Origin of the sequence: Enterococcus sp. DIV0691, assembly GCF_051711145.1 — a bacterium.
Taxonomy (GTDB): domain Bacteria; phylum Bacillota; class Bacilli; order Lactobacillales; family Enterococcaceae; genus Enterococcus_B; species Enterococcus_B hirae.
Window position 1 is genome coordinate 1,188,186 of the sequence record NZ_JBIOLY010000001.1, and the last position, 230,686, is coordinate 1,418,871.

Genomic DNA, 230,686 nt, shown 5'->3' on the forward strand with positions numbered 1-230,686 from the left:
TGAAGGTAAGTATTAATTATGATGAATGGGGTTATGACGACATCTTGAACTTTCGATTACCTGCAGACGTTCAAAGACAGATCGAAGGCGAGAAATTGGAACTGTTGGATTGGGTAAACGAGAATTTAGAAGAAACCTATGTTCATGAAAAAAATGAACATAAAAAGGAATGAGAGGATTTTTAAGAGTGAATAAAGTTTTAGGGTTTGGAGCAGTTGTGATCATGGTTGCCGCAATGGGGTACATCTTTGTAAGCGAGCAACACATGAAATCTGACGTCCAAGCAGAAAATCAAACAACTGAACAAGTAACCAAACAGACAACAAAGAGTTCCAAAGAAACTAAAGTGAAGGATTCTACCAAAAAAAGTGAAGATTTACCAAAGGTTCAACCGACCGATTGGGATCTTGTCTTGGTAGGACCTGATCATAAAATCGAAAAAGAAATCAATGAAGACACGCAGCTGGCATCACTGCCCAATGGTTATTTGATCGATAAACGTATCGAATCCCATTATGAAGATTTTGCGAAAGCAGCACAATCTGCAGGTTTTCCTTTAGTGATGGTCTCCGCATATCGTTCGGTTGCAGCACAGCAACAGGTGTTTACACAAAATGTCCAAGAAGTGATGAGTAGTCAACATGTTTCAGAGGAAGAGGCGACAGCAATCACGAAACAAACAATCACCGTCCCTGGACATAGCGAACATCATACAGGCTTAGCGGTCGATGTAGTGGATGAAAATTGGTATAATAATTATCCTTCACAGCTTTTAGAGGCAAGTTATGGAGATCAACCAGGGGCAAAATGGATTGCTGAAAATGCGCCTAAATATGGATTTATCATACGTTATCCTAAAGATCGCCAAGATATCACAAAAATTACGTATGAACCATGGCACCTACGTTATGTTGGAGAAGAAAGTGCGGCCTATATTTCGAAACATGATATCACATTAGAAGAATACTTAGAACAATTACAAAAGAAATAGGAGTAGTGAATGGCCAAAAAAAAATGGAAGAAACAAAAACGTAATTCATTACGCTTGATTGCTGTGATTTTTGGTGGAATATTGTTGATGATAGCTTTTGTTCTCTCTTTACGAGGCTTGTCAGCGCCTCTTGTTGGGCAAGAACAGAATAACAATGAGGCACAAACGCATCAACAATTTATTGATCGATTAGCTCCTCATGCGAAAGAATTACAAACCGGCTATGGCGTTCTCCCAAGTATCATTTTAGGTCAGGCAATTCTTGAATCAAACTGGGGCGAGAGTACGTTAGCCAGTCAATACAATAATCTTTTTGGAATTAAAGCATATGGTGATCAAAAAAAGGTCAATTTAGAAACAAAGGAATTTGTGAATGAAGAATGGGTCACGATCCAAGGAGATTTTCGTGTGTATGATTCATGGGAACAATCGATGGACTCTCACACACAACTTTTTGTGAATGGGGTAGATTGGAATCCAGCATTATATGAAAAAGTGATCACGGCTACGAACTATCGTGAAGCTGCCCAAGCACTGCAAGACGCAGGCTACGCAACTGACCCTTCCTACGCACAAAAAATTATCCAAGTCATTGAAACCTATCACTTGGATCAATATGATCAATAACTATGAAAAAGGGAGTGGCAAGATGGCAGAGCAATTTACCCCTGAAATTATGACCGAGCTACGAAAAGATATCGTTAGAGTACCTGAGGTCATTATGGAGGCAAGTGGTATTAAGATTTTTGGAAAACTGATCCGATCGATTATTTTTACTACTGATATAGCAATTGTCCGGAATACAAATGCAAATGCCGTGATTGCTGTGTACCCATTTACTCCGCATCCTGCAATCACTAAAAGTATTATCGAAGCAGCAGACATTCCAGTCTTTTCAGGTGTTGGCGGAGGTCTAACGCAAGGCACGCGCTCTTCTTACATGAGCTTATTTGCTGAAGCGCAAGGATCGTTAGGAGTCGTTTTAAATGCACCCACACCACTTGAAACAGTTCAAGAAGTTTGTCGTGCAGTGGATATCCCAGTGATTAGTACAGTGACATCGAAATATACAGAAATCGATGAAAAATTGGCAGCAGGTATTACGATCATCAATATCAGTGCAGGGAAAGAAACAACTGAAACGGTAAAATTTTTCCGAGAAAAGTATCCGGAACTACCGATTATTGCTACTGGTGGTCCAACAGATCAAAGCATCTTGGATACGATCAAAGCTGGAGCGAACGCTATTACCTATACTCCTCCAAGTAACGGGGAATTATTTAGTCGTAAAATGGAAAAGTATCGACAACTTGAAAAGCAAGAGGAATCATAAAAATCAAAAACAAGTCAAAAAAGAGAAAAAATCGTGGCACTCACGTAAATTCTCTTTTTTCTCTTTATTTCTGTCAGAAATACCGAACAACCTTGCTGAATGAGATCAAAAATATTAGATTTTAGAAAAAAATAGTGAAAGTTGGTTGTCACTTTCTGAAACAGATGTTAAACTGTTTTCATCGTTTGGAACAACAGCTAACATTAAAAGTGCCAACCAACGATTATGAATGCTTGAACCAATCAACACATTTTATTAAAGCTACTTCTAGACTACTTGAGCAAAATAGATCACTATTTTGTTTCTTAAGAGGATCGAAGGAACGTAGTGATATAGCCCACTTATATATCGTCATGATAAGGATGACAGTTTCTAGCCAGCACCGTAAATGCTGGACTATAAGTGAAAGAGTGTCTTGCACCCTTTTTACTTATTTAGTAAAAGGGTTTTTTTGTTTAAAAAGCAGGCATTTTTGCGTATTTCGCACGAGCTTGAAACCTTGAAAGGGTGATCCATGAGGTCGAATAGTGGTTAGCTTTGATATCAATAAATGAAAAAGGGGAAAATAAAGTGAAAGAATTAGTGGAACGTATTCAAAAAGATGGCCGTGTGCTAGGTGAAGGCGTCTTAAAAGTAGATAGCTTTGTGACGCATCAAGTGGATCCGGTATTAATGGAACAAATAGGCCAACGATTTGCGGAAGTTTTCAAAGATCAAGGAATCACTAAAGTGGTAACGATTGAAGCTTCTGGAATTGCACCAGCTTTATTTGTGGCACAGACATTAAATGTACCAATGATTTTTGCCAGAAAAGCCAAAAGCTTGACGATGGATGAAGAATTGTTGACTACTTCTGTTTATTCCTTTACAAAACAAGTGACTAGTACGATTTCTATCTCTCGTAAATTTTTATCTGCAGAGGACAAGGTTTTAATCATTGATGATTTCTTAGCGAACGGTCAAGCGGCGAAAGGGTTGGTTGAATTGTGCCGCCAAGCAGGTGCAGGAGTCGAAGGGATCGGCATCCTGATTGAAAAATCGTTCCAAGATGGCCGTCAGCTATTAGAAGAAATGGGCTTGAAAGTTGTTTCATTGGCACGAATTGCGGCGTTATCCAACGGACAAGTTGAATTTCTTGAGGAGGATGCATAAAGGTGGAGAAAGAAACAAAAAATGGCCAAGCCGCAGTATTAGGTTTACAACATCTCTTAGCAATGTATGCTGGGGCAGTTGCTGTTCCATTGCTGATCGGTACAGGACTAGGGTTTAATCAAGAGCAAATGACGTACTTGATCTCGATTGATATTTTTATGTGTGGCTTAGCAACATTATTACAATTGACGGTTAATCGTTTTTTTGGTATTGGGTTGCCAGTTGTTTTAGGTTGTGCCATTCAAGCAGTTGCACCACTGATCCTAATTGGGAGCGACCAAGGTGTTGGGGCAATTTATGGTTCGATTATCGCTTCTGGTATTTTTGTTGTTTTAGTGTCTGGATTTTTCTCAAAGATCAAACGATTATTTCCGCCGATCGTGACTGGGACAGTCATTACCGTGATTGGGTTGACGTTGATTCCAGTTGCAATCGAAAAAATGGGCGGTGGCGATTCATCTGCGACTAATTTTGGAAATCAAACCAATTTATTACTAGCTTTCGTTACAATTGCACTGATCGTCGGAGTGCAAATGTTGGCTAAAGGTTTTGTTCGCTCGATTGCTGTACTGATCGGTTTAGTTGGCGGGAGTATTTTAGCTGCTGTACTGGGAATGGTGGATTTAAGTGCGATTGGTCAAGCACCTGTTTTTCACGTGCCTCAACCTTTTTATTTTGGAAAACCAACTTTTGATGTCTGGTCGATCTTGTTGATGATCATTATTTCTATTGTGAGTATGGTAGAGTCAACAGGTGTTTACTTTGCGCTAGGGGATATCACTGGACAAAAAGTGGGCGAAGAAGAATTGAAAAAAGGCTATCGTGCCGAAGGTCTGGCGGTTATTTTAGGTGGGATTTTCAATACATTCCCTTACACTGGTTTTTCTCAAAATGTTGGGCTAGTCCAACTTTCAGGTATCAAGACAAGAAAACCAATTTATTTCTCTGCAATTTTTTTGATTATTCTTGGATTATTTCCTAAAATAGGTGCTTTGGCACAAATCATTCCAGAGCCAGTTCTAGGTGGCGGCATGTTAGTCATGTTTGGGATGGTTGCTGTTCAAGGTATTCGGATGTTGATGGAAGTTGATTTTACGAATGACAAAAATCTCTTGATTACTGCTGTTTCGATTGGTTTTGGCTTAGGATTCAATATTATGCCGACTTTATTTAGCCAATTACCCCCAACAGTTCAAATGTTTACGGGGAATGGGATCGTCATGAGTAGCGTGACAGCGATCGTTTTGAATCTTATTTTTAACGGGTTGAAAAAAGATGAAGAGATTATTGAAGAAGCATTAGCGAAAAAATAACTTGAATCGTCCTAAAAATGAGACTGAGACAAAAGTAACATCTTCGAAAAATAAGCAGGGATTGACCAAAAAGTTGAAAAGCAAATTTTGGAAATTCCTGCTTATTTCTTGACGCTAAATACCTTTGTCTCAACCTCGTTCTAGTTTATTTCTTTATGTATACGCTAAAATCAATATTCTATACTTATTATATGCTATTTATGCTATGCAAAAGAGGAACCCCGCTCTGATTTATCTGGTTGTTTACTTTTTTCAGGTTGTTTCCCTTGACTTAAAATTTCACTTTGTTTTTCCTTCGCATTATCTTTTAGATCAATAAATGTACTTTGCCCCCTCATTGTTGCAAATTCCTTTTTTTGGTCAGCTAAATTTTGAACTATTTTTATTGAATTATTAATTTTTTCCGAAAGTATTTTATTCGAATTTTCTAAGTTTGTCAAATCATCCTTGAATTTGGGATCAATTTGTTGGGTTACTTGTGTATTTTTAGATAAATGATTCACCTCATTCATCAAAGTTTTGAGATTCGTTTTTAAAGCATTAAGCTTAGCCTGTTTTTCTTGACTTATGGGTAACATTTTATCTATTGCTGCTTCACTCTCCATTATATATGCTGCTTTATCTTCAGATATCGTACGCAATTGACCCTTATACATTGCTATATTTTGATCTTTTGTGTCTAACTTTTTCGTTAAATCTCTCTTTTCTCCTGTAAAATACACTATAATTTTATTGAAAAATGACGAATTATCTATTTCATTTATTTGATTTTTTATGTTCTTTCGGCTCTTTTCTTCTTTACTTAATTTATCTTTGATGTCAGGCACTTCTTTATCTAGCAGGGACATTTTATGTTTATTATCTTTAACATACTGCACAGTGTTTGTGATTTCCTCAAATTGGTTTTCTTTGAGTTTTCCATTTTTATCAGGACTGTTAGTCGTTAAGTTATTATATTTTGCTTCTAACTGGTTGTTTGACTTTTTAAAATTGTCCATATACACCTTAATTTTTTTATCATCAGGTTCTCCTCTTTGTTCTCTTTGCTTGTAACATGCCCAAATTAGCCGTTGCTTGTTCTGCCTCTTTCGCTTGTTGCTGTCGTTGTACTTTGGGTTTATTTATGTTTTCCATATGATTGTATCTGTTTTTGGCATATTTAAGTTTTTCTGATATTTTTAATGCTTCATTGCCAAAAGGATCGGATATCCGAGCATGCTGCATTTCCAATTTATACACTTGGACTTTTGCTTCATCTATTTCTTTTGTGCTAAATGCTGGTTGATCCTTTTCTTCCTGATGATGACTTTTCATATATTCCAAACATTTATTTTCTTTTTCGTAGTTTTCTTTCGCCACTTTGCTCGCTGATGAATATTCATGTTTCACATTAAGGGCTTGTTTTGCTTTTTCAGTTATTTTTCTTTGACTGTTAATCTCATCTTTTGTAAAGTAAAACCCTTCATACCATTCTTTCATCTCTTCACTCCTCTATTTTTATTCATAGTTCAATCTTAACACGTTAAGATTATTGTTATATTCTAATAATTTCTTTTGTTAGGAAAAGATGAAAAACTACTCTTTTCTTCTACTTGTATAATGGATAATTACATAAATCTATACAAAGGATATGATAGTTCCCACGAAATTTATTGTTTCCATTTACAAAAACATACTAAGATTAGAGAGTGGGACAATAGTCAGAAAAAATCTGATTATTGTCCCATTTTATTTTGATTTTAAGGCACACAAAAAGCACACAACCTTGTATGATTCAAGTGCTTAAACAAAAATCAAAGGAGTGTGCTTTATGTTTAAAAATAATACCATCAACCAAACAACTTTACCACTAGATGTAGAACATTTACTGATGCCGCCTTTATGCGGATGAAAGACGATTATATGCGAAATGGACAGCTCAAACCAGGTTATCATTTACAAATCACCACCGAAAATCAGTATGTTTTGAGCTATGAATTATTTCCGAATCCCACAGACACCAAAACATTGAAGCCATTTTTAGATAGTTTTTTAGACCAACATAAGGAGTTGCCGGAGTACATTGTGGCAGATGCAGGGTATGGTAGCGAAGAAATTTACATGTATATCAACGATGTTTTACATAAAACCCCCTTGATTACCTATGGAAGTTACCACAAAGAAAATAAAAAGAAGGACAAGGAGAATTCGTTTAACGTGGAGAATTGGCGTTATTTTGAAGAACAAGACACCTATATTTGCCCAGCGAATCGTCCGGTACCGTTCAAAAATTATAGTCGCAGAATAGATAAAGGTGGCTTTATTCGAGATTTCAAAATCTATGAATGTGAGGATTGTCGGAACTGTCCAGTCCGTCGTCAATGCACGCGTGCGAAAAGTGAACAAAAGCGAAAAATTCAAGTAAATAATAATTGGCGCTATTTCAAAGCAGAATGCAGAAAAAAGCTTCTAGAGGAGAAAGCTGGTTCGATTTATCGGAAACGAAAAATGGATGTCGAACCCGCGTTCGGATATCTAAAGGCTAGCTTGGTGTTCCATCGTTTCCATTTACGTGGAAAACAAGGAGCAACGATTGGTATTGGTTTGGCACTGATGGCATTATATTTAAGAAAATTAGGAAAATATATGGAGAGGAAAGTGCGCATAACAAAAAATAAGTTCGATTTTGACAATAAACATCAAAATCGAACTTATTTTCTTTTTGAGAAAGAACTATTGTCTCACTCTCGTTTTTTCGCTGATACAAATACCGAACATTAAAGCTGAAAATCTTTATAATATTCGAAAATTCTTTGACATCAAAAAAACCGATTGCTAAAATATGAATGTGAAAGTAGAGAAAGGAGAAATGTATGACAATCAAGGTTGCGGTAATTATGGGGAGTACATCTGATTGGGAAACGATGAAAAATACTTGCGAGATTCTAGAAGAGTTTGAGGTGGCTTATGAAAAGAAAGTCGTCTCTGCGCATCGTACACCTGATTTGATGTTTCAGTATGCCAAAGAAGCACGAGCAAGGGGAATCAAAGTGATCATTGCTGGAGCAGGTGGAGCCGCTCATCTGCCAGGAATGGTGGCTTCTCAAACAACCTTACCAGTAATTGGCGTTCCGGTACAAACACGAACATTGAACGGATTAGATTCGCTATTATCTATTGTCCAGATGCCTGGTGGTGTTCCTGTGGCAACGACGGCGATTGGAAAAGCGGGGGCAATTAACGCTGGACTACTTGCGGTTGAGATGCTTTCAATGTATGATTTAAAGTTGGAGGCTAAGTTAGCGAAAAGACGGTTAATGTTAGCTGAAACTGTGATAGAAAGTAGTGATCAACTTGGTTAAACCTTTGTTGCCTGGATCAACGATCGGAATTGTCGGTGGCGGACAATTAGGACGGATGATGGCGATCAGTGCAAAAGAAATGGGCTTTAAAGTCGGGGTTCTTGATCCTGTAACGAATTGTCCAGCAGCTCAAGTAGCTGATTGGTATATTCAAGGAACATACGATGATACTTTTGCATTGGAAGAACTTGCTAGACGAACAGATGTTATCACGTATGAATTTGAAAACGTCAGTGTGGAAGCATTAAATGCCATTTCTTCTATGTCGTTTATTCCTCAAGGAACTGATTTATTGGCGATCACCCAAGATCGTCTTTTAGAAAAATCTTTTTTAGAAACGAATAATATCGTTATTGCTCCTTATGCGACAATTGTAAGTCCAACCGATATTCAAGATGCCATTGATGGTATTGGTTATCCTTGTGTGTTGAAAACGACACGAGGTGGATATGACGGCAAGGGACAATACGTCTTGAAAAGTCGGGCAGACCTTGCGCCAGCAATGGATTTACTAAGGGAAGGGACCTGTGTATTGGAAGCATGGATCCCCTTTGAAAAAGAAATCTCGATCTTAGTTGCTGGAAACGGACAAGGGGATTATAGTACATTTCCAGTGGTTGAAAATATCCACCGTAACAACATTTTACATGAAACGATTGCACCAGCAGCAATCGCTGATGAGGTTGTTGAAGAAGCAGAGCGGATTGCTCGAGTCATCGCTGAAGGAATGAGCTTATCTGGCGTACTTTGCATTGAAATGTTTTTAACAAAAACTGGTGGTTTATATGTGAATGAATTAGCACCACGACCTCACAACTCGGGACATTACTCCATTGAAGCATGCTCGATGAGTCAATTTGATGCCCATATTCGGGGAATATGTGGTTGGCCATTAAGTAAAAAAGTCCGTTTATTGAGTGAGGCAGTGATGGTCAATGTATTGGGCGAGCAGTTATTAGAAAGCTATCATTTGATCGATAAAAAACCAGATTGGCAATTTCATTTTTATGGGAAAGCACAAGCGAAAAAGGGTCGTAAAATGGGGCATATTACTATCGTAACTGAAGACATTCAACAAACTTTGGATGAAATAAAGAAAACCAATATTTGGGATTAAAGGAGAAAAATTGATGTTAGAACGTTATACACGACCTGAAATGGGCAATATCTGGACAGAACAAAACAAATACCAAGCTTGGCTGGAGGTAGAAATTTTAGCTGACGAAGCATGGGCAGAATTAGGAGAAATTCCTAAAAAAGATGTCAAAAAAATTCGTGAACATGCATCTTTTGATATTGAACGTATTTTGGAAATTGAAAAGGAAACACGTCACGACGTTGTTGCCTTTACTCGAGCAGTTTCTGAAACATTAGGCGAAGAACGTAAGTGGGTCCACTACGGCTTAACGAGTACTGATGTCGTGGATACAGCTTATGGCTATCAAATCAAACAAGCAAATGATCTTTTACGAGATGATTTGAAACGTTTTACGGCAATTATTGGTGAAAAAGCTAAAGAACATAAGTACACAGTGATGATGGGAAGAACGCATGGCGTTCATGCTGAACCAACGACATTTGGCTTGAAATTAGCTACTTGGTATTCAGAAATGAAACGAAATATTGAACGTTTTGAGCATGCAGCCAAAGGTGTTGAAGCAGGTAAGATATCAGGAGCGGTAGGAACATTTGCGAACATTCCGCCATTTATTGAAGAATATGTGTGTGAAAAATTAGGGATTCGTCCGCAAGAGATCTCTACGCAAGTGCTCCCACGTGATCTCCACGCAGAGTACTTTGCGACTATGGCATTGATTGCTACTAGCATCGAACGTTTTGCAACAGAAATCCGTGGTTTGCAAAAATCAGAAACGAGAGAAGTAGAAGAGTTCTTCGCTAAAGGACAAAAAGGGTCTTCAGCAATGCCTCATAAACGAAACCCGATCGGTTCAGAAAACATGGCTGGACTTGCTCGAGTGATTCGTGGTCATATGGTCACAGCCTATGAAAATGTTTCGTTGTGGCATGAAAGAGATATCTCTCATTCGTCAGCAGAACGAATCATTTTACCTGATACAACAATTTTATTGGACTATATGTTGAATCGTTTTGGAAATATCGTAAAAAATCTGACGGTCTTTCCTGAGAATATGAAACGTAACATGGAAGCTACTTTTGGCTTGATCTATAGTCAACGTGTGATGTTGAAACTGATTGACAAAGGTATGACAAGAGAAGAAGCTTACGACTTGGTTCAACCTAAAACAGCTTATGCATGGGATCATCAAGTTCAATTTAGACCTTTACTTGAAGAGGATCCAACGGTTACTTCTGTTTTAACAAAAGAAGAGATCGATGACGCATTTGACTACCATCATCACTTGAAAAATGTGGATGTGATCTTTGACCGTGTTGGTTTAGGAGAAAAAGACAAATAATCAAAATGAGTGGCTTGCTTCGGATTGCTAGAAGCAGCCACTCTTTTGCTGATATGTAATAAAAAAGAACCTTGACACAGATAACTCAACTGGTCGGGGTTCTTTTTAGCTGTTTTGATTCATTTCAGGATGTTGCTTGATAATAGCCTGAGAAAACTATCCGTAAAGGGCTTGAGCGGAATAGTTAAAATGTTTAGTATGAAGCAAACTCAATAATTCTTCGATAAAAGTATAATCAAATTCTTGCTGATCATAAGTGACTTGGATACGATAATGATTTTTGAATAATTTTTGTTCGTGTATCTGACTGATCACGAGTTGATGTTCAGAAATTGTTTGATATTCAAATGTGCGCTTTCGGCACTCAGTATGGCGCTTTGCCGCACGACGGATTTTTCTGAAGGTATAAAAACTCGTATCTTTATTACATAAGTAGACATCTTTGATAGACAACAGGTCATTATATAAACGTGACGTTTCCTCGGGCGATAAATCCATTAAAAAACATTGGGCACAAACTGCGGCCTCTTCCATTTCGCTACCTCCTTGAATTCCTTGAATAAATATCCAGAATCATTCTAATCCTACTATAGCATCAATTATTATAGGTGTAAACGCTTATTATTTTTCCAGGGAAGAATTTTTGGATTAAACACGAACATTAGACAATTTTAATGCTATAAATGTACATATTTTTATTGAACAGGATAAAAACACTTGTTAAAATTTAAAGTGAAAAGACGAACAAAAAAATAATGTTTGTTGTGATCGTCAAGAATTTAAGGAGATGTCAAAATGGAACAGAAAGATTTGCTGTATGAAGGAAAAGCTAAAAAAATGTACTATACTTCAGATGAACAGGTGATTTGGGTGGAATACTTGGACCAAGCTACGGCTTTAAATGGCTTAATGAAAGACCAAGTAAATGGAAAAGGGGAACTGAACAATCAAATCACAAGTAAAGTCTTCCATTATTTATCCGAACAAGGGATTGCCAATCACTTTATCCAACAAATCGGAAAAGACGAACAATTAGTGAAAAAATTAAATATTCTTCCCTTAGAAGTGGTAGTCAGAAATAGTGCAGCTGGCAGTTTTTCAAAACGGTTGGCAATTCCTGAAGGACAAAAATTACCCACACCAATTGTCGAATTTTATTACAAAGACGATCAATTAGATGATCCATTTATCAATGATGAACATGTGCTGTTTTTACAAATTGCAGATGAAGATGAAATTACTGAATTAAAGACACAGGCTAGAAAAATCAATCATTTGTTAATCCAACTATTTGAGAAAATCGATTTACAGTTAATTGATTTCAAACTGGAATTTGGGAAAACAGCTACGGGAGAAATCGTATTAGGAGATGAAATTTCGCCTGACACTTGTCGATTATGGGATCTGAAAACAAACGAACACATGGACAAAGATGTTTATCGACGAAAAATTGGGGAAATTGTCCCAGTATATCAAGAAGTTTTGACACGTTTAACACAAGTTGGTTTATGAGAGGAGAAAATGAAATGTATTTTGTAAAAGTTTATGTCACCTATAAAGATTCTGTATTAGATCCTCAAGGAGAAGCAGTGAAAAATGCGGTCCATCGTTTGGGATATGAAACTGTTGAAGATATCCGAATCGGTAAATATTTTGAGATCCAAGTTTCAGCAGAAGCTAGCGCAGTAGAGGAAACGATTGAAGGGATTTGTGACAAACTATTAGCTAACGTCAACATGGAAACGTATCGTTATGAAATTGAACAATTGGAGGAAATCTAGCATGAAATTTGCAGTGATTGTCTTTCCTGGTTCGAACTGTGATGCAGATATGTTGTGGGCAATTCGTGACATTATGGAAGTAGAAGCTGAGTATGTTCGTTACGATGAAACCTCTCTACAAGGCTATGACGGCGTATTGCTTCCTGGCGGTTTTTCTTATGGCGATTACTTACGCTGTGGAGCCATTGCGCGTTTTTCAGCTATCATGAAAGAAGTTGTTCGTTTTGCGGAGGAAGGAAAACCAGTCTTTGGTACATGTAATGGGTTTCAGATCCTTACAGAAGCAGGTCTCCTTCCAGGCGTGCTAAGAAAAAATGAGTCTTTGCGCTTCATTTGCAAAACTGTTCCTTTGAAAGTTAATAACCAGACAGCCTTTACTTCGGAGTATGAAACCGATGAGATCATTCAGTTGCCTGTCGCTCATGGCGAAGGAAATTATTTTTGCGATGAGCAAACGTTGCAAGAGTTAAAAGCCAATAATCAAATCGTTTTTACTTATGCCGGGAATATCAATGGTAGTGTCGCAAATATTGCAGGGATCACCAATAAAGCAGGAAATGTGCTGGGGATGATGCCTCATCCGGAACGGGCGATGGAGGCGTTACTAGGATCAGAAGACGGAAAACGATTTTTTGCCTCGATGTTAAAAAATTTTGGAAAGGTGACTGCCTAAGATGAAAACACGGAATGAACCAAGTCCCTTAGAGATCAAAGAAAAGAAAGTTTATGCTGAATGGGGATTGACAGATGAAGAATATCGAATGATCGAAGAAGATATATTGGGGAGAATGCCTAACTACACCGAAACAGGTTTGTTTTCAGTCATGTGGAGTGAACATTGTTCTTACAAAAATTCAAAACCGATTTTACGAAAATTCCCAACAAGTGGACCGCATGTTCTTCAAGGTCCAGGAGAAGGAGCTGGTATCGTGGATATCGGTGATGGTCAAGCAGTTGTGTTTAAAGCGGAAAGTCATAATCACCCTTCAGCAGTAGAACCTTATGAAGGGGCGGCAACCGGTGTTGGTGGGATCATCCGTGATATTTTCAGTATGGGTGCACGTCCGATTGCTTTACTTGACTCCTTACGTTTTGGCGAGTTAGACCAACCACGAACCAAGTACTTATTGGAAGAAGTAGTCGCAGGGATTTCTGGGTATGGTAATTGTATCGGAATACCGACGGTTGGAGGAGAAGTAGCGTTTGATCCTTGTTATGAAGGGAATCCGTTAGTTAATGCCATGTGCGTAGGGTTAATCGATCACAAAGACATTCAAAAAGGGCAAGCTTCTGGTGTGGGTAATTCGATCATGTATGTCGGTGCGAAAACAGGACGCGACGGCATTCACGGTGCGACTTTTGCTTCAGAAGAGTTCAGTCAAGAAGAAGAGCAGCAACGTTCCGCAGTCCAAGTAGGCGATCCTTTTATGGAAAAACTATTACTTGAAGCTTGCTTAGAATTGATCCTGGAACATGCGGACATTTTAGTAGGAATCCAAGACATGGGCGCTGCCGGATTGGTTTCTTCAAGTTCAGAAATGGCATCAAAAGCTGGATCTGGTTTGATTTTGACATTAGATGATGTACCACAACGAGAAACAAATATGACTCCTTACGAAATGATGCTTTCAGAATCACAGGAACGAATGTTGATTTGTGTAAAAGCTGGGGCAGAGGAAAGAGTCAAAGAATTATTTAAAAAATATGATTTGGATGCTGTTACGATTGGAGAAGTCACCGATGATGGCTTGTATCGCTTGTACCATCATGGGGAAGAAGTAGCTAACTTACCAGTTGATGCCTTAGCCGAAGATGCACCTGTTTATGAAAAGGCAGTGCAAGAACCCGCTCGAATCGAAAAATTTAAACAGTTAGGGCAATATCAACCAATCATTGAAGATGCGAATCAATTATTGCTAGATTTATTGAAACAACCGACAATAGCTTCAAAACATGCGATTTATGAAACCTATGATTCTCAAGTACAAACCAATACAGTAGTTTCCCCTGGAAGTGATGCTGCCGTATTGCGTATTCGTGGAACTGAAAAAGCAATTGCTATGACGACTGACTGTAATGCCCGCTACCTTTACTTGAATCCTGAGATAGGTGGGCAAATCGCTGTTGCAGAGGCTGCCAGAAACATTGTTGCTAGCGGCGGACGCCCATTAGCAATCACAGACTGTTTGAATTATGGTTCTCCTGATAAACCAGAAGTATTTTGGGAATTGGTTAAATCAGCAGACGGGATTGCCAAAGCATGTGAAGTCTTTGCGACACCTGTGATCTCCGGGAATGTTTCTTTATACAATGAAACGGATGGCAAAGCGATTTATCCTACCCCGATGATCGGCATGGTCGGATTGATCGAAGACCACCAACACATCACCACTCAATCTTTCAAAATGGCGGATGATTTGATTTATCTTGTTGGTGAAACTTATGACGATTTCAATGGTAGTGAATTGCAAAAAATGCAATTAGGAAAAATTGAAGGGGACATCGAGCATTTTGATCTATTGACGGAACAACAAAACCAAGAAAGTCTACTGGCGGCTATTCAAGCAGGAGTGGTAACCAGTGCGCATGATTGTTCGGAAGGCGGTTTGGCTGTGGCGTTGGCTGAAGCAGCTTTTGGTACCCAATTGGGATTAGATGTCACAGTAAATCTGACGACAGCACAACTTTTTTCAGAGACACAATCAAGATTTGTGGTCACCATCCTTCCAGAAGATCGTGAGGAATTTGAACGTTTGATGGGCGAAAAAGCAAGTTGTATCGGTAAAGTGACTGAGTCAAGTAATATCGTGATCCAAGCAAGTGATGGGGAAATCCATCTAGCTGTTACAACAGCTAAAAAATGCTGGGAGGACGCAATCGAATGTCTTATGAAGTAAAAAGTTTAAATGAAGAATGCGGGGTGTTCGGTGTCTGGGGACATCAAGAAGCATCGAGTGTAACGTATTTCGGGCTTCATAGTCTTCAGCATCGTGGTCAAGAAGGTGCCGGGATCGTTTCAAATGATCAAGGGAAACTATTAGGACACCGTGATCTAGGTTTACTCTCAGAAGTTTTCAAAGATCAAAGAAAGCTAGCTGCACTCTCTGGACAAGCAGCGATTGGACATGTGCGTTATGCTACAGCAGGTAATGGTAGTGTGGACAATATCCAACCCTTTTTATTTAAATTTTATGATCAGTCAATCGGTCTAGCTCACAATGGTAATCTTACGAATGCCCGTTCATTGAGAACGTCGTTAGAAAAAGACGGTGCGATTTTCCATTCCAATTCAGATACAGAGATTTTGATGCATTTGATTCGTCGAAGTAAAAAAACAACATTACTCGATCGTTTAAAAGAAGCATTAAATGAAGTGAAAGGCGGTTTTGCCTATTTGCTTTTAACAGAAGATGCCATGATCGCCGCTCTTGATCCGAATGGTTTTCGACCTTTGGCAATCGGTCAAATGAAAAATGGTGCATATGTGATTGCTTCTGAAACTTGTGCACTGGAAGTCATAGGTGCGCGGTTTATTCGAGATGTTCGTCCAGGGGAAGTAGTGATCATTGATGACTCGGGCTATACGATCGATACTTATACAACCGAAACCCAGTTAGCGATTTGTTCCATGGAATATATCTACTTTGCACGACCAGATTCAAATATCGCTGGTGTCAATGTACACACTGCTCGTAAAAATATGGGGAGAAATTTAGCACAGGAAGCGCCAATTGATGCTGACATGGTTGTAGGTGTTCCAAATTCTTCGCTATCAGCAGCCAGTGGCTATGCCGAAGCTAGTGGCATCCCTTATGAGATTGGACTAGTAAAAAATCAATACATTGCCAGAACCTTTATTCAACCTACACCAGCATTAAGGGAACAGGGTGTCAGGATGAAACTTTCGGCTGTCAGAGGAGTTGTTGAAGGCAAACGAATCGTGATGGTGGATGATTCAATCGTTAGAGGAACAACGAGCCGGCGAATCGTACGTCTATTAAAAGAGGCAGGAGCAAAAGAGGTACATGTACGAATTGCTTCACCACCGTTAAAATATCCTTGTTTTTACGGCATCGATATTCAAACGAGAAAAGAACTAATTGCAGCGAATCATAGTATCGAAGAAATCAGACAATGTATTGAAGCAGATTCATTGGAATTTTTAAGTGAGGAAGGGTTGATCCAAGCAATCGGATTAAAAGAAGCAGCTCCTTATTCTGGGTTATGTATGGCTTATTTTAATGGTGATTATCCGACGCCTTTATACGACTATGAAGAAAAATACCGTGAATCATTGAAAGAAAAAGTATCTTTTTTTCAATAAAGGAGGAAGTAACATGAGCAATGCCTATGCGAATGCTGGTGTGGATGTAGAAGCTGGCTATGAAGTAGTAGAACGAATCAAGAAACACGTGAAAAAAACAGAGCGACTAGGGGTAATGGGTGCTTTAGGCGGTTTTGGTGGCTGTTTTGATTTAAGTTCTTACCAATTAAAAGAACCAGTTTTGGTATCAGGGACAGATGGGGTAGGAACAAAATTGTTAGTAGCCATCGAAGCGGATCAACATGAAACAATCGGAATCGATTGTGTGGCGATGTGTGTCAATGATATTTTAGCTCAAGGTGCGGAACCTTTATATTTCTTAGACTATTTAGCTACTGGAAAAAATGATCCACAAAAATTAGAAAAAGTCGTCGCTGGCGTGGCGGATGGTTGTGTAGCAGGTAATCTTGCGTTGATCGGTGGCGAAACCGCAGAGATGCCAGGAATGTACGCGGAAAATGAGTATGATCTTGCTGGTTTTGCAGTTGGGGTTGCAGAAAAGTCGCAATTGATCACAGGAAGTGAAATCGAAGTTGGTGATGTTCTGTTAGGTTTACCTTCTAGCGGGATTCATTCAAACGGCTATTCATTGGTTCGGAAAGTGTTTTTTGAACAAAATAGTTACACATTAACCGATCAGATAGAGGGTCTGTCTGAAACACTGGACCGAGAATTGTTAAAGCCGACAAAAATCTATGTATCAGCTTTGCTGCCAATCATAAAAGAACAAAAGATCAAAGGTGCGGCACATATCACTGGTGGTGGATTCGTAGAAAATATTCCTCGGATGTTGCCGGAAGGAACGGCCGCGCAAATTCAATTAGGTTCATGGCCTAGCTTGCCGATTTTTGATTGTCTCCAACGTTTAGGTGAAATCCCTGAACAAGAGATGTTTGAGATTTTTAATATGGGTATTGGAATGGTTGTAGCAGTAGCAGCTTCTCAAGTCGATGAAGTCATTGAAAAAATCAATGAGCAAGGAGAAGCGGTTTATCGAATCGGTGAAGTAGTTCCCTTAAAAAATAAAACAGTGTTGTTTGATGAGGAAGAAAAATGAAGATTGCCGTATTTGCTTCAGGAAATGGCAGCAACTTTCAAGCTTTAGTTGACTATTTTCGGGAAAATAAGTTGCCAGATACCTTTGAATGGCTTTTTTGTGACCAGCCGAATGCTTTTGTCTTAGAACGGGCAGAAAAGTTACATGTACCATTTCATTTTTTTTCACCAAAAGAATTTTCATCTAAAAGAGAATATGAAGAAAAAATTTTAGAGATCCTAGTGGAAAAAGAAATTGAACTCATTGTATTAGCAGGATACATGCGGATTATTGGTCCGACTTTATTGAATGCTTATGAGTCAAGGATCATTAATATCCACCCCTCTCTTTTACCTGATTTTCCTGGCTTACATGGGATTCGTGATGCGTTTGCTGCGAAAGTCAAAGAAACAGGTATAACGATTCATTACATTGATAAAGGGATAGATACAGGACCAATCATTCACCAAGAAACCATAGAGATCACGAAAGAAGACACATTGGATAGCTTAGAAGCAAAGATTCATCAAATCGAACATCAGACCTATCCTAAAATAATCGAAGCAGTCATCAAAGAAATGCAAAAAGTGGAGGAAGAAAAAAATGACTAGAGCGTTGTTAAGTGTATCGGATAAAAAAGGAATTGTTGAATTTGCCAAGGGATTACAAGCTTTGGAAATTGAGATTATTTCAACTGGGGGAACCAAAAAAGCACTTGATGAAGCGGGAATCTTAACCATCGCAATCGAAGATGTCACTGGCTTTCCTGAGATGATGGACGGACGTGTCAAAACTTTGCATCCTAAGATTCATGGGGGATTATTAGCACGTCGTGATCTTGCTAGTCACAGAGATGCAATGGCAGCTTCTGAGATTTTGCCGATTGATTTTGTTTGCGTCAATTTGTATCCTTTCAAAGAAACAATCATGAAACCGGATGTTAGTGAAAAAGAAGCCATTGAAAATATTGATATTGGTGGACCAAGTATGTTGCGTAGTGCTGCCAAAAACCATGAATTTGTCACGGCGATCGTTGATCCGAACGATTATCCAATTGTTTTAGATGAACTGAGAAATCAAGGGACTACTTCTCTAGCGACACGTCAGAAACTGGCAGCGAAAGTATTTCGTCACACAGCAGCCTATGATGCATTGATTGCTCAATATTTAACGGAGCAAGTGAAGGAAGAAAAGACGGAAAAATTGACTCTTACTTTTGAACGCAAGCAAGACCTCCGCTATGGCGAGAATAGTCATCAGCAAGCTGTCTTTTATCAATCTGCTCTACCAGAACGTTATTCGATTGCTCAAGCAAAACAGCTTCATGGAAAAGAACTATCTTTTAATAATATTCGTGATGCAGATGCTGCTTTGCGGATCATGAGTGAATACCAAGAACCAACAGTCGTAGCACTCAAACACATGAATCCTTGTGGTATTGGCTCAGCTCACACGATTTTCGATGCTTGGCTAGCAGCTTATGAAGCAGATCCTGTTTCGATTTTTGGTGGGATTGTGGTATTGAATCGGGAAGTCGATTTAGCAACAGCTCAAGAAATGCATAAACTCTTTTTAGAAATTATCATTGCACCGTCTTATACACCAGAAAGTCTAGAAGTTTTAAAAGCCAAGAAGAATTTACGATTATTAACGGTTGACTTTAACTCGCAATTAACAAAAGCATCTAATGAAATTGTTTCAGTTCTTGGAGGTTTACTCGTCCAAGAAAAAGATACAGCAATGGAAGAACCAACTACATGGCAAGTAGTAACCGATCGTCAGCCAACAGCTGATGAAATGGCTGCATTAGCATTTGCTTGGAAAGCTGTTAAACACGTCAAATCAAATGCGATCGTTGTAAGCAACCGCTATCAGACACTAGGGATTGGCGCAGGACAAATGAATCGTGTCGGTTCCGTCGAACTTGCAATTGAACAAGCTGGAGAAAAAGCGCAATCAGCTGTTTTGGCAAGCGATGCTTATTTCCCAATGGATGATTCGGTGGAATATGCAGCTAAACACGGAATTAAGGCGATCATTCAGCCTGGTGGAAGTATCAAGGACCAAGCGTCGATTGATATGGCTAATAAATATGGAATTGCCATGGTCTTTACGAACGTCCGTCATTTTAGACATTAAGATAGAAGGAGTAAGAAATGAATATATTGATCATAGGATCTGGTGGGCGTGAACATGCGATTGCGAGTAAAATCTTACAAAGTCCGCTAGTCGAAAACGTTTATTGTGCTCCGGGGAATCCTGGCATGACACGTGATGGGGTCAAAATCGTTGATATTAAAGAAACTGATCATCAAGGATTGATCGAGTTTGCTAAGAAAGCATCAATTACTTGGAGTTTTGTTGGCCCAGAAATTCCTTTGTTAAACGGGATCGTGGATGATTTCAAGCAAGCGGAATTAAAAATATTTGGTCCGACGAAAGCTGCTGCATTGATTGAAGGATCTAAAAGTTTCGCCAAAGAATTGATGGAGCGTTGTCAGATTCCAACTGCTGAATCTAAAACTTTTACCAGTTATCTTGAAGCCAAACGATATATCGAAGAGAAGGGCACCCCAATTGTGATCAAAGCGGACGGTTTAGCTGTTGGCAAAGGCGTGGTCGTAGCGATGACAAAAGCCGAAGCGTTACAGGCAGCCAGCGATATGCTGGAAAAACATCGCTTTGGACAAAGTGGACATCAAATCGTTGTGGAAGAATTTTTAGAAGGAGAAGAGTTCTCTTTATTAGCGTTTGTGGATGGCGAAGCAGTTTATCCAATGGAAATCTCACAAGATCATAAACGAGCGTATGATGGAGATCAAGGGCCGAATACTGGGGGGATGGGTGCCTATTCTCCAGTACCTCATATTTCTGAAGCGATCATTGAAGCGGGAATCGAAAAAGTAATAAAACCTGCAGTTAAAGGGATGAGCGAAATTGGTCGTCCGTTTATCGGTGTATTGTATGCAGGATTGATCGCCACTTCAGATGGACCGAAAGTGATTGAATTTAATGCGAGATTTGGCGATCCTGAGACACAAGTCATTTTACCTCGATTGAAGAGTGACTTGGCGCAAGTGATCACTGATTTGTTAGACCATAAGCCGGTTCATTTAATTTGGGAGGAAACTGGATATCGTTTAGGGGTTGTAGTTGCAGCAGAAGGTTATCCTAATCAGTATTTAACCGCTATGGATTTGCCCGATTTTCCTGAAGAGGAGGCAACTGTCTATTATGCGGGTGTTCAAGAGGAAAAAGGAAATTTAAAAGGTTCAGGTGGTCGAATCTACTTAGTGGAGTCCTATGGGGAAACAATTGAAGAAGCGAGGGAAAAAATATACAACGTGTTAGAATCAAAAGATACAAAGGGGACATTTTATCGGAAAGATATTGGAATGAAAGCAATCAACGTTTTTTCTAAGAATCACTAGCGCAACAAAAAGGGGGATAACATTTTTTTCTTTTTTGAGAAAAAAGTGGCATGCCTCTTTTTGCCCCCTTTTTGAAGTAAATGTGTTAAAATCTAATGGGAAAGAAAGGAATGATTTTAATGAAACAGATTCAATTGGGAACTTCAAATCAAAAGGTGTCGTCGGTCATTCTCGGATGTATGAGGATTAATGGCGCTGAACATCCAGAACGTATTATTGAAACTGCTTTTGATAACGGTATCAATTTTTTTGACCATGCGGATATCTATGGTGGTGGAGAATGTGAAACCATCTTTGCTAGTGCGTTAGCAAAAACTTCAATAAAGAGAGAAGATCTATTTGTTCAAACAAAATGTGGGATTGTTCCTGGTGTGATGTTTGACTTTTCCAAAAAGCACATCATTGAATCAGTGGAAGGTAGTTTAAAACGGTTAAAAATGGATTATGTTGATGCGTTGCTATTACATCGTCCAGATACTTTAGTTGAACCTGAGGAAGTGGCAGAGGCATTCGATGAATTAGAAAAGGCAGGTAAAGTACGTTATTTCGGTGTAAGTAATCAGAAACCAATGCAAGTCGAATTGCTAAAGAAATACGTCAAACAACCTTTGTTGATCAACCAATTGCAATTTGGATTGAAACATTCTGGAATGATTGATCAAGGGATCCATGTGAATATGACAGATGAAGCTAGCGTTGACCACGATGGTAGTGTCTTGGATTATTCACGTTTGAATGAAATGACGATCCAAGCATGGTCGCCTTATCAATATGGTTTTTTTGAAGGGGTATTTATCGGTAACGAAAAGTTTCCTAAATTGAATCAAAAATTAGCAGAACTTGCTGACAAATATCATACAACACCAACAGGTTTAGCTTCAGCTTGGATTTTACGCCATCCTGCGAATATCCAAGTGATTGCAGGAACGATGAATGTAGGGCGAATCAAGGAAATTGCACAAGCATCAGACGTTGAACTGAGTCGTGAAGACTGGTATGCGCTGTATCGCGAAGCTGGCAATATCCTACCATAGACATGAAAAAACATTGAATGAAACAGTCATTAGTTGCTTGTTCGCTAATGACTTCTACATATATTGATGCGAGGAACGTCACTAAGAATCTACGAAAAGGGGAGTAAAATGGGATATCTAAATAAATGGGACAATAATTCGTCAGTGCCAGAAAGTGAGCTAAACGCTCATAGAGCAGCGTATGAAAATGTCAGTGATGGTAAAGAAGCGAAAGGCAATCTAAAACTAGACCCCCAACGCTATAGTCTTGGAGTAATGACACACGCAATAAATAAAACGAAATCTGCAAAATCAAATAAACCTAATAGAGCTCTACTTGGAATGATCCAAGAAATAGCGCAAAGCTATTTTAGCCCTAAAGTACTTGCTGGTATGGAGAAATTCAAAAAGGATAGAGAAAAAGAGCTAGAAAAAAGTTCGAACATTTCGCAAACAAAGTTATCTAAAGATAAAGAAAACCCTGATAATCAAAATCAAGTTTATAAAAGGTTGAATGCCATTATCACTGGCGCTAAACAGACACTCGTTCAAACCGGAACTCTGAATAAAAACGATCAAGAGAAAACAAACCAATCAAAAGAAGCTGGAAATCAACAAAAGAATGAACCACCTGGTAGAGATTGAGTAGCTATAAGCGACAAACAGCTGATTGTTTATTTGTCGAAAAGTTTGATGGCTAGACAGTGTTATTTCAGATTAAGGAGTTTTTATTTTTTTGTTTATATTCCCCTTGATTTTTTAGTTTAAATACGGTAAATTACATAAGGTGCTAAAAATAAACACCCAAAAAGCAAATAATGTTCGTGTTTTACTGAATTCGAACATCAGGAGGATCATGTCCATGAAAGTGTTTGATTACGAAGATATCCAACTCATTCCTAATAAATGTATTGTAAGTAGCCGTTCAGAATGTAACACGACAGTGACACTAGGAAAGCATACTTTTAAAATGCCTGTTGTCCCTGCGAATATGCAAACGATCATCGATGAGTCAATTGCACAATTTTTAGCAGAAAATGGTTACTTCTATATTATGCATCGATTTGATGAAGCAGCAAGAATCCCCTTTGTGCAAAAAATGAAGGAGCAACAATTGATTACTTCAATCAGTGTTGGCGTAAAACAAGAAGAATATTCATTTGTTGAAGAATTAGCACAGTTAAATTTAGTTCCTGATTATATCACGATTGATATTGCGCACGGTCATTCAAATGCGGTGATTGAAATGATCCAACATATCAAAAAACATTTACCAGAAACGTTCGTTATTGCAGGAAACGTTGGGACACCAGAAGCTGTTCGGGAATTAGAAAATGCCGGAGCTGATGCAACAAAGGTTGGAATTGGACCTGGTAAAGTTTGTATCACAAAAATCAAAACCGGTTTTGGTACCGGTGGTTGGCAACTTGCTGCCTTAAGATGGTGTGCGAAAGCTGCCAGAAAACCGATTATTGCTGATGGGGGTATTCGTACCCATGGTGATATTGCAAAATCCGTTCGTTTTGGCGCAACAATGGTTATGATCGGTTCGCTATTTGCCGGACATGAAGAATCGCCTGGTGAGACAATGGTGGAAAATGGCGTAGTGTACAAAGAATACTTCGGCTCTGCCTCCGAGTTTCAAAAAGGTGAAAAGAAAAATGTAGAAGGTAAGAAAATTTGGATCCAACATAAAGGGTCTTTGAAAGACACGTTGGTTGAAATGCAACAAGATTTACAATCTTCTATTTCTTATGCGGGTGGGAAAGATATTGAAGCTATTCGCAAAGTAGATTATGTGATTGTTAAAAACTCCATTTTTAACGGAGATACCATTTAATAGCTATTAAAAAGCAAAGTAGATGCTCTCGCATCATGCTTTGCTTTTTCTTTGCTTTTCGATCCCTTTTTTATAAGATAAAATAGGCAGTAGAAGAAAGAGGAATGGAGAAGAACATGTGGGAAGTCATAGATAAGAAACAAAGACCAATTTATCGACAAATTATGGATCAGGTGATGAAAAATATTGAAAATGGGAATTTAGATCCCAACGTACCCTTGCCCTCTGAAAGAAAATTGGCAGTTATTTTTCAAACAAATCGCACCACTGTGGTTCGAGCGTTGGATGAATTACGAGATCTTGGCGTTCTTATCAGTCGCCGAGGCAGTGGACGTTTTGTGAATCAAACCGAATGGGGGCGGTATTCTGTCCCGAGAGTGAATTGGCGCGAATTATTTTCTCAACGCTATGAACAAATCGATGATAGTTATGAAAAAATGATCGAAGTAGGAAAACTGAACCCTTATTTTCTCGATTTATTTTCGAGCGAGATGCCTACAGACTTATTACCAAACGTTCAATTTCCAGCATACTCAATGAATGAGATTATTGAAAAAGAGCAACAAATCACCTGTCTAGGTTATCTTCCATTAGTAGCAAAAATAAAAAATTACTTGAGCGAAGAGTTTTATTTTGATTTTACTAAAACGCAATTATTAGTTACGAGTGGGGGCCAACAGGCTATTTTTCTAATTTTACAGACGATTTTATCTAGTGGTGATGCTATTGCGGTAGAAGCGCCTTCGTTTTTATATCGTTTGTCCTTATTTAAAGCGACAGGGATTCGTCTATTTGGTGTACCCATGGATAGCGAAGGTATTGAGCTGGATAAGCTAGAAGTGTTGATCAAGAAAAATAAATTGAAAGCTGTCTTAGTCAATCCAAACTTTCAAAATCCAACAGGGAAAGTGATGTCCCAAAAACGTCGCGAAGCATTAGTGACCCTTTGTCGCAACTATCAATTACCGATCATTGAAGACGACGTTTTTAGTGACTTATCCTTTCATGATAGTGAAAAGCATAAACCAACTGCGATTCATTCGATTGATCCGGAAAACGTCTTATATGTCGGATCATTATCTAGGGTATTAGGACAAACGACCAAGATAGGTTGGATCGTTGGGCTGCGTTCCTTTATCGACCGCTTAGCGAAAGCGCAGGAAATGATGGAATTTTCGATGAGCATCTTTCCCCAAAATGTGGCGATGACTGTATTTGAAGAAAGTTATAGCACAAAGATCGCCATTGTGAGGGAAGAATTATACAAAAGAAGTCTGACGCTGGTTGAATGGGAAAAAACGCAAAACTTTTTTGAAGTCTGGCCCATTTATGGTGGGTACTATGCGTGGGTTACGTGGAAAGGACAGCGATTGACAAGAGATATTGCGGAAGAATTGATCCGCTCAGGGTTAGGCATTGCACCAAGTTTTTTGTTTGGAGAAGAGACCAACGGGTTGCGTATCAATTTTAGTCGTTTAACTGAAGAAAGGCTGCCATTTTTTCAAGCGGAAATGGCAAAATTAGCAAAACGTTTATCCGTTTAATTCATGATCAAAAGAGCAGGTTCATGTGCAACAGTTAAGGAGATTCCTTGCTGTTGCTTTTTAATTGAAAAAAATACACATATAGTAGAAAATTAAAAGAGGGATGATTGTAAAGAAAATCACTAATTAATAAAAAATTTTTTCTGTTTGTTGGAATAAGGTATAACAATGTGCGGATTCAATGATAACAGTAGAGAGGAGTAGATAGAAAATCAGGACTAATTTTGTACAAAAGATGTAAACCGCTTTCTTGATTGTGAGGTTGTTCACTATTTGCGTGGTTAAGCGGATTATTACAAATTTTTAAAAACGTGAATTTTTTTGCTTTTAGCTTGTATTTCTTAATGATCCATGATAATTTATAAAAGAAGACGGTTGGATATTGATACAGTTTATATATCTGTTTCAATCGCAGAAAGATGAGATTTTCTTATATGATGAGAGAGGAATGTGTACAAATGGCAAAAAAGAAATTACCACTAGACTTTAATGCGTTATTAGATGAAGTCAATTCAGATTTTCCAGTATACCAAGCGCTTGACCAAAATGGTAAAGTAGTAAACCCTGATCTTGTTCCTGATTTATCAGATGAACAATTAGTAGAATTAATGACTAGCATGGTTTGGTCTCGTGTATTAGACCAACGCTCAACAGCTTTAAACCGTCAAGGACGTCTAGGATTCTTTGCACCAACAGCTGGTCAAGAAGCTAGCCAACTTGCAAGTGCATTTGCTTTTGAAAAAGAAGACGTATTACTTCCTGGTTACCGTGATGTTCCCCAATTAGTAAAACACGGATTGCCTTTAGCACAAGCTTTCTTATGGTCACGAGGACATGCGGCAGGGAATTTTTATCCAGAAGAATTGAAAGCTCTACCACCACAAATCATTATTGGTGCGCAGTACATCCAAGCAGCTGGTGTGGCTTTAGGATTGAAAAAACGAAACAAAAAAAATGTGGTCTTCACTTATACAGGTGACGGCGGCTCTTCTCAAGGTGATTTCTATGAAGCAATCAACTTTGCTGGAGCTTATCATGCAAATGCTGTATTTTATATCCAAAACAATGGCTTTGCGATCTCAACACCTCGTGAAAAACAAACAGCTGCTAAAACATTAGCGCAAAAAGCTGTGGCAGCCGGGATTCCAGGGATCCAAGTAGATGGTATGGATCCATTAGCAGTTTATACAGTATCTAAAATGGCACGTGATTGGGCAATCAACGGGAATGGTCCAGTCTTGATTGAGACATTGACTTACCGTTATGGTCCGCATACTTTATCAGGAGATGACCCAACTCGTTACCGTTCAAAAGAAACAGATGACGAATGGCAGAAAAAAGATCCATTGATCCGTTTCCGTAACTACCTAACAGAAAAAGGTCTATGGTCAGAAGAAAAAGAAGAACAAGTAATTGAACAAACAAAAGAGGAAATCAAAGCAGCGATTGCTGAAGCAGATAAGATTCCAAAACAAAAAGTTTCTGATTTCTTAAAAAATATGTTTGAAGTGGCACCACAATCAATTAAAGAACAAATTGCAATCTATGAAGCGAAGGAGTCGAAATAATCATGGCACAAAAAACAATGATTCAAGCAATCACAGATGCCCTAGCACTTGAACTTGAAAATGATGAGAACGTAATCGTTTTTGGTGAAGATGTTGGGAAAAACGGTGGAGTTTTCCGTGCAACGGAAGGATTGCAAGAAAAATTTGGCGAAGAACGCGTTTTCGATACCCCATTAGCTGAATCAGGGATTGCTGGTATGAGTTTTGGGTTAGCTTTAGAAGGTTTTCGTCCAGTACCTGAAATTCAGTTCTTTGGATTTATTTTTGAAGCCATGGATGAAGTAGTCGCACAAATGGCACGTACAAGATATCGAATGGGTGGGACTAGAAATCTACCGATTACGATTCGTTCACCATTTGGTGGTGGGGTTCACACACCAGAACTTCATTCAGATAACTTAGAAGGATTGATTGCTCAATCTCCAGGAATTCGCGTAGTCATTCCATCAAATCCTTATGATGCAAAAGGATTATTGATCTCTTCTATCCGCAGCAATGACCCAGTTGTATTTTTGGAACATATGAAACTTTATCGTTCATTCCGTGAAGAAGTTCCAGATGAAGCTTATGAAGTACCATTGGACAAAGCGGCAATTACTCGTGAAGGAACAGACGTTTCAATCATTACCTATGGCGCAATGGTTCGTGAAGCGATCAAAGCAGCTGACAATCTTGCGAAAGAGGATATTTCAGTAGAAGTCGTTGACCTAAGAACAGTCGCACCGCTAGATATTGACACAATCATTCAATCAGTTGAGAAAACTGGTCGTGTGGTAGTCGTTCAAGAAGCGCAACGACAAGCAGGTGTAAGTGCCCAAGTGATTGCTGAAATCTCAGAACGTGCGATCCTTTCATTAGAAGCACCAATTGGACGTGTAGCAGCACCAGATACTGTTTTTCCATTTGGACAAGCTGAAAACATCTGGTTACCAAATGCGGCTGATATTGAAGCAAAAGTCAAAGAAATTGCAGAATTCTAAGAAATAAGAAGGGACGTAAGTAAATCATGGCATACCAATTTAAATTACCTGACATTGGTGAAGGAATCGCAGAAGGCGAAATCGTCAAATGGTTTGTCAAGCCAGGCGATACCATCAATGAGGATGATACGTTATTAGAAGTTCAAAATGATAAATCAGTAGAAGAAATTCCATCCCCAGTTACTGGGACAGTGAAAAACGTCATCGTACCTGAAGGAACAGTCGCGAATGTTGGCGATGTACTGGTAGAAATCGATGCACCAGGACATGAAGACAATGAAACAAGTGGCGATGCTGGAGTAGCAGCGAAAGAGCAAACACCTGAACATCCAGCTGCTGAACCAACTGAAGCTAGTGCCGATGGTGGGGTCTTTGAATTTAAATTACCCGATATTGGTGAAGGAATCGCAGAAGGTGAAATCGTTAAATGGTTTGTGAAACCAGGCGATACCATCAATGAAGATGACACATTGTTAGAAGTACAAAACGATAAATCGGTAGAAGAAATCCCGTCACCAGTGACTGGAACGGTTAAAAACATCTTGGTATCAGAAGGAACAGTTGCAACTGTTGGTGATGTATTAGTAGAAATCGATGCACCAGGACATAATAGTGCGCCTTCTACTACATCAGAAAAAACAGCTGAATCAACTGATGCTAAAGTAGAAACTTCTGGTTCAGCATCAGTAGCTGAGGCAGCTGATCCTAACAAACGTGTTTTGGCTATGCCATCAGTTCGACAATTTGCTCGTGAAAAAGACGTGGATATCACACAAGTCACTGCAACTGGTAAAGGTGGACGTGTGACAAAAGAAGATATTGAAAGCTATCTATCAGGTGGGCATGCGAGTCAAACAGCATCAGCTGAATCAGCTGCACCTGCGTCAGAAAAAGCGGTTGAAGCGAAAGCTGAAAGCAAGCCAGCAGCACCAGCAAAAGCGTTCAAATCTAATTTAGGTGAATTGGAAGAACGTGTAGCAATGACACCGACACGTAAAGCGATTGCTAAAGCAATGGTTAATAGTAAGCAAACAGCGCCACATGTTACTTTACATGACGAAGTAGAGGTTTCTAAACTTTGGGATAATCGTAAGAGATTTAAAGAAGTGGCAGCTGCGAATGGGACAAAATTGACTTTCTTGCCATACGTAGTAAAAGCATTAACTGCTACTGTAAAGAAATTCCCTATTTTGAATGCGTCAATTGATGATGCGAACCAAGAAATCGTTTATAAAAATTACTATAACATCGGAATCGCAACTGATACAGATCATGGCTTGTATGTACCAAATGTAAAAGATGCAGACCGTAAAGGGATGTTTGCGATTGCGGATGAAATCAATGAAAAAGCAAAACTAGCTCATGAAGGTAAATTAGCAGCTGAAGATATGCGAAATGGCACTATTACGATCAGTAATATTGGTTCTGTAGGTGGTGGTTGGTTTACACCAGTAATCAACTACCCTGAAGTAGCAATTTTAGGTGTGGGAACAATTGCACAACAACCGATTGTTAATGGTGAAGGTGAAATCGTTGTTGGACGAGTGATGAAACTTTCCTTAAGCTTTGATCACCGTATCGTAGACGGAGCAACAGCTCAACAAGCAATGAACAATATCAAACGACTTTTAGCTGATCCTGAGTTATTGATGATGGAAGGATGATAAACAAATGGTAGTTGGAGATTTTGCTGTAGAATTAGACACAGTTGTAATCGGTGCGGGACCTGGTGGCTATGTTGCTGCCATCCGTGCTGCTGAAATGGGACAAAAAGTGGCAATCATTGAAAGAGAATACATCGGTGGTGTTTGTTTAAACGTTGGTTGTATTCCTTCAAAAGCGCTGATTGCTGCAGGACATCATTATCAAGAATCTCTTGATTCAACTTTATTCGGTGTCACAAGTGAAAATGTCACACTTGATTTTGCAAAAACACAAGACTGGAAAGAAAATAAAGTAGTGAAAACACTGACTTCTGGTGTTGGCTTCTTATTGAAAAAACACAAGGTAGAAACAATCGAAGGCGAAGCATTCTTCGTCGATGATCATACATTGCGTGTGATCCATCCCGATTCTGCTCAAACGTATTCTTTCAATAACGCAATCATTGCCACTGGCTCCCGTCCGATCGAAATCCCAGGATTCAAGTTTGGCGGACGTGTACTTGACTCAACAGGCGGCTTAGCTCTAAAAGAAGTACCAAAAAAATTCGTCATTATTGGTGGCGGAGTTATTGGAGCAGAATTAGGTGGAGCCTATGCTAACTTAGGTGCTGAGGTAACGATTCTTGAAGGTTCTCCTCAAATTTTACCTACCTATGAAAAAGATATGGTGAAATTAGTGGAAGACGACTTCAAGAAAAAAGGTGTGACAATCGTAACCAATGCAATGGCGAAAGAAGCTGTTGATAATGGGGACAGTGTGACAGTCAAATATACTGTTGACGGTAAAGAAGAAACAGTGACAGCAGATTATGTTATGGTAACAGTTGGCCGTCGTCCAAATACTGACGATATGGGATTAGAACAAGCGGGTGTCGAAGTCGGTGAACGTGGATTGATTCCAGTGGATCAACAAGGGCGTACGAACGTGCCAAACATTTTTGCAATTGGGGATATCGTACCAGGTGCTGCTTTAGCGCATAAAGCAAGTTATGAAGCAAAAATTGCTGCAGAAGCTATCTCAGGTAAGAAAGTAGCAGTTGACTATAAAGCAATGCCTGCGGTTGCCTTTACAGATCCAGAATTAGCTTCTGTTGGGATGACGATCAAAGAAGCAAAAGAAGCTGGTATTGAAGCTACTGCATATAAATTTCCGTTTTCAGGAAATGGACGGGCGTTATCGCTTGCAAAAACAGAAGGTTTTATCCGTTTAGTGACGACCAATGAAGACAACGTCATCATTGGAGCGCAAATCGGTGGTGTAGGTGCTAGTGATATGGTTTCTGAGCTTGCTTTAGCCATTGAATCAGGAATGAATGCCGAAGATATTGCGTTAACGATCCATCCACATCCATCGCTAGGTGAAATTACGATGGATGCTGCTGAACTCGCTTTAGGTTTACCAATCCATATTTAATTTAGCAATTGGGATATTTTATCCGAACTGTTTCAAAAAAAGTATGGATGTTGGCGATAGTTGCCAGGTTAAAAACATCTTTTTGACAAATTGAATTGATACATGATCGATGAAACATCAAAGTTAGCAAAAACTGCTAGCTTTGATGTTTTTTTGTGGTCTTTTCAAAACCTCTTTTTCTGAAAAAAGAAAAAAGAAAGTCAAGCTTTTTGAAAGAGGGTGTTAGAATAAATGTGGTAAAAGCAATCAGGTCAGCATATTTCTATATCAATGATTTAACAAGCGGAACTAGTTGTTTACTAACTAATTTTTAATCACTTTAAAGGAGATTGACTTTGTGAGAAAAGAAACGATTAAAACACTTCAAGGAGACTGTCATGAGAATGAAAAGAATAATGAAATTGGCGGTCCTAATAATTCAATTAAAAAGAGAAATGAAAGGATTATAGAAGCATACCAAACAGAAAATACATCGATAGCAGGACTTGCTGAGCGATTTGGAGTATCAAAGAGAACCATTGGAAATGTAACACATAGTCTAAAAGAGCAAAATCTGCAACAGCAAAGCTTAACGAATGAGACAACTAAAGAAAAGGAAGAGAGCAATAATCAAAATATCGAAGCATATTTAGCAGGAGACTTGTGGGTAAGTAAACTTGTTAATAAATTTAACGGATCAGCGAGAACCATTTTGATGAAAATAAAGAAAGCAAGAGAACAGAAGGAAGAGATGCAATATAAAACATCGTCAGAAAATGAAATTTTACAGTTAGATAGAAATAGTTTTGAGCAAAGGGAAGAGTTAGTGAAGCAACAAGAGCTGATTTCAGAAGTTCTTCTAAAAGATGAGCTGGAACAGGTACATCCTGCTCAGCCAAGGTCTTTAGAGGACAAAGTCATTTCATTAAGAAAACAAAAAAGTGTTGATCATGACAGCCAGTCAAAAAAATACAATCTCAATGACAGTTCAAGCAGAAAAAGAAAGATGCAAGAAAATAAGGACCCAGAAAAGTTTTCACTATCGGCGTTCCCAATTGATAAAAATAGTTTGAAAACATCGAGTGTGAAACCTAAGAAGCCAAAGAAATCTCATGTACTTCATGAAGTAGAAGAATATTCACCCAAACTATCACAAATAAGCAAACAAATACATACAACAGAGAATGAGCATTTAATTGATGAGAACCAACAGGATAAACTTCAAGGGATCGGTCCTCAACAAAATAAAAACTTTTCTTCATCACTTCCTTTACCAAATAAATTAGAGGAAGCAACAAGTAGTGAGAATCATATCTTCAATAGCAAACAAGTGCAAGTAACTGGAAGTCATCTAAGAGAAAATCAAGAGGAACACCCAATTTTATCAGAGACAGAAGGTGAATTTGGAAATAGCTTGTTCGATAGTTTATCTGATTTTGACTATTCAAATGAGTCCAATGAAGAACGTTCGTTTTTTCAAAAGTCAGCAAATTTATCCGATGAATTGTCAAATCATAATCTCACGACAGACGAAATAGTGGAAGCATTAATGGAAATTGACGAGACGTTAGACTCAGCAAAAAATCTAGTGGACTATGTGAACGGATCGAATGAACTTCCAAAACAATCTAATAATGATTTATTCGAAGATTTATCAAATGATAGTCTCACGACAGACGAAATAGTGGAAGCGTTAATGGAAATTGACGAGACGTTAGACTCAGCAAAAAATCTAGTGGACTATGTGAACGGATCGAATGAACTTCCAAAACAATCTAATAATGATTTATTCGAAGATTTATCAAATGATAGTCTCACGACAGACGAAATAGTGGAAGCATTAATGGAAATTGATGAGACGTTAGACTCAGCAAAAAATCTAGTGGACTATGTGAACGGATCGAATGAACTTCCAAAACAATCTAATAATGATTTATTCGAAGATTTATCAAATGATAGTCTCACGACAGACGAAATAGTGGAAGCGTTAATGGAAATTGATGAGACGTTAGACTCAGGAAAAAATCTAGTGGTCTATGTGAACGGATCGAATGAACTCCCAAAACAATCTAATAACGATTTATTCGATGATTCATCAAATGATAGTCTCACGACAGACGAAATAGTGGAAGCGTTAACGGAAGTTGATGAGACGTTAGACTCAGGAAAAAATCTAGTGGACTATGTGAACGGATCGAATGAACTCCCAAAACAATCTAATAATGATTTATTCGAAGATTCACCAAATGATAATCTCACGACAGAGGAAAAAGTGGAAGCGTTAATGGAAGTTGATGAGACGTTAGATTCAGCAAAAAATCTAGTGGACTATGTGAACGGATCGAATGAACTTCCAAAACAATCTAATAATGATTTATTCGAAGATTCATCAAATGATAGTCTCACGACAGACGAAATAGTGGAAGCGTTAGTGGAAGTTGATGAGACGTTAGACTCAGCAAAAAATCTAGTGGACTATGTGAACGGATCGAATGAACTTCCAAAACAATCTAATAATGATTTATTCGAAGATTTATCAAATGATAGTCTCACGACAGACGAAATAGTGGAAGCGTTAATGGAAATTGATGAGACGTTAGACCCAGCAAAAAATCTAGTGGATTATGTGAACGGATCGAATGAACTTCCAAAACAATCTAATAATGATTTATTCGATGATTCATCAAATGATAGTCTCATGACAGAAGAAATAACGGAAATATTAATGAGATTTGATGAGACATTAAACTCAGGAAAAAAACCAATGAAGTATGTAATGGAATTAAGTGAACGTCAAGAATCGAACAAATTATTCGATGAATCGTCAAATAGTCAACAGGTAGAATATCCTATAATGGAACAAACAATGGCAGGAAAAGCAGTTAATCAGCCTGGTTCGGAAAATAATCAAGTAAACTTTATAGAGGATCAGAATCAGGAATATCTGATTGATGAAGAAAAACATCCCCAGAATCCGCATAACATACATAATGATAGGGGCACAGGTGAGTTTATACAAAAGAAACAGGATAAGAGTATAAAAAATTCAGAAAACACCCCAGTGAATCAGAATCAGGAAACGGCGCTTGATGAAGAAAGACATCCAAAAAGAGCTGCTGCTCATTTATCTGAGAATCTACATAGTATACAAAACTTAGAAAGTAACCTAGGGCATCAAACAACAAAACAAACCGATAAGCAGACTATTCCTCAAACGGGGTATATTCTTGATCCTGTTCTTCCACAAAATGTCACTAAGAATAATTATTTAGAATATATTCAACTATATCAATCTATTCAGTCGACCATCAAAATAGAGACATTTTGTGACATAATGGAATTGTCACAAGATACATTTCAAGAGTTGCTTAAAGAAGCTGTTCCAGCTGAGTCAACTAATAGTGAATTAGGATATATAGAGAATAAAAGGGAAATTATACCGAGAGAATATAAATTAGAAAAGATCAATTTATATCTCAATTCTCAACATTCTTACGAATCTAAACGGCAGTTTTGTGATAAGAACAATTTAGACTATGATTCCTTTAGATCTTGGATAAGGGAACATAAAAAGGGGGAATTACCTCGTCAATCAATATCGACTATTGAAGAATTGATCAGTAGGGAACAAGATGGGAGAAATCTGTATTGTACTGCTAAGGTTAAGAAAGCCTGTGTACTTTTATGGAGAAGTAAGCGAATAGCACACAAGGTATTGTGTAAAAAATTGAACATTTCTGATGCGACTTTAAGAACTTGGAATAATAGATACGACCAGGCACGTGGTAAGAAGCAGGAGTTAATAACAACTCTCACAGAATTAAAAGAAAGGAAGTTAAAGCTAGGAAAGGTGTGTTGTACGGAGGAAGTTAAAAGAGAATGTGTTCTTTTATATAAGAATCAAGAAATGTCCATAAAGCAATTATGTAAGATTTATCATTTGACTCCGAATATGGTTAATGCTTGGATCGAAGAATATGACCGATTACTCCAAAATTCAGAAAGAACATCCCAAGCACGCCAAACTTTTTCAACTAATGTCGGGAATGCTAAATTTACAACAGCAGACAATAATGCGAGGTTAGCTCATGAACAAGGTAAGGGTCAAGGCAATCAAAGGATGCAACATAGTATACAAAACTTAGAAAGTAACCTAGGGGATCAAACAACCAAACAAACGGATAAGCAGCTTAATCCTCCAGCGAGGCACTCTCTTGACCCTGTTCTTCCAAAAAAAGTCAATCAATCATACACTAAAAATGATTATTTAAAATATATTCAACTATACCAATCCATTCAAACGACCATCAAAATAGAGACATTTTGTGACATAATGGAATTGTCACAAGATACATTTCAAGAGTTGCTTAAAGAAGCTGTTCCAGCTGAGTCAACTAATAGTGAATTAGGATATATAGAGAATAAAAGGGAAATTATAACGAGAGAATATAAATTAGAAAAGATCAATTTATATCTCAATTCTCAACATTCTTACGAATCTAAACGGCAGTTTTGTGCTAAGAACAATTTAGACTATGGTTCCTTTAGTTCTTGGATAAAGGAACATAAAAAGGGGAATTTAACTCGTAAATCAATCTCTACTATCGAAGAATTGATCAGTAGGGAACGAAATGGGAGAAATCTGGATTGTACCGCTAAGGTTAAGGAAGCCTGTGTACTTTTATGGAGAGGTTGCTCAATGACTAAGACTGAATTAAGTAACAAATTGAACATCAATGATATGGTTGTAAGATCTTGGGAAGATAGGTACAACCGGGCACATGGAAATGAGCAGAAGAAAATAATAACAACTCTCTCAGAATTAGAAAATAGGGATTTAAAGTTCAGGTATTTGAGTTGTACGGAGAAAGTCAAAAAAGAATGTATTCTTTTATTAAATGATACAAAAAATACCAAGGGACGAATATGTCAAAAGTATCATTTGAACGTTAAAACATTTTATAATTGGTACAATAAATATAAACCACTACTTAATGGTGCAGAAAAAGATTCAAAAGAACGCCAAACTTTTTCAACGAATGTCGAAAATGCTAAAATTACAGCAGCAGACAATAATGCGAGGTTAGCCAATGAGCAAAATAAGAGTCCAAATTTATTCTTGGGTAATCAAAAGATCCAATAAAATTCTAATAAGTTAATTATAGGTAAAGTGGAATGAACGTTAAATATAATTGAAATAAATTAAACAATTACTTTGAAAAAAAACAATAGTTGGATCTTGATCGAACATTTTTTTCTAAAAAGGAGAAAGAATAAACTATTTGCTAGAAAATTTGATATTAAAATAGATAAATAAATAGAAAAGGAGATTACTATGGAAAATGAATGGACGGAACAACGATACATAACAAAGAATGTAATAGGTTCCAATGGAAATGGGCAACAGTCATATGGTGAGCTAGGACAAGATAATCATCTGGTTAATGAGTCCAGTCCGGAGGAGGAGCTAGTAAGTCACATAATCAACCAAGGTCCTCCAACTATTCAAGAATTAGAAGCGGCGTATACTCTTTTTTCTAATCTTGAACCAAAGGAGCAAAGGATAGGGCAAATAGAGGAACAAGGAATAAAAGATGTCAATATGTTTGATTCAGGAAATAAGCGAGTGCACCCTAGATCAGACGAAAACGTGGGATATCCAAAAAGGCTAAAAGGCGCAAATAACCATTTATTTAATGAGCTAGACACCATAAATGATTCACAATTCCCACCTCAAACGACAAGAGAATCGGTCAATAAGCCCAGTCCAGAAGAAGACCTAGTACGCTACGTGTTCGAACTGGGTCCTCTGACTCGTCAAGAATTAGAATTAGCCGATACTCTTTTTTCTAATCATGAAACAAAAGAGCAAAGGATAGCCGAGGAGAGGAAAGGACAAACAGAGGGACAAGAAATAGAAACTGGAAATATGTTTGATCTGGAAAATAATCGAATGAACTCTGTAGTGGGTCAAAATTCGGAATCTTCGATTGATGAAGAAAAACATCTCCAGAATCCGCATAGCGTACATAATGACAGGGACACAAGTGACTTTACACAAAAGAACATACAAGACAAGAGTACGAAAAATTCAGAAAGCACCCCAGTGAATCAGAATCAGGAAACGGTGCTTGACAAAGAAAGACATCCAAAAAGAGCTACTGCTCATTTATCTGAGGGTCTACATAGTATACAGCACTTAGAAAGTCAAACAACCAAACAAACCGATAAGCAGCCTATTCCTCAAACGGGGCATACTCTTTCTATTCTTCCACAAAATGTCACTAAGAATGATTATTTAAAATATATTCAACTATATCGATCCATTCAATCAGTTATCACAAGAGAGACATTTTGTAACCTATTGAAATTGTCAAATGATAAATTTCAAAAGTTGCTTAAAGATGAAGATGTTGTTCCCGATCAGTCAACAAATGGTGAATCAGAATATCTAGAGAATAATAGGAATACGTACTCGAAAGACTATAAATTAGAAATGGTCCTGTTGTATCTCAATTCTCAACATCCTTATGAATCTCTAGCGCAATTTTGTGGGGAGAAAGAAATATACCCTGCTCTCTTTAAATCATGGCTAAGAGATTATAAAAATGAGAAGTTAACTCGCAAAACAATATCGACTATCGAAGAGTTGATGGGTAGAGAACAAACTGGAGAAAATCTGGATTGTACTGATGAAGTGAAGGTAGCCTGTGTACTTTTAAGTAGAGTTTGCTCAATGAAGAAGAGAGAATTATGTAACAAATTGAATATCAGTGATGGGGGGTTAAGACATTGGGAATCTAAATACAACCGGACACATAGAAATGAGCAGAGGAAAAAAATAACAACTCTCCAAGAATTAGAAAATAGGGATCTAAATTTAGGGAAACTGAATTGTACTGAGGAAGTCAAAAGAAAATGTGTTCTTTTATTAAATAAAAAAAACAGGAATGAAATATGTGAAAAGTATCATTTGAACATTAAAACATTTTATGGTTGGTGCATTAAATATAAACAACTACTTAATGGTACAGAAAAAGATTCAAAAGAACGCCAAACTTTTTCAACGAATGTCGAAAATGCTAAAATTACAGCAAAAGAAAATAATGAGTCAATAGTACATCAACAAGATACGAGTCAACATTTATTTTTTGTCGGAAGGACGTAATCAAATTCTAGCAAGTTAAACATAAGTAAAAGCGTATAAACCTTGGTAATAAGTAAAACAAATAAAAAATTATTCGGAAAAAGACCAAGGATTTGATTTTGGTCGAACATTTTTTTCTAAAAAGAAGAAAAAGTAAACTATTTGTTAGAACATTCGATGTTAAAATAGATAAATAATAAATGAATAAAATAGGAACTGATTATGGAAAAGAAGTCAAGTTCCTTAGATTGCATTATATGAACGTTTGTAAGTCCCTGATAGTATTTTAGCGGCTGGAAAAAAGCTATGGTTAAGTTGTTATTAAACAGAATCTCACAAAAACGGTAAACTTGTTTTATAAATATTGAATATAACAAAGATTTAGCAGCAAAAATAATAAATGGAGCTCTATTGTCAACGGGAATGACTTAATTTTATTTTTTGGAAAAAATCTATATACAATGAATCAAGTCAGATACGTTAGAAAGAAAGGTCGGGAATGATGAGTAAAAGAGAAGAAGGGGTTTATGTTGACCCTCATACAAAAGATGTCAGGTGCCATTCTCAATGGGACGATATTAGAAAAATCATCAACAAGAATCAAATGAACTATTTCAATCATCTATCAAAACTCTTTGAAAAAAAGCCGTTAATTTATTTTGAAATTGAAAAAAAATGATGGATAAACAGGATATTAAAGGTATCTCTTTATTGGTTTTGTTAAAAAGGGAAGGAAAAGGTCTGGCATCCAGCGAATTATTTTATCCACCATTGAAAAATATTCGAGAGATTATGATAAAAGGATTGATGAAGGAATGTAGACAACAGGCATTCATTCAATTGAATGAAAAATACCAACAAAATGGGCATAGAATTGTTGAAATCACAGACCCATACTTTATATCATCTGACAATAAAGAAGAAAAACGTGATCTAGTGGGGATAAGAGAACATCTGAAGAAGGAGTTCGCAAAATATCCTAAAGAAGAACAAAGTGTAAAAATAGAGGAGAATCGAGATAATCGCTTTTAGCTCTTTGTCCAGCCGGATAAGGTTAGTTAATAAATATCAAAATTAGGCTTTTTACAACTAATGTTGGTAAAGAGAAATCTTAGAATAATTAGGACAGAAAGAAGAAAAATTCCTTTTTGTCCTTTTTATTAGCTATAGATTGTTAGGTCTAGTGTATTTAAGGTATCTTTGATAAGTTGAGTATAAGACAGCTTGAATCCTTTTATGACTTGGTCAGTCAAATTCATTCTAAATGGTTTCGAGGTGTCTTTTCTTATTTTTACCTTTTTTTCTGAAAAATAAAAAAGCAATTGGATCGACACATTTCGATATCAATTATTTGATTTTTTAGCGGAAGTAGTTATTTACTAACTTAATGTTAAATTACTCTAAAGGAGAGTGCCCCTATGAAAAATGAAACGATTAAAATTCCTCAAGAGGGCTGTCATGTAGGTGATGAGAATGAGGAAATAAAAGGTTCGAATGATTTAAACGAGGCAGTGGAAGTGTCAGACAATACAGTTCACACAAAAAGAAAACAAATGTTTGATGAGCAGGAATCAGTTAATCTTCAAGGATGGGACGAATTATATAATCCGCTGTTAAATGGCAATTATACGATAGAGCAAGCAGTGAAAGTGTTAGGTGATATATATGAACCAAAAAGAATACGAATATCTGATGAGGCGAAATCAAATGAACATCAAGAACAATCTGATCCTCATAATCGAAATATAAGTGACTTTACAGAAAAGGAAATACAAGATAAGCGTACGAAAAGTTCCAAAAACATCCCAGTGGCTCAGGCAATCAAACAAATTGATAAGCAGCCTATTTCTCAAACGGCGCACTCTCTTGAGCTTGCTCTACCAAAAAAAGTCAATAAAACATATCCTAAAGTGGATTACGTTCAACTATATCAATCCATTCAATCAGTTATCACAAGAGAGACATTTTGTGACATATTGGAATTATCAATTGATACATTTCAAAAGTTGCTTGAATATGAAGAGGTTGTCCCCGATCAGTCAGCCAATAGTGAATCAGAACATATAGATAAAAAAGAGAAGTTAACTCATAAAATAATATCGACTATCGAAGAGTTGAGGAGTAGGGAAAAAACTGAGGAGAATCTGAATTGTACTAATAAGGTTAAGGAAGCTTGTGTACTCTTATGGAGAAGTGAACGATTAACACAGAAAGAATTGTGTGACAAATTGAACATTTCTGATGGGAATTTAAGAAGATGGAATTATAGATACGATCAGGCGCTTGGAAATAAAAACACAATAACAACTCTCGAAGATTTAAAAAATAGGGAGCTAGGGCCAGGGAATTTGTCTTGTCCAGCTGAAGTTAAAGCAGCGTGCGTTCGTTTACTTAAGAATAAAGAAATGACTAAAAAGCAAATATGTGAATATTATCGTTTGGTTCCGAAAACGTTGCATAATTGGAATAAAAATTATGATCTATTACTAAAAGAAATAGAAAGAAAATCACACGGACTTCAAACTTTTTCAACGAGTGTTGGAAATGCTAAAATTACGGCTACAGAAAGTAATATAAGGATAGAACATAAACAAGATACGAGTCCAAATTTAATTTTTGGCGGAAGGACGTAATAAAATTCTAACAGGATAATCATTAGTAAAATCGAATAAACCTTAGAAAAAAATAAAACAAAAAATTATTCAGAAAAAGACCAAGAATTTGATTTTGATCGAACATTTTTTTCTAAAAAGAAAAAAAGTGAATTATTTGTTAGAACATTCGATGTTAAAATAGAGAAACAATAAATGTATTAAAAAGGAATTGATTATGGAAAATAAGTGAAATGCCTGAGAGTGGATGTATAGACGTTTGTACATAAGTGGTAGTGTTTCTGATAATTGAATAAAATGATCTGAGCAAGTGCTGTTGAACAGAATCTTACAAAAACAGTAAACTTATTTATTAACGGAACATACTAAAGATACAGCAGCCAAAATAATGAATGGAGATTTATTGCCAATAATAATGACTTGAATTTATTCGTTAGAAAAAGATTCAATAAAAATGAATCAAGTCAAATATAATAAAAAGAAAGGTCGGAAATGATGAGTCAAAGAGAAGATGGCACTCAGGTACCTCCTAATATAGACGATATCAATCGTCTTCCACAACGGAACGATATTATGAAAATTATCAAAAAGAATCAAATGAACTATTTCAACCATCTATCAGATCTCTTTTAAAAAAATCCGTTAGCGTATTTTGAAATTGAAAAGACCATTATGGATAAATACGAAATTAAAGGTATTTCTTTATTGCTTTTGTTAAAGCGAGAAGGAAAAGGGCTTGCTTTCAGCGAATTATTTTATCCGCCATTGAAAAATATTCGAGATTTTATGATAGCAAGATTAATGAAGGAATGTAGACAACAGGCGTTCATTCAATTGAATGAGAAATACCATCAAAATGGGCATAAAAATGCTGAAATTACTGGTCAATATATTAGTCAAACACTTTGTGATAAAGAAGAAAAACAAGATTTAATGGCAATAAGAGAACGTTTGCAGAAGGGTTTCGTAGCATCTCATACAGAAGAACAACGTGTAAAAACAGAAGAGAAATCGAGATAATTATAGCTCTTAGTTCTTTATCAAATCTAATAAGATTTCTAATAAACATCAAAATTAGTAACTTCAACTAGTTTTGATGTTTTTTGCTTCACATTAAAGTATGTTCTTTCATCATTTCTTGTAGTAACTAGGAAAAAGTAGCGTTTTCTCAATCATAGTTAGTTGGTATCTCTTTGTGGTAACAATAAGCTGAAATTCATGGGGAAAGTAAATGATCCACGACTTCATTTGCTGTTGAATAGTGCTATAAAAAATTCCGCATAATAACCTACAACACTCCATTATACTAAAAATTTTTCATATACAGTGTTGTAATATGAACATAATTTTCAAAAAAAAAAATAAAAGGGTCCTCCTTGTAATCGATTTCATGATAAGCTTTTTTTATAAAAAAGTTAATGAACTTATCTAGCTTAATTGGCAATAATTTTAGACTACGGTGATAGAATATGAAAATTAGAGAAAAAAGAGAAAATATCAAAACAATTTGTACACGCACTTATCTAGTTTGAATGATAAGATCTCGGTTACAACACAGAAAATTCAAATCAATCAGATGAGCGATGCTCTACAAACCACAAATAAAAAATGATATAAAAGTAAAAAGTATTGAGAGGGACGTTAGAGAGTTATGTAAAAAAAGAAATGGGGTAAAAAGATGAAGTTTACTCAAATACAAAAAATTCATGTAAATCCAAATGTTGGCAATGTGAATCGACATAATGACTATCGAACAATCCAACGTATATTTGAGAAAAGTGCATACAATTATTATGTTCATTTAACAGATTTATTTGAGAGAGAACCATTGAGGTATGCTGAAATTGAAAATATTATATATGAAAAATATAAAATCGAAGGTCCTTCTTTATTAGATGCGCTAAAAAGAGAAGGAAAAGGGTTCCAACGCAGTGAATTATTATGTGCAAATGAAGGTTTTAGAAAAAGTGTCATCAGTGCGTTGTTTATAGAATGCCAAAAAGAATCTAGAATGGAAATTATTGCCAATTATTATAAAAATGGGAATGATATTGTAGAAACGACATTCCCTGATTTTAGTCGTCTAATAGGCGAAAATAATCGCAGAGAAAAAGAAGCATTCGAACAAAGAGAAAAAAAAAGAATAGAAGTAAAGCGATTGAACGCGATACATAAAGGTTTATCTCATAATAAGAAAATAAATGTAATTGATACTCGGAGCATCTCTCAGTCTATACTTAATGTAGAACTAAATAGATAGCAATTATTAATATTTTGTAGGAGGTAGTCAACAGATGAATAAAGAAGATAATAAACTAACAAAATCTTTTTTACTTAGGCCAGACAAAGATCTTCAAACTTTTGCACATTCAAATAAGATTAGTACCAAAAGTATGAAACAAATATTAGAAGAAAAGCTAAAATTTCCATGGGAAAAATTAAACGATTATTTACCAGAGCTATTAGAAAAATCAAGCTATCATTGTATCGTTGAAAAAATTTTGAGTGAACATTCAGAGTTTGGTAAAGTTGTTCCTCTCAGTGAAGAGGCCAATAGGGAAATAAGCATTATTATGAATAAAATAGGAATTTCTGAACAATCTCAGTTCAGTGAAATTTTACCCAAAGCAATTTTAGAAAATCCAATAAGTTTGGAGAGTTTTTCTGAAAATTTAAAAAAATATGTTTCTTCGTCTGAATTTACGATGTATATTAATGCAGCAGAGATTCCAAGTACTATATCATCAGAAGAGATACTTAGCGATAATATAATAAATTTTGAACTAAACAAAACGATTCAAAAATACAATGAACTAGCTGTTAATGGAGGAAATATCATTACTAAACGAGATGTTAAAAGCACCTTACTTCATTATTTAAGTAGAAAGGATAATGAATCATATAGGCCTAAGGTCGATACAGAAGTACTTATTGAAGTTGTTGTCAAAGCATTGCCACATTGTCATTATATTAAAAATTCGTCTTTATCCTCTCAAAATTGGTTCTATAAGATTTTTTTAGAAAATGAAGGGAATTCTAAATTTGCTGAGCTACAGAAGGGGATGTTTAAATTAATTTCAAAAGATGAAACATACACTGCCACTAAAATAAATGAACAATATCGGATAAATCATAGTTTTGCTAATGAAGCGTCTATGAGCTCGTTAAACATACCTGAACATGAAGGACGTTAGTTTCATATGAAATCCCTTAGGAAAAGTAAAAATGTTAGATCTTTTCCTCTTATCTTAATAAATAAACCTACGTCACCGACAGAATTTATTTTCTCTATTTTGTTAGTGACGGTTCTTTGTATGAACGTGTGAATTTTTATAGACTATTACTTATTTTTCTTAGCTAGCGATATAAAATAGTTATTCAACTATAAATTAATTATGTAAACTAGAAAATCGAAACTATTTGGTTATGTACTTATTCTTATGATACACTGATTTTGACTATAGGAAATAGGAGAATGAAGTATGCAAGATTATCAATACCCGCTTGATTTAGACTGGACCACCGAGGAAATGGTCATTGTGATGAAGATGTGGGAGGATTTAGAGTTAGCGAATGAAAAGGGCATCGATAATGCTCGGTTTCTAAAATCATACCAACAATTCAAAACGGTTATTCCATCTATTGGAGAAGAAAAAAAATTAGGAAAAGAATTTGAAAAAGTATCAGGTTATTCATTGTATCGAACAGTTCAAGCAGCAAAAAAGAATCAGAAAAAAATCCTAAAAATGAATGGGTGAGAACATGAATAAACAAGAACTGATCCCTCAGATCAAAATCTGGCTTGAAGAAGCAGCTGAGAAAATTCGTGCGGTACAAATCAAGACGCTTAAAGTTGATCAAAAAACCAATCGAAAAGATCTGGTTACCAATATGGATCGTGAAGTCCAAGCTTTTTTGATTGAAAAGATTCAGGCGTATAATCCAGAAGCAAAGATTCTCGCAGAAGAAGAAGGTTACAGTGAGTTAGAAAGCTTTGAAGGGCAAGTATTTGTTATTGATCCAATTGATGGAACCATGAACTTCGTACTTGAACAAGAGAATTTTTGTATTATGTTAGGCGTTTATCAAGATGGTGTTGGACAACTTGGTTTTATTTATGACGTGATGAAAGAAGCGCTGTATTGGGGTGGAAAAGATTTAGGTGTTTATATGAATGACCATCCGTTAACTAAGCCAGAAGACCTTCGTTTAAAAGATGGACTTATTGGTTTGAACGGTTATCTTTTTAGTCATAATCGGTGGAATGTCCGAACAATTGGTGAACAAAGTATGGGTGTTCGTATTTATGGATGTGCAGGACTAGAAATGATTGCACTTTTAAAAGGGAAACATATTGGTTATATTGCAAATTTGAGCCCGTGGGACTATGGCGCAGGGAATGTTTTACTCGCTGAATTTGGAATGAAATATAGCGGTATCTCAGGAGAAAAGCTAAAATTTCGAGGAAGAGAATATTATATTGCGGCTACACCTCAAGCCTATGATGAAATTCGGGCACTTATTGCTGCGGCTGATTCGCTAAATAAGTAAAAAAAACCGCATAATTAAGAAAAATATGGCTAAAATATTAATTTTCTCGAAAAAATGAAAACATTTCACTATATTTCATGAAAAAAGTTTGCTATAATAAACAGTCGAGTAAAATTGCACTGTCATAAAGAACCGAGAAGGAGTTAGTTACATTGAACTATAGAAATGATATCCGTAACGTAGCGATCATCGCCCACGTTGACCACGGAAAAACCACATTGGTTGATGAATTATTGAAACAATCAGATACATTAGACGCACACACACAATTACAAGAACGTGCGATGGATTCAAATGCTTTAGAAAAAGAACGTGGAATCACGATTTTAGCAAAAAATACCGCAGTTGATTATAAAGGGATTCGTGTCAATATCATGGATACACCTGGGCATGCGGACTTTGGTGGCGAAGTTGAACGAATCATGAAAATGGTTGACGGCGTTGTCTTAGTAGTTGATGCTTATGAAGGAACGATGCCACAAACTCGTTTTGTTTTGAAAAAAGCGCTAGAACAACATATTACACCGATCGTAGTTGTGAATAAAATTGATAAACCTTCTGCACGACCTGAGTTTGTTGTTGATGAAGTATTAGAATTATTTATTGAACTAGGTGCAGATGATGATCAATTAGATTTCCCAGTTATCTATGCTTCAGCATTAAACGGAACATCTAGCTTGTCTGATGATCCAGCTGATCAAGAACCAACAATGGCACCGATCTTTGATACAATTGTTGAAAAAATCCCTGCGCCAGTAGACAATAGCGATGAACCATTACAATTCCAAGTATCATTGCTTGATTATAACGACTATGTTGGACGTATCGGGATTGGTCGTGTCTTCCGTGGAACGATCAAAGTAGGGGACCAAGTTGCCTTACTAAAATTAGACGGTTCAGTTAAAAAATTCCGTGTAACTAAATTATTTGGGTTCTTCGGCTTGAAACGTTTAGAAATTGACGAAGCAAAAGCTGGAGATCTAATTGCCGTATCAGGAATGGAAGATATTTTCGTTGGGGAAACAGTGACACCTGTGGACCACCAAGATGCTCTGCCAATTCTACACATTGACGAACCAACACTGCAAATGACTTTCTTAGTGAATAATTCACCATTTGCCGGCCGTGAAGGAAAATATGTCACTGCTCGTAAAATTGAAGAACGCTTGATGGCTGAGTTGCAAACGGATGTTTCATTGCGTGTTGAACCAACAAATTCTCCAGATGCTTGGACTGTTTCTGGTCGTGGAGAACTTCATTTGTCAATCTTGATCGAAAACATGCGTCGTGAAGGTTATGAACTACAAGTATCTCGTCCTGAAGTTATCGAAAAAGAAATTGATGGCGTGAAATGTGAACCTTTTGAACGTGTTCAAATCGACACACCTGAAGAATACATGGGTAGCGTAATCGAATCATTAAGCTTACGTAAAGGCGAAATGCAAGACATGGTCCATACTGGTAATGGTCAAATCCGTTTGACATTTTTAACACCAGCTCGTGGCTTGATCGGTTATTCAACTGAATTTCTTTCAATGACTCGTGGCTACGGAATCATGAACCACACATTTGATCAATACCTACCAATGTTACCAGGTCAAATCGGTGGACGACACCAAGGTGCGTTAGTATCGATTGATACTGGAAAAGCAACAACTTATTCCATCATGAGTATCGAAGAACGTGGAACTGTTTTTGTTGAACCAGGTACAGAAGTTTATGAAGGCATGATCATTGGTGAAAATAGTCGTGACAATGACTTGACTGTTAACATTACGAAAGCAAAACAAATGACTAACGTTCGTTCTGCTACCAAGGACCAAACATCTGTTATCAAAAAACCAAAACAATTGACGTTAGAAGAATCGTTAGAATTCTTGAATGACGATGAATATTGTGAAGTAACACCGGAAAGTATCCGTTTAAGAAAACAAATCTTAAACAAAAATGCACGTGAAAAAGCTTCTAAAAAGAAAAAATAATCATTTGTTCACCTTGTTGATACAGTGATGTTTAGCTTTGAGAAATAAACCGAAGAAGACCAAAAATAGGAGTAACTATTTTCGGGCATCTTCGGTTTATTTTTTGTTCAGATGACTGGTAAATCAGCATTAAAGTGGATGAAAAGAAAAATACTGTCGGCAAATTTTGCTTCTCAATTTTTTAGAACGTATTCAATTGTTTGAAATTAAAAGGAGAGAATTGTTTTTCCTTTTTCTAAAATTGTTATCTGTGGAGAAGTTAATAAAAATTAAAAGAAAAATTCAATAAGTACGCTAAAAGTTTATTAAAAGTCTTTTTAAAATCTTTGATTACCTCGTTTTTTGTTTCACGAAAAGTGAAAGTTTCACAAAAAAGCATGTTGTACTTGATTGCTTGGAGAAGTAAAATATAATTGACGTATTATAGTTATAGAGGGGCGATAGAAGGGTCAATAATAAAAGGTTGCTCTAGGCTTTTTATAAATAAAAAACAACTAAACCGTGGACGAGCGGCATTTTTTTGACATAAAGCTGAGTTTCGTAAAACATGGGGAGCTGTTTCGAGATTATCATCCTTAATGCTCCTGCGATTACTCGGCGCAGTTTTTACTTGGTGAGCGCTCAGGTCAAAGCGCCCTTTTCACAACCTCTTATTCACGGTGTTCAAGCATCAGCTTCTTGAAATAAGCCTGAATTTTTCAAAACATGAGAAGCTGTTTTAAAAAATTCTTTCTTATTGTCATCGGAGCTTCCCGATGCTTTCACAACCTCTTATTCACGGTGTTCAAGAAGCAACTCCTCAGCAATAAGCGATGATTTTCTAAAATATGAGAAGCTATTTTAAAAAATCCTCTCTTATTCGCTCGGAGCTGATCGCTTCTTTCACAACCTCTTAAATCAACTAAAAAGTAGGGATAAAATGAATGATATATTAAAACAATACTTTGGTTATGAAGTATTTCGCCCTGGACAAAAAGAAATTATCCAAAAGGTCCTTGATCATGAAGACGTCCTAGGGATCATGCCTACAGGAAGTGGGAAGTCCATTTGTTATCAATTGCCAGCATTGATGTTGGATGGCTTGACTGTAGTCATTTCTCCTTTGATCTCTCTGATGAAAGATCAAGTAGATGCTGCCAATCAGTTAGGCATTTCAGCGACATTTATCAATAGTTCATTGGATAGTTATGAGACTGCTTCTCGGTTTCGATTACTCGAACAGCAACAAATCCAATTATTATATGTTGCGCCAGAACGGTTTATCATGCCAGATTTTATCCAATCAATGAAACGTTGGCACGTGCAACTGATAGCGATTGATGAAGCGCATTGTATCTCACAATGGGGACATGATTTTCGTCCAAGCTATCTTCATATGGCAGAAACATTAAACACGTTTGATCAACGACCGGTCATTGTGGTATTGACTGCTACTGCAACAAAGCAAGTAGCAGAAGATATTAAAAGACTTTTAAAGGTACCAATGGATAATCATATTCAAACGGGTTTTGCACGAGAAAATCTACGTTTACAAGTAGTAAAAGATCAAAAAAAAGAGCAGTACTTAATTGAGTATCTACGTATCAATAAAAAGCAATCAGGGATCATTTATGCCGCTACCCGCAAAGAAGTTGATCGAATCTATCATTTGTTAAAGAAATTTGATTTCAGTGTTGGCAGATATCATGGTGGGATGAGTGAAAGCCAACGAACAGAAATCCAAGAAGACTTTTTATATGACCGTACAGAATTATTAGTTGCAACGAATGCTTTTGGCATGGGGATCAATAAGAGTAACATCCGCTTCGTCATTCACTATCAGATTCCTGGTTCTTTAGAAGCTTACTATCAGGAGGCGGGACGAGCAGGTCGTGATGGGCTCTTAAGTGAGGCTGTCTTGTTGTTTGCTCCCCAAGATATACAGGTCCAAAAATTTTTTATCCAACAATCCCAACGAGAAGAGTCACAAAAACAAAAAGAATACGAAAAATTAAAAGTAATGACGGAATACGTCTACATCGAATCCTGTCTGCAACAATATATTCTTACTTATTTTGGCGAAAAAAGTATCCCATGTGGAAGATGTGGTAACTGTTTAGATGAACGTGAACTAGTCGATGTAACGACTGAAACACAGATGGTGTTGTCTTGCTTGAAACGCATGGGTGAAAATTATGGGAAACAATTGTTGATGAAGGTATTAGCTGGTTCGAAAGAACAAAAAGTCAAGATGCTAGGTTTTCAAGCGTTATCAACTTACGGCTTATTAAAAAAATGGGCACAAAAAGATATTCTTCAGTTGATCGAGTATCTTATTTCTGGTGGTTATCTGTATTCAATGAACGGTGAATACCCCACGTTGAAAGTAACGGAACTAGGAATCGAAGTGTTAAAAGGGAAACAAAAAGTATTTAAAAAAGAAGCTGAAAAAGTCCAACAACTTTCTGATGAAGAAGCTGACACTTTATTTGAAACGCTAAGAGAGTTACGAACTGACTTAGCTTCTGAAGCAGGCGTGCCGCCTTATGTGGTTTTTTCAGATGCGACTTTAAAAGAAATGAGTCGACAACGTCCAAAAGATCGACTTTCTTTATTGCAGATAAAAGGGGTAGGACAAAGCAAGTTAGACAAATACGGGGACGCTTTTTTAGCACTGATACTTTCTAGTTAAGTAGTATATCGTTTGTAAAATTAGTACATCTATTGTTTTTGCTCATGATAGGCTAGCAAATAGTAAAAAAAGAAGAAAATCCCTGAGCGAAAACTGGGATTTTTCCCCGTTAGAATTTTAAGTATGTTATAATAAATAAACTTAGAATGGGGGTAGGCTTAGATGGATTCTCTATCAAATGAATTTGCAGTTCAAGTGCTTAAAGATGAATCAGAACGAATCAAACGCTTGATCAAAAATCAAAAAAATAGCCTGTGTATCTCACAATGTAAGGCATTTGAAGAAGTAGTAGATACGCAAATGTATGGCTTCTCACAACAAGTCGGATTTGCCGTTCGTGTGGGCATCATCGATAAAACAGAAGGACAATTGTTGCTGAGTGAGCTAGAGCGTGAACTGAACCGATTATATAGTGAGGTTTACCAAGAAAATTACGATAAAAAAGAAATTGGCAAGGAGGAGTAAACTTGCCTAAGAAAGTAAAAAAAAGGCATTTATTAAACTATAGTATTTTGATTCCTTACTTGATTCTATGTATTTTAGGTTTAATCATGGTCTATAGTTCATCATCTTATTTATTGCTAGAAAATGGAAGCAGTCCTTCCGCCTCTTTTTTTAACCAAAGTTTGTTTTGGGGCGTTAGCTTAGTAGCTATTGGACTTTTATATAAAATGAAAACATCCGTATTAAAAAATCAACGACTGATTATGGCAGCTATTGCTGTACTGACAATCTTGCTATTGATCGTTTTATTCTTCGGGAAAGAAATCAATGGAGCGAAAGGATGGCTTCAAATCGCTGGATTCTCTCTCCAGCCAGCTGAATACTTAAAGATCATTGTGATTTGGTACTTAGCATTAACGTTATCTAAAAGACAAAGAAGCGTTCAAAAAGATTTTGTTTCTACTGTTAAAAGACCGTTACTGTTAGTGTTGGCACTAACAGCGCTAGTTGCTATTTTACCCGATTTTGGTAATGCAACTGTCATTTTTTTAATTATCTTAGTCTTACTTTTGGCTAGTGGTATCAACTACGTTTATACGTTGATCGTTGGGGTCGGTGGGGTTGGCTTGAGTGCTTTAGCAATCTGGTTGATCAATATCACCCACGGGAAAATATTTCCCGGACGTTTACAATATATCTATAACCGATTTGCCATTTATCAAAATCCTTTTTCTGACGAGTTGAACAAAGGTCATCAATTAGCTAATGGTTATTATGCGATGTTCAATGGAGGGCTTTTTGGTCGAGGTCTTGGAAATAGTATCCAGAAAAAAGGTTTTTTAAATGAAGCGCAGACGGACTTTATTTATGCCATTGTGGTAGAAGAGTTAGGCGTGATCATGGGGATCTTGATTCTTGCTTTACTGTTTTTCATGATTGTTCGGATCTTTTTGGTGGGGATTCGCTCAAAAGATCCATTTAATTCTCTATTATGTATTGGGATTGGTGCCATGTTCATGATCCAAATATTTATCAATTTGGGAGGGATAACCGGCGTTATTCCGTTAACTGGGATCACTTTCCCATTTTTGAGTCAGGGAGGATCTAGTTTATTGATGTTATCCATTTGTGTTGGCTTCGTCTTGAATATCAGTGCAGATGAAAAACGAAAAAGTTTAGGTTTATACTAAAAAGATGTAGGAGTGGTTTGATGGAAAAAGTTTTAGTTGCTAACAGAGGAGAAATTGCTGTACGAGTGTTTCGAGCATGTACAGAATTAGGAATTAAAACTGTAGGTATCTACGCAAAAGAAGATGAGTATTCCGTGCACCGGTTTAAAGCAGATGAAGCATATCTAGTTGGCGAAGGGAAAAAACCGATTGACGCTTACTTAGATATTGAAGGGATTATTGCCATTGCGAAAGCCTGTGGAGCGGATGCGATCCATCCAGGCTATGGGTTGTTATCTGAAAATCTAAGTTTTGCAAAACGATGCAAGGAAGAAGGCATCACTTTTGTAGGACCAGACTTACATCATTTGGATATCTTTGGTGACAAGATCAAAGCAAAAGCAGCAGCTATCGCAGCTGGAATTGCTTCGATTCCTGGGACTGATGGACCGATTGAAAAGGTCGAAGATGCTTTGTCTTTTGCTGAAACGTACGGTTATCCGATCATGATTAAAGCCGCTCTAGGTGGTGGGGGACGAGGAATGCGTGTCGCCCATGATGAAAAAAGCGCTCGAGAAGGCTATGATCGTGCGAAAAGTGAAGCAAAAGCGGCTTTTGGCAGCGATGAAGTGTATGTTGAAAAATATATTGCAAATCCTAAACACATCGAAGTCCAAATTTTGGGCGATAAACATGGAAATGTGATCCATTTATTTGAAAGAGACTGCTCTGTACAACGACGTCACCAAAAGGTAGTAGAGGTAGCCCCTTGTGTCTCCATGTCCACTGAACAACGCGAACGCATCTGTCAAGCAGCCGTTCAATTAATGAAACACGTTGGTTATGTCAATGCTGGGACGGTTGAATTTTTAGTTGAAGGAAATGACTTTTATTTTATCGAAGTCAACCCTCGAGTCCAAGTGGAACATACGATTACAGAGATGATTACCGATGTGGACATCGTGACTACTCAATTATCGATTGCCCAAGGGAAAGATTTACACAGTGAAATTGGTCTGCCGCAACAAGCAGATATCAAACTAAATGGTTCTGCGATTCAATGTCGGATCACTACAGAAGACCCGTTGAATCATTTTCTTCCTGATACAGGGAAAATCGATACTTACCGTTCACCTGGTGGTTTCGGAGTGCGTTTAGATGTCGGTAATGCTTATGCAGGATATGTGGTTACCCCATACTTTGATTCACTTTTAGTCAAAGTTTGTACACATGCAGCAGATTTTGATACGGCAATCCAAAAAATGGAACGTTGCTTAAAAGAATTTCGGATTCGTGGAGTCAAAACCAATATTCCATTTATGTTGAATGTGATTTCCCATCCTGAATTTCAATCAGGAAACGCTAAAACGACATTTATCGATAATACAAAAGAATTGTTTGAGTTCCCTCGTTTACGCGACCGTGGAAATAAAACAATGAAATACATCGGTGAAATTACCGTGAATGGCTTCCCAGGAATCAAAAATGGTGAAAAACCATTTTATGAATCTCCTCGGGTACCGAAAGATTTGATTAAACGCCCAGATTATCTGACAGCAAAAAATGTTTTAGATTCTGATGGTTCGGATGCGTTAGTCCAATGGATCAAATCGCAAGAAAACTTGTTATTGACTGATACGACATTTAGAGATGCTCATCAAAGTTTATTAGCAACTCGTGTTCGTACGAAAGACTTTAAAGAAATTGCTCAATTGACCGGTGAAGGATTACCTGAACTATTCTCAAGTGAGATGTGGGGAGGAGCAACCTTTGACGTCGCTTATCGCTTTTTGAATGAAGATCCTTGGCAAAGATTAAGAAAGATCCGAGCATTGATGCCAAATACGCTGTTACAAATGTTGTTCAGAGGTTCAAATGCAGTCGGTTATTCCAATTATCCAGATAACGTCTTAGTAGAATTTGTGAAAGAAGCAGCGGCTCAAGGAATTGATGTGTTTCGAATCTTTGACAGTTTGAACTGGGTACCGCAAATGGAAAAAAGTATCCAAGCGGTTCGAGACACAGGTAAGATTGCAGAAGCTGCGATCTGCTATACCGGAGATATCAATGATCCTAGTCGTGCAAAATATAATGTCCAATATTACAAGGACATGGCGAAAGAACTAGAACAACTTGGGGCGCATATCATTGCGATCAAAGATATGGCTGGCTTGCTGAAACCACAAGCTGCTTATCGCTTGATTAGTGAATTAAAAGAGACTACTGATTTGCCAATCCACCTTCATACACATGATACGAGTGGAAATGGAATCATTACCTATTCTGCAGCTTCAAAGGCTGGGGTAGATATCGTCGATGTGGCGATGAGTGCGATGAGTGGGAATACAAGTCAACCAAGTATGAGCAGTTTGTATTATGCTTTAGTCAATGGTCCACGATTGCCAGAAATCAATATTCAAAATGCACAACAATTGAATCATTACTGGGAAGATGTCCGTATGTATTACAAACCATTTGAGAACGGTTTGAATGCACCAGAAACAGAAGTATATATGCATGAAATGCCTGGTGGACAATACTCTAATCTCCAACAACAAGCCAAAGCAGTTGGTTTAGGAAATAAATGGGATGACATCAAACAGATGTACCATACAGTGAACCTGATGTTTGGTGATATCGTGAAAGTTACCCCTTCATCAAAAGTTGTAGGAGACATGGCTTTGTTCATGGTTCAAAATGATTTAACGGAGGAAGATATCTATGAAAAAGGTGAAACATTGAGTTTCCCAGAGTCTGTGATTACTTTCTTCCAAGGAGAGCTAGGACAACCGGTTGGAGGATTCCCGGAAAAATTACAAAAGATCATCCTTAAAGGACGAGAAGCGATTACTGAACGTCCTGGAGCTTTAGCTAAACCAGTTGATTTCCAACAAGTCAAAGCAGAATTAGCTGAAAAAATCGGCTATGAACCTAAACAAGAAGAAGTGCTGAGCTATTTGATGTATCCGCAAGTCTTTCTAGATTATCAAGCAGCCTATAATCAATTTGGTGATGTGACATTACTTGATACACCAACATTCTTCCAAGGGATTCGCTTAGGAGAAACGGTGAATGTTCAAATTGAAAAAGGCAAGATTTTGATTATTCGCTTGGATGAAATCGGCGAACCAGATATTGAAGGAAATCGTGTCTTATTCTTTAACTTGAATGGCCAACGTCGTGAAATCACAGTGAACGACCATTCGATCATCAGTACTGTACAAACACGTGTGAAAGCTGAACCAACAAATCGTGAACATATCGGTGCAACGATGTCTGGTTCTGTATTAGATGTATTAGTCAAAAAAGGAGATCATGTCAAAAAAGGCGATACATTGATGATCACGGAAGCAATGAAAATGGAAACGGCAATTGAAGCTCGTTTTGATGGTGAAATTGCGCATGTCTATGTAACAGATGGCGATGCGATCGCTTCTGGTGACTTATTGATTGAAGTAACTGAAAAATAAAGGTGGGAAAAAGATGAAACGGCTAGGGTTATTTGGTGCGATATTGTTATCAGTGATCATTGCATTTTACATGCAGCCGGTGTTGTTTCCTCCTAAACTTGAAGTAAAAAAAAGCTCAGAGCAAATCACTCAAAATCAAATGACTACGTGGAAATACCAGAAGTTGGAAACATCTGGCTTTTCCACGTATGTTGGTCAATCAGTTGATGAATTAGAGCAACGTTTTGGTGATCCCTATGAACGCTTGACGAGTGGGTTTGGTTTTGAAACAAGATATTACCATGATCAAATCAATCACTTATCCTTTGAAGCGAATATCACAAAAGATAAAGTTTCCACGATTAAAGTATTAAATACGGACAACTCAACGATTGCTCCTTTTTACTTAGGGATGACAATGCAAGATCTAACTGAGATTACCACGATTTATACGAATTTTAATTTTCAATACAATGGAACAGATGTCGGGATCGAATTGATGGAAGAAGATATGAATTATCGACCGTTGATTGCGTTTGATAATGATACGTTTGCTATTTTATTCTTCGACCAAAGTAGTAATGGACTGTTTTCGATCGTTTATTTGGATAAAGCTAGTTTGTTGAAACTTCATCCCTATCAAGTATTTGGTTCAGACTTACCGCAATATAAAATAGACGATCAAGTAGATTGGGCTGAAATCAATCAAGCAAAAGAAGGTCATAGTGTTCGATTGTTGAATCAGTTAAGGCAATTGGATCGCTTACCACTTTATAAGCAGACGACCGGTTTTTCTACTCAAACGAAACTGCTTTTAAGTGATTACCTTAATAGACCAGAAGATATTTTGACGAAAGAACGATTAGCAGAATGGCAACAAATAGCGGGTAGTACAAACGCAACTGCTAAGTTTTCATTGACTACTGATGAAATTGATTCGTTAGTCGCAAAAAGAAAGCTTCCCCAATCGACCGGTGTCTTTACCCATCCAGTGATTGATCCAACGTTTACATTTTTATTTTTGTATAGTGATCCGTATTATCACGACCGCTTTTTAGTTAACACTTCCGATCTATTAGGAATTGCTTTTTCAAAAGAAAATATGTTAGTCTTAATGCAAGAAGAAGTTAAGGAGAGTACCGATAGCAGTGATAATCAATGAGGAATTATTTGCCTTAGAAGATCAATGTCAGAGCTTATCCGATTGTATCAAAAAAAGCGAGACGATGAAAAAATATTTAAAAGCTAAAAAAGTGATGGAACAATCAGCGGATGTCAATTTATTGATTAATGATTTCTCAATAAAAAAAGAACAGTTTGAAAAAGTTGTTCCTTATCAAAAATATGCACCAGAGTTTCGAGAGAAGCAAAGAGCTGTTCGGTTAGCCAAACGCCAACTTGATTTGCATGAAAAAGTAGCGGATTTTCGTTGTATGGAAACACAATTGCAAGATCTATTGGATAAAATTAGCCAACAGTTAGCAGAAACGGTATCGTTGACGATTAAAATTGATGCGGGAAATCCTTTTTTTGAACAAAAAGGGCGTAGTGGATGTGGAGGTAACTGTCATGAATGATGAAAAAAATGAATTTCAACTAACGAAACGACGTGGGTTGATTGTCTGGGTATACAGTTTGAAACAATTAAAAAATTTGAAGAAATTTGGATTGCTTCATTACGTTTCACGTAAAATGAAATATGTCGTATTGTATTTGAATGAAGACACATTTGAGCAAACTGCAGAACGAATCAACAAACTTCATTTTGTTCGCAAAGTTGAACGCTCTTATCGTCCAGACGTCGAAATGAACTTTGCTGATAAGATTGGTACGAAGCAACCAGTCAAAGAAGAAGGTTTTGAGATTGAGGAGATCAACACTAAAATCCGTTTAGCAGACCACGTCTTTTAAACCTGTTTTGTGTAAATCATTCATCTCTTAAATAAAAAAGATAAAAATAACTTGAGAAAGCATGAAATTAATGGCGATCCAAGTTTTTTTATCTTTTTTTTTGGTATACTAGTAACAGCACGATTTTTAAAAGGAGTGAGTCAATGCGAGTCATATCAGGAACATATGGTGGACGACGCTTAAAGAGTTTAGCAGGGGCTAATACACGTCCCACCACAGATAAAGTGAAAGAATCGATCTTCAATATGATCGGTCCTTACTTCGACGGAGAAACAGTCTTAGACCTATTTTCTGGTAGTGGCGGGTTAGCTATCGAAGCAGTTTCTCGTGGCTGTGGGCATGCCTTTTGTGTAGACAAAAATTACCAAGCGCTAAAAATAATCCAAGAAAACATTAAAGTAACGAAAGAGCCAGAAAAATTCACCACGTTAAAACTTGATGCGGACAAAGCCATCGAAAAGCTGGCAAATGATCAGCAAAAATTTGATTATTTATTTCTTGACCCACCATATGCCAAACAAAAAATTCTTGACCAAATAATCAAAATGACGGAGCTGGACCTTTTTAATGATTCGGCAGTTATTGTATGTGAAACTGATAAAACAGTGGAATTACCAGAAAAGATTGCTGATTTTACGCAAATCAGAAAACAAACGTATGGTATTTCAACTGTGACTATCTACAGAAAAGAGGAAGACCTATGAAAAAAGCCTTGTTTCCAGGCAGCTTTGATCCGTTCACGAATGGGCATTTAGATATGGTCGAACGAGCAGCAAAAATGTTTGATGAGGTCATCATTGGGGTATTTGTGAATACGTCAAAAAAACATCTATTTACCGTTGATGAAAAAGTTACATTGATTACTCAAGCTGTTCGTCATCTTCCGAATGTTAAAGTGTACCACCAAGAAAATCAATTAACAGTCGAGATTGCGAATGAATTAGCTGTTCAAACCATCATTCGTGGTATCCGTAGTGTAAAGGATTTTGAATATGAACGGGATATTGCTCAAATGAATCATCATTTAAATCAAGAAATCGAGACGGTCTTTTTATTGGCTAAACAAGAATATAGTCACGTTAGTTCTAGTTTATTAAAAGAAGTCTTACACTTTGGGGGAGATGTCAGTGACTATCTTCCACCAGTAATCAACGAAGCGTTAGCTGGAAAGCGTGAAAATGATGGACTTTAAAAGATGGTTAAAGACGATTCTTGTCATTTTTTTAGGGATATTTATTATTGGGTTCGTGGTAATTCCACTTCCTTTTTATGTGGAAGCACCAGGAGCAACCATCAATTTGAAAGAGCTGATTACCGTCAATGGGAAAAAGGACAAAGATTCAGGTTCCTTTTCATTAACTTCAGTGGGCATCCGTCGAGCAACTGGTTTTACAGCAGTCAAAGCCAAGCTAGCACCGTTTGAAGATTTGATTAGCGCTGAGGAGTTGACTGGCGGGGCGACTAGCGAAGAATACAATCAAATCCAACAATATTATATGGAGTCTTCCCAAAATGCAGCGATTGAGCAAGCACTAAAATTGGCAGGGCGCTCTTACCAGATGGAATTTAAAGGTGTCTATGTCATGAGTGTCGAGAAGAATTCCAATTTCTATGGAAAATTAGCAGTTGGTGATACAGTCACAAAAGTTGATGGACAAACCTTTAAAAGTGCAGAAGCATTTATGAAGTATGTCAAAAGTAAAAAAGTCGGCGATACGGTCACGATCACCTATCTCCGAGATGGCAAAGAAAACGAAACTTCAGGTAAATTGATCGAACTGCCAACGGATAATAAAGCAGGGATTGGGATTACTTTAACCGATCATACGAGTATCAAGTCGGATACAGATGTAATGATTAATTCAGGATCAATCGGAGGGCCGTCTGCTGGTTTGATGTTTACCCTGGAAATCTATGAACAATTGACCGGTAAAAATCTTCGTCAAGGGAAAGAAATTGCTGGTACTGGAACGATCAATAGCGACGGTGAAGTTGGGCGAATTGGTGGTATTGATAAAAAAGTGGCTAGTGCAGACAAAGCTGGCGTTGAAATATTCTTTGCACCGGATGATCCAATCTCAGATGAAATCAAGAAGAAACATCCAGAAATCAAAACCAATTACGAAGAAGCCAAAGCTGCTGCGAAAGAATTGAACTCTTCAATGAAAATTGTACCAGTGAAAACCGTACAAGATGCCCTTGATTATTTAGAAAAGATGAACTAAAGATTCATTATAAATCGTTTTGTTTCAACAACATTTTTTTATCGTTGTTCATGAAACGGTTTTTGAACGAATAAATAGACAGACAAAATTTCCTTTAAGATTGATGTTTTCAATGACTCAGCCTTAACGGAAAGCTTGTCTGTCTCTTTTTTATAGAGAAACTAAAATGAATAGAAACTAGCCATGAAGGGATCTATGTGTATGAGGTAAGCTTTTTTATTCGTTTGATCAGTAAAATAAAAGTTATTTTTAACTGCGTCAGTTGATAAAGAGTTTAAACTTATTATGGAAAAATTTTCGGTAAAATGAAAAAATAGGAAATAAAGTGAAGATGTATGATATAATCGAAGGACAGAAAAATGAATACAGTAAGATGATCAGATCGTTCTAAGTCAGTGTTTTTTTACTGATTCCCTAGTAAAAACTACGTTGGCACACAGCTTTTAATTTTTACATTTATCCGATTCATTGGGTATTCTGAAAATAGAGGAAAGAGCTGGAGAATTTTATTCTTGAAATCTATTTAAAACCAACTACCACTTTTATTTTGTGATCAAGTCCTGTTTGTTTTTCTAAATTTACTTGGAGGGGATTAATGATGAGAAAAAAAGCGATTGTAATTATAATGATTCAATTAGTGATTTATGTTAGCTCAATCATAGGTGCGTTTATGAATAGAGGAGTTATTACAAATTGGCCTTTTTTACTTTTGTTATTCGGAATATGTATCGGTAATTTTGTGCCAATCGAGTATCGGACTAGTTACCTATCTGGATATGGTATAACGACTAGTTTAGACAATGGAATATTCTGTCCGTAAAAAAATATCTTATAAAATCTATGTAAACTAGCTCACGATTGTTCATGAGGAGAAGCGAGTCTTTGACTTATTTAGGATAGTTGAACACTGGGAAAGTTGATATAATCGAGGCGTTGCGTTTTAGTATAGTGAGAATAATTGTACATAGCCGCTAGAGAGACAGTGGCAAAGATATCGTATTTAGGATTGCTTAGGTAAGTCGGGTACATGCTCAAAAAAATCAAGGAAGAGCTTCGCTAAGAGTGTGAACTTGAAACTATTTTTCAAAAACGGATAGAAAAATAGATAAACATCAAAGTCAGTAAAAGTGATTTTGATGTTTTTTGCTAGTTAATGAAAAGAGGAATATAGACCCTATGTCAACGCCTATTCCTGAAATGTTTAAAGGTATGAAAGATTCATTCTTCATAAAAATAATTGTCCCAAAAGTAGGTTTATTCTCATGCAGAAAAATGGTTTGACGTATTTAATCATGAAGAGAAAAACTTCTTCAGAATTTAAAGAAAGGAAACCAATCGGAAAATTGTCTCAATGAGCGAAGAATGGAAGAACAAACGAAAGCGTTTCTATACTACCAACTTTTCTTCACCAAAATTTGTGATCGGAGGGATCTTTGGCATCATAGGGGTCATCATCCTTGGTGGAATGATGGTTCATTTTTTCAGTCAATCAAGTAAAAAGGATCAACTATTTTTGACAAACCAATCGATTGAGGCTCCGGAAAAGAACAGTTCTGAAACGAAGCCAATTGATGAAACGGTGAGTACATCGACTAGGTCAGTGATTTATGTCGATGTGAAAGGAGCGGTAAAACGACCTGGAATGTACGCTTTTGTGGCAGAAGATCGGGTCTTTGATGTCATTCAAAAAGCAGGTGGGCTGACGGAATCAGCTGACGAGAAACAGATCAACTTTGCAGCAAAAATAACGGATCAACAAATGCTGTACGTTCCTGAAGTAGGCGAAGAAATTCCAGAAAGCTCAAATGCTAGTCTAGCGACGGTAGATTCAGCGGACACAAACCCAGATCGAGTGCATCTTAATACCGCTGATCTTTCGCAATTGCAACAAATACCGGGGATCGGTGAAAAAAAAGCCCGAGAAATTATTCAGTATAGACAAGACAACGGGGCGTTCAAAAGTATTGACGAGCTTCAAGAAATAGACGGAATTGGTCAGAAGACAGTTGAAAAAATCAAAAACTTCGTTACAATTACTATAGAATAAACGATAGAGGTGGCTAATATGAGCAATGAACGGATTCCTTGGGACCAATATTTTATGGCTCAAGCAGTATTATTATCATTGAGAAGTACTTGTACACGATTAGAAGTCGGCGCAACTTTAGTAAGAGAAAAACGGATCATTGCTGGAGGCTACAATGGCGCTGTTAGTGGGGATGTTCATTGCATTGATGAAGGGTGTTATATCGTCGATGGTCATTGCTTGCGAACGATCCATGCGGAAATGAATGCTTTATTACAATGTGCAAAACTAGGCATACCTACGGAGGGCGCAGAGATTTACGTGACTCATTTCCCTTGTTTAGCTTGTACAAAAGCCTTATTACAAGCAGGAATCAAAAAGATCAACTATTTACATGATTATCGAAATGATCCGTATGCACAATCATTGATCGAACAATTAGGTGCAACTGTTCATCAAGTATCATTGGATTCTACTCACTTTTCTAAACTCCAAAAAGAATTATCAGGAGAACATGTTTAGTAGATTTTGTGATCAAACACAGAATCGATTCATTTTTCCAGCGATTTCTTCGATTTTTATTTGTTTGTTTTATTATACAGACAGATGGCATTATCGTTTGATTTTCGCTGGATTTTTTTTGTTTTTTTTACGGAAAGAAAATAAACAAATTATTGGTTTAAGTCTCATTTGTAGTACGCTGGTTTTATTTTCTTGCTGGCTTAAAGAAACAAAACCAATCGATGATCAAAGGACGTTGGAACGTATCATGGTCGCCTCAGACACAGTGAAAATGAATGGAGATTTAGTGACTTTTATTGGGCACACAACGGACAAGCAAAAGATTTCTTGCAGCTATTATGCCAAATCTGAACAAGAAAGAAATTCTTTTCTTGTTCTTAGACATGAAGCGATTGAATTAATTGTAGTCGGGGATTACCAAGAAACTTCCAAACAAAGGAATCCTTATGGGTTTGATCAAAAAAAGTATGACCAAATACATCGGATCAAAGGACGCTTTCAGATACGCCAGATCAAAGAACATTTAAATCGTAATGCTTGGCAGAATATGCTGAGCAGAACACGAGGAAGGTCTATTACGTTTATTCAAGAACACTTTAGTCACAAGGTGAGTGTCTATATGAATGCTTTGATCTTTGGCTATAAAGATAGTCAGTTTTTAGCGTCAGAAGACACATATAAAGAAACTGGCTTACTTCATTTATTCAGTTTGTCAGGCATGCACATCCAAACTTATTTAGGTTGGCTCTATTATCTGTTTCGTAGAGGAGGGATGACATTAACTGCTAGTTATCTCCCACTAGTTGGTGGAACTTTGGGGTATTTTAGCTTATCTGGGGGCTCTGTGTCAGTGAAAAGAGCGGGGCTGTCATTCTTATTGAAATTAGGGCTAAAACTTCTCAATGTCAAATTATCTTCTTTCGATCATTATTCGATTATTTTATGGATACTTTTGCTGATCGAGCCGCTTTGTCTTTTCCAAGTAGAGGGCCAGCTAAGTTTAGGAATGAGCTTCTTCTTTCTTTTGTTGTCTCACCCAACCACTAAGTTTCAAAAGTTCACTACTATCGTGTTATTTAGTATCGGCATCATGCCACTGACAGCTTGGCATTTTTATGAGTGGCCACTATTAGGGAGTATGTTGACTCTTCTTTTTGCTCCTGTTTTTAAGAAAGTATTTCTTCCTTGTTTGACGTTTTTATTTGTTTTTGGCAGGGTATTACCTCCAAGTGTTAGCGAGTTGCTTGATTCTTTTTTAGTCCATTTCGAGAGATTACTAGATTCGTTGAGATTTGCCAATCTAGTGATTGGGCGACCGAATGGCTGGTTGTTAATATTTAGTTTAGGCTTTCTTTTATGGCTTATAGAGAAAAAGCAACATGAACCATTTCAATGCGTGACCGCTGCACTCCTTGTACCCATTATTCTCATTTTTGGTCGTTTTCTTCAATTCGGAAGTAGTATCACTTTCATCGACGTAGGGCAAGGAGACAGTATTTTTTTTAAAGCGCCGTTTTTAAAAGAAATCGTTATGATTGATACTGGTGGAAAATTGAGTTTTCAAAAAGAAGCTTGGCAAGAGCGAAGGGTTAGACCACCTGCAGAGTTCAATCTTGTCCCATTTTTAAAAGGAAATGGCATCCGACACATCAATAAACTGATATTAACGCATGACGATATCGATCATGTGGGAGAAATCACGACATTAGCAAAACATTTCAAGATCGATACGATTTATATTGGGTGGGGAGCTGGCAGGAGTGCTTGGCTTTATGCGCAGTTGCAGAAACTGGAAAAAGCAGGAACCACTATTTGTGAAGTCAGGCAGGCTGATTGGATCAAAGGTTATTTTGATTTTTTTGTGTTGTCTCCGATTACTCAGGGGAAGGGGGAGAATGAAGATTCGATTGGCTTGTCAGTGACTCATCAGTTTTGTCGTTTTCTCTTTTTAGGTGATTTAGATCAGCATACAGAAGAAAAGATTGGAAACACGTATCCAAATTTAAAAGCGGATGTGATCAAATTAGGACATCATGGCAGCCGCACATCTAGTCATCCACAGTTCATTTCGCAATTAGAAGCAACCTATGGTGTTTTATCCTGTGGCGTGAATAATTTATTTGGTCATCCTCATGAAGACGTACTAGCAACGTTAAAGCAGAATAAAGTCACTCCTTTGCGTACCGACCGTCAAGGCGCAATTACTTTTAAATGGCATCCCTTTTGGTATCCAGAGGGGAAGATCCACACAATGATAGACTAGCAATTCCCAGCTACTCATGGTAGGATAAATTTGAAAGTGGTGAACGAAATGAGTATTCAAGCAGATTTACAAAAAATCCGTAAAGAAAAGCTTGCGCCTTGTTATTTGATTCTAGGTACTGAAAAATATTTACAGGATCAGGTAAGAGCAGAAATCCAGAAAAAAATTCAAATCGATAGTCAAGATGACTTGAATTTCTTAAGTTTTGATATGGGGAATGCTAGTATTGATGAGGTGGTTGCTGAGGCAGAGACTTTGCCATTTTTTGGTGATCAACGCCTAGTATTTGTAGAAAATCCCTACTTTTTAACAGCTGAAAAAGTGAATAATGGGATTGAACAAAATACGGATCTACTGATTGATTATTTAAAAGAACCTTTAGAATCAACAGTTTTAGTGTTTTTTGCTCCCTATGAGAAATTAGATGAGCGAAAAAAAGTAACGAAACAATTAAAAAAAGCTGCTGTGACCATCAATGTACAGCAATTGAATGAAAAAGAAGTACGTCAGTATTTATTGAATACACTGGAAAATGCACCGTTTCAAATGGACCGTAAAGCGATTGATCTGTTTTTAAGGTTAACGGATCTCGATCTATCAAAAATGATGAGGGAATTGAATAAATTACTATTGTATGGGCAACAACAAGAACTGATCACTGTTAAAGAAGTGGAACAGTTAGTCCCTAAAACCTTGGAACATAATCTTTTTGATATGACACAATATATTCTTTCCGGGAAAACAGAACAAGCGCTGCGGTTGTTTGAAGACTTAATTACCCAAGGAGAAGAAACCATTAAGATCAATGCCATCTTGCTTTCACAAATACGTTTGTTTTTACAGACCAAGTTTTTGATGAAAATCGGTTATCAGCAGGCTAATATTGCTGAGACTTTAAAGATACATCCTTACCGTGTAAAATTGGCGATGCAAGAGGTACGTAAATTTGATGAAAAGATCCTAAGGCGTTTATTTGACGATCTGGTTGAAATGGATTACCAAATCAAAAGTGGTAAAATCGAAAAAGAATTAAGCTTTCAATTATTTGTCTTACGAACAGGTCAGCTTTTGAAGAGTTAAAAAGAAGAGAAAAACAATCGAGATAAATCCAAAAAGAACGCTTGAAACGATGATGTTTTGAGCGTTTTTTAGACATCAATTGTTTTAGAGTAGGAAGTGCTGAGTCAGCCGCAGCTGGTTTACTAATAAAAAGAATGGAAAGAAACCCAACAGAAGGGTGATCGAATAGACTGTTTGAGACAAAATAAAAAAACCGGCCGTAGCCGATTTCCTTATTTAGCGATTTTTTTGCTTAAACGAGATTTGTCGCGGTTAGCTTTGTTTTTATGAATTAGACCTTTTGTTTCAGCCATATCAATAGCTTTAACAGCTTCTTTATATAACGCATCTACGTTTTCAGCACCTGAAGCTACAGCATCTTCAAATTTTTTGATTGCAGTACGCATAGCGCTTGTTTGAGATGAATTTTTAACGTTCGCATTTTCGCTTGTACGAACACGTTTGATTGCAGATTCAATGTTTGGCATTAGTTTCACCTCCGATAAATTAAGTTCTTACGCGTGTTACCGCATAATTCAACATTCATTATTATACCTAAATGAAGTAATCTTTGCAATATGAACATGACAAGTTTTTTTCCTTAACACTAAAAGAAACTTAATTCTAGGCTCTACTAGCATTGAAAGAGAAGGAAAATGGGCAAATAAAAAACGCTATTGTGGGAGACAATAGCGTTCAACCAAAGCAGATAAATTTATCTTTTTAAACAAAATTTGAATGGGACTGTTTGGTACTCGAATATTATATAACAAAGCGAACCGTTTGCAAAGCTTTTTTTGAAAAGGGATACGTTCCTTGTAGACAAAGCAATCGTAACGATACCATTCATTAGTTATTTTATAACCGTTAACCGTTGGTGTGGCTAAATTTATTCCGGAGTCCCAATAATTTTAATGTATTCATCAATATTTTTGATCATCATTTTTTTGATGACTAATTGATTGCGGCGGTTCCATTTTCCACTGACTTCTAATACATATTTATTTAAAGGGAGCCGAAGAATATATTTTGCCAAGTAACGATCTTTCAACAGACCGTTGATGACACGATCTTCCAGTTGAAGATTTAAGCCAGTCAACATCATAGGTTGTTCTTGTAAGACATACGTATCAATTAAAAGACCTTCAAAGGTTTCCATGAGCGTTTTCCTTTCTATATATAAAGCATAATAGCGAATGATTAAAAATATAAGTGATGCTATCTTGTGTTCTAGTATAACAAAAAATGAAAGGAGGAGCCAAAAAGAAATGAGGATTATTTAATAATATTTTAGGAAACATAAAAGGGGGTAAGTGGTGTAGGGGTAAGAGGAAGAGGTAGGAACATTAAAAACATACTTGATGAAACTCACGCAACTTTTATCAAGTAGATTCCATAAGTAAAGATAAATGAAAAAACAATAAACCCGATGAGACTGGGACAAAACTTGTCTCAGTCTCTTCTAGTATCTCTAAAAACGAATAAACGGTGAGACAAAAGCAGCATCTTCGGAAATAAGCCGAAATTTACCAAAAATTTGAGGAGCAATTTTCGGAAATTCCTTCTTATTTCTTGATGCTAAACACTTTTGTCTCAACCTCATCGGGTTTACTTTTTTCACGATCAATTAAAGTAGGTATTGAACACATTTTGGATCAGATCTGGAAATAAAAGATAAGCTAGTCCTAAAATCAATACGATCGCTAATAAAAACCAACCAACCGTGCCGATAAAGTATTTTAATTTTTCTAACATGTGATCACCTCGGAATAAGTATATCACGAACGATTCGATTCAGAGGACTCAAAACACTTTATCTGTGATCGATTTTTTCATTTACTTAAAGAAAATAATTGCAAGAGACAATAGGTAATACCAGAAGCAATGACTGGACCAGCCGCGATCCCTTTTAAGAAAACGACTCCGAGAATTGTTCCAAAAACCAATGCAACAGTAATCTGCGGGTCTGAAGCAATCAAACCGACTCCTTTGGAAGAAAGGACGGCTACTAGACCACCACAAAACACAGCAATCCAACCGATGGGTGATTTAAAGGCATCTAGTAAATCTTTTAAGCCAATCTCGCCAGTAGCGATTGGAACTAAAATAGCAGCTGTGATGATGGTGACTCCTAGATTTATTCCTTTGCCTTGAAGCCAAGTAAGAAACACTTTCGATGTCGGTATCAATTTGACTAGTAATATAAAACCTGTAGCGATGATCAAGCTTTGATTTTTAGCAAGCAGGGCAACAAGCATGATCAATCCAAGAAAAATCCAACTTTCCATAAAAAAAGAACCTCACTTTCCTGCCATCAATCATATCATTTTTTCAACGGTTACAAAAGTGAGGTTCATCAGAGTGGAAAAACTAGATAGAGTGGTGATTCGGCTGTAAGGGACAGCCAGTGCAACGTGATTTTTTGGAAGTATCTTCAGGTAAGGGTTTCAATAAACGTAAACCATTTAAGATAACCAAGATCGTGCTTCCTTCATGACCAATTACGCCAAGAGGTAAATTTAAAAATTGCAGAAAGTTAGAAAGGATCAGTAAACAAATCACTGTAAGAGAAAAAATAATATTTTGCTTAATGATTTTCTTCATTCTTAGTGAAAGACGGTGGGCATAACTTAATTTTTGCAAGTCATTTTTTACCAAGACGATATCAGCGATTTCCATAGCGACATCCGTTCCTTGTCCCATGGCAACTCCTAGTGAAGCAGTTGCAAGAGCTGGGGCATCATTGACACCATCACCAACCATTGCTGTGACAGCATACTTTTCTTTTTGCTGTTGTGCATAGTGTGTTTTATCCGATGGCGTGCAGTCAGCCAGTAAGTGTTGAACACCAATTTTCTCAGCAATAGCTGCAGCAGTCCCTTGGTTATCTCCAGTGATCATGCTGGTATCAATTTGCTGGTTATTGAAATAGTCAATGACTTGTTGGGCATTTTCTTTCGGCACATCTAATAAGCCGATGAGTGCTATCAATTGATTGTCTTTGGTTAAAACAATCACTGTCTTTCCCTGTTGTTCGAGTAAATGAATTTTATCAAGAAGTTCTTTTTCAGCTATCGACGTTTTTTCTGGTTCCCATTTACCTACAATCCACTGAGCTTCTTGGTAAACTGTTCGTAAACCAAACCCCGTGATTTCTTCGATTGGTAATTTTTGGATGTCTTTTGGTATAGCAATGTCAAAATGTGTTACGATTGCTTGAGCTAAGGGGTGCGTTGTTTTTTGTTCCATTGAAACTAAGATTTGTTGCGCCAGATTCTGATCTTTTACAAAATAGCTATCAGTTACTATCGGTTTACCTTTCGTTAAAGTTCCGGTTTTATCAAAGGCAATTGCTTTTAAATCAGCTAATTGTTCTAAATGGAGTCCACCTTTAATCAGCACACCGTTGCGGGCAGCGTTAGAAAGGGCTGCTAGTGTTGCAGGTGTCGCAGAGGCAACCAACGCACAAGGAGAGGCGACAACCAGTAAAACCATTCCCCGATAAAAACTTTCTTGAAAACTCCAGCCAAAAATGAAATATGAAACAAGAATCATTAATGGAACAACGACTAACACACATTTAACGTAGGTATTTTCAATACGAGAGATAAAAGAAGCGGTCTTTGTAGGGGTGCTTTGTGCTTTTTCAACCAGCTGGATGATTTTAGCAAAAACGGTCTCATCACTTTTTTTAGTCACCTGTAGGATCAAAGGATTCCCTCGATTGATCGTTCCTGCAAATAACTCATCATGAGGAACTTTTTCAACTGGTACAGATTCACCACTCAATGTTGCTTCATCAACCGTTGCTTGTTGACTTTCTAAATAGCCGTCAATTGGGATCGTTCCACCTTTTGGGACAAATACCCGATCATTGATCTTAAGATCAGTTACAGCTATTTCTTCTAATTCTTCGTTTGCAGTTAAACGTTGTGCTTTTCGTGGCTGTAGATTCATTAAAGCGGTAATTTCTTGCTGACTTTTACTGGTCGTATATTCTTCGAGAGCGCCACTTAAACAGAAAATAAACGTAAGCATCGCACCTTCTAAAAAATCACCGATCAAACAAGCGCCAATTGCTGCCAAGGCCATCAATAAGTCAACATTCAATGTGTTTTCCTGCCAAAGTTCGGTCAACCCTTCACGAGTCTGCTTGAAACCGCCGAATGAGATGGCGCCTAAATAAAAGATGATACTTAGAAAAGGCACAAAAGATTGAGTAGCCAAACCTAAGATTATAAGTAATAAACAACCGATTGTTGGGATAAATGTCTGTATTAAACGAGTCATATTTGTTTCCTCCTTTACAAAATCAATATACCACACCAAATTTCTAATTGATAATGAAAATCGCTAAATGAGAACGATAATAGTTATCATTTAGAATAATGCTTTTTTGGAAAGGGGATAATTAGAATAAATATAAAAAGCACCGTAATCATACGGTGCTTTGACTTCGTTTTATTCAGTTACATTGCGATAAACCAGTAACCAATCAAAATGATCCCTAAAATGATCCGGTACCAACCAAAAATTGTAAAGTCGTTTTTCTTCAAATAACTTAACAAGAATTTGATGGCTAAAACGGAGACAATAAATGATACGAGGGTTCCAACGAGTAAAATAATCGTTTCTTCCATTTTAAAGGAGTTTCCTTCAGCTAGATACTTCACGATTTTTAAACCACTGGCACCAAACATCACTGGGATACCAAGGAAAAATGAAAATTCTGTTGCTACAAATCGAGAAGCACCAATCAAAATGGCTCCGAGGATCGTGGCTCCTGAACGAGAAGTTCCAGGAACTAACGCTAATACTTGGAATAATCCAACCAGTAACGCCGCTTGATAAGTAAAATCGTTTAAGGTTGTCCAACGTGGTGTTTTCGTCTTGTTTCTTTTTTCCACAACAATGAATGCAATCCCATAAACGATTAAGACGATCGCAACTGGTAGAAATTTATGAAAATGTTCTTCTAACCAATCATCTAAAGGTAATCCAATAATAATTGCTGGAATACAAGCGACTACGACTTTGAACCATAATGTCCAAGTATCTTTTTTCTCAATAGTGGTTTTGCTTGGAGAAAAGGGATTTAATTTATGAAAATATAAAACGACGACTGCTAAAATAGCACCTAATTGAATAACGACGTTGAACATCGACATAAACTGTGTGCTAGCATCTAGCTTGATGAACTGATCTGCTAGGATCAAGTGACCAGTACTACTGATCGGCAACCACTCGGTAATCCCTTCGATAATTCCTAAGATAGCTGCTTTGATGATATTTGCAAAAAACATACGGACCTTCCTTCCCAAATAAAATACAGTATTAAGTATACCGTTCTTTCTAATGAAAACCAAATGCTTTCTTGATGTTAAGAAAAACTTGATAAATAGCAAGAGGGTATAAGAAAGCGAGTACTCAAGTGAGTACTCGCAAACCAGTGTTTGATAACAGAACGATTATAAGAAAGAATCCCGCGAGTGTTTTTTTCCCTGCTCAATGTAACTAGTATCGTTGATTCCTTCAATTGAAAAATTGCCTTTTTCATACGTCACTTTTGTCACGCTGCCATTTAATAAGCCTGCTCGAACAGGTTGATGTACGTCAATTAGGCTGAGTAAAAAGCCAATCGTCAACCCATGAGAAACAACTAGGACGTTGCCACCACCATTTTTTTCGCAATGGTGCGCAATGTCTTCAAATCCTGACCATACACGATTTTTTAAAGTATCGTAGGTCTCAGCCCAGCCAGCGGTATCCAGGTTATAAATAGCATTAGCAATTTGTTCAAAAGTTACGTCCGTCGTGAACATCTCATCATAAGTTTTGAAGTTTAATACTCGGGGGATAACTCCCCACATTTCCATGTCATAGCCACCTTCTAAGGAGCCAAAACACCATTCACGAATCCTTTGATCGATAAAGTAAGGGATATCTTTTCCTTTGGCATGTTCACTGAGGATGATACGTGCCGTTTCAATAGCACGACCACTATCGCTAGAATAAGCAAAAGAAAAATCAACGTCTTTCAATCCTTTTCCAAGATAGTGGATTCCTTCTTGGCCTTGTTTGGTGAGTGGTGTGTCACACCAACCTTGGACACGTTCAATCGTATTGAACATCGTTTTTCCGTGTCTGACGATGTAAAGAGTGGTTTTAGTCATAGTTACAGCCTCCAATCGATTTGTTAGTTAAGCATTAAAGAAAGGGTTGGTTCTTTTTTCATGTTCAATGGTCGTAGCATCTCCATGCCCAGGATAAACGGCAAATTCATCTGGCAACACAAACAACTGGGTTTGAATACTGTGTAGCAGCTGTTCCAGATTCCCAGTATATAGATCGGTTCGACCGATACTGCCTTTAAATAGTGCATCACCTGATACGACAAAATCATCAAAGATAAAGCTGACACTTCCAATCGAATGGCCAGGTGTAGGGACGACCCGAAATGTCATATTCCCTAGACGATAGGTTTTCATTTCAAATTCATATTCAGCAGGTGAAACAATGATATTCGCAATGTCATCATGTCTTCCCAAACCAGAAAGATTCAATATCGGATCGCCTAACCAACTTTGTTCTAATGGACTAACATATACAGGGATCTGATAAAACTGACGAAGTTCTTCGACGGCTCCGATATGGTCATAGTGGGTATGTGTTAGTAAAATCGCTACGGGTTGTTGTTGCGTTTTTTCGATTTGCGTTTTGATTTTTGCTGCATCTTCACCAGGATCAATAATCAATAAAGCTTCATCGTTATAAACCAAATAACAATTTTCTTCGATCATCCCAGTTTTGATTTGTTCAATATGCATAAAGAGTTCCTCCTGATCGCTTACTTAATTCTAGTATAACTCAATTGATAAGATGAAACAAAAGACCCTACTTGAGGAATGGTCCACGGTGAATCTAAATCGAATTGTATGAATAATAAATGAATTAATTGAATTAATTGAATATAGTAGAGCTGAGTCATGTTTTTTTGTAGCCGAGTTTTCTTGCTTCCTAAATGAACCACTTATTTCAATGACAAGATGTAAAATAAAAGTATTGAGAGATTTTAAACAAGAGGACAGAAAATTCTCACTTCTTTTTAATAAATTGGTGTTAGAGTGAGCTCATCCAAAAATCCTAATTCTATATCCTATTCGAGCTTGCGACAGTGATGTCCAACTCTGAAAAACAAAGGGAAGCATCCGAAAATGCAAGAAGCTATTTTCGGATGTTTTACTTTACTTTCAAGTGAACGATGATGAGTGTAAAGGGAGAGAGATATCTGAATAATGTAAACAAATCTATAGCTTTGTGATCCTACTTGTGAAAGGAAGAAGTGACTAAATAGCTGTAATACTTTCATCTGTTGAGGCGTATAAATCGACAAATTGATAAGCTTGATTTTAGTATTTTGCGATTCTTTTCTTTTTCAGGTAAGCTTATAGTCAAAGGAGTGGGAGTGGTGAAGCAATCAAAAATATCGGTACGTAACCTTGTTGAATTTATCTTAAGGCGTGGCAGTATCGACAATCGTAAAAAAAGTAACCATACCGCACTGGAAGGTGCCAAGATCCATCGGAAGCTTCAAAAAGATGCTGGAGAAGACTATGAAAAAGAAGTCTTTTTAAAGACGACTGTCCACTTCGAGGAATACCAGCTAATCATAGAAGGGCGAGCAGATGGCGTGTTCCAAAAAGAAGGCATCTATTATATTGATGAAATAAAAACTTCGGAACCGAGGTATGAAGACTTAGAAAAAGAACAAATTGAATTATTTTTCCATCAAGCAAGAACCTATGCTTATATTTATTGTCATGAACATGATTTAAAAGAAATCAATTTGCAACTAACTTATTATCAAACTACTGAAGGAATCATTACCCGAAAAGTTGAGCATCAAACCATCGAACAATTAAATGAGTTTTTTAAAAAACTTACAGATGACTATAAAGAATGGCTGATTTTTCAAGAGAATTGGCGTACCGTTCGAAATGCTTCTTTGATGGCTTTGAAATTCCCCTATGACAACTACCGTAAAGGTCAAAGAGAGTTAGCAGTCGCTGCCTATAAAACGATTCGTACAAAACAAAAATTATTCGTCGAAGCACCGACAGGAACTGGAAAAACAGTTTCTACACTGTTCTCCGCTTTGAAAGCAATAGGGGAAGAAGAGGGAGAACGCATTTTTTATTTAACGGCTAAAACAATCACGAGACAAGTCGCTGAAGATGCTTTGGAGGCGTTAAAAGATGTGGGTGCTGAGACCAAAAGTGTGACTTTGACAGCCAAAGATAAGATTTGTTTTTTAGACGAAACAACATGTAATCCAGATCAATGTCCGTATGCCAACGGTTATTACAATCGAATCAATGAAGGATTATGGGATTTATTGAATCATGAAAATCAAATCACCAGAGAAGTTATTGAAACCTATGCGAAGAAACATACGTTATGTCCTTTTGAGTTGTCGCTAGATGTGAGTTTATGGTGTGATGTGATTATTGGGGATTATAATTATTTGTTTGATCCGACTGTTTATTTACGACGTTTTTTTGAAGGCGAAAAAAATGAGGATCATCTTTTTCTGATTGATGAAGCCCATAATTTGGTCAGTCGTTCCCGAGAGATGTACTCCGCAAAACTTTCATATCGAAGCGCTAGAAACGTCTATGCACTCATTCCAAAAGAATTTAAAAAGTTAAGACGACGTTTTAATAAGTTACTTAAAGCGTTCGATCAGATTCAGGAAATTTCAAATGAAGATGGGTGGACCTACCACCACCAAAAAGCACCCGCGGACACATTGGTTAATGCTGGTTATCAATTGAGTGAGCACATCCAAGAGTGGTTGGCAGAGTATCCTGAACATGCCATTCAAGAGACGTTACTCCCCTTTTATTTTGACCTACTTCACTTTTTGAAAATCAGTGAATTTTACGATGATCATTATGAAACAACTGTAGAGAAAACTTATCAAGATTTCATCATCAAAGCATTTTGCATCGATCCTAGTGATTTTTTAGAACAATCGTTAGCCAAGGGGAGAAGTAGTATCTTATTTTCCGCTAGTTTTTCGCCATTGTCTTATTACCAAGAAACGCTAGGAGGAAAAGAGAGCTTAGCTTATCGCTTGCCAAGTCCTTTTCCAGAAAAAAACCAAAAAGTGCTGATCACAAATTATTTAGAAACAACTTATCGTAAACGAGAAGAGAACATGCCTCGATTGATTGAAACGATCCAACATTTTACAAAAGAAAAAATCGGGAATTACTTGATATTTTTCCCCTCTTACCAATATTTGGATCAGGCAGTAACAGCCTTTCAGGAAAAATATCCAGATGTTAAGGTGCTGATTCAAGATACCATGATGAGTGAAACTGAGAGAGAAACATTTTTGAAGCAATTTCAAATTGATCCAGACGAAACCTTACTAGCTTTTTGTGTGTTAGGCGGAATCTTTTCAGAAGGGATCGATTTAAAAGGAACCCGATTAATTGGCAGTATGATCGTTGGCGTTGGGTTACCACAAATGAACCATGAGCAGGAGTTGATCAAAGAATATTATGACGAAAAAGATCAGCTGGGATTTGCTTATGCGTACCAATTACCTGGTATGAATAAAGTCTTACAAGCAGCGGGGCGTGTCATTAGAGATGCCAGTGATCAGGGAATCGTTTTGTTAGCAGATCAGCGTTTTACTCGGTTGGATTATCGCCAATTATTTCCAAGACATTGGCAGTCAGCGACCACTGTCAGAAACCTTTCTGAACTCACAAAAGAAATCACCGATTTTTGGCACAAAAGTAAATAATTGGAGATGCGAAAAAACTCTAGCGCTAGTAGTTTAAAATTAAAAACACCTGAATCAACCACAAACGACTGGTAGATTCAGGTGTCTTATCTGTTCAAGCGCGTATTGGATCAATTGTTTCATTGTCTGACAAGTAAAGCTATCTGTTAACGATAGTTAGTAAACTGAAGTTCGATTGGCAGATCTAATTTTCGCAATAAAGCAATCACCGCTTGAAGGTCATCACGGTTTTTTCCAGTTACACGAATTTGATCTTCTTGAATCTGGGTTTTTACTTTAATCTTTGAATTTTTGATCTCAGTTGTGATTTTCTTGGCATTTTCCCGATCAATGCCATTGATAAGTTCAGCGGATTGGCGTGCTTTTCCTCCAAGGGCATGCTCTGATTCAGAGAAATGGATATTTTTGATTGGAACATTTCGTTTGTTTAATTTACTGAACAAGACATCTTTGATTTGTTCGATCTTGAAATCATCGTCACTGAGAATGGTTAATTTATTGTTATCAAATTTGATATCAATAGTCGAATCTTTAAAATCAAAACGGTTGGTTAATTCTTTTATTGTTTGCTGGATCGCATTTCTGACTTCTTCGATTGTGACCTCTGAAACAATGTCAAAACTTGCATCTTTTGCCATAGTGATCCTCCTGATTTGTTTTTATTTTATTGTATCATAGTCAAATGATTGTGTTGAAGCTTTACTAAAATTATTCTCATTTATGATTCAAGTATTTTAATTTAATTCATAACCTGTTATTCTTACAATTGGAATAACTTTGAAAGGAAGAGGTGCTTGTGAGTAAGATTATGACAGTGTATCAAAGAAATGAAATATTAAAAAAGATTGTGGTTATCTTAGTCACCGGATTGACCGCAGCGGTTGCCTTAAATTATTTTTTGATTCCAGCAAACGTCTTTTCCGCAGGGATGAATGGGATTGCCCAAATCATTGCCTCGTTATTATCTGACTGGCTCCACGTAAAAGTGGACACAGGTGCCTTTATCTTTATTTTGAATATCCCTGTCTTTATTCTAGGGTTCTTGAAAGTAGGCAGACGAGCAACGATTTTAAGTTTTGTCAATGTAGTAGCCGTATCGGTAGCAACTACCTTACTTCCCACTGGGCAGGTGACGGACAATATTTTAATGAATGCCTTAGTCGGCGGTGTTTTGTTAGGTGTTGGTGTAGGGATCTCACTTAAAATGGGGTTTACAACTGGAGGAATGGATATTATTTCTTTAGTCCTTTCACAAACTACGGGGAAAACCGTTGGAAATTATATGCTGATGTTAAATGGTTTGATCGTGGTGATTGCGGGCTTTCTTTTTAACTGGGAGAGTGCGCTCTATACGATTATCTCTATCTATGCCATGACCCAAGTGATTGATGCGATTCATACGAGTCATCAAAAAGTGACCGCCATGATTGTGACGGTCAAACCAGATGAAGTGACCGCAGCGATCGCTCAAAATATGGTTCGAGGAATGACCCTCTTACCATCAATCGGTGGCTATTCTAAAAAAGAAGGTAAAACGATCATGATGGTGATCACTCGTTATGAAATGTATGATTTAGATCAAATCGTCCATGAAATCGACGAAGATGCTTTTATCAATATTTTACCAACGCATTCGGTATTTGGCCGTTTTGCTAATGAAAGCGAACAAAATCTTTACCGTTCTACGGGTGTCTTTCCCGAAATAAAGAAAACTCCTTCAAAAACTAAAAAACAATAATTGATTTAAATAAGTCAGAAGAATTTTCTGTTTTCAACCTGCTAAATGAGAATAGAACCTCTCGATTCTCATTTACAAATGAGCAAAAAAAGAGTATGATAAATGAAAATTGCATGAAGGAGTGCTGCAAGATGAGCGAAGCAAACCAAAAATGGTCTGCAGAAGAAGTCAATGAAATCAAGGAACGAATCTTAGCTGCCTTAGAAATGGTCATCGACCCTGAACTAGGGATCGATATCGTCAACCTAGGCTTGATCTATGAAATCGAGTTTGATCCAGAAAACGGAGAAACAGTCATTAAAATGACCTTAACAACCATGGGTTGCCCGTTAGCTGATATCCTAACTGAATCAATCCACGACGCCTTAAAAGAAGTGCCAGAAGTAACTAAGGCAGAAGTCAAACTAGTTTGGTATCCAGCCTGGACGACGGATAAGATGAGTCGCTATGCACGGATTGCACTTGGTATCAGATAATTTTGACACGGGTTTCATATTCAACGAGTAAACAACTTTTAAACTCCTTTATCAACTTTTAGAAAAAGTTGGTGAGGGAGTTTTTGTTATTGTCTTTAGACCTAGTTTCACTCGCAAAGCGAGTGAAACATAAAACCACCTGCTATGCGGGTGGGGAATAAATGGTTCTACCAAAAAGCCCTTCATATCGTTAAAATATGATTGTTCAGGTCATATTGATAACGAAAGGAAGGGATAGAAATTGGCTAATAAAGCAAATAGTTTAGCCCATACAAAGTGGCTATGTAAATACCACATTGTATTCACACCAAAGTATAGAAGAAAAATCATCTATAATCAATATCGAGCAAGCATTCAAGAGATTATTAAACGGTTATGCAAATATAAGGGGGTAGAAATATTAGAAGGACATATGATGCCAGATCACGTTCATCTGTTATTGAGTATTCCACCAAAAATGAGTGTATCCAGTTTTATGGGCTATCTAAAAGGAAAAAGTGCGTTAATGATTTTTGACAAACATGCGAATTTAAAATATAAGTTTGGGAATCGACATTTTTGGGCAGAAGGCTATTATGTAAGTACAGTGGGACTGAATGAAGCGACCATAAGAAAATACATTCAAGAACAAGAGAAACATGATATAGCACTAGATAAATTGAGCGTACGAGAATATGAAGACCCTTTCAAGGGTTAAAGAGTAATACAACCACCTTTTTAAAGGTGAGCAAAAGTGGCAAAGGCAATATGGCTTGAACATGAAATGAGAAAGCCAGCGTCTTTAGGCGCTGGCCGGTGTAAAGGGCTTATAGCCCTAGTGCAAACCACCCTTTTGAAGGGTGGTTATGATTTTGTAAAAATTGATGCTTGATGAAGTAAAATTGTCAAAATATGAATAAATGATAACGACTTTTATCCCTTTCTCTTTTTCTATTCAAATCGCATCTCGAAATTCTTTATAAATCATACTTAATAAATTAAGTTGTGTTTTATTTTTAACAATGTTAAACTTTGTTTAATTATATTTATATTTTGTTGGGAGGTTAATGAATGGAATGGTTTTTTAATTTAGAACCTGAGGAACAAGTATTTATTAAGAAATTTTTGTTGGCATCAGGTTCCTTAAAGCAGTTAGCAAAAGAGTATGAAGTTAGTTACCCAACAGTAAGATTAAGGTTAGATAGATTAATTGAAAAAATAAAACTTTTTGATATAAAGCAAGAAGATTCTTTTGAAGTATCAATGATGCAACTCGTGATTAACGAAAAGATAAGCTTAGACGTAGCAAAAGAAATTATAAAAAAACATAGGGAGAGTATAGATGAATAATATAATACAATTTTTATTTATTGCAGGTATTATTGGGTTTCAAACCCTAAGTGGTTATATAGGGAATAAATATATGGGAGCGATCTTACCAGTGATTTTCAGTGGTTTAGTTGTTTTTATCGTTTTGACAGGTCATTTAAATCTAACATTTAGAAATATATTAATGCCTATTGTTGGTTTGATTACATTGATCTGTATTTATGAAGGCGGAAAAGAATCAAAGAAAAAAAAGACAATAAAAGAAATGGAAAAAATGAAAGCAAAGGATATCTTGAATCAATAACGAGTTATTGGCGATACACTAACTTAAACTCTTTTAACAGCTTTTAGTAAATGCTGATAGAAGAGTTTTTTTTCTATGTAAAATATTCGGATAGCTGATGTACTGAAAGATTGTACAGTATAGGAAAATAATTGCGAAAGAGGTTGTTGAAACTCAAAAAATTTATAGCTTCCAAATTATCTAACATTCTAAGCAAACGCACAAAACAGTTTTTTAGTAAGCGTTTTCTGTTCCTGGTTTTCATGATATACTATTTTTAAGTCAATCAAAAGGAGAATGAACATGAGAAAACAACGAGGTAGCTACTCGATATAGTGGAATGGATAGACCTATATCGAGTATGCTTTATCCAATCGACTATATCGCCGTCAACGATTATAAAATCATAATGACTGGAGCGATAAAAGATGATGGACCAATTAAAAAAAGAGTGGCTTAAAAGTGAGGAACAACAGAAAAATTTTACTGGCTGGGATTTTTCCTATTTAGATGGGAAATGGTCGTGTGAAGAGCCTCCGTGGGATTACCGAGAGCTTGTTTTAAATTATTTAACTCCAACTATGTCTCTATTAGATATGGGAACAGGTGGAGGTGAATTGTTACAAACATTTAACCATCCTTATGAACAGACAGCAGTAACGGAAGGGTATCCGCCTAATTACCAGCTATTATTACAAACACTTGACCCTCAAGGTGTAACAGTAAAATTTGTGGGGGAAGAGGACGTATTGGATTTTCCAGATGATTCATTTGATCTAGTGATCAATTCTCATGAATCTTTTGCAGTAGCTGAAGTGAAGCGTGTCTTGAAACCAGATGGGTTATTTATTTCTCAACAAGTAGGAGATTTCAACGGGTTGAATTTGGCTTCTCGTTTGATGCCAGAAGTAAGGAAAGAATGTTTTGATTTTCATCTTTCCTTAGTGAAAGCAGAACTAGAACAGCACCATTTTGATCTTTTGTTTTGTGACGAAGCCTATTTGAATCAACAATTCTTTGATATGGATAGTTTGATCTTTTATGTACGGACGATTGAATGGGAGTACCCAGGATTTACAGTTGAGAAAAATTTCAAAGAGTTATTGGGACTTTATGAAGAGTTGAAACGACATGGTACGATTTATAATTTGCAACATCGTTTTGCTTTTGTTGCTCGTAATACAAAATAATGAACACATAAAAGTTACTACAAATCATTTTGAAATTCCTTATGGTGAGCAGGTGATTTAGCAAAAAAGAGGGGGTGCGTTATATGCGACCAAAATCAAAAGATGAATTGCTTGAAAAAGCAAACAGCCAATTCGATGATTTATGGAAATTAATTAACGGTATGAGTGAGGAAGATCGCAAGCAATCCTTTCAATTTAGTGAAGAGTTTTTGGCGAAAAAAAAGGAAGCACATTGGCGACGAGACAAAGACTTAAAAGATGTATTGATCCATTTATACGAATGGCATCAACTATTGTTACGATGGCTTGAAAGCAACTTTAACGGGGAAGAAAGAAATTTCTTGCCTGAACCGTATAATTGGCGAACCTACGGGAAGATGAATGAAGAGTTTGTAGAAAAGCATCAAACAACTTCTTTAGTGGAAGCTGAAAACGATCTGAAAAAAAGCCATGAGCAAGTAATGAAAAAATTAGATGCATTGAGTGATGAAGAGTTATTCCAGAAAAAGCAATTTGCATGGGTGGGAAATACCACATTAGGTAGTTATTTCATTTCTGCAACTGCCAGTCACTACGAATGGGCAATCAAGAAGTTAAAACAATCTCAAAAAAATAAATGAATAGAATCAATAAAAAAGCGAAGATCCTAAAGAGGGACCTTCGCTTTTTAAACAAGCTATTTTATATTAGTACCAACCGTTTGCTTCCCAGAAAGATTTAGCTGCTTCCCATGAGCCATAACGAGAAGATACGTATTGTTCAGCAACTCGTTCTTGGTTTGCTGCTGAATAGTCACCATTTAAGTAAGAAGAATCTAATTGGTAACGTCCGATGTAACGACCGTTTGTTGCTGTATAAGAACCGCTAGATTCTTTTTGAGCGATCCATTCTTTCGCTGAGCTTGTGTTTGTTGTCGCTGGTGTTGCTTGTGCCGCTGTTTGCGTTGCTTGAGCAACTGGTTGAGCAGGTGCTGCTTGTTGAACTGGTTCTTGCTTCACTGGTTGTTCAGCCACTGTTTTTGTTTGAGCAGGCGCTTGGTAAGCTGTTTGTGTTGTTGCTGCTTGTTCGCCTGTTGGGATTGTTAATTGTTGACCTGAATAAATCAAGTTGATGTTTGAGATTGAATTTTTTTCTGCAATAGTTTGGATCAAGGAGTTATCACCAACGTATTTTTGAGAAATCGTTGATAGCGTATCACCTGATTGAACGGTATAAGCTTCGTCCGCATGTGCAGATGTTCCCATAAAGAATAGTGCGCCGGCAGTCAAAGTTGTTCCTAATAGTAATGTTTTAAGTGATTTCATGTAAGATCTCCTTCATAAATTTAAAAATAGTTTTGTTGTGTCCAACGAGGAATACTTTACCATGGGAAAATATTTCATAGGTAAAAGCTCTATGACACTTTGTAACAAAGATACGTTTTTTGTAACAAACAGATTATCATAAAATGTGAAAAACAATGAGAAAACCGTCATAAACGTTTAAAATAAACCACTAACAAGGACAATTGATGAGAAAAATAAACACTAGAAACAAGTAAAAAAAAGCTACATTTTTTGAAAATAAATACGAAATAATTGAAAACAGCGTAATTTTTTTTAAATTTAGCATGTGATGTTACAATAATAGAAACAAGGAGGCGATAACATGAGTAAGAGATATCAAAAAATAATGGTAGCTGTCGATGGGTCTAAGCAATCAGAACAAGCTTTTTTGGAAGCGCTAGATTTAGCGAAAGATAATGAAGCCGAATTATTTATCGTTTCGATCATCAATAAAGTAGAGTTGACACATAGCGCCTACGCATTTTCAAAAATCTATGCAGAAGAAAAACAGAAGATAGAAGTCGAAATGTTAAAAAAGATCCATGATGCGAAAGAATATGGGATCAATGACATCCATGCTATTGTTGAAACTGGTGACCCACGTAACTTGATTGGGACGGTGTTTCCACAACAAGAAGCGATCGATTTGATTGTCATGGGGGCTACTGGTAAAGGAGCAATCCAACAAGCTTTAGTCGGCTCTACAGCATCTTATGTTGTTACTCATGCGCCCTGCAGTGTGTTAGTGGTCAAATAAGGAGGGGAAAGAATGGTACGTCCACAAGAGGTTACAGCTCCTAAAGAAAAAATAGAAATCCTCAAAATTTTAGAAGATGGTACGCAGACGAAAAAAGGTTATTCTGTTGCTTTAGTGAAATGGTCAGGCAAAACAGCGATTGCCTTACGCTGGGATGGTGATAGTCTGCAAGAGAAAGGATTTCCTGTCACTGTAAATGGGTACCATCCAGCTTGGTTCGTTTTGCCAGATCGATTAACAGATCTTTATAGTAGAGACTATCGGGAGTACCAAGAGTCGATCCGGTTTATCACGTCAAGTGATCAAAAAGAATAGCTTTTGTGCTGCGGAAGAAAGTTCATTGTGTGAAAGAATCGTAAACATTCAACATTGAGACAACCTTTTATATCAACAGGTTCCTAATAACTGAAGTAGGTGAAAAGATGAGTGCTGGTGATGTATTGAATGAAGTCAAGCAACTATGTAAAGAAAAGAAGTACGAAGAAGCAAAAATTTTGATTGAATCAAATAAAGAATTGCTAGAGGACAAATTTTCTGTTGCCCAACAGTTTATTGATTTAAAACAAGCATCAATCCTTGAACGGTTCAAATCTTTCTTTGGTGTAAATGAATGATCAAAAATGAGTGTGAAAAAGTGGTTGCTCACTTTTTTCACACTCATTTTTTGTTCGTTTATTCACAATCTATACACACACTAATCTTGTTTATTTAATAAATAAAATATCCAAAGTATCAGTATAATGACTGAAATAACTAAACTAATGACATGTCTAATTAAGACAGAAGGGATTTCCCAATGACGGAAAGAAAAGATTTGATAAGTAAAATAGATGCTTGGAAGAGAAATAAGTAAAACAGATAGTTTCTTTTTTGTCCAATTTATGTAATAGAAAAGAATACTTAGCATGATGAAAAATGGAATGTAAAAAACAAGCTGACCAATCGCAATCACGAGAGTGCCTCCCAGAATAATAATGATATCTGATACAAAATAACATTTTGTATCAAATGATGCAAGTATTTCTTTAATTGATAACCAAGAAGGACATACAAAGGTTTTTGATTAACAAGAAGTTTCTTGCTATAATTGATCCGAAAGAAAGGATGAAATTTTCATGGATCAAGTAATGTTAGAAGTCGATTTACATTTAGTAAACAATATACGTGTGATTTACTATGTGGTCAGTAATAGTGTAGAAAAAAGAGTACTGATGAATAAAATCAATGGTATTCTGACGAAAAAAGGTGTACACCAATTCAGCAGTAGCGAAGACAATTATTATAGTATACCTGTTGAAAAAGTTTTATATACAACGGTAAATGTCAGAACAGACCTAGATACAAAAGTAGATCATGAACCAATTTTTACTACGTATTGATTGTGACGGAGGAGAACAATGAATCCATACGAAGCACTTATCCAAGAATTGATTGACGGAAAAATTGAAAAAATTGAGGTCAAAAGAGAAGAGGTCATGCTTTTTCGTGAAGCGTGGCTAAAATTAGAGAATCGTAAATATGTCGTAGGTAAGGCATTATTGAACGGGAATGTAGTTTATCATTATGATCCAACTAGGCTGTATTAATTACAAGAAATTAATCATATGGCAAAATTGTTGCTCATGATTTTATCATTAAAAAAAACGCTTGAAATGGTTTTAGCCGTTTTGAGCGTTTTTTAATATTGAGCATTATTTAGAACAAGGTGAGCAAAAGCTTTTGTGCCAAAGTCGGAGAAAAATCTCCAACTAGAGGCGGATGATGCCGTTTATTTTTATGGATATAATGAAATAAAAATAGGAGGTAGAAAAATGAAAGTAGTAAAAGTAGTTATTGGAACGGTATTATTTGCAGGAGTCGCATTAGTTGGCTTGAAGTTTTATACGCAAAACGCCCACGATGAGATGGCAGGTGTGGTAGACCAATTAAATCCGTTGGTAACAAAAGGAGAGGTATACGTCAAGACGAAAAAACCAGATGAAGTCAATTCATATGGAACAGCGACTTATATCCAAAAAGCTGCCGATCAAAAGGGACATAAACGACCGATTGAATTTACAGGTTTATCTATTTTAAAAGAAGGACATTATTTAAAGATCATTAATAAGGGCGCTCACGTCGAGTCATATGAAGAAGTTGACAAAAAAGAAGTACCTAAAAAAGCATTAGCTATCATTGGATAAATATAATTTTATTATGTAAACTTAAAGAGAATATAAAAAAACCAATCAGAAACTGAGTTTCTGAATGGTTTTTTTATTGGGATGGTAGGGTTCGAACCTGCAATTGCTTGATTCAGAGTCAAGTGCCTTACCAGTTTGGCTACATCCCAATCAAACAATTTGATCATAGCATGACACAAGAAAAATGCAAGTGATCACGCTTTATCCAACTTTTCTTTGACAATGATCATACGTTTTTCTAACTTTCTGATTAATGCAGATGGAAGTGGGATCAAATTGGCAATTGATAATGTATTAGAAAGTAACTGAAATTCTTTTAGTGGAGCATCGATGATTCGATAGATCGTTGCCAAACGTTCGATGTATTCAAAATGTGTATAGTTTGTTTGTGAGATTAAAAATTTCAATAAATCAATCGCTTTTGCATAATCTTTCTCAGAATAATAGGCTAATGCTTGACGATAAAGTTTGATCTGTAACTCATTGAGTGAAACTGGGCTATAGCGATCCGTCCATTCCTTGACGGAAACTTTGGTTGGTGTATGACCATTTACATCACGAACGAAAATAATCGGAATTTCATTAGGATCTATTTTTTTATGAATTTTTTCCATTTCCCTCAATCCTTTCCATCATATTTAGCTAGAGTATAATGTATTTTTTATAAAAATACTAGCTTTTCTCTAAAGTCAACATTTGACCACCCATTGAGGTGAAAATTGCCTCAAAATCTTTGATTGCTACGGGTCTATTTTTTTCTCCATAAGGATCATTTACATAAATATTGTCATTGTCATAACCAGTAACTACACAGGCATGGTTTAATGGTGTCACTTTTACTTGCCCATTGTTTGTTTGCCAAGTAACGAAATCAGTATCAGTAGGCACTTGGAAATCTAAAGTAACGGAGGCCCACACAGGCTTTCCTTGTTGTAAAGCTTTCTTAATGTCATTGATTGTTGCATCGGTTTTTGGAAGAGTATGATAATCTGTTTTTACGATTGTCTGTGCCAACGAAGCGATAGGCGGGACATAGACGCCCATTGCCCAATCTCCACCGCTGATGTCCCCAACAAACCCTTCATTAGGATCGCCATGTGTACCATCAGCATTAAAAACAGGAACGTAATTCAATTGTTGAGCTAACTGGTTTTTAGAAGTCTCGTAACCATAATAAGAAAGCAGCATGGACAGTGAAGTAACTTCACAGCCATTTCCTAACGCTGGCTCGGTGAATTGGCTTTCCAAGGGGACATCAAGTAAAACTTGTTTTTTAGCATAACTACTCACTTTTTCAGTATCCTTTCCAACATTGTGTGAATGGTGAAAATAAGTGGTGGCAGAAAAAATAACGAATAATAGGACTGCCAAGAATAATATTTTTTTACCAATGAATCTTTTCATAATAATTCCCCTTTTTTCTGATATTTACATATTATAATGCTTTTTTTTAAAAATAAAATAAAAAATTTGACATGTTGTTTTCCAAATTTAAAATAAAAAGACAAAAGTCCTGAAAAATCACAGGATCAATAGCCGAATAATTTTTTTTAAATTGAAAAAAATGTTTCGATTTATTGATAGTTTTTAATTGTGAAAACGAAAACAGTACGCTATAATGCCAGTAAGGTCGAAATAAATCGCAGGTCAAATAACAAATGTTTTTAGATGATGTTTATTTGAAAGAGCAATTACTGTTTGAAAAAAACAGTTACCTTATAAAAGAGCTTGGTAGTTTAGGAGGATTTTGATGACGGAAGAAATGATTAATTTAGGAGAGCAATATTCATGTAAACCGATTGGGTTTACAAAAGCAGTTATCGGAGAAGTTGTTTCAAAAATGACGAATTGTGCCGTAGTCAAAGTTGCTCAATGCGCAATGGAAGATCAAGAGTTATTAGAAGAAAAAGCAAGTATGGTTGTTGCAAAATACGAAACATTTGAATAAGAAGAAATGATTTTGGACGTACAGTAACGAAATCGGTACTGTATGTCCTTTTGCTTGTAATTTTTATTTCTTTTTCGAGTATTTGGAAAGAGAAAAGAGGTGTAGTTAGATGATTAGTATATTTACTTTACTATTATTTTTATTTGTCTTTGTTATGTGTTTGTTTTTATGGTTGGTACGTCGAGAAATCGTCTATCGAACGGTTAGAAATCGCTGGGTTTACTTAGTCGTGCCTTTTCTGGCAATCTTAGTTCTTTGGTTTACGCTGATTAGTCAACCAACTGCAGATGAATTGGCAAAAGGGGTCTTGTCAGCGCTAATTTTCATCAGCTTTTTACTAGATAGTCGTGGTATAACAGAAGATGGGCTTGTTCTAAATAGCTTTGATAAAAAAGGTGTTCCTTTTTCTGAGATCAATAAAATCGTTTTGTATCAACCGGAAGGATCTTCCATCATAAAAATGAATTTCTTTCGTAACGGTTGGCGTGGACCCATGCTGAAATTTTCTGTATCAATGGAAGAGTTGGTCACTTTTTTAGCACAGCATTTAAATGATGATGCCGAAATTGATATTATGATTGATTCTGATCAAGAGTAAGTTACTTTAGAATAAGAACAAAGAACGATAGTGAGCGATATATGGGATGAACCTATTTCGGAGTCGCATATATAATAAGAGACTGAGGCAAGTATTAGCTCGGTCTCTTTTTTCTTTGCCTTGCAGACGCTAGATTACACAGCATTTCAAAATGATTCTTCGTATGAGAAAGAGTTTGTTTATTTATTTTTGAATCGTTGCGATCACTTTTATAATAACATTAAAAAAATTGTTTCACTAATTTGATATATATTAGCTCTATTATAATGAAAGGACTTTTAATTTTAATGAAGAGGATAAAACTCAATTTTTTCAAAATTATATTCTCACTATTCATTTTTTCGATCTCTGTTTTAAAAATAAATAGTGAACTTTCTACCATTAGGTTAAGCAAAGTGTTACAAACAATTAGTAATGAATCTATCTTAAAAATTTTCAGTTTGTTTTTAGTAGGTGCTTTAGGCATTTTCATTCTTTGTCTCTACGATTTTGTATTGATCCGAAAACTGAAGACGATGAAAATTTCTAAAATAAAACTATTAAAAATCAGCTGGATTGCCAATTCATTCAATGCAGTTTTGGGATTTGGTGGAATTTTTGGTGCCAGCGTACGTTATAATTTCTATAAAAACTATATTGACCAAAGCAGAGTAAACCAACTAAAAAAAGCGATTTCGCTATTATTGATCTCATCTATTTCTGGTGTGGGCGTATTATCTGCAATGGTGCTGCTAAATGTTTTTCCAGAAAGTCATTTATTAGAGGGAAATGATACGATCAAGATTGGTTTAATTGTCAGTGCTTGTTTGTTGCCTCTATATATCGGCTACATTAGTATCAAACCGCCACTTCCAGCTGCGAGATGGTTAGGTTTACAATTCACGATCGTATCAACGATTGATTATCTCACTTCTGGTATTGTGATGTACGTCGCGTTTCGTTTTCTTAACTTGCAGGTTCAATTCGTTGATATGGAAAGTATTTTTATTTTAGCAACGATTGCTGGAATTATTAGTATGGTACCAGGTGGTTTTGGTGCGTTTGATGTCATTTTCCTTTTAGGCGCTACACAGGAGCTGCAGATAGATAAAGAAGCAGTATTGATGGCGCTGATTCTGTATCGTTTAGCGTATTACTTCATTCCACTATTGTTTGGTTTATTGTTCAGTGTGAGTGAAGTTCAAATGCTGATTAGTCAAAAAATCAGCAATAATCAATTTACGATTCTTACGAAGGAATTTACGACAGTAGTATTTTCGATTACGCAAGCACAGATGAAGCAAATTGGAAGAACGCTCAGCACAGCCATTTTTCTATTTTGTTCATTAACATTTTTATTTGATTCATGCATTTTATTTTTTGAATATGCATATATGGGAATGAAGTCGGCTTTTTTTATTGCGCCAATTTACGTATGTCTGAGCATTTTATTACTGACAGATGTCGTAGGGATTTATAAAGGGGCGATCGATACTTGGAAAATGTTGCGTTTCAAACTGATGTTATTAGCACTTTGTCAGTTTTATCTTTTTTGGGAAGACCAAAGTTTGACAGCCCTCTTATTAACAACGGTATTATTTGTAGATACTCTATTTTATAGGAGATGGTTAGAGGTCGAAGTCATCAAACAAAGTGTTTTAGAAAAATTGATTTGGACTTTAGCGTGTCTCTATGTATTTGATAGTCTAACTGAAATTTTTCCGATATTGCCTAGACAATCATTCTTTATTCTGAGTGGAACGACACTATTATTGCTTTTACTTTCTGGGCTTTGGTCAGTTATACACCGAAGAAGAAAAAGGAAATCATTAAAGCTTGATTTAAAGCTATTAGATGATGCTGAATATCGAAATTTCTTAGAACAAAATGGTGGAAATCACTTAGCTCATTTAGGTTTTTTAAAGGAAAACCGAGTTGCGTGGTGGGAAGATGTTGCAGTGATTTATCAAGAAAATAACCATTATCTCTTTATTTTAGGTGATCCAGTTGGTAAACAAGAAGCCATTTTTCCTTTTTTGAAAACTTTGGTGTCTAAAGCGAATCAATTAGGCAAACGAATTGTTTTTTATCAAGCTTCCACACAGTACCTTAGTTTTTATAATGATCTAAATTGCGAATTTTTCAAGTTAGGAGAAGAAGCAGTCATTGATTTATCTGAGTTTTCACTATCAGGGAAGAAGAAGAGAGGGTTTAGAGCAACATTAAACCAAATGGAAAAACTAGGGTATACATTTGAAATCATCGAACCGACAATTGTTTCAGAGTCATCAGAAAGCTTGGGCTCAATTTCTTCGGAATTTTCACCAACATCACAGTTATCCCATGATCGTGAACTGTTGTCAGAATTGAAAGAAGTATCTGATCAATGGTTAAGGTCAAAAAATGAGATGACTTTTTCTGTCGGACGATTTGAGAAGGAATATTTAAATTGTGCAGCAGTTGGTATTATAAGAAATCAAGAACAAAAAATTGTTGGCTTTGTTTCCATGATGCCAACTTATACTAATGAGACCATTTCAGTCGACTTGATCCGTTGGTCTATCAGCGAAGAAGTGGCAATGATGGATGCTCTTTATTTATATTCCATCCTATGGGCTAAGGAACAAGGTTATCAAAAATTCAATTTAGGAATGGCTCCGTTCTCTTCTACTTATAAAAACACAATTAATTTAGAGAATACGTTTATTTACAGCGTCTATAATAATACTCAGTATTTGTATTCATTCAAAGGGTTAAGGAAATACAAAGAAAAATACAAGCCTCAGTGGGCTGCAAAATATCTCGTTTACGAAAATAAAACCTGGGTGTTGAAAAACTTATATGCTTGTTATAAATTAATTCATTCAAAATAATAGAAAAAGATGATAGTCGTAACAAAGCCATTAGGAAGAGGTTGAGACAAAAGTGTTTAGTATCAAGAAATAAGAAGGAATTTCCGAAAATTGACAAGGAACACAAAAACTCATTTTATTCGTTTTAGAGATACTAGAAGAGACTGAGACAACTTTTGTCCCAGTCTCTTCTAGTATCTAATTTTTTAAGATCATTAAAGGTATCTCTAAATTTTTTAGTGAAATTTGATAGAATTTATTAATAGGCAAGTCTAATAGAACGCATGAATAGACTATTTTAAGATTTTTATGTAATTAATGTAACAAGTCCTTCTGGTTAAAGGTAGGATAAAAGAAAATTGATAAAGAGCTCAGGGCGACCTTCGCCCCGAGCTCTTTATCTTTAGTAGTTTAATATAGACAGAAATGGTATCACAGAGTGAACATTAAACCATAAGCAGACACTTTTAAGGAGTTGAAAAGCTATTTTAAAAATGTGCACTTATTGTTCAAGTTAAAGCACGCTATTCACAACCATTAAAGTATTGGGCTAAAAGTTGGTTATTACATAGAGGTTTTAGTTAAATACACGGAAACGATCTTCGTCGTTCATATATTCTTTTTCTCCAGCTGGTGTTTCTGGTGAGCCAAACACTAATTGAGAACGTAGTTTCCAATTAGATGGGATGTTCCATTCTTTAGCGACAGCTTCGTCAATTACTGGATTGTAATGTTGCAAGTTAGCTCCTAAACCTTGTTCTGTTAAGGCTACCCATGTATTTGCTGTAGCAATCCCATTTGATTGTTCTGACCAATCTGGGAAGTTGTCAGCATATAATGTAAATTGTTCTTGGAGATTTTTGATGATATCTGTATCTTTAAAGAACAAGACTGTTCCATAGCCTTTTTTGAAGCCAGCTAATTTATTTTGCGTATTTGGAAAAGCTTCAGCAGGTGTCAATGGGCGAAGAGCTTCTTCGGTCATTTCCCATAATTTTTCGTGAGCATCTCCAAAAAGAATGACTGCTCGTGTTGATTGTGCATTAAATGCAGTTGGACTTTCTTTGATTGCTTCTTTGATCAAAGCTGTTAATTCTTCATTTGATAGTGTTACGTTACGTCCTAAATCATATATAGAACGACGGTTTTGCAAAGTTGTTGTAAATGTTGTCATGGTGAAATCTCCTTTAGTTGCGATCTGCATATTTTATGAGTACAAACGAAGTATATCACCTTACAAAAAGTAAGTGAAATAATATGCTCACAAAAAATAAGTAAATTTTTTAATGAATATTAAAATAATAGAGGTTATTTTAGTTAACGTTTCCATTGTTGTTAAACTAAGTAAAACTCGATCATTTTAAAATAGCAATATATAATTATTAAATATCTGTTTATTTTTTATTATCATTTTCCCATTAAATTTTATTCGTTTTTATAGAAAATAAGTATATATTTCTTAAATAAGTTTTTTAGTTAAATTTTTCAGTGAATATTTATAGTATTTTCTGAAAATTTAAAGAATTGGGGTATGGATTATGGAAAATCAACAAGACAAGGGCTTCTTCGGTCAGCCGAAGGGGTTGTCAACATTGTTCTTCACAGAGATGTGGGAACGATTTAGTTATTATGGTATGCGTGCGCTGTTGCTTTACTACATGTACGATACTGTAGCAAACGGTGGACTTGGATTACCTACCGCAACAGCATTAGCAATTATGTCAATTTATGGTTCACTGATTTATATGTCTAGTATCATCGGTGGTTGGGTTTCAGACCGGGTACTAGGTGCAAAAAGAACTGTTTTCTTCGGTGGAATATTTATTATGCTTGGACATATCGTCTTAGCGTTGCCATTTGGTGTTTCCACTTTATTCGTCTCAATGGCTTTGATTATCTTTGGGACAGCCTTTTTGAAACCAAATGTTTCCGGAATGGTTGGACATCTTTATTCAAAAACTGATTTAAGACGAGATGCCGGCTTCTCTATTTTTTATATGGGGATCAACTTAGGTGCGATGTTAGCACCGATCATCGTAGGAACGATCGGACAAGAATACAACTACCATCTTGGCTTCTCATTAGCTGCAATCGGAATGTTCTTTGGACTGTTACAATACGTGATCCAAGGACGTAAAACGTTGGATGGTATAGGAACAGTTGCTCCTAACCCATTAACAGCAGCAGAGCGTAAAAAATTCATTCGTAACTTAGTCATTGCTTTAGTTGTGATTGTAGCAATCTTTGGTGGCGCACAAGTCACTGGGCATTTAACCATTGATTTCTTTGTCAATTCAATTAGTGTTTTAGGTATTCTTTTACCGTTATACTATTTTGTTAAAATGTTAACAGCTAAAAATGTTACAGCAGAGGAAAAACCAAAAGTATGGGCGTATATCCCATTATTTTTAGCAGCGATCATTTTCTGGTCGTTACAAGAACAAGGATCTTCCATCTTAGCTCTGTTTGCACAAGAACGGACACAATCAACATTGTTCGGTATGAATATTCCAGCTAGTTGGTACCAATCATTGAATCCGATTTTCATCTTCGTCTTGACACCAGTATTTGTTACATTGTGGACGAGATTAGGAAAACGACAACCATCAACAGTAGTGAAATTTTCACTAGGACTATTATTTGCTGGGTTATCTTTCTTATTAATGATGTTACCAGGCATGCTTTATGGCACAGATAGTAAAGTAAGTCCAATGTGGTTGATCGGCAGCTTCTTCATTGTCGTAATCGCTGAATTATGCTTATCACCAGTTGGCTTGTCTGCGACAACAAAATTAGCACCTAAAGCTTTTGAATCACAAACCATTGCTATCTGGTTCTTGGCAGATGCTTCTTCACAAGCGATCAATGCACAAATCGCGCGTTTCTATACACCAGGTACTGAATCTGCTTATTTCGGGATTGTCGGTGTCGTAGCAATCGTCGGAGCAGTTGTATTGTTTATGATCAAAGAACCAATCAAAAAATTGATGGGTTCCATTCATTAAATCAAATGAAGTTATAAAAGAAAGCACCAAAGTTAGTGGAAATAACTAGCTTTGGTGCTTTTTTTATATGGATAAGTATAAGAAATAAGTAAAGGATAGCGATTGATGGATGTGAATCGCAAGAAGTAGTCTTAAACTTTTTTTGAGAGGATTTGGTAAAATAATCTCTATAAGCGCAAACAATTAATTTCTAAAAAAATAGGAGAAAGAACAAATGTTCAGTTGTTTTTGGTATAATGAATGAGGAATGAATCTAAGGAATAAGGAGAGGGAAAATGTCTTTACAATTTATTCTCGGGACAGCCCGAAAAGACCACCGTACAGCGTTGATTGATGAATCAGTCGAATGGTTAGCAAAAGATAGCATGCACCAGGTATTTTTCCTTGTACCTAACTATAATAAATTTGAACAAGAACAAGAAATCTTGACAGAGCTGCGTCAAAGAAGTGGCAAAACGTCATTTAGTACAACGAATGTCCAAGTCTTTAGTTTTTATCGTTTAGCGTGGTATTTGTTGCAGCAAACAACGTTATTGTCTGGTAATGAACTTTCAGAATCTGGTTCGGCAATGATCTTGCGACAGATCCTAGAAAAAAATGAAGAAAATTTAACGATTTTTCGGGGAGAAATCAATAAAAAAGGGTTTATTCGCCAGTTGCAAGAATTGCACAATGAATTACGTATTGGAAATATTTCACCTGAAGATCTTGTCTTTTCAGAACTTGCGGATACGGTAAAAGCTGAAAATCAACAGTTGAAAATGAAAGATCTTCAATTGATTTTTACAGCTTTTGAAGAAGAATTGGTCCAACGTGCGCTGCAATCTGAAGATGCTTTGACCATTTTGGCAAATTATTTACAAACGCAAGACATGTCTAAGGTGAAATTTATCGTTAGTGGTTTCACTCGAGTCAATGCGCAAGAATATCAATTGTTACAGGTCATGATGGAAAAGGGACAGCTAGTGATTGATTTGCTTCTTGATCGTCCTTATATCACGGATATGCCTGAAGTGTTGACATTGTTTCATGAAACAGGAAAGCTCTATTTCCAACTGATCAACAGTGCCAAAGAACGAAGAGTGCCGGTTTTAGTGGAAAAATTTGCCCCAGAACATGAAAGACCGCTTGCACTCATGCACTTGCAAAAAATGTGGGAAGAAACTTCTAGCAACAAAAAAAGCCAGCCGCTGAAGGTTGGGCAACAAGAGGCGTTGAGAATTTGGGAAGCAGAGAACGCCACCGAAGAAGTCAGACAACTAGCTGTGGAGATCCGTCGTTTGGTCAGCGAGGAAAATTATCGCTATCGTGACATTCAAGTGTTAACGAAAGATATGGCGTTTTATGGTAACTTGCTACAACCTGTTTTCAAAGAAATGGCGATTCCTTTTTATATTGATGAAGAGCAGTTGATGGAGAATCATCCATTGATCGAATGGATCAATAGTTTATTCGCTTTAGATCGGTATGCCTATCGTTTGAATGATATCATGCGTTTTTTCAAAACTGAATTATTCATTTGTGAAGCGGATGATACACTAGACTTAACCAGTTGGCGTGAGCAAAGAAATCAGTTCCGAGCAAAATTAGATGTCACAGAAAATGTAGCACTTGCTTATAACTATCAAGGTTCATACTGGACGAGAGAAAAAGATTGGCAGTTCGTGTCTTACGATTTTGAAGCAGAACAACTGGAAGATGTTCAAGAATTAGAAAAACGCTCGAATGATATTCGGCACTTCTTCAAAGAGAAAGTCCCAACATTTTTTGACAAGATAAAAAAATGTAAAAATGGACAAGAAGGCGCGACGGTCTTTTATCGTTTTTTGGTGAACAGTGGCGTACAACAACAATTAGTTTTTTGGCGAAATCAAGAAATTGAACGAGGCAATTTAGCAGCAGCCCGAAACCATGAGCAAACATGGGGGGCGTTGATTGATTTACTGGACGAGTATTCGCTCATTTATGGGGAATCTGAATTTGACTGGCATTTGTTTCAGGAAATCATTACCAGCGGGTTAGAAAATTTAAGTTATGGGAAGATTCCTACAGCAATCGACCAAGTACGCATCAACCGCTTGGAACTGGTACGATCAAACCAGGCGAAAGTCACGTTTGCCATTGGCTTGAATGATCAAGTATTTCCTGATCGTCACGAAACGAAAGGCTTGCTTTCTAGTGAGGAAAGGGAAACGTTGAATGCTCGTTTAGCGGAAGAGAAATTTTTATTTGATCCCGCAAAAGAGAACTTGTCTTTTGAACCATTGCAAGCCTACTTGGTGTTTGCTTCAGCCACTCAGCGTCTATACCTCAGTTACGCTCAAAGTTATGATACAAACACGTTGAAAATCTCTCCTTATTTGAAACGAATCATGGAATACTTGATGATCCCAGCTGAAAGAAAAGAGCATTTGGTTTTAGACAGCGATCCGAGTTGTTATATCGGTACGTATCGTAGTGGGATCAATACAATCAATCATATCTATCGTTTAGCAAAGGAAGAGAAGAAAAAAGTTCCGGTGTATTGGCGCCAACTAAGAGAGCAGATCTTGCAATCACAATGGCGAAATTTTGCATTGCGCATTTTTGAAAGTCAAGAACATCTGAATGTCCCGGTGTCATTACCTAAAAAGATGGCAGAGGAACTCTATGGTAAAGATATTTATACCTCTATTTCCAGATTAGAAAATTTCTATAATTGTGAATATAAATATTTTGTCCAATTTGGTTTGAAACTGAAAGAACGAATGGTCTATGGTTTAACACCGGCTGCTACAGGTGATTTTTATCATGAATCATTAGATCGTTTCTTTAAATTACTATTTTCAAATCAGATATCGCTAGTAGAAATGACCGATACACAACGTAAAGAGTTTACTGAAAAAGTCTTGCAAGACGTCTTTGGTGAGTTACGCTTTGAAATTTTAGATAGTTCAGCTCGAATGAACTATATTCGTTATCAGTTAGGACAAACGATCCAAAAAGTAGCTTGGGCATTACAAAAGCAAAGTAAAAATACAGGGATGAAGCCCCTTCAAACAGAAATATTGTTTGGCCAAATTGCGGGCGCTCAAGGTATCCCAGGGTTGGAATTACCACTGAATAATGGAGGGAAATTACATGTTCGTGGGAAGATTGATCGTGTGGATGTTGCTGTTGAACAAGCGGATACTTGGCTTAGTGTTGTCGATTATAAATCAAGTGGACGTTCCTTTGATGTCACTGAAGCTTACTACGGGATGGCTATGCAACTGTTGACCTATCTAGACGTGGCGTTGATGGATGCTGTCAAATTGACTGGAAAAGCATTGGTTCGACCAGCTGGTTCCTATTATTTACATGTCCATAATCCGATTTTGTCTGAAGCAAATGAAATTGAAAAAGAGACATTGAAAAAATTCAGTTATGACGGCATCTTTGTCGATGAACCTGAGTTGTTGGAAGTATTAGATCATTCACTGGAAGCAAAAGAGAACTCTTTGATTTATCCGATCAAGAAAAATGCGAAAGATGTCTATCAAAAGGGAAGTTTTAGTAAAGAAAAATTCTATACAGAACAGGAACTCCAACTTTTTATGGCGCATAATCGTGCGAATATGCGTTTAGCAGGGGATAAAATCACGTCAGGGGAGATCAAACTTAATCCAGCATACAAAGACAAGGAGCGGCTTGCTTGTCAAATGTGTCCTTTTAGAAGTGTTTGTACGTTTGATGTGATGTTGCAAGAAAACAATTATCACCGTTTAGAAAAATTAAACAAGGAAGAAGCCCTGCGAAGAATAGAAAAAAGGAGTGAGGAAGAATGACCAAAATTCCTTTGAGACCAGAAAACGAACGATTCACTGACGAACAATGGCAAGCCATTTTTGATCAGGGAGATAACTTGCTGGTATCAGCTTCCGCTGGTTCTGGAAAAACCACAGTGCTTGTCCGTCGAGTAATCGAAAAACTAAAAATGGGGTTCAATATTGATGAACTTTTGATCGTGACGTTTACAGAAGCGGCAGCGAAAGAAATGAAAGAACGGATCCAAGAAGCTTTACAAGAGGCAGTCAATAGTGAAAGCGATCCGGCACGCCAACAACATTTCACGAAACAGCTGATTTTATTGCCAAGTGCTAATATTTCTACTTTACATGCTTTTTGTTTAACGGTTATCCGCCGATTCTACTACTTGATCGATATTGATCCAGTTTTTCGGATGTTAACGGATGAGACAGAAACGATCTTAATGAAAGAAGATGTTTGGGATGAATTACGCGAGGCTTGTTATAGCGAAGATCGGGAAGAGTTTTTCCAATTAACAATGAATTTTTCAAATGATCGTTCAGATGATGGATTGACCAATCTGGTTTTCTCTCTTTATGAATTTGCGCGAGCGAATCCTGATCCCAAACGTTGGTTAGATCAATTAGTGGATAACTATCGTTTAGATGATGGATTAGCTCATTCACCATTGTACCAAGAACAATTGCGACCACTTCTACTTACAGATATGGCACAAAGTGTGCAACTTTATGAAGAAATGGTTGGATTAGCGCAAGAAGAAGGTCTGGAAAAAATGTTGGAACAAGTTGCAGGAGAAAAAGAACAAGTCCAACGCATTTATGATCACTTATTACAAGATCAATTGCCGGAAGCCTATACGGGTTTAGAAACATTGACTTTTACTACTTTTAAAAGCAGTCGCAAAGCAGAGCTAAAAGAACGTTCAGCCGAAGTTAAAAATTTAAGAGATCAGGTGAAAAAAATCATTCAGAAAATTGGAAAAACATATTTTCCGATTTCTCCTGAACAATTGACCGAACGGACGAAAAAAGCTGCTGTCCTAGTGGAAGAGCTCACGAGTGTTACCAAACGTTTCATGGATGGCTTTAGCCAACGAAAAAGAGAAAAGGGAGTAGTAGATTTCAATGATTTAGAACATCTTGCCTTGCGAATCTTGACGACTCAAACAGAAGAGTCATGGCTTCCAAGTGAAGCATCAAAGCTTTATCGTAAGCAATTCAAAGAAGTAATGGTCGATGAATACCAAGATATCAATCAGTTGCAAGAAGCTATCCTTTATTGGCTTAGACAGCCTGATCCAACAAACGGCAATTTATTCATGGTTGGGGATGTTAAACAGTCGATTTACTCTTTTCGACTAGCTGATCCTAGTTTGTTTATTGAAAAGTATGAAGCATTTTCAACAGCTGACGGTGGAAGACGGATTATTTTGGCAGAAAACTTTCGTTCTCGTAAGGAAGTCCTGTCATTTACCAATCTAGTGTTCCAACAATTAATGGACCCTGTTGTGGGACAAATCGCTTATGATGATGCTGCACAATTACGATTAGGATTTCCCGATTTCCCCGAAGTCGATCGCTTTGAACCAGAACTATTGATTTACGAAAAAGAAGAAGAGCCAAACAGCGACCTTCCAATTGATGAGAATCTAGAGGACAAAACAGAAGGCGAACTTTTTATGACGGGCTTAAAAATCCGCGAACTGATTGATGAAAAATTCCTGATCTATGATAAAAAAATGAAACAGAATCGTCCTGTCGAATATAAAGATATCGTACTTTTAACACCTACAAAGAAGAATAATCTGACGATTTTAGAGATCTTTAAAACATTGGATATTCCTTTAGAAATGAATGATGCCCAAAATTATTTTCAATCTACTGAACTACGTACGATGATTTCTTTGCTACAATTGATTGATAATCCATATCAAGATATTCCATTGGCAGCCGTTTTACGTTCACCGATCGTAGGACTGATTGAACCAGAACTGGCACAGATCCGTTTAGCTGATCGAACGCATACCTATTATGATGCGGTGCTGGCTTACCAAACAGCAAATCAGAATGAATTAGCTGATAAATTGCGCCATTTCAATGACCAACTCGAATTGTGGCGGGAACTGGCTCGGCGGTCTTCAATCACTGACTTGCTGTGGGAGATCTATTTACAAACCGGTTATTTAGAATATGTAGCAGGTTTACCAGCCGGCGCCCAAAGACAAGCAAATCTTTATGCCTTGGCTGATCGTGCAAAAGCGTATGAACAAAGTTCGTTTAGAGGGTTGTATCAATTCGTTCGCTTCATCGAAAAGATGCAGGAAAAAGACAAAGATTTAGCGGAGCCGGTGATTTCATCCGCCGATAATGCCGTCCGAGTCATGACGATTCATGCAAGTAAAGGCTTAGAATTTCCTATTGTCTTTTTATTAGATATGACCAAACAATTCAATTTGCAAGATTTAAAAAAGCGATATGCTTTTGAAGAAAAACTAGGTGCGGGGATTCGTTATATGGACCCTGATACTCGGGTGTTGTATGATACCTTGCCTTACCAAGCAATCAAATCAGCCAAACAAAATAAGTTATTGTCAGAGGAGATGCGTAAACTCTACGTTGGTTTGACCCGTGCGGAACAAAAATTATTTATTATCGGCTCGTATAAAAATAAAGAAGATACCTTGAAGAATTGGTCAGAAGCTTCTGAACAAACCGAATTAGTCTTAGAACCAACGACTCGATTAAAAGGGAATAGCAGCTTGATGAGCTGGATCGGTCTTAGTTTGATGCGTCACCCATTGATGCAAAACTATTTTACCGAAGCAACCATTCTTTCAGAATTAAAAAACTCTGATAGCCAATTTGCGATTACTTGGATGAATCAACAATCTCTGCTTGAAAAAAGGCAACGTTTAATAGCGCAAGAAAACGATGCTGCCGAAAATAATGACGTGGATCAAACACCACTATCACCTGCTTTGAAAGCACGACTCGATTATCGTTATCCTTTCAAAGAGTCAACGCAAACCACAAGTTATCAATCGGTCTCTGAAATTAAACGTTTGTTTGAAGATCCAGATGATACGCTTGATGCTAAACTTGTCTGGGAAAGTAATGAAACAAGAGGGTTAAACCGCCAATTCCGTTATACGCAAGATACATTGGCTGAACCACGTTTCTTACAAAAAACGCAACAGGTTTCAGCTGCGGCAATCGGAACTGCAACACACTATTTATTGCAATTGCTGCCATTAGAAATGCCGACTACTGAGTCGATCCAAGCATTGCTAGATGAATTAGTCAAAAAGCGTTTAGTGGATCAAAAGGTAGCCAAAAAAATTGATTTTTCTGCTATTCTTTGGTTTTTTGAAACCGAGCTAGGAAAAGAATTGATCAAGCAAAAAGAGCATGTCAAACGGGAACAACCGTTTTCGATGTTATTACCTGCAGAACGGGTCTTTGAACAATACCCAAATGAAGAAGATGAATTGCTGATCCATGGGATTGTTGATGGTTATATCGAATTATCCACGACGATTCAATTATATGACTTTAAGACGGATTTCATTTTAGATCGCAACGATGAAACAGCGATTGATGCTGTCATTCAAAAATATCGTGGGCAATTGAATCTCTATCAACAGGCGTTGACAGAATCTTTAGAAAAGCCTGTCACAGATGTCTTTCTTGTCTTATTAAGCGCAAAGAAAATAATAAATATTAATAAATAATAATAATTGAGCAACTAGGACTTACACTTTGTAAGTAATATGCTATACTCTTAGCAAAGAGGTGAGTAAAATGGAGCTAACACAGACAGAGTTCACTTTATGTCCTAAATTTGAAAAGACCTTTTCGATTTTAGGTAAAAAATGGAATGGGCTGATTATTGATGTATTGCTTGAAAATGGTCCGCAACGCTTTGTTGATCTCGCAGCTAAAATACCTATGGTGAGTGATCGGGTTTTAGTTGAACGATTAAAAGAACTTGAAAAAGAAAAAATCATCGCCAGAAACTTCTCATGTAAAGAGTCCAGCCGTTCAGAATATATGTTAACTGAAAAAGGAGCGGATCTTCAAAAGGCCATTGTTCAGTTACAGGTTTGGAGTGAAAAATGGGTGACAGAAGAAGAATGCAGTTGATTTTGGAAGTGAAATCTTGTAAACTGGCATTAGATGAATAGCTAAAGAACGTTGACGAAAAAGAGTAGTTTGGCTAAACCAGTCCAGGGAGATCTGTCATAGACTGTAAGCAGATCCTGAGTTTGAAAAATGAAGTTCACTTTCTGAGTTCGTCTGATTTATTCAGACCGGCAAATGTCGTTAAAAAAGTAAGTGTACGGTTTTGACCGTAAATTAGGATGGTAACGCGAAGACCTCGTTCCTTTGTAGGAATGAGGTCTTTTTTGTATTTGAATTTGAAGGAGGAAATAGGGAATGTCTCTACAAGCCCAATTAGAAAGCTTGAAAGAAGCCACAATCGTTAAAATAGCGACAGCACGCGATTTAAAAGAATTAAATCAAATTCGTGTAGAAACTTTAGGAAAAAAAGGACCAATCACCGAAGTTTTACGGGGAATGAAGGATCTAAGTCCTGAAGAACGTCCGAAAGTTGGTAGTTTTGCCAATGAGATTCGTGATCTGTTGACAGCAGAAATTGAACGTAAAAAGCAAGCGTTAGAAGAAGCGGCACTTGCAACAGCTTTAAGCAAAGAAACAATTGATGTGACCTTGCCAGGACGTCAAGTCAAACAAGGAAACCGCCACATCTTGACACAAATCATGGAAGAAATCGAAGACATCTTTGTCGGAATGGGCTACCAAATTGTTGAAGGGTATGAGGTGGAGTCTGATCATTATAATTTTGAGCGAATGAACTTACCAAAAGACCACCCAGCTCGTGATATGCAAGATACTTTTTATATTTCAGAAGAGATCTTGATTCGTACGCATACCTCACCAGTACAAGCACGTACGATGGAAAAACATGACTTTTCAAAAGGTGCACTTCGAATGATCTCACCTGGGAAAGTATTCCGTCGTGATACAGATGATGCTACTCATAGTCACCAATTCCATCAAATCGAAGGATTAGTGATCGATGAAAATATTACGATGGGTGACTTAAAAGGCACGTTAGAAGTCGTAATGAAAAAGATGTTTGGTGAAGAACGTGAGATTCGACTACGTCCTAGTTATTTCCCATTTACTGAACCTTCTGTTGAAGTGGATGTCAGCTGTTTCAAATGTGGTGGCGCTGGCTGTAATGTCTGCAAGCACACCGGTTGGATTGAAATCTTAGGAGCTGGGATGGTTCATCCAAATGTATTGAAAATGTCAGGTATCGATCCGGAAAAATACTCTGGTTTTGCTTTTGGCCTTGGCCCAGATCGAGTAGCAATGCTACGTTACGGTGTCAATGATATTCGTAATTTCTATCAAAATGACTTGCGTTTCTTAAGTCAGTTCAAAGGGGAGTAAAAAGCATGTTAGTTTCTTATAAATGGTTAAATAAATATCTTGATTTGTCAGCAGTTACGCCAAAAGAACTATCTGATAAAATGTCAGTGACTGGGATCGAAGTGGAAGGAATCACGGTTCCTGAAGAAGGCTTAAAAAAAATCGTAGTCGGCGAAGTCAAGGAATGCGTACCACATCCTGATTCCGATCATTTATCGATTTGCCAAGTGGATATCGGTGAAGAAGAACTTTCACAGATCGTCTGTGGCGCACCTAACGTGAAGGCAGGGATCAAAGTCATCGTTGCTTTACCTAATTCACGGATCGCAGGGAATGTAAAAATCAAAAAAGGGAAAATGCGTGGTCAAGTTTCTAATGGGATGATTTGTGCCTTACAAGAAATTGGCTATCCAGATAGTGTTGTTCCCAAAGAATATGCTGAAGGAATCTACTATCTTCCACAAGAGGCAGTCAACGGAGAGCCCGTCTTTTCTTATTTAGACATGGACGATTCAATTATCGAGTTATCGATTACACCGAATCGCGCAGATGCTTTATCTATGCGAGGAGTAGCATATGAAGTGGGGGCGATTTATCGTCAAACACCTCATTTTGCAGAGGAAGAATTAGTAGAAGCAGCACGTCCGGCAAAAGACAAAATCAAGGTGAAAGTCGAAGATCCAGAAGCTGTGCCTGCTTATCAAATTCGAATCATTGAGGGCGTAAAAATCCAATCTAGTCCACAATGGTTACAAAATATCTTGATGAATGAAGGGATTCGACCAATCAACAACGTAGTAGATATCACAAACTATATCTTACTGTTGTTTGGACAACCATTACATGCGTTTGATTATGATCGGCTAGGATCACAAGAAATCGTCGTCCGTCAGGCAAAAGCAACAGAAAAAATCGTTACGTTAGATGGCGAAACACGTGAGTTAACACCCGAAAATCTCGTGATCACTAATGGAGAACAACCAGTCGCTTTAGCAGGTGTGATGGGCGGCTTGGATTCTGAAATCACTGAGACAACGACTACGGTTGCTCTAGAAGCAGCTTTGTTTGATCCAATTTCGATCCGTCGAACAGCGAAACAATTCAATTTAAGAAGTGAATCTTCTGCTCGTTTTGAAAAAGGAATCAATCAAGCAACAGTTGCTGAAGCGTGTGACGTTGCTGCTGCAATGATCGTTTCGTTAGCAGGCGGTGAGGTTCTTCAAGGTGCGGTTGCTGGTTCGACTTATCAAGTAGAAGACGTAACAGTAACGATCACTCTCTCACGAATCAATCATTATCTAGGAACTGACTTAACAGTGAAGGAAGTAAATGAGATTTTTGAAGCACTTGGCTTTGGCTATCAAAGTGAAGGGGAAACGTTCACCGTTACTGTTCCTCCCCGTCGCTGGGATATCAAGATTGAAGCGGATATTATTGAAGAAGTCGCTCGTATCTATGGTTATGATCGCTTGCCTTCCACATTACCAAGTGGAGAGACTGTTGCAGGAAGTTTGACCCAAGAGCAAGCAACAACACGCAAGATCCGTACATTACTTGAAGATAGTGGTTTACATGAAGCCATCAGCTATGCTTTGACAACGGAAGAAAAATCTCGTCAATTTACAATCAAAGATTCCTTAGTTACACGTCTTGATTGGCCAATGAGCGAAGACCGTTCTGTCTTACGAATGAACTTGATCAGTGGGTTACTGGATAATGTGAACTATAACGTAGCTAGAAAAAATAGTGATGTCGCTTTTTATGAAGTTGGAAGAGTCTTCTATCAAGAAAACGATCCATTGACTCATTTGCCGCAGGAAGTGAAACATGTTGCTCTTGCATTGACAGGTACTTGGCAAGATAAAAGTTGGCAAACTCAAGCAGAAGTAGTTGACTTCTATACGATCAAAGGTCTTTTAGAAAACTTGTTTGAACAATTAGGAATAGCAACAGAAATTTCTTATCAAGCAACTGATAGTTTGAAAGACATGCATCCAGGAAGAACAGCGGAAATCTATTTAGGTGAAACAGTGATTGGATTTGTTGGACAGGTTCATCCGAATACAGCTAAAGAATACGATGTTCCAGAAACCTATGTTGCAGAATTTGACTTGAGCTCAGTGATCGAAGCTGCTCAAAAAGGGATGACTTTCCATGCGGTGACAAAATTCCCTTCCGTTTCTCGGGACATTGCGATGTTAGTTGCAGAAACAGTAACCAATCAAGAAATCGTAACGGTTATCCAGTCTGCTGCAGGTAAGTTCTTAACAGACATCCAACTGTTTGATGTGTATCAAGGAAAAAATATCGAGGAAGGACATAAGTCAATGGCTTACAGTCTGACATTCGAGAATCCTGAAGCAACAATGACAGATGAAGAAATTAACCGATCAATGACTAAGATCGAAAAAGCACTAAGTGAAACAGTTGGTGCAAATATTCGTTAAACTGTAAAAAAAGACGCCCTCACAAAGAATGAGGACGTCTTTTTTATTCATTAACAAGCCAATCAGTTAAAATAATTGATTCCCATTGCAGTTTTGACTTCTGCTAGAGTTTGAGCAGCGACTTTCGCAGCAGCGTCACTACCGTCTCTTAGGATCGCCATCACAGCGGCTGGATCTTTCGCTAATTCTTCTCTTCTAGCACGAATTGGAGCAAACTCTTCTTCCAAAACATCAATCAAATAGCGTTTGATTTTTACATCACCTAGACCACCACGACGATAATGAGCTTTCATTTCTTCAATCGCGTTTTTGTCTTTTCCAAACACATCAAGATAAGTGAATACCATATTGCCTTCGACTTGACCTGGATCTTCCACGTGGATGTGATTTGGGTCTGTGTACATACTCATTACTTTTTTCTTGACCACATCAGCAGGATCAGAAATATAGATGCCATTACCCAATGACTTGCTCATTTTTCCATTCCCATCGATGCCAGGCAAACGGCCCATTCCTTTTGGCGGGAAAACGCCTTTTGGTTCCACTAAGACGTCGCCATACGTGTGGTTGAAACTTTGAACTATTTCTTGCGTTTGTTCAAGCATTGGTTTTTGATCTTCACCAACAGGAACTAAATTCGCTTTGAAAGCTGTGATATCAGCAGCTTGCGATACAGGGTAAATAAAGAATCCAGTTGGGACACCTTCACCAAATTTTTTCTGTTCGATTTCTGTTTTAACTGTAGGATTACGACGGACACGCCCAACGCTGACTAGGTTTAAATAGTACATAGTCAATTCAGCTAATTCTGGGATTTGCGATTGGATAAAAAGCGTTGATTTCGTAGGATCTAATCCAACAGCTAAATAGTCTAAAGCAACTTCAAGTACATTTGAAGAAACCTTCTCAGGATTTTTAGCGTTATCGGTTAGGGCTTGCATATCTGCAATCATTACAAAAAGTTGATTGTTTTCATCTTTTTGCATTTCTACCCGTGTTTTGAGTGATCCTACATAATGCCCTAAATGTAACTTGCCAGTCGGGCGATCACCTGTTAGAATAATATTTTTCAAAAAAAACACCTCTTTACGATTTGTAAGACTAAGCACTTAATATCTTACCGTTTTTTGGAGGAAGAAACAACCGTTCTAAATCAAAAGACGAACAAAATGCAGAAAAATAGCAGATGTAAGAAGCAAAGGAGAAAAATAACGAAAGAAAGTTTCAAAGAAACTTTACAAAATACGTAAGTTTCAGATATAATATGTTCTATTATATATCTTTAAATGTTTTCTTACTAAATAATAATGGGAGTGTAATGATATGGCAATGATTAAATTTGATAACGTGGAAAAATACTACGGCAAATTCCATGCTTTGAAAAACATAAACCTCGAGTTTGAGAAAGGGGAAGTCGTCGTTGTCATTGGTCCTTCAGGTTCAGGTAAAAGTACAATGTTACGATGTATCAATGGATTAGAAACGATCTCTTCTGGAAGATTGTTAATCAATGATATCGACCTTCAGGACAAAAAAACAAAATTGACCGAAGTCAGAAAAAATGTTGGAATGGTTTTTCAGCATTTTAATCTATATCCTAATAAAACCGTTTTAGAAAACATTACACTTGCACCGATTAAAGTATTAAAGCAAGATCAAGCAAGTGCAGTGAAAAACGCGGAAAAATTCTTAGAAAAAGTCAACATGCTCGACAAAAAAGATTCTTATCCATCTATGTTATCTGGAGGACAACAACAGCGTGTGGCAATTGCCAGAGGTTTGGCGATGAATCCGGAAATGCTGTTATTTGACGAGCCTACATCTGCTTTAGATCCGGAAATGATCGGGGATGTACTTGATGTGATGAAAAAATTAGCTCGTGATGGGATGTCAATGATCGTCGTGACCCATGAAATGGGATTTGCAAAAGAAGTAGCAGATCGGGTTATTTTCATGGCGGATGGCCAAGTATTAGAAGATAGCCGCAATGTAAAAGACTTCTTTGAGAACCCTAAAGAACCTCGGGCACAACAATTTATTAGTAAAGTAATCAATCATTGATAGGAGGAATAAAATGCGTAAGAAAACAATGATTCGTTTGCTTTTCCTTTTGGGTCTGGTCTTTTTGATATTAGCAGGCTGCAAAGGAAAAAGTGTCGCTGAAGAAAATATTCTGGAACGAAGTAAGCAAAACAACACCATAACGTGGGGTGTAAAATACGATACTCGCTTATTTGGGATGATGGATATCAAAAGTAGTACGGTTCAAGGATTTGATATCGATATCGCTAAAGCGATTACGCAAGAGATTCTTGGAAAAGATGGGAAAGCAGAATTTGTGGAAGTTACCTCTAAAACACGGATTCCTCTATTAAAAAATGGAAATATTGATGCGATTATTGCGACAATGACCATTACAGATGAACGAAAAAAGCAAGTTGATTTTTCTGATGTTTATTTTGATGCCGGACAATCTTTATTAGTCAAAAAAGGAAGCCCGATTAAAAGCGTAGATGACTTAAATGCTGAAACAACTGTGCTCGCAGTCAAAGGATCAACTTCTGCAGTAAATATCCGAGAACATGCTCCAGACGCAAAAATTCTTGAACTAGAAAACTATGCCGAAGCGTTTACTGCTTTACAATCAGGACAAGGAGATGCTATGACGACCGATAATGCCATTTTGTTGGGAATGGCTGACGAGAACCCTGACTATACTTTAGCAGGTGGGACGTTTACCAATGAACCTTATGGAATTGCGATCAATAAAGGACAAACAGAATTTTTGGATGCCGTAAATCAAGCGTTAAAAGAACTCATTGCTAACGGCATATATGATCAGATTTACCAAAAATGGTTCCCAGATACCACCCAAGGAAAAGTGAATTAAGGAGGGGAAAGAATGGCTGAGTTGCTGCAAACATATGGATCAACCTTCTTAGAAGGGTTTAAAATCACTATCTATTCAAGTGTGTTAGCTTTATTATTTAGTTTGATTATTGGAACACTGATGGCAATTTTTCAATTGTCAACGAACAAAGTGATCAGTGGACTAGCTAAAGCGTACGTGGAATTTTTTCGAAATATCCCGTTGTTGATTATTGTGATGTTCTTTTATGTCGTCCTTCCGATCTATTGGATTAGTTTTGACGGCTTTCAAGCAGGGACGATCGGTTTGACGATCTATACTTCGGCATTTATTGCAGAAACCGTTCGTTCAGGGATTCAAACAGTGCCAAAAGGGCAAACAGAAGCGGGTTTATCAGCTGGTTTGACCTATGCGCAAACGATGCGGTTTATTATTTTGCCGCAGGCTTTCAAGATTGTCGTACCACCATTAGGAAACCAATTCATTAATCTAGTCAAAAATTCATCGATTTTAGCTATCGTTGCTGGGTTAGATTTAATGTACCAAGGGGACTTAATTGCCAGTGAAACTTTCAACACTTTTGATACCTATATCATCGTGGGTCTTTTTTACTTAGTAATTACATTACCTTTGTCTTACTTGATGACATATTTAGAGAAAAAATGGGCAGTTCGTTCATAGGAAGGGGAGAACAAAATGGATTTTAGTGGTGCTTTTTCATGGATGAATATCCGCTTCTTATTAGAAGGATTAAAAGTGACTGTGGAGGTTTCATTATTTTCAATCATCTTTAGTTTTTTGATTGGCGGGATTTGTGGTGTGGTTCGTTTTGCTAATATACCTTATTTTTCAAAAATACTAGGAATACTAATTGATATTATCAGAAATCTTCCATTGCTATTGATCATTTTCTTTACGTATTTTGCCTTACCACAAATCGGTATCCAAATGAATATTTTTTGGTCAGCCGTAGCAGCATTGACGATTTTTGAATCGGCTATGTTATCAGAAATTTTTCGAGCAGGGTTGAATGCCGTTCCTAAAGGACAAATGGAGGCTGGTCTTTCCACAGGATTGTCTTATGTAGAAACGATGAGAATCGTCGTTTTACCCCAAGCATTTAAATCAATGATCCCAGCAATCGTGAGTCAGCTGATTTCATTGATCAAGGATACATCATTAGCAGTGATCATTTCCTTACCTGAATTGACTCACCAAGCACGAATTGTTTACGGACAAAATACCAATTATGTATTGCCAATGTTTGTGGCAATGACATTGATGTATTTTGCTGTCTGCTATGCTTTATCCTTACTTTCTTCCTATTTAGAAAAAAGAAAGTACAGCTATTAGTCAAAAACTTAGCATGCTCGTTGTTCAATGAAAATTGTTCAGCGAGTATTTTTATTTGATTCGTCAATGTAAAACTTAGATCGTTTTTCTCTTCAACGATATTGTGAGAGAAAGTAGTCGTAGACAAAGATCAGCTTAAAAACATAGCTTACAGTTTTGTTCGTTCAGGTCATTTAAAAATATGGACTGTCTTGACAGTAGGAAGTATACTAAGTGTCGTTAGGTAAACGTATTGAAATGAGAGGATGCCTAACAGAGTTTGTGGTAACTATAATGGATAGAGAAAGAGATGTTGTTAGATGGAAGAGATTATAAATGCTTTTCAAGCAAACCCGATATTTTCTACGGGATGTATTATTTTTATCATAGGTGTGTTAATTTTTTGTTTTGGAAGAAAATTATTTTTCGTTCGTTGGCTATTGGGAGATACCAGTATGTTCGGACAACTATTTTGGGGACTGATTTTATCAGGTATCGGACTAGCAATCATTGTCTATTATCGAATGTAATTGACTAATTGTATACGAAGATCCATTGCTTGCGACAAACAGGAAATGGTAAAAAGAAAGAAGTTTCTGTAAGATTTTCTAGAAATATAGTACATTTTTTGTGTAAGGGTTCGTTTATTTAGGAAAATGTCAAAAATGAATGAACAAATTGGTCGGTTAGAAAACCAGCTGTTCTGAACGACTGCTAAAGCAAAAAAGGGGAGCTTGCGTGAAGTAGAAGTACGATGTTCTAGTGGTCGATAGATCATTCAATCAACAATTTGTGACAAACAGAAGTGGATAAATTAAGAATCTTCAATTTTAATCTAGTATAGGCAGTCATCATCCATTCTCTATAAGTGGGTGATGACTGCTTTTTGACAGAATGGTTATCGGATAGTAACTCGAAAAACAACATGTTTAGTGATATCAGATGCCAAAAAATTCTTTCTGCAGAAATAAAAGTTACTTAGATACTCCTTTTTTCTGATAGTTTAACAAGGTAGTATATAACTTTTAAAGGAGAGAATAACATGCCAAATGATAAACAAAAAATAGCAGTAATACGGACAGGAAGTCAATATGCTATTGCTCTTCAACTAATCAAGGATCATAAGCTTGTGAGGGGAGAAGCTAATAGTTCGGAAAAGTTAGCAACTTTAGGTAAAATTCTTTCTAACTATAAGAGAGAGTCTGCAGAAGGGATTATCTTTTATCTTCCGCTTCTTCCAGAAGAGAAAAAACTGTTACGACAAAGGAACATCCAAATGAACATCCAAATGAATAGTGATGATAGAATAGTAGTGGATGATAAAAATAAAACCTTTTATATTAACTACCTTAATCAAAGGTATGATTTAAGCAAAGAAGCAGTTTTGTCGAAAGAAACAAAACATGCACTAATTCAAGACCTTGATAAATTCTATTTCGATTCTTTGGACCTTAATAGGTTTACTTCCTTTATTTATGATTTAGATGTGATCGCTAGAAGAGATGTTCAGACACTCTTAAAGAAGCAAACGCCCAAGATAGAAAAATCAATAAAAAAGGCTAGAGAAGATATGGCGGTTGATCAAGTGAAAGAAAGATTTAAGATGAACAGACACTATACTGAAATTCCTCCAACACTAATGGTGAAATTTCAAGACGAGTTGAAAAAATCTGAATACATAAGTAAAAAGAGGCAAAAAATAGAAATTGAGAAATTAAAAAGTGAATATAAGTCTCCAAGTAAACCAAATGAAAGACAAGAATATTTCAAGATGAGTGTAAGAGAATTTTTTGAAAAAGGAAGCTCAGAACAAAGAAGTCTTACGAAAAAAAGAATTGAGCAATTAAAAACATCTGTACTACCAAAGTCACAGGCATATCTAAACAAAAAGGATCAATTTCAAAGATAGTGATCAATAAACTCTAAAAATAATTACATAATAAATGAGTGTGGGATATTGATCTGATTAATATCCCACTTTTTATGGCTAAATTAAAACTGGGATTAAAAAATCAATGAAATATTATGAAAGGAATTGTTATGTATAGGAATACTCAAATATAATTTCATGATGCATAATTCTTTGAAAATACTATTCTTGACCTTGTATTCTCAGAAATTAAAAGTAATAACCTAGAATTTTAATCAATTAAATGGTATTAAATTGCATAATTTTCTTTTCTTGGAAATAAAAGTTTTCTTATGTATTCTTTTTTCTGATAAATTGATGAAGCAGTACATAAAATTTTAAAGGAGAGAATAACATGCCAAACATGGAACAGAAAAAAGAAACAAATCAAAAAATTGCAAATAATGAAAGCGGACGACCTCGAAATACTTTGTATAATCATGCTACTATAGCTTTTCAACTAATCGAAGAGTGTAAACTTGAGGAGGGTGAACCTGTTAGTTCGGAAACATTAGCAGCAATAGGTGAATTTCTTTCTGAACTTAAAGATGATGTAGCAGAAGGGGTCATCCAACGACTTCCACTTCATCCAGATGAGAGCAAACTCATACAACCAAACAACCGAATAGAGACCCAAAATACAATAGAAGTAACTAGCCAAAATAAAAATTTTTATATTGACTACCTTAAGACAAGGCATAAGATTCACTCAGATACACGTTTGCCGAAGGAAACAAAAGATGCACTAATTGGAGACCTTAATAAATTTAAGTTTAATCCCTTGACTCCTGATACGTGTATAGCATTTATTCATGATCTAAAAATAATCGCTGAACAGGACGCTAAGGAACTTATAGGAAATCAAACGTCAAGAGTGGAAAAATTAATTGAAGAAAGAAAAGAAAATGAAGCGGTTAAGCAAGCGATAGCACGTTTTATGAAGGATAGACACTTTACTAAACTTAACCCCACCATATTGGAGCTATTCATAGATGAGTTGGAGAATAGACCAAGAATAAGCCGAGAGAGACGAGAAAAAGAAATTGAGAAGTTTAAGAGTGAATATAACTATGATGAAAAAGAATATTTTAAGGTAAAAGCAACAGATCAAGTTTCATTAAGTGAAAGACTAAATAATTCAGATTTAAAACCAGAAACTCTACTAAACCAAAATGTACAACAAAAGACTCCACCACCGATTCCACCAAAACCAAAAGTATCTGTTCAAAGTAATTCAATAAATGCTACGGCACAGGATAAGCTAGTATCCATGTTGGCTGAATCAACAAAAAGACATTATCAACTTTCAAAGAATCAACCGACAGCTCCAGAAAAACTACATACAATAGCAAATGAAGTGGTGAATTTAGACCTTAATATAGACCAGAAACAAGAGCTTATAAGTACGCTTCCTATGTCAAAAGCAGATAGAGACAAACTTCGGAATATATTCCAAAGTAATGCAATAAATGATAAGGCAGTATCCCTGATGATTAAAACAATAAAAAACGATTATCAACTTTCAAAGAGTCAATTTACAGCTCCAAAGGTTTTACATGAAATAGCCGTTACCATTGAGAATAGTGTACTTGATCAAAATTATATGAAAAAAGTTCCTGAAGCTCTTGGCATGAGAAGAGAAGATGAAAAAACACTTCGAGATATGATCAGCGAAAGCCTGAAACAGCAACCCAATAAATTACAAGAAAATAAGACAGACACTAAAATAAATGGGAAGACTATAGATCAAGTACAGACTGAAAACATGATATTGTTATGTGAGGCAATGGACACAGCATTGGGACTTAAAGCGAACAAAAAGGTAGACCCAGAAATGCTATCTATGATGGCCGAATTTATTGTTAACAGTAGCCTTGATAAAGTCTCTCAACGCAATGTAGTTGATGTGATTTTTATTACTAAAGAAGATAAAAAGGACCTTATCAAAATAATGAAAGAAAAAACAGCGTTGCTGAACAGGGCACACGGAACTTCACAAGAACCAGCTAAAATAAACCTAAACTCAACAAATCAAGTTTCATTGAGTGAAAGACTAAATAATTCAGATTTAAAACCAAAAACTCTACTAAACCAAAATGTACAACAAAATAATCATTTACCTAAAAAGTCAGATGGATTTAGTCGATGAACAATAATTGCTGGCTCTTTGTCAAATGATGTTGGTAAAGAGAAATCTTAGAATAATTTGGACGAGATTGGGACAATAATACTTTTCAAAAAAAAAATCAGGCTGATTTTTCTTATTTTAGACACTTTTTCCTTCATATATTTCCCCAATTTTCTCAAATTAAGTGCCATGAGTGCCAAGCCAATATCAATCGTTGCTCCTTGTTTCCCATGTAAGTGAAAACGGCCAAGTGAGCCTTTAGATGCTCGAACACTGGTTCGACATCAATTTTTCGTTTCCGATAAATTGAACCGATTTTCTCCTCTAAAAGCTTTTTCCTGCATTCTGCTTTGAAATAGCACCAATTATTATTTAAAGGCAACATCCGTTTCTGGAATATATTATTGTTCTACATCTAGTGGTAAAGTTGTTTGATTGATGGTATAATTTTTAAACATAAAAGCATGCTCCTTTTTGATTGGGTTGGGTTACTTTAATCTCACAAGGTTGCGTGCTTTTTGTGTACCTTAAAATCAAAAAAATGGGGCAATAATCAGATTTTTTTCTGACTATTGTCCCAGTTCAGTTCTTTTTATTTGGTTAAAATAGTTTTATCGTGTCGAATTGTGATCCGTCGTTTGAAATTATAAAAATTTCGAAAACAATAAGTATTGTGTTTTAATACTTTAATATGGTTGTTTAAACATTCTAGTGGTCCGTTTGAATAACTGTAGCGGAGGACATTTTGGATCTGTGGCAGAAACTTTCTAAATGTTCGCAAAGTTATCGCATAAGTTTCAGGTAACTGGCTGACTTCTCTGGATAAACAGTCCTCAAATAGTGAATGATCTCTTTTCTTTACTCATAAAGAACATCTTGGTATAACTGATAGCCTTGTCGTAGATCGGCACAAGTAGCTAACAATCGGTCGACAATCTCACTTTCAGTTAAGTAATCTTTGAAACTGGAACACCAAACCCGTTTTTCATAGTTCAACTTTGCTTCTTCTTTTTGTAGGAGTTTCCAATAACGTTTCATTTTTCTACCAAGCCCACGTTGGTATTGAGAAGTACTTTTAAGTCGTGCATTGGTATCCTTCACTCGGTGGTTTAAAAAAGTTCTTCCTATATGTTGAATAATGTGGACACTCTTCGGGCGTGTATTGAAGAGTACCTTTGTAAATCAAGCAAAATTTCTCTTTATATCTTTCTTTGGTTTAACAATTTACCTCAAAATAGATAGTTAGGTCTAGAATATTTAGGGGATCTTTGATAAGCTGAGTACAAGACATCTTGAATTATCCTATGAATTGGTTCGTCAAATTAATTCTAAAGGATTTCAGGGTGTCTTTTCTATGTTTTTACATCATGAAAAAGATGTTGGTAAATTTCACCAACATCAAAAAATATAGAGCCCAAATTACATAGTATATGAGCTCGGGTCGTTAATCAGAAAAAATTGGATGAACGACCCGATTTTTATAGCTAAATCAAAAATAGGATTAAAGAATCAATGAAATATTATGAAAGGAACTGTTATGTATAGGACTTCTCAAATACAATTTTTTGATGCATAATTCTTTGAAAATACTATTCTTGACCTTGTATTCTCAGAAACTAAATGTAGTAACCTAGAATTTTAATCAATTAAATGGTATTAAATTACAAAAATTTCTTTTCCCGGAAATAAAAGTTTTTTATGTATTCTTTTTTTTTGATAAATTGATGAAGTAGTATATAAAATTTTAAAGGAGAAGATAATATGCCAAACAAGGAACAGGAAAAGACAAAAACTATTCAACAGGAACCAACTGAATTAAATTCGAATACAACTAAAGAAAAAGAGAATAGTCCATTCATAAGTAAAAAGAGAGCAGAAGAAAAATTGAAGAATAAACTTAGCAAAAAAGAGGATAAAGCGGTTAAACAAGAGATAAAAACAGTTATGAAGGATGCAGACAGGACTCAAGATCCTTCCCAAATATTTAAGTATCTCACATATGGATTAGAGCATAATCCATTCATAAGTAAAGAGAGAGCAGAAGAAGAATTGAAGAAGTTTAAGGGTAAATATAGAAAAAAAGAGGATAAAGCGGTTGAGCAAGTAATAGCAAAAGTTATGAAGAATAGAGCCATCCCTCGAAGTAGTGTATTGAGGTATCTTAAAAATGAGTTGAAAAAAAGTCCACACATAAGCCGACAGAGAGTAGTAGAAGAAATGGGGAAGTATGAGGGAGGTAATAATGTTAGAAATAGTTCTGAAGTTCCAGTGAACAAAGATAGAAGAGAAAATCTTAAAGAAAAACTAAATAGAGTATCTAAAGAAGAAAACTCATCCCCAAAAAGAGCAGCTGTATCTCAAGACCTACAGCATAAGCAGGATAACCCGTTACATAGATAATAATCAATAAACTCTAAAAATGATTACATAATAAATGAGTGTGGGATATTAATCAGAAAAAATTTGATTAATATCCCACTTTTTATGGCTAAATGAAAACTGGGACAGAAGAATCACTTCTGATTCTATACCCCAAAAAAAAGTTAGACAAAAATAATCAGAGGGCTGATAAAATAAGGATTCTCACGTCATTTATTTTTTATATCTGTCATCAAGCGTCTTACTGTATAGCGGAAATAGTATCCGTTGAAATACGGGAAAGAGAATCAAATAAAAAAAGAAATTACCTATACCATGGGCGAGATCAAAAGGAAGTCCTTGAAAATAGTAAGCCCAAAAAGAGGGAAGTTGATAGATGAAAGTTTCAATTCGTGAAACAATCAAACCGTAAATTAATCCACAAATAAAGCTCAAAATTGCTTGAATAGTCACATGCTTAGCGACTATAGGTAACTGATTCATCCAATGGAAAAACAAAACAATCCCGCTGAAGGCGAGCATTTGACTGATTGTCCAAGTCCCTAATCCTAAATATAGATTAGTGATGAATAAGCTCAATATGGAGACGATTAAAGCATCTGTTAAAGAACCAAATGCCGCAAGTAGTAAAAAAATTGCTGTCATAGGTTGAATATTTGGTAACCAAGCAAAAAAAATTCTGCCTACGACACAGGCAGCAATTAATAATGACAAATAAGCAAATTTGTGAATCGTAAAGTAAGGTTTTTGTTTAAATGTGTTCATCTTTTGAGGCTGCTCCTTCACTGATAATAGTTCTCATTATATCATAAATTTTTTTTATTACAAGATTGAAAAACACATGATGTAGTGTAATAATAATTAACAAACACTATATATAGTGTTTTTTTATGATAAGGTGGCGATGGAATGGGAATTTATTCAAAAAAATATATAGAAAAACTTAATCAGGATATACGGAATTATCCAGAGGTCAAACCTATTGATCCACAAATGAAACTGACATTTGAAGGGATTTCACGCTTGATCATGTTGGATCGATATACTTACAAAGATCCACATAATCAGACGTTAACCATAGGTGATCTAGTCGTCTTGACGGTACATGCGGATCCACAATACCCGGCTCGTGGAATTGGAACGATCATTCAGCACTCTGGAGACGATTTAACGATCGAAGTGGAAGAGGAATTTCGCTCCTCTTTGACTGATCCTGAAGAAATAGCTCGTGGATTCGTTAAAAGAAACAAAAGTGAAGTTGAAAAACCTTTAGAGCTGTATTATGAACAAATTGCTGCTCGGGTTGCTTCCGGAATTAGTCAAGTCGAGGGCGATAGAAAAGCAGAATTTTTTGAAGATTTTTACAAACAATTGACTGAACAAAATTTGATTCCTGCCGGAAGGGTGTTATATGGCGCTGGTACGCAATCAGAAGTCACATACTTTAATTGTTTTGTCATGCCATTTATTCAAGATTCTCGCTCTGGTTTAGCAAAACACCGAGAAGAAGTCATGGAAATCATGAGTCGTGGTGGTGGAGTAGGAACGAATGGCTCAACCTTGAGACCAAAATCAGCTGTCGTACATGGCGTAAATGGAAAATCTTCTGGTGCTGTTTCTTGGCTCAATGATTTAGCTAATCTCACCCATTTAGTCGAGCAAGGAGGAAGTCGCAGAGGGGCGCAAATGATCATGCTAAATGATTGGCACCCAGATATTTTTGAATTTATTATTTCAAAAATCCAGAATCCATTGATCTTGCAACAGTTGATAACTACAAGTAAAAATCCGCTAATCAAACAGTTGGCAAGTGAGAAACTAGCTTTTTCTCCTTTAACTCAAGAAGAAAGGGAGCTATTTGAAGTCTTGCTTAAGGAAGAGGGGCTTTTGCAATTTGCAGAATATACTTTCATCAAAGAGGCTAAGCAAAAATTAAAAATGGGTGGAAGTTATAGTGTCAAAGATCCTGACTTCTTAACAGGGGCGAATATTTCAATCTGTCTGACAAAGGAATTCATGGCAGCTGTCGCACAAGATAAGACCTATGATTTGCGTTTTCCTGCTATTGACGAGTATACAGAAGTAGAAATGGCTGATTATGATCAACATTGGGCTGAAATCGGTGATGTTCGTGAGTGGGAAGCGACAGGACGTAAAGTGAAAGTTCATCAAACAATTCGAGCCAGAGAGCTTTGGGAATTGATCACTTACTGTGCTACTTATTCTGCGGAACCAGGGATCTTTTTTATTGATAACGCCAATGAGATGACTAATGCTGCTGCCTATGGTCAAAAAGTCGTTGCAACAAATCCTTGTGGAGAACAGCCATTGACACCGTATGCGGTATGTAATCTTGCGGCTATCAATTTAGCGAATATGGTAGATGAGCACCAAGAAATCGATTTTCAAAAAGTTGCAGAAGTGGTTAGAACCAGTGTACGTTTCCAAGATAATGTTATTGATGCGACCCCTTATTTTTTTGACAAGAATGAGCAACAAGCAAAAGGGGAACGTCGTATTGGTTTAGGGGTGATGGGCTTAGCCGACTTATTGATCTATTGCGGCAAAACGTATGGCTCTAAAGAAGGAAATGCGTTAGTCGATCAATTGTTTGAAACGATTGCCGTTACAGCTTATCAAACGTCGATCGAATTGGCAAAAGAAAAAGGAAGTTTTCCTTATTTAGTTGGTAAGAACGAAGAAGAAACACGACAATTACGTGAGCGTTTTATCCATTCTGGGTATATGAAAAAGATGCCAGAACATATTAGGCAAGGTGTCTTAACTTATGGAATCCGTAATTCACACTTATTAACCGTTGCACCAACTGGCTCGACAGGTACGATGACTGGTGTTTCCACGGGATTGGAACCTTATTTCTCTTTTTCCTACTTTAGAAGCGGTCGCTTAGGAAAATTCATTGAAGTACACGCTGAAATCGTTGACGAATATCTAGCGAAACATCCAGAGGCAGATGCCTCAGAGTTACCGGAATACTTTGTCTCAGCAATGGAGCTTTCACCAGAAGCTCACGTGGATGTCCAATGTACGATCCAACGATGGGTTGATAGCTCCATTTCCAAAACAGTCAACGCACCTAAGGGATATCGTGTTAAAGAAGTAGCTGATATTTACGAACGACTTTATCAAGGTGGGGCAAAAGGCGGTACGGTATATGTTGACGGTAGCCGAGATTCACAAGTCCTGACTTTATCAGCGGAAGAAAATAGTTTTACCGATGAGCTAGTAACATCAGAGGTACACCCAGATGTTTTGCTAACAGAAGCTTCAAACGACTCAGCAACGAGTGAAGAGCGCTGTCCGATTTGTCATGAAGGTACAATTGAAGAAATCGGAGGTTGCAGTACTTGCACCCATTGTAAAGTACAACTAAAGTGTGGATTATAAGGTTAAAAAGGAGCATGGTACCATGAAAATCTATACTAAAAGTGGTGATGCTGGGATGACTAGTATTATCGGAGGGCAACGGCTAGCTAAGTCAGCTTCTCGTGTTAGAGCTTATGGAAGTGTGGATGAAATCAATTCTTGGGTAGGAACGATCGTTGCAGAATTAGATCCTGATAAATTTGCGCTTTTGATCGAACAATTAATCCAACTTCAACGATTACTATTTGATATCGGAACAGATTTTGCCACACCAACGGAAGTCAAAGAACGGATCGTGACTAAAAAAGATTTGGAGAAAATGGAAGAAATGATTGATTTTTATCAAGAAAAACTACCGGTGATCGACAAATTTATCTTACCTGGTGGACATCCAGTAGCAGGGCATTTCCATCTTGCCCGAACAGTGACCCGAAGAGCGGAACGTGAAATCACTTAATTGATTTTGGAAGAAACAGAAACGAATCAAATGAGTTATAAACTGATTAATCGGTTATCGGATCTCTTTTTTGTCTTGGCACGTTATGTCAATGTGGTTTATCATATTAAAGAACCATTCTATGAGCGAGCTGGGAAAGTATTCCATTAATTATTTATCAGACCTTACTGTTTGGATTAAAATCTAACTGTCTAAGAATCATATCTATAATGTTTAAAGTGATAACTTAAGTAAATTCTTTTTACAAATTAATAAATAGGAGTGTTTTTTTTGAAGAAATTCATAGTATTATTAGCTGCTTTATCAAGTATGATCGTTATGACTGGTTGTCAATCACCTACCACGACAGAACAATCAAGCGCTCAATCACAAGCCACTACAAAAAAAGTGACCATCACTTTGCAAGAAGAGGGAAAAGAACTATCGGCAAAAAACGTTACTTACCAACCAAATCAGACCTTGTTGGAATTACTAAAAAAACAGTTTTCAGTGAAAGAAGACAATGGTTTTGTGACGGCAATTGATGGGCACGCACAAGACAAAGATAAAGGATTATATTGGACGTTCACAATCAACGGCAAAATGGCGGAAAAAGGAGCAAATGATATTAAATTATCACCTAACGATCAGATAGTGTTCAATTTAGCAACATTCAAGTAAGAGTGTAACAGTTCAAAAATTAACTTGAGCGTGCGATCAAATCTTTCGGATGAACAAGCCTAAAAAGACGAAAATCAGGAGAACTGATTTTCGTCTTTTTATCTAGCTTTAATAAATATTGTGGTAGAAAATAGGCTCCATGTCATTAAGAGTCGATGAATAGTACAAAAACCAGTCAGGGTCATAAATTTCCTCTTTTTAACCAACACATGTAGTTAAGCAAATATTCAGAAAAATAGTTTAAAGGAATAGTTATGTACAGAGGTACTTAAATAAAATTCTTCTGTAGCATAATCCTTTAATAACACTAATCTTAGCCAAATATTCTCAGAGATTAAAAACAATAATCTAGATTCTGAATAAATACAATGGTATAAAATGCCAATAATTTCTTTCTGTGGAAATAAAAGTTCGTGATGTACTTTTTTTTCTGATAAATTTATAAAGCGTATATAAAATCTCAAAGGAGAAAACAGCATGCCAAACAAGGAACAGAATATAAATAAAGACAACGAAGAGAAAGTTATAATACAGTCTCAAGATCAGCATGGTATTTTTAATAGAATAATTAATAAGCTTGAACTTAAAAAAAAGCAACTGAATATAGAAATAAAGAAAAAAAACGGAGAGACAGTAACAGAAACACCTAAAGATCTAGCAAATAGACTAACCAAAAAGTATAAAATTAAGAAACAGAAACATACTAATCTAGAAACTTTAGCAACATTGGGTGAAGATCTTTCTGAATATGATCCAGCTTCAATCGAAGGAATCCTCTCCTATCTTAAACTTTCTCCAGCAGAGAAAAAGCTGTTACAACAAAGAACTATTGAAATGAATAGCAAAGATAGAATAATAATAAATAGTCAAAATAGACTCCTGTTTATTAGCTTTCTTAATGAAAAACATAGACTTAAATCAAACACGCCTTTATCAGAAAAAAAAAAGCTGCACTAATTGAAGACCTTGATAAATTCTATCATACTCCTTTGAAACTTAGTACGTATCATAACTTTATTCTCGATCTGGATATAGTAGCTAGAAGGGATGTAGGTAGGCTTATAAATGATCAACTTCCAAAGGTGAATGAATTAATAACGCAGGTAATAGATGATGTTGCTATAGATATTACAAATAAATACCAACTTTTAGAGAACCACACAGTCTCCGAAGAAAAACTAGAGGCAACAGCAAATGAGATCATGGATTTAAATCTTGATGAGGAAGTGAAAAGGGAGGTTATTGGTAAACTTGAACTATCAAAAGAAGATCGAGCCACTCTCCGGAAAATATATAGAAAAAAACAAGACTCGTTGCAAAAACAGGAAAGTAAGACAAACGCTAATTTAAAAGAGCTTACAAAAGATGACGATGAAATATCATTGTATCAGCAAGTAGATGATGCAGCTATAGCTATCATAAATAAATATCAGCTATCTATCCCCGAAAATAAACTAAAGGCAATAGCAGATGAGATAATGGATTTAAATCTTAGTGGGGAACAAAAAGAGGAGGTTATTTTCCAACTTGGACTACAAACAGAAGATAGTGCCACTCTTTGGAAAATATACAAAATAAATTTGATGAAAGCAGAACAGTTATTTTATCAGCAAGCAAACAATGCTGCTATTCATGCTACTATAGCTATTATCAATAAATATCAGCTTTCAGAGAACCAATCTGTCCCTGAAGAGAAACTAAAGGCAATAGTAAATGAAATTATGGATTTAAATCTTAGTGAAGAATACAAAAGAGAGGTTGTTTTCGAGCTTAAAATATCAGAAGAAGATCGAGCCACTCTTCAAACAATATATAGAGAAAGACAAGAATTTTTTAAAGCGCAAGAAAGTAGGACAGATGCTAAAATAGATGAGAACACAAAAGGTGAAGATAAAGTATCATTTAATCAGCAAGTAGATGATGCAGTTATAGGCATTATAAATAAATATGAACTATCTATCCACGAAAGGAAACTAAAGGCAATAGCAAAGGAGATTTTTAATTTAAAACTTAGTGAGGAACAGAAAGAAGAGGTTATTATCCGTCTTGGAATACAAAAGGGATATAAAGATACTCTTCTCGAAACATTTAAAGAACTACAGAAATGGCCAACACCAGCCCAAAGTAATACAGAAGTTATAATAAGAGGAGCTAAAGCATTACAGTTATTTAATCAGCTAGTACATGATTCAGTTACTTATATTGAAAATAAATATCAACTTTCAGAAGATCAAGCTACTCACCATAGGAAACTAACGGCAATAGCAAAAGAGATTATAGATTTAAACCTTAGTGATGAACAAAAGAGAGAGGTTATTAATGGTCTTGAAATACCAGAAGCTGATAGAGAATCTTTTTGGAAAATATACAGAAAACTTGAGGTATTGCCAAAAATAAAAGAAAGTAAGACAGACTCTAGAGTAAATGATCGGACACAAAATGGACATGGTGGCGATGGGGCACAATTAGTTAATAAAAATAACAATAAGAAACGAATTATCCGAAGAAATTTTGCCGAAGCAGCACCATTTTTTTTTAAGGGAATAAATGATGCTACTATAGCTATTACAAATAAATATCAACTTTCGAATGACCAACCTATCTTCCGAGATAAACTAGAGAAAATGGTAAAAGAGATTATAGATTTAAATCTTAGTGAGCAACAGAAAAGGGTGGTTATTAGAGTACTTGAAATATCAAAAGAGGATAGAGTCGCTCTTAAGACAATGTACAGAGAAAGACAAGACTTGTTAAAAACACAAGAAAGCAAGATAGACGATGAAGTATTCTTTTATCATGGAGTAGATGATGCAACTCTAACTATTATAACTAAATATCAACTTTCAGAGGACCAACCTAATCCCCCAAAAAAACTAGATGCAATAGCAAATGAGATTTTGAATTTAAATCTTAATAAGCAACAGAAAAGAGAGGTTATTTTCGAACTTGAAATACCAGAAATAGATAGAGATAAACTTAATGAATTAATAAATAAAAAAACAACGTTGCTAAACCAGGCAGAAACTTTACAAGAATCAGCTAAAACGAACCTAAGCTCAATATTAAGTCAGGGACTAAATAATTTTTACTCAAAACCAAATACACCACTACAGACATCATTAAAATCAAATTTAAGATCTCTACTAAAGAAAAGTGGGAATAATCTAGGATCGGAACCGCCGATATCGCCAAAACCAAATCCATCAAAAGGTAACCCATTAAAAAGAGTAAACAATCTAGGCTCGAAACCACAGACTCCACTAAACCAAACGATTCACGTATCTAAAGATTTAGATGAATTTAGTCGATGAACCATAATTGCTCAAGACGAATCATTTTCTGAAAAGGGATTGTTCGGCTCTTGCTGTTTTAGGGATGATTAATATTTTTCATCTCTTCGTCAATAAGTACTGATGAGTGATGCAAAATCAAATCTGGGCAAGAAGGTACCCCATTCTTTCTCAGATTTTTTTGTTTTCTCACATTTGTTCGTTAATTAATCAAAAAGTTTCTATTTTTCATGATGTCATTGAATTAAATCCGTAAATTACGTATTTCTATATTTTTATACAGGAATACTATTTTTTTCAAATCACTACACGTGGTTACGCAAATATATTCAGAAAAAAATTATGAAAGAAATAGTTATGTATAAGTGGACTCAAATAAAACTTTATTCATGCATAATCTTTTTGAAAACACTATTCTTGACTAATTATTTTCAGAAATTAAAAATAATATTCTAAAATTTGAACAAATACCATGGTATTAAACTCCAAGAATTTCTTTATTTAGGAATAAAAGTTTTTGATGTCCTTTTTTTTCTGATAAATTTATAAAGCAGTATATAAAAGTGCAAAGGAGAAAACAACATGGAAAAACTAAATAAAAAAAATGGAGAGAAAGTAAGCGTACAGTCCAAAAATCAGCGTGGTATTTTTTATAGACTAAAAGATAGGTTGAAACTAAATAAAAAAAACGGAAAAAAAGTAATTGTACAACCCGAAGATCAGTCTTCACTTGCTTATGAACTAACTAATAAGTATAAACTTGAGAAAAATAAATCTGATGATATGAAAGCACTAGTAGCATTAGGAAAAGATCTTTCTAAATATGCCCCAGCTACAATCGAAGGAATCCTCTTCTATCTTCCATTGACTCCAGAAAAGAAAAACCTGTTTCAACCAAGAAATAGAATAGTACAGCCTGAAGATCAGCAAAGTCATGCTTATAGACTAACCAATAAGTACGAACTAAAAATGGAACGTACTAATCCGGAGAAATTCGCAAAATTAGGTAGAGAACTTTCTAGATATGATCCAGCTACAATCGAAGGAATCCTGTTACATCTTCCACTGATTCCAGAAGAGAAAGACCTGTTACAACCAAGAAATAGAATAGTACAGCCCGAAGATCAGCTTGAACTTGCTGATAGATTAATCGATAAGTATAAACTAAAAAATAAACATACTAATCTGAAAACAATGGCAGCATTAGGAAAAGATCTTTCTAGATATGATCCAGATTCAACCGAAGGAATCCTCTTACATCTTCCATTGATTCCAGAAGAGAAAAAACAGTTAAAACCAAGAAATAGAATAGTACAGCCCGAAGATCAGCTTGAACTTGCTTATAGAATAACCAAAAAGTATAAACTAAAACATCAACATACTAATCTAAAAACATTCGTAGCATTAGGAAAAGATCTTTCTAGATATGATCCAGATTCAACCGAAGGAATCCTCTTACATCTTCCGCTGATCCCAGAAGAGAAAAACCTGTTACAACCAAGAAATAGAATAGTAAAACCCGAAGATCGACTTGAAATTGCTGATAGGTTAACCGATAAGTATAACCTAAAAATGGAACGTACTGATCCGGTGACATTCGCAAAATTAGATAGAGAACTTTCTAAATATGATTCAGATTCAACCGAAGGAATCCTCTTACATCTTCCGCTGATTCCAGAAGAGAAAAAACTGTTACAACCAAGAAATAGAATAGTAAACCCCGAAAATCAGCCTAATCTTGCTTATAGATTAACCAAAAAGTATAAACTAAAAAATCAACATACTAATGTGAAAACATTAGTAGCATTAGGTAAAGAACTTTCTAAATATGATCCAAATTCAACCGAAGGAATCCTTTTACTTCTTCCATTGAATCCAGAAGAGAAAAAACTGTTACAACCAAGAAATAGAATAGCACAGCCCAAAGATCAGCCTGCTCTTGCTTATGAACTAACTGAAGAGAAAAAGCAATCTACTAATGTGGAAACACTAGTAGCATTAGATAAAGATCTTTCTAAAGATGATCCAACTTTAAGCGAAGGAAACATCTCCAATCTTCCATTGAATCCAGAAGAGAAAAACCTGTTACAACCAAGCAATAGAATAGCACAGCCCAAAGATCAGCCTGCTCTTGCTTATGAACTAACTGAAGAGAAAAAGCAATCTACTAATACGGAAACACTAGTAATAGATAAAGATCTTTCTAAAGGCGATCCAACTTCAAGCGAAGGAAACATCTCCAATCTTCCATTGAATTCAGAAGAGAAAAACCTGTTACAACAAAGAACTATTGAAATGGATAGCGAAGATAGAACCTTTTTTATTGACCATTTTAATGAAAAACATAGTCTTAATTCAAACACGCCTTTATCGGAAAAAACAAAAGCTGCACTAATTGAAGACCTTGATAAATTCTATTATCTTCCTTTGAAACCTAGTACGTGTTATAACTTTATTTCCGATCTACATATTACAAATAGAGATGATGTACGTGAGCTTCTAAATGATCAAATTCCCAAGGTGAATAAATTAATAACACAGGTAATAAATAATGCTACTCTAGCTATTACAAGTAAATATCAACTTGTAGAGAACCAATCTGTCCCTAAAGAGAAACTAGAGGCAATAGCAACTGAGATTATGAATTTAAATCTTGTTGAAGAACAGAAAAGGGAGGTTATTGCTAAACTTGAAATCTCAAAAGAAGATCGAGCTACTCTTGGAGAAATATACAGAGAAAAACAAGACTTGTTGCAAACACAAGAAAGTCAGAAAGACGCCGAAATAAAAGCTGCTACTATAGCTATTACAACTAAATATGAACTTTCAGAGGATCAATCTAACTCCTCAGAAAAACTAAATAAAACAGCAAAAAAGATTGCGAAATTAGATCTTAGTGATGAACAGAAAAGAGAGGTTATTCTCGAACTTAAAATACCAGAAAAAGATCAAGACACTCTTCTATCTATATACGAAGAACAAAAGAAAGCTGCTACTATAGCTATTATAAAAAAATACAAACCTAACGCCCAACATGATCTAAAGGAAATAGCAAAACATATTGCGAATGAAAGACGTAATAATGTCAAAAAAAAATCAACAGAATCAGAACAATTATTTCAGCAGAATGTACATGCTGTTGCTACTACTATTACAAATAAGCATCAGCTTTCAGAGAAACGACCTGCAAACCCGAATAAACTACATAGAATAGCAAATGAGGTTGTGAATTTAAACCTAAATATAGACCAGAAACTGGAGCTCATGCGTACGCTTGCCTTGACACAAGCAGACAAAGACAAGCTTCGGAATATATTCTCAAATAGTGTAATAAATGATAAGATCGTACCCCTATTGGCTGAAGAAATAAAAGTAGCTTACCAACTTTCAGAGAATAAAACTATCTCTCCAAAGGATTTACATAATATAGCAATTACCATTGAGAATAGTTCTCTTGATAAAAAGTATATAGATGCGGTTCCAAACGCTCTTGTCATGACAAGAGAAGATAAAGAGACACTTCGGGATATGATCAGAGAAAGAGCGAAACAACAAACAGAAATAAAACAAGAAAATGAAGCAGACATTAAAATAAATGGGAAGACCATAGCTGAAGTACTAGATGACAACGCACTATTGCTATCTCGAGCAATGAACACTGCATTAGAACTTAAAGAGAACAAAAAGGTAGAACCAGAAATACTATCTATGATGGCAGAATTTATTGGTAGCAGAAAACTTAATGAAATAAATAGACGCAATATGCCTTATATGCTTACTCTGACTAAAGAAGATAAAAAAGAGCTTAATGAAATAACAAATGAAAAAACAACATTGCTAAATAAGGAACTCGAAATTTCACAAGAACCAGCTAAAATGAACCTAAGTTCAACATTAAGTCAAGGACTAAACAATTTAGATTCAAAACCAAAGAATCCACTACAGACATCACCAAAACCAAATTTAAGAACTCTACTAAATCAAAGTGAGAATACTCCAGGCTTGGAACCAAATACGTCGCCAAAACCAGGAACTTTACCAAAAGCACCAGCCCGAATTAATCTATTAAATGTTGTGGTACAGAATAAGATAGTCTCCCTATTGGCTGAAACAATAAAAGTAAATTATCAACTTTCAGAGAATAAAACTATCTCTCCAAAGGATTTACATGAAATAGCAATTACCATTGAGAATAGTTATCTTGATGAAAAGTATATGGATACACTTTCTGATAATCTTGTCATGAGAATAGAAGAAAAAGAAGCACTTCGGGATATAATCAGAGAGAGAGCGAAACAACAAACAGATAAAAAACAAGAAAATGAAGCAGACATTAAAATAAATGGGAAGACTATAGCTGAAGTAGTGGATGACAACGCGCTTTTGTTATCTCGAGCAATGAACACTGCATTAGCACTTAACGAGAACCAAAAGGTAGAACCCAAAATGCTATCTACGATGGCGGAATTTATTGGTAGCAGAAAACTTAATGAAATAAATAGACGCAATATACCTTATATGCTTACTCTGACTAAAGAAGATAAAAAAGAGCTTAACGAAATAATCAATGGAAAAACAACTTTGCTAAGTAAGCTTCCCGAACTAGATAGAACAAACCCAAATCCAATAGATCAAGTTCCATTACCATTGAATCAAAGACTAAGTAATCTAGGATCGGAACAAAATACTCCACCAAAACCAAACAAAAATATAAAACAAATGAATTCTTTATCTCAAGGATCAGCTGAAGTTAGTCGATAAACCATAATTGCTCAGAGACTGGGACAAAACTTGTCTCAGTCTCTTCTAGTATCTCTAAAACGAATCGCAATCATTCATGATAAGTGTAGATAAAGAGCAATCTTCATCTGCTAAAAACAACTAACTTAAGATCATTAAGTCAAACTAGTGATTCTTTAGATCGACTGTGTGAGCTATTCAAGCTTTATGGATAGAAGTACAAAGGTAGTACTTGAAAAATCACCTTAAAAAGTCCACAATAAGGAAGATAGAATTTATTGAGAAAAAGGATGATACTATTGACTGATAATCGCCCGATTGGTTTTATTGATTCAGGTGTTGGTGGATTGACGGTGGTCAAAGAAGCATTGAAACAATTACCAAATGAAAATATCTTATATGTTGGAGATACTGCCCGTTGCCCCTATGGTCCTAGACCGGCAGAACAAGTGATCGAATTTACTTGGGAAATGACGAATCATTTGGTGGAACAAAACATCAAAATGTTAGTGATTGCCTGTAATACTGCTACTGCGGTTGCTTTAGAAGAAATCAAGGCGGCACTTCCTATTCCAGTCATTGGTGTGATCTTACCTGGGACAAGAGCAGCTGTTAAACAAACAAGAAATAAACAAGTAGGGATTATCGGAACCCTCGGAACGATCAAAAGTCGTGCTTATGAAACAGCGCTGAAAACGAAGGTACCTGAACTTGCCGTGACTAGTTTGGCTTGTCCAAAATTCGTTTCGGTAGTGGAAAGTAATGAATATCATTCGTCAGTTGCAAAAAAAATCGTTGCCCAGACACTAGCGCCATTGGTTACTAAGAAAATCGATACATTAATATTGGGTTGTACCCATTACCCTTTGTTACGTCCGATTATCCAAAACGTTATGGGAGAAAGTGTAACATTAATCGATTCAGGTGCAGAGACTGTCGGGGAAGTTTCGATGTTGCTGGACTATTTTGAAATCAGCAATTCAGTCAGTGAGGGTCGGACGTTATGTCAATTCTATACGACTGGTTCAGCTAAGCTTTTTAAAGAGATTGCACAAGATTGGCTGATGCTCGATCAGTTGAATGTTGAGCATATTGAATTAGGAGGGAAATAACAGATGCGTCACGATGGAAGACAACCTCAGCAGTTAAGAAAAATAAAGATTGAAACAAATGTTTTTAAACATCCAGAAGGTTCTGTTATGATTCACTTTGGTGATACGATCGTCAATTGTTCTGCTACGATTGAAGAAAACGTTCCGCCATTTTTAAGAGAAACAGGAACTGGTTGGGTAACAGCAGAATATAGCATGTTGCCACGTGCGACTCATACTAGAAATCGAAGAGAAAGCAGCAAAGGAAAACTTTCAGGACGCACAATGGAAATCCAACGGTTGATTGGTCGTTCGTTAAGAGCGGTCGTTGATCTGAAAAAGTTAGGCGAACGTAGTATTATCATTGATTGCGATGTTTTGCAAGCAGATGGTGGGACAAGAACGGCTAGCATCACAGGAGCTTTTATTGCGTTAAAATTAGCAGTCGAAAAGTTACTTCAAACAAAAGTTTTACGTGAAGACCCAGTTATTGAACATTTAGCTGCTATCAGTGTTGGGATTTTACCCGATCAGACATGTGTGGCAGATTTAGATTATGAAGAAGATGCTGCAGCGCTAGTCGATATGAATCTAGTCATGACTGAATCTGGCAAATTTGTCGAGATTCAAGGAACTGGGGAAGAAGCAACCTTTGATGGAGAACAATTAAACGATCTGCTCTTTTATGGGAAAACGGCGATTGAGCAATTGATTCTTGAACAAAAAAATGTCTTGTTCGAGCAACGAGCAGAAAGAGAGGACGATTTGAAGACGATCGTTATTGCTACCAAAAATGCTGGGAAAGCAGAAGAATTTAAAGCGATGTTTGGCAAAGCAGGTTATGAAGTCAAAACATTGTTTGACTATCCTGAATTACCTGATGTAGAAGAAACTGGTTCAACGTTTGAGGAAAATGCTCGTCTGAAGGCGGAAACGATTGCTTATTTGTTGAATCAACCTGTATTAGCTGATGACTCTGGTTTGAAAGTAGATGCTTTAGGCGGCATGCCAGGGATCTACTCTGCACGATTTGCCGGCGAACACAAAAGTGACGCAGGAAACAATGCGAAATTACTTTATGAGATGACGGAGATTCCAGATGAGAAAAGAACGGCGCAATTTCATTGCACCTTGGTTTTTGCTGCACCGGATAAAGAAAGTCTAGTGGTGGAAGCGCAATGGCCAGGAAAAGTAGGAAGAATCCCAAGAGGAGACAACGGCTTTGGGTATGATCCACTATTTATTCCTGACGGTTCAACTGAAACTGCAGCCGAAATGTCAAGTGAAGAAAAAAACCAAGTCAGCCACCGGGCACAAGCAATGAAAAAATTGAGCCAAGTATGGCAAAGCTGGTTGGAAGGTGAAAACAAATGAAATATTTAGTTGTCAGTGATAACCATGGTGATCGGGAAATCTTAGCTGATCTAGTTGCTCGTTATCAAACGAAAGTGGATTTCTTCTTTCACTGTGGCGATTCAGAATTATCGCCAGAAGATCAATTGTGGACGCACTTCCATGTAGTCAAGGGAAATTGTGATTTCGGACCGGGATTTGTTGAAAAAGAGTGGGTTGATACTGGGAAAGATAAAATATTTATCACTCATGGACATTTGGCAAATGTTCGTTTTGGTCTTACTCAATTAGCGCTTGAAGCGCAAGCCAACCAAGCAACGATGGTCTTTTTTGGTCATACGCATCAAATTGGTTGTGAGGTAGTAGAAGGGGTCTTGTATTTGAATCCTGGAAGCATTTCGCAACCACGAGGACCGATCCAAATCCCTTCTTATGCCTTGATTGAACACAGTGGAGAACAAGTCAATGTTCAATATTATAATCGAGCGCATCAACCTGTCGAGGAACTGGCTTTCACTTTTTCCTTGTAAGCAAAAAATCTCTAATTTTTACTAAAATCTCGATTTTTTATATGAATTTTGCATCCGTTTTCGGTAAAATAATTATGTTGAAATGAAATTGAAATGGAGGCCCTCCAATGATTGGACCGATTGTAAGAGAGTTATTGCTACAAAATCGAGAGACTTTTTTGATCTCGGCTGAAAATGTAGCGAATGTCATGTATCAACATCCATTATCACATGGTTTGCTTGTTTTATCGAAAGTAGGTTATACGAAGATCCCTGTACTAGGAAAAGATGACCGTTTCGTGGGATTAGTTAGCTTATCTGATGTCGTCAATAAAATGATCGATCTACAAACGATCAGCATGGACCCATTAGAAGGACTAACCGTTGCAGATGTAATGGAAACGAATGTTGCAACGATCGATGAAAATTGGGAACTAGAAGAAGTTCTCCATTTATTAGTTGATTCACCTTTTCTACCGGTTGTTACAGAAGACAAAGTTTTTAAAGGGATCATTACTCGAAAAGAACTACTAAAGGCAGTCAACTATATGGTGCATGAATTGGAACGACGAAACATTGTTTCGCCTAAAGTCGAAGAATTAAAAGAAAAGTTAGACATCGTTAGTTAACGATTAAAGCAAAAAAGATTGAGACTGATTACACTTATTTCTCCATTAAGGTCATTTAATGGAAAGCGTAAGGAATCGTCTCAATCTTTTTTATTTCAAGCTGATCGGGCTGTTAGGAATGGTAAATCCTGCTGTTGTCAATTCTTTTACATAAGAACTCAAAAATTCTTCTTTCAAAACAAATTGTTTCCCATTCAAGGCATAACAAATGGTTCGAATCGCAAAATTACTGTTCCCTAAATCGACTAATCCAAAAATTGTTGGTTCAGTTTGTAAGTCGTCTTGGTATTTTTCAGCTAATCGTTGATTTACACGATCGATGATTTCGTAGATAGAATCATAGCCTTCTTCCGGCACGATGCGAATATCAAGTAGAACTTGCATATTCGCTCTGGATAGATTGCTGATAGTCGTGATGTTTCGATTGGGAATAAAGTGGACCGTACCGTCTACGGCTTTTAACTGTAACGTCCGAATACCGACAGAAGCCACTGTTCCTTCAATTGACAGATTCGCTAATTTTACATAATCTCCGACATCCATTTGTTGTTCCATAATAATGAAAAAGCCAGTAATCACATCACTCATAAAGCCTTGTGCGCCCAATCCAATTGCTACCCCAGCAATTCCCGCTCCTGCCAACAATGAACCAATCGGAACACCAATGACGGATAAAATCGCATAAATAAAGAAAAAACCCATCGTGTATTGGAAAATCGTATTTAACAGACTGTGTAACGTTTTTAAACGACTTTCATTCAAAACCGATTTCTTAGAATATTGTTTAAAAGATTTATCAATTAAATATTTTCCGACACGGTTGAGTATGGCAAATAAAAGAATTAAAAAAACTAAATAAAGTCCTTTTTGGATGAAGGTTGCAAAAATTGCATCCCAATCGATCGTATTCCAGAAACGTTGAAAAGCATTCACTTGGTGGACTGCTTGGTCAGTTAATGTTTCACCAGTGGAAGTGGTTGCTGTTGTCGCTAGTTGTAAAAACATAAGATCCCCTTTTCTAAAATATATACTCACTACTGTATTGTAACAAGAACGAGGGAAAAAGAAAATCAGCAAAACTGTTTCAAATTTCAGAAATTTTCCAAAAAATAAAATGACAAACCTCAAGGATAGTGCTAAAATATTCACAAAACAAAGATAGGTGGAATGAATATGCAATTGGATTGGAATAATTTAGGTTTCTCATATATCAAAACTCCTTGGCGTTACGTTGCAAAGTGGAAAGATGGTCAATGGGAAAAAGGAGAATTGACGGAAGACAACTATTTAACAATCCATGAAGGTTCTCCAGCGCTTCATTATGGACAACAATGCTTTGAAGGATTAAAAGCTTACCGAAGAAAAGATGGCAAGATCAATCTTTTTCGACCAGATCAAAACAGCCGTCGTTTGAATCAAAGTGCTAGACGGTTATTGATGCCGATGGTACCAGAAAAAATGTTCATTGAAGCTGTGAAAGACGTAGTCAAAGCGAACGAAGCATTTGTACCACCTTATGGAACAGGCGCAACATTATACTTACGTCCTTTTCTGATTGGTGTCGGTGAAAACATTGGTGTACACCCAGCGCCAGAGTACTTATTTGTCGTTTTCTGTACACCAGTTGGTGCTTACTTTAAAGGTGGTTTGAAACCAACGAACTTTATCGTATCAGAGTACGACCGGGCAGCACCTAATGGAACAGGGGCAGCAAAAGTAGGAGGGAACTATGCAGCTAGTCTGTTGCCAGGTACACAAGCGAAGGAATTAGATTATTCAGACTGCGTGTATTTAGATCCTGCTACTCACACGAAAATTGAAGAAGTCGGTGCAGCGAATTTCTTTGGTATTACTAAAGATGGGCAATTTATCACACCGCAATCGCCATCGATTTTACCGAGTATCACGAAATATTCACTCTTACAATTGGCTGAAGAGCGTTTAGGCTTAACTGCTGTCGAAGGGGATATCTTTATTGATCAATTAGATCAGTTTGCCGAAGCAGGAGCGTGTGGCACAGCAGCGGTCATCTCACCGATCGGAGGGATCTATTATCAAAATAACTTACATGTTTTCCATAGCGAAACAGAAGTTGGTCCTGTAACTAAACGATTGTATGATGAATTGACAGGGATCCAGTTTGGCGATGTAGAAGCGCCTGAGGGTTGGATCGAAGTAGTCGAATAAACAACAGTATAATCTAATAAAAAAGAGATGCTACGATTTCTAGGACAGATATAGATGATCTGTCCTAGTTTTTTTATAAATTAGTTTTACAAGCTTTCTTGCCACATACTACTTTAGAAGAGTTTATCCATCACCAAATAGAAGATACAATTTCACTCATATTAAAATATAAACTGTTTATATTTTAACAATCAATTGGCTTGTAATCTGCCGCATTAATCTAGATAGGCATATTTCATGCGTATCATTGTCTGGGTCTCATATTTTTTTAGGGATCAATAAAAATAAGACGACCCAATATTGATAAGCCTATCAATATTGGGTCGTCGTTTAAAATTTATTTGAAACCGGTGAGTTCGTTAGTGTTAAACGAATTTTCCGTTATCTTACTTAAATAAAAAGCGATTCGCGTTGTTTTAATGGGATGACTAAAGTAAATAGGGTTCTCTTAAGATAAGTGGACGCCTTTATCTACATAAACAATGTCGCCAATCATTCCGCTTGATAATGGGCTAATTAAAAAGGCACAGGCATTTCCGACTTCTTCGATCGTCACACCTTGTTGATCTGGTGTACGTGATTCAGATAATTGGATCAATTTTTGGTAATCTTTCACGCCAGTAACCGCTAATGTTTTGATCGCCCCAGCTGAAATACCGTTGACACGAATGCCTTTAGGAGATAGTTCTGCAGCTAAGTAACGGATGGCTGCTTCTAAAGATGCTTTTGCAATTCCCATCATGTTGTAGTTAGGAATAGCGCGTTCTGATCCTAAATAAGACATGCTTACAATTCCGCTGTTATGTGCTAGATACTTTTGTGCATATTTTGTTACAGCGATTAATGAATAGCTACTGATATCTTGCGCTAATTGATAGCCATCACGTGAGATATCGGATACGTTTCCTGATAATTCTTCTTTGTTTGCGTATGCGATCGCGTGTACTAGGCCGTGGATTTCTCCAGCATATTCGCCGATTGCATCCATTGCTTTTTCAATACTTTCATCACTTGATACATCACATTCCACCGTAAAGGCATCTTCGCCGACTAATTTAAGCAATGATTTTTTCATGCGTTCATTTTGATAAGTATAGATGATCTCAGCACCTTGTTTCATCATTGCTTCGGCACAACCCCAAGCAATACTTCGCTTATTTGCGACGCCCATAATGACGATTTTCTTTCCTTCTAAAAAAGACATATTGACACTCCTTTGATCTTAAAAAGATTTAATAGGTTGTATAATAAACAATAATTGCAAAATAATAACCTCTTGATTTTCTATTATTAGTCAAAATGCTTTGATTGTCAAACTATTTTTTTTAATAATAAAAAAAGATTGCTAAAAATTTAAGAATATGATACTTTGATAATCAAAGTAATAATCAAGGCAATTAGCCAAAAGAAGGAGTATATTATGTCTTACGTATTATCAGCTACTGAAGTAATGGATTTGATTCCCAATCGTTATCCAATATGCTATATCGATTATGTCGATACCTTAGAACCAGGAAAGAAAATCGTCGCAACGAAAAATGTAACAATCAATGAAGATTTCTTCCAAGGACACTTTCCTGATAATCCAGTAATGCCTGGTGCATTGATTCTAGAAACCTTAGCGCAAGCTGGATCGATTCTGATTTTAAAATCAGAAGAATTTTTAGGCAAAAGAGCGTATATCGGTGGGATTAACAAAGCGAAATTTCGCCAGAAAGTGGTTCCTGGTGACGTGATGAAATGTCATTTTGAAATCACAAAAATGAAGGGTGCAGTAGGGACCGCTTTATCTGCGGCTTATGTCGAGGATAAAAAAGTTTGTGAGTGTGAGTTTACTTTTATTGTGAACAAAGATGCTTAATTGGGTAAAGCGGCTTTTTTTATAAAAGCAGAATTTACAAGGACCCAGTTATCAGTAAAAGCCGAAGAACAGCGAAGGGCAATGGAGTACCTTTCGTTATTCTTCGGCTTTTACTTAATGATTCGTCTTATGATTCTTTCGCTTCTTGTAAGATATTGATTTTTTCAATTTTAACCGCTTCTTTTGGTTTATCTGAGGCATCTGTTTCAACCTCTGCGATTTTATCTACAACGTCCATTCCTTCGATGACTTGTCCAAAGACCGTATATTCACCATCTAAACTAGGATAGCCACCATTTTTATACGCATTGATGATTGCTTGAGGGTAATCATCTTTTAATAGTCCGTCATGCATATCATCTGAGTTTTGGACGATAAAAAATTGGCTCCCATTACTGTTAGGATCTTGGGCACGTGCCATGGATAAAGCTCCGCGGATGTTGTAAAGCTGGTTAGATATTTCAGTTTCAAATCCTTTGCCCCAAATACTTTCACCGCCAGTACCATCCCCTTTAGGATCGCCTCCTTGGATCATGAAATCTTTGATCACTCGGTGGAAAGTCAAGCCATCGTAATAGCCATCTTTAGCATGTGTCATAAAATTCTCAACTGCTTTAGGGGCCAATTCAGGGAATAATTTCATTTTGATTGTCCCTTTTGATGTGACCATCTCAACCAGATCTTCATTGGCAGCGACCTCATTGCTCAATTGAGGAAGAGGGAGTGCGTTTAAATCGACACTTTCTTTTGTACTGCTTTCCGTTGTTTTTTCTGTTGAACTTGTTGTTTCAGAAGTGTTTGTTTTTGGTTCACTTTGATTACACCCTGCTGCAAATAGTAGGGTTGCAACCAATCCCATACTTAAAAGAAGTTTTTTTGTTTTCATTTTTGGTTCCTTTCAAAGATAATCAGTTTGTTATCTATAATGATAACAAATAATGTTCAATTTACCTATTCTTTTTCTCATAATTTCTTCGTTTATGATCACTTTTCTCAAAGGTGTAGACCATTTAAAGCGCTTTTGTTATAATGTAAGTGGATACAAAAAAGATTTTGGGAGGATTCAACTGATGGGAAAATTAGGTATTTCGATTTATCCGGAACGTTCAACGTTCAAAAAGGACAAAGCATATTTGGATTTAGCACATAAATATGGATTCAAACGTGTATTTACTAGCTTATTACAAATAGAAGATGACAAAGAGAAGGTTTTAGCTGATTTTTCTAAAGTTGTGGAATATGCAAACCAATTAGGAATGGAAGTTATGGTAGATATCAACCCAGCATTATTTGAACAATTAGGGATATCCTACGATGATCTTTCCTTTTTCCATAAGATGGGAGCGTACGGCATCCGTTTAGATATCGGGTTTACGGGAGCTGAAGAAGCAAAAATGACACGTAATCCATACGGTATTAAGATTGAGATCAATATGAGTTCTGGAACTAGTTATGTTGACAACATCATGAGTTATTCTCCGAATACTAATAATTTGTTAGGGTCTCATAATTTTTACCCTCATCGCTATTCTGGTTTGAGTTATGATCATTTTGTGTATTGCTCAGAAAAATTTAGAAATTATAATTTGAATACAATGGCATTCGTCAATTCTCAAACCGCTGATTTCGGACCATGGCCAACGCAAGACGGGTTGTGTTCGCTTGAAGATCATCGAAACTTAGAGATTTCTACACAAGTCAAGCACTTGATGCTTACGGGTTTGATCGATGATATTTCTATCGGCAATGCTTATGCGAGCGAGGAAGAACTAAAAGCGATGGCAGAAGCATTTAATGCAGATTATCCAACGTTGAAAGTAGATGTTGAAGAAGATATCACCGAAGATGAACGGATTTGTTTGTTTGATAATCTCCACAGCTATCGTGGTGATCGTTCAGAATATATCCTTCGATCAACAATGACACGAATCTACTATAAAGATAAACCATTCCCACCACATAATACCCGGGACATGTCTCGCGGGGATGTCTTGATTGATAATGTGGGGTATGACCAATACAAAGGTGAAACTCAAATTGCGCTAAAAGAGATGAAAAATGACGGTCGTGTGAATGTAGTCGGACGTATTTCAGAAGATGAATTGTTCTTATTAGACTTCTTAAAACCGTGGTCAAGTTTTAAAATGATCGAAAATAAAAAATAATGGTTCCTAACTTTTAAATTTTTTGTTTAAAAGCTAAGAACATCGGGGAAACTTCAAAGCCGGTTAATTCAACTGGTTTTGAAGTTTTTTTTGTAAAAATGATTGAAAAATTGATTAGTCTAAATAATTTGTCAAGATGTTATGTCTCTGAGATAACAAGACTGATCTTGATAGATTAGTTGTGTGAAGATGGTTTTTTTACAACCATTTATAAATGAAATTTGAAGAGAAATGGGTGATGTGGAGCTTTATATTTACTCTTGGAAGGATTGCATCGAATAACTTCTTTGTTTATACTTAATCAAGAATTAGTATTAATAATGGAATAAGGAAGGAAAGCGATGAAACTTTTGACAAAAATAGTAATCGGAATTGCTATTGTCGTGATAGTGGTTCTATTATTTGCAGGCAACTATTTTTATAATTATGCAGTTGTCCCATCAGAAAAGGATTTTTTAGAAAACGATACGCCGGGAACTTCTCAAACAACAAAAGAAAACGAGGCGACAAAGTGGTTCAATCAGAAAGAGAATCGCACTTACTGGCATCTAACATCAACAGATCATTTGAAATTGTCTGCGATCTATCTGCCAGCAGAAAAGAAAAGTGATAAAACAGTTATTGTTGCCCATGGTTATATGGGGAATGCAGAAACAATGGCAAATTATGCAAAAATGTTTCATGATTTAGGCTACAATGTGTTAGTTCCAGATGCTCGAGGCCACGGGCGTAGTGAAGGGGATTATATCGGATTCGGCTGGCCAGAGCGAAAAGATTACGTCCAATGGATCGATAAAATCTTAGCAGAAACAGGGCAGTCGCAACAAATCGTGCTTTATGGAGTAAGTATGGGTGCAGCAACTGTGATGATGACGAGCGGTGAGAAGCTACCAAATAACGTGAAAGCGATCATCGAAGACTGTGGGTATTCGTCAGTTGATGAAGAACTTGCATATCAACTAAAAGATATGTTCAACTTACCTTCTTTTCCATTGATCCAAGTGACTAGCTTGATTACAAAAATTCGAGCAGGGTATTTTTTTGGGGAAGCAAGTGCCGTTGATCAATTAACTAAAAATACGAAACCGATGTTATTTATCCATGGTGATGCGGATACATTCGTTCCCTATAATATGTTAGCAAAAGTATATGCTGCAACTAAGGGACCAAAAGAAAAATACGTGGTCAAGGGAGCCGAACACGCAAAAGCGTATCAGGCAGACCCAGAAAAGTATCAGCAAACCGTCAAAGAGTTTTTAGCAAAATATGTCCAATGAGTTGTTTGCTAATAGCTAATACAAAAATAATTTTAGGATTCTAATAGAGAGAACTCATTCTTTTTATTTACCGGCAGTCATCCGTTCACAATAGAAATATGGGTGACTGCTTACATATATAGTTGAGAATTTTACATAAATCAGACAAAAAAACGAACGAAAATCAAGAATAGGCAAAGAGGAACCTTTCTGTCATTATCGAAAAATACATTGTGAAGAATGAAAATAGAGAAAATGAATTTAGGAGCCTTTTTGACATAAAAACAGATATAAAATCGTTTCATGAAAAAAAGCGAATCAATCGCACGAAACGATTTTTATTATAAAAAATGATCTCAAGAAAGGGAGCGAAAAAATGCCACTGGCAAATAAACTAGAACTAGAACAAGCTTTGCGCGCACGATTATTAGTCAATTCAATATCCTCTAAAGATACTAAAAATTCAGTTGTGAACCGCACAAAACGTTTGTTCAAAAAAAAACCTTCGATTGAAGTAAATAAGCAAGACAAATTTGGGAATTTCAAAATGTATGAACAATTTTTTGATCTTCCAGTTGGAGATATTCGGCATATTCCTGATTTGAATGAGACGAAAGCGATGTTTAAAGAGTATTTGAAAATTTGGGGTCATATGATCAACGTGAGTGCCGATCCTAACATAACAAGTTTAGTTGAAGAAAAAGGTCAGTTTACAATGTACGATTCATTCGAACGGAGTAGCGATGCTATCCAAGATACACAAAAAATAGAACAGGAACTCTTACACTTAAGTGGAGATGAAGCTCGTTTTCTCGTATTACCACTCCTAAGTGGGAGACCGTTACATAAAGAGGAAAAAGAGTTGATTAAGGACACCACTGAAAACGAGCCTGTATACACTAGTTTAACAGGAGCAATTATCCAAAATCAAAACAATAAATATCTCGTTACACTGGTAACTTCGAATGACCAAGAGCTCACGATTCGCAAATGCGCAATCGATCAAGACAAAACCAAAGAGTTAGCCAATCTATTGGGCACGCCATTACACTCTAGCCATGAGAATGAGACTACACTAGTGGATAAATTTGAGAATCTTAGGAATAAACAAGAAATAAAAGAAACGGCAAAGAATATATCACATTCAAAAAAATTTCATTTCTTACTTCCGCAACTATATTACACTGTTGACTACATTTTTTATGGGAATGCTATTGATCAAATTCATGAGGATGTTCAAAAGAGCGGTCAAATACAAGGTCAGAAGGTTAAGGCCATTGATGAACAAACGAAGCCCCAAATGGATTACTTCAATCTTACACCAGCAACTCAACAAAATAATCATAAACGTTTGATGAATGAGTTTCATTACGCAGCACTTAAGAGGATGAACCAATTACAATATTCGGAAAATCTTCTTCATTCGATGGTTATTGTACATAATAAAACTGAACAAGTGGAAAATATGGATAAGAATTGGAAAACAAAAATTGAAGATACAATACTCACAACTTCTCAACAAAGAAAATCGCCGTATAGACAAGATTCAGTAGAAGTAGAAGACAGAGGGATTTACCTAGCTGAGCTGCGGGAACCAAAAGAAATATTTGAGAAAGCAGAAGAACAATTAAAACAGTCAAGAGGGATTGTTCTGCCAAATGAAGTGGCAGCAATTAGCCGTTCACTTCAATATAGTAAGTATTATCAGTTAGAAAAAAATTCGATTGTACAAGAACTCTCTCGATTAATGCCAGGCGATCCAACTTCTTTTCTAGTTACTTCTCATGATATTCAGATCAAGTTGAAGGACAGGGGACCTCATGAAAAACAGAATCTTGGTTGTGTAATACGGAAAAATACTTTCGGGAACTTTATCGTTTCAGTGGTTGATCCCACAGGTTACTATCAAAAAAGAACGCAAGTAAATGGTCTGTTACCTTGTGTACATGAATTTGAAATTTCTAAATCTAACCTATCAGAACTAGCACAAGCACTCAATAAGAGCAACGATAAGAACAAAAGTGACTTTATCCTTCAAAGGGATTTATCTTTAATTAGCAATGGAGGAAAAGTTACAGATTATATCATTGATCAAAGTGCTTATTTAAAATCAAAACAGGGATTTCATCATTTTTCTGCCGCAGTAGATTTTGCTATTTTTTCAAGTACAATGCAGCTAGGGCGTTATGTTTATATTAATGATCTTGAGAAATTGAGTGGAAAAAATACAGAGTTAGCGAATAATTTAGGAGAAGAAAGAGCATTGAAAATAGCTTATCCAGAACACTTTGCTCAAAAGAAAGTGAAAAAAACACGAGCTAGTAATTCGCAAATAAGGGATGTTTATAAAAATTCTATCTTTGATCAAGAGAGATGATAAGGTTTACCATCACTCGTTCTTTTTGAACCAGTTTAGAAGAACTAGACAAAGAGACCGTTTGAACCACTCAACGAGTCGTTCAAACGGTCTCTATTTTCTATCTTTGAAAACATGTGATTTTTTGGTGATTAAAGATTAGCAAATTTTTCCAACAAACGGATCATTTGGCAAGTGAAACCATATTCATTGTCATACCAAGCAACGGTTTTTACGAGTTGGTAATCGCCAGCCGTTGTGACTTCTGTTTGAGTTGGATCGAAAATCGAACCTTGTGTGGTACCGATTACGTCACCAGAGACGATTTGACGATCATCGTAACCAAATGATGGATTGTCTTCGGTATGTTTCTTGATCGCTTCGTTCACTTGTTCAGCGGTCACTTTTGTTTTTAAAATGGAAACTAGTTCTGTTAATGAACCATCCACTACAGGTACTCGTTGTGCGTGACCTTGCAATTTCCCTTGAAGCTCTGGAATAACTAAGCCAATTGCTTTTGCCGCACCTGTTGAGTGAGGGATCGTGTTGTCAGCTGCTGATCGAGCTGCCCGTAAATTTCCACCTTTTACTGGTCCGTCTAATAACATTTGTGTAGAAGTATAAGCATGAACGGTAGTCATAGTCCCCACTTCGATACCAAATTCATTATTTAAGAAATAAGCCATCGGTGCTAAACAGTTTGTCGTACAAGAGCCTGCCGAAATGATTTTATCATTAGCATCTAACGTATCATCATTTACATTGTATACGATAGTTTTCATTGCACCAGCAGGAGCAGAGATCACTACACGTTTTACCCCAGCGTTTAAATGGGCTTGTGCTTTTTCTTCCGAAGTATAAAAACCAGTACATTCCAGTACGATATCGACCCCGTTTTCTTTAACCCAAGGGATTTTACTTGCATCTGGTTCAGCATAGACACGCGTTTCTTCACCATCTACTACGATTGAGTCTTCTGTTGCAGTAACTGTACCGGGATAGGTTCCATGAGTTGAATCAAATTGTAGCAACTGTGCCAACATTGTTGGGCTAGTTAAGTCATTGATTGCTACGACTTCAATATCATCAGATACTTCTTTGATTCGGCGGAAAGCTAAACGTCCAATACGTCCAAATCCGTTAATACCTACTTTTACTGTCATAATCAAAAGTTCCTCCTTTAGTGATATTGAGGGTGCAAACTTCGCATCCTTGATTAATACACTGTCATTTTCCTCCTGTTCACAAAATTTGTCAAAAAAAGATACTTACAAAAGTAAAGTGATAAAATGGTCTGAGAGATGTCAAGCACTAGGATATCTTTGAAACAATTTACTTAAGTAAAATAGAAAAAATGAACAAAACCTGGAAAGTTTAATTGAAACGATAGACAAAATAGCTTTTGACCGATAAAATAAATAAGACTTTTGTTTATTGTGGAAATTCAGGCAGTCAAATGAATAATAGATAATTAAAATAGGAGGACTTAAAGATGTCCATGTTTTTAGATCAAGTAACCATCGATGTGAAGGCCGGTAAAGGCGGCGACGGAATGGTCGCTTTTCGCAGAGAAAAATATGTACCTGATGGAGGACCTGCTGGTGGTGACGGCGGTCGTGGCGGTGACGTCATTTTGATCGTTGATGAAGGTTTACGTACATTAATGGATTTTCGTTTCAATCGCCATTTTAAAGCACAGCCAGGAGAAAACGGAATGAGTAAAGGGATGCACGGTCGGGGTTCAGAAGATACTTATGTAAAAGTCCCTCAAGGAACGACTGTCCGTGATGCTGAAACAGGCGCTTTGTTAGGCGATTTGATTGAAAATGGTCAAACTTTAATCGTTGCTAAAGGCGGTCGAGGGGGACGAGGAAACATCCGCTTTGCTTCTCCACGAAACCCAGCACCAGAAATTGCAGAAAACGGCGAACCAGGTCAGGAACGCAGAATCGAATTAGAGCTAAAAGTCTTGGCTGATGTTGGGCTAGTAGGCTTTCCATCTGTAGGTAAATCAACGCTGCTTTCAGTTATTTCTTCTGCTCGTCCTAAAATCGGCGCGTACCATTTCACGACATTAGTACCAAATCTTGGTATGGTAACAACTAGCGATGGACGCAGTTTTGCAGCAGCGGACCTTCCTGGATTGATTGAAGGAGCTTCTCAAGGTGTTGGCTTAGGAACGCAGTTTTTACGTCATATCGAACGTACTCGTGTTATTTTACATGTGATTGATATGAGTGGGATGGAAGGCAGAGATCCTTACGAAGACTATTTGGCGATCAACCATGAATTGTCTACTTATAATCTTCGTTTATTGGAACGACCTCAAATAATTGTAGCCAATAAAATGGACATGCCAAACGCAGAAGAAAATTTGAAAAAATTCAAAGAGCAGCTTAATAAAGAAAAAACAGATGAATTTGCAGACGATATGCCGATTTTTCCAGTTTCAGGGGTAACAAGAAAAGGCATTGATCCATTGCTGAATGCGACAGCGGATCTTCTAGAAGTAACACCAGAGTTTCCGTTATATGATGAAGAAATCGAAGAAGAAACAGTTCAATATGGATTCAATCCAGAAGGGCCAGAATTTAAAATCGATCGAGATCCTGATGCTACTTGGATCTTATCAGGAGAAAAAATTGAGAAACTATTCCAAATGACGAATTTCGATCACGATGAAACTGTTATGCGTTTTGCTCGTCAGTTGAGAGGAATGGGCGTTGACGAAGCTTTACGTGCCCGTGGAGCAAAAGATGGCGATCTAGTGAGAATCGGTGAATTTGAATTTGAGTTTGTCGAATAAGATTACGTATGCTCATGAAAAGAGCCCATGTTAACACTCAATATCAACAAAGCGTCAAACCAGAAAAATGGTTTGGCGCTTTTTTGGTTTAAGCATTGGTAGGATTTGTCTTTTGGTAAAAATTTTTAAGCTATCATCAATAGTGCTCAGAAAGATTTTTTAATAGGAAAAATTTATATTTCTTATATGTTATTTATTAAAGGGTTTTTCCTTTTGTTTTTTTAAAATAAAAGTTAGAATAAAGAAAATGAATAGAGGAGTGTTTTTATGAGCAAACGAGTGATTATTTTGAATTTCCCTGTAGAGAGTCAAGCTTACCAAGCATTTTCTGAAATCAAACGATTACACGCTTCTCGTGCCATCAAGGGTGAACAAATGGCAGTGATTAGTCATGATCCTAATGGAACGCATCAATTCAAAATAGAGGATTTTTTGGATTTTACTGGAAACAATAAATCTTCAAAAGGTGGTTTAATCGGAATGTTAGTCGGTGTCTTGGGAGGCCCACTAGGGATTCTTTTAGGCTGGTTTGCTGGCGGGATGATCGGTGCTACGCAGGATGCCAAGGAAATCCAAGATGCTCAGACAGTTTTTGATTTTGTGGGCAATAAAATTGGCGAAGGAGCAACCGGTTTGATTTTGATTGCTGAAGAAGAAGATAATCGTCCTTTGAACCAATTAGTCACGATGGATTTAGGTGGCGAAATTACTCGCTTAGATTATGAAGAGGTCGAAGAAGACGTCCACGCTGCTAAAGAAGTCGAAAAACAAACACAAGAAACGGCACGGAAATCGTGGAAAGACAAACATCCTCAATAAAGAGACGAACAGAATAAAGAAAGAGAAACGCGTGAAAAAGGCGTTTTTCTTTTTTTAGTACCAATAAAAATGCAATTATTTAGGAAGCAATACGGACTTTCGGTTGATTATCCGACACATTTCCCATAAAATTAATAGTGAGTTTAAAGAAAGTCAGGTAGATTATGGAATTACAATTTTTAGGAACTGGTGCAGGGGTACCTGCCAAACATCGAAACGTTACCAGTATTGCATTAAAACTTTTGGATGAAAGAAATGAAGTCTGGTTATTTGACTGTGGTGAAGGAACGCAAATGCAAATCTTACGTACCAACATTCGTCCAAGAAAGATTGAAAAGATATTTATTACTCACTTACATGGTGACCATATCTTTGGGTTGCCAGGCTTGTTAAGCAGTCGTTCATTCCAAGGGGGAGATACGCCCCTGGAAATCTACGGACCAAAAGGAATCGAAACATTTGTCAAAACTTCGTTAGCTGTTTCGCAAACACGTTTAGGCTATCCGTTGAAATTCATCGAGTTAGTTGAAGATCAGCCGATTTTTCAAGATCAGCATTTTTCTGTCTATACTAAAAAATTAGATCATGGAATTGCCAGCTATGGCTTTCGGGTTGTGGAACATGACCATAAAGGAGAGCTTCAAGTTGAAAAATTACAAGAACTGAATATTCCGGCTGGACCAATATATGGAAAGTTGAAAAAAGGAGAATCTGTTCAATTACCTGATGGAAGGGTTGTGGACGGGAAGCAGTTTGTGGGACCAGACAAAAAAGGGCGGATCGTTACGATTTTAGGTGATACGAGGAAGACAGCAAATTCAATCGTATTGGCCCAAGACTGTGATGTTTTGGTTCATGAAAGTACGTTTAACAAAAATGAAGCCAAGTTGGCAAAGAACTACTTCCATTCGACGACTTATCAAGCGGCTGAAGTAGCTAAAGAAGCAGCAGCGAAAAGTTTGTTATTAACCCATATTAGTGCGCGCTATTTAGGAAAAGCTGCGCAAGAACTAGAAGAAGAGGCACGTGAGGTCTTTGCAAATACAAGGATCATGAAAGATTTTGATACTGTCGATATTCCATTTCGTGAGGAGGAAAAGAATGAATTTAGAAAATAAAGTTGTCTTAGTTACCGGTAGTTCTGGTGGATTGGGCGCTCAAATCTGTTATGAAGCTGCAAAAAAAGGTGCTATCGTCATTGCTTGTGCTCGACGAAGCCAATTGATTGATGAGGTTAAAGCAGAATGTCAGAGATTAAGCGGAAAGGAAGCCTATGCTTTTCCAGTAGATGTGAGTGATCCTGACAGCGTCGATCGGCTCTATGAACAAGTGATGCAAACAGTCGGGCGTGTAGATGTGTTAGTCAATAATGCCGGCTTTGGCATTTTTGAAGATTTTTTAACTTTCGATTTAGGAAAAGCTTACGATATGTTTGAAGTAAATGTACTAGGAATGATGGTCTTAACCCAAAAATTTGCGATTGATATGGCTGAAAGAAGGCAAGGACATATCATCAATATCGCTTCAATGGCTGGGAAAATGGCGACGGCGAAATCAACGATCTATTCAGCAACAAAATTTGCTGTCTTAGGCTTTTCTAATGCCTTACGATTAGAATTAAGACCACTTGGAGTGGCAGTCACTACGGTGAATCCAGGACCGGTTGCTACTGAATTTTTTGATAAAGCTGATCCTACCGGCAGTTATTTAGAAAAAGTTAGTCAACTTGTTTTAGAACCGGAGAAACTAGCAAAAACAATTGTACGAACAATGGAACATCCAAAGCGTGAAGTGAATCGTCCTGTCCTTCTTGAAATAGCGGCTAAATTTTACACTCTCTTTCCGACTATTGGCGACTACCTCGCAAGTGGGATTTTTAATAAAAAGTAGGTGAAAGAGTATGAAAAAACAAAGTAGTGTGATTATTGGATTTTTGCTTGTCTTGATTATTGTCGTATTTGCTGTATTAAACAACAGAAATGTTCCTGTTAACTTTGGGATTGCTTCATTTTCTGCACCATTGATTTTAGTTATCATTGGTTCGGCGATTATTGGTGCATTGATTGTTTTTGTTACTGCATCAACCACTTTATGGCAACAGAAAAAACAAATCAAACAATTAAAGCAGGAACTATCAGATTATCAAGAAAATCTTGATAAAAAAATTGCTGAAGCAAAGGAAGAACAACAACGAACATTCCGAAATGAACGAGCAGAATTAGAAGCTGCTTATCAGGCAGAATTACAAGCAACGAAAAAACAACTACAACAAGCACAGTCGTCAACATCTGATACGCAGAAAATTTCAGCAAAGCAAAGCTATAATTATTTTGACTAAAGTTTTATGAACGAGATCAAAATAAAAGATGGCAGGAACCATTGTTATATTTGGCTGAGAGGAAAAAGCTGAGTTTCGGGTTTGTTAAATGGTCTTCAAAAAGTGAGTAACGACTTTTTGAAGACCATTTTAATGTGTTTGTGGCTATCTTTCTTCTTTTTTTTAAACTTTTCGTTTGCTATAATAACTAGGTTAGGGGTGAGCAAGTGAGACAAGCAAATTATGATTGGCAATTAAGTGAATCAGAACCGACTGAAATGTTTCTTCAAAGTATAAAGCAAGAGAATCTATCGCCTTTTATTGGCAAATTACTTTGGCAACGAGGCTATCGTGATGTAGAGAAAGTAAAAGAATTTTTGAATCCCAAACATCAAGAATTGCATGATCCTTACTTAATGCATGACATGGATAAAGCCATCAGTCGAATCCAAGAAGCGGTGATCAATGGTGAAAAAATAGTCGTTTATGGTGACTACGATGCAGATGGGATTACAAGTACGACAGTGATGAAAGAAACATTGGAGCTACTCGGTGCCAATGTCGAAACATTTTTACCCAATCGTTTTATCCATGGCTATGGACCAAACAAAGCCGTTTATCAAGAAAAAATCGATGCAGGTGCGCAATTGATCATTACAGTGGACAATGGTGTGGCTGGTCACGATGCCGTAGCTTATGCGCAACAAGCAGGTGTTGATGTAATCATCACAGATCACCATGAAATGCCCAGTGAATTACCTGAAGCCTACGCTATCGTACATCCACGACATCCACAAGGGAATTATCCGTTTCCTGATCTAGCAGGTGTCGGAGTAGCTTTTAAAGTGGCAACAGCATTATTAGAAGAACCTCCTGCTGAATTTTTAGATCTAGTGGCGATTGGAACGATTGCAGACTTGGTATCAATGACAGGCGAAAATCGCACACTTGTTGCTTTAGGGTTAGATACGATCAAAGAAACCGAACGGATCGGTTTACAAGCTTTATTTAATGAAAGTGGCGTCTCTATGAAAGAAGCAGATGAAACGACCATCGGCTTTTCAATTGCCCCTCGGCTCAACGCGATTGGCCGAATGGGTGATCCTAATCCAGCTGTCGAGATGCTAGCTACCTTTGATGAGGAAGCGGCACTCACGTATGCCAAAAAACTCAACACGATCAATGAAGAAAGAAAAGCAGTCGTTGAAAAAATTACCCAAGAAGCATTGGAAATGATTGATGAAACGAATCAGATCCACCTTCTTGCCCATCCTGGGTGGCATGAGGGAGTGTTGGGGATCGTAGCTGGTAAGCTGATGAATGCCACTGGTAAACCGACGATCGTCTTAACGATCAAAGAAGATGGTACAGCGAAAGGATCTGGCCGAAGTGTCGAAGCCCTGAATCTATATGAAATGTTAGATGCGATGCGTGACTTATTTACTTTCTTTGGAGGACACCATGCTGCTGTAGGGTTAACGATGCCTAGTGATAATCTTCAAGAATTACAAAAACGAATGAATCAGTATGTTTCCGAACAAAAAATAGATTTGACAAAAGGTGCAGCTTTACCGATCGACGAAGTCCTTACACCCAAAGATGTAACCATTGAATTGCTTAATGAATTAAAGTTACTTGCACCATATGGTACAGACAATGCGGTACCTCACTTTCTGTTTCGCCAAATCTTGGCTGAAAATGTGAAAAGAATTGGTACGAGTCAGCAACATTTGAAGTTAACATTGATGGAAGAAGCTAGTCCGTTAGATGCGGTAGCATTTGGTTTTGGCGACCAAGAAGCTGAGCTGTTAAATAATCCAGTGGATATCGTTGGGAAATTAGCTATCAATGAATGGAACGGTCGGAAAAAACCGCAATTGCTGGTATCAGACTTTGTTGTTGATGGATTTCAAATTTTTGATTGGCGTTCAAAGAGATACCGTCAGTTAACGAAGGTTGATCCACAAACATTGTATCTTGCGTTTGATCGCTCTTCTTTAAAAGAAATCTCTGGACTGGCTACAGACAATGTCCACGTGTTCGAAAGTGTGGAACATATCAAGCAGTTGATCCACGATAATTCATATCATTCCTTGTTGGTAGTTGATTGTCCAAATGATTTAGAAATATTAAAAGAAATCCTTGCCTTTGGTTCTTTCGATCGAATGTACTTATTAGGGATTTCTTATGAAGAAGCTTATTTGAATGGAGTTGGGTCAAGAGAACAATATGCCAAATTGTTCAAACTGATCCATACACAAGAAAAAATTGATATTCGCTATAAATTAGGCTCAATTGCTCAATATCTAAAAATACCACAAAAATTATTAATTTTTATGATTCAGGTGTTTTTTGAATTGAAATTTGTTACAATAGAAGATGGCGTTTTGCAAAAGATCGCTAATCCCAAAAGTCATCCGTTGACTGATAGCGTGCGTTATCAGCAACGAATAAAAAAAATCAAAGTAGAGGAATTCTTATTGTTAAGTGATATTCCCTCTATTAAAAAAAGGTTAACAACCTAGGAGGAGACAAATAGTGGATTTAAAAAAATATATTGCAAGTATTCCTGATTATCCAGCAAAAGGAATTATTTTTCGTGACATCTCGCCCCTTATGGCTGATGGAGATGCCTACAGAGAAGCAACGAAACAGATCGTAGATTATGCGAAAGAAAAAAGAATCGATATGGTTGTAGGACCAGAAGCGCGAGGATTCATCGTTGGCTGTCCTGTAGCTTACGAATTAGGAGTTGGATTTGCGCCTGTACGTAAAAAAGGGAAGTTGCCTCGTGAAACGATCGAAGTAACTTACGGACTGGAATACGGTACAGATACATTGACACTCCATAAAGACGCGATCCAACCTGGACAAAGAGTCTTGATTTGTGATGACTTATTGGCTACAGGGGGAACGATCAAAGCAACGATCGAATTAGTAGAAAAATTGGGCGGTGTCGTTGTTGGCTGTGCTTTCTTGATCGAACTAATGGACTTAGATGGTCGTGAAAAAATCGAAGGATATGATATGATCACCTTGATGGAATATTAAACGATTTTTTGCTTAATAAACATTAAAAATAATTGTAAAAAGAAGTGGGACGTTAATCAGATTTTTTCTGACTAATTGTCCCACTCTCTTTTTTGTGAAGCAATCCTAAGCACGCTTGCTCACTATTTTTAGTTTGTGCAGGTGTATTTGTAAAAGTAGTCAATTGTTTTTTGATGGGGGGGAACAATCGACTACTTTTTTGTGCATGAGCCGTTTTCTGCCTCTTACATATGTGTTTTTTTTTATTTCGTTATTCAGGATTCTTTATGGGTCAAGATCAAGAGTGTCTCGATCGATAATAGGAGTCTGGATAAAAAGTGTCATCATGAATCCGACGCCGTTCAGACTGACGGTATTTCTTTTCATCCCACAACATAAACCATAAAGCAAACAACGGAACAAAGATCAACAATGCTGTACGCATACCAAAATTACCAATAATAATGCCTAAAAATAATACCATTAATACTAAGCCAAGACGTCTCATTGATTTCATGATTTCTCACCTCATTATTTTATGCGAACAAAAGTTCGTATAATTAGTATACGAACTTTTGTTCGTTTTGTAAAGAGGGAAGAACAAAAAAGATCGAAATCTATGTGTGTAATACTCAGAATTTTTTTAAACCAGCACAGGTCATTTGCTTATTCACCGCATTCAAAGCAGTTAGCGGTATTTGATCTAAATCATGCCGCAGATCATGGTAGGTAAATGACGATTGTAGTGGTACCAAATGAAAAAAATCGAATTGGAAATACGACAAAGATCGACAAAAAAGTAGGAGATCGGTGCATTTTATTTAAGGAGTGAGGAAAGCACAAGAGAAAAAACTCAGGCCGTTTATGGACACTTAATCATCGTTTATCCATCTTAATGCCCATTAAAGAACCCGAGACACTTTGCCTCGGGTTTTTCAGTCTTTATTGATAGATATAGCAGTTACTGCAAATAAATGAGTATGCGAGTAAGACCTTCACTTAAGTCTAGTCAAAAAATCGTCTTTAATAGATATGACTGCGGTAGAGCCCAACGACTCGACCTAAAATAGAGACTTGATCTAAAATGATCGGTTCAAGAAGATCGTTTTCCGGTTGTAAACGAAAATGATTTTTTTCTTTATAGAATCGTTTACAAGTCGCTTCATCTTCGGCGGTCATTGCAATCACGATATCCCCGTTTTGGGCAGTTTCTTGTTTACGGACAATTACATTATCTCCGTCTAAAATTCCTGCATTGATCATACTTTCTCCGCGGATCGTCAACATGAACAAGCTTCCATCTTCAGAAGAAAGGTTAGGAGGGATCGGAAAGAAATCGGACGCATCTTCAACTGCTAAAATCGGTTCACCTGCAGTGACCACACCAAGCACTGGAATCGTGGAAGGTTTTACCCCTATTTTGGCTAATCCTTGTTTTGTTAATTCGATTGCACGTGGTTTCGTAGGGTCACGTTGAATAAATCCTTTTTTTTCCAATCGTGCAAGATGACCGTGAACTGTGGAGGTAGAAGAAAGCTGAACCGCTTCTCCGATCTCCCGAACAGTTGGTGGGTAGCCTTTTTGGGAAACTTGCTCGTGGATATATCGTAAGACTTCGATTTGTCTGGTTTCGGTTTGTCGGGCCACAGAGTACACCTTCTTTCAATTAATAATTAAATAGTACCACATAAAACTACTTCTTTCAAACAAATGTTCGTATTTAAAATATTTTATACTAGTTGTTTTTTTCGTGATTTTTATATAATATGAAGTAGAGTAAAAAGGAGGACTTGCTATGTTATCACCGGAAAAAATTACCCGCATCAACGAACTGGCCCAAAAAAAGAAAACAGAAGGCTTAACAGCTGACGAAGAAAAAGAACAATTGGCGTTAAGAGAAGAGTATCTGTCTGCTTTTCGTTCTGGGATGCGACACCATATCGAAGGGATGAAAATCGTTGATCCAGAAGGTAACGATGTCACTCCAGAAAAATTGAAAGAAATCCAACGTGAAAAAGGCTTACATCGTCGAGGAAATAAGTTTCAGTAATAATTACTAAAAAACATTGCTTTTTCTAGACGTATCTAATAAAATTAGTAAGTAAGAAATAAAGGTAAAAAAAACCTAAATTAATAGGAGGGGTTATTTTGTTCGACAAAATCGACCAACTTGGCGTTAACACGATCCGTACATTAAGTATTGAAGCAGTTCAAAAGGCAAATTCTGGACACCCAGGGTTACCAATGGGGGCAGCCCCAATGGCATATGCACTCTGGACGAAACATTTGAAAGTGAACCCAACGACTTCAAAAAATTGGGTTGACCGTGACCGTTTTGTCTTATCCGCAGGACATGGTTCGGCAATGTTATACAGCTTACTACATTTATCAGGTTATCAAGTCACAATCGATGACTTAAAACAATTCCGTCAATGGGATTCAAAAACACCTGGACATCCAGAGGTCAATCATACTGACGGAGTAGAAGCAACAACTGGACCGTTAGGACAAGGAATCGCTATGGCTGTAGGTATGGCAATGGCAGAAGCTCACTTGGCAGCAACATATAACAGAGAAAACTTCAAAGTGGTAGATCACTATACTTATTCTCTTTGTGGCGACGGCGACTTGATGGAAGGCGTTTCGCAAGAAGCAAGTTCAATGGCTGCTCACATGAAATTAGGTAAATTGATCGTATTGTATGATTCAAATGATATTTCATTAGATGGTCCTACTTCAAAAGCTTTCACTGAAAATGTAGGAGCTCGTTATGAAGCTTATGGCTGGCAACATATTTTGGTTAAAGATGGGAATGATTTAGAAGCCATCAATCAAGCGATCGAAGAAGCAAAAGCTGAAACTGAAAAACCAACATTGATCGAAGTCAAAACAGTGATCGGCTACGGAGCTCCTAAAGAAGGAACTTCTGCTGTCCATGGGGCACCAATTGGCGATGATGGAATTAAAATGGCTAAAGGAGTGTATGGTTGGGAGTATCCTGATTTCACAGTTCCAGAAGAAGTAGCTGAAAGATTCCACCAAACAATGGTTGAAGAAGGGCAAAAAGCTGAAAATGAATGGAAAGAAATGTTTGAAAACTATAAACATGCTTATCCAGAATTAGCTCAACAATTTGAAGATGCGTTTGCTGGAAAACTTCCAGCTGACTGGGATGCTGAATTACCTTCTTATGAAGTAGGCGAAAGTCAAGCTAGCCGGGTTTCAAGCAAAGAAGTGATTCAAGAGTTATCAAAAGCAATCCCAAGTTTCTGGGGCGGATCAGCGGACTTATCAGGTTCGAATAATACGATGGTCACTGCGGACAAAGACTTTACTCCAGAACATTATGAAGGTCGTAATATTTGGTTTGGCGTTCGTGAGTTTGCGATGGCAGCTGCGATGAACGGTATCCAGCTTCATGGCGGAACTCGTATCTATGGCGGCACATTCTTTGTTTTCGTTGATTACTTACGTCCAGCAGTCCGTTTAGCAGCTATTCAAAATACACCGGTCATCTACGTGTTGACACATGATTCAGTGGCGGTTGGTGAAGATGGACCAACACATGAGCCAATCGAACAATTAGCGTCTGTAAGATGTATGCCAGGTGTTCACGTGATTCGTCCAGCCGATGGGAATGAAACACGCGCTGCTTGGAAAGTAGCAATGGAATCGACTGATACACCAACGATCTTGGTTTTAAGTCGTCAAAATCTTCCAGTTCTGCCATCAACGAAAGAAGTGGCAGACGAAATGGTGAAAAAAGGAGCTTATGTACTATCACCAGCTCAAGGAGAAACACCAGAAGGTATCTTGATCGCGACTGGTTCTGAAGTGGATCTAGCAGTCAAAGCACAAAAAGAATTGGCAGCAGCTGGAAAAGATGTTTCAGTCGTTTCAATGCCAAGTTTCGATTTATTTGAAAAACAATCTGCAGAATACAAAGAAAGCGTCTTGCCAAAAGCCGTAACAAAACGAGTAGCTATTGAAGCAGCAGCTTCATTTGGTTGGGAACGCTATGTTGGGACAGAAGGAACAACTATCACGATCGATCATTTTGGTGCTTCTGCTCCAGGAAATAAAATTCTTGAAGAATTTGGTTTCACTGTGGAAAATGTTGTAGCAACTTTCAACCAATTATAAAATGAGTTAAAGAAGTTTTACGACAAACGTTTAAGAACATCTGAAAAAAGGAGACTATTTTCAGATGTTCTTTTTTTGTAGTAGAAAATTAGAATAATGATTCGTGTTTAATATTACTTAATGTTTCTTTAACATTACGTTCGTGTTACAAAAAGAAAAATAGTAAAGATTGATTTGAGTTTCCCATAAATTAAAAGTATAATTTAATTAATTAAGATTGTTTAAAGATGGAAACTTTATCAAGAGTTTTTTATTTTTTTGAGGAGGAATTCGAATGCAAGAGCTGAAAACCCGCAGTGCCCGACACCAAAAGAATAAAAGAACCATGGTGATCAATAAAAAAGCGATTGCTCCTTTGATGGGGACAACTCTTTTAGTGGGGCCAATGATGGTTACAGCAGCACCGCAAAATGTACGAGCAGATGAGCAGGTCACACAAACGACTGCAGATCCACAAGCTTTCATCAATCAAATCGGTTGGGCAGCTTCTGAAGTGGCTGCAAACAATGATTTATATGCATCGGTCATGATTGCCCAAGCTTTATTAGAAAGTGCTTATGGCACATCTAGCCTGGCAAGTGCGCCAAACTATAATTTATTCGGAGTTAAAGGAAGTTATAGTGGTCAAGTCGTTTATATGGCTACAAAGGAATATCTTAATGGACAATGGGTCACGATGAATGAACCTTTCCGTAAATATTCTTCTTATTGGGAATCTCTGCAAGATCATGCCAACGTTTTGCGTTCAACTAGTTTTTCAACTGGAGACTATCATTATGCTGGTGTCTGGAAAAGTAATACCACGAGTTTTTACGATGCGACAGCATATCTAACTGGTCGTTATGCAACAGATCCGGGTTACGGAGCAAAATTGAACTCATTGATTAATACGTATAATTTAACCCGATTTGATACGCCTTCTTCTGGTACCACAACGACGACAAGTACTACCACAACGACTACTACTACGTCAACTACCTCTTCATCAAGTGGTAGCCAGACCTATAAAGTGGTTTCAGGCGATACTTTATGGGATATCGCACAGAAATTTGGTTTGTCAGTTGATGACTTAATGGCTAAAAATGGGATGACGATGTCTAACTATTCCTTATTAGTCGGACAAGAAATAAACGTTTAGTTAAATTAAGTGATAAAAACGGGAAAGGCTCTTCGCAGCTTTCCTGTTTTTTTACGTTGAAAAGGCGAATTATTCGCCAGAAGTTTCTTAGTTGTATTATCATTGAATAGAAGAAAATATTAAGGAGGAACTTAAAATGACACAAATTTATCATTCGATTACAGAATTGATTGGTCAGACACCGATCGTTAAGCTTAATCATTTGGTTCCAGAAGACTCAGCGGAAGTTTATGTGAAATTGGAATTTTTTAATCCTGGTGGCAGCGTAAAAGACCGGATTGCATTAAGTATGATTGAAAAAGCAGAACGGGATGGCCTTCTTAAGCCAGGAGACACAATCATCGAACCGACTTCAGGAAATACAGGGATCGGATTAGCCATGGTTGGGGTAGCTAAAGGGTATAAAGTGATCATCGTGATGCCAGAAACGATGAGTATCGAACGACGCTTATTGATGAAAGGTTATGGTGCTGAATTACTGCTCACGCCAGGTAAGGATGGAATCAGTGGCTCAATCAAAGAAGCGAAACGTTTAGCAGCGGAAAATGACTACTTCTTGCCACTTCAGTTTGAAAATCCAGCCAATCCTTCTATCCATGAGAAAACAACTGGACATGAGATTCAAGAGGCGTTTGGTGTGAATGGGTTAGATGCTTTTGTAGCAGGGATTGGCACTGGAGGAACGATTTCTGGTGCTGGTAAAGAGTTGAAGCGAGTCTATCCAGCAATTGAAATCATTGGAGTTGAACCAGCCGAATCAGCGATTTTAGAAGGGAAAGAAGCAGGACCACATAAAATTCAAGGAATTGGGACAGGGTTTGTGCCAGATACTTTGGATACGAGCGTCTATGATCGGGTAGTTTCTGTAACAGGGGATCAAGCGTTAGCCACTGCTAGAGAAGTTGGAAAAAAAGAAGGAATCTTAGTAGGCATTTCATCAGGCGCAGCGATTGCTGCTGCTTTGGCAGAAGCAAAAGTGTTAGGTAAAGGGAAAAAAGTCTTAGCGGTTGTCCCAGATAACGGAGAACGTTATTTGTCAACAGCGCTTTATCAAGAAATGTAAAGAATTCTTACCACAACATTTAGACGTAATTAAGGAGATTTTTTCCTTGATTGCGTCTTTTTTCGCAATATTATGATTAATTTGAAATTTCTTTTCATGAAAAGTAGATTTTAAAAAGTAAAAATAGTATGATAGGACGAGAATAACAACGCGGGGTGTTAAAAATGGAGAATAAACTATTAGTTGAAGAAACAATCGAAAAATTGAAAAAGGAAAATATACGGATCACACCTCAGAGGTATGCAGTTTTAGAGTATCTGATTGAACATCATTCACATCCAACTGCTGACGAAATTTATCGTGCTCTGGAAGATCGTTTTCCGAATATGAGTGTGGCAACAGTTTATAACAATTTAAGATTGTTTACTTCAATTGGCTTTGTACAAGAGATGAAATTTGGGGATTCATCTAGTCGATTCGATTTTAGTTCAAAACGTCACTATCATGTGATATGCGAAAATTGTGGAAAGATCGTCGATTTTCATTATCCTGATTTAGCGGATATCGAAATGGCAGCTGGTCGATTGACGAACTTTGAGATCAATGAGCATCGTTTGGAATTATATGGTCGCTGTCCTGAGTGTCAAAAAGAACAAGCGATTTAGTTTGCTGAAAGTATTGATAAAAATATGAAAAAATAAAAAATTAGTCAGTTTGATAAACAAATCACTGACTTTTTTTTATTTTTTTCTCTTTCTTTCACAAAGGTTATAGTATATGTTTTTGTTTTCACAAGTAAATCGTGGATTAATCAGCAATTGCGCAGGAGAATGAACAGAAAACAACAAGGTTGAATTTGTGAATTCACAAGCATTAAACTGTTGTATCCGTTTTATTTTTGCTATATTTAAACTTGTCGAAGGACAAATCGTTAATCGGAGGGATTCACATATGAAAGTTGTAGTAATTGGCTGCACGCATGCGGGTACAGCAGCTGTTAAAAGTATCTTAAAAAATCACCCAGAAGCGGATGTTACTGTGTACGAGCGAAATGATAATATTTCCTTTTTATCATGTGGGATCGCATTATACGTGGGTGGTGTAGTAAAAGACCCAGCCGGTTTATTCTATTCTAATCCTGAAGAACTACATTCTTTAGGTGCAACTGTAAAAATGGAACATGATGTAACTGACGTGGATACTGAAAAGAAAACTGTGACAGCCAAAGATCTAAAAACTGGTGAAGTTGAAACAGTTTCTTATGATAAATTGGTAATGACTACTGGCTCTTGGCCAATCATTCCGCCAATCAAAGGAATTGAATCAAAAAATATTTTGTTATGTAAAAACTATAACCAAGCAAATGAAATTATTGCACAAGCAGAAGATGCCAAACGGGTGGTCATCGTAGGTGGTGGTTATATCGGTATCGAATTAGTCGAAGCTTTTGTTGAATCTGGTAAACAAGTTACATTGATTGATGGTTTAGATCGTATTTTAAATAAATATCTTGATAAACCATTCACAGATGTATTAGAAAAAGAACTTGTCGACCGTGGAGTTACTCTAGCATTAGGTGAAAATGTTTCTGAGTTTATTGCGGATGAAGAAGGTAAAGTGAAACAAGTAGCAACTGCTAAAGAAACTTTTGACGCGGACATGGTCATCTTATGTGTTGGTTTTAGACCAAATACGACATTAGTTGATGGAAAAGTTGATACGTTACCTAATGGAGCCATCAAAGTTAATGAATACATGCAAACAAGTGATCCAGATATCTTTGCTGCAGGGGATTCTGCTGTAGTAAGTTATAACCCAAGTGGTACCCAAAATTATATTCCTTTGGCAACTAACGCAGTTCGTCAAGGATTGTTAGTAGGAAATAACTTGACTGAACATAAAATGGCGTATCGTGGAACGCAAGGAACGTCTGGACTTTACCTATTTGGTTGGACGATTGGTTCAACAGGGGTGACAAAAGAGAGCGCACCTATGAATAATTTAGAAGTCCAAGCAACGGTCTTTGAAGACAATTATCGTCCAGAATTCATGCCAACAAATGAAAAAGTGATGATGGAATTGGTTTATGAAAAAGGGACAAACCGCATTGTCGGTGCCCAATTCATGTCGAAATATGATATCACTCAATCAGCAAATACGATGTCACTGGCTGTTCAAAATAAAATGACCGTTGAAGATCTAGCGCTATCTGATTTCTTCTTCCAACCTCATTTTGACCGTCCATGGAACTACTTGAACCTATTGGCACAAGCTGCATTGGGCGAAATCGAAACTGCGCAATAAGCAATCAGCGAATGGTTGAACATTGTTTATTCGTTTTTTAGAGATACTAGAAGAGACTGAGACAACTTTTGTCCCAGTCTCTCTTTTTTTACGTAAAGGTATCAACGGGTATTATCGAAACAAAAGAATCTTTTTTTCTAAAGATAAGAAAAAGAGATTCTTTTGTTTCTTTTTTATATGATAAAATTCAACTATTCTAATCAGGAGTGATGTTATGAACTTGTTTGAACGATCTTATATGTTGTTGGCACTAGCTTATGGGTTGGCTGATGCAGGAGATTTTAAAGCAGTCGGTGAAGAAGGAAAAAAAAATTATCAATTGTTATTCTCAACTTTTATTAAAATGCTTGAAAATGATGAACAGGAAGCATTGATTGACCGAGAGAAAAAACCAGCAATCATTGATTCCTTGAAAAGAACGATTAAATTTTATGAAATGAAAAATCCCAAAGAGTTACAGCAAATGATGGAAAACATGAAAAAAGATGATCCAACAGATTTTATAATTTTTCCAGCATATATCACTAAAAAAATTCAGGATCATGTATTTGGATTAATCCTTTATAGAAAAGAAGGACATTATTTAGTAGCGATGATTGATAAATTGGAAGATACGAACAGTGATCGTCCATCAGGTGTATTCACAACGATTCTTCCAGAAAAATTAAGTACTTTAAGTAAAATCATTTTCCAGACAAAATTTGAACATCACAAAGATAGTCGTTGCAATACAGCAAAAGTTATTCAGCAATTAGGCGAAGAAAAAATAGACCCTACATACCTCAACCTTAGTATGAGGGGATATAATGGAATGGCAAATTGTACGGTTAAAGAACTTTTTGGGACTTTTAGAGTCGTTCTCTACAACAGTCAGAAATCTATTTTTCAAGAGACAATAGCTACTGGGTTAAAAAAACTACCAGTAGAATTAAAAAGTAGAACAATTAAGCCAAAGGTAGGAAATACCAGAGATAATCGTAAGATGTTACTTGAAGCTTTTATAAAAGAAGCGAGATTTAATAAAAAACAAGTCAGTGCGTTGACTCATCTATATAACGTTTATTTAGAGCTTAAAGAACAACGAGAAAAAAGAATTGCTGAAAACCCCTATTATTTTTTGGAATACTCTCAGGGAGAATTTACAGCAAGTTTTACCAATAGTATAATCAACGACTCAAGTTCGCCGCTTACTTTCAAAAAAAGTCAATCGTTTGATAATTTTAAGGTGTTCACCTCGTCAAAAAGGCAATTACCAAACTTGGAGGAGATTTTAAAAGGAATACTTGATGAAGAAAATATCCGTAAGAATCTTCATCATTTAACAAGAAATGCTAGTATAAATGCTAGTGTGAAAAATGAATTACATACAAGAAAACAACTGACATCAGATGATAAAAATCTGAGCGTCAGCAATAACAAAAAAAACGATTGTATTGATTATTACAGTAAAATGGATGTCAAATCCAAGTGAAAGTATATAGATAGTCAAGTCTATCAATTGAATGAAATAATTTGAAAAATTACTGTTTTCTATATTTAAAAAATAGCGTCTTTTTAATATGCCTAGGTTTGTAAGGGGATAAGTGAGGAAGTAGTTTGAAAAAATTTAGGTCTAAATAAGCACATAGATAACAAAGTAGACAAAATTTAATATTATTTTGAGATAAAGTATTCTTTTAATTCTTAGACATAAAAGCTATAAGTTGTCTTTCAATTCGTTTTCTGACAAAATAAATATAGGATGATGAAAATCATGTCAAACGATAACGAAGGAGCAATCAAATAATGGAAAAAGAATATTTTGTACAACAAGCAGCATTTCTGGATGATTATAAAAAAGAAGCAAAAGATGAAACGATCAATGTCGATCAATTAGCTGATCAAGTAATCAACCAATTGAATGAAACACAAGAGGATTATTATCTAATGAGTGGGGAAGTAGCGAAAGATGGCAATTCCCATCGTTTCCCATTCAGTCGTCGCGTTTATTCAGATGAAAACGACGGAACAATCAATACGGAGTATACTTATGAAGGAGAACCTTACGTCTTGCAAACGGAAGAAGATAAATAAGCAGTTCTCTAATCATTTAAAAAAAGTTCAGGTTTTTCAATCGAATGATGATTGGGAGACCTGGCTTTTTTTGCGACGGCAGATGCTCTTTGATAGAGCGAATATTATATTTATTCCGAAAAGTGAAAAAGTGAAACAAAAAATAAAAAACATATAGAAGTAAAGGAAAGCTACCTTGCCTCGAACAAGCTTTTTCCGTATACTGGATTTGAAGTGAGGGAAAAATCATGTTGAACTTAGAAAATTATTTAAAAGCGGGTCAAACAACGATATCGAACTTGTTGTTAAAAAATTATCATCGTATCGGATTACAAGCAGAAGAGTTTTTATTTATTTTGCAATTGCAAAGGGCGCAACTCGAAGGAGACTTTTTCCCAGATTTACACTCGATTGCGTTGGATATGGGTGTCAAACAAGAGCGTATCTATCAAATTTTAAATCACTTGATCAGTAATGGGTTTATTAAAATTGAAACAGCAACAATTGATGGTAAGCAAGCTGATCGTTACAATCTATATCCTATATATGAAATTTTAGGGAATTTTTTGGAAAGTCAAAATCAAAAACAAGCTGATTTAAGTCAAGAAAAAATGGTGCAGTCTGTTTATCAGTTATTTGAACAGGAATTTGGTCGCCCATTGTCAGCCATCGAATTTCAACGGATCGGTCAATGGTTAGAAGAAGATCATTATCAACCGGAAATTCTGAAACTTGCTTTACGTGAGGCTGTTTTGAATCAAGCGTATAGTTTTAACTATGTGGATCGAATCTTGTTGTCTTGGGAACGTAAAAATTTAAAGACGAAGCAACAAGTAGAAGAAGATCAAAAAAGACGAAAACAACAAATGTTACAAAAAGAAGTGGAAACCACTAACGCACAACCAGAAGCCTTGCCAAAAGTTACGTTGAAAAATTGGCTGGAGGAATAATATGTTAAGTAAACAAAAAACAATGGAAGCCTTGACAAAAATGTACGACATGTTCCCAGAAGCACATGGTGAATTAAAACATCGAAACCCTTATGAACTGTTGATTGCTGTCATACTCAGTGCTCAAGCAACCGATGTCTCAGTTAATAAAGCGACCCCAGCTCTTTTTGAAGCTTTTCCAACTCCTGAAAAGCTGGCTGCGGCTCCGATTGATGACATTATCCCTAAGATCAAAACGATTGGTCTTTACCGCAATAAAGCAAAAAATATCAAAGCATGTGCCCAACAATTGATGAATCGCTTTTCAGGTCAAGTTCCTCAAACTAGAAAAGAATTGATTTCTCTTCCAGGAGTTGGACGAAAGACAGCGAATGTCGTTTTAGGTGATGCTTTTGGTATACCAGCAATTGCTGTGGATACTCATGTCGAGAGAGTAACAAAACGTTTAAGGATTTGTAAGTTGAATGCCTCGGTGTTGGAAGTAGAAGAAACGCTGATGCGCAAAGTACCAAAAGAATTATGGGTCAAGACTCACCACACTTTAATATTTTTTGGTCGTTATCATTGCACGGCAAGAAGTCCACGGTGTGAAGTTTGCCCCTTGTTAGACATGTGTCAAGATGGAAAAAACAGAATGAAAGAAAAAACATTGAACGTAAAACAAAAGATAAAAAAAGGAAGTTGAGGTTTTTCTCAACTTCCTTTTTTGTTATGTGCCAGAAGACGTTGAACGACTAGAGGACTGTCCGGACTGTGCATTGTTCTCCGGAGGTGTTTGCGCTGGTGGTGTCGTGGATGACTCAGGAGTTGCCGAAGATGAAGAGCTTTGACTACTGCTGCTATTTTCTGGCGTTTCAGCTGAACTACTTGAATCATTTTTTTCACTTGAACTATCTACCGATGTCGAAGATTCGGCAGATGACTCAGTTGTTGAAGTTTCTGTCGATTCCGAAGAAGAAGATACCGGTGTCGAACTTTCAGGTACCAGTGTCACTGATGAAGATGGCACCGTTGTTGAAGGGATCGTCGTACTTGGTGTTTTCTTGAGTTGATCGGTAAAGTATAATTCACCGCCAGATCTTACCAGTCCGCTAGGCATTTGCCAATCGCTATTTGTGACGCTGGATGATACATATTTCATTAATTCTCGATAAACATCAGAAGCAACATGAGACGAAGCGGAGGTGACAGGTGTCATTTTGTTGTTATAACCGGTCCATACTGAGATGGCGTAGTTTGGTGTATAACCAGCAAATAAAATATCAGGATACACACCGCTAGAAGTTCCTAATTTTGCGTACTCATCATCCGTATAGTTGGAAGTCCCGGTTTTCCCAGCTTGGTATAATCCAGGAATCAACGCATTCGTCCCAGTTCCTTTTGTTAATGTATCTTTTAAAATATCTGTGACCATATAGGCTGTTTCTGGAGACATAGCTGTATTACCATCGGGATCGAACGTTTCTTCTGTGCCGTCTTGGAAGACGATCTTATTGACATATTGTGGTTTATAATACGTTCCTCCATTAGCGAAAGCAGCATAGGCAGCCGCCATTTTTAAGGAAGAAGCGCCATATTTTGTGCCGTCTTGTTTTTCTGTGTTACTTGAAATCGCATTTGATTGATGGATCGTACTATATTCAATTCCAAGATCTTTTAAAAAGGTGCTGACTTTATCTGCGCCGACTTCATTGAACAATTTGACAGCTGGAACGTTCCTGGAAAGATACAAGGCTTGTCTTAAGGTGATCGTCCCCATAAAGCGGTTATCCCAGTTGCCTACTGGTGTTGAGGTTCCTTCATAGTTATAAGGAGCATCACTGATCGTTTTTCCTGTAGAGTATTTTAGATATTCAAAAGCTGGGCCATAATCTGTGACTGGTTTCATCGTCGAACCGAAGTCACGAGAAGTATTAACAGCTAAGTTCATACCTAGTGTGACATCTTCTGCAATATGGCGACCGCCAATTTGCGCTTTTACTTGACCAGTATTGACATCGATCAACGTAGAAGCAACTTGCATTTCATCATCAGGATAGTTGACATAGTCATCAGTGTTGACAATATCATAAAGATGTTTTTGTGCATCTAGATCTAAGTTAGTATAGATATCCAATCCATCAGTAAATACATTTTTATCCGTTTTTTCTTGAACTTCATTGATGACTTCTTTGACATAATTATCAACGATTTTTGAATTATCATCTTCTTTTTTCATCTCTTGAAGACCATCATCGATTGGTGTATTCACTGCAGCATCATATTCTGATTGAGAGATTTTCTTGTTTTGTAACATGGTATATAAAACAGTATCTCGCCGTTTTTTGGCTTGTTCTGGATATTGGTATGGGTCATAGGCAGAAGGCGCTTGTGGCATTCCAGCTAACAAAGCAGTCTGTGGTAATGAAAGTTCTGGTAATCTTTTACCAAAATAATTTTCTGCTGCCGTTTCCATTCCGTATAATCCGTTGGACATATAGACTTTGTTCACATAGTAAGTCAATATTTCTTGTTTTGATTTTTGTTGTTCTAATTTTACAGCTAACCAAGCTTCTTGTGCTTTTCGTTTCAAGGTTTGATCTGAAGCGTTGGTAGAGAAGTAGGAGAGCTTAATCAACTGTTGGGTCAATGTACTACCACCTTGAAGTCCGCCAGAAGTAAAGTTAGAAAGTGCAGAGCCGACGATCCGAACTGGGTCGATCCCGATATGTTTATAGAAACGACGATCTTCAACAGAAACGATGGCGTTTTCTAACGTTTTCGGCAATTCGTTTGCGGTAATCTTTTCTCTTTTTTCTGCTCCTAAATCTTCAAATAATTCGCCATTTTGTGTGTAAAGTTTAGAAGAAACAGTCGCATCTAATGCAGTGTCCGTTAATTTTGGAGCATCTTTTGCATAAAACCAAAATAATCCGACACCGGCTAGGAAAGCGATACAAATCAAAGAAAATAAAATCAAGATGATACGGATGAAAAGCCCACGCTTCTTATGCCCGGAACCTTTGCCAGAAGTTTTATTTCTTGTTTGACTCGTCTTTTTAGAAGAAGAGGGACTGTTTCGTCTGGAAGTTCTTGTTTGCTCATTTGCCATTCTTGCGATCTCCTTCGATAGTTAATGTTGATAAGTATTGATCTACCGCTTTTAGATAAGGGATACGTGGCGAAAAACCTGTTTGGATCTCGATCCCTATTTTTTCGATCAATGAAAGCGGAAGCGACTTTTTCCCCTGATCCTTTTGCGCATGCCAATAATCGATCAGATAAGTACTATCTAAATAAAAGCAACGCTTCAACGTAGAAAACCATAATAGGACAAAACAAATTCCTTGTTGCTTTAGACAAGCTTCCATATGGTCAATTTGATGCGCATGGAAATTTTTGAAGGGAAAAGATGTCTTATTCTTTGTTTCTTTCGCTTCAAAATCCAAATAGAAACCTCGATATACACCGTTATAATCTGTTGTGGAGGCCTGTGAGAAATAAGCTTCCTTAATAACAGCGGCGCTACGTCGAGGATAATCTACTTTAACAATTTGAATGGGGGTTGGTTTTTTATGGATAACAGCTACTTGGTGCGCTAAGTAATACTGGTTACTTTCGTTAATTGCTTCTTCAAAACGCATCCCTCGATTGCCAAATTCAATGGCTGATTCTCTTTTTTCTTGAACTTTTTCCTTTAAAGAGGCATTCTTATGATAGGGTTGGCCGTTTGGATAGCGTAAAACCATTTTAATCACACTCCTAGCCAACATTATAGCAAAAAAGAATCAAGAAAGAAAAGGAAACTCAAATGGACCGATTAAAAGTGATGTATATTTCCGGTTATCGAAGTTTTGAACTTGGGGTTTTTAAGGAAAATGACCCTAAAATAACGGTTATTAAAAAAGTCTTAAAAAAAGAGATACAGCAATTAGTCGAAGAAGGACTTGAATGGGTTCTTACTAGTGGAAACTTGGGTATAGAAACATGGGTCACGGAAGTAGTTGCTGAATTAAAGCAGGAATACCCTGAGTTAAAGTTGGGGATCATCTATCCATTCAAAGAGTTTGGAAATAATTGGAATGAGAATAATCAAGAAAAGTTAAGAATGGCAGAACAGTTAGCAGACTACGTTGAAGCAGTTAGCCATCAAGCCTATCAGTCGCCTAGCCAATTAAGAAACCACACGCGTTTTTTACTTGACCATACCGATGGCTGTCTATTAATTTATGATCCTGAGTTTCCAGGGAAAACCCTGTATTTTCTGAAAGAGGCGCAAACCTATCAACAGGATCATTCTTATGAAATTCGGCTAGTCAGTATGGATGATTTACAAAATTTCAGTGAATAATTCAGATAGTGTTTGATTTATCAAGTTATTTCCGATACAATGATATAGGTAGAAACTGTTATTATGTAAATGAAAACTAGAGGTGTAAATATGGCGGAATTGGTTTATAGTCCTAAAGACATTTTACAACAAGAATTCAAAACAAAGATGCGTGGCTATGATCCCATCGAAGTGGATGAATTCTTAGACAATATCATCAAAGATTATGAAACTTACAGCAAAAAACTCCTTGCTTTACAAGAAGAAAATGATAAATTAAGTGCCAAAGTAGCACAATTATCAAAAACACAAGGAGCAGCACAAACGCGTGTTCAACAAGTTGAAACACCGAAAAGTGCAGCAGTCACAAATTTCGATATCTTGAAACGTTTGTCAAATCTTGAACGTGAAGTATTTGGAAAAAAATTGGATCAACAATCATCAACAGTGAATGTTTCCCAACCTAACCCAAACAACTACACAAATGTAAGTGACGATGATAACGAAAAGACACGTCAATTCTAAGATTGATGATACATTGCGGTTTTTGGGTAATCGCGGTCTGACATGATCAGGCTGAGGAAAGTCCATGCTCGCACAGGCTGTGATGCCTGTAGTGTTCGTGCTTAGCGAAACAATAAGCTAAGGTACTCTATTAGAGTAACGGCAGGAAAACAAGCTAAGGTTTTTAACTATGCTTAAGTATCCTTGAAAGTGCCACAGTGACGAAGCGAATAGGGAAACTTATTCGGTGGAACGCGGTAAACCCCTCGAGCGAGCAACCCAAACAATGGTAGGGGCGCTTTTTGTTGGGAATTAAGAACGAGACAAAAAGGCAGGTTAACTGCAGATAGATGGTTACCACATTGCTTTTTCTCCCTGGAAAAGTAGTGTACAGAACATGGCTTACAGAAAACCGCAATATAACAGGGAATACCTTCCAACCATGTTGTGAAGGTTTTTTTTAACATTAGAGTGTCACCACTGATTTATACCATTCAATAAATGGCTTGTTTGTTCAGGAACACAAAAATGAACGAGTGAAGAATGGCAATTTAGAGACAAGTATGAAAAAAATACTGATTCATTTTTCGGTTTGATTTTACAAAAAGCTGGACGACCACGTTCAGCTTTTCTTATAAGGAGATAAGTATGGATACGACTAGAGAATTTAATCTTGTGGCAACGGCTGCAAGTGGGTTAGAAGCCCTTGTTGGAAAAGAACTACGTGACTTAGGCATTGATTGTCAAGTTGAAAATGGACGGGCACGTTTCAAAGGAACGATGGAAACGATCGCTACAGCAAATTTATGGTTACGAACAGCTGACAGGGTAAAGATCGTTGTTGGGGAATTTGATGCGTTTACCTTTGATGAACTATTTGAGAAAGTTAAAGCATTACCTTGGGAAGACTTTCTGCCTTTAGATGCTGAATTTCCGGTTGCAGGAAAATCAATCAAGTCTAAGCTTTATAGTACACCTGATTGTCAGGCGATCACTAAAAAAGCGATCGTTGAACGATTGCGTAAGTATTATCACCGTCCGGCATCTGTTCCATTAACGGAGACAGGCGCACATTTTCAATTAGAAGTCGCTTTACTAAAAGATCATGTCATGATCACACTAGACACAACTGGTCCTAGTTTGTTCAAACGGGGATATCGTTTGGAAAAAGGTGGCGCACCGTTGAAAGAAAACATGGCAGCCGCTTTAGTGATGTTGACAAATTGGCGAAAAGATCGTCCGTTTTATGATCCAGTGTGTGGTTCTGGTACGATCTGCATCGAAGCTGCCTTGATTGGACACAACATTGCACCAGGATTTAATCGTGAATTTGCTTGTGAATCATGGGATTGGTTTAGTAAAGATGTTATGGAAAATGTTCGAGCATTGGCAGAAGAGCAAGCAGATTATGATATTGAACTCGATATCACAGGTTCTGATATCAATGGGCGGATGATCGAAATTGCTAAAGCGAATGCGGAAGAAATTGGCTTAGGCTCTTCAATCACGTTTAAACAACAAGCAGTCAAAGATTTCAAAACGGATAAAGAATACGGCGTAATCGTCGCGAATCCGCCTTATGGAGAGCGTTTAGGTGAAGAAGAAACGGTTCGTCGCTTGTATGAAGAAATGGGCGATGTTTTCCGTCCATTAAAGACATGGAGTAAATACATTTTGACAAGTGATCTTACTTTTGAAGAGTATTATGGGCAAAAAGCTACTAAAAAACGTAAACTGTATAACGGAGCTTTACGGACTGATCTCTTCCAATACTGGGGAACGCGGCCACCAAGAAAAGACAAAACGATTTAAAATTATATGGGATGGATGGAGGAATAAATGATGAATGAAAAAGAATTTATGAAAGAACTAAAAGAAATCAATCTCTTGCAACAAACTTTGGGCATTTTAGATTGGGATATCCAAACGGGTATGCCAGAAAAAGCGAGTGAGGATCGTAGTGAAGTCAATAGTTATCTTTATAGTCTTTATTTCTCAAAGAAAATTGGACCTAAGATCAAAGAAGCCATCCAATATTTTTCTGAACATCCCAATGAATTATCTGAAACGGGAAAAATCGTGTTTGAGAAGGTCAAAGAAGACTATGAACTTGAATATAAAGTTCCTGAAGAATTGATGACTGCATTGACAGCAGCAACTTCTACCGCACAGGTGCAATGGCAGCAATCTCGTGAAACGAAAAATTTTGCGGATTTTCAAGAAGCATTGACTAAAAATATTGAGTTAACAAAACAGTTGATACCCTATTGGAAAAAAGACGAAGCAACTGATTATGATGTGTTACTCAACCAATATGAACCAGGGATGTCTGTTGAAATCTTAGATCGTGTTTTCCAACAAGTAAAAGAAGGGATCATGGAAATTAGAAAAACCTTAGCAGAAAAAGGGCATGAACCAGATACCTCTTTTCTTTCTCGAAAAATGACTAAAGCCCAACAAAAAAGGTTTGTCACAGGCGTGATTGAACAGTTAGGTTATGATTTCTCAAGAGGACGTTTAGATGACACAATCCATCCTTTTATGATCGGGATCAATCATAATGATGCACGTATTACGACTCGTTGGAATGAACATGACTTTAAAATGGCAGTCTTTGGCGTGATCCATGAAGCTGGTCATGGAATGTATGAGCAAGATATTGACGAAAAATTTGCTTATACTCCGATTTACCAAGGTACTTCGATGGGAATCCACGAATCTCAATCACTGTTCAATGAGATCATTATTGGTAGCAATCGAAGTTTCTGGGAAAAACAATATCCATTTTTCCAACAATGTGCAGAAGGAACATTCGATGATATTTCATTTACTGACTTTTATCGCTCGCTGAAACAAACCCAAGCAAGCTTGATTCGAATTGAAGCAGATAGTTTAACCTATCCATTGCATATCATTATTCGTTATGAAATTGAGAAAATGATTTTCAATGAAGGCGTGGACGTGGCTCAGTTACCAACTATTTGGAATCAAAAGTATGAAGAATATCTAGGAGTACGACCTGCGAATGATTTAGAAGGAATCTTGCAAGATGTCCACTGGTCAGGAGCTAGTTTTGGTTACTTCCCATCTTATGCTTTAGGATATATGTATGCTGCGCAACTGCTTCACGCATTAGAAAAAGAGCTTTCGATCGATGAAGTGTTAGCATCCGATGATTATCGACCAATCAAAGAATGGATGAAAGAAAAGATCCATCAATATGGTGCATCTAGAAAACCAACGCAATTGATTCAGGATGCAACCGGTGAGGTGCTAAATCCGCAGTATTTGATCGATTACATGAAAAAAATCTATTTTTCGGTCTATCAAGTAGCTGAATTCAGTAGCGAGAAAGAAGGAAAATAAATGGAGAAACTGCAGGAAATTGCTGATTACAGTTTCAAGCAATTAGCAATGGATCAAACTGGACACGGGATTGATCATACGGTAAGAGTCGTTAAATTAGCAGAGAAAATTTTAGCAACTGAACCGCAAGCTGATCCATTGATTACCCTTGCTTCTGCTTATTTGCATGATACGATCGATGATAAAGTAGTAGCCGATGAAACGAAAGCCAAAGCAGAGTTACATCAATTTTTGCAACGTTTAGAGCTATCAGATGCAACCATTGAATCAATCTTTTTGATTATTGAAAACCTGTCTTTTTCAAAAGGGTTGTCAGGTGAAGAAATGGCATTACCTATTGAAGGAAAAATTGTTCAAGATGCAGATCGTCTTGAAGCCTTAGGAGCAATTGGTATTTTGCGTACGGCTTATTTTGGTGGTGGACATGGCCATCCCATTTTTGATGAAAGTAGGCACCCAATCAATTATCAAAATAAAAAAGATTATCGCAAAGGGTCTACTGTGATCAATCATTTTTACGAAAAATTGTTCTTATTACCAGATAGGATGAACACCCCATATGGTATAAAGGAAGCAAAACGACGAGAAGCCTTTATGCGGGAATTTATTGATGAATTCTTCAATGAATGGTCAGTAGGAGACCCTGATTTTACTCCCGAAAGCTGGTTGGCAACAGGAGGTTGAGACAAAAGTGTTTAGCATCAAGAAATAAGAAGGAATTTCCGAAAATTGACAAGAAACACAAAAACTCGTTTTTGATGTTGATTGTTACCTACTTGGTGCTTCTCAAATTTTTGGTAAATTTCGGCAAATTTTCCGAAGATGCTACTTTTGTCTCACCGTGAACAAGAGGTCGTGAAAAGAGTGTTTTGACCTGAGCGCTCACCAAGTAAAAACTGCGACGAGTAATCGCAGGAGCATTAAGGATGGAAATCTCGAAACAGCTTCCCATGTTTTGAGATTTTTTGACTTATCGCCGAAGGTCAGCTCTTTGAACACCGTTTATTCGATTTTAGATAGACCAGAAGAGACTGAGGCAAGGTTTGTCTCAGTCTCTTCTTGTGGTCATGAGTAGTAACTGATGACCATAAGGAACGTTTTTTGTGTTGGGAGAAAGACTTCTTAAAATAGCTACAGGTAAGCGCCTTGGACCAAGTAATATATAGCTAGAGAAGCAAACATTAAAAGAATCTAATATACAAATAGAATATTCGTTTTTTTATTTCATAACAAAAAACAAGGCTAACTAATGGCGGAAAATTCAGAATATATGGAATATTTATTGGAAAGTTGATTAAGTTAAGGGTTGATATCATCTAGATGTGATCCTCTTAAAAATAATGCTAGTTACTAAAATAAGTAAAAAAATATTTCGTTAGTGGAGTACCGATTGTTTTGTTATGTAAGAAAATACTCAGTTAAATAACTCTCATAATTTGTGTAAGCGCTATCAGAAAAGGTATACTTATAAACAGGAATGAAAGGCTGCATATTCGTTCCTCAACCTTGAAGGTTAGAAAAATGGGGGTGGAGACATGTCTTCTGAAGTATTGTCAACTTATTTAGAACAGGAACTGGCTTTATTGAAGGAAAAGGGACTATACAACACGATTGATATCCTTGAAGGTGCAAATGGTGCGATCATTGAGGTAGCAGGGAAAAATTTGATCAATCTAGCATCGAATAATTATTTGGGGTTTGCTGATCGAGTGGAGCTGAAACAAGCGTGTATCGACGCAACGAATCGCTATGGTGTCGGCGCAGGTGCTGTCCGAACAATTAATGGCACATTACGTATCCATCAAGAATTAGAGAATAAAATTGCAGAATTTAAAGGTACAGAAGCAGCGATTGCTTTTCAATCAGGCTTCAATTGTAATATGGGAGCTATTTCAGCCATTATGACTAAGGAGGATGCGATCTTATCAGATGAATTGAATCATGCTTCGATCATCGATGGATGTCGCCTCTCTGGTGCCAAAATCATTCGTGTTAAGCATCAAGATATGAACGATCTAGAAGAAAAAGCAAAAGAAGCGGTAAATAGTGGGAAATATAACAAAATCATGTATATCACAGACGGTGTTTTTTCAATGGATGGCGATGTAGCTAATTTACCCGATATGATCCCAATTGCCGAAAAATACGGGTTGATTACTTATGTGGATGATGCCCATGGTTCTGGAGTGATGGAAAAAGGAGCCGGCACAGTGAAGCATTTTGGTCTCCAACAGAAAATTGACATGCAAATGGGTACATTGTCTAAAGCAATCGGTGTCGTTGGTGGCTATGTCGCAGGATCTAAATCGTTGATCGACTGGTTAAAATCACGAGGACGTCCTTTCTTGTTTTCAACATCACTTACACCAGGTGCTGCTGGCGCTGCTCTAGCATCGATTCAACTGATGCAAGATCATCCAGAATTAGTCGAAAAAGTTTGGGAAAATGCCATTTATTTCAAAGAAGAACTGAAAAAAATCGGGTATGACATCGGCGTGTCGGAAACACCAATCACTCCAGTGATACTTGGCGATGAGAGTCTAACACAACAATTTTCTAAAAAGTTGATTGAAAATGGACTATATGTGAAACCAATCGTTTATCCAACCGTACCATTGGGAACAGGTCGTGTTCGTAATATGCCAACTGCAGCTCATACCAAAGAAATGCTCGATCATGCTGTAGCGATTTACCAAAAAGTCGGAAATGAAATGGGCATCATTTGATTTAAGAGAAACGATCTCGCCTGAAATCTAAGTGAAAGAAGATCATAGGATAGGGCATTTCGGTTGTGTTTCTGTGAAAATCGAAGAATCACCTTTTTTATATTTTGCTCGTTAATGGAATGTAGGTAGCATTTATTTTTAATAGATAGTGAAAATGAACTAAAAAGGAGTGTTTGTATGAAAAAAGTATTAGTTACTGGCTGCCTTGGGCAAATCGGATCGGAATTAGTTTTACGTTTAAGGGAAGATTTGGGTAATGAAAATGTTGTCGCAACGGATATTCGTATGCCTGAAAAGCTAGAAGATGGTGAACTATTTGAAATTTTAGACGTCATGGATTACGAAAAAATGCGAGCGTTAGTCGAAAAATATCAAGTAGATACTTTGATTCATTTAGCAGCGCTTTTATCAGCTGTCGCTGAAGCAAAACCAAAGTTCGCTTGGGACCTCAATATGGTTGGGTTAGTCAATGCGCTGGAAGTCGCAAGAGAATTTAAGTTAAAATTCTTCACGCCAAGTTCAATCGGCGCTTTTGGACCTAATACACCAAAAGATGAGACTCCTCAAGATACACTCCAACGACCAACAACAATGTATGGCGTGACAAAAGTCGCAGGCGAGCTTTTGTGTGATTACTATTATACAAAGTATGGCGTAGATACACGAGGTGTACGCTTCCCAGGATTGATTTCTTATAAAACTTTACCTGGTGGTGGGACAACGGACTATGCAGTGGATATTTATTATTCAGCTATCAAAGAAGGGAAATACACGTGCTTTATTGATCGTGGTACAGCTATGGACATGATGTACATGCCAGATGCCATTGAGGCGATTGTTCAGTTGATGAATGCTGATCCTAAAAATTTAGTTCATCGCAATGCATTCAATATCTCTGCGATGTCTTTTGAACCAGAAGAAATCAAAGCGTCAATCAAAAAAGTGTTTCCTGATTTTGAAATGGACTATGCAGTTGATCCAGTGCGACAATCGATCGCAGACTCTTGGCCAAATTCATTAGATATTAGTTGTGCGCAAAAAGAGTGGGGCTTTCAACCACGTTACGACCTAGATAAAATGACTCAAGATATGTTGACCAAGTTGCAAGAGAAATTGACAGCAACAGTCTAATTACTATAGTTTATCGTAAACTTCCGATCGAGTGGTGGGGAGTTTACGATAAAGGGAGGATAAGCGATGGAACGTAACCAAGTATCGGCTGAAAAAAACAAAGTCGAACTAAAGCGAACGATGGGCTTTTTTACTGCTTTATCGACTGTGATGGGAACAGTGATTGGAGCGGGAGTATTCTTTAAAGCAGCGAGTGTCGCAGAAGTTACAGGATCAGTTAGTTTACATATGCTTTCTTGGTTTTTGGGAGGGATCATCTCCGTCTGTGCAGGTTTAACTGGTGCAGAACTTGCCGCAGCGATCCCCGAAACAGGTGGTATGGTCAAATATATCGAACGAACCTATGGTCAGACTGCTGCTTTTTTGTTAGGTTGGGCACAAGTTGTGATTTACTTTCCTGCAAATGTAGCGGCACTATCAATCATCTTTGGGACACAATTTGTGAACTTATTTGCCTTAGAACAGCAATGGATTGTCCCCATCGCTATTATAGCCGCTGTGACGATCATGCTGATCAATTTTTTAGGATCAAAAGTTGGTGGAACTTTTCAATCCATTACCTTAATCTGTAAATTGATCCCACTGGCAGTCATCGTCTTGTTTGGCTTATTTCGCAGCGGTGGAGTAGAGTTTCAGCTGTTTCCCATAGAATCAGGAAAAGATCTGCCATTGTTTTCAGCATTAGGTGCGGGCTTGTTAGCGACAATGTTTGCTTATGATGGTTGGATTCACGTTGGAAACATTGCAGGAGAATTAAAAAAACCGGCAAAAGATTTACCGAAAGCCATTTCTATAGGAATCATCGGGATTATGGTTGTTTATTTATTCGTTAATACTGTCTTTTTAAAAACAGCTTCGATTGGAGGAATCAGTGGCAACAGTAATGCTGCTAGCGAAGTGGCTACCATGATTTTTGGTGGCGTAGGTGGGAAACTTGTAACTGTCGGGATTTTGATTTCAGTCTATGGAACAATCAATGGCTATACACTTACTGGGATGCGCCTGCCCTATGTGATGGCCCAAGAAAAACGGTTACCTTTCAGTCACCACTTAGGAAAATTGAACGATCGAACGAAGATTCCAGTGGTTGCTGGTGTTTTGGAACTAGTGATTGCGATCGGTATGATGATGGTCGGTGGATTTGATATGCTGACGGATATGCTTGTTTTTGTGATTTGGATTTTTTATACGATGGTATTTGTAGGTGTAATTATATTGAGAAAAACAGCTCCAAAACTTGAAAGGCCTTATAAAGTTCCGCTATACCCAATCATTCCGCTAATCGCCATTCTTGGTGGTGCTTTTATCGTGGTTAGTACGTTACTGACACAAACACTTTTAGCATTTAGCGGAATCGCTTTGACATTAGTCGGAATCCCTGTTTATTTATATTTGAAAAATAAATATCCTGTAGTTTAACATATAAATGATAGTTAAACGTGCATTCTGTTGTAGCGTGTCAAGTTAAGCAATGCTAACTTTACCAACCAGCTACAAGAGAATGCACGTTTTTATCCTGTTTTTTTTCTTAACTGTTTTAGTCGGCGCCAAGCACGAAAAAGGTTTAATAAGACGAGAAAACCAGCAACAGTAATGGGAATCCAAATCAAGTAGATCGGATAACCTAATTGATCTGATAAAGATCGAGAGGAAGCTTGCTCCATTTCAAGTAGTGCTTGTTGCCATGTCTGTAAGTTAAACACGAGCATGAAACTAGCAATAATTAACAAGATAAATCCAAGATAGCGGATGGTCGTTTTTTTACGTATATACGCAAAAATGAGATAGAGAATCAATAAAAAAGCGGGTACGCCAAACACAAAATAAATATTAAGCACGCTAATCGCCTCCTTTTGTTAATGATACTTCAATTAATATAAATTTAAAAATAATTACCCCATAACTTGCATAGTTTACAAGAGTACTGATAAGATGAAACCGTTAGTTAAGATGAAAAAGGGGGATGTTTATGGCTAGTTATATTGAACCGATTCGCTTTGCACTTATTGTTTTTCCATTTTTGGCATTAGCGATTTCTTCGGTTTTTTTCATTTATGAATATCGAAAGTATGGAACGTTTATTTTTTCGAGAGCGGTTATCTTATATTCGTTTGTTTTTTATTTGTTATGTGCTTATTTTTTGATCATTTTACCGTTACCTTCAAAGGAAGCCGTTGCTCAAATGACCGGACCTAAAATGGAATTACATTTATTTGCATCATGGGTCCATTTCCGAGAGAATACCGTCTTGGTTTTATCTGATCCAAGTACGTATTTACCAGCGATGCGACAAAGCGTTTTTTTAGAACCGGTATTTAATGTTTTGCTTTTATTACCTTTTGGGATCTATTTAAGATATTATTTTCGATTATCTTTTGTGAAAACCATCATTGCAAGTTTTTGTCTTTCCTTATTTTTTGAATTGACACAGTTAAGTGGGTTGTATTTTATTTATCCTCGACCTTATCGGCTATTTGATGTCAATGACTTATTGACGAATACGATCGGAGGAACGTTAGGGTACATTATGACACCAATCTTTACCTTCATGTTGCCTACGAGAGCAAGAATGGATGAAGTGTCATACGAAAAAGGGAAAACAGTTTCTCTAACGAGACGATTAGTTGCCTATCTCATTGATTGGGCTTTCTTATCGGTTTTATCCGTGCTGATTGCTGTGACTCTTCAATTGTCTTTGAAAATAGGTGATATCACTTCAAGTAGTTGGTGGGTATTTTTAGAAGTCTTGCTTTATTTCATGGTCATACCATATGTAACAAACGGTCTCACTTTAGGTAAAAAAATCGTACGCATTCGTGTGGTTTCAGATAACGGAAAACGACTTTCTTTTAAAGCACTGTTTATCCGTTATGGGTATCTTTACTTTTTATTTTATGGGTTAGCTTGGCTTAGTCAGACGATCCAACATATCACTGACCATACGACAGGTGTATTACAGGTAAGCGGGATTTTTATTGTGTTGGGTGTTGCATTTGCACAGTTTATCTTCATGCTGAATCTTTTCTTGTCATTCCTTCGTAAGAAAAGAGTGCTGTTCTATGAAAAAGCCAGTCAAACACATACGATTAGTACCATTCAATCAAAAGGGAACTAGCGGATCGTGAGCGACTTTGAAAAGGATCAAGCAAATTGCTTGAGGATGTGGTATAATGCGAAAGTCGTGTAAAAAAGAAAGAGAAGAGGTGCTTACTTAAATGAGTAATTTTGAACAATTTCATTTTAACCCATATATAAATGAGGCGTTAGCAGAAAAAGGTTTTGCTCAACCAACTGAAGTACAAGAGCGTTTGATTCCTTTGATCGCTAAAGGAAAAAATATCATTGGTCAATCACAAACTGGTTCGGGCAAAACGCATACATTTTTATTGCCTTTATTTCAAAAAATCAATGCGGAAAAAGCCGAAGTACAAGTAGTAATCACTGCACCAAGTCGTGAACTAGCTACTCAAATTTATGATGCTGCTAGTCAGATCGCTAAATTTTCCGATCCAGAGATCCGAGTGACGAATTTTGTAGGTGGAACGGATAAGCAACGCCAATTGAGCCGCTTGAAACATCAACAACCACAGATCGTAGTGGGAACGCCAGGTAGAATCTTGGATATGATGAATGAACAAGCATTAAAAATCCATACAGCATTTGCATTTGTTGTAGATGAAGCAGATATGACACTGGACATGGGCTTCTTGAATGAAGTGGATCAAATTGCTAGTCGCTTGCCTGAAAAACTGCAATTTTTAGTTTTCTCAGCGACGATTCCTGAAAAATTACGACCATTTTTACGTAAATACATGGAAAATCCAATCATTGAAGAAATCAAACCGAAAGCAGTTATTTCAGAAGATATCGAGAATTGGCTGATCTCTACTAAAGGGAAAGATAAAAATCGAATGATCTACCAATTGTTAACAATTGGTCATCCTTACCTTGCAATTGTCTTTGCAAATACGAAACAACACGTGGATGAAATTGCTGATTATTTGAAAAATCAAGGCTTAAAAGTAGCCAAAATCCATGGAGATATCACTCCAAGAGAACGAAAACGAGTGATGCGCCAAGTTCAAAACTTAGAATATCAATACGTGGTTGCGACAGATCTAGCGGCACGTGGCATCGATATTGAAGGGGTTTCTCATGTGATCAATGCAGAAATTCCTGAAGACCTTGACTTCTTTATCCATCGAGTAGGTCGGACTGGACGTAATGGTTTAAAAGGAACTGCGATCACTTTGTACTCACCAAGTGATGAACAAACGATTGACAGTATTGAAAAAATTGGTGTCACATTTGAACCGATGGAAATCAAAAATGATGAAATCATCAAGACTTATGACCGCAATCGTCGGACGAAACGGGAAAAATCCAAAGATACACTGGATCCTACATTGATCGGCTTAGTGAAAAAGAAAAAGAAAAAAATCAAACCTGGATATAAAAAGAAAATCGATTGGGCAATTGCTGAAAAGAACAAAAAAGACCGTAAAATCGAACGCAGACAACAAACTAGAACTGCAAGAAAAAATAAGAAAAACTCCAATAAGTAAGTCAATGACCAGACCCTTTAAAAGAGACGTCATGACTTCACGCTCAAAGACCAAAGGATTGCATGTCTTCTGCATTCCTTTGGTATGTTTTTAAGTGTTCATTTAGCAGATAATCTAGTGATAATAGATCTTAAATCAATTCTTTTTGCATCCCTACGCAGGTAATCCCATCCTCGATAAAAGGATCTGTACAAGTCTCGTAACCTTGTTGCTGATAGAAACTAAGGGCAGTCATTTCTGCTACTAGGTAACTTGACAGCAAGCCTTCTTTTTTTGCTTTCTGTTCAGCTAAGGACAACAGCTGACGACCGAAACCTTGTTGGCGATAATTTTTGGCGACGCAAAAACGATCGGGGTTAAGACAAGTGGACGATTTTTTTTGATAACGTAATGTTGCAATTGGAACATTGTTTTCCATTAACAGAAAGTAGTTATCAGAATTGTCCGTTTCGTCAAATTCTAATTCTGGCAAAATGCCTTGTTCCAGAACAAATACCTGATAACGAAGATAAAAACTCGCCCCTCTGATCCAGGACTTGTTTCCAAAATAAACTTGCATCATCGATTCTCCTTTTGATTAATAGGCGTAATTCAAGCTTAACAAAAAATATTCTAGAAAGAAATAAGAGTTGAAGGAAAAGAGCGGTTGACAGAATAAAATAGAATACGTATACTTGTAAAGTACGAAAAGGACATGGTTTGTTTAAGTCTGACTTACAGAAAATTCTTTCCAGGCTGAAAAAAGAATAGTCAAAAAAACAAATTGCTCCCTTTTTTATTGATAGAAATATCAACGCTACTCAGCGTTATCGAGTTCAAGAGGTAATGATCGAACATCATTGCAACCAAGGTGGTACCGCGAGTTTTCGTCCTTGGCTGTGAGGGTGTTTTTTTGTCGTTTAAAATAAAGAAAGAAGGTAATAAAATGAAACAATTAAGTAGTGCACAAGTTCGACAAATGTTTTTAGATTTCTTCCAATCAAAAGGACACACAATTGAACCTAGCGCATCATTAATTCCGGTCAACGATCCAACGCTTTTATGGATCAACTCAGGGGTTGCTACGTTAAAAAAATATTTTGACGGCTCTGTCGTACCAGAAAATCCACGCATCACAAACGCTCAAAAATCAATTCGTACGAATGACATTGAAAATGTAGGGAAGACAGCACGGCACCACACAATGTTTGAAATGCTTGGGAATTTTTCTATTGGTGATTATTTCAAAAATGAAGCAATCCATTGGGCATGGGAATTTTTAACAAGTCCTGAATGGATGGCATTTGATCCGGAAAAATTATATGTTACCGTTTATCCAAAAGACACAGAAGCAAAACGAATCTGGCATGAAGAAGTCGGCTTACCACTTGATCACATTGTAGATGTTGAAGATAATTTCTGGGATATTGGTGCGGGTCCTTGTGGTCCTGATACAGAAATCTTCTATGATCGAGGCGAAGCATACAATGATGTCGCAGAAGATGATCCAGAAAACTACCCTGGTGGAGAAAACGAACGCTATTTAGAAATTTGGAATCTAGTATTTTCTGAGTTCAACCATAAACCAGATCATACATTTGAACCTTTACCACATAAAAACATTGATACGGGCATGGGGCTGGAACGGATGGTTTCGATCGTTCAAGACGCACCAACAAACTTTGAAACAGACTTGTTCTTACCGATCATTCATGCGGTAGAAAAACTAAGTAACCAAGTAAAATATGGTGAAAACCCGACAACCGACATTTCTTATAAAGTAATTGCGGATCATATCCGAGCATTATCTTTTGCGATTGGAGATGGGGCGCTTCCTTCAAATGAAGGTCGTGGCTATGTTCTTCGTCGTTTATTACGCCGAGCAGTGATGCACGGGAAAAAATTAGGGATCGAAAAAGCTTTCTTATATGATCTTGTTCCAGTAGTTGGCGAAATCATGGTTAGCTATTATCCGGAAGTCCTTCAACAAAAAGAATTTATTGAAAAAGTAGTTCGTACCGAAGAAGAACGTTTCAATGAAACGATCAACGAAGGTCTTGAAATCTTGAATCAAGTGATCGCTGAAGTCAAAAAAGCAAATGGAACAACACTTGCTGGAAAAGATATCTTCAAATTATATGATACTTACGGTTTCCCAGTGGAGTTGACCGAAGAAGTGGCAGAAGATGAAGGCTTGAAAGTCGATCATGAAGGCTTTGAAAAAGAAATGGAAGCACAAAGACAACGTGCGCGTGCTGCTCGTAGTACAGAAAAATCAATGGGAGTCCAATCTGCCCTATTAACAGATATCAAAGTGGATAGTAAATTTATTGGCTATGATCAAGTTGAATCAGACAGCAAACTATTGGTGATTATCAAAGATGAAGAACTAGTGAGTGAATTGTCTGCTGGACAAGGTCAATTGATTTTTGATCAAACACCGTTTTATGCAGAAATGGGTGGACAAGTGGCTGATCAAGGTTGGATCATCAATGCCTCTGGAGAAACGGTTGCGACAGTTGTTGACGTTCAAAAAGCACCGAATGGACAATTTATGCATACCGTAGAAGTGCTATCAACATTGACTGAAGGCGAAGTTTACCACTTATTGATCGATGTACCGATGAGAAATCGCATCATTAAGAACCATACAGCGACTCACTTATTGCATAAAGCTTTAAAAGAAGTTTTAGGGGAACATGCAAACCAAGCTGGTTCTTTAGTTGCTCCTGGACATTTACGCTTTGACTTTACTCATTATGGACAAATCACAGCAGATGAATTAGTAAAAATGGAACGAATCGTTAATGAGAAGATATGGGAAGCAATCCCAGTAGAAACCATTGAAACAGATATCGATACCGCTAAGAATATGGGGGCTATGGCTTTATTTGGTGAAAAATATGGTCAAGAAGTCCGTGTAGTGAACATTGGTGGATGGTCTATCGAACTTTGTGGTGGAACCCATGTAACAAATACTGAAAATATTGGGATCTTTAAAATCGTTTCTGAATCAGGAATCGGTGCCGGTGTTCGTCGGATCGAAGCTGTAACAAGTAAAGAAGCTTATGAGTTATTGGAAGCGGAAGAAAAACAATTAAAAGAAGTTGCCACAATTGTCAAATCACCTCAATTAAAAGAGGTTGTATCAAAAACGGAACAATTACAACAACAATTAAAAGAACTACAAAAAGAAAATGAACAATTAGCAAGTAAACTAGCGAACCAACAAGCAGGCGATGTCTTTAAAAATGTGGAAACAGTTAGTGGTCATTCAATGATTACTGCACAAGTAAAAGTAAAAGATATGAACCAATTACGTCAATTAGCAGACCAATGGAAACAAAAAAACATTTCCGATATTCTTGTTTTGGCAAATGAACAAGACGGAAAAGTTAGTTTGTTAGTCGCTATGACGAAAGAAGCAAATGATGCTGGGCTAAAAGCTGGTGACTTGATCAAAGCAATCGCACCAAAAGTTGGTGGTGGCGGTGGTGGTCGCCCTGATATGGCGCAAGCAGGTGGGAAAAACCCTGCTGGTATCCCAGATGCTTTATCAGAAGCTAAAACATGGTTGTCTAATCAATAATCAACTTTAAATACTTTTCCAAATAAAATGGGAAAGCGTCGAATAGCTCAGATGATAATAACCTCCTTTTGAAACGGTATTTTATGTTTGGGAGAGAAAAAACTTATTTCAAGGAGCGAATGCTTGACCTTGTTTTAGCAAATAATGGGGAATAGGATGCTTTCATTGAAGCGAGTAAGCGGTCATTTTTTAAACAGCTTTTCATAGTTTAAACACTGATCGCTTATCGCTTAAGGAAGCACCGATAATACTATGTATTTTCATACATGCTAAAGGGCTCAAGAACGACCTTTTTTGTTCAAGGAGTATTGAATCCTCCTATTTGTTAAAGAAAAGTTCTACCGAATTTGTTTGAAACGGAAATCCCGTTGACAAATTCGGTTTATTTTATGAGAACTGAATGCAACCAATCAGCATTTTCTTTGAGAGTAATTAATTGACAAAAAAGCAAAACCTTTTACGATTAGAATAAAAAGGAGGGGGTAAAATTGAATAGTAAAAATAAAACTTTTCGTCTAGTTTTACGAGCGATTTTATTAGCAATCATTATCGTTCAAGCAATGGTTCCATGGTTAGGGTTTATTCCTTTAGGATTTATTAGTTTGACGATTATTCACATAACAGTTATCGTTGCTGCGGTTGTATTAGGACCGAAAGACGGCATGGTCATTGGTTTGTTTTGGGGGATCGCCACGATCATTCGTGCTTACGCCATGCCTACGACCCCATTTGATACCCTCGTCTTTACCAATCCGATCATTTCAGTTGTTCCTAGAGTGTTAGTTGGCTTAGTTGCAGGAATCATTTTTCACTGGATTTATCAACGTTATCATTCTGTAGTCGTTGGTTCGGTTTTAGCAGGAGTATTTGGCTCACTCGTGAATACACTTTTAGTTCTAGGGTTTATGGGACTGTTTTATACTGGGGCAACTGCTGATGCGTATGGCGTAGATGCGGATCTATTATTTAAAACTTTGGCAGGAGTTGCCGCAATCAATGGGATTCCGGAAGCGATAGGTGCCGGAATCATTACGCCACTGATTGCTAAAGCGCTGTTTGCTGCAACGCCACTTAAACCAGAATAAAGAATAAAGGAAGCGAAAAAGTGTCAAAAGAACAAAAAATGATTAGTGGGCAAGAACGTACCAAAAAAGGTATTATAGCTGGAATCTTAGGTCTTATCTCAAATATGTTATTGTTTGTTGCGAAGTTTATGATCGGCCTTTTTTCTGGCAGTGTTTCGATCATGGCGGATGCTATCAATAGTTTATCCGATACAGCTTCATCCATTTTGACGCTTGTTGGGTTTAAGATTGCTGCAAAACCCGCAGACCAAGAACATCCATTTGGACATGAACGATTTGAATATATCAGTGGCTTATTTGTTTCAATCATCATTACGTATGTAGGGTTTCAATTTTTGGACGCTTCTATACGGAAAATTTTTCGGCCGGAACATTTAGTCCTGACACCGATCGTGTTTCTTGTCCTGATATTTTCGATTCTGTTAAAACTTTTACAAGGACGAATGTACACTAGATTTTCAAAAACAATTCAGTCAGAAGCACTAAAAGCGACAGCCAAAGATAGTTACAATGATGTATTCACGACGTTAGCTGTTTTAGTATCTGCAGGTATCGAAAGATTCACTGGCTGGCGTATTGATGGCTATGTTGGTTTTGTCTTAGCCGGGTACATTATTTTTAGTGGGATCATGATGTTACGTGATTTTGTCTATGAATTACTAGGTAGCCGTCCAACAGCTGAAGAAATCAAAACAATGGAAAAACAATTAAGTTCTTATAAATCGAGTTTAGGTTTTCATGATCTGTTGGTTCATAATTATGGACCAAATAAAAAGTTTGCTTCTGTTCATATTGAAGTTGATGACAGTTTAAACTTGAATGAAGCACATAAAATCATTGATATTATCGAAAAAGACTTTAAAAAGACTTTGGATGTAGATTTAGTTTGTCATCTAGATCCGGTAGCAATCCATAATGAACAATACCGTGAAATATTGAAACAATTGAGACAAATTATCAAAGAGTTGGGGGAAGAGTTGAGGTTGCACGATTTACGGATCATACGTAAAGGGAAAGAGTTGCAATTCGATATTGTAGTTCCTCAGAATTTCAAGTTACCAGATGATGTTTTAGAAGAAAAGATTCGTCAAGCTATTGAGAAAAAGGTTGGTTCTTTTGAACTCGATATTACTTTTGATCACAATTATCTTCTCTATTAAATCAGAAACTTTAAAAAGACTTTTTAGTAAGTAGCTAAAAAGTCTTTTTTTTATGGATTTAATTGTTTTTGAAGCGCTTGGCGTGCCAGATTATCCGCCCCTTTATTCTTACTCTCGGGAATCCATTGTAAGATGAGTAAATGGAACTGAGCGAGTAATTGTTGGATCTCATATAGAAGGGAAGAGAAACTTTCGTTGTTCGTGTGGTTTTTGTCGATTGTAGAAACAAGTACTTTGCTATCGGAATAACAGAGAATTGTTTCATTGACCCAGCCTTTTTCCTTTAAAATTTCTAAAGTTTTTAAAAAGACTTCGAATTCAGCTTGATGATTGGAGCCATCCGAAAGTGGGACGGTAAGCTGTTCTTGTTTATTTTCATGGATAATTAAAATGCCTCCACCACTAGGTCCTGGATTGCCTTTTGTGGAAGCATCAATGTATACTTTGATCATAATAAGGAAGCTCTCCTTTTTATAAAAATAGTGTTATGCTATAATTATACCATTACAAATAGATGCGAGGTTAAAGAATGAAAAAAATAATTCGCTGGCAGCCGGAATGGGCGCAGACGATCATCTATTGGTCTTTATCTTTGATCATTTTATTTTTTAGTTTGATTTTATCACTTGAAAACACTAGACCCTATTGGAAAAGTAACTTAGTGATGGGGCTATTTTTAATTTTTCTTTTTCTTGGGTATCGTCGGTCATTTATTTTGAAAAACCATGCAATCAAAATTAAATATGCTGCTTTTTGGAAGGACCAAAATATCCCGCTACAAGATATTGACTCTGTAACACCGGTCAAAAGAGGTGTAAAGATTAAATATGTAGGGAAGGCTGAGCCAACCTTCTATCTGATGCGCAAAAAAAGTCAGACGGCTTTTTTGTCCTACTATTCTGAAGGTAAAGAGCAACAAAGCACTAACAACCAAGTAAATACAACTAGCTGATTGATTTTTACTTGTTTAAACCAATTGATTCAGCAGATATAAAATAGCTGCGAGAAAAACATAACTATATATAACCTCTGAGAAAACAAGCCGAAGAATCCGAAGATCATTTTATGATCAGGGTGAGATTCTTCGGCTTGATTGTGTCTTGCTGACGTTTGTATGAACTTGACCCTAGAAAAATGGATGATATGATGTTCGACCAGTAACTTTCGATAAAGTAATGGACACCTGACCATTCAACCAAGGGATATATAACTTAATAACATAAAGGATATTATAAAAAATTTGCACTAAATATTTTTTAAAGGAAAAAAAGAAGTAAGATAACATTTTTTCTAATTTATAATAAAACTTACAGAAAAAGTATAAGGAGAAAAACGGACGTGGAAATAAAAAAAATGTTTGAAGATCTCTACCGAATTTGGAAGAAAACAGGCATTCTCAAGAGAAGAGGTGCGAAGCTATCGAGACTATGGCGGAGAAACGGTAGGAAGATAGTGAGACTATGGCGGAGGAACGGTAGGAAGATAAAAGGAATATGGAAAACGAGAGGTACAAAACTACGGAGAATGCACTTGGAAAAGCTAAATAAAAGAAAGGAAAATGGCAAAAGAACACAGATGAAAAAAGCACAGACATCAAGAGTGAAACAAGGTAGTTCGAATAATAAACAAGAAATACGTTCGCTATCTGTCCGTGCAACAAATCAAGAGAGTTGGAAAAATGCGCAAATTTCTAGAAATTTAGCGAATCAGCAAAAGGGCTACTCCAGGAGTTCACAGACATCTATCACCTCAACGAGATGAATCTTTCTATGGGTTCACATAGTTTTGATGTCAATCGTTGGATTCAGTGTTTTGAGCAATTAGGAGTGATAAATGGTAGGTAATTTTTAAAAGAAAACAGCAAAACACAGGGTTATAACCTTCAGGACTTAAAAAATATCATGGCTGGGTTTGATTCGCAGGAAATAACTTCAGGAACCAGTTCAAGAAGATACATAAATGAACGAATCATAAATAGTGAAAGTGATCGTTGAAACTAGTTATTAGAAAAGCTCGGTAAAAAAATGGTATAAAAGCAATCAAAAAAGATTATCAACCAAGGCTATATAACAATCAAGCCCTTGCTCGGATTGTCGATTCTTTAAATCCGTTGTCTCGATTTAGAAAGATTCTTTTAAAATGGCAATTAATGTTGAAAAGAAAATAATCTGATGCGAAAGACATCATTCACTTGGAAATAAGTGAGAAGGATGCATAGATACAACGAGAAGAAATAATAGCGAAGAAAAAAGAAAAGAAATTTGTAAAAAATATTAAAGCAAACGCTAGAAAACAAGTTTTCAATACAGTCGAGCAGTCTTTTTCAAATCATCTGATAAATTCGAGATAACCTTCTTTCGATAGGATTAGAAAACAAACAGAAATATGTATCTTTTTATTGAAAAGTGAGATTTTGTAATATTAGTGAACGTTGTACTGTATGGAAGAGACGCAGCATAAGTTGATTTTCTATCGTTCAAGCAATTATAAAATTATAAAAAAGCCGATACTTTGCAAAGAACATTTTGCGGAGTATCGGTCTTTCTTTAAATTGAATATTTTTGATGCAATCTCTTCTGTTTTGAAGAGAAGTTACTCATTGTTGAAACTTTCTTATAAGATCATTTTTTTGACATGAGCGGCTTGTGCCCCACGGTTTCCTTCGATTATTTCAAATTCTACAGATTGATTTTCTTCAAGGGTTTTGAATCCCTCTTCTTCAATTGCAGTAAAATGGACGAATATTTCTTCTGTTTCATCATAACTAATAAATCCATATCCTTTTTTGTTGTCAAACCATTTCACAGTTCCTGTGGTCAAAGCTCTCACGACCTTTCTAAAGTCTGATCATAACTAACATTATAAAGAGTATTTATATATACGTCAATTAAATTAAAAAAGCAATCTTGCCTATTTTGTTTTAAAATAAAAAAAGGTATAATAGATATAACTGAACAAATTCTTTTGTTTTGGGTATAAAGTTCGTGTAAAGGGGTAATTTGATGAAGAGCGATCTACAAATATCACAAGAAACAGAGTTAAAACCGATTATTAAAATTGCGGAAAAATTAAATATCCAACAAGATGACCTGGAGCTTTACGGAAAATATAAAGCGAAAATCGATTTTTCCACCATCAAGAAATTAAAGAAAAAACCAGATGGTCACTTGATTTTAGTTACATCCATCAATCCTACACCAGCTGGAGAAGGTAAATCGACCATCACGGTAGGTCTTGGGGACGCATTGAATCAAATTGGTAAAAAAGCAGTGATTGCGTTAAGAGAACCTTCCCTTGGTCCAGTCATGGGGATCAAGGGTGGTGCTGCCGGCGGAGGCTATGCACAAGTATTACCAATGGAAGATATCAATTTACACTTTACTGGCGATATGCATGCGATTACGTCTGCTAATAATGCATTGTCTGCACTTTTGGACAATCATATCCATCAAGGGAATGAACTGAGAATCGATTCACGTCGTGTGATCTGGAAACGTGTCGTCGATTTGAATGATCGCGAACTGCGAAAAGTGATTGTTGGCTTGGGCGGTCCGATTCAAGGTGTGCCGAGAGAAGATGGCTTTGACATCACCGTAGCAAGTGAAATCATGGCGATTTTATGTTTAGCAACAGACATCGATGATTTAAAAGCTCGTTTAGCTCGAATTGTTGTCGGTTATACCTTTGATCAAAAGCCAGTGACAGCTGGTGATCTCAAAGCAGAAGGCGCATTGGCACTGCTATTAAAAGAAGCAATCAAACCAAACTTAGTACAAACGATTTATGGCACGCCAGCATTTGTTCATGGCGGTCCTTTTGCCAATATTGCTCACGGGTGTAATAGTGTTTTAGCTACCCAAACAGCTCTTAAATTAGGGGAGTATGTGGTGACTGAAGCTGGATTTGGTGCAGATCTAGGTGGAGAAAAATTCCTAGATATCAAAGTTCCGAATTTGAAAAAGGCACCTGATGCGATCGTGATCGTAGCAACAGTTCGTGCATTGAAAATGCATGGCGGTGCAACTAAAGAAGAGTTGAAAACGGAAAATTTAGCAGCATTGGAAAAAGGATTCAGTAATTTAAAACGTCATATCCACAATATGGAGAAATACCATATCCCAGTAATTGTTGCGATCAACGAATTCGTGACAGATACGGAAGCTGAATTTACTTTGTTAGAACGTCTTTGCGAAAATCAAGGGGTGATCGTACAACGAGCAAGTGTTTGGGAGCATGGCGCAGATGGTGGAATTGAACTTGCCAAAGCGGTCGTTCGTGCGATTGATAGTCAGCAAGCAGATTATCAGCCCTTGTATCAACCGACAGCGACTATTGAAGAAAAAGTGGCAACGATCGTCCAAGAGATTTATGGTGGAAAAGGTGTCAGTTTTAGTAAAAAAGCAAAAAAACAAATCGATGAGTTTGTCCTTAATGGTTGGGATAAACTGCCAATTTGTATGGCGAAAACCCAATATTCATTTTCTGACGATCCGACACTTCTAGGCGCTCCTGAAGGATTTACGATTACCATCAGAGAGTTCGTTCCCAAATTAGGGGCTGGGTTTATCGTTGCGCTAACAGGTGATGTCATGACTATGCCGGGACTTCCCAAAAAACCAGCTGCATTGAATATGGATGTTACCAGTGATGGGGAAGTACTGGGATTATTCTAAAAAAGAAAGAGGATAGGGTGCTTCATAAAAAAGCCATCTATCAAAAATGTTTAGTGAGAATACACAAAAAACGAGTAAATACCTAAAATTAGGTAAAGGCTCCATTTCGATCAAAAAAAAGTATAAAGTCAGCTCTTGTATATGTTCATACAAGGGCTGACTTGTTTTTATACATATTGTGTTAGTCAACAAGTAAATAATGGCGGTTTCACGGATGATTTTGAGTTCAAAACAGCTTTTTATGATAGCAATCATATGTCTAAAATAAAATAATTTATAATCATTGTGAAGAAAACGTTCTCTTTAATACTAAAATAGGAGTGCAAATTTTTGAAAAAGTATTTATTTAGAACAATTTTGGTGTCTACGTCACTTTTGACTTTAGGAACTGCTGTAACTCCGTGTGTTACAGTATTAGCCGATGAAACGAATAGTTCTGGCATAGCAATTTGTAGTGATGATGAGTACTATGTATTAGACGAACCATCGATTCAGACAAAAACTTGGTCACAACCTCAAAGTTGGCGTATTTCTAAAGGAAATCGTACATATTCGGGTACAGAAACCCACAATAGAAAAACCACATTAGCAATTGGTGCAACGATCTTCGGAATGAATATTAAAATCGGGAACGAATACTCAGTAAACGGAAAATTCAAGAAGTATTGTCAAAATGCAAGGATAACGGTCACTTACCGAGTTTATCGTAAAGTAGACAATAAATATATTCGTACTCAAACTGCTACAGCAAATACACAATATATTGATTATGTAGCAATATGATACATAGGAATACTAAGAAACATTGGAAATTCATTCTTTGCTTGAGTTACTTTATTATTTATTTTATGATCCCAAATATAGGGATCCCAATCAAATATGATTTCATATTTGATTGGATTTCTTGGTTTCCGTTGATCCTAAGTTTTATGTTTTTGGTGTTGTTCCACCAGCTTCTCTATCAATCATTAGTAGAAATACAATGGCTGAAACTCATATTTATTGCAGTCTTTTGTATCGTTAGTATTATTGTCATTAATACTGCTTTGCCTGATACAAATAGCTTACCCCTAAATTCTTTAGCTAATAGTGAATTGAAAAAATATATAATAAGTGCTACAACGTACGGTGTATTTTTAGAAGAAATGATTTTTAGATTTAGTCTAATCAGCTTACATTCTGACAGGAAAACAAAGGCTTCTCTCCTCATAATCTCTTCATTCTTGTTTTCAATCGTACACGGAGGAAATTTCAACCTTTTTTTCTGCGGCGTTCTATTTGGATTCGTTTATATAAAAACTTCTAATGTGTGGTACGCCATATTGACCCATGTTTTTTATAATGGTGTGGGTATATTCCTTTTCTTATTCTTTACTTAGTTGTTGCAAAGCAATGAACGATAAAGTAGTTAAAGCAAGTGGAGATTTACAAAAAGTGAGGTTGAAAAAAATACTTCTAAACAGTAAAAAAGGATGACACAATTATTCATTACGGATAGTTGAGTCATCCTTTTATTTTCTATCGAACATTTTTAATGGATATATAAGGAGTGAAAAAGATGTTACAACAGATTTCTAATAGTTTTTCTGGTTGGCTACTTTTGCTGTACTCGCTGCATTTGAGCAAAAAATGTCTATAAATTAGTTAAATATAGGGAACTCAAACACTTTGAGACATCTACTTTCTTGTTCGGGTGTTTTACGGTATACTAAGAAAGCATCAGGAGGAGGGGCGTTATGGACGTACGAGTGACAAGACGAACAGGTTTTTATGGCATGGGTAGTCCGATCCAACTGCGGATCAATGGAAAGAAAAAAGGACAATTGAATCATAATCAATCGGTTTTACTTAAGTTAGAAGCACCTTTTACAATGCAAGTTTCGTTTTATTGGTTAAAAAGTCCAGTGTATACAATAACGCATCCGTCCAAAGGATACGTCATTACAATGAATCTCTTATTGTTACAGATTTATCCCTTTTTATTTTTAGGAAGTGGATTAAGCGCATTGTGGTTACACAATCTAATTTATAGTATGTTCGTGGTACTTGTAATGATTGGCTTCTTTTTTTTCATCAAAAACCAAGCCTATGTAATCAAGGAGGAGAAAGATGGCAAACTCTGATATTTTTTTAAGTAGTTTTAATCGGATCGAAAAATGGATGAGAGATGAAATGGGTAATGCCCGCAATATGGGATTTACTGAGTTAGTTCGGCGACTTGCCCAACGCAAAAAAGCAGTGATTCGTCAATATGAAGAAGATTTGCTTCAGCTGGCGCAGTTACGAAATGCCATTGTTCACGATCGGATTGCTGTGGACTTTGTGATTGCTGAACCCAATGATTGGGCAGTCAATAAGATCCAGCAGATTGAAGAAGACTTGATTCGTCCAGCAAAGGTTTTACCTCGCTTTGCGAAACATGTCACAGGTTTTGAACGAGATCTTCCTTTACTTGATTTGTTAGGAACGGTTGCCAAAAAACGATACTCACAGTTTCCTTTGTATAATAAAGGGAAATTCGTAGCGCTTGTGACATTGCGGGTCATTGGTTTTTGGCTAGCAAAGGAAAGTCAAAAAGGTACCATTGATTTAACAGATAAAAAAGCGGCTGATTTGATTTTTAGTGATGGCAAATATACGAATTATCGTTTTGTAGCTGAACATACTTATGTTTATGAAGTGGAAACAATGTTTCGGGAACAAGGAACTCTAGAAGCAGTCCTGATTACCAAAGATGGTCATCCTGACGGCAACTTACTGGGGATCATTAGACCTAGAGATATTTATCAACAAATAGAAAAGGAATGATTTTTTGTTAGCAATTTATTTTATGATCAGTGGATTATTAGTGGCTCTTGATCAGTGGGTCAAATGGTGGATCGTCAATGATTTATCTTTAGGCGAAACGAAGACATTGATTCCAGGCGTCTTATCGTTGAATCATATACGCAATACTGGGGCAGCTTGGAGTATGCTTGAAGGGAAGATGTGGTTTTTCGTCATAATCACAGTGGTTGCTGTCATTGTTGTCGTGACATTGATGGTCAAGAATCGCAAACAGGGCAATCGATGGTTGCTGACAGGACTAAGTTTTATTTTGGCAGGAGCTATTGGGAATTTTATTGATCGTGTAAGACTGGGATATGTCGTCGATATGTTCCAAACAGATTTTATGAATTTTCCGATCTTCAATGTAGCTGATATGACACTTGTTTGTGGTGTGATTCTTATTTTGATATATATTATTTTAGATGAAAAGGAACAAGGGAAAAAATGACAGAATTAAACGCAACGATTCAAACAGAAACAGGACGGATCGATAAAGTACTCACAGGTTTATTCAACGATTATAGTCGTTCACAAATCCAGCTTTGGCTCAAAGATGGTGCCGTTTCGGTCAACGGACAAGTGGTGAAAGCAAATTATAAAGTGAAGAAAAATGATGAAATCGTGATCGCTGTGCCAGAACCAGAGACTCTTTCAATTGAAGCAGAAGACATTCCATTAGAAATCGTTTATGAAGACGAAGCGGTTGCTGTTGTCAACAAACCACAAGGCATGGTCGTCCATCCTTCAGCAGGTCATTCGAATGGTACGATGGTCAATGCTTTAATGTATCATGTAAAAGATCTTTCGTCGATCAATGGTGTGATCCGTCCAGGGATCGTCCATCGAATCGATAAAGATACTTCAGGTTTGTTGATGGTAGCGAAAAATGATTTAGCACATGAATCTTTGGCCAAGCAATTAAAAGATAAAACTTCTTTACGTAAATACGTAGCGTTAGTCCATGGAGTGATTCCTCATGAAAAAGGAACGATCAACGCACCGATCGGTCGATCAAAAGTGAACCGTAAAATGCAGGCAGTCAGAGAAGATGGCAAACCAGCCGTGACCCATTTTAATGTCTTGGAACGATTCAATGATTTTACGTTGGTGGAGTTGACGTTAGAAACAGGTAGGACCCATCAGATCCGTGTGCATATGAAATATATAGGCTATCCTTTAGCTGGAGACCCAGTTTACGGACCAAGTAAGACATTGAAAGGAAATGGGCAATTTCTTCATGCGAAGCTCTTAGGTTTTACCCATCCAATCACAGGTCAGAAAATGGTCTTTGAAGCACCGCTTCCAACAATCTTTGAAAAAACTTTAGAAAAACTAAGGAAAAGTGTTGCATTTTGATTTAGATAACGGTATAGTATTTAACAACGAAAGCATAAAAACTTCATATCAGTTCCTTTAAGTTTAGTCCCGTGAGGCTAAGAAGGGTGTGGGTAAGAGAGCTATGGTGCGCCATAACATCGATTACTCAATGACGTAGTATAACTATCAGTGTATCTAAATGTACACTCAGTCTAGACATTCCTCCTGTCCTCTTAGGGCAGGAGTTTTTTTGTGTATAAAAAAGGAGGAAACAAACATGCAAGCAAAAGAAGTTGTGGATCAAGTAACCATGAAGCGGGCATTGACACGTATCACTTATGAAATCATTGAAAGAAATCAGACGATTCAAGATGTTGTCTTAATTGGGATAAAAACAAGAGGCATTTACATCGCATCAAGAGTTGCCGATCGTTTGAAGCAACTAGAAGGCATCGAAGTTCCGGTCGGAGAGCTGGATATCACATTGTATCGTGATGATAAAAAAGAAACACCAGCTGAAGCAGAACTTCATTCTTCAGATATTCCCGTTTCACTAGAAGGAAAAGAAGTGATTTTGATCGATGACGTCCTTTACACTGGACGAACGATTCGAGCAGCGATGGACGCAGTAATGGACTATGGTCGTCCTAGAAAAATTTCTCTGGCTGTCTTAGTAGACAGGGGACATCGGGAGTTACCGATTCGAGCAGACTATGTTGGGAAAAACATTCCCACAGCAAAAACAGAAGAAATCTTAGTCGAAATGCAAGAACTTGACGGCAAAGATCGAATCATGATTTTGAAAGAGGAAGAATAGAGGAGCAATTGATATGTCAGAACAGAAAAAATTCCATAATCACGATGCGGTTTTAGATATCCACGATCGCCCAAAAACAGGACATTGGATCGGCTTAAGTTTACAACATCTCTTTACGATGTTTGGTGCTACTGTACTTGTGCCGATTTTAGTGGGGATCGATCCAGGGATTGCCTTAGTCAGCTCAGGATTAGGAACATTAGTTTATCTTTTTACTACTAAAGGAAAGATTCCAGCATACTTGGGTAGTAGCTTTGCCTTTATCGCAGCTATGCAAATGCTGATGAAGACTGACGGTTACCCAGCGATCGCCCAAGGAGCCGTAACGACTGGTCTGGTTTACTTGATCGTCGCATGGATCATCAAAAAGATCGGTTCAGCATGGTTGGACAAAATTTTACCACCGATTGTCGTTGGTCCCGTGATCATGGTAATCGGTTTGGGGTTAGCAGCGAATGCTGCAACGAACGCAATGTATAACCAAGGCAACTATGATTTTAAATATATTGCCGTGGCACTGATCACTTTAGCATTGACGATTTTCTTCAACATGTGGCTAAAAGGATTTTTAGGACTTATTCCAATTTTGTTAGGGATTATTTGCGGCTACCTCGTTGCTTTACTCTTCGGAATCGTCGATACAAAGCCGATCGCTGATGCTGCTTGGTTCGCTTTACCAAACTTCGAGATTCCATTTGTTCAATATGAACCGAAGCTTTACTTAGGGGCAATTACGACGATGGCACCTATTGCTTTCGTTACGATGACGGAACACATTGGACACTTGATGGTCTTGAATAAATTAACAAAACGTAATTTCTTTGAAGAGCCAGGTTTACACAAAACATTGATGGGAGATGGCTTAGCACAGATCGTCGCAGCTTTCGTCGGTGGTCCTCCAGTTACAAGTTATGGGGAAAATATCGGTGTGTTAGCAATCACTCGTGTACACAGCGTATTCGTCATCGGTGGTGCAGCAGTTTTCGCTGTGATTTTAGGATTTGTGGGCAAATTAAGCGCTTTGATCTTAAGTATCCCCGGACCCGTAATTTCCGGAATCAGCTTTATCTTGTTCGGAGTGATCGCAGCGAGTGGAATGAAGATTTTGATCGAAAATAAAATCGATTTTGATAAAAAGAAAAATCTGTTGATTGCTTCAGTGATCTTAGTGGTCGGAATCGGCGGCTTGGTTTTTGAAGTAGGCACCTTCACGTTATCAGCAATGGCTTTAGCAACTGTACTTGGTATCATTCTGAATCTTATCTTACCCGAAACTTCACGTAGCGAAGAAAAATAAGGAGGAACTATCATGATCATCAAATCAGAACGCATTAGTTTAAAACATTTATTGACAGTGGAAGCTTTAACGGATCAAGAAGTCATGGGCTTGATCCGACGAGGTCAAGAGTTTAAACAAGGAGCAAACTGGACACCACAAAAACCGCAATACTTTGCGACGAATCTGTTTTTTGAAAATAGTACTCGTACGCATAAGAGCTTCGATGTAGCCGAAAAGAAACTAGGCTTAGAAGTGATTGAATTTGAAGCGAGTACGAGTTCTGTACAAAAAGGGGAAACCCTTTATGATACGGTCTTGACGATGTCTGCGCTCGGTGTGGATGTTGCAGTAATCCGCCATGGAGATGAAAATTACTATGATGAATTGATCCAAAGTAAAACGATCCAATGCTCGATTATCAATGGTGGTGACGGAAGTGGCCAACATCCAACACAATGCTTACTTGATTTGATGACGATCTACGAAGAATTTGGTTACTTTGAGGGATTGAAAGTAGCGATCGTTGGGGATATCACACACTCACGAGTAGCAAAATCAAACATGCAAATGCTGAAACGATTAGGAGCACAAGTCTTCTTTTCAGGTCCACGCGAATGGTACGATGAAGAATTTGAAGTCTATGGGCACTACCTGCCATTAGATGAATTATTAGAACAAGTGGATGTCATGATGATGCTTCGCGTACAACATGAACGTCATGATGGGAAAGAAAGTTTTTCAAAAGAAGCCTATCACCAAGAGTATGGATTAACAGTCGAACGTGCGAAGAAATTACAAAAACATGCGATCATCATGCACCCAGCTCCAGTCAATCGTGATGTCGAATTAGCTGACTCCCTTGTGGAAGGACTACAATCACGAATCGTACAGCAAATGAGCAATGGCGTCTTTGTTAGAATGGCGATCTTAGAAGCAGTACTAAACGGAAAAGCGTAAAGCTAGGAGGAAGAAAAGATGAAAACACTCATTAAAAACGGTCAAATCAATACACGAAAGAATGAAACAACACCTGCAGAAATTTGGATCGAAAACGGAAAAATCAAAGCAATCGGCGAAGGATTTTCCGAGGCTGAATTTGATGAAGTGTTTGATGCCAAAGGACAACTGATCACACCTGGTTTAGTGGACGTCCATGTCCATTTAAGAGAGCCAGGATTTACATACAAGGAGACGATTGCAGCTGGTACTAAAGCAGCGGCAAGAGGCGGCTTTACAACTGTTTGTGCCATGCCTAATCTGAACCCTGTACCTGATACCCCGGAAAAATTAAAACAGGTCTATGACTTGATCAAACGAGATGCAGTGGTCAAAGTCTTGCAATATGCACCGATCACTGAAAATCTTCGAAGTGAAGTCTTAGTAGATCAAGAAGCGATGATTAAAGCAGGCGCATTTGCATTTACGAATGATGGCGTGGGTGTTCAGACCGCAGGAACAATGTATCAAGCCATGAAAGAAGCAGCAAAAAATAACAAAGCACTGGTAGCACATACAGAAGATGAATCATTACTATTCGGTGGAGTGATGCATGCTGGTGATAAAGCAAAAGAACTAGGTTTGCCAGGTATTTTAAGTGTAACTGAATCCTCACAAATCGCACGGGATCTCCTTTTAGCTGAAGCAACAGGTGTGCACTATCACGTCTGTCACGTTTCTACCAAGGAAAGCGTGCGGGTAATTCGTGATGCCAAAAAAGCGGGTATCCACGTTACAGCAGAGGTTTCTCCCCATCATTTGATCTTGATTGATGAAGATATCCCCGAAGACTTCGGCTTTTGGAAAATGAACCCACCATTAAGAGGAAAGGAAGATCGAGAAGCGTTAATCGAAGGACTTCTTGATGGAACGATTGATTGTATTGCGACTGACCACGCGCCACACGGATTAGAAGAAAAAAGCAAAAGTTTCTTAGAATCACCATTTGGGATCGTAGGAAGTGAGACAGCTTTCCAACTGATTTATACGCACTTTGTTGAAACCAATCGTTTCACACTCGAACAAGTGATCAACTGGATGGCTACCAAGCCAGCGGAAATCTTCCAGTTAGAGGCTGGGACATTGATAGTTGGGGCACCTGCTGACGTAGCTATTTTCGATATTGAACACTCAAGTACAATCGATAAGAAAGATTTCTTATCAAAAGGCGAAAACACACCTTTTGTTGGATGGAACGTCAAGGGCGAAACATTAGGAACATTCGTTGATGGAAAATTGGTGTGGCACAAAGGGGAGTGAAGCAAATGGAACGATTATTGATTTTAGAAGATGGGACAGTTTTTAAAGGAAAAGCATTCGGAGCGAATAATAATGTGTTTGGCGAGATCGTGTTTACTACCAGCATGACAGGCTATCAAGAAACGATCACAGACCAAAGTTTCAATGGGCAAATCATTACCTTTACGTATCCGATGGTGGGAAATTACGGTGTCAACCGTGATGATTATGAATCTATCGCACCAACTTGCAAGGGCGTAGTCGTCAAAGAACATGCGAGAGTGGCTTCTAATTGGCGGAGTCAAATGACATTGGACGAGTTTTTGAAACGAAAAGGTATCCCTGGAATTTCAGGGGTTGATACTCGGGCATTGACACGAAAAATTCGTCAAGTTGGAACGATGAAAGCGAGTATCGTGGATGCTGGTGATTCCTTTGAACATGCTTTTGATCAATTGAAAGCGACCGTTTTAGCTACAAACCAAGTGCAACAAGTCTCAACGAGTAAACCATATCCAAGTCCTGGAACTGGAAAAAATGTGGCTGTCATTGATTTTGGTTTGAAACATAGTATTTTGCGTGAACTAAGTAAAAGAAACTGCAATTTAACCGTATTACCTTATAATACGGATGCAAAAACAATTCTTTCCCTAGCACCAGATGGCGTCATGCTGACGAATGGACCAGGAGATCCAAAAGACGTACCAGAAGCTATTGAAATGATTCGAGAAATCCAAGGGAAAATACCAATTTTCGGGATCTGTTTAGGGCATCAATTGTTTGCCTTAGCTAATGGTGCGGATACCTATAAAATGAAATTTGGTCATCGTGGCTTGAATCATCCTGTCCGAGAAATCGCGACTGGAAGGATCGATTTTACTTCTCAAAATCACGGCTATGCTGTGGATGAAAAAACAGTTGACCCAGATCAGTTGCTGATCACCCATGTAGAAGTAAATGATGGGACTGTGGAAGGAATTAGACATCGCCATTATCCAGCGTTTAGCGTCCAATTCCATCCTGATGCAGCTCCCGGTCCACATGATGCGCTTCATTTATTTGATGAATTTATGGAAATGATGGATGCAGGAGAGGAGAAATAAACATGCCAAAACGTACAGATATCAAAAAAATTATGGTGATTGGATCAGGTCCAATCATCATTGGTCAAGCGGCGGAATTTGACTATGCCGGAACCCAAGCTTGCCTTGCTTTGAAAGAAGAAGGATATGAGGTCGTTTTAGTAAATTCCAATCCCGCAACGATCATGACTGATCAAGAAATTGCCGATCAAGTGTATATCGAACCGATCACACTAGAATTTGTTTCAAGGATCTTGCGAAAAGAACGTCCTGATGCTTTGTTACCGACATTAGGCGGACAAACAGGCTTGAACATGGCAATGGAACTAGCAGAATCTGGTATTTTAGATGAACTAGGCATTGAGCTGTTAGGGACAAAATTATCTGCTATCGATCAAGCAGAGGATCGTGATTTATTTAAAAAGTTGATGGAAGAACTGAATCAACCAATCCCCGAATCTGAAATCGTCACAACTGTTGAAGAAGCAGTCGAATTTGCTAATAAAATTGGCTATCCAATCATCGTTCGTCCCGCTTTCACATTAGGTGGAACGGGTGGTGGAATGTGTAAAAATGAAGAAGAACTTCGAGTGATCGCAGAAAATGGTCTGAGCCTTTCTCCAGTGACCCAATGTTTGATCGAACGCAGTATTGCAGGATTCAAAGAAATTGAATACGAAGTTATGCGTGACTCGGCTGATAATGCCATTGTTGTTTGTAACATGGAAAATTTTGACCCAGTGGGTATCCACACAGGCGATTCGATCGTCTTCGCCCCAAGTCAGACCCTTTCAGATCATGAATACCAGCTGTTGCGTGATGCATCATTAGCGATTATTCGTGCATTGAAAATCGAAGGCGGCTGCAATGTCCAACTTGCACTTGATCCACATAGCTTCAATTATTATGTGATCGAAGTTAACCCACGTGTTTCACGCTCTTCTGCTTTAGCAAGTAAAGCAACTGGTTACCCGATTGCAAAATTAGCGGCTAAGATCGCTTTAGGTTTAACACTTGATGAAATGAAGAATCCGGTAACTGGAACGACTTATGCAGAATTTGAACCAGCTTTGGACTACGTCGTTGCTAAGATTCCTCGTTGGCCATTCGATAAATTTGAGAATGGGGAACGAGTTTTAGGAACTCAAATGAAAGCAACTGGCGAAGTAATGGCGATTGGTCGTAATATTGAAGAATCCCTATTAAAAGCTGTCCGCTCTTTAGAGATCGGGACACACCATTTGGAACTACCAGAACTCAACATGATCGATGATAGTGAACTGATCGAAAAAGTCGTCCGTGCCCAAGACGATCGCTTATTTTATGTCGCAGAGGCGATCCGCCGTGGCTATCCAATTGAAGAACTGGCGGAGTTGACAAAGATCGATTTGTTCTTTTTAGACAAGTTGCTCCATATCGTTGAACTAGAAACTGAACTGTTGGAACACCCACAGGATGCAAACGTCTTACGTACTGTGAAACAAAACGGGTTTACGGATCAAAAGATTGCTGAACTGTGGAAAACTGAAGCAAAGCAAATCAGAGAGCTGCGTGAAAAATCCGACATCAAACCCGTATACAAAATGGTCGATACGTGCGCGGCTGAATTTGCTTCACAGACGCCTTATTTTTATAGCTCATACGAAGTTGAAAATGAAAGTGAACGATCCGCAAAAGATTCTGTCCTTGTCTTAGGCTCTGGACCCATTCGGATCGGTCAAGGGGTCGAGTTTGATTATGCGACGGTCCATTCAGTTAAAGCGATCCAACAAGCAGGTTATGAAGCCATTATCATGAATAGCAATCCAGAAACAGTTTCAACCGATTTCTCGATCTCTGATAAACTGTACTTTGAACCACTGACTTTTGAAGATGTGATGAATGTCATTGAACTTGAACAACCGATTGGGGTAATCGTCCAGTTTGGTGGTCAGACAGCTATCAATTTAGCAGAACCGTTAGTTCAAGCGGGCGTCAAAATTTTAGGAACTACAATTGAAGATTTAGATCGAGCTGAAAACCGTGATTTATTTGAACAAGCGTTAAGAAGCCTGGAAGTACCTCAGCCACTAGGTGATACTGCAACTAGTAAAGAAGAAGCAGTAGGGATCGCTTCAAAAATCGGTTATCCTGTTCTTGTCAGACCAAGTTATGTCTTGGGCGGTCGAGCAATGGAAATCGTTGAAAATCAACAAGATTTGGAAGATTATATGGAACATGCAGTGAAAGCTTCCCCAGAACATCCTGTTTTGATTGACCGTTATTTGCTTGGAAGTGAATGTGAAGTAGATGCCATTTGTGATGGGGAAACAGTTCTAATCCCTGGAATCATGGAACACATTGAACGTGCAGGGGTCCATTCGGGGGATTCCATGGCTGTTTATCCGCCACAAGCACTCTCAGCAGAGATCAAACAAACCATTGAAGACTATACGATTCGCTTAGCTCGTGGTTTAAACTGTATCGGTATGATGAATATCCAATTCGTGATCCACGACAATCAAGTTTACGTGATCGAAGTCAATCCTCGTGCAAGTCGAACGGTTCCGTTTTTAAGTAAAGTTACAGGAATACCAATGGCTCAAATCGCCACAAAAGCGATCTTAGGTGAAAAGTTAAGTGACTTAGGCTTTACGAATGGCTTATATCCAGAATCAAACGCTGTCCATGTGAAAGCTCCTGTATTCTCGTTTACTAAATTGCAACAAGTGGATACCTACTTAGGTCCTGAAATGAAATCTACTGGAGAAGTCATGGGCTCTGATCAAAACTTAGATAAAGCATTATACAAAGCATTTGAAGCATCAGGTCTACGCCTACCAGATTATGGTGCCGTCTTGTTCACGATTGCTGATGAAACTAAAGAAGAAGCGTTAGCACTAGCCAAACGTTTTTCAGAAATTGGTTATAGCCTATTAGCAACTAAGCATACGGCAGCTTATTTTGAAAAAAATGGGCTGATCGTCACGCCTGTTGCTAAAATCTCTGAAAAAGCAACGGAGAAAAATGTTGTTGAGTTGATTCGAGAAGGAAAAGCACAGGTCGTTGTTAATACCATCGATAAAGATCGAGGAAATGCCTCGAAAGACGGATTTATCATTCGCCGAGAAGCAGTTGAACATGGTATTCCTTTATTTACTTCATTAGATACAGCGGATGCGATCATTCGGGTAATGGAGTCTCGAGCTTTTTCGACACAAGCGATTTGATCAGCATATTCTAAAGTGACAGTTCCTATAACGATTAAGTAATAGTTAAAATAGCTTGTAGGCACCTAAACAGAGATAAAAGTGATCATTTTCGTTCGCCTTGTTACTGACATTGGCTGAAAGGATTACTTTTGTCGAGATGTTTGGCAATGAAAAAATCCCAAAGAGGAGAGCAGATATGAAGCAAGAAGTCATGACAATCATTCAACAAACACAACTAGCACCACGTATTTATGAATTGACTTTAAAAGGAGAATTGGTCAAAGAAATGTCAATACCTGGGCAGTTTTTGCACATTCGAGTGCCTAGAGCAGATTTACTTTTACGCCGCCCCATCAGTATCCATTCGATTGATCAACAAAACCACACTTGCCAGATCATCTATCGAATCGAAGGTGAAGGAACGAAAGAATTTTCTACGTTGAAAGCTGGCGATTCTTTAGACGTTTTAGGACCATTAGGCAATGGCTTTGATCTATCTGGGTTGTCCACAGGAGATGAAGTGTTCATCGTAGGGGGAGGTATTGGTATTCCGCCTTTATATGAATTAGCCAAACAACTGAATATGCGGGGCGTAAAAGTCACCAATTTTTTAGGATTTGCATCAAAAGAAGTCATGTACCATGAAGCAAAGTTTCATGAATTAGGTGAAACCAGAGTAGCGACGGATGATGGTACTTATGAGATCCATGGAAACGTCGGGAATCTGCTAATGAGTACTCATAAGCAACCAAAAGCTGTCTTTGCTTGTGGTGCAAATGGTCTCTTAAAAACAGTCGAACAACTTTTTGTGGCTCACCCAAATGTCCAATTGTCCTTAGAATCACGAATGGCTTGCGGTATCGGTGCTTGTTATGCGTGCGTTTGTCATCGACCGGATGATGAAACTGGAACAAAAAGTGTCAAGGTTTGTGATGAAGGGCCAATTTTTAAAGTAGGAGAGGTTGTTTTATGAGTAATCCCTTAGCAATTAAGCTCCCAGGTTTGGAATTGAAAAATCCGATCATGCCAGCCAGTGGATGCTTTGGATTTGGAAAAGAATATGGGAAATATTACGATTTGAATCAATTAGGGTCGATCATGGTCAAGGCGACAACGCCGCATGCAAGGTTTGGTAATCCCACCCCACGTGTGGCAGAAACACCCTCCGGTATGTTGAATGCGATCGGATTGCAAAATCCCGGTCTGGAAGTTGTCATGAATGAACTGTTACCAGAATTAGCTGTCTATCCAGATTTACCTATCATTGCGAATGTCGCTGGTGCCTGTGAAGAAGACTATGTCGAGGTTTGTCGTAAAATTGGTGAAGCGCCAAATGTCAAAGCGATCGAGTTGAATATTTCTTGCCCGAATGTCAAACATGGCGGCATTGCCTTTGGGACAGACCCAGACGTTGCCTTTCAATTGACACAAGCTGTCAAAAAGGTTGCAAGTGTACCAGTTTATGTGAAACTTTCCCCTAATGTGACGGATATCGTGCCCATTGCACAAGCAATCGAAAGCGGTGGGGCAGATGGCTTTACGATGATCAATACACTACTTGGTATGCGTATTGATCTGAAAACACGTCAACCTATTTTAGCCAACCAGACAGGCGGTCTTTCTGGTCCTGCGATCAAACCAGTGGCGATTCGTTTGATCCATCAAGTCGCCGCTGTTTCCGAGTTGCCGATCATTGGTATGGGTGGTGTCCAAACCGTTGACGATGTCTTAGAGATGTTCATGGCAGGAGCCAGTGCCGTGGCAGTAGGAACAGCTAATTTTACGGATCCGTACATTTGTCCGAAACTGATTGAAGAACTACCTGTACGAATGGCAGAATTAGGGATCGAATCCCTCCAACAACTAATCAAAGAAGTAAGAGAGGAACGAATGAAATGAACCAACGACCAATTATTGCTTTAGACTTTTCGACGTGGCAAGAAGTGGAACAATTTATGCAACTATTCCCTGAAGAGGAAAAATTATTTGTAAAAATCGGAATGGAATTATTTTATCAGGAAGGACCGATTATTGTTCGTTGGTTGAAAGATGCCGGACATGAAGTATTTTTAGACTTGAAACTTCATGATATCCCTAATACGGTGGAAAAAGCCATGCGTGGGTTAGCAAAACTAGGCGTGGATATCACTTGTGTCCATGCAGCTGGCGGAATCAAAATGATGCAAGCGGCACTACGTGGGTTAGAAGAAGGAACACCTGCTGGCAAAAAACGCCCATTGTTGTTAGCGATCACTCAGCTTACTTCAACGAGTGAAGCGGATATGCATCATGATCAATTGATCCAAGTTCCCTTAGAAGAAAGTGTGATCCATTATGCGAAATGTGCCGAAGCTGCTGGACTGGATGGCGTTGTTTCTTCTGCCTTAGAAGTGAGTGGCATCAAAACAGCCACCCGCCAAGATTTCATTTGTCTTTCTCCGGGTATCAGACCAGAAGGAAGCGTTGCAGGTGATCAAACGAGGATCGTCACGCCTGCCCAAGCTCGAGGAATTGGTTCAACTTTCATCGTGGTTGGACGACCAATCACTCAAGCGAAAGATCCCTACCAAGCCTATCAAACAATCAAAGAAGAATGGAGTCGATCAATTTGAATACGATTGAAAAGAACATTGCCAAAGATTTGTTAGCTATTGAAGCGGTTTTCTTAAGCCCAAATGAACCATTCACGTGGGCAAGTGGACTAAAAAGCCCGATTTATTGTGACAACCGCATCACGATGAGTTATCCAAAAGTCAGAAAAGCAATTGCTCAAGGGTTAGCAGAAAAAATCAAGCAAGCATTCCCTGACGTGGAGGTCATTGCTGGTACAGCAACAGCAGGAATCCCTCACGCTGCATGGGTGGCAGAAATCTTGGACTTGCCTATGGTTTATATCCGTAGTAAAGCGAAAGATCACGGTAAAGGCAATCAAATCGAAGGACGGATTTTTGAAGGTCAAAAAATGGTTGTGATCGAAGACTTGATTTCGACAGGCCAAAGCGTTTTAGAAGCAACGGAAGCAGCCAAAAGAGAAGGCGCTAATGTATTAGGTGTAGCGGCGATTTTTACGTATGAACTACCAGCAGGTGAAGAAAATTTTGCCAAAGCAGAGTTACCACTATTTACTCTCACGAATTATTCTGTCTTGATCGAAACAGCGTTAGCCGAAAAATATATTGATGAAGCGGAATTAGCCTTGTTAAAAGAATGGAAAAAGAATCCAGCGGACTGGTTAAAACAGTAACGAAGAAAACGAAGATGGAACAAAAACAAAGGACTCATGAAAAAGGGCTTTCGTTGAACAAAATCCATGGTATACTAGGATCAAACAAAACAACTGAATGAAACAAAGGAAGCATCCAAGACGAAAGTTTTGCTATGGACGAGTAGCGCGATTACGAAATTTCGTAAGAAAAAAATTTCTGCGAGGTTTTAGAGCTATGTTGTTTTGAATGCTTCCAAAACCACTGATACAAGAGCAAACGAGGACGTTTGGTTTTAGAGCTATGTTGTTTTGAATGTTTCTGAACTAATAGTTGCTGTGCTTCGCTTGTCGTTTTTAAGGCGAGGAGCTTACACAGAGTTGGTTTTGAATCTTATGATTATTTTGATGGAAACTAGAGTTGTTTTTCTGGTTTCTATTTTTTTATAGCAAGAATGGCATGATTCTCATCAAAAAGATTAATTTTTCGTTGATTTACAAACGGGATATTTGCGAAAGATAGTTATTTAATGATAAAATCATCGGAAAAGTAAAGGGGAGGCTATTTTATGGGATTGAATGAATTTATTTTAGGTTTGAATAATTTGGAAAAAATTACACGAGCGCCAGGGTTCTTTAAATTTACTGAACATACGGTAGCCGCTCATTCTTATCGAGTGGCTTCGATTGCTCAAGTCTTAGGTGACATTGAAGAGGTTCATGGTCAAGCGATCGATTGGAAATTACTTTATGAAAAAGCGTTAAATCACGATTACACAGAACGTTTTATCGGGGATATCAAAACACCGGTCAAGTATGCAAATAAAGAGTTACGGGGAATGTTACAAACAGTTGAAGAAAAGATGACGGATGAGTTCATCAACCAAGAGATTCCGGAAGAGTTTCAAGAAGTATACCGCCGACGATTGTTTGAAGGAAAAGATGACACAGTGGAAGGTGAGTTATTAGCAATCTCTGATAAAGTCGATCTATTGTATGAATCATTTGAAGAGATCATCAAGAACAATCCAGAAAAAGTATATAAAGAGATGTTTATTGAAGCGGTAACTACGATCAAAGGGTTTGAGCATCGTCCTTCTGTCAAGTATTTCTTCAACGAGATTTTCCATGAATTACTGAATCAAGAATTTTATGGGAAAGAAGACTTTTTAGCGACTGTTTCCACGATCGTTAAAAATAGTCAACAATAGAAAATTTTGCAAAGATGCAGGAGGAATAAAAGTGAAAAAGAATATGGATGTTGAATGGGGATATACGGGAGAAAGAGGACCAGAACATTGGGCTGAATTATGCGACTGGTTTGCTAAAGGTGCGGCGTTTGAATTGCAGTCGCCCATTCCATTGACCACTTGTGAACCAGCGAAGGATCAATCAGATACCATTGCTTTTCATTATCAGAAGCAACGGTTTACAGATAAAGAATTTAAAAATACGATCCACTTGGTTCCTTATGATCAGCTTAGTTATGTCGAATTTAAAGGTCAGAAATATTATCTCACAGATATCCATTTTCATATGCCTTCTGAACATCTGATCAATGGGAATCAAGAAGATATCGAGTTCCACTTTGTTCATATGAATGCCAAAAAAGAAAATTTAGTTGTTGGTGTGATGTTTCAGCTAACGACGGATGAAGGTTGGTTGTATGATCGAGACAATGGCGATAGTTGGGATGTAGAAAAACATGAACATTGGACCAATCCATTGGTTCTTTTTCCTGAACAAAAAAGCCATTACCATTATGTCGGCTCTTTAACTACGCCACCAACGAGTGGGCCAATCCAATGGTTTGTCATGGATCAAGTGCAAAAACTAAATAAAGATTTCTTGATTCCTTTTAAAGGACAGTATGCACAACCAAACAACCGTCCGCTCCAACCGTTGAAAAATCGTCCAATCAGTTATTTTGTGAGGGATCATCAGTGAACTTCCAACAATTAAAATATGTAATTGCTGTAGCGAACAATGGGAGTTTCAGAGAAGCAGCTAAAAAACTCTATGTCGCACAACCAAGTCTTTCCGCAGGAATCAAAGAATTAGAAACCGAGTTAGGGATCACGCTGTTCACTCGAACGAATCGAGGGGCGTATCTGACCGAGGAAGGACAAGAGTTTTTAAAAAGAGCGGAACGGATTCTCTTACAGTTAGAGTCTTTAGAAAATTATTATTTGACGAATGAGAAGCGTGAAAGCTTTTCAATTGCTTCGCAACATTATGATTTCTTAGGTCCTTTAACAGCAAAGTTGATCTCTTCTTTCAAAAGTGAGATCAAACAGTTTCGAATCATTGAAACAACGACTGCTAATGTGATTGAAGAAGTGAAGGATCAGCATAGTGAGATTGGGATTCTTTATATGAATGAACACAATCAAGCAGGGATCAAGCGCTACTTAGAGCAAGGGGAGCTAGTTGCCCATTCATTAGGAGAATTTCAAACGCACATTTTTTTACGTCAGGGACATCCGCTCAGTGAGAAGAAAGAAATTTTTAAAGAAGAATTACTTCCTTATCCCCAAGTGAGATTTACACAAGATGGCAATAATTTTCCTTATTTTTATGAAGACTTGATTGAAAGTCCTGATCAAGAAACGGTGATCTATACGAGTGATCGGGGAACATTGATGAATATCGTGTTAGAAACAGATGCTTATGCTTCAGGTTCTGGGCTGGTCATTGGTGAGATCAAAGAGTATTTACGTTTGATTCCATTGGCAAATAGTCCCCAAAATGAATTGTATGTGATTTATTCTGCTAAGCGCCAATTAAGCGAAATTGCACAAAAATTCATGGAAAGTCTAACCGTTTTACTAAGTCAGATCAAAACAAATTGAAAAAGCTCTTTGTCAATAAGGGCTGATGAGTGGTGTAAAATCAAATCTGGGTCAGAATGAACCTCATTCTGTCTCAGATTTTTTTTGTGTTTTGAAAGACAATGAGACAAAATAAATACCAAATAATATTTTTTTCTTCACATTATTTAAGTTTCCTTAAAAGGTGTTAGATAGCACTTTCAACAAAAAAACGTTTTCTTATTCTGATATATTATATACTTTAAGTTATGTAAAAAAATTTCATAAAATATGTGTTTTACGTCATAATCGCTAATATTTACTCCTCCGTAATTGTTTAACTAAACCAATTTTTCATGGTATTTTTTTAGATATCTATCACTAAATTATCTCTCGCTACTCCTTATAGTAATTTATCTAGTTGATTGATTTGTAAAATACGATCAACCTGTACAAATGAACAATGAATAAATTTATAAATTACCTTTATAAAATATAATAACAATTGTAAATTATTTGTATGCAAAAAATTTCGAATTTTTATATCAAAACCTTAATCTATATCCTAAAATGAATTGAATTTCGTTGCTCTTATTGACTGTGGATGTGGAAATAATTTTTTATAAATAAAGGACAATACAGAAAAAATGAACGATTATGACATGAAAACTATTTTTTATGACTTTTATATATATAATTTGATTTCTCTGTTATGATTTATTCAGAAAGCGCTTTCTGTTTTTTGGATTTCGAGGTAATAGAAAATGAAAAATAAGTTTATCTTATCTTTAGATATTTTAACTATTGGAATTAGTGTATCTGAAAGCAAAATCTCTGGATATGCTTCTACAATAAATGAACCATCTACTGTGGCAGATAGTAGCCAAGAATTAACTCTTTTAGATAAAAATGTAGTAGCTAAGGTAAATATCTATTAAAAGTGAAGCGTCTCTATGTGCACTCTATCGTTGGGTACAAAAATAGGAACGTGAAGGACTAGTTGGTTTGATTAGAAAGACTCGAACAGACTTTGGGCAAATTAAAGTTTCAGACGTTAGATTTTTGGTCTAACTTTTGATGATCGGTGCATTATGGCTTTTGAAACAGAATTTTTTCTGTATAAGTTTTTATTTTCCGTAGGATAAGTGAAAATCATTAAATGAAAAGGAGATTGATGGCATATGAGATTAGACAAAATGATAGTTACTTTTATTAATGCTTTAAGCATAGCAAGTGGAATAGGCGGAGCAAGGGCACTGCCTAGTTTAGACAACCAAAATCAAGGGAGGGGATTAGGAAAAGTACTAGATTTAGAAAACAGGAATGAAACCACCCGCTTATCTGATAAAACTTATTCACACAAAAAACTACACTCAAAACACAGAAATAAGGGGAACTTAAAACATTTAGATAAAATACAAGATGATGTTTCAAGACAGCCATATTCTGCTAAAAAATTTTTACATAAAAAAATAAAGAATCTTATTAAGCAAGAAGAGACAGATTTTAAAAAATTAAAAGAGGGAATTTCTACTGAAAGTTCTATAGAAGTTAATCAATTACAAACGAATCTCCGGCGGGTTCAAAATTTTTGCTCGAAATTCCGTAAACTAAGAAATGATATAGTAATTGAATATGGTAAAATGACACAGCAAAAGGTAAATTTAAGAAAGCATAAAATAAAGAACAAAAAAATGCTTAAAGAATGCTATAAAGAAATAAAAGTTTTAAGTACAAATAAAAAGCATATCGACTATCTTATATCCAATTGTAAAGACATGGTAAATCAATTACAAGAGTCTATAGAATCAAAGAAAACCCATTCTGTGAGCACAAGTAAATCAACTATGACAACATCACACACAGAGCAACCTACGACAACATCACACACAGAGCAACCTACGACAACATCACACACAGAGCAACCTACGACAACATCACGCACAGAGCAACCTACGACAACATCACGCACAGAGCAACCTACTATTTCTCTACAAGAAACAGAACGTATTCTAATAAGAAGTAAAAAACTTATATCCCAGTTCAACGAGGGAACTCAAGAAATCAATGCTTTCCGTAGGCAAGAAAAAGAGTTACTTTTACTATTACAGGATCAGTATAGGACTCAATTTGAAAATCCTCGTAATATTAGTGACGTAAAAGCAGACCTTAATGAGATAAATCGTAACATAATTCCAAAATTAGAGTCGGAAAAATTTCATATTCAAGCTGAAATAATTAAGGAGGTAAATCATATAAATTCGCTTGAAGGCCAAGGGAAAATAAGTCCTTTTGAAGCAAAAAAGTTTCTTAATGAGTATAATAAACTCAATATTAACTTTGCTAAAGAAAGAAATAAAAGAGACATATCATTGAAACAGAACCTTTCAAAAAAACTAGAAAGTATAGTTATAAATAATTCAGAGAAACCTATTGCACAAAATACAACTATATCTATGACAAGATAGTCTACAAAAAGTGTGTAAACCTTGGCTCTTTGTCAATAAGGACTGATGAGTGGTGTAAAATCAAATCTGAGACAGAATGAACCTCATTCTGTCTCAGATTTTTTTGTTATTTCATGTTGATTAATTGATTAATCAAAAAGATCCTAAGTTATCACAAAGAAAACAAAAAGAAATACAAGGAGAATCCATTTAACGTGGAAAACTGGCACTACCTTGAAGAACAAGATGAATACATTTGCCCAGCGAATCGTCCGATACCGTTCAAAAATGATAGTCGAAAGATGAAGGTGGCTTTATTCAAGATTTCAAAATCTATGAATGTGAGGATTGTCGGAACTGTCCAGTCCGTCGTTAATGTACGCGTGCGAAAAGTGAATAAAAGCGAAAAATTCAAGTAAATAATAATTGGCGCTATTTCAAAGCAGAATGCAGAAAAAAGCTTTTAGAGGAGAAAATCGAAGTCGAACTAGTGTTCGGGAATCTGAAGACTCACTTGGCGTTCCATCGTTTCCATTTGCGTGGGAAACAAGGAGCAACGATTAATATTGGTTTGGCACTGATGGCATTAAATTTAAGAAAATTAGGAAAATATATGGAGAGGAAAGTGTACATAATAGAAAAAATAAGTTCGATTTTGACACTAGCCATCAAAGTCGAACTTATTTTCTTTTTGAGAAAGAACTATTGTCCCACTCTCAAATTATAGAGCCATTGAAAAAGTGGTTGAACGATCGACAACAGCGATCGTTTGACCGCTTTTTCTTTTCCTCCTATTTTTCGTTTTTATGAAAAATAAACTGAATTTGTTGAAAAAAGAAATAACAACGTTGTTAGCCTATGGTGATTAATGGCAATAGATAGAATACATGCTTGTTACAGTGAGGGTTCTTAAAAGATACAGATAAATCGGTTTATAAAACACTATTATTAATACAGTTGAAAAACAGATAGAAGATGAGTAAAAAAGTTGCTTTTTTACGAATACTCCGCCATTATAGAAACAGTTAGTATTTAGGAAGCGTTTTTTATTCAAATAGAAAATCAATAAGCTGATTTATCTATTTTTTATCAAACAGTTTGATGAGGTGTACTATTTTTCGTTGGAGGAACAGATGATTGAATTGATCAATGTAACTAAAAGCTATGAAGGCACGCAAGCGGTAAAGAATATTCATTTGACAATCGAACCAGGTGAGATCATTGGAATCGTTGGGAAAAGCGGTTCTGGTAAATCCACGTTACTTCGTTTGTTGAACTTAATGGAAGAACCTAGTAGTGGGGAAATCCTAATCGATGGTGTGGCCGTTCAAAAGTTGAACAAAAAAGAAAAAAGGCAGCAAAAACAAAAAATGGGGATGATTTTCCAAAACCATAATCTATTAGATAACTTAAAGGTGTATGAAAATGTAGAATTACCATTGAAGCTGCAAAAGAAAAAGAACCGTGAAAAAATCGATTATTTATTAAATTTTGTTGGGATGGCTCATAAAGCTGCTGTATATCCAGTAAAACTATCTGGCGGTGAAAAGCAACGAGTGTCGATTGCTCGGGCGTTGACACGTGACCCAGAAATTTTATTGTGTGACGAAGCTACAAGCTCACTAGATGAAGAAAATACGGAAAGTGTGATTCGTTTATTGCATAAAGTCCATGAAGAATTCCAGCCGACAATTTTCTTTGTTAGCCACGAATTAGAAACCGTGAAAAGCTTATGCCAACGAATTTTGGTCATGGAAAATGGCGAGTTGATTGGCGAGTTAAGAAATCACCCACAACGTTATACGGAAGAAAACTTGACGTATTTTGAAAAAATAAAAAGGAGCTTAGCGCAATGATTCATTCACAAAGCATGATGGAGTATTGGCCAGCCCTACTGACCAGTCTCGAAGAAACGGGCATCATGATGGCTATTTCGATGGGCGTGTGTGTGGTTGGCGGATTACCCCTAGGTTTAGGGTTGTTTTTGACGAATCCTAAAGTTCGAGGTCGTTATCCTTGGATTTATTGGACCTTGAATTTTTTAGTCACAGTGATCCGCTCTTTTCCATATCTATTATTTGTGATTGCGTTGATCCCAGTAACTCGCGCGGTATTAGGCAAAGCCTTTGGTCCTATACCAGCTTCTGTACCACTTAGTATCATTGCGATCACTATCTTTGCCCGGCTAGTTGAACAGGTTTTGCTGGATGTTTCTGACGAAACTTATGCATTGGCCAATTCATTAGGGACGACTCGCTTTCAATATATCTGGCATTTTTTACTAGTAGAAGCGAGAAGTGGTTTAGTCTTGGCGTATACGACGACGACTGTCAGTATGGTTTCCTATTCGACTGTCATGGGAGTCATTGGCGGTGGCGGAATCGGTGATTTTGCTGTTCGTGTCGGTTATCAACGCTATGAATATGGGGTCATGTATGTCGCCATTGTGATCATGATCGTCTTAGTCTTTATTTTACAAATGCTGGGAAACTTTGTTGCTCAGACACTGGATAAACGAAAATAGGAGGAAGAAGAATGAAGAAGTTTTATTTGATTGGTTTTGCAATGATTGCGATCTTAACTTTAGCAGCTTGTGGAGGTCATTCAGCGGATAAAGACAAAAAGGAAATCAAAGTGGCTGTTCAGTTAGAGTCATCAAAAGATATTTTGGAGATTGCCAAAAAAGAAGCGGAGAAACAGGGTTACACCATTGATATTATGGAAGTAAGTGACAATGTGGCTTATAATGATGCCGTTCAACATGATGAAGCAGATGCCAATTTTGCACAGCATGAACCGTTTATGGAAATGTTCAATCAAGAAAAAAAAGCAGATTTAGTCGCCGTTCAACCCATTTATTATTTTGCGGGGGGCTTTTATTCCAAAAACTATAAGAATGCTGATCAATTGCCCAAAAATGCTAAAGTCGGTATTCCAAGCGATCCAACAAATGAAGGTCGAGCATTAGCGATCTTAAATAAAAATGGTGTTATCAAATTAAAGGATAACATGGGGTTCAACGGTACAGTGGCGGATATCGTTGACAATCCTAAAAATCTTCAATTTGAACGAATCGATTTATTGAATCTAGTAAAAGCCTATGATGAAAAGGACATTGCGATGGTCTTTTGTTACCCTGCTTACTTAGAACCAGCGGGCTTATCGACCAAAGATGCGATTTTACTGGAAGATGAAGCTGCCAGCAAACATTACGCTTTGCAATTGGTAACGAGAGAAGGGGAAAAAGACAGCGAGAAAATCAACGTATTGAAAAAAGCAATGACGACGAAAGAAGTCGCTGAGTATATTAAGAAAAATTCTAAAGGCGCAAATATTCCAGCTTTTTAAAAGAACGAAGTAAGTGAGAAGGAATCAACAAAACGCCTGTTTTTAACAAACGAGTAAGGGTGGCATTCGACATCCTACTCGTTTTTTTGCTGTCATGAAAGACAAGAGTGAAGTGCTTGGATGAACCCGTTCAAAGATAGCAATAGACTAGATAATAGAAACAAGTGCCTGTTCCAGAAAAATCATCCGATATTTTCTGGAAGGGGCACTTGTCATGTTAGCGAATAAAAAGGGGAGTGCTTACTCATCGATGATGGCCAGATGCGATACTGTTGACTAGATTAAATTGCATTACATCAGTTAGTCATCTGTTTCATCTTGTTGATCTTTTCTTCTTCTGGAGTAACAATGATCGTTTTTTGATTTTCATAAATCACATAGCCTGGTTTTGCGCCATTCGGTTTGCGCAAATGCTTGACTTGAACCAAGTCCACGGGCACTTGGGCAGAATGACGGTATTTTGAGAAATAAGCAGCTAATTCAGCGGCTTCAGTTATCGTTTCATCAGATGGCTGGTCACTTTTGATAATGACATGAGAGCCAGGGATATTTTTGGCGTGGAGCCAATAGTCTGTTTTCTTCGCCGTTTTTAAGGAAAGTTGATCATTTTGAAGATTGTTTTTCCCTACCAAGATCAACGTACCATCAGTAGAAAGATATTGATCTGGCTGTGAAGGTTTCTTGCGTTTTTGTTTTTTCGAAGATTTCTTTTTTAAATAACCTTCTGCTGTCAATTCTTCTTTGATCACTTCGATATCCATAGGTCCAGCAATCTCTAATTGGGACAAGACAGATTCTAAATAATCGATCTCGTTTTTAGCTTCTTCGATCTGTTTACCAATCAACTTGACGGCATTTTTTAGTTTTTGGTAGCGATGGAAATATTTTTGGGCATTTTGATTGGGCGTTAATGCTGGATCAAGCTTGATTGTGATCGGCCGATCTTCTTCATAATAATTAGGCAATGTTACTTCATTTGCGCCCCGAGGTACTTGAGCCATAAAAGTAGTTAATAGTTCGCCATCTCGACGATAATCTTCGGCATTTTCCGAATCTTTTAAGGTCTGCTCCCGTTTTTTCAGTTTATTTCTGTTTCGCTTAAGCTCGTTTTCAATCTTGCGGATGAGCTCGCCACCTTGTTGTTTGGCACGGTCTTTTTCTGCTTTTTCTTGATAAAACGCATCTAATAACGCACTGAGAGTCGGGTACATCTTTTTTTGTTGCGTATTTGAGTCAAAGAAACGATAGTTGATCGGCGTAAAATATTCTTTCTCCGCTACTTCATAAAGGCTAGGGGAGAGTTGGGTGTCGATTGCTGTGAAGAATTCTTGCCATACCAACATTTTTTCATTGGGGCGTTCTGTTAAGCGAGCTACCAATTCTTGCGCAGTATCAAAACCGATTCCTTGAAATTGTTGTTGGATTCCTTTTGGTGTCAAGTCCATTTGAGAAAGCCGATGGAAGACTTTTTCTTTTTCCTGACTAAAGGGATTCAGCTGGTTTTGTTCAGGTGGAGCAATATAGTCTACACCAGGCAGAAGGGAACGATAAGTGTTTTGTGAACTACCAATATGCTTGATCGCATCTAAGATTTTTCCTGATTCTTTATTCACTAAGATGATCGTGCTATGACGTCCCATGAGTTCCACAATCAAAATGATATTTTGGAGATCTCCTAGTTCGTCTCGTTTCGTGAAATGAAAGTGGATCACTCGGTCGTTTTCGATTTGTTCGATCGACTCCAAAATTGCCCCATCAAGATGCTTGCGTAACATCATCACAAAGTTCGGTGGTGTGTCTGGATTTTGATAGTCGATCTGAGTGATCTGGATTCGAGCATAACTAGGATGTGCAGATAAGAGCAAACGCTGATTTTTACCACGTGAGCGAATCACTAATACGACTTCATTTTCGTAAGGTTGGTGGATTTTAGAAATCCGACCAGATAATAGAGTCTCACGCAATTCATTGATCATTGCATGAGTAAAGACACCATCAAAGGACATGGTTCATTCCTCATTTCTTTTCATAAGTAATTTCATTATAACGAAAAAAACGTAGAAAGACCAATTTACTAGGTAGTTATCAACTGATTTGATCATAAAAAGATACTGGATTGAAAAATAATCGATATTCTTTAAATGTATTTTTTTCTATCTACCTCAAACTTAGGTATAATAAAAGAAAACGAAAAAGAAGGTGATCGCTATGTGGAAAGAGATAAGTGAGACCATCAAAGTCAAATACCATCATTTTTTGGCTGATTTCGATACGCATCCACAACGCTATTTTATGCGTTTATTGTTCGTATTCCTTGTTTCACTGGTCATTACGATCACGATGTTTGTCTTTCCTAAAAATATTAGAGAAGCACAGGTGGAGAGCTTAGTCTATGCAGAAATCAATTCTCCTAAGCTTAAACCTTTGAATATCAATGAAGCATCGCAAACAATTGAAGAAAGTAAAGCTATTTCAGTTTTGTTCAGTGTGCCAAGTGGAGAAATGTATCAAGCATTAATGGACATTTTTCATGATCCAAAAAAAATGGCGGAATTGAATCGCCCTATTTATTTTTACCCATTGGTTTATCAGGTCAATGAATTAGAACAACGCTACGATTTAAAGCAAGAGCATTTGACGGTGATCTTTTTCCAAAATGGCAAAGAAACCAATCGCTTAGTCTATAACACAAATCAGTTAAGTGATTTCCCTACGCAGCTGATTCCCGAATTAAATCGTTTGCCATTAGCGAATATCAAGAAATTAGAAGAAGAACTTGGGAAAGAAACGCAAACGACTTCGACTAATGCTCAACTGGGAACAGATCTTAATGCTGGAAATAAGACGGAATAAAAAAACAGTTGACGAACATGCTAAATTCGATTAGACTTAGATTAATTATTAAGGAAAGGGTGATCCACAATGAACTTATCAAACCAATTTTTAGCAGGAACAACTCAAGCTTGGCGTAACTGGCGTAGATAAGTTGTATTGATGGCGAACTTTGACCGTAGATACAACTTTTTAGAGTACAAATCTAAAATTTGTATCTATGCTGGACAAGAAATTTGACTACCGCATAGATTCGATCTATGCGGTTTTTTGTATGTAAGAAGACAATTACCGTTGGGGTGATTGTCTTTTTTGTCAGTTCGTGTCAGAAACCAGACTTGAATAATGATGATTAAAGGAATGAGGGGGAAGAAAAATGAAAAATAAACGTTTGATCACAGTTGTTGCACTTATTATGCTTTACTTAGTAGGAACCTTTATTTATGAAAAAATAACGCCTGTTTCTACTGAATCGAAACCGAAAGAAACGGATCAAACTGTTTCCGTTGGGGTTTTGCAATATGTGAGCCATCCGGCATTAGATGAAATTTACCGTGGGATCAAAGACGGTCTTCAGCAATCAGGGCTTGAGGAAGGAAAAAATTTAACGATCTCCTTTCAAAACGGGCAAGCAGATCAAAGTAAATTAGCCACCATGAGTCAACAATTAGTACAAGCTGACCCAGATGTCCTAGTAGGGATCGCTACTCCGGCTGCTCAATCTTTAGCTAATGTAACGAATACGATCCCATTAGTCTTAGGTGCGGTCACAGATCCAGTTGGTGCCGGCTTAGTGAAGTCTTTAAAAGAACCAGGTGGAAACATCACAGGCGTATCTGATCAGCCTCCTGTTGAAGCGCAACTCAAGTTAGGCGCTGAATTGTTGCCGAATGCGAAGAAAGTCGGGATTTTATACGCTTCTTCAGAAGATAATTCAAAATACCAAGTAAGCCAAGCAGAAAAAGCGATTCAAAAAGCAGGTTTGACTTCAGTAAAATATGCTGTACCTTCTACGAATGAAATCGCCCAAACTGTCCAAGTGATGAGTCAACAAGTGGATTTCATTTATGTTCCTTTAGACAATACAATTGCTAATGCTATGCAGACAGTGGTAAAAGAAGCCGATAAAGCGAAGATCCCAGTGATCCCTTCAGTTGATTCAATGGTCGAACAAGGTGGCTTGGCAACTATTGGGATCAATCAATATGATTTAGGTGTTCAAAGTGGGAAAATGGCTGCGATGCTTGCACTAGGAAAAGAAAAACCAGCAACGACACCTGTTTACGTCTTTGATAAAGGAGATGTCATCATCAATGAAAAACAGGCGGAAAAATTAGGGATCACGATTCCTGATTCTATAAAGCAAGAAGCTAAAAATGTTTCAGAAGAACCGAAAGACGAGGGGGATGAACAATGATCGTATCAGCAATTTCACAAGGGATGTTATGGGCAATCTTAGGATTAGGAATCTTTATGACTTATCGGATTTTGGATTTTCCTGATATGACGACTGAAGGATCATTTCCATTAGGTGGAGCAGTTTGTGTGACAGCTATCACTCATGGGATCTCACCGGTTTTAGCAACACTGCTTGGCGTTGGTGCAGGCATGCTTGCCGGACTAGTTACGGGGCTGTTGTATACCAAAGGAAAGATCCCAGTGATCCTTGCCGGAATCTTAGTCATGTCTGGATTAAACTCGGTGATTTTATTCGTGATGCGCACACCAAATCTTTCTTTATTGAATCATTCGATTTTACAAGATACGTTCAATGGTCTTCATTTACCTGACTATTTTGATACCGTGTTACTTGGCTTGCTTGCATTAAGTCTCTTGATTGGTGTCTTACTGTTCTTTTTCAATACCGATTTAGGTCAAGGGTATATCGCGACAGGAGACAACGAAACGATGGCTCGTTCCTTAGGGATCAAAACAGATCGAATGAAAATCTTAGGATTGACTCTTTCAAATGGTGTTATTGCTTTATCAGGTGCATTGATTGCACAAAATGATGGGTATGCCGATGTCAATAAAGGAATTGGTGTCATCGTGATCGGGCTAGCTTCTATCATTATTGGAGAAGTGATTTTCCACGAATTAACGTTAGCAGAACGCTTGATTGCCATTGTCGTGGGAAGCATCATCTATCAATTATTGATCCTGATCGTCATTAAACTTGGGTTTGACACAACATATCTCAAACTCTTCTCCGCTATTATTTTAGCCATTTGTTTGATGATTCCTCAGTTAAAACAAGCATTGAAACTTAAAACCGGTTTTGAAAAGGAGGTTTGACCATGACAGCGATCATCACAATTAAAAATGGAAAAAAAGTCGTTAGCAATGGCATGAGCGAAGAAAAAGTATTATTAGATGGAATTGATTTGACAATCAATAAAGGCGATTTTATTACGGTCCTTGGTGGAAATGGTGCGGGAAAAAGTACGCTGTTCAACACGATCGCAGGAACATTACAATTAAGTCAAGGGTCGATCGCTTTTAAAGAGCGGAATATCACGAAAGAAACAGAAGAAAAACGGGCTTCTTTTCTTTCTCGGGTGTTCCAAGATCCTAAGATGGGCACAGCTCCAAGGATGACAGTAGCAGAGAACTTGCTTTTGGCTCAAAAAAGAGGAAAGAAAAGACCCCTTCGTCTCCGTAACCTAAAGAACCAAAGAGAAACATTTTATCAATTGTGTCAAGAAGTTGGAAATGGGTTGGAGCAACATTTAGATACGCCAGCTGGGGAATTATCAGGAGGGCAACGCCAAGCATTGAGTTTATTGATGGCGACCATTGAAGCGCCTGAGTTGCTGCTATTAGATGAACATACAGCAGCGCTCGATCCTAAAACTGCCAAATCATTGATGCAATTAACCAATCGCAGGATTACTGAACAACACTTGACTTGCTTGATGATCACCCACCGGATGGAAGATGCCTTGAATTATGGGAATCGTCTGATCGTTTTACAAAAAGGACGAATCGTGAAAGATTTGTCTAAAGAAGAAAAAGAGCAATTGTCACTAGCGGATCTATTACAATTTTTTGAAGAAGTGTTAGATTAGTTTTTGATTACTGACTGCTTTTCCTTCTACTTATGCCTATAGTAGATTGATTTGTTTTAAATGAATGAGAAAGAGGCCCCGCTTGTTTGACAATCATGTTGACAAGTTTCTCATACCTCCTTTAAACTTAGAAAGACTCGTCAATCATAGACATAAGAAAAAGCACAAGAAACAGAACTAAACAATCGACCATCTGATGTCTCGTGTCATGTTTACGAGGATTGGATGGTTGTTTTATTTTATAAGGAGGAAAAAGATGATCTCTGGTAAAACAAAACTCACAGGCTTTTTTGCAAAGCCTGCTTCTCATAGTCTTTCACCGCTCATGCACAATCTGGCATTTTCACATTGGGGTATTGATACCGTTTATCTGGCTTTTGAGGTAGATCAAACGAACCTAAGACAAGCCGTTGAGAGTATCCGCACATTAGATATGTTGGGCGTAAATGTTTCAATGCCGAATAAAACGGCTGTCTTGGCATACCTTGATCAGTTAAGCCCTGAAGCGGAATTGATCGGAGCGGTCAACACGATCGTTCACCAGGAGCAACGTTTGATTGGCTACAATACAGATGGTATGGGATTTGTACGTTCCGTCAACGAAACGGGGCATCCAATCAAAAATCAAAAAATCGTTGTTCTGGGAGCAGGTGGTGCAGCAAAAGCAATTGTCGTACAAATGGCACTAGAAGGCGCACAAGAAATCACGATTTACAAACGTTTGAATGCCACTTTTTTACCACTAAAAGAGTATTTTGCGAAAGTCTCTGAGAAAACAGGTTGTCCCATCCGATTACATGATTATGCGGACGAAAGTCAACTGGCATTAGATTTGAGTCAGGCGAATCTATTGATCAACGCAACTGATATCGGAATGGGAAGCAAGAAAGACCAATTACCGATTGCTGATGTAAAGTTGTTGCATTCGCAATTAGCCGTCTTTGACTTGATCTACTCCCCTAGTGAGACACGTTTGATCCAAGAAGCCAAAAAAATGGGAATCAAAGCCTATAATGGTTTAGGTATGTTGATTCATCAAGGAGCAATTGCTTTTGAACTGTGGACACATCGAGAAATGCCAGTCCAGAACATACGAGAACGATTAGAACAAGAAGTGTGATGCGCTTTACGTGTAATGGCTTGTCTCATTTCGTTATTTTTTATTAAATTGTGGTTCAAATAGCTGTTTTTATCAAGAAGATAGCGTATCCTTTATTTACTTGTACAGATAGCAGGGAGGAAACAAAATGAGTCGGATGGATCGTTATAAGAACATCCATAAAAAAGCAAAACCACTAAAAAAAGAATCAACCGGTTTTTTTAGACGTGAACGTCAAAAGGACAAAGCGTTGAATAATCCAAGAGATGAAGCTACTCGGATCTATCAACCTGATCAGGAATCTTCTTATTCTTCCAGAGAAGGACAAGCTAATGACTATCAAACCCCTTATTCCTATGCAAAAGCAGGAAACAAAAAAGGATTTAATCAAACGAAGAAAAGCTTTTTTAAGAGGAAGAAAGAGCCAAAAGAAGTTCGTCCAAAAAAGAAACGTTCGTGGGGGAAAATCATTCTAGGCATTATTCTATTTTTATTCTTATTTTCAGTCATTTCCTTTTTTGTCGGGAAATCCATGGCAGAACATGATACCAGTTTGCCGAGTGTTACAACGGAATCATTTGATGGTGTACAGTCTTCGAGTGGCGCACATAATATTCTGATATTAGGTAGTGACACTAGAGGTGAGGATGCTGGTCGTGCAGATACGATCATGGTGTTACAGTTAGATGGACCTGCTCATAAACCAAAATTGATCTCATTTATGCGTGATAGTTTTGTAACAATTCCAGGAGTTGGTCAAAATAAGATCAATGCAGCTTATGCTTATGGCGGTGCTGATCTGGTCCGTCAAACCATCAAAGAAAATTTTGGACTTGATTGCCAGTATTACGCAAAAGTCGATTTTAAATCGTTTGAAAAAGTGGTCGATGCATTGTTTATGAATGGTATCAAGATCGATGCAGAGAAAGATTTAAATCTGGATGGTGTCGATATCAAAAAAGGTGTCCAAAAAATGGATGGTCATACACTTTTACAGTATGCACGCTTTAGAAAAGATGAAGAAGGCGATTTTGGTCGAGTAAGACGGCAACAACAAGTCATGAATACGATTTTTAGTCAGCTAAAAAATCCCCTAAACTTGATTCGTGCCCCTTACGCTGCCGGAAAAGCCATTGGTTATACCTCAACGGATGTTTCATCATTGTTTATTATCAAAAATCTCTTGTCGATTGCTCGAGGTGTCGGTGGTGTGGATCGCTTAAGTGTGCCTGTTGAAGGTTCATGGAACTTCGGAAACAGTAGTTATGCCGGAAGTATTTTGGTGATCGACAATGACGCCAATCGTGCAGCAATCAGTGATTTTTTAAGTAAATAAATGGAAGAAAAGAAATAGGAAGTTACTCTCTGTAATCATCTATTTCACTTCGTTTAGGTAAAAGTCCTCCATTTTTAATAGGTGGACGATGCAACACTTTGGATTTTCACCAATTGTAAAAGCTAAGTTCATAAAACGACTGTTAGACAAGGGTCTTCAGTCGTTTTTTTCTTTTGAAAAAATAGTTTTTGGGTTGTCATATGCGAATGTTTGTTCCATAATAAAGAAGTCTGTTCTAAGACTGAGAATCATGGAGGGGATAAAATGAAAACTGTTATACTGGCTGAAAAACCTTCCCAAGCAAAAGCTTATGCTGAAACATTTAAGAAACGAATACGTCACGAAGGGTATTATGAGATCGTTGATCCGTTGTTTAGTGGGGAAGTAACGATTACTTATGGATTCGGTCACTTAGTGGACATGGTCCCTCCTGGTGCATATGAAGAACGCTGGAGTAAATGGTCCTTGGCTAACTTACCAATTTTCCCAGAAACCTTCCGCTATGAAGTGCCGAAAGAAAAACAAGCACAATTTTCAATCGTCAAAAAGGAATTACAATCAGCAGATACGATCATTATCGCCACAGACGGAGACCGTGAAGGAGAAGCCATTGCTTGGTCGATTATCATTCAAGCACAAGCCTTCTCCAAAAGCAAAAAGTATCAGCGTTTGTGGATCAATTCGCTGGAAAAAGAGGCGATTTATGAAGGCTTTAAAAACCTTCGTCCAGGCGAGAGCTATTTTCCTAAATATAAAGAAGCGAAAGCTAGACAGAATGCGGATTGGTTGATCGGGATGAACGGGAGCCCCTTATACAGTCTCTTACTGCAACAAAAAGGGATCGATGGCAGCTTTTCTTTAGGACGTGTCCAAACGCCAACCTTATATATGATCTATCAGTTACAAGAAACGATTAAAAACTTCAAAAAAGAACCATACTATGAAATAGAAGCGACGATCAGTTGTGATGATGGTCGGTTTACAGGGAAAATCGATCCCAAGCAGAATTTTAAAACCCTCGAAGCACTACATCAAGCAATTGAAAAATCAGGCGCGCATCTAGGGAAGCAATCAGGACAGATCTTGTCGGTGATTAAAAAAGAAAAACAACTAAGTAGTCCACGTTTATTTTCTTTATCTAGCCTCCAGACAAAAATGAACCAATTGATGAAGGTGAGTGCCAAAGCGACATTAGATGCTGCCCAAGGGCTCTACGAAAAGAAATTTTTAAGCTATCCTCGGACAGATTCTACTTACATTACTGAAAATGAACATCACTACTTGGTGAAAAACCTAGTACGTTATAAAGATTTTTTAGGGATCAGCAGCGTAGAGACTCCTGAAACATGGTCGAAAAAAAGATATGTTGATGCGACAAAAGTCCAAGAACACCATGCAATTATTCCAACAAAAACGATACCTTCCAAGGAACGTTTTGCGCAATTATCACGTCTGCAACAAGCCATCTATTTACAAGTAGCGAAAACGACTATGGCAATGTTTGCCGAAAATTATGTATATGAAGAAACAACGATTTATACTGGTGTCCAAGAACTTCGCTTAAAAAGTACAGGGAAAATCCCAATCAAAAAAGGGTGGCAAATGATCTTGGCAACCAAAAGCAAGCAGAAAGAAGTCCAAGTATTACCAGATGTGGTAAAAGGTCAGGTGGTCGGCGTTGATCTGAAAAGTATTCAAAAAGAAACACAACCACCAAAACCATACAATGAGGGAACACTGATCACTGCGATGAAAACGGCAGGGAAAACATTGGATGATGAAGAAGCACAAGAAATCTTAAAAGAAGTTGAGGGAATCGGAACAGAAGCGACTCGGGCCAATATTATTGAAAATCTAAAGCAACGTCACTATATCGAGGTCACTAAAAATGAAATCACTGTTACGGCTAAAGGAATCACTCTTTGTAAAGCGGTCGCTCAAGAACCTTTGTTGACTAGTGCGGAAATGACTGCTCAGTGGGAAGGATACCTCAAAAAGATCGGTAACAATGAGGGCACACCCGAAGTCTTTTTAGCAAATATCAAAAAATTCATCCTTCATTTACTCGAATCCGTGCCAAAACAACTGACTTCAGTCGATTTATCTGAAGAAATCACTGGAACGCGCCAAATCAAAGCGCTGGAGAAGAAAAATGATCAACTAGGCAGATGTCCAAAGTGTAAACAAGGGATCGTCATGTTGTATCCAAAAGTAGCAACTTGTACCAATGCTTCTTGTGATTTTAAACTTTGGCCAACGATTGCAAAGAAGAAGCTGACGAAAACGATGATGCGGGAATTATTGTCTAAAGGTAAGACTAGTAAAGTAGTTAAAGGGTTGACTGGCAAAAAAGGGAAGTTTGATGCGGTACTAGAACTAAAAGCAGATTATTCGATCGGTTTTTCTTTTCCGTGGATGGAAAAATCAGGAGAAAAAAATAAAGAAGAAAAATAATTATTCCGAAAAGTGTTGGTTTATTTATCCAAAAATAACATACGATTTATAAATAAGGAGTTTAAGCGTTTGAAAAAAGTTCATTCATTGTTAAATTATTTGATGGGAACGATCACGATCGTTGCTGTTTATCAAGCATTATTAAAATATCCAGAATATGGTACGAAATTATTGTCTATCACGAAAGACCCTACGGCTTACTCACCTACACTGCTACTATCAACACTAACAGCTGGAGCGAAAAGTGCCACATACTTTTTACACAAAACAAGTAGTCTGTTGAAACGAAAGAAACAACGTAAGCAATTACTGATGGTCATCGCAGCACTAGTAATCATTTACTTTCTACCCGTATTGACACAATTATGGCATCAGTATTTTGGTTGATTACCGGAAATAAACCACATTCACAGTTATAATAGAGCTTGATGATTCACTTTGAAATTTCTTTATCATAAAAGTATCATGATAAATTAGTAAAATATATAACTAAAGATCTTAGAACACATTTGTGTTTTAAGATCTTTTTTTATTGGAAATGCTAGGTTAAGTCCGTTTATTATCAAGGAATTAAGCTCACTTACTTATAACAATAGTGAATATGTCGGTTATTGATTTGTTAGTGATTATAAGATTTGAACATTAGATGTTTAAGAATGAAAATTGTCGTTTTAGACAAGTTAACAGCTAAAGCTCGAAGAAGTGGGTACGACAATTCATAAAAAATTAGAGAATAACAAGTTATTTCTTGTGGTGCTTTTTATTTCTATTTATGGAAATTAATGGATTATTTCTCACTAATAATAATTATAAAATAAAAGCGCATTAAAAAATCTTTTGTTTCGACAAAATCTTATATGCCAGATATTTAATAAGGTTAAGAACTAAACAAATGATTATTTTTTTATGCAAAAAATAACATAAATAGGAAGGTGCAATCATTATGCCGGAAACAAATAATCAAATCGAGGGTTCAACGTTAACGAATGATCAGGAGCTGTATGAACATCTGAATTTTTCTGAAGAAGAAATCGAAACAGATCAACAACAAAAAATAGGTGAACGTATTGATGTGAATGATCATATATTGTTGGATGGTATGATTTCAAACCATCAAAATGAGTTCTCTAAATTGCCCGATGATATAAAAATACCAAGCGAAAAAATACGTAATATTCATGATGATAATCCAATGAATAAACTACTATGCTTACACAAAGGCAAACTCTATTATATTGAAAATTTGGACCCACAAAAAGGAGAAAAAAAAGCTTATGTAATTGCTGAGGAAGTATGGTATGGAGATAAACGATTGTTCCAAGCGAGCATTCAGCATAACATCAACCAAACCTTAATTAATTTTACTAAGATGACAAAAAATAAGAAAAATGGTACTCGCACGTTACTTGCTAGTCCAAGTTTAGTGTACAATATTATCAAGAATAATGAAATTTTCGAAAATGCAAAAGAAACTCAGGGGATAGCTCGTACAGTAGCACAACCAGATCCAACATATATTGGTGAGCGTCTTAAGATAGGGACCCCTGAATATGGCACTAGGGATCCGGAAATGAAAGTTCAATTAATGTTGCATGAAGATAAGCTCTATCAAATTGACCGCCAAAATAAACAGTCAAAACTACTCGCAGATAACGTAAAATTTCAAGATGGAACAATCTATAAGAGAAATGAGCAAGGGCTAAGAATGGTGCTATTCAGACCTAATACTCTTAAAGAGTCTCACAATATAGGTTTGATAAAATCATTTTTTACTAAAGAAAAAAGAGAAAAAACTCAAACGAAGTATGTAAGAGCTGATACCCTAGAGAACATCAATCAGCGCTTACAATATTTTAAAAATATGGAGAAGAAGGAACAGATAGAAAGTAAACCTTGGCCTGAGGTGGATGTTGATAGCATATCATCGTTAAAGAAGTTAACAATAGTAAAAGATCCAAACCTTCACAACGATAAAGACCTAATCTATTATGATTACGACAAAAGTGCTCTTTATAAGTTAGAGATTAACGATCGTGGGAAAGTCCAAAAAGCTTATTTGCTTACTAATAAACACCTTGATAAACAACTTCATAAAAGCGAACTTGCATTAAACGATATCAATAAAAGTATAAAATTGAATTTATTTCCTGTACCAAAGTTGTTTTCCGGATTGGTGTGGACACAAAAAGGGGAAATAGAAAAGAAAGTGGCGCATTTTATTGAATTCCAAAAAATGATTACTCATGAAAATAGAAACAAAGATGTATATACACTTTTGTTGAAAGATACCAATTTGTATTTAGTTGATCATAGATCAAAGGTGGCTATGAATGTTGCCGCTAATGTCAATTTTGAAGATGGTAAGATCAAATCAGATAATAAAATACTCTTATCCAACTTATCGCATAATGAAAATATGAAATGGCCAATATCTTCATACAAAGCTTCTAAAATTTTTGAAATAGCAAAAATAAACCAATCGAGGAACATCGTTCAAACAAGAAACTCTTTAGAAGGTTTAACAATGCACGCACAAAACTTCACTAAAACTGAAAAAAATGTTCAAAACCAAACTCAATCCCTTACTAAAAATAGTCCAAAAAAGACACGTATGGCTCCGACTCTTTCCGACAGACCTGTGGGAACGTCTAGATAAAATGATTATAGTATTCGGATTTATTGCATTATAAAGAAGAACGAGAGTTTCTTATTAAAAATGCATTAAATAAAGTATATTTTTAGATAGGAAGGTGTAATCACTATGGATAATATAAATATTCGAAGTGAAGACCCCACGTCGACAGGTGAGAATCAACTGTATAACCGGCTAAATTTTTCTGAGGAGCAAATCAAAGAAGACCAACAACAAGCAACGCATGAATGGATTAAGGGAAACGATCATATATTTTTGGATGATCTTATTTCAAAACATAAAAATGTTTTCTCCGAATTACCCAATAATATAAAAATACCAAGCGAAAAAATCTATGGGATTCATCATCGTGAGCCAGGGGATAAACTATTATACTTACACCAAGGCAAACTCTATTACATAGAAAATTTGAACCAATTTAAAGAAAAAGGAAAAGCTTATGTAATTGCTGAGGATGTAAGTTATCGAAAAAACCGCTTGTTCCAAGCAAACAAAAAGTTTAATATCTACCAAAATTTAGTTACTAATGCAAAGATGACAAAAAATAAGACAAATGGTGCTCACACGATGTTTGTTCATCCGGATTTAGTGTGTAGTATCATCAGAAATAATGAAATTTTCCAAGAAGCAAAAAATAGCAAAGGGGTAGATCGTAGAATAGCGCAACCAGATCAAACTTACATTGGTAAAGGACTTAAGATCGGGATCCCGAAGTATACATCAAGTAATCCCAAAATGACTGTTCAATTAATGTTGTATAAAGGCAGTCTTTATCAAATTGACCCTAAAAATAAACAGTCAAAATTTCTCGCAGATAAAGTAGAACGTCGAGGTGTTCATTTTTTCAAGAGAAATGAGCAAGGTCTGAGAGTGGAGCTATTTCAAGGTTATGTTGAAAAGGCTCAAAAAAATAATATTTTAAAAAAATATTTTAAGAATAAAAAAAGAAATAAAACTGAAACAATCCATATGGAATCGCATACTCTAGGGAAGATTAATCAGAATTTGCAAGATTTTGAAACTATGGGAAAGAAAGACCAGATAGCAGGTCAACCATGGTTGGAGGTGAATCCTGAAGACTTTTCATCGTTAAAAATACCAGAGAGTCCGACTCCTCAGAATGATAAAGACCTAATCTATTACGATCGAAATAAAAGAGCTCTTTATAAATTAGAAACCAACGTTCATGGGAAAGTTAAAAAAGCTCACTTGCTTATTAATAAACACATCTATGATCTGCAAGATGCAAAGCGTCTTGCATTGAAGGATTCTGGAAAAGATTTAAAATTAGATTTATTCGCTAAAGCAGAGTTGTCACACGGAATGATGTGGGCGCCAAAAGGGGTAATAGAAGAGAAAGTGGCGTATTTTGTTGAAGCCCAGAAAACTTTTACTCATGAAAACAGACATACGGATAAACATACACTTTTGATGAAAGATGCCACTTTGTATTTAGTTAATCATAGACTAAAGGAGGCTATAATCGTTGCTGATAATGTGTATTATGAAAATGAAAAGCTCAAATCAGGAAGTCAAGTACTCGTATACAGCTTACCATTTAATGAAAACATGAAATGGAGAATCCCGCCCTATGTCGCCTCTGAGATCAGGGAAATAGCGGAGATAATCCAAGCGAAGAACATTACTCGGTCTAATACTATAGTTGCTTTGCAAGAGCACGCAAAAAAAGAAATCAAAAACCACGCTCATGGTGTACAAGAGCAGGACATGCCAACTCGTTCATGCGTTTCAATCGGAGCAAGACCTGGAACATCTAGGTAATTATTGAAATTTATTGAAGGATTATTTCTTGCAGATATTAAACAAATGATCTTTTTAGAAAAACAATAAATAGAAAGGTGTGCTCTCTATGATAGAAAATAACATGAGCAAAGAGGAACTATATAATCATCTGAATTTTTCTAAGGACCAAATCGCAGAAGACCAAAACAAAGAGCCTTATAAAAATATTGTGGTGAACGAGCATGTATTTTTGGTTGATATAATTTCAACCTATAGAAATAAGTTTTCCCAATTGCCCAATAAGGTAAAATTACCAAGCAAAACAATAGATAATATTCACCAAGGTGATCCAATAGATAAACTATTATGTTTATACCAAGGGAAACTTTATTTCATAGAAAATTTGGACCCACAAAAAGGAGAAAAAAAAGCTTATGTAATTGCTGAAGATGTAGAGTATATAAATGGTGAATTGACGCAAGGAAGTAAAGAAAAGAATAGCTACCAAAATTTAATTGGACCTGTAGAAATGGAGAATAATCCCTCAAAGGACGCTCAATCGTTATTTGTTCATTCACGCGTAGTATACGATATTATCAAAAAGGATAACGAATACAAAAAAGCAAAAAAAGCCGAGAGAACAGCACGTACAATAACAGAACCAGATGAAACTTACATTGGTAAAAATCTCAAGATAGGAATCCCGCAGCGTACGTCATCCGATCTTAGTGTAAATGTTCAATTAATGGTACATAAAGGCAAACTTTATCAATTGGACACTGAGAGCAGCAAGTCGAAACTCCTCGCAGATAACATAGAAGAGAAAGAAGGGATATATTATAAAAGAAATAGTCAAGGGTTGAGAGTTGATCTGTTCTCGCCTTCCAATGTGACAACGGTTGATACAAATAATTTCATTCAAAGACGTTGGACTCGGGAGGGTAAAAATAGAGATAGAACGGCAACGATGTACGTCGATTCGCTTACTTTAGAAGAGATTAATCAGCGGCTAAATGGGTTTAAAATGATGGAAGATAGACAACAGATAAAGAGTAAACCATGGATTAAGGTGGATGTTAGAGCATTTTCATCATTATCAATACCAAAAAATCAAAGTCACAATAAACAAAAAGATCTATTTTATTATAAAGAAGGGACCATGAGGGATAAACTATATAAATTAGAGATTGAATCTCAAGATGGTAAGAATGTGAAAATCAAAAATGCTTATTTGCTTGCTGATAAGGATCTCTATAATTCACCAAATGCAAAACATATTGCAGTCCAAGACTGGGATACAAATGTAAAAATAAATTTATTCCTTAAATCAAAGATGTCAAACGGATTTATATGGATAGATAAAGGAGAAGTTGAAAAGAACATCAATTATTTGAATGAGGCCAAGAAACATTTTCCTAGAAATCGTTCTCCTAGAGATTTACATAAACCCCGAGAGCATGAAAACAGAAATGTAAATTCGTGTACACTTTTGTTGAATAAGAACAATTTATATTTAGTTAGTCATAAAGGAAAAAAGGCTATCCTGATTACTGATAATGCACATTTTCAAGACGGCAAGCTCAAATTAGGGGATAAAGTAATTGCAGACAAATTACCAAAGACGTCTAATAAAGATGCCATGATATGGAGTCTCTCTGCTGAGAATGCCACGAAATTCTTAGACATAGCGAATATAAACAACTTCGTTCAAGGTAGAAATTTGATTGATTTGACAACACCCGCAAAAGCATCACACGAACTTGGCACTAGTCACATCGTTCGAGATAGTAAGTCGTTAGAAGATTTGACAAAGTACAAACAACCATTACCCGAACGACTTACTAGTAACATTGCTCAAGGTAGAAATTCGTTAAGAAATTTGATTGATTTGACAACACACGCAAAAGCATCACACGAACCTGGCGCTAGTCACAGCATTCAAGATAGTAAGTCGTTAGAAGATTTGACAGGGTACACACAACTATTACCCGAACGAAGTACTAGTAACATTGCTCAAGGTAGAAATTCATTAAGCAATTTGATTGATTTGACAACACACGCAATAGCATCACACGAACTTAGTAGCAATACTCAAAGCAACACTGTTGGACACACTCAAAAGCGTCCTGCACCGCAACCTCCTCAAAAAGGTAGTAATGAAGCCCCATCTAGATAAAATGATTGTAGCATTCGGATTTATTGAATAAGAAGAACGAGTGATTTTTATTTGCTTTACTAGTTATGTGGTAGCCTTAAAGTGGGGAACATTAGTACAAAAAATTTTATTTCCATTATTATTTAATTTTTGCTATTTTTATGCTGAGCTATTTACTAGAAAATAGAATATTCTAACCGTGTTTAAGGACATCAAAGACAGTAGTAGCTACTATCTTTGATGTTTTTTTATTAG

The 230,686-nt window shown here is 37.0% G+C and carries 197 protein-coding genes, 1 tRNA gene, 1 other RNA gene, 5 pseudogenes, 1 riboswitch and 1 other annotated feature (1 of these 206 running past the window's edge); of the genes and pseudogenes, 169 read left to right on the forward strand and 35 right to left on the reverse strand.

The window, feature by feature from the left end; genetic code table 11:
• The 6 genes from IGJ11_RS05355 to IGJ11_RS05380 form a co-directional block, all read left to right on the forward strand.
• Positions 1–173, forward strand: partial view of a hypothetical protein gene (locus IGJ11_RS05355; RefSeq protein WP_014834723.1) — the 3' portion only. 364 nt of this gene lie to the left of the window's left edge; only the last 173 of its 537 coding nucleotides appear in the window; its start codon lies off the left edge, out of view; the stop codon is at positions 171–173.
• A gap of 14 nt (positions 174–187) precedes the next feature.
• A complete protein-coding gene (locus IGJ11_RS05360; RefSeq protein ID WP_034700361.1) occupies positions 188–991 on the forward strand; it encodes a M15 family metallopeptidase in 804 nt (267 codons plus the stop codon).
• A gap of 9 nt (positions 992–1,000) precedes the next feature.
• Positions 1,001–1,618, forward strand: coding sequence for a glycoside hydrolase family 73 protein (locus tag IGJ11_RS05365; protein ID WP_010737427.1), 618 nt, complete (start codon positions 1,001–1,003; stop codon positions 1,616–1,618).
• A 22-nt stretch (positions 1,619–1,640) separates the two neighbouring features.
• Complete coding sequence (locus IGJ11_RS05370; RefSeq protein WP_010737428.1) at positions 1,641–2,324, forward strand: hypothetical protein; 684 nt, start codon at positions 1,641–1,643, stop codon at positions 2,322–2,324.
• Between the two features lie 321 nt (positions 2,325–2,645).
• A riboswitch (purine riboswitch) is annotated at positions 2,646–2,743 on the forward strand.
• Between the two features lie 151 nt (positions 2,744–2,894).
• The gene (locus IGJ11_RS05375) at positions 2,895–3,476 is read left to right on the forward strand and encodes a xanthine phosphoribosyltransferase (protein WP_010719393.1); all 582 of its coding nucleotides are present in this window, start codon (positions 2,895–2,897) and stop codon (positions 3,474–3,476) included.
• A gap of 2 nt (positions 3,477–3,478) precedes the next feature.
• Positions 3,479–4,789, forward strand: coding sequence for a nucleobase:cation symporter-2 family protein (locus IGJ11_RS05380; RefSeq protein WP_010719392.1), 1,311 nt, complete (start codon positions 3,479–3,481; stop codon positions 4,787–4,789).
• 203 nt (positions 4,790–4,992) lie between these two features.
• On the opposite strand, the gene IGJ11_RS05385 is transcribed toward IGJ11_RS05380, so the two are convergent.
• Together IGJ11_RS05385 and IGJ11_RS05390 are read right to left on the reverse strand one after the other, a co-directional pair.
• Positions 4,993–5,787, reverse strand: coding sequence for a hypothetical protein (locus IGJ11_RS05385; protein WP_251849614.1), 795 nt, complete (start codon positions 5,785–5,787; stop codon positions 4,993–4,995).
• Between the two features lie 22 nt (positions 5,788–5,809).
• Entirely contained in the window at positions 5,810–6,268 is a 459-nt protein-coding gene (locus IGJ11_RS05390; protein WP_251849611.1) for a hypothetical protein, read from the reverse strand.
• 381 nt (positions 6,269–6,649) lie between these two features.
• Here IGJ11_RS05390 and IGJ11_RS05395 point away from each other — a divergent pair.
• The 4 genes and pseudogenes from IGJ11_RS05395 to purB form a co-directional block, all read left to right on the forward strand.
• Positions 6,650–7,607: pseudogene (locus IGJ11_RS05395) on the forward strand (transposase); the annotation flags it as partial.
• A 34-nt stretch (positions 7,608–7,641) separates the two neighbouring features.
• Complete coding sequence (gene purE, locus IGJ11_RS05400) at positions 7,642–8,130, forward strand: 5-(carboxyamino)imidazole ribonucleotide mutase (protein WP_010719389.1); 489 nt, start codon at positions 7,642–7,644, stop codon at positions 8,128–8,130.
• The gene (gene purK / locus IGJ11_RS05405; RefSeq protein ID WP_172595681.1) at positions 8,123–9,247 is read left to right on the forward strand and encodes a 5-(carboxyamino)imidazole ribonucleotide synthase; all 1,125 of its coding nucleotides are present in this window, start codon (positions 8,123–8,125) and stop codon (positions 9,245–9,247) included. Before purE ends, purK begins: the two co-directional genes overlap by 8 nt.
• 13 nt (positions 9,248–9,260) lie before the next feature.
• Positions 9,261–10,568, forward strand: a complete 1,308-nt coding sequence (gene purB, locus IGJ11_RS05410; protein ID WP_207432376.1) for an adenylosuccinate lyase — start codon at positions 9,261–9,263, stop codon at positions 10,566–10,568.
• Positions 10,569–10,724: 156 nt separating this feature from the next.
• Here the strand turns inward: purB and IGJ11_RS05415 are convergent, their stop codons facing one another.
• Positions 10,725–11,102: a hypothetical protein gene (locus IGJ11_RS05415; protein ID WP_088775549.1), complete on the reverse strand. Its 378-nt coding sequence runs from the start codon at positions 11,100–11,102 to the stop codon at positions 10,725–10,727.
• Between the two features lie 261 nt (positions 11,103–11,363).
• Between IGJ11_RS05415 and purC the strand changes: the two genes are divergently transcribed.
• The 44 genes from purC (at position 11,364) to holA (ending at position 65,194) form a co-directional block, all read left to right on the forward strand.
• Positions 11,364–12,080 carry a phosphoribosylaminoimidazolesuccinocarboxamide synthase gene (gene purC, locus IGJ11_RS05420; protein ID WP_207432375.1) on the forward strand — a complete coding sequence of 239 codons (717 nt, stop codon included), beginning with the start codon at positions 11,364–11,366 and terminating at the stop codon, positions 12,078–12,080.
• 14 nt (positions 12,081–12,094) lie between these two features.
• Positions 12,095–12,349, forward strand: a complete 255-nt coding sequence (purS, locus tag IGJ11_RS05425; RefSeq protein WP_010719384.1) for a phosphoribosylformylglycinamidine synthase subunit PurS — start codon at positions 12,095–12,097, stop codon at positions 12,347–12,349.
• 1 nt (position 12,350) lies between these two features.
• The gene (gene purQ / locus IGJ11_RS05430) at positions 12,351–13,022 is read left to right on the forward strand and encodes a phosphoribosylformylglycinamidine synthase subunit PurQ (RefSeq protein WP_161652450.1); all 672 of its coding nucleotides are present in this window, start codon (positions 12,351–12,353) and stop codon (positions 13,020–13,022) included.
• Position 13,023: 1 nt separating this feature from the next.
• Complete coding sequence (gene purL / locus IGJ11_RS05435; RefSeq protein ID WP_207432374.1) at positions 13,024–15,246, forward strand: phosphoribosylformylglycinamidine synthase subunit PurL; 2,223 nt, start codon at positions 13,024–13,026, stop codon at positions 15,244–15,246.
• A complete protein-coding gene (gene purF, locus IGJ11_RS05440; protein WP_176581759.1) occupies positions 15,231–16,673 on the forward strand; it encodes an amidophosphoribosyltransferase in 1,443 nt (480 codons plus the stop codon). The genes purL and purF overlap by 16 nt, the downstream gene beginning before the upstream one ends.
• Before the next feature lie 13 nt (positions 16,674–16,686).
• Positions 16,687–17,730 (forward strand): phosphoribosylformylglycinamidine cyclo-ligase, encoded by a 1,044-nt coding sequence (gene purM / locus IGJ11_RS05445; RefSeq protein WP_010719380.1) that lies wholly within the window; start codon positions 16,687–16,689, stop codon positions 17,728–17,730.
• Positions 17,727–18,320 (forward strand): phosphoribosylglycinamide formyltransferase, encoded by a 594-nt coding sequence (gene purN, locus IGJ11_RS05450; RefSeq protein ID WP_010719379.1) that lies wholly within the window; start codon positions 17,727–17,729, stop codon positions 18,318–18,320. The genes purM and purN overlap by 4 nt, the downstream gene beginning before the upstream one ends.
• Positions 18,313–19,848 carry a bifunctional phosphoribosylaminoimidazolecarboxamide formyltransferase/IMP cyclohydrolase gene (gene purH / locus IGJ11_RS05455; protein ID WP_207432372.1) on the forward strand — a complete coding sequence of 512 codons (1,536 nt, stop codon included), beginning with the start codon at positions 18,313–18,315 and terminating at the stop codon, positions 19,846–19,848. The genes purN and purH overlap by 8 nt, the downstream gene beginning before the upstream one ends.
• Before the next feature lie 17 nt (positions 19,849–19,865).
• On the forward strand, positions 19,866–21,140 hold the full coding sequence (purD, locus tag IGJ11_RS05460; protein WP_207432370.1) for a phosphoribosylamine--glycine ligase: 1,275 nt from the start codon (positions 19,866–19,868) through the stop codon (positions 21,138–21,140).
• A 119-nt stretch (positions 21,141–21,259) separates the two neighbouring features.
• A complete protein-coding gene (locus IGJ11_RS05465; protein WP_207432368.1) occupies positions 21,260–22,174 on the forward strand; it encodes an aldo/keto reductase in 915 nt (304 codons plus the stop codon).
• A 108-nt stretch (positions 22,175–22,282) separates the two neighbouring features.
• Positions 22,283–22,798: a hypothetical protein gene (locus tag IGJ11_RS05470; RefSeq protein ID WP_207432366.1), complete on the forward strand. Its 516-nt coding sequence runs from the start codon at positions 22,283–22,285 to the stop codon at positions 22,796–22,798.
• A 217-nt stretch (positions 22,799–23,015) separates the two neighbouring features.
• Positions 23,016–23,993: a GMP reductase gene (gene guaC, locus IGJ11_RS05475; RefSeq protein WP_010719374.1), complete on the forward strand. Its 978-nt coding sequence runs from the start codon at positions 23,016–23,018 to the stop codon at positions 23,991–23,993.
• A gap of 116 nt (positions 23,994–24,109) precedes the next feature.
• On the forward strand, positions 24,110–25,537 hold the full coding sequence (locus IGJ11_RS05480; RefSeq protein WP_207432548.1) for a PLP-dependent aminotransferase family protein: 1,428 nt from the start codon (positions 24,110–24,112) through the stop codon (positions 25,535–25,537).
• A 458-nt stretch (positions 25,538–25,995) separates the two neighbouring features.
• Positions 25,996–27,105, forward strand: a complete 1,110-nt coding sequence (gene pdhA / locus IGJ11_RS05485; RefSeq protein ID WP_010719372.1) for a pyruvate dehydrogenase (acetyl-transferring) E1 component subunit alpha — start codon at positions 25,996–25,998, stop codon at positions 27,103–27,105.
• Positions 27,106–27,107: 2 nt separating this feature from the next.
• Entirely contained in the window at positions 27,108–28,085 is a 978-nt protein-coding gene (locus IGJ11_RS05490) for an alpha-ketoacid dehydrogenase subunit beta (protein WP_010737448.1), read from the forward strand.
• A gap of 26 nt (positions 28,086–28,111) precedes the next feature.
• The gene (locus IGJ11_RS05495; protein WP_207432364.1) at positions 28,112–29,749 is read left to right on the forward strand and encodes a dihydrolipoyllysine-residue acetyltransferase; all 1,638 of its coding nucleotides are present in this window, start codon (positions 28,112–28,114) and stop codon (positions 29,747–29,749) included.
• Between the two features lie 7 nt (positions 29,750–29,756).
• Complete coding sequence (gene lpdA, locus IGJ11_RS05500; RefSeq protein ID WP_010719369.1) at positions 29,757–31,163, forward strand: dihydrolipoyl dehydrogenase; 1,407 nt, start codon at positions 29,757–29,759, stop codon at positions 31,161–31,163.
• Between the two features lie 337 nt (positions 31,164–31,500).
• On the forward strand, positions 31,501–36,285 hold the full coding sequence (locus IGJ11_RS05505) for a transposase (protein WP_438772416.1): 4,785 nt from the start codon (positions 31,501–31,503) through the stop codon (positions 36,283–36,285).
• 192 nt (positions 36,286–36,477) lie between these two features.
• Complete coding sequence (locus IGJ11_RS05510; RefSeq protein WP_207414335.1) at positions 36,478–38,310, forward strand: hypothetical protein; 1,833 nt, start codon at positions 36,478–36,480, stop codon at positions 38,308–38,310.
• 481 nt (positions 38,311–38,791) lie between these two features.
• Positions 38,792–38,968 carry a hypothetical protein gene (locus IGJ11_RS05515; protein ID WP_158000817.1) on the forward strand — a complete coding sequence of 59 codons (177 nt, stop codon included), beginning with the start codon at positions 38,792–38,794 and terminating at the stop codon, positions 38,966–38,968.
• Complete coding sequence (locus IGJ11_RS05520; protein ID WP_251849607.1) at positions 38,965–39,321, forward strand: hypothetical protein; 357 nt, start codon at positions 38,965–38,967, stop codon at positions 39,319–39,321. The genes IGJ11_RS05515 and IGJ11_RS05520 overlap by 4 nt, the downstream gene beginning before the upstream one ends.
• 386 nt (positions 39,322–39,707) lie before the next feature.
• Positions 39,708–40,922, forward strand: a complete 1,215-nt coding sequence (locus IGJ11_RS05525; protein ID WP_178286353.1) for a hypothetical protein — start codon at positions 39,708–39,710, stop codon at positions 40,920–40,922.
• Between the two features lie 474 nt (positions 40,923–41,396).
• Entirely contained in the window at positions 41,397–41,534 is a 138-nt protein-coding gene (locus IGJ11_RS05530) for a hypothetical protein (RefSeq protein ID WP_438772419.1), read from the forward strand.
• A 39-nt stretch (positions 41,535–41,573) separates the two neighbouring features.
• Positions 41,574–41,921 carry a hypothetical protein gene (locus IGJ11_RS05535; protein ID WP_207432360.1) on the forward strand — a complete coding sequence of 116 codons (348 nt, stop codon included), beginning with the start codon at positions 41,574–41,576 and terminating at the stop codon, positions 41,919–41,921.
• A gap of 658 nt (positions 41,922–42,579) precedes the next feature.
• Positions 42,580–43,161 (forward strand): hypothetical protein, encoded by a 582-nt coding sequence (locus IGJ11_RS05540; RefSeq protein WP_081129095.1) that lies wholly within the window; start codon positions 42,580–42,582, stop codon positions 43,159–43,161.
• A 34-nt stretch (positions 43,162–43,195) separates the two neighbouring features.
• Positions 43,196–44,095, forward strand: coding sequence for a hypothetical protein (locus IGJ11_RS05545; protein WP_207432358.1), 900 nt, complete (start codon positions 43,196–43,198; stop codon positions 44,093–44,095).
• Positions 44,096–44,383: 288 nt separating this feature from the next.
• A complete protein-coding gene (locus IGJ11_RS05550) occupies positions 44,384–44,659 on the forward strand; it encodes a UPF0223 family protein (RefSeq protein ID WP_010719359.1) in 276 nt (91 codons plus the stop codon).
• A gap of 4 nt (positions 44,660–44,663) precedes the next feature.
• On the forward strand, positions 44,664–45,452 hold the full coding sequence (locus IGJ11_RS05555) for an inositol monophosphatase family protein (RefSeq protein WP_232011830.1): 789 nt from the start codon (positions 44,664–44,666) through the stop codon (positions 45,450–45,452).
• A 152-nt stretch (positions 45,453–45,604) separates the two neighbouring features.
• Positions 45,605–47,434 carry a translational GTPase TypA gene (gene typA / locus IGJ11_RS05560; RefSeq protein WP_088775598.1) on the forward strand — a complete coding sequence of 610 codons (1,830 nt, stop codon included), beginning with the start codon at positions 45,605–45,607 and terminating at the stop codon, positions 47,432–47,434.
• Between the two features lie 919 nt (positions 47,435–48,353).
• A complete protein-coding gene (gene recQ, locus IGJ11_RS05565; RefSeq protein WP_438772424.1) occupies positions 48,354–50,105 on the forward strand; it encodes a DNA helicase RecQ in 1,752 nt (583 codons plus the stop codon).
• 162 nt (positions 50,106–50,267) lie between these two features.
• Entirely contained in the window at positions 50,268–50,570 is a 303-nt protein-coding gene (locus IGJ11_RS05570; RefSeq protein WP_010719354.1) for a DUF1507 family protein, read from the forward strand.
• A gap of 2 nt (positions 50,571–50,572) precedes the next feature.
• Positions 50,573–51,739, forward strand: a complete 1,167-nt coding sequence (locus IGJ11_RS05575; protein WP_010719353.1) for an FtsW/RodA/SpoVE family cell cycle protein — start codon at positions 50,573–50,575, stop codon at positions 51,737–51,739.
• A gap of 20 nt (positions 51,740–51,759) precedes the next feature.
• Positions 51,760–55,188, forward strand: a complete 3,429-nt coding sequence (locus IGJ11_RS05580) for a pyruvate carboxylase (RefSeq protein ID WP_207432347.1) — start codon at positions 51,760–51,762, stop codon at positions 55,186–55,188.
• A 13-nt stretch (positions 55,189–55,201) separates the two neighbouring features.
• Complete coding sequence (locus IGJ11_RS05585; protein ID WP_081129089.1) at positions 55,202–56,329, forward strand: CAP-associated domain-containing protein; 1,128 nt, start codon at positions 55,202–55,204, stop codon at positions 56,327–56,329.
• Positions 56,316–56,744, forward strand: a complete 429-nt coding sequence (locus IGJ11_RS05590) for a YlbF family regulator (protein ID WP_010737456.1) — start codon at positions 56,316–56,318, stop codon at positions 56,742–56,744. The genes IGJ11_RS05585 and IGJ11_RS05590 overlap by 14 nt, the downstream gene beginning before the upstream one ends.
• On the forward strand, positions 56,737–57,078 hold the full coding sequence (locus IGJ11_RS05595; RefSeq protein ID WP_010719349.1) for a YlbG family protein: 342 nt from the start codon (positions 56,737–56,739) through the stop codon (positions 57,076–57,078). Before IGJ11_RS05590 ends, IGJ11_RS05595 begins: the two co-directional genes overlap by 8 nt.
• Before the next feature lie 122 nt (positions 57,079–57,200).
• Positions 57,201–57,782 carry a 16S rRNA (guanine(966)-N(2))-methyltransferase RsmD gene (gene rsmD, locus IGJ11_RS05600; RefSeq protein ID WP_223603477.1) on the forward strand — a complete coding sequence of 194 codons (582 nt, stop codon included), beginning with the start codon at positions 57,201–57,203 and terminating at the stop codon, positions 57,780–57,782.
• Entirely contained in the window at positions 57,779–58,270 is a 492-nt protein-coding gene (gene coaD, locus IGJ11_RS05605; protein ID WP_010719347.1) for a pantetheine-phosphate adenylyltransferase, read from the forward strand. Before rsmD ends, coaD begins: the two co-directional genes overlap by 4 nt.
• A complete protein-coding gene (locus IGJ11_RS05610; RefSeq protein WP_025480486.1) occupies positions 58,260–59,303 on the forward strand; it encodes a SepM family pheromone-processing serine protease in 1,044 nt (347 codons plus the stop codon). The genes coaD and IGJ11_RS05610 overlap by 11 nt, the downstream gene beginning before the upstream one ends.
• Before the next feature lie 670 nt (positions 59,304–59,973).
• Complete coding sequence (locus IGJ11_RS05615; protein WP_438772427.1) at positions 59,974–60,123, forward strand: hypothetical protein; 150 nt, start codon at positions 59,974–59,976, stop codon at positions 60,121–60,123.
• A 531-nt stretch (positions 60,124–60,654) separates the two neighbouring features.
• On the forward strand, positions 60,655–61,350 hold the full coding sequence (locus IGJ11_RS05620) for a helix-hairpin-helix domain-containing protein (protein ID WP_207432337.1): 696 nt from the start codon (positions 60,655–60,657) through the stop codon (positions 61,348–61,350).
• 18 nt (positions 61,351–61,368) lie between these two features.
• The gene (locus tag IGJ11_RS05625) at positions 61,369–61,851 is read left to right on the forward strand and encodes a ComE operon protein 2 (protein ID WP_010719343.1); all 483 of its coding nucleotides are present in this window, start codon (positions 61,369–61,371) and stop codon (positions 61,849–61,851) included.
• Positions 61,844–64,114, forward strand: a complete 2,271-nt coding sequence (locus IGJ11_RS05630; RefSeq protein WP_207432326.1) for a DNA internalization-related competence protein ComEC/Rec2 — start codon at positions 61,844–61,846, stop codon at positions 64,112–64,114. The genes IGJ11_RS05625 and IGJ11_RS05630 overlap by 8 nt, the downstream gene beginning before the upstream one ends.
• Positions 64,115–64,150: 36 nt before the next feature.
• Positions 64,151–65,194 carry a DNA polymerase III subunit delta gene (holA, locus tag IGJ11_RS05635; RefSeq protein WP_034700673.1) on the forward strand — a complete coding sequence of 348 codons (1,044 nt, stop codon included), beginning with the start codon at positions 64,151–64,153 and terminating at the stop codon, positions 65,192–65,194.
• Between the two features lie 212 nt (positions 65,195–65,406).
• On the opposite strand, the gene rpsT is transcribed toward holA, so the two are convergent.
• From rpsT to IGJ11_RS05675, 8 genes are all read right to left on the reverse strand, one after another.
• Positions 65,407–65,661 carry a 30S ribosomal protein S20 gene (gene rpsT, locus IGJ11_RS05640; protein WP_010719340.1) on the reverse strand — a complete coding sequence of 85 codons (255 nt, stop codon included), beginning with the start codon at positions 65,659–65,661 and terminating at the stop codon, positions 65,407–65,409.
• A 401-nt stretch (positions 65,662–66,062) separates the two neighbouring features.
• Complete coding sequence (locus IGJ11_RS05645) at positions 66,063–66,332, reverse strand: hypothetical protein (RefSeq protein ID WP_005878685.1); 270 nt, start codon at positions 66,330–66,332, stop codon at positions 66,063–66,065.
• A gap of 464 nt (positions 66,333–66,796) precedes the next feature.
• A complete protein-coding gene (locus tag IGJ11_RS05650; protein ID WP_010719339.1) occupies positions 66,797–66,928 on the reverse strand; it encodes a hypothetical protein in 132 nt (43 codons plus the stop codon).
• A gap of 77 nt (positions 66,929–67,005) precedes the next feature.
• Positions 67,006–67,461, reverse strand: coding sequence for a DUF441 domain-containing protein (locus tag IGJ11_RS05655; RefSeq protein ID WP_010719338.1), 456 nt, complete (start codon positions 67,459–67,461; stop codon positions 67,006–67,008).
• 82 nt (positions 67,462–67,543) lie between these two features.
• A complete protein-coding gene (locus tag IGJ11_RS05660) occupies positions 67,544–69,463 on the reverse strand; it encodes a heavy metal translocating P-type ATPase (RefSeq protein WP_207432324.1) in 1,920 nt (639 codons plus the stop codon).
• A gap of 179 nt (positions 69,464–69,642) precedes the next feature.
• Positions 69,643–70,476: an undecaprenyl-diphosphate phosphatase gene (locus IGJ11_RS05665; protein ID WP_010737464.1), complete on the reverse strand. Its 834-nt coding sequence runs from the start codon at positions 70,474–70,476 to the stop codon at positions 69,643–69,645.
• Positions 70,477–70,641: 165 nt separating this feature from the next.
• Positions 70,642–71,346, reverse strand: a complete 705-nt coding sequence (locus IGJ11_RS05670; RefSeq protein WP_053766367.1) for a histidine phosphatase family protein — start codon at positions 71,344–71,346, stop codon at positions 70,642–70,644.
• A gap of 27 nt (positions 71,347–71,373) precedes the next feature.
• A complete protein-coding gene (locus IGJ11_RS05675; protein ID WP_063627038.1) occupies positions 71,374–72,000 on the reverse strand; it encodes an MBL fold metallo-hydrolase in 627 nt (208 codons plus the stop codon).
• Between the two features lie 638 nt (positions 72,001–72,638).
• Between IGJ11_RS05675 and IGJ11_RS05680 the strand changes: the two genes are divergently transcribed.
• Positions 72,639–74,990, forward strand: coding sequence for an ATP-dependent DNA helicase (locus IGJ11_RS05680; RefSeq protein WP_251849604.1), 2,352 nt, complete (start codon positions 72,639–72,641; stop codon positions 74,988–74,990).
• A 146-nt stretch (positions 74,991–75,136) separates the two neighbouring features.
• Here the strand turns inward: IGJ11_RS05680 and IGJ11_RS05685 are convergent, their stop codons facing one another.
• Positions 75,137–75,628 carry a YajQ family cyclic di-GMP-binding protein gene (locus tag IGJ11_RS05685; RefSeq protein WP_010719331.1) on the reverse strand — a complete coding sequence of 164 codons (492 nt, stop codon included), beginning with the start codon at positions 75,626–75,628 and terminating at the stop codon, positions 75,137–75,139.
• Between the two features lie 158 nt (positions 75,629–75,786).
• Here IGJ11_RS05685 and IGJ11_RS05690 point away from each other — a divergent pair, with 158 nt between their 5' ends.
• From IGJ11_RS05690 to IGJ11_RS05720, 7 genes are all read left to right on the forward strand, one after another.
• Positions 75,787–76,728: a YitT family protein gene (locus IGJ11_RS05690; protein ID WP_010737469.1), complete on the forward strand. Its 942-nt coding sequence runs from the start codon at positions 75,787–75,789 to the stop codon at positions 76,726–76,728.
• A gap of 131 nt (positions 76,729–76,859) precedes the next feature.
• Positions 76,860–77,204: a metal-sulfur cluster assembly factor gene (locus IGJ11_RS05695; RefSeq protein WP_010719329.1), complete on the forward strand. Its 345-nt coding sequence runs from the start codon at positions 76,860–76,862 to the stop codon at positions 77,202–77,204.
• Positions 77,205–77,445: 241 nt separating this feature from the next.
• Positions 77,446–77,901: an IS200/IS605 family transposase gene (tnpA, locus tag IGJ11_RS05700; protein ID WP_251850107.1), complete on the forward strand. Its 456-nt coding sequence runs from the start codon at positions 77,446–77,448 to the stop codon at positions 77,899–77,901.
• 353 nt (positions 77,902–78,254) lie between these two features.
• Positions 78,255–78,533 carry a DUF2089 family protein gene (locus tag IGJ11_RS05705; protein WP_063627040.1) on the forward strand — a complete coding sequence of 93 codons (279 nt, stop codon included), beginning with the start codon at positions 78,255–78,257 and terminating at the stop codon, positions 78,531–78,533.
• Positions 78,526–78,816 carry a hypothetical protein gene (locus IGJ11_RS05710; RefSeq protein WP_034700666.1) on the forward strand — a complete coding sequence of 97 codons (291 nt, stop codon included), beginning with the start codon at positions 78,526–78,528 and terminating at the stop codon, positions 78,814–78,816. Before IGJ11_RS05705 ends, IGJ11_RS05710 begins: the two co-directional genes overlap by 8 nt.
• 407 nt (positions 78,817–79,223) lie before the next feature.
• On the forward strand, positions 79,224–79,985 hold the full coding sequence (locus tag IGJ11_RS05715; protein ID WP_010719323.1) for a class I SAM-dependent methyltransferase: 762 nt from the start codon (positions 79,224–79,226) through the stop codon (positions 79,983–79,985).
• 83 nt (positions 79,986–80,068) lie between these two features.
• Positions 80,069–80,605, forward strand: coding sequence for a ClbS/DfsB family four-helix bundle protein (locus IGJ11_RS05720; protein ID WP_207432320.1), 537 nt, complete (start codon positions 80,069–80,071; stop codon positions 80,603–80,605).
• Positions 80,606–80,671: 66 nt separating this feature from the next.
• On the opposite strand, the gene IGJ11_RS05725 is transcribed toward IGJ11_RS05720, so the two are convergent.
• Positions 80,672–81,289, reverse strand: coding sequence for a LysM peptidoglycan-binding domain-containing protein (locus tag IGJ11_RS05725; RefSeq protein ID WP_010737411.1), 618 nt, complete (start codon positions 81,287–81,289; stop codon positions 80,672–80,674).
• Positions 81,290–81,632: 343 nt separating this feature from the next.
• On the opposite strand from IGJ11_RS05725, the gene IGJ11_RS05730 reads away from it, so the two are divergent.
• The 3 genes from IGJ11_RS05730 (at position 81,633) to IGJ11_RS05740 (ending at position 82,681) form a co-directional block, all read left to right on the forward strand.
• A complete protein-coding gene (locus IGJ11_RS05730; protein ID WP_010719320.1) occupies positions 81,633–82,067 on the forward strand; it encodes a universal stress protein in 435 nt (144 codons plus the stop codon).
• 12 nt (positions 82,068–82,079) lie between these two features.
• Positions 82,080–82,382, forward strand: coding sequence for a hypothetical protein (locus IGJ11_RS05735; protein WP_010719319.1), 303 nt, complete (start codon positions 82,080–82,082; stop codon positions 82,380–82,382).
• A 107-nt stretch (positions 82,383–82,489) separates the two neighbouring features.
• Complete coding sequence (locus IGJ11_RS05740; protein ID WP_010719318.1) at positions 82,490–82,681, forward strand: hypothetical protein; 192 nt, start codon at positions 82,490–82,492, stop codon at positions 82,679–82,681.
• 80 nt (positions 82,682–82,761) lie between these two features.
• Here IGJ11_RS05740 and IGJ11_RS05745 read toward each other — a convergent pair whose 3' ends face one another.
• Complete coding sequence (locus IGJ11_RS05745; protein WP_088775783.1) at positions 82,762–83,019, reverse strand: glucose uptake protein; 258 nt, start codon at positions 83,017–83,019, stop codon at positions 82,762–82,764.
• 163 nt (positions 83,020–83,182) lie between these two features.
• On the opposite strand from IGJ11_RS05745, the gene IGJ11_RS05750 reads away from it, so the two are divergent.
• The 3 genes from IGJ11_RS05750 (at position 83,183) to IGJ11_RS05760 (ending at position 84,250) form a co-directional block, all read left to right on the forward strand.
• Entirely contained in the window at positions 83,183–83,446 is a 264-nt protein-coding gene (locus tag IGJ11_RS05750) for a hypothetical protein (protein WP_010737474.1), read from the forward strand.
• Between the two features lie 18 nt (positions 83,447–83,464).
• The gene (locus IGJ11_RS05755) at positions 83,465–83,653 is read left to right on the forward strand and encodes a hypothetical protein (RefSeq protein WP_010719315.1); all 189 of its coding nucleotides are present in this window, start codon (positions 83,465–83,467) and stop codon (positions 83,651–83,653) included.
• A 225-nt stretch (positions 83,654–83,878) separates the two neighbouring features.
• The gene (locus IGJ11_RS05760; RefSeq protein WP_207432318.1) at positions 83,879–84,250 is read left to right on the forward strand and encodes a YxeA family protein; all 372 of its coding nucleotides are present in this window, start codon (positions 83,879–83,881) and stop codon (positions 84,248–84,250) included.
• Positions 84,251–84,326: 76 nt separating this feature from the next.
• On the opposite strand, the gene IGJ11_RS05765 is transcribed toward IGJ11_RS05760, so the two are convergent.
• From IGJ11_RS05765 to IGJ11_RS05775, 3 genes are all read right to left on the reverse strand, one after another.
• Positions 84,327–84,399 (reverse strand) — tRNA-Gln (locus tag IGJ11_RS05765).
• Between the two features lie 45 nt (positions 84,400–84,444).
• The gene (locus IGJ11_RS05770; protein ID WP_053766358.1) at positions 84,445–84,864 is read right to left on the reverse strand and encodes a hypothetical protein; all 420 of its coding nucleotides are present in this window, start codon (positions 84,862–84,864) and stop codon (positions 84,445–84,447) included.
• Between the two features lie 58 nt (positions 84,865–84,922).
• A complete protein-coding gene (locus IGJ11_RS05775) occupies positions 84,923–85,654 on the reverse strand; it encodes a C39 family peptidase (protein WP_034700662.1) in 732 nt (243 codons plus the stop codon).
• 346 nt (positions 85,655–86,000) lie between these two features.
• On the opposite strand from IGJ11_RS05775, the gene IGJ11_RS05780 reads away from it, so the two are divergent.
• From IGJ11_RS05780 to IGJ11_RS05790, 3 genes are all read left to right on the forward strand, one after another.
• On the forward strand, positions 86,001–86,198 hold the full coding sequence (locus IGJ11_RS05780; protein ID WP_010719311.1) for a hypothetical protein: 198 nt from the start codon (positions 86,001–86,003) through the stop codon (positions 86,196–86,198).
• Positions 86,199–86,307: 109 nt separating this feature from the next.
• Positions 86,308–86,796 carry a hypothetical protein gene (locus IGJ11_RS05785; RefSeq protein WP_010719310.1) on the forward strand — a complete coding sequence of 163 codons (489 nt, stop codon included), beginning with the start codon at positions 86,308–86,310 and terminating at the stop codon, positions 86,794–86,796.
• A 395-nt stretch (positions 86,797–87,191) separates the two neighbouring features.
• Positions 87,192–89,648, forward strand: coding sequence for a phosphatidylglycerol lysyltransferase domain-containing protein (locus IGJ11_RS05790; RefSeq protein WP_251849777.1), 2,457 nt, complete (start codon positions 87,192–87,194; stop codon positions 89,646–89,648).
• A 556-nt stretch (positions 89,649–90,204) separates the two neighbouring features.
• Here IGJ11_RS05790 and IGJ11_RS05795 read toward each other — a convergent pair.
• Positions 90,205–90,801 carry a nitroreductase family protein gene (locus tag IGJ11_RS05795; RefSeq protein WP_010719308.1) on the reverse strand — a complete coding sequence of 199 codons (597 nt, stop codon included), beginning with the start codon at positions 90,799–90,801 and terminating at the stop codon, positions 90,205–90,207.
• Between the two features lie 364 nt (positions 90,802–91,165).
• On the opposite strand from IGJ11_RS05795, the gene IGJ11_RS05800 reads away from it, so the two are divergent.
• From IGJ11_RS05800 to pheT, 6 genes are all read left to right on the forward strand, one after another.
• On the forward strand, positions 91,166–92,632 hold the full coding sequence (locus IGJ11_RS05800; RefSeq protein WP_010719307.1) for a peptide MFS transporter: 1,467 nt from the start codon (positions 91,166–91,168) through the stop codon (positions 92,630–92,632).
• A gap of 275 nt (positions 92,633–92,907) precedes the next feature.
• A complete protein-coding gene (locus tag IGJ11_RS05805) occupies positions 92,908–96,438 on the forward strand; it encodes a PD-(D/E)XK nuclease family protein (RefSeq protein WP_207432314.1) in 3,531 nt (1,176 codons plus the stop codon).
• Positions 96,435–100,151 (forward strand): helicase-exonuclease AddAB subunit AddA, encoded by a 3,717-nt coding sequence (gene addA, locus IGJ11_RS05810; RefSeq protein WP_207432306.1) that lies wholly within the window; start codon positions 96,435–96,437, stop codon positions 100,149–100,151. The genes IGJ11_RS05805 and addA overlap by 4 nt, the downstream gene beginning before the upstream one ends.
• A 70-nt stretch (positions 100,152–100,221) precedes the next feature.
• The gene (locus IGJ11_RS05815) at positions 100,222–100,563 is read left to right on the forward strand and encodes a winged helix-turn-helix transcriptional regulator (RefSeq protein WP_010719304.1); all 342 of its coding nucleotides are present in this window, start codon (positions 100,222–100,224) and stop codon (positions 100,561–100,563) included.
• 42 nt (positions 100,564–100,605) lie between these two features.
• Positions 100,606–100,809: a binding site (T-box leader), on the forward strand.
• Positions 100,810–100,857: 48 nt separating this feature from the next.
• Positions 100,858–101,901, forward strand: coding sequence for a phenylalanine--tRNA ligase subunit alpha (gene pheS / locus IGJ11_RS05820; RefSeq protein ID WP_010719303.1), 1,044 nt, complete (start codon positions 100,858–100,860; stop codon positions 101,899–101,901).
• A gap of 5 nt (positions 101,902–101,906) precedes the next feature.
• Positions 101,907–104,327, forward strand: coding sequence for a phenylalanine--tRNA ligase subunit beta (gene pheT, locus IGJ11_RS05825; protein ID WP_178286327.1), 2,421 nt, complete (start codon positions 101,907–101,909; stop codon positions 104,325–104,327).
• Positions 104,328–104,389: 62 nt separating this feature from the next.
• Here pheT and trpS read toward each other — a convergent pair whose 3' ends face one another.
• Complete coding sequence (trpS, locus tag IGJ11_RS05830; protein WP_178286325.1) at positions 104,390–105,400, reverse strand: tryptophan--tRNA ligase; 1,011 nt, start codon at positions 105,398–105,400, stop codon at positions 104,390–104,392.
• Positions 105,401–105,650: 250 nt separating this feature from the next.
• Between trpS and IGJ11_RS05835 the strand changes: the two genes are divergently transcribed.
• The 7 genes from IGJ11_RS05835 (at position 105,651) to IGJ11_RS05865 (ending at position 112,586) form a co-directional block, all read left to right on the forward strand.
• A complete protein-coding gene (locus IGJ11_RS05835; RefSeq protein WP_010719300.1) occupies positions 105,651–106,388 on the forward strand; it encodes an amino acid ABC transporter ATP-binding protein in 738 nt (245 codons plus the stop codon).
• A gap of 13 nt (positions 106,389–106,401) precedes the next feature.
• Positions 106,402–107,217 carry a transporter substrate-binding domain-containing protein gene (locus IGJ11_RS05840; RefSeq protein WP_034699986.1) on the forward strand — a complete coding sequence of 272 codons (816 nt, stop codon included), beginning with the start codon at positions 106,402–106,404 and terminating at the stop codon, positions 107,215–107,217.
• A gap of 12 nt (positions 107,218–107,229) precedes the next feature.
• The gene (locus IGJ11_RS05845) at positions 107,230–107,877 is read left to right on the forward strand and encodes an amino acid ABC transporter permease (protein ID WP_010719298.1); all 648 of its coding nucleotides are present in this window, start codon (positions 107,230–107,232) and stop codon (positions 107,875–107,877) included.
• Positions 107,878–107,892: 15 nt separating this feature from the next.
• Positions 107,893–108,549: an amino acid ABC transporter permease gene (locus tag IGJ11_RS05850; protein ID WP_010719297.1), complete on the forward strand. Its 657-nt coding sequence runs from the start codon at positions 107,893–107,895 to the stop codon at positions 108,547–108,549.
• A 299-nt stretch (positions 108,550–108,848) separates the two neighbouring features.
• On the forward strand, positions 108,849–109,058 hold the full coding sequence (locus tag IGJ11_RS05855) for a hypothetical protein (RefSeq protein ID WP_010737487.1): 210 nt from the start codon (positions 108,849–108,851) through the stop codon (positions 109,056–109,058).
• A gap of 512 nt (positions 109,059–109,570) precedes the next feature.
• Positions 109,571–110,437: a hypothetical protein gene (locus tag IGJ11_RS05860; protein WP_207432299.1), complete on the forward strand. Its 867-nt coding sequence runs from the start codon at positions 109,571–109,573 to the stop codon at positions 110,435–110,437.
• Between the two features lie 355 nt (positions 110,438–110,792).
• Positions 110,793–112,586: a hypothetical protein gene (locus IGJ11_RS05865; RefSeq protein ID WP_438772437.1), complete on the forward strand. Its 1,794-nt coding sequence runs from the start codon at positions 110,793–110,795 to the stop codon at positions 112,584–112,586.
• A 47-nt stretch (positions 112,587–112,633) separates the two neighbouring features.
• On the opposite strand, the pseudogene IGJ11_RS05870 reads toward IGJ11_RS05865, so the two are convergent.
• Both IGJ11_RS05870 and IGJ11_RS05875 read right to left on the reverse strand, forming a co-directional pair.
• Positions 112,634–112,944, reverse strand: a pseudogene (locus IGJ11_RS05870) (transposase); the annotation flags it as partial.
• 213 nt (positions 112,945–113,157) lie between these two features.
• Positions 113,158–113,708, reverse strand: a pseudogene (locus IGJ11_RS05875) (transposase); the annotation flags it as partial.
• 618 nt (positions 113,709–114,326) lie between these two features.
• Between IGJ11_RS05875 and IGJ11_RS05880 the strand changes: the two are divergent.
• Positions 114,327–114,965, forward strand: coding sequence for a hypothetical protein (locus IGJ11_RS05880; RefSeq protein WP_178286321.1), 639 nt, complete (start codon positions 114,327–114,329; stop codon positions 114,963–114,965).
• 192 nt (positions 114,966–115,157) lie between these two features.
• Here IGJ11_RS05880 and IGJ11_RS05885 read toward each other — a convergent pair whose 3' ends face one another.
• Entirely contained in the window at positions 115,158–115,709 is a 552-nt protein-coding gene (locus IGJ11_RS05885; protein ID WP_096710395.1) for a DUF6580 family putative transport protein, read from the reverse strand.
• Between the two features lie 144 nt (positions 115,710–115,853).
• On the opposite strand from IGJ11_RS05885, the gene IGJ11_RS05890 reads away from it, so the two are divergent.
• From IGJ11_RS05890 to cbpB, 10 genes and pseudogenes are all read left to right on the forward strand, one after another.
• On the forward strand, positions 115,854–118,352 hold the full coding sequence (locus IGJ11_RS05890; protein WP_207432295.1) for a vitamin B12-dependent ribonucleotide reductase: 2,499 nt from the start codon (positions 115,854–115,856) through the stop codon (positions 118,350–118,352).
• A gap of 22 nt (positions 118,353–118,374) precedes the next feature.
• Positions 118,375–118,938, forward strand: a pseudogene (locus tag IGJ11_RS05895) (cob(I)yrinic acid a,c-diamide adenosyltransferase).
• Positions 118,939–119,049: 111 nt separating this feature from the next.
• Entirely contained in the window at positions 119,050–119,448 is a 399-nt protein-coding gene (locus IGJ11_RS05900) for a DUF4430 domain-containing protein (protein ID WP_223603268.1), read from the forward strand.
• A gap of 477 nt (positions 119,449–119,925) precedes the next feature.
• Positions 119,926–120,405, forward strand: coding sequence for a hypothetical protein (locus tag IGJ11_RS05905; protein WP_251849774.1), 480 nt, complete (start codon positions 119,926–119,928; stop codon positions 120,403–120,405).
• Positions 120,406–120,437: 32 nt separating this feature from the next.
• Positions 120,438–122,759, forward strand: coding sequence for a hypothetical protein (locus IGJ11_RS05910; protein WP_438772440.1), 2,322 nt, complete (start codon positions 120,438–120,440; stop codon positions 122,757–122,759).
• A 561-nt stretch (positions 122,760–123,320) separates the two neighbouring features.
• The gene (locus IGJ11_RS05915) at positions 123,321–127,499 is read left to right on the forward strand and encodes a hypothetical protein (protein ID WP_242697161.1); all 4,179 of its coding nucleotides are present in this window, start codon (positions 123,321–123,323) and stop codon (positions 127,497–127,499) included.
• A gap of 269 nt (positions 127,500–127,768) precedes the next feature.
• A complete protein-coding gene (gene racE / locus IGJ11_RS05920) occupies positions 127,769–128,590 on the forward strand; it encodes a glutamate racemase (RefSeq protein ID WP_207432275.1) in 822 nt (273 codons plus the stop codon).
• 3 nt (positions 128,591–128,593) lie between these two features.
• Positions 128,594–129,943, forward strand: a complete 1,350-nt coding sequence (gene rph, locus IGJ11_RS05925; RefSeq protein WP_010737495.1) for a ribonuclease PH — start codon at positions 128,594–128,596, stop codon at positions 129,941–129,943.
• Positions 129,940–130,452, forward strand: coding sequence for a metallophosphoesterase (locus IGJ11_RS05930; protein ID WP_010737496.1), 513 nt, complete (start codon positions 129,940–129,942; stop codon positions 130,450–130,452). Before rph ends, IGJ11_RS05930 begins: the two co-directional genes overlap by 4 nt.
• 107 nt (positions 130,453–130,559) lie before the next feature.
• On the forward strand, positions 130,560–131,060 hold the full coding sequence (cbpB, locus tag IGJ11_RS05935) for a cyclic-di-AMP-binding protein CbpB (RefSeq protein ID WP_010719279.1): 501 nt from the start codon (positions 130,560–130,562) through the stop codon (positions 131,058–131,060).
• A 90-nt stretch (positions 131,061–131,150) separates the two neighbouring features.
• Here cbpB and IGJ11_RS05940 read toward each other — a convergent pair whose 3' ends face one another.
• Positions 131,151–132,065, reverse strand: coding sequence for a mechanosensitive ion channel family protein (locus IGJ11_RS05940; RefSeq protein WP_034697771.1), 915 nt, complete (start codon positions 132,063–132,065; stop codon positions 131,151–131,153).
• Between the two features lie 168 nt (positions 132,066–132,233).
• Here IGJ11_RS05940 and IGJ11_RS05945 point away from each other — a divergent pair, with 168 nt between their 5' ends.
• Positions 132,234–133,247 carry a branched-chain amino acid aminotransferase gene (locus IGJ11_RS05945; RefSeq protein WP_010719277.1) on the forward strand — a complete coding sequence of 338 codons (1,014 nt, stop codon included), beginning with the start codon at positions 132,234–132,236 and terminating at the stop codon, positions 133,245–133,247.
• Between the two features lie 448 nt (positions 133,248–133,695).
• Here the strand turns inward: IGJ11_RS05945 and fabI are convergent, their stop codons facing one another.
• Entirely contained in the window at positions 133,696–134,451 is a 756-nt protein-coding gene (fabI, locus tag IGJ11_RS05950; protein ID WP_010719275.1) for an enoyl-ACP reductase FabI, read from the reverse strand.
• Positions 134,452–134,667: 216 nt separating this feature from the next.
• Here fabI and fabZ point away from each other — a divergent pair, with 216 nt between their 5' ends.
• Positions 134,668–135,108, forward strand: coding sequence for a 3-hydroxyacyl-ACP dehydratase FabZ (gene fabZ / locus IGJ11_RS05955; protein ID WP_010719274.1), 441 nt, complete (start codon positions 134,668–134,670; stop codon positions 135,106–135,108).
• A 127-nt stretch (positions 135,109–135,235) separates the two neighbouring features.
• Here the strand turns inward: fabZ and IGJ11_RS05960 are convergent, their stop codons facing one another.
• Positions 135,236–135,994, reverse strand: a complete 759-nt coding sequence (locus IGJ11_RS05960) for a peptidylprolyl isomerase (protein WP_010719273.1) — start codon at positions 135,992–135,994, stop codon at positions 135,236–135,238.
• Between the two features lie 184 nt (positions 135,995–136,178).
• Between IGJ11_RS05960 and IGJ11_RS05965 the strand changes: the two genes are divergently transcribed.
• The 3 genes from IGJ11_RS05965 (at position 136,179) to IGJ11_RS05975 (ending at position 140,906) form a co-directional block, all read left to right on the forward strand.
• Positions 136,179–137,273, forward strand: coding sequence for a DUF871 domain-containing protein (locus IGJ11_RS05965; protein WP_010719272.1), 1,095 nt, complete (start codon positions 136,179–136,181; stop codon positions 137,271–137,273).
• 341 nt (positions 137,274–137,614) lie between these two features.
• Entirely contained in the window at positions 137,615–138,550 is a 936-nt protein-coding gene (locus tag IGJ11_RS05970; protein WP_053766076.1) for an alpha/beta hydrolase, read from the forward strand.
• A 598-nt stretch (positions 138,551–139,148) separates the two neighbouring features.
• On the forward strand, positions 139,149–140,906 hold the full coding sequence (locus IGJ11_RS05975; RefSeq protein ID WP_438772443.1) for a hypothetical protein: 1,758 nt from the start codon (positions 139,149–139,151) through the stop codon (positions 140,904–140,906).
• A gap of 131 nt (positions 140,907–141,037) precedes the next feature.
• On the opposite strand, the gene gap is transcribed toward IGJ11_RS05975, so the two are convergent.
• On the reverse strand, positions 141,038–142,048 hold the full coding sequence (gap, locus tag IGJ11_RS05980; protein WP_010719268.1) for a type I glyceraldehyde-3-phosphate dehydrogenase: 1,011 nt from the start codon (positions 142,046–142,048) through the stop codon (positions 141,038–141,040).
• A gap of 329 nt (positions 142,049–142,377) precedes the next feature.
• On the opposite strand from gap, the gene obgE reads away from it, so the two are divergent.
• The 7 genes from obgE to IGJ11_RS06015 all read left to right on the forward strand — a co-directional run bounded on the left by obgE (position 142,378) and on the right by IGJ11_RS06015 (position 149,878).
• Positions 142,378–143,691 carry a GTPase ObgE gene (gene obgE, locus IGJ11_RS05985; protein ID WP_161652423.1) on the forward strand — a complete coding sequence of 438 codons (1,314 nt, stop codon included), beginning with the start codon at positions 142,378–142,380 and terminating at the stop codon, positions 143,689–143,691.
• A gap of 267 nt (positions 143,692–143,958) precedes the next feature.
• A complete protein-coding gene (locus tag IGJ11_RS05990; protein WP_207432260.1) occupies positions 143,959–144,510 on the forward strand; it encodes a DUF1269 domain-containing protein in 552 nt (183 codons plus the stop codon).
• 164 nt (positions 144,511–144,674) lie between these two features.
• Entirely contained in the window at positions 144,675–145,628 is a 954-nt protein-coding gene (rnz, locus tag IGJ11_RS05995; RefSeq protein ID WP_010719265.1) for a ribonuclease Z, read from the forward strand.
• Positions 145,612–146,400, forward strand: a complete 789-nt coding sequence (locus IGJ11_RS06000) for an SDR family NAD(P)-dependent oxidoreductase (RefSeq protein ID WP_010737503.1) — start codon at positions 145,612–145,614, stop codon at positions 146,398–146,400. The genes rnz and IGJ11_RS06000 overlap by 17 nt, the downstream gene beginning before the upstream one ends.
• 10 nt (positions 146,401–146,410) lie before the next feature.
• Positions 146,411–146,848: a LapA family protein gene (locus tag IGJ11_RS06005; protein WP_010719263.1), complete on the forward strand. Its 438-nt coding sequence runs from the start codon at positions 146,411–146,413 to the stop codon at positions 146,846–146,848.
• Positions 146,849–147,054: 206 nt separating this feature from the next.
• Positions 147,055–149,352, forward strand: coding sequence for a single-stranded-DNA-specific exonuclease RecJ (gene recJ / locus IGJ11_RS06010; RefSeq protein ID WP_094940435.1), 2,298 nt, complete (start codon positions 147,055–147,057; stop codon positions 149,350–149,352).
• A 13-nt stretch (positions 149,353–149,365) separates the two neighbouring features.
• Positions 149,366–149,878 carry an adenine phosphoribosyltransferase gene (locus IGJ11_RS06015; RefSeq protein WP_010719261.1) on the forward strand — a complete coding sequence of 171 codons (513 nt, stop codon included), beginning with the start codon at positions 149,366–149,368 and terminating at the stop codon, positions 149,876–149,878.
• A gap of 277 nt (positions 149,879–150,155) precedes the next feature.
• Here IGJ11_RS06015 and IGJ11_RS06020 read toward each other — a convergent pair whose 3' ends face one another.
• Together IGJ11_RS06020 and lexA are read right to left on the reverse strand one after the other, a co-directional pair.
• A complete protein-coding gene (locus tag IGJ11_RS06020) occupies positions 150,156–150,374 on the reverse strand; it encodes a hypothetical protein (RefSeq protein WP_010719260.1) in 219 nt (72 codons plus the stop codon).
• A gap of 506 nt (positions 150,375–150,880) precedes the next feature.
• Complete coding sequence (lexA, locus tag IGJ11_RS06025) at positions 150,881–151,504, reverse strand: transcriptional repressor LexA (RefSeq protein WP_010719259.1); 624 nt, start codon at positions 151,502–151,504, stop codon at positions 150,881–150,883.
• A 148-nt stretch (positions 151,505–151,652) separates the two neighbouring features.
• On the opposite strand from lexA, the gene IGJ11_RS06030 reads away from it, so the two are divergent.
• The 10 genes from IGJ11_RS06030 to nth all read left to right on the forward strand — a co-directional run bounded on the left by IGJ11_RS06030 (position 151,653) and on the right by nth (position 162,132).
• Positions 151,653–151,907: a DUF896 family protein gene (locus tag IGJ11_RS06030; protein ID WP_010719258.1), complete on the forward strand. Its 255-nt coding sequence runs from the start codon at positions 151,653–151,655 to the stop codon at positions 151,905–151,907.
• A 98-nt stretch (positions 151,908–152,005) separates the two neighbouring features.
• Positions 152,006–154,000: a transketolase gene (tkt, locus tag IGJ11_RS06035; protein ID WP_010737506.1), complete on the forward strand. Its 1,995-nt coding sequence runs from the start codon at positions 152,006–152,008 to the stop codon at positions 153,998–154,000.
• 274 nt (positions 154,001–154,274) lie between these two features.
• A complete protein-coding gene (locus tag IGJ11_RS06040; protein ID WP_063627063.1) occupies positions 154,275–155,138 on the forward strand; it encodes a glucosaminidase domain-containing protein in 864 nt (287 codons plus the stop codon).
• Positions 155,139–155,274: 136 nt separating this feature from the next.
• Positions 155,275–156,201 carry a cysteine synthase A gene (gene cysK, locus IGJ11_RS06045; protein ID WP_010719255.1) on the forward strand — a complete coding sequence of 309 codons (927 nt, stop codon included), beginning with the start codon at positions 155,275–155,277 and terminating at the stop codon, positions 156,199–156,201.
• A 164-nt stretch (positions 156,202–156,365) separates the two neighbouring features.
• Positions 156,366–156,806: a Fur family transcriptional regulator gene (locus tag IGJ11_RS06050; RefSeq protein WP_010719254.1), complete on the forward strand. Its 441-nt coding sequence runs from the start codon at positions 156,366–156,368 to the stop codon at positions 156,804–156,806.
• Between the two features lie 286 nt (positions 156,807–157,092).
• Positions 157,093–158,445: an NADH oxidase gene (locus IGJ11_RS06055; RefSeq protein ID WP_010737508.1), complete on the forward strand. Its 1,353-nt coding sequence runs from the start codon at positions 157,093–157,095 to the stop codon at positions 158,443–158,445.
• A 214-nt stretch (positions 158,446–158,659) separates the two neighbouring features.
• Complete coding sequence (locus IGJ11_RS06060; RefSeq protein ID WP_207432258.1) at positions 158,660–159,916, forward strand: hypothetical protein; 1,257 nt, start codon at positions 158,660–158,662, stop codon at positions 159,914–159,916.
• A 314-nt stretch (positions 159,917–160,230) separates the two neighbouring features.
• Entirely contained in the window at positions 160,231–160,518 is a 288-nt protein-coding gene (locus tag IGJ11_RS06065; protein WP_014834686.1) for a DUF5960 family protein, read from the forward strand.
• Positions 160,519–160,745: 227 nt separating this feature from the next.
• Positions 160,746–161,447: a DnaD domain protein gene (locus IGJ11_RS06070; RefSeq protein WP_010737511.1), complete on the forward strand. Its 702-nt coding sequence runs from the start codon at positions 160,746–160,748 to the stop codon at positions 161,445–161,447.
• Position 161,448: 1 nt separating this feature from the next.
• Positions 161,449–162,132 (forward strand): endonuclease III, encoded by a 684-nt coding sequence (gene nth, locus IGJ11_RS06075; RefSeq protein WP_251849770.1) that lies wholly within the window; start codon positions 161,449–161,451, stop codon positions 162,130–162,132.
• Positions 162,133–162,156: 24 nt separating this feature from the next.
• Here the strand turns inward: nth and IGJ11_RS06080 are convergent, their stop codons facing one another.
• Together IGJ11_RS06080 and recU are read right to left on the reverse strand one after the other, a co-directional pair.
• Complete coding sequence (locus tag IGJ11_RS06080; protein WP_010719246.1) at positions 162,157–164,538, reverse strand: PBP1A family penicillin-binding protein; 2,382 nt, start codon at positions 164,536–164,538, stop codon at positions 162,157–162,159.
• The gene (recU, locus tag IGJ11_RS06085) at positions 164,528–165,175 is read right to left on the reverse strand and encodes a Holliday junction resolvase RecU (protein WP_010737514.1); all 648 of its coding nucleotides are present in this window, start codon (positions 165,173–165,175) and stop codon (positions 164,528–164,530) included. The genes IGJ11_RS06080 and recU overlap by 11 nt, the downstream gene beginning before the upstream one ends.
• Before the next feature lie 62 nt (positions 165,176–165,237).
• Here recU and IGJ11_RS06090 point away from each other — a divergent pair, with 62 nt between their 5' ends.
• The 9 genes from IGJ11_RS06090 to IGJ11_RS06130 all read left to right on the forward strand — a co-directional run bounded on the left by IGJ11_RS06090 (position 165,238) and on the right by IGJ11_RS06130 (position 174,902).
• Positions 165,238–165,777 carry a DUF1273 domain-containing protein gene (locus IGJ11_RS06090; protein WP_178286305.1) on the forward strand — a complete coding sequence of 180 codons (540 nt, stop codon included), beginning with the start codon at positions 165,238–165,240 and terminating at the stop codon, positions 165,775–165,777.
• Between the two features lie 90 nt (positions 165,778–165,867).
• Complete coding sequence (gpsB, locus tag IGJ11_RS06095; RefSeq protein ID WP_207432254.1) at positions 165,868–166,281, forward strand: cell division regulator GpsB; 414 nt, start codon at positions 165,868–165,870, stop codon at positions 166,279–166,281.
• A gap of 18 nt (positions 166,282–166,299) precedes the next feature.
• Positions 166,300–166,670, forward strand: an RNA gene (gene rnpB, locus IGJ11_RS06100) — RNase P RNA component class B.
• Positions 166,671–166,908: 238 nt separating this feature from the next.
• Positions 166,909–168,072, forward strand: a complete 1,164-nt coding sequence (locus tag IGJ11_RS06105) for a THUMP domain-containing class I SAM-dependent RNA methyltransferase (protein ID WP_010737516.1) — start codon at positions 166,909–166,911, stop codon at positions 168,070–168,072.
• Positions 168,073–168,102: 30 nt separating this feature from the next.
• Positions 168,103–169,626 (forward strand): carboxypeptidase M32, encoded by a 1,524-nt coding sequence (locus IGJ11_RS06110; RefSeq protein WP_207432252.1) that lies wholly within the window; start codon positions 168,103–168,105, stop codon positions 169,624–169,626.
• The gene (locus tag IGJ11_RS06115; protein ID WP_063627068.1) at positions 169,627–170,310 is read left to right on the forward strand and encodes an HD domain-containing protein; all 684 of its coding nucleotides are present in this window, start codon (positions 169,627–169,629) and stop codon (positions 170,308–170,310) included.
• Positions 170,311–171,161: 851 nt separating this feature from the next.
• Positions 171,162–172,352: a glycine C-acetyltransferase gene (locus IGJ11_RS06120; RefSeq protein WP_207432250.1), complete on the forward strand. Its 1,191-nt coding sequence runs from the start codon at positions 171,162–171,164 to the stop codon at positions 172,350–172,352.
• A gap of 177 nt (positions 172,353–172,529) precedes the next feature.
• Positions 172,530–173,483, forward strand: a complete 954-nt coding sequence (locus IGJ11_RS06125) for an L-threonine 3-dehydrogenase (RefSeq protein ID WP_034697831.1) — start codon at positions 172,530–172,532, stop codon at positions 173,481–173,483.
• A gap of 66 nt (positions 173,484–173,549) precedes the next feature.
• Positions 173,550–174,902 carry an APC family permease gene (locus tag IGJ11_RS06130; protein WP_207432248.1) on the forward strand — a complete coding sequence of 451 codons (1,353 nt, stop codon included), beginning with the start codon at positions 173,550–173,552 and terminating at the stop codon, positions 174,900–174,902.
• 92 nt (positions 174,903–174,994) lie between these two features.
• Here the strand turns inward: IGJ11_RS06130 and IGJ11_RS06135 are convergent, their stop codons facing one another.
• Entirely contained in the window at positions 174,995–175,321 is a 327-nt protein-coding gene (locus IGJ11_RS06135) for a hypothetical protein (protein WP_010719236.1), read from the reverse strand.
• Positions 175,322–175,452: 131 nt separating this feature from the next.
• On the opposite strand from IGJ11_RS06135, the gene IGJ11_RS06140 reads away from it, so the two are divergent.
• Positions 175,453–176,598, forward strand: a complete 1,146-nt coding sequence (locus tag IGJ11_RS06140) for a VanZ family protein (RefSeq protein ID WP_034697840.1) — start codon at positions 175,453–175,455, stop codon at positions 176,596–176,598.
• A gap of 100 nt (positions 176,599–176,698) precedes the next feature.
• Positions 176,699–178,048, forward strand: a complete 1,350-nt coding sequence (locus IGJ11_RS06145) for a DEAD/DEAH box helicase (RefSeq protein ID WP_207432247.1) — start codon at positions 176,699–176,701, stop codon at positions 178,046–178,048.
• Positions 178,049–178,178: 130 nt separating this feature from the next.
• Here the strand turns inward: IGJ11_RS06145 and IGJ11_RS06150 are convergent, their stop codons facing one another.
• Positions 178,179–178,607, reverse strand: coding sequence for a GNAT family N-acetyltransferase (locus IGJ11_RS06150; RefSeq protein ID WP_423220911.1), 429 nt, complete (start codon positions 178,605–178,607; stop codon positions 178,179–178,181).
• A gap of 366 nt (positions 178,608–178,973) precedes the next feature.
• Between IGJ11_RS06150 and alaS the strand changes: the two genes are divergently transcribed.
• The 3 genes from alaS (at position 178,974) to IGJ11_RS06165 (ending at position 183,861) form a co-directional block, all read left to right on the forward strand.
• Positions 178,974–181,616: an alanine--tRNA ligase gene (gene alaS / locus IGJ11_RS06155; RefSeq protein WP_207432243.1), complete on the forward strand. Its 2,643-nt coding sequence runs from the start codon at positions 178,974–178,976 to the stop codon at positions 181,614–181,616.
• Positions 181,617–182,104: 488 nt separating this feature from the next.
• The gene (locus tag IGJ11_RS06160) at positions 182,105–182,701 is read left to right on the forward strand and encodes an ECF transporter S component (RefSeq protein ID WP_010737525.1); all 597 of its coding nucleotides are present in this window, start codon (positions 182,105–182,107) and stop codon (positions 182,699–182,701) included.
• Between the two features lie 38 nt (positions 182,702–182,739).
• On the forward strand, positions 182,740–183,861 hold the full coding sequence (locus IGJ11_RS06165; protein WP_251849779.1) for a cation diffusion facilitator family transporter: 1,122 nt from the start codon (positions 182,740–182,742) through the stop codon (positions 183,859–183,861).
• Between the two features lie 50 nt (positions 183,862–183,911).
• Here the strand turns inward: IGJ11_RS06165 and IGJ11_RS06170 are convergent, their stop codons facing one another.
• A complete protein-coding gene (locus IGJ11_RS06170; protein ID WP_010719229.1) occupies positions 183,912–184,313 on the reverse strand; it encodes a ribonuclease HI family protein in 402 nt (133 codons plus the stop codon).
• A 77-nt stretch (positions 184,314–184,390) separates the two neighbouring features.
• On the opposite strand from IGJ11_RS06170, the gene IGJ11_RS06175 reads away from it, so the two are divergent.
• On the forward strand, positions 184,391–184,813 hold the full coding sequence (locus IGJ11_RS06175; RefSeq protein WP_034697854.1) for an EbsA family protein: 423 nt from the start codon (positions 184,391–184,393) through the stop codon (positions 184,811–184,813).
• Positions 184,814–186,474: 1,661 nt separating this feature from the next.
• Here IGJ11_RS06175 and IGJ11_RS06180 read toward each other — a convergent pair.
• Positions 186,475–186,681 carry a cold-shock protein gene (locus IGJ11_RS06180; protein ID WP_010719225.1) on the reverse strand — a complete coding sequence of 69 codons (207 nt, stop codon included), beginning with the start codon at positions 186,679–186,681 and terminating at the stop codon, positions 186,475–186,477.
• A gap of 182 nt (positions 186,682–186,863) precedes the next feature.
• Between IGJ11_RS06180 and IGJ11_RS06185 the strand changes: the two genes are divergently transcribed.
• The 26 genes and pseudogenes from IGJ11_RS06185 (at position 186,864) to IGJ11_RS06310 (ending at position 213,091) form a co-directional block, all read left to right on the forward strand.
• On the forward strand, positions 186,864–188,534 hold the full coding sequence (locus IGJ11_RS06185) for a formate--tetrahydrofolate ligase (protein WP_207432241.1): 1,671 nt from the start codon (positions 186,864–186,866) through the stop codon (positions 188,532–188,534).
• 330 nt (positions 188,535–188,864) lie between these two features.
• Positions 188,865–189,317, forward strand: a complete 453-nt coding sequence (locus IGJ11_RS06190) for an LMxysn_1693 family intestinal colonization protein (protein WP_178286295.1) — start codon at positions 188,865–188,867, stop codon at positions 189,315–189,317.
• Positions 189,318–189,679: 362 nt separating this feature from the next.
• Positions 189,680–189,913, forward strand: coding sequence for a CPBP family intramembrane glutamic endopeptidase (locus tag IGJ11_RS06195; RefSeq protein ID WP_229060502.1), 234 nt, complete (start codon positions 189,680–189,682; stop codon positions 189,911–189,913).
• A 357-nt stretch (positions 189,914–190,270) separates the two neighbouring features.
• Positions 190,271–190,657: a hypothetical protein gene (locus IGJ11_RS06200; RefSeq protein ID WP_010737532.1), complete on the forward strand. Its 387-nt coding sequence runs from the start codon at positions 190,271–190,273 to the stop codon at positions 190,655–190,657.
• Positions 190,644–191,342 (forward strand): CBS domain-containing protein, encoded by a 699-nt coding sequence (locus IGJ11_RS06205; protein ID WP_010719220.1) that lies wholly within the window; start codon positions 190,644–190,646, stop codon positions 191,340–191,342. Before IGJ11_RS06200 ends, IGJ11_RS06205 begins: the two co-directional genes overlap by 14 nt.
• 4 nt (positions 191,343–191,346) lie before the next feature.
• A complete protein-coding gene (lspA, locus tag IGJ11_RS06210; protein ID WP_010719219.1) occupies positions 191,347–191,811 on the forward strand; it encodes a signal peptidase II in 465 nt (154 codons plus the stop codon).
• Positions 191,808–192,719, forward strand: a complete 912-nt coding sequence (locus IGJ11_RS06215) for an RluA family pseudouridine synthase (RefSeq protein ID WP_207432237.1) — start codon at positions 191,808–191,810, stop codon at positions 192,717–192,719. The genes lspA and IGJ11_RS06215 overlap by 4 nt, the downstream gene beginning before the upstream one ends.
• A 238-nt stretch (positions 192,720–192,957) precedes the next feature.
• Positions 192,958–193,497, forward strand: a complete 540-nt coding sequence (gene pyrR / locus IGJ11_RS06220) for a bifunctional pyr operon transcriptional regulator/uracil phosphoribosyltransferase PyrR (protein ID WP_010719217.1) — start codon at positions 192,958–192,960, stop codon at positions 193,495–193,497.
• A 13-nt stretch (positions 193,498–193,510) separates the two neighbouring features.
• A complete protein-coding gene (locus tag IGJ11_RS06225; RefSeq protein WP_010719216.1) occupies positions 193,511–194,794 on the forward strand; it encodes a solute carrier family 23 protein in 1,284 nt (427 codons plus the stop codon).
• 12 nt (positions 194,795–194,806) lie between these two features.
• Positions 194,807–195,733 carry an aspartate carbamoyltransferase catalytic subunit gene (locus IGJ11_RS06230; RefSeq protein WP_010719215.1) on the forward strand — a complete coding sequence of 309 codons (927 nt, stop codon included), beginning with the start codon at positions 194,807–194,809 and terminating at the stop codon, positions 195,731–195,733.
• A gap of 18 nt (positions 195,734–195,751) precedes the next feature.
• A complete protein-coding gene (locus IGJ11_RS06235; RefSeq protein WP_207432235.1) occupies positions 195,752–197,032 on the forward strand; it encodes a dihydroorotase in 1,281 nt (426 codons plus the stop codon).
• A 5-nt stretch (positions 197,033–197,037) separates the two neighbouring features.
• The gene (locus IGJ11_RS06240) at positions 197,038–198,114 is read left to right on the forward strand and encodes a carbamoyl phosphate synthase small subunit (protein WP_034697869.1); all 1,077 of its coding nucleotides are present in this window, start codon (positions 197,038–197,040) and stop codon (positions 198,112–198,114) included.
• A gap of 2 nt (positions 198,115–198,116) precedes the next feature.
• The gene (gene carB / locus IGJ11_RS06245) at positions 198,117–201,302 is read left to right on the forward strand and encodes a carbamoyl-phosphate synthase large subunit (protein WP_063627079.1); all 3,186 of its coding nucleotides are present in this window, start codon (positions 198,117–198,119) and stop codon (positions 201,300–201,302) included.
• Between the two features lie 178 nt (positions 201,303–201,480).
• On the forward strand, positions 201,481–202,257 hold the full coding sequence (locus IGJ11_RS06250; RefSeq protein WP_438772452.1) for a dihydroorotate dehydrogenase electron transfer subunit: 777 nt from the start codon (positions 201,481–201,483) through the stop codon (positions 202,255–202,257).
• On the forward strand, positions 202,254–203,183 hold the full coding sequence (locus IGJ11_RS06255) for a dihydroorotate dehydrogenase (protein ID WP_063627081.1): 930 nt from the start codon (positions 202,254–202,256) through the stop codon (positions 203,181–203,183). Before IGJ11_RS06250 ends, IGJ11_RS06255 begins: the two co-directional genes overlap by 4 nt.
• The gene (gene pyrF / locus IGJ11_RS06260) at positions 203,180–203,896 is read left to right on the forward strand and encodes an orotidine-5'-phosphate decarboxylase (protein ID WP_063627082.1); all 717 of its coding nucleotides are present in this window, start codon (positions 203,180–203,182) and stop codon (positions 203,894–203,896) included. Before IGJ11_RS06255 ends, pyrF begins: the two co-directional genes overlap by 4 nt.
• Entirely contained in the window at positions 203,878–204,528 is a 651-nt protein-coding gene (gene pyrE / locus IGJ11_RS06265; protein WP_164445105.1) for an orotate phosphoribosyltransferase, read from the forward strand. The genes pyrF and pyrE overlap by 19 nt, the downstream gene beginning before the upstream one ends.
• A gap of 527 nt (positions 204,529–205,055) precedes the next feature.
• Positions 205,056–205,697 carry a YfbR-like 5'-deoxynucleotidase gene (locus tag IGJ11_RS06270; RefSeq protein ID WP_251849764.1) on the forward strand — a complete coding sequence of 214 codons (642 nt, stop codon included), beginning with the start codon at positions 205,056–205,058 and terminating at the stop codon, positions 205,695–205,697.
• A 31-nt stretch (positions 205,698–205,728) separates the two neighbouring features.
• Positions 205,729–206,433 (forward strand): carbonic anhydrase family protein, encoded by a 705-nt coding sequence (locus IGJ11_RS06275; protein ID WP_053766052.1) that lies wholly within the window; start codon positions 205,729–205,731, stop codon positions 206,431–206,433.
• A complete protein-coding gene (locus tag IGJ11_RS06280; RefSeq protein ID WP_053766051.1) occupies positions 206,430–207,338 on the forward strand; it encodes a LysR family transcriptional regulator in 909 nt (302 codons plus the stop codon). Before IGJ11_RS06275 ends, IGJ11_RS06280 begins: the two co-directional genes overlap by 4 nt.
• A 722-nt stretch (positions 207,339–208,060) precedes the next feature.
• Positions 208,061–208,234 carry a hypothetical protein gene (locus IGJ11_RS06285; RefSeq protein ID WP_178286290.1) on the forward strand — a complete coding sequence of 58 codons (174 nt, stop codon included), beginning with the start codon at positions 208,061–208,063 and terminating at the stop codon, positions 208,232–208,234.
• A gap of 243 nt (positions 208,235–208,477) precedes the next feature.
• Positions 208,478–209,764, forward strand: coding sequence for a hypothetical protein (locus IGJ11_RS06290; RefSeq protein WP_251849761.1), 1,287 nt, complete (start codon positions 208,478–208,480; stop codon positions 209,762–209,764).
• A 146-nt stretch (positions 209,765–209,910) separates the two neighbouring features.
• Positions 209,911–210,470 (forward strand): annotated as a pseudogene (locus IGJ11_RS06295) (transposase); the annotation flags it as partial.
• A 406-nt stretch (positions 210,471–210,876) separates the two neighbouring features.
• On the forward strand, positions 210,877–211,599 hold the full coding sequence (locus tag IGJ11_RS06300; RefSeq protein ID WP_207432230.1) for an ATP-binding cassette domain-containing protein: 723 nt from the start codon (positions 210,877–210,879) through the stop codon (positions 211,597–211,599).
• The gene (locus tag IGJ11_RS06305) at positions 211,596–212,267 is read left to right on the forward strand and encodes a methionine ABC transporter permease (protein WP_010719198.1); all 672 of its coding nucleotides are present in this window, start codon (positions 211,596–211,598) and stop codon (positions 212,265–212,267) included. The genes IGJ11_RS06300 and IGJ11_RS06305 overlap by 4 nt, the downstream gene beginning before the upstream one ends.
• A gap of 11 nt (positions 212,268–212,278) precedes the next feature.
• Positions 212,279–213,091 (forward strand): MetQ/NlpA family ABC transporter substrate-binding protein, encoded by an 813-nt coding sequence (locus tag IGJ11_RS06310; RefSeq protein WP_161637818.1) that lies wholly within the window; start codon positions 212,279–212,281, stop codon positions 213,089–213,091.
• 296 nt (positions 213,092–213,387) lie between these two features.
• Here the strand turns inward: IGJ11_RS06310 and efbA are convergent, their stop codons facing one another.
• Positions 213,388–215,097 (reverse strand): fibronectin-binding protein EfbA, encoded by a 1,710-nt coding sequence (gene efbA / locus IGJ11_RS06315; RefSeq protein WP_010737550.1) that lies wholly within the window; start codon positions 215,095–215,097, stop codon positions 213,388–213,390.
• Between the two features lie 202 nt (positions 215,098–215,299).
• On the opposite strand from efbA, the gene IGJ11_RS06320 reads away from it, so the two are divergent.
• The 11 genes from IGJ11_RS06320 (at position 215,300) to IGJ11_RS06370 (ending at position 230,452) form a co-directional block, all read left to right on the forward strand.
• Positions 215,300–215,944, forward strand: coding sequence for a hypothetical protein (locus IGJ11_RS06320; RefSeq protein ID WP_207432222.1), 645 nt, complete (start codon positions 215,300–215,302; stop codon positions 215,942–215,944).
• A 355-nt stretch (positions 215,945–216,299) separates the two neighbouring features.
• Positions 216,300–217,340 carry a tryptophan ABC transporter substrate-binding protein gene (gene trpX / locus IGJ11_RS06325; protein ID WP_207432220.1) on the forward strand — a complete coding sequence of 347 codons (1,041 nt, stop codon included), beginning with the start codon at positions 216,300–216,302 and terminating at the stop codon, positions 217,338–217,340.
• Positions 217,337–218,218 (forward strand): ABC transporter permease, encoded by an 882-nt coding sequence (locus tag IGJ11_RS06330; RefSeq protein ID WP_010737553.1) that lies wholly within the window; start codon positions 217,337–217,339, stop codon positions 218,216–218,218. Before trpX ends, IGJ11_RS06330 begins: the two co-directional genes overlap by 4 nt.
• A gap of 2 nt (positions 218,219–218,220) precedes the next feature.
• Complete coding sequence (locus IGJ11_RS06335) at positions 218,221–218,991, forward strand: ABC transporter ATP-binding protein (RefSeq protein ID WP_207432217.1); 771 nt, start codon at positions 218,221–218,223, stop codon at positions 218,989–218,991.
• A gap of 256 nt (positions 218,992–219,247) precedes the next feature.
• The gene (locus IGJ11_RS06340; RefSeq protein ID WP_207432209.1) at positions 219,248–220,111 is read left to right on the forward strand and encodes a shikimate dehydrogenase; all 864 of its coding nucleotides are present in this window, start codon (positions 219,248–219,250) and stop codon (positions 220,109–220,111) included.
• Between the two features lie 127 nt (positions 220,112–220,238).
• A complete protein-coding gene (locus IGJ11_RS06345) occupies positions 220,239–221,426 on the forward strand; it encodes an LCP family protein (RefSeq protein ID WP_207432208.1) in 1,188 nt (395 codons plus the stop codon).
• A 264-nt stretch (positions 221,427–221,690) separates the two neighbouring features.
• On the forward strand, positions 221,691–223,880 hold the full coding sequence (gene topB, locus IGJ11_RS06350) for a type IA DNA topoisomerase (RefSeq protein ID WP_063627096.1): 2,190 nt from the start codon (positions 221,691–221,693) through the stop codon (positions 223,878–223,880).
• A gap of 102 nt (positions 223,881–223,982) precedes the next feature.
• The gene (locus tag IGJ11_RS06355) at positions 223,983–224,267 is read left to right on the forward strand and encodes a hypothetical protein (RefSeq protein ID WP_174270245.1); all 285 of its coding nucleotides are present in this window, start codon (positions 223,983–223,985) and stop codon (positions 224,265–224,267) included.
• Positions 224,268–224,823: 556 nt separating this feature from the next.
• On the forward strand, positions 224,824–226,536 hold the full coding sequence (locus IGJ11_RS06360; protein ID WP_063627097.1) for a hypothetical protein: 1,713 nt from the start codon (positions 224,824–224,826) through the stop codon (positions 226,534–226,536).
• A 105-nt stretch (positions 226,537–226,641) separates the two neighbouring features.
• A complete protein-coding gene (locus IGJ11_RS06365) occupies positions 226,642–228,315 on the forward strand; it encodes a hypothetical protein (protein ID WP_063627098.1) in 1,674 nt (557 codons plus the stop codon).
• Between the two features lie 88 nt (positions 228,316–228,403).
• On the forward strand, positions 228,404–230,452 hold the full coding sequence (locus tag IGJ11_RS06370) for a hypothetical protein (protein ID WP_251849131.1): 2,049 nt from the start codon (positions 228,404–228,406) through the stop codon (positions 230,450–230,452).
• Positions 230,453–230,686 lie beyond the last annotated feature (234 nt).

Excerpts from the sequence above, each read along its gene's own strand:
- IGJ11_RS05365 (WP_010737427.1), top strand. The coding sequence starts at position 1,001 with ATGGCCAAAAAAAAATGGAAGAAACAAAAACGTAATTCATTACGCTTG.
- IGJ11_RS05370 (WP_010737428.1), top strand. The coding sequence starts at position 1,641 with ATGGCAGAGCAATTTACCCCTGAAATTATGACCGAGCTACGAAAAGAT.
- IGJ11_RS05385 (WP_251849614.1), bottom strand. The coding sequence starts at position 5,787 with ATGGACAATTTTAAAAAGTCAAACAACCAGTTAGAAGCAAAATATAAT.
- IGJ11_RS05390 (WP_251849611.1), bottom strand. The coding sequence starts at position 6,268 with ATGAAAGAATGGTATGAAGGGTTTTACTTTACAAAAGATGAGATTAAC.
- purE (WP_010719389.1), top strand. The coding sequence starts at position 7,642 with ATGACAATCAAGGTTGCGGTAATTATGGGGAGTACATCTGATTGGGAA.
- purB (WP_207432376.1), top strand. The coding sequence starts at position 9,261 with ATGTTAGAACGTTATACACGACCTGAAATGGGCAATATCTGGACAGAA.
- IGJ11_RS05415 (WP_088775549.1), bottom strand. The coding sequence starts at position 11,102 with ATGGAAGAGGCCGCAGTTTGTGCCCAATGTTTTTTAATGGATTTATCG.
- purC (WP_207432375.1), top strand. The coding sequence starts at position 11,364 with ATGGAACAGAAAGATTTGCTGTATGAAGGAAAAGCTAAAAAAATGTAC.
- purS (WP_010719384.1), top strand. The coding sequence starts at position 12,095 with ATGTATTTTGTAAAAGTTTATGTCACCTATAAAGATTCTGTATTAGAT.
- purQ (WP_161652450.1), top strand. The coding sequence starts at position 12,351 with ATGAAATTTGCAGTGATTGTCTTTCCTGGTTCGAACTGTGATGCAGAT.
- purL (WP_207432374.1), top strand. The coding sequence starts at position 13,024 with ATGAAAACACGGAATGAACCAAGTCCCTTAGAGATCAAAGAAAAGAAA.
- purF (WP_176581759.1), top strand. The coding sequence starts at position 15,231 with ATGTCTTATGAAGTAAAAAGTTTAAATGAAGAATGCGGGGTGTTCGGT.
- purM (WP_010719380.1), top strand. The coding sequence starts at position 16,687 with ATGAGCAATGCCTATGCGAATGCTGGTGTGGATGTAGAAGCTGGCTAT.
- purN (WP_010719379.1), top strand. The coding sequence starts at position 17,727 with ATGAAGATTGCCGTATTTGCTTCAGGAAATGGCAGCAACTTTCAAGCT.
- purH (WP_207432372.1), top strand. The coding sequence starts at position 18,313 with ATGACTAGAGCGTTGTTAAGTGTATCGGATAAAAAAGGAATTGTTGAA.
- purD (WP_207432370.1), top strand. The coding sequence starts at position 19,866 with ATGAATATATTGATCATAGGATCTGGTGGGCGTGAACATGCGATTGCG.
- IGJ11_RS05465 (WP_207432368.1), top strand. The coding sequence starts at position 21,260 with ATGAAACAGATTCAATTGGGAACTTCAAATCAAAAGGTGTCGTCGGTC.
- IGJ11_RS05470 (WP_207432366.1), top strand. The coding sequence starts at position 22,283 with ATGGGATATCTAAATAAATGGGACAATAATTCGTCAGTGCCAGAAAGT.
- guaC (WP_010719374.1), top strand. The coding sequence starts at position 23,016 with ATGAAAGTGTTTGATTACGAAGATATCCAACTCATTCCTAATAAATGT.
- IGJ11_RS05480 (WP_207432548.1), top strand. The coding sequence starts at position 24,110 with ATGTGGGAAGTCATAGATAAGAAACAAAGACCAATTTATCGACAAATT.
- pdhA (WP_010719372.1), top strand. The coding sequence starts at position 25,996 with ATGGCAAAAAAGAAATTACCACTAGACTTTAATGCGTTATTAGATGAA.
- IGJ11_RS05490 (WP_010737448.1), top strand. The coding sequence starts at position 27,108 with ATGGCACAAAAAACAATGATTCAAGCAATCACAGATGCCCTAGCACTT.
- IGJ11_RS05495 (WP_207432364.1), top strand. The coding sequence starts at position 28,112 with ATGGCATACCAATTTAAATTACCTGACATTGGTGAAGGAATCGCAGAA.
- lpdA (WP_010719369.1), top strand. The coding sequence starts at position 29,757 with ATGGTAGTTGGAGATTTTGCTGTAGAATTAGACACAGTTGTAATCGGT.
- IGJ11_RS05510 (WP_207414335.1), top strand. The coding sequence starts at position 36,478 with ATGGAAAATGAATGGACGGAACAACGATACATAACAAAGAATGTAATA.
- IGJ11_RS05515 (WP_158000817.1), top strand. The coding sequence starts at position 38,792 with ATGAGTAAAAGAGAAGAAGGGGTTTATGTTGACCCTCATACAAAAGAT.
- IGJ11_RS05520 (WP_251849607.1), top strand. The coding sequence starts at position 38,965 with ATGATGGATAAACAGGATATTAAAGGTATCTCTTTATTGGTTTTGTTA.
- IGJ11_RS05525 (WP_178286353.1), top strand. The coding sequence starts at position 39,708 with ATGAAAAATGAAACGATTAAAATTCCTCAAGAGGGCTGTCATGTAGGT.
- IGJ11_RS05530 (WP_438772419.1), top strand. The coding sequence starts at position 41,397 with ATGAGTCAAAGAGAAGATGGCACTCAGGTACCTCCTAATATAGACGAT.
- IGJ11_RS05535 (WP_207432360.1), top strand. The coding sequence starts at position 41,574 with ATGGATAAATACGAAATTAAAGGTATTTCTTTATTGCTTTTGTTAAAG.
- IGJ11_RS05540 (WP_081129095.1), top strand. The coding sequence starts at position 42,580 with ATGAAGTTTACTCAAATACAAAAAATTCATGTAAATCCAAATGTTGGC.
- IGJ11_RS05545 (WP_207432358.1), top strand. The coding sequence starts at position 43,196 with ATGAATAAAGAAGATAATAAACTAACAAAATCTTTTTTACTTAGGCCA.
- IGJ11_RS05550 (WP_010719359.1), top strand. The coding sequence starts at position 44,384 with ATGCAAGATTATCAATACCCGCTTGATTTAGACTGGACCACCGAGGAA.
- IGJ11_RS05555 (WP_232011830.1), top strand. The coding sequence starts at position 44,664 with ATGAATAAACAAGAACTGATCCCTCAGATCAAAATCTGGCTTGAAGAA.
- recQ (WP_438772424.1), top strand. The coding sequence starts at position 48,354 with ATGAATGATATATTAAAACAATACTTTGGTTATGAAGTATTTCGCCCT.
- IGJ11_RS05570 (WP_010719354.1), top strand. The coding sequence starts at position 50,268 with ATGGATTCTCTATCAAATGAATTTGCAGTTCAAGTGCTTAAAGATGAA.
- IGJ11_RS05580 (WP_207432347.1), top strand. The coding sequence starts at position 51,760 with ATGGAAAAAGTTTTAGTTGCTAACAGAGGAGAAATTGCTGTACGAGTG.
- IGJ11_RS05585 (WP_081129089.1), top strand. The coding sequence starts at position 55,202 with ATGAAACGGCTAGGGTTATTTGGTGCGATATTGTTATCAGTGATCATT.
- IGJ11_RS05595 (WP_010719349.1), top strand. The coding sequence starts at position 56,737 with ATGAATGATGAAAAAAATGAATTTCAACTAACGAAACGACGTGGGTTG.
- coaD (WP_010719347.1), top strand. The coding sequence starts at position 57,779 with ATGAAAAAAGCCTTGTTTCCAGGCAGCTTTGATCCGTTCACGAATGGG.
- IGJ11_RS05610 (WP_025480486.1), top strand. The coding sequence starts at position 58,260 with ATGGACTTTAAAAGATGGTTAAAGACGATTCTTGTCATTTTTTTAGGG.
- IGJ11_RS05615 (WP_438772427.1), top strand. The coding sequence starts at position 59,974 with ATGAATAGAGGAGTTATTACAAATTGGCCTTTTTTACTTTTGTTATTC.
- IGJ11_RS05620 (WP_207432337.1), top strand. The coding sequence starts at position 60,655 with ATGAGCGAAGAATGGAAGAACAAACGAAAGCGTTTCTATACTACCAAC.
- IGJ11_RS05625 (WP_010719343.1), top strand. The coding sequence starts at position 61,369 with ATGAGCAATGAACGGATTCCTTGGGACCAATATTTTATGGCTCAAGCA.
- IGJ11_RS05630 (WP_207432326.1), top strand. The coding sequence starts at position 61,844 with ATGTTTAGTAGATTTTGTGATCAAACACAGAATCGATTCATTTTTCCA.
- rpsT (WP_010719340.1), bottom strand. The coding sequence starts at position 65,661 with ATGCCAAACATTGAATCTGCAATCAAACGTGTTCGTACAAGCGAAAAT.
- IGJ11_RS05645 (WP_005878685.1), bottom strand. The coding sequence starts at position 66,332 with ATGGAAACCTTTGAAGGTCTTTTAATTGATACGTATGTCTTACAAGAA.
- IGJ11_RS05650 (WP_010719339.1), bottom strand. The coding sequence starts at position 66,928 with ATGTTAGAAAAATTAAAATACTTTATCGGCACGGTTGGTTGGTTTTTA.
- IGJ11_RS05655 (WP_010719338.1), bottom strand. The coding sequence starts at position 67,461 with ATGGAAAGTTGGATTTTTCTTGGATTGATCATGCTTGTTGCCCTGCTT.
- IGJ11_RS05660 (WP_207432324.1), bottom strand. The coding sequence starts at position 69,463 with ATGACTCGTTTAATACAGACATTTATCCCAACAATCGGTTGTTTATTA.
- IGJ11_RS05665 (WP_010737464.1), bottom strand. The coding sequence starts at position 70,476 with ATGTTTTTTGCAAATATCATCAAAGCAGCTATCTTAGGAATTATCGAA.
- IGJ11_RS05670 (WP_053766367.1), bottom strand. The coding sequence starts at position 71,346 with ATGACTAAAACCACTCTTTACATCGTCAGACACGGAAAAACGATGTTC.
- IGJ11_RS05675 (WP_063627038.1), bottom strand. The coding sequence starts at position 72,000 with ATGCATATTGAACAAATCAAAACTGGGATGATCGAAGAAAATTGTTAT.
- IGJ11_RS05685 (WP_010719331.1), bottom strand. The coding sequence starts at position 75,628 with ATGGCAAAAGATGCAAGTTTTGACATTGTTTCAGAGGTCACAATCGAA.
- IGJ11_RS05695 (WP_010719329.1), top strand. The coding sequence starts at position 76,860 with ATGAGCGAAGCAAACCAAAAATGGTCTGCAGAAGAAGTCAATGAAATC.
- IGJ11_RS05705 (WP_063627040.1), top strand. The coding sequence starts at position 78,255 with ATGGAATGGTTTTTTAATTTAGAACCTGAGGAACAAGTATTTATTAAG.
- IGJ11_RS05710 (WP_034700666.1), top strand. The coding sequence starts at position 78,526 with ATGAATAATATAATACAATTTTTATTTATTGCAGGTATTATTGGGTTT.
- IGJ11_RS05715 (WP_010719323.1), top strand. The coding sequence starts at position 79,224 with ATGATGGACCAATTAAAAAAAGAGTGGCTTAAAAGTGAGGAACAACAG.
- IGJ11_RS05720 (WP_207432320.1), top strand. The coding sequence starts at position 80,069 with ATGCGACCAAAATCAAAAGATGAATTGCTTGAAAAAGCAAACAGCCAA.
- IGJ11_RS05725 (WP_010737411.1), bottom strand. The coding sequence starts at position 81,289 with ATGAAATCACTTAAAACATTACTATTAGGAACAACTTTGACTGCCGGC.
- IGJ11_RS05730 (WP_010719320.1), top strand. The coding sequence starts at position 81,633 with ATGAGTAAGAGATATCAAAAAATAATGGTAGCTGTCGATGGGTCTAAG.
- IGJ11_RS05735 (WP_010719319.1), top strand. The coding sequence starts at position 82,080 with ATGGTACGTCCACAAGAGGTTACAGCTCCTAAAGAAAAAATAGAAATC.
- IGJ11_RS05740 (WP_010719318.1), top strand. The coding sequence starts at position 82,490 with ATGAGTGCTGGTGATGTATTGAATGAAGTCAAGCAACTATGTAAAGAA.
- IGJ11_RS05750 (WP_010737474.1), top strand. The coding sequence starts at position 83,183 with ATGGATCAAGTAATGTTAGAAGTCGATTTACATTTAGTAAACAATATA.
- IGJ11_RS05755 (WP_010719315.1), top strand. The coding sequence starts at position 83,465 with ATGAATCCATACGAAGCACTTATCCAAGAATTGATTGACGGAAAAATT.
- IGJ11_RS05760 (WP_207432318.1), top strand. The coding sequence starts at position 83,879 with ATGAAAGTAGTAAAAGTAGTTATTGGAACGGTATTATTTGCAGGAGTC.
- IGJ11_RS05770 (WP_053766358.1), bottom strand. The coding sequence starts at position 84,864 with ATGGAAAAAATTCATAAAAAAATAGATCCTAATGAAATTCCGATTATT.
- IGJ11_RS05775 (WP_034700662.1), bottom strand. The coding sequence starts at position 85,654 with ATGAAAAGATTCATTGGTAAAAAAATATTATTCTTGGCAGTCCTATTA.
- IGJ11_RS05780 (WP_010719311.1), top strand. The coding sequence starts at position 86,001 with ATGACGGAAGAAATGATTAATTTAGGAGAGCAATATTCATGTAAACCG.
- IGJ11_RS05785 (WP_010719310.1), top strand. The coding sequence starts at position 86,308 with ATGATTAGTATATTTACTTTACTATTATTTTTATTTGTCTTTGTTATG.
- IGJ11_RS05795 (WP_010719308.1), bottom strand. The coding sequence starts at position 90,801 with ATGACAACATTTACAACAACTTTGCAAAACCGTCGTTCTATATATGAT.
- IGJ11_RS05800 (WP_010719307.1), top strand. The coding sequence starts at position 91,166 with ATGGAAAATCAACAAGACAAGGGCTTCTTCGGTCAGCCGAAGGGGTTG.
- IGJ11_RS05805 (WP_207432314.1), top strand. The coding sequence starts at position 92,908 with ATGTCTTTACAATTTATTCTCGGGACAGCCCGAAAAGACCACCGTACA.
- addA (WP_207432306.1), top strand. The coding sequence starts at position 96,435 with ATGACCAAAATTCCTTTGAGACCAGAAAACGAACGATTCACTGACGAA.
- IGJ11_RS05815 (WP_010719304.1), top strand. The coding sequence starts at position 100,222 with ATGGAGCTAACACAGACAGAGTTCACTTTATGTCCTAAATTTGAAAAG.
- pheS (WP_010719303.1), top strand. The coding sequence starts at position 100,858 with ATGTCTCTACAAGCCCAATTAGAAAGCTTGAAAGAAGCCACAATCGTT.
- pheT (WP_178286327.1), top strand. The coding sequence starts at position 101,907 with ATGTTAGTTTCTTATAAATGGTTAAATAAATATCTTGATTTGTCAGCA.
- IGJ11_RS05835 (WP_010719300.1), top strand. The coding sequence starts at position 105,651 with ATGGCAATGATTAAATTTGATAACGTGGAAAAATACTACGGCAAATTC.
- IGJ11_RS05840 (WP_034699986.1), top strand. The coding sequence starts at position 106,402 with ATGCGTAAGAAAACAATGATTCGTTTGCTTTTCCTTTTGGGTCTGGTC.
- IGJ11_RS05845 (WP_010719298.1), top strand. The coding sequence starts at position 107,230 with ATGGCTGAGTTGCTGCAAACATATGGATCAACCTTCTTAGAAGGGTTT.
- IGJ11_RS05850 (WP_010719297.1), top strand. The coding sequence starts at position 107,893 with ATGGATTTTAGTGGTGCTTTTTCATGGATGAATATCCGCTTCTTATTA.
- IGJ11_RS05855 (WP_010737487.1), top strand. The coding sequence starts at position 108,849 with ATGGAAGAGATTATAAATGCTTTTCAAGCAAACCCGATATTTTCTACG.
- IGJ11_RS05860 (WP_207432299.1), top strand. The coding sequence starts at position 109,571 with ATGCCAAATGATAAACAAAAAATAGCAGTAATACGGACAGGAAGTCAA.
- IGJ11_RS05865 (WP_438772437.1), top strand. The coding sequence starts at position 110,793 with ATGCCAAACATGGAACAGAAAAAAGAAACAAATCAAAAAATTGCAAAT.
- IGJ11_RS05880 (WP_178286321.1), top strand. The coding sequence starts at position 114,327 with ATGCCAAACAAGGAACAGGAAAAGACAAAAACTATTCAACAGGAACCA.
- IGJ11_RS05885 (WP_096710395.1), bottom strand. The coding sequence starts at position 115,709 with ATGAACACATTTAAACAAAAACCTTACTTTACGATTCACAAATTTGCT.
- IGJ11_RS05890 (WP_207432295.1), top strand. The coding sequence starts at position 115,854 with ATGGGAATTTATTCAAAAAAATATATAGAAAAACTTAATCAGGATATA.
- IGJ11_RS05905 (WP_251849774.1), top strand. The coding sequence starts at position 119,926 with ATGCCAAACAAGGAACAGAATATAAATAAAGACAACGAAGAGAAAGTT.
- IGJ11_RS05915 (WP_242697161.1), top strand. The coding sequence starts at position 123,321 with ATGGAAAAACTAAATAAAAAAAATGGAGAGAAAGTAAGCGTACAGTCC.
- racE (WP_207432275.1), top strand. The coding sequence starts at position 127,769 with ATGATACTATTGACTGATAATCGCCCGATTGGTTTTATTGATTCAGGT.
- rph (WP_010737495.1), top strand. The coding sequence starts at position 128,594 with ATGCGTCACGATGGAAGACAACCTCAGCAGTTAAGAAAAATAAAGATT.
- IGJ11_RS05930 (WP_010737496.1), top strand. The coding sequence starts at position 129,940 with ATGAAATATTTAGTTGTCAGTGATAACCATGGTGATCGGGAAATCTTA.
- cbpB (WP_010719279.1), top strand. The coding sequence starts at position 130,560 with ATGATTGGACCGATTGTAAGAGAGTTATTGCTACAAAATCGAGAGACT.
- IGJ11_RS05940 (WP_034697771.1), bottom strand. The coding sequence starts at position 132,065 with ATGTTTTTACAACTAGCGACAACAGCAACCACTTCCACTGGTGAAACA.
- IGJ11_RS05945 (WP_010719277.1), top strand. The coding sequence starts at position 132,234 with ATGCAATTGGATTGGAATAATTTAGGTTTCTCATATATCAAAACTCCT.
- fabI (WP_010719275.1), bottom strand. The coding sequence starts at position 134,451 with ATGTCTTTTTTAGAAGGAAAGAAAATCGTCATTATGGGCGTCGCAAAT.
- fabZ (WP_010719274.1), top strand. The coding sequence starts at position 134,668 with ATGTCTTACGTATTATCAGCTACTGAAGTAATGGATTTGATTCCCAAT.
- IGJ11_RS05960 (WP_010719273.1), bottom strand. The coding sequence starts at position 135,994 with ATGAAAACAAAAAAACTTCTTTTAAGTATGGGATTGGTTGCAACCCTA.
- IGJ11_RS05965 (WP_010719272.1), top strand. The coding sequence starts at position 136,179 with ATGGGAAAATTAGGTATTTCGATTTATCCGGAACGTTCAACGTTCAAA.
- IGJ11_RS05970 (WP_053766076.1), top strand. The coding sequence starts at position 137,615 with ATGAAACTTTTGACAAAAATAGTAATCGGAATTGCTATTGTCGTGATA.
- IGJ11_RS05975 (WP_438772443.1), top strand. The coding sequence starts at position 139,149 with ATGTTTAAAGAGTATTTGAAAATTTGGGGTCATATGATCAACGTGAGT.
- gap (WP_010719268.1), bottom strand. The coding sequence starts at position 142,048 with ATGACAGTAAAAGTAGGTATTAACGGATTTGGACGTATTGGACGTTTA.
- obgE (WP_161652423.1), top strand. The coding sequence starts at position 142,378 with ATGTCCATGTTTTTAGATCAAGTAACCATCGATGTGAAGGCCGGTAAA.
- IGJ11_RS05990 (WP_207432260.1), top strand. The coding sequence starts at position 143,959 with ATGAGCAAACGAGTGATTATTTTGAATTTCCCTGTAGAGAGTCAAGCT.
- rnz (WP_010719265.1), top strand. The coding sequence starts at position 144,675 with ATGGAATTACAATTTTTAGGAACTGGTGCAGGGGTACCTGCCAAACAT.
- IGJ11_RS06000 (WP_010737503.1), top strand. The coding sequence starts at position 145,612 with ATGAATTTAGAAAATAAAGTTGTCTTAGTTACCGGTAGTTCTGGTGGA.
- IGJ11_RS06005 (WP_010719263.1), top strand. The coding sequence starts at position 146,411 with ATGAAAAAACAAAGTAGTGTGATTATTGGATTTTTGCTTGTCTTGATT.
- IGJ11_RS06020 (WP_010719260.1), bottom strand. The coding sequence starts at position 150,374 with ATGAAATCAATGAGACGTCTTGGCTTAGTATTAATGGTATTATTTTTA.
- IGJ11_RS06030 (WP_010719258.1), top strand. The coding sequence starts at position 151,653 with ATGTTATCACCGGAAAAAATTACCCGCATCAACGAACTGGCCCAAAAA.
- IGJ11_RS06040 (WP_063627063.1), top strand. The coding sequence starts at position 154,275 with ATGCAAGAGCTGAAAACCCGCAGTGCCCGACACCAAAAGAATAAAAGA.
- cysK (WP_010719255.1), top strand. The coding sequence starts at position 155,275 with ATGACACAAATTTATCATTCGATTACAGAATTGATTGGTCAGACACCG.
- IGJ11_RS06050 (WP_010719254.1), top strand. The coding sequence starts at position 156,366 with ATGGAGAATAAACTATTAGTTGAAGAAACAATCGAAAAATTGAAAAAG.
- IGJ11_RS06055 (WP_010737508.1), top strand. The coding sequence starts at position 157,093 with ATGAAAGTTGTAGTAATTGGCTGCACGCATGCGGGTACAGCAGCTGTT.
- IGJ11_RS06060 (WP_207432258.1), top strand. The coding sequence starts at position 158,660 with ATGAACTTGTTTGAACGATCTTATATGTTGTTGGCACTAGCTTATGGG.
- IGJ11_RS06065 (WP_014834686.1), top strand. The coding sequence starts at position 160,231 with ATGGAAAAAGAATATTTTGTACAACAAGCAGCATTTCTGGATGATTAT.
- IGJ11_RS06070 (WP_010737511.1), top strand. The coding sequence starts at position 160,746 with ATGTTGAACTTAGAAAATTATTTAAAAGCGGGTCAAACAACGATATCG.
- nth (WP_251849770.1), top strand. The coding sequence starts at position 161,449 with ATGTTAAGTAAACAAAAAACAATGGAAGCCTTGACAAAAATGTACGAC.
- IGJ11_RS06080 (WP_010719246.1), bottom strand. The coding sequence starts at position 164,538 with ATGGCAAATGAGCAAACAAGAACTTCCAGACGAAACAGTCCCTCTTCT.
- recU (WP_010737514.1), bottom strand. The coding sequence starts at position 165,175 with ATGGTTTTACGCTATCCAAACGGCCAACCCTATCATAAGAATGCCTCT.
- IGJ11_RS06090 (WP_178286305.1), top strand. The coding sequence starts at position 165,238 with ATGGACCGATTAAAAGTGATGTATATTTCCGGTTATCGAAGTTTTGAA.
- gpsB (WP_207432254.1), top strand. The coding sequence starts at position 165,868 with ATGGCGGAATTGGTTTATAGTCCTAAAGACATTTTACAACAAGAATTC.
- IGJ11_RS06105 (WP_010737516.1), top strand. The coding sequence starts at position 166,909 with ATGGATACGACTAGAGAATTTAATCTTGTGGCAACGGCTGCAAGTGGG.
- IGJ11_RS06110 (WP_207432252.1), top strand. The coding sequence starts at position 168,103 with ATGAATGAAAAAGAATTTATGAAAGAACTAAAAGAAATCAATCTCTTG.
- IGJ11_RS06115 (WP_063627068.1), top strand. The coding sequence starts at position 169,627 with ATGGAGAAACTGCAGGAAATTGCTGATTACAGTTTCAAGCAATTAGCA.
- IGJ11_RS06120 (WP_207432250.1), top strand. The coding sequence starts at position 171,162 with ATGTCTTCTGAAGTATTGTCAACTTATTTAGAACAGGAACTGGCTTTA.
- IGJ11_RS06125 (WP_034697831.1), top strand. The coding sequence starts at position 172,530 with ATGAAAAAAGTATTAGTTACTGGCTGCCTTGGGCAAATCGGATCGGAA.
- IGJ11_RS06130 (WP_207432248.1), top strand. The coding sequence starts at position 173,550 with ATGGAACGTAACCAAGTATCGGCTGAAAAAAACAAAGTCGAACTAAAG.
- IGJ11_RS06140 (WP_034697840.1), top strand. The coding sequence starts at position 175,453 with ATGGCTAGTTATATTGAACCGATTCGCTTTGCACTTATTGTTTTTCCA.
- IGJ11_RS06145 (WP_207432247.1), top strand. The coding sequence starts at position 176,699 with ATGAGTAATTTTGAACAATTTCATTTTAACCCATATATAAATGAGGCG.
- IGJ11_RS06150 (WP_423220911.1), bottom strand. The coding sequence starts at position 178,607 with ATGCAAGTTTATTTTGGAAACAAGTCCTGGATCAGAGGGGCGAGTTTT.
- alaS (WP_207432243.1), top strand. The coding sequence starts at position 178,974 with ATGAAACAATTAAGTAGTGCACAAGTTCGACAAATGTTTTTAGATTTC.
- IGJ11_RS06165 (WP_251849779.1), top strand. The coding sequence starts at position 182,740 with ATGATTAGTGGGCAAGAACGTACCAAAAAAGGTATTATAGCTGGAATC.
- IGJ11_RS06170 (WP_010719229.1), bottom strand. The coding sequence starts at position 184,313 with ATGATCAAAGTATACATTGATGCTTCCACAAAAGGCAATCCAGGACCT.
- IGJ11_RS06175 (WP_034697854.1), top strand. The coding sequence starts at position 184,391 with ATGAAAAAAATAATTCGCTGGCAGCCGGAATGGGCGCAGACGATCATC.
- IGJ11_RS06185 (WP_207432241.1), top strand. The coding sequence starts at position 186,864 with ATGAAGAGCGATCTACAAATATCACAAGAAACAGAGTTAAAACCGATT.
- IGJ11_RS06195 (WP_229060502.1), top strand. The coding sequence starts at position 189,680 with ATGATTTTTAGATTTAGTCTAATCAGCTTACATTCTGACAGGAAAACA.
- IGJ11_RS06200 (WP_010737532.1), top strand. The coding sequence starts at position 190,271 with ATGGACGTACGAGTGACAAGACGAACAGGTTTTTATGGCATGGGTAGT.
- IGJ11_RS06205 (WP_010719220.1), top strand. The coding sequence starts at position 190,644 with ATGGCAAACTCTGATATTTTTTTAAGTAGTTTTAATCGGATCGAAAAA.
- IGJ11_RS06215 (WP_207432237.1), top strand. The coding sequence starts at position 191,808 with ATGACAGAATTAAACGCAACGATTCAAACAGAAACAGGACGGATCGAT.
- pyrR (WP_010719217.1), top strand. The coding sequence starts at position 192,958 with ATGCAAGCAAAAGAAGTTGTGGATCAAGTAACCATGAAGCGGGCATTG.
- IGJ11_RS06225 (WP_010719216.1), top strand. The coding sequence starts at position 193,511 with ATGTCAGAACAGAAAAAATTCCATAATCACGATGCGGTTTTAGATATC.
- IGJ11_RS06230 (WP_010719215.1), top strand. The coding sequence starts at position 194,807 with ATGATCATCAAATCAGAACGCATTAGTTTAAAACATTTATTGACAGTG.
- IGJ11_RS06235 (WP_207432235.1), top strand. The coding sequence starts at position 195,752 with ATGAAAACACTCATTAAAAACGGTCAAATCAATACACGAAAGAATGAA.
- IGJ11_RS06240 (WP_034697869.1), top strand. The coding sequence starts at position 197,038 with ATGGAACGATTATTGATTTTAGAAGATGGGACAGTTTTTAAAGGAAAA.
- carB (WP_063627079.1), top strand. The coding sequence starts at position 198,117 with ATGCCAAAACGTACAGATATCAAAAAAATTATGGTGATTGGATCAGGT.
- IGJ11_RS06250 (WP_438772452.1), top strand. The coding sequence starts at position 201,481 with ATGAAGCAAGAAGTCATGACAATCATTCAACAAACACAACTAGCACCA.
- IGJ11_RS06255 (WP_063627081.1), top strand. The coding sequence starts at position 202,254 with ATGAGTAATCCCTTAGCAATTAAGCTCCCAGGTTTGGAATTGAAAAAT.
- pyrF (WP_063627082.1), top strand. The coding sequence starts at position 203,180 with ATGAACCAACGACCAATTATTGCTTTAGACTTTTCGACGTGGCAAGAA.
- pyrE (WP_164445105.1), top strand. The coding sequence starts at position 203,878 with ATGGAGTCGATCAATTTGAATACGATTGAAAAGAACATTGCCAAAGAT.
- IGJ11_RS06270 (WP_251849764.1), top strand. The coding sequence starts at position 205,056 with ATGGGATTGAATGAATTTATTTTAGGTTTGAATAATTTGGAAAAAATT.
- IGJ11_RS06285 (WP_178286290.1), top strand. The coding sequence starts at position 208,061 with ATGAAAAATAAGTTTATCTTATCTTTAGATATTTTAACTATTGGAATT.
- IGJ11_RS06290 (WP_251849761.1), top strand. The coding sequence starts at position 208,478 with ATGAGATTAGACAAAATGATAGTTACTTTTATTAATGCTTTAAGCATA.
- IGJ11_RS06300 (WP_207432230.1), top strand. The coding sequence starts at position 210,877 with ATGATTGAATTGATCAATGTAACTAAAAGCTATGAAGGCACGCAAGCG.
- IGJ11_RS06305 (WP_010719198.1), top strand. The coding sequence starts at position 211,596 with ATGATTCATTCACAAAGCATGATGGAGTATTGGCCAGCCCTACTGACC.
- IGJ11_RS06310 (WP_161637818.1), top strand. The coding sequence starts at position 212,279 with ATGAAGAAGTTTTATTTGATTGGTTTTGCAATGATTGCGATCTTAACT.
- efbA (WP_010737550.1), bottom strand. The coding sequence starts at position 215,097 with ATGTCCTTTGATGGTGTCTTTACTCATGCAATGATCAATGAATTGCGT.
- IGJ11_RS06320 (WP_207432222.1), top strand. The coding sequence starts at position 215,300 with ATGTGGAAAGAGATAAGTGAGACCATCAAAGTCAAATACCATCATTTT.
- trpX (WP_207432220.1), top strand. The coding sequence starts at position 216,300 with ATGAAAAATAAACGTTTGATCACAGTTGTTGCACTTATTATGCTTTAC.
- IGJ11_RS06330 (WP_010737553.1), top strand. The coding sequence starts at position 217,337 with ATGATCGTATCAGCAATTTCACAAGGGATGTTATGGGCAATCTTAGGA.
- IGJ11_RS06335 (WP_207432217.1), top strand. The coding sequence starts at position 218,221 with ATGACAGCGATCATCACAATTAAAAATGGAAAAAAAGTCGTTAGCAAT.
- IGJ11_RS06340 (WP_207432209.1), top strand. The coding sequence starts at position 219,248 with ATGATCTCTGGTAAAACAAAACTCACAGGCTTTTTTGCAAAGCCTGCT.
- IGJ11_RS06345 (WP_207432208.1), top strand. The coding sequence starts at position 220,239 with ATGAGTCGGATGGATCGTTATAAGAACATCCATAAAAAAGCAAAACCA.
- topB (WP_063627096.1), top strand. The coding sequence starts at position 221,691 with ATGAAAACTGTTATACTGGCTGAAAAACCTTCCCAAGCAAAAGCTTAT.
- IGJ11_RS06355 (WP_174270245.1), top strand. The coding sequence starts at position 223,983 with ATGGGAACGATCACGATCGTTGCTGTTTATCAAGCATTATTAAAATAT.
- IGJ11_RS06360 (WP_063627097.1), top strand. The coding sequence starts at position 224,824 with ATGCCGGAAACAAATAATCAAATCGAGGGTTCAACGTTAACGAATGAT.
- IGJ11_RS06365 (WP_063627098.1), top strand. The coding sequence starts at position 226,642 with ATGGATAATATAAATATTCGAAGTGAAGACCCCACGTCGACAGGTGAG.
- IGJ11_RS06370 (WP_251849131.1), top strand. The coding sequence starts at position 228,404 with ATGATAGAAAATAACATGAGCAAAGAGGAACTATATAATCATCTGAAT.